Consider the following 230686-nt stretch of genomic DNA (forward strand, 5'->3'; position numbering starts at 1 on the left):
TTTTGTTCGATATGTCTTAATAAAGCCTTCTTCATTTTCTCGATAGCCTATGCGCAGAGCTTCAACGGCTTCTTTATATGAAATAGAGATGTCTCTAACGTTTTCAGCATAGTTACTAATTCCAAACGATAAAGAAATGTTTGATGTTTGCAGCATATCTTGTTGTGTTTGATTAATGATCTCAAAAACTTCTTTTTCAATCGTTTCATTATAAAATTCAAAGCCGACTAAAATGGAAAATATGTCTCCTTTCGTAAATAAAATGCTATTTCCAAGCTGCTTAATTAACACGGTGTCAAGTAGATCATAGATAAGGTCTCTTTGGCTATGAATCTTTTTCTCTGCTTTTAATGAGTGTTTTTCTAATTCAATTTGATTAAGTTGATCTAATTTACAGGTAATACAAATATATTGTAATGATTTATCGATGGTATATATTTTCCCTCTATTGATTATTTCTTCTTCCGTTGCAATAACCCCATCCACTAAGTCAGAGAAAAATTCATTCTTCAACCTTCTTGATTGCTGCTCAATGGCGTGTAACCTCATGAATTCAAATGAAATCACATTAGCTGCTTGTTCCACAGCAAGTAAAGAAGAATACTGCTGCTTTAGAGAAGTTCCTAGTATAACGACATACCCTTTTTGTTGGTTGGTTGTCTGAATTGGATATAGAGAAAATTGTTTATATTCACTAGTTGTATCGTCTAATGGAAGTGTCAGAACTTTAAATTGGTTGATTTGTTCTTGATTTGTAATATCATGAATGTATTTATATACGGAGAAAAAAGCCTCTCGATCAATGTCCTTTGAAGACGCCATAATCTCTAGTCGTGTATTTAATAAAATCACAGAGACATCAAGAATAGAAGATAGGCTATTAATCACATTCGTTAACCCGCCGCCGGAAATTACAATGTCTGTAAATTCTCGATGAATACTGAGTGCGTAATTTAATTCCTCGGTTCTTTCTTTTAGGATCCCGCTTAAAGCCTCAGTTAACATTTCTCCAAGTGAATAATGTAACGGTAGCTCAATGATTGGGAAGTTTCGTTCATTTGCTTCCGTAATCACTTCTTCTGGAATTTCTTCAATATATCTTTTCGTTTTTAATCCAAGAGCTGCACAACCTTGTTCAGACATTTGTTTCACTAATTCAATTAGTGCAACTGGGTTGTTTTTAATTGAATAGGCAGTAGTGAGTAGTAACTGCCCTTGATTTAAATAATGAATAATATCAGGTGCATCCATAAGATTTACAGATTGGACAACGTTAGCTAAATTATGATGTCCGGCAACGACTTTAGCCTCTTTAAATGTTGGGAGAGCCAAAACCTCTACTAATTTCATCCTCAATCTACTCCTTTCTTACTGATAATATTTCGTTCGATAATTTATTGTTGTTTATACTGTACAAAAAAACGTAATAATCAGAAAGTTTTGTGTGATAAAACCTTACATAATTTGTCATTTGTTTGGATGATTCATACAAAATGGGGATTAAGTAATTGATATGAGGAGGAATTAGGGAAATGCAATTAGTCATTAAGAATGGAAAAGTATTTATTGATCAAACTTTTAAAAACGTCGATGTTTTTGTGAAAGATGGATTAATAGAAAAAATATTACCGATCGAACAACAAGAATTAGAGAACGGTATAACGGTTGTTGATGCTAATGGCTGCTATGTGTTTCCGGGCTTTATAGATTCTCATGTTCATTTTAATGATCCTGGAAGAGAAGAGTGGGAGGGCTTTGAGACTGGAAGCGAAGCAGCAGCAGTTGGTGGAATGACAACTATTTTTGATATGCCGTTAAATAGTAGTCCATCCGTTGTTAACACGAAGATTTTAGATGAAAAGAAGAAGCATCTCCAGACAAGATCTACGATTGATTTTGGTTTATGGGCCGGTATTACTGCTGACAATGTTAGAAATAAAGAAGAATTAAAGTTGATGAGAGATAACGGCATTGTAGGTTTTAAAGCATTTCTATCAGAAAGTGGGATTAGTGATTTTGCTTGTTTATCGAAAGAGCAATTGAAAGAAGCTATGCTTATATCAAAGAAACTAGGAACGGTCTTAGCTCTTCATGCAGAGGAAAATGAACAAATTCAAATGTATACGACGGCGCTAATAGAAAACAACAGAGTAGATCGGCAAGCTTTTTTAGAAAGTAGACCACTTAAAGCTGAATTTGCGGCGATTAAACATGCACTTAGTTTAATCGAACAAACGAAAGCTTCTGTACATTTCGTTCACGTAAGTTCTTCAGAAGCGATCGAATTGATATTTCAATATAAAGAGCAAGGTTATGATGTCACAGTTGAAGTTTGTCCGCATTATTTACTTTTTAGTGATCAAGACTTTTTGCAGAAAGGTCCGATTTTAAAATGTGCTCCGCCATTACGAGATTTAGAAACGATAGAAAAGTTGTGGGGATGTATTGAAAAAGGGTGGGTAGATACGATTGGTTCTGATCACTCTCCATGTCTTTATTCTATGAAGGAAGTAGGGGAAGAAAACATTTGGAAGGCTTGGGGGGGAATTCAAGGGGTTCAATTCGCTTTTCCTTTTTTCATAGGAGAGGCAACCAGACGAGGAATTCCTCTTGAAACGATTTTACCAATGATGACTGAAAATGTAGGAAAGCGCTTCGGACTTCGTAATAAAGGAACGATAAAGGTTGGGTATGATGCTGACCTAACAATTTTTAAGCCAAATGAAAAATATATAGTTACCAAATCTGACATTTTATTTCGTAATAAATATTCACCTTATGAAAACGTAGAAACAATAGGAAAAGTCGTTATTACGATTGTCCGAGGAAATATTGTACATGACGAAAAGAGGGAACTAAAGCCTCCGAACATTGGTTTAGAAATCAGTTACATTTAGATGAAACATCCAAAAAGATAATATGGTTTTGTGGATGGTGACTAATGACGATTAATCCTAGTCGCTTTAATATATGACTATAAGTTGCACATGGTTAGCAATAAATAAACGTAAAAAAGTTTGGACCTAACTTGGTAGAGGGGAGTGTTGGTTGATTTTGTTTTCTTAAATTCATGAGAGTATTACTAGAGTAAAAAAAATAGTAAGCAAATCAATGAAGAAGGAATAGAAAAAGGGAGGAAGTAGTATGAAGAAACAATTTCGCAGTTTGTTATATAGTTTTCTATTTGTTTTCGGTGCAATTCTAACAGCTTGTGGAACTAGTGTCGGTACAGAAACAAATATTAGTTCCGAAGTACAAGAAAGTGATAATCCAAAATCAGAAGTCTATAAATGGAGTCTTGGAATTAATACAACAGAAGGGTCTGTTAGAGATATAACGGCAAAAAAGTTTAAAGAAGTTGTAGAAGAAAAAACGGATGGTCGTCTACAGATTGATATCCACCTTGGGGAGTCTCTTGGTACTGAACAAGAGATGGTAAATATGGTGCAAGTTGGTGCTCTTGAACTACAGTTAGCTGGTGGTTTGTTTGCGAATATAGTTCCAGAATATAATACATTATCATTACCGTTTATCGTAGATGATTATGATGAAGCATATGCAGTATTGGATGGTCCTGTAGGAGATAGATGGAAAGAATTAGCATCTGAGAGAGGGTTCAAAGTATTAGCGCACACTGAACTTGGCTTTGCGCAGATTACTACTAATAATAAGCCCATTTATCATCCAGATGATTTAAAAGGATTGAGAATGAGAAGTCCGAATGAGGCTATTTGGATTGAAAGTTTTAGAGAGTTAGGAAGTGCTGTTTCAACGATGCCATTCACTGAAGTATATATGGCGTTGTCTCAAGGTGTTGTTGATGGTCAGTTTAATCCACCATCAGCTATATATGAAACGAATTTCCATGAAGTTCAAGACTATTTGGCGTTAACCAATCATTTTTACTGGCACGTAAACTTTATTATGAATGACGATTTATGGAATAGCTTAGATGAAGAATTACAAGAGATTATCCAAGAAGCCGCGTATGAAGCGAGAGATTTATCTAGGGCTCATATTCAAAAGAAGGATGCAGAAATGTTAGAAATTTTAAAAGATGAATTTATCGAAATTACTGAACCAGATATTCAAGCATTTCGTGATGTACTAGAACCTAAAATTGATAGTATTTCAAAAACGATACCAGCTGAAGCGGTGGAAGAAACATATAAGTTTTTAGAAGAGTACCGTCAGGCGAAAAATTAATTTAGAAGGTAGAGTGTGATGTAAGTAATTTAACACTCTACCTTTTAAACATAAGGAGGAAATAATAATGGAATATCCACGGAAGAGTTTTATTAATGTTATTATAAATAACTTTATTCAAGTAGTTGATGTATTTACTATACTGCTCATGTCTCTCTTAACAATTATTGTTTTTTTAGAGGTCTTAAGTAGATATTTCTTTAACTTTCCCTTTGCTTTCTCAGGAGAGTTAACAGCAATACTTTTTCCGTGGGTAATATTTATGGGTGCAATTATTGTTACTAAAAATGAGGGTCATTTATCAATAACTCACTTCCGAGGTTTATTAAGGAGTGAATTTCAAAAAATATTAATCATTGTGGGTAAAATTGTCATGTTATTTTTCGCTTTTTATATGTTTTTATCTAGTATTGAGTTAGCGAACTCGGTATCCGCTCAGAAGTTCCCAGTTCTTCAAATCTCAATGAATTGGCTGTATCTTTCAGGAGTTTTTGCTTTTGTTGGAATGTCAGTAGTTTTAACTTATCAATTATTTGAATTAATAAAAAATAGTATAAAAGATACTAGAAAGGAGGTTTGAAATGGTTTGGATGATGATTGTTAGTTTCGTCTTGTTGGTACTATTTGGTGTTCCAATTGCCTTTGCGATGGGAGCATCATCATTGTTATATATTCTTATAGAGGGTATTCCTTTGTCAATGCTTGCACAGCGTTTTTTTTCAAATACTCAATCATTTGCTTTTTTGGCAATTCCATTTTTTATTTTAGCAGGCCATTTAATGGTACAAGGAACGATTGCTCATCGTATCATTAATTTAGCTGATGTAATGGTTAGGAGGCTGCCAGGTGGATTAGGATGTGTCTCGGTTGTTACAAGTATGGGGATGGCTGGGGTATCTGGTTCTTCAGTTGCTGATGCTGCTTCGACGGGAAGTGTGTTAATCCCTGAAATGAAGCGGAAAAAATATTCATCATCATTTGCAGCTGCAATTAATGCATCAAGTTCTGTTGTTGGTATTATTATTCCACCAAGTACAACGATGATTATAATTGCTTGGTTAACGAATTTATCAGTAGGCCAAATGTTCTTAGCTGGTGTACTTCCAGGGATTTTAATTGGAATTAGTTACTTGTTGTATACGATTATTATCTCGATAAAAAGAGGGTATCCTCGGGAGAGTAAATCTTCATTTAAAGAATTATTGGGAAGCTTAAAGCATGCATCTTGGGCGATTGTCTTACCTATCTTTTTAATAGGGGCAATTGTATTTGGAATTGCGACAGCTACGGAAGCGGCAGCTTTAGCAGTTTTTTATGCATTGATTGTCGGTAGTTTAATATATAAAAAGTTAAATATTCAAAATATAATTGGAGCAATTAGAGACACCGTGTATGGAACAACAATCGTTATGTTTATGATTTGTAGTTCAATGATTTTTACTTACGTATTAATAAGAGAGGGGATTCCTAAGCTAATTTCCGATCTGCTACTATCTTTAGGGTTAGCTGATTGGCTCTTGTTATTTATCATGATTGTCATTTTATTTGCAGCTGGAATGGTGATGGAATTAGTGCCAAATTTATTCCTATTTATACCAATCTTTTTTCCTATCGCAACAGGAATTGGAATTGATCCAATGCATTTTGCCATTGTTATGTTATGTGCGTTAGCTCTAGGTCTGTTTACACCACCGATCGGGTCAAATTTATTTATTTCATGTCACCTAGCTGATATCAGTATTGAAAAAGCAACGAAAGATGTTGTACCTTTCTTTCTAGTAGGTGCAGTGGTTGTTTTTCTTGTTGCATATATCCCATTTTTGTCTTTGTGGTTACCTAGTTTATTTGGGTAAAAAGATTATCAATAGTCTCATAGAAAGATATTTAGAGTTTGATAGTTAAGCTTTATTGTATTTAAGTGCCTGTGAATTCATCATAAGTACTTAGTGTAGAGAAAATTGGAAAAATAACTTTTTTTGGAGTGCCAAATCAGTATTGGTGCTCCATTTTTTATTGATAAATTAACACTTTTATCAATTTAGGATACTGCTTTAACCTATCAATAATTTAGGGGAACGCTTCGGACTTCGAAACAAAAGATCAATTGAAGGATGGAAATGATGCAGATCTGACAATTTTTAAGCTAGATGAAAAATATATAGTTATCAAATCTGACATTTTATTTCGACATGTATTCTCCTTATGAAAAAGTAGAAACAACAGAAAAAATAGTTGCCACAATTGGCCGAAGAAAGGTTGTTTTTGACCAAAAAAGGGACCATAACACTACAAATATTAGTTTAGAAACTAATTACGTTAGATGAAGTGATCAAATAGGAAACTTGTTTTTGTATATAGTGACCAATGACGATCTTCTCTAGTCGCTTTAAGATAGGACTATAAGTTGCACCGAAACAGATGGATTGAGGTCAGCAAAAAACTGAATACTTGAAATGAATTATTAAAGGGGGCAACTTGAATGAGTTTACAAGTAAGTGGTGTTCGTAAGTTTTTTTATTCAAAAGAGGTTTTAAAGCAAATTGACTTTAACATCAAAGAAGAGGAATTTGTATGCATCCTTGGTCATAGTGGTTGTGGGAAATCTACTTTACTTAATATGATTGCTGGATTTTTAACTCCAGACGAAGGTGAAATCTATGTAAACGAAAATCGTGTGAAAGGTCCAGCAAAAGAACGGGGAGTTGTATTCCAAGAACACGCCTTATTTCCTTGGTTTACAGTAAGAGAAAATATTGCTTTTGGGCCCACCATTCAAAAAGAAAACAAAACAAAAGTAAATGAAAAAGTAGACTACTACTTAAAGTTAGTTGGTTTAGCGGAGTTTGCTGATCACTATCCATCTCAATTGTCAGGTGGCATGAAACAGCGTGTAGGAATTGCTCGGGCTTTAGCAAATGAACCTGAGGTGTTATTAATGGATGAGCCATTTGGAGCATTAGATATTTTAACAAGAGAGACGATGAGACGAGAATTGACAAGAATTTGGTCAGAGTTAAAACCAATTGTTATTTTTGTTACCCATAGTATCTCAGAAGCGATACATCTTGGGGATCGAATACTTGTGATGAAAGAAGGTCAGGTTGCAGCTGATTATAAAGTGAATATGGATCGGCCACGTGATCAACGTGATCCTGAGTTTACGAGATTAACAGAAGAGTTAGAAACTATTTTAATGGAGGAGAAGCAAAATGAGTACAGTCAAATCAGTTAAAGTAACGTCTGCTTATACAAAAGCAACTCCTACTAAGGAAAAAAAGAATTTATTTTTAGTATTAAAAAATGACTCGTTCCAAAGGGGAGTAACAATCGTTAGTTTCTTTGTCATCTGGCAAATTTTTGGGATGATGAATGCTCATTTTATCTGGTTTAATCCTGTCTATCTTCCAACTCCAACTGATATCTTGCAATCTGGTTTACGGATGATCGAGCAAGGAGTGCTTTGGAAACATATTTGGTCTAGTACTTCTCGTTTAGCAGTTGGTTTTTCTCTTGGAGTTATCTTAGCTGTTACTGCTGGATTTTTAATAGTACGCTACAAATGGATTGAAAATACTCTCGATCCGTTAGTGAATATGATTGGACCTATTCCGCCATTTGCGTTTCTTCCTATTTTTATCATTTGGCTAGGAGTTGGAGAAGTATCAAAATTAACGTTAATTACTTATTCTACAGCTTTACCTATGCTTGCTTATACGGTTGATGGTATCCGGAATGTAAATCCTTTACTAATACGATCAGCATTATCACTAGGGGCATCACAAGCAATGGTATTTAAAAAAATAATATTACCTTCAACGTTACCGGCTATTTTTGTTGGCATGCGTGTAAGTTTAGCTGTTGCATTTTCGGCAATGGTTGTATCCGAAATGATTGGAGCAGATGCTGGGTTAGGTTATATGATTATTGACTCGCGTAACTTTTTCATGATGGCAAATATGTTTCTTGCATGTGCTTTAATTGGGTTACTTTATTCGATTTTTGCAGGAATTCTTACAATGACTGAACGACGTATCTTCCGCTGGAAACAAGGAACACAGTTTACAGATGCGGTTAATAAAAAATAACAAATTGGAGATGGTGAACATGAATTGGAGCAAATTGAATCGCAAGTGGTACACAGCATTACTAGTTGGTTTATTAAGTCTCTTTGTCCTAAGTGCATGTGGTCAAGAGGAAGTAGCAAAGAAAGAAGAAACGACGGATCTTGCAGTTGCTTCAGAAACTATTGACCCACAAGCAAACGGAGAAATTGAGCAAACAGATGTAACATTATGGGGAGTAATTGGTCCCCAAGTTTCTGGACAACAAATCATTGCTGATAAACTAGGGTACTTTGCCGAAGAAGGATTAAATGTTAATAGCAGGCTTGTTCAATCTGGACCAGATATTGGACCAATGATTGCTAGTGGTGATGCTCAGTTAAGCTTTGAAACTACGATTACGAACATTACAGTTTCTTCTAATAATATTCCAACAGTTATTGTTGCACCGATGGCTAACATTGCAGGAACCCAAGCAGTGGTTGCGCGTCCAGGACTTGAGATTACTAGTGCCAAAGATATTGAGGGGAAAAAAGTTGGAATGGTTAACGGTGCTGGAATCATGATTGCTTTTCAAAACATGGCAAAAGAAATGGGAGTAGACGTTTCAAAAGTACAGTTTGTTAATATTGCTCCTGCTGACCAAATTGCTGCACTTGAACGCGGTGACATTGACATTATGGCTGCTTGGGAACCATGGATTACAAAAGCTATTGAAATTGGCGGAACTTTACTTTTTAGTGGAACAGAGGCTCACTTACCAGAAAAAGACGGAAGCGTTGATTGGATGCGTTTTTACTCAACATTCCAAGTAAATCGTAATTACTTAGAGCAAAATCCAAATACAGTAAAAGCTCTTCTTCGTGCATTAAATCGTGCAACTGACTATATTAATGCCAACAGTGATGATGCTGCAGTGATATTACAAGAAGAAATGCCACATTTAACGCTTGAGGAAGTAAAGGAAATGATGGGACGAAATGTGTATTCAATGGAAGTTCCACAGGCGATGATTGATGGTTCAAACGAAATTGCTGAGTTTTTATTAGAAATGAACAACATTACGAACCTACCAGATTTCGATAGTTATACAGACTTTAGTTTGTTAAACGAAGTCCTAAATGAGAATTAAAATGCTTAAGTCCCCGAAAGATGGGGGACTTATTTTTTTTATAGTAATTAATTGGAAAAGCCTTAAATCAACTTTTGGATGAATTATTGTTATTTAAGTGAATTTATTTCGAATTATATGTAAGGTTACTTTACATATATGGTCCTTGTACAGCTAGTTACTATGAAGAATTTCAATTTCGCTCTACACTAATCTTTGTTTAGTTTGAATAAATTGCAGTATAGAATTTAGTTATCTTAAATAATGACTGTACGAAGGTCTGTTTATTATACTAGGAAAAAATAGAAAACTATTGGGAGGGATTGTCTTGATTGCCACTTATCAAATTAATCAACAGCGACTGTGGAGTTCACTACAGAAACTAGCTACATTCGGTGCGTCAGAAAACATTAGTGAAGAAGGAATAACTAGATTGTCTCTTCAAAAGGAAGATTTAGCTGCCAGAAAATATGTAATTGAACTCATGAAAGAAGCAGGGCTTAGCGTAAAGGTTGATGTAGTAGGAAACATCATTGGATCCTTAAAAGGTGTAGATCAAACGAAACCGATCGTTATGACTGGTTCTCATATTGATACGGTTTATCAAGGTGGAAGGTTTGATGGTGCTCTCGGTGTCTTAGGAGCCATTGAAGCAGTACGATCAATAAAAGAATCTGGAATAAAATTACAGAACACAATTGATGTAGTCTCGTTTACCGATGAGGAAGGAACGCGATTTGGTACAGGGTATATCGGAAGTAAGGCGATGGCCGGAGAGTTAGATGAAACGATTCTTCAATTAAGAGATGATGAAGGAGTTTCATATGAAGAGGCATTTTGCCAAGCTGGATTTCAACCTGAAAGATATAAAGAAGCAATCCGCAACAAAGAAGAAATCAAAGCTTTTATAGAAATGCATATCGAACAAGGGAAAGTGCTAGAAGGAAACAACCTCCCCATTGGAATTGTAACAAGTATCCAAGGACCTGTATGGATGGAAGTAACCTTTGAAGGTCATGCAGATCATGCTGGTGCAACTCCGATGAACATGAGATACGATTCAGGATTAGCGATGGCAGAAGTGATGTTAGATGTGGAAAAAATAGCGACTCAATATGGTGGAGTTGGAACGGTAGGTAAGTTAAGAATTGAGCCAGGTGGGGTGAATATTATTCCTGGGATTTCCAAATTTTCAATTGATCTTCGTCATATTGATAAAACAAAACGAATCGATATGGTTAACAAAGTAAGGGAAGCGATTCATCAAGTTTCGATTAAAAGAGGAGTTAGCGCTAAAGTCGATGTGAAAAAGTCTGTAGATCCGAAAGTGTGCTCACCCAAAGTGATGGAAGCTATTGAAGAGGCTTGTCATCAACTAGATCAACCAACAATGAAATTACAATGTGGGGCTGGACACGACTCGTTAATAATGGCTAATATAACGGAAATGGGAATGATCTTTGTTCGCTCAAAAGATGGGATTAGTCACCATCCGAAAGAATGGACGGACACAGAAGATTGTGCGATTGGAACACAAGTATTATTCAACACTTTAGTTAACTTAGCTCAATAAAAAGGAGGCAAGGCTTATGAACCATATAGGGCATTTACACATTCCAGCACGTACGATTATGACACCAGGACCAGTTGAAGTGGATCCGAGAGTTTTAAAAGCAATGTCTAGTTCGATTCTAGGACAATTTGATCCACAGTTTACAGCGATAATGAATGATACGATGGGATTATTACGTAAGGTTTTGCAAACAAACAATCATTGGGCGTTTCCGATAGATGGAACTTCACGAGCGGGAATTGAAGCAATGTTATGTAGTGTTATTGAAGAAGGAGATGGTGTGCTTATCCCTTCTTTTGGTAGATTTGGTGGCTTACTCACTGAAATATCTGAACGGTGTGGTGCAAGAGTTCATTCACTTGTTTGTGAGTGGGGGGAAGTATTCGATCCTGAGATAATTATAAAAGAAATAAAAAAAGTGAAGCCGAAAGTTGTAGCAATGGTTCATGGTGATACATCAACTGGACGAATGCAGCCCTTAAAAGAAATTGGTTATGCGTGTCGTGAACTTGACGTTTTACTCATTGTTGATGCGGTTGCGACTGTTGCAGGGACTGATGTGAAAACGGATGAGTGGATGATCGATGGTCTTATTACAGGAACACAAAAATGTCTTTCTGTACCTTCTGGAATGGCACCGATCACATATAATGACCGCATTGAAACAATTTTAATGCAAAGGAAGTCAATTGAAAAAGGACTCGCTACACAAACGCAGTTATCCATGAATAATTTTGATAGACGTATTCGTAGCAATTATTTTGATTTGAGCCAACTTCAAGATTATTGGAGCCCGGCACGACTCAATCATCATACAGAAGCTACTTCGATGTTATATGGATTATATGAAGGGTTGCGAATTATTTTAGAAGAAGGCCTACAACAAAGATTTGAAAGGCACCGCGTCAATGAACGAGCATTAGTTGTGGGAATAGAGGCTATGGGACTTAGTTTATTTGGTAATCCGAATTTTAAGCTACCTACCGTCACGTGTATTAACATTCCAGAAGGAGTAAACGGGGATGCTGTAAGAACGATGCTTCTTGAAGACTTTGGTATTGAGATAGCGAGCTCATTTGGACCGTTGCATGGGAAAATTTGGAGAGTAGGAACGATGGGGTATAGCTGCCAACAAAGAAATGTTTTATTAACATTAGGGGCACTTGAAGCGGTACTTCTTCATCACGGTGCAAACATTCATAAAGGTGAAGCTGTTCAAGCAGCATTAGACGTATATAAAAACGTTGGACGTGTTCATGTAAAGTAATATCCGGTAAAGTTTCGTTATTATTTTAATGATACATGGAGGTGTGTGATGAAGCATTATAATGCATTTATACGGGAAGACCTTATTGTTGGAGCTTATAAAGTAGGATTGTTAACTGGGCAAACTTTTGCTGTTAAAGACGTTTTTTGTGTGAAAGGGCATGTATGTAGCGCAGGGAATCCAGATTGGTTACGCACGCATGAAGCGGCAAGCCAAACGGCAACATCCATTCAAAGGTTATTAGAAAATGGCGCAAGTTTAACAGGAATGACGATTACGGATGAATTGATGTATAGCTTAAACGGCGAAAACTATCATTATGGAACACCGGTAAATCCTAAAGTTCCAGAATGTATACCAGGTGGCTCTTCAAGTGGATCAGCGGTTGCAGTAGCGGGTAATCTTGTTGACTTTGCATTAGGAACCGATACAGGTGGCTCAGTCCGAATTCCTGCAGCGTATTGTGGGATCTATGGAATTCGCCCTACACATGGAGTAGTTCCAATAGATGGCGTAATCCCGTTAGCTTCTAGCTTTGATACAGTCGGTTGGATGACGAAGGACTCTGATGTACTTCTAGAAGTTGGTAGAATTTTATTACCAGAAAAATTGTCTAACCAAAAATTTAATCGGTATATGTTTGTAAATGAAGCATGGGATTTAGCGGATGATGAAAGTAAAGATGCATTTTCCCCTCTTTTTGCACGATTTGAGAGTTTATTTGGGCAGAGTTCATGGATAGAAATTTCAGAAGGAGGTTTACAGGAATGGATGAATGTATTTCGTATTTTACAAGGAATAGAGATTTGGAACACACACGGTGAATGGATCCGAAAAGAAAATCCTATATTCGGTCCTGATATTGACAGTCGGTTTGAATGGGCAAGTACGCTAAGTGATATTAACCAAGAATTACTATTAAGAGAACGAATGAAAAACCATTTGATAGAGTTACTTGGGGAAGATGGTTTGTTCATTATACCGACGACTCCAGGGAAAGCACCATTATTAAATTTATCTGGTGAGCAAATAGAGTTACGTCGTCAACAAACATTGCAATTGTCTTGTATTGCGGGGTTAGCAGGGTTACCACAAGTGACAATTCCGATGCAAAATGTAGATGGAAGTCCAATTGGTTTGTCGATTATTGCAGGACCACATCAAGATTTACGATTACTTGAATGGATTGAGGAACATAAAGCGTTATTTCAACAGAAACAAATAAAAAATAGTTGAGGAGATACGTGATGAAACTAGCTACTATTAAACATAATGATCAAGAACTAGCCGCAGTTTTCTCGACAAAAGGAATAGTTTTACTAGAAACGATAAATCAATTTGAGGGTCTTTCTTTTGATTTAAACCTATTCAATATCATTGAAAAAGGTCAATTAAACGAATTAATTGAATGGTATCAAAATGGTGGCAAAGAAAGATTGGAAACATACCCTATGACTTTACAAACTGAAGTAGAGTACGCTCCTTTATATAGGAACCCAAGAAAAATCTGGGGAATTGGGATGAACTATGTAACAGATTTAATAGAAATAGAGAAAGTGAATGTAGATGATGATCCTGTTAGTTTTTTTAAACCAGATACAACACTAATTGGACCTAATGATCACATTATCCTACCAGAGCAGTCAGAACGTACAACAGCAGAGGGAGAGTTAGCTATCATTATCGGTAAGCGTTGCAAAAATATTTCAGAGGATGAAGTAGAAGATGTTATAGCTGGCTATACAACAGCATTGGATATGACAGCTAGTGATATTCACGCAATAAATCCACGCTTTTTAGCACGAGCCAAAAGTTTCGATACGTTTTTTAGCTTTGGCCCACAGTTTTTAACGAAGGATGAGGTACGAGATTTAGCTAACGTAAATGTAGCAACCGTATTAAATGGAGAAACAATTCACGAAAAAAGTGTGTCATATATGAAGTTTCCACCAGCATTTCTTATTTCGTTTCATTCAAAAGTAATGACCTTATTGCCAGGAGACATTATTATGACTGGAACTCCAGGTTCTACGGTGATTAGGGATGGTGACATAGTTGAGTGTCATATTGATGGGTTAGAGGCTTTGAAAAATCAGGTAGTAAGATATTCTTAATGGAAAATCACTAATTTGTCAGGCTACTCTTCGTAAATATAAAAAAAGAACGGGGGAGATCAAAATGAGAAACTATAAACATTTTTCCTATAGACCAACAACAATGGCTCCTAGTGGAATGGTCACAAGCCCCCATTATTTAGCGACTCAAGCAGGGATGAATATACTACAAAACGGTGGAAATGCAATAGAAGCGGCTATTGCAGCAGCTGCATCCATTTCTGTCGTTTATCCACATATGAATGGTATTGGTGGAGATAATTTCTGGCTCGTCTATAATGCTAAAAAGCAAGAGTTAAAAGGGTTAAATGGTAGTGGACGTGCTGGAGAGTTAGCTACAATTGATTTCTATCAAAAACAAAAGTACGAAACTATTCCAGCTAGAGGCTATCTTTCGGCAAACACCGTTCCAGGGTCTGTAGCAGGTTGGGATCAAGCGTATCAATATTCAAAAAGTTATTTGGATGGAGATATACCTTGGTTAGAGCTTCTGCAACCAGCAATTAGCTATGCAAAGAATGGATTTCCAGTAACGCCTAGCCAAGCTTATTGGACCAAGATAAATGCTGAAAAAAGTGATGAATTTAGAAATTTACAAAGATTTGATGAGTTTCAAAACATTTTCTTAAAAGAAAATGGCTTACTCTATCAAGCTGGAGAGTTAATGATGCAACACGACTTGGCGGTTACATTAGAGACAATTGCCAATGAAGGAAGTCGTGCATTTTACCAAGGTTCGATTGGAAAACAAATTGTAGATGATCTACGATTAAATGGAGGTTTACTGACTGAAGAAGACTTTAGAAAGCATAGTTCTGATTGGGTTGAACCAATATCTGTTAATTATCGTGGATATACAGCGTATAATCTTCCACCTAATACACAAGGGTTGGCATCATTATCGATTTTAAACATTTTAAACCAATTTGATCTAACTTGTATTGAGGAAGGTTCACCAGAATACATTCATCTAATCGTTGAAGCAACAAAGCTTGCTTTTTGTGATCGCGACCAATGGTTAACAGATCCTGACTTTTCTCACATACCTGTTGACGAACTAATATCTGAAAAAAGAGGCAAACAATTAGCGGCTAAAATTAACTTAGCTGAAACGCTAAGTATGGAAAAGCAGTTAGATCCAAAAGGAGATACAGTATGGCTCGGTGTAGTCGATCAATATGGAAATGCAGTCTCATTAATTCAAAGTATCTATCATGATTTCGGCTCTGGTATAATCCCAAAGGGAACTGGAGTATTGCTACAAAACCGAGGTAGTTTCTTCTCACTTAATCCAAATGATATTAATTGCTTGCAGCCAAATAAACGAACCTTCCATACTCTTAATCCAGCGATGTTATTTCGTGGGAAATCTCCTTATCTAGTATATGGAACGATGGGAGGGGAAGGGCAACCACAAACACAGGCAGCACTTGTTACGAGAATTATTGATTACAATTACAGTATTCAAGCAGCAATTGAAGCGCCAAGATGGTTATATGGACGAACTTGGGGGGCAAATTCTAATCGTTTAAAAATTGAATCTAGAATATCAAAGGAAGTTAGAAATGAACTACAAAAGAAAGGTCATTCCATAGAAGCTGTCGAAGAATTTACAGACATCATGGGTCACGCTGGTGTTATACTAATTGATGATGAAAACAATGTAAAATATGGTGGAGCGGATCCGCGTGGAGATGGGATTGCAATCGGTCACTAATATAGTAATCTTGTTTTTAAAATTATCGTTGTTAATATAAGCTTATGAAGAAATAATTGTAATAAGGTTAGGTCAAAATTACTCATGAAAGTGGGATTTTTTTCATGAAAACTCTCGTAAATATTTTTATCGCATTTTTTAGATCAGGGATGTTAGGTTATGGTGGTGGTCCTTCTTCGATCCCACTCGTCCATAAAGAAGTTGTAGAAACGTTTAAATGGATGAGTGATGACGAATTTAGTGATGTACTTGCTATCGGGAACACTCTTCCAGGTCCGATAAACACAAAAATGGCAGGCTATATAGGGTATCGTGTTGCTGGTTTAACAGGAATGTTAACCGCTATTATTGCATCTATTGTTCCAACAATTATATTAATGATCGTCTTATTAACGTCTTTATCGAAATTTAAAGATGAATCGTGGGTGGCGGGGATAACAAAAGGAGTCATTCCAGTTGTTGCCGTTATGCTAGCAGTTTTGGCGTGGCAATTTTTTCAAAAGTCAAAAGAAGGACTTGGATGGGGAATAAGTATTCTATTACTTGTTGCAAGTTTGTTGTTCATTGAATTTTTAAATATCCATCCTGGAATCGTTATCGCACTTTTATTATCCTATGCACTACTTAAGCCTAACGCACCTACAAAAGACCATGGGCAAAAGGAAAGGAGTAACGTGCAATGATATATCTTCATATATTTTTAGCTTTCTTTATTCCAGGTATTGTAGGGTATGGTGGCGGCCCCTCCTCGATTCCGCTTATCCAATATGAAGTAGTGAACCGCTATCAATGGATGACAGTTGAAGAATTTAGTGAGGTTCTAGCTTTAGGAAATGCATTGCCAGGTCCAATCGCTACGAAAATGTCAGGATATATCGGCTATGAAGTAGGTGGTGTGTTCGGGGCATTTGTTGGAGTGTTTGCAACAGTTGCACCATCGTTATTACTGATGATTGTCTTACTTGGAATATTATATAAGTTTAAAGAATCACCGAAAGTGAAACGAATGACAATGCTGATTCGGCCAACCATTGCGATTCTATTAGGAGTTCTTGCCTTTAGATTTATAGAAAGCTCAAACGTTGGTGTAGGTATTTGGCAAACAATCATTCTATTGCTTGTCAGCTTTCTATTACTAGAGAAATGGAAGGTTCATCCAGCTCTCGTTATTTTATTAGGAATAGGATATGGAGCAATTTTTTTAAGTTGAATGAATGACACACGAGGATTATAAATTCTTGTGTGTTTTTTCTTTTCTAAAATATTGTTGTAACGTTGCCTAAAAATAAGTTCAGTACCCCATACTAGTAATAGTTACAGTTTTTGGATTGTTAAAAATGACAACAACCCCCTTGCCAAAATGCACTTTTCTTTAAATGGAATAATGATTGTAAACGCTTTATTATAAAAAGTGTAAGAAACATATATTGAAAGGGGAACTAAATGATGAATAATACAAGTTCAAATAAAGGTTTCAGAGTTAAAGTTCAGCGTTTTGGAAGTTACTTAAGTGGTATGATCATGCCGAATATCGGGGCATTTATTGCATGGGGTCTTATAACGGCATTATTTATTCCTACTGGTTGGTTACCAAATGAAAGTTTAGCAGAACTAGTCGGACCAATGATCATTTATTTATTGCCATTATTGATAGGATACACTGGTGGTAAGATGATTTATGATGTTCGTGGTGGTGTAGTTGGTGCAACAGCAACAATGGGTGTTATTGTTGGTGCGGATATCCCGATGTTTTTAGGGGCAATGGTTATGGGTCCTCTTGGTGGATATTTAATTAAGAAGTTCGACCAAAAGATTGATGGGAAAGTTAGACAAGGCTTTGAAATGTTAGTGAATAATTTTTCTGCGGGAATTCTAGCAGGGATATTAACGTTAGTAGCATTTAAAGCAGTAGGTCCAGTAGTATTAGGATTAAATACGTTTCTAGCATCTGGGGTAGAAGCAATTATTGGAGCAGGTTTATTACCAATAGCAAGTATTTTTATTGAGCCAGCAAAGGTCTTATTCTTAAATAATGCAATTAATCATGGTATTTTAAGTCCGATTGGAATCGAACAAGCAGCACAAACGGGTAAATCTATTCTATTTTTACTTGAAACAAATCCAGGTCCTGGACTTGGAATCTTGTTAGCGTATATGGTATTTGGGAAAGGAATGGCAAAACAATCTTCATCTGGAGCAGCAATCATTCATTTCTTCGGTGGTATTCATGAAATTTACTTCCCATATATTTTAATGAAGCCTGCGTTAATTATTGCAGCAATTGCAGGTGGGGCAAGTGGTGTCTTTACATTTAACCTTTTTAGTGCTGGATTAGTAGCAGCTCCATCACCTGGTAGTATTTTCGCGTTAGTGGCAATGACACCTAGAGGAGATTACTTTGCTGTATTATCAGGTGTTGTTGTTGCAACAGCAGTTTCATTTGTAATATCTTCATTAATCTTAAAGGCAAGCAAACAAAATGAAGAGACAAACGATTTAGCTAATGCAGCTGAAAAGATGCAAGGAATGAAAGGGAAAAAAAGTGAAACAGCTGCTTCTTTAGTGAAAGAAGAGACAAAAGAAATTAATAAAGAGAATGTTCGTAAGGTTATCTTTGCATGTGATGCAGGAATGGGTTCAAGTGCAATGGGAGCTTCAGTTCTCAAAAATAAATTCAAAAAAGCCGGACTAGATATTACAGTTTCAAATACGTCAATTAATAATCTACCTGCAGATGCTGATCTTGTTGTTACTCATCAAGATTTAACAGATCGAGCTAAGGCGAAGTTACCAAACGCTCAACATATTTCTGTAGAAAATTTCTTAAATAGTCCAAAATATGATGAACTAGTTGAGAATCTTAAATAAATGAAAAAATAGGAAAGAGTTTCTACAGCTCTTTTCTATTTTTTTCGTCCTCTTTTGTATAGTGAAAAATAAAAACTAATTAAAAAATGTCAACAATGCTTTAGACGAAAACAGGTTTTCCTTTTGTTGTGGTAGTGGTTGTAAACGGTTTATTATTAACTTGTAAGAATAAAGTTTAATTTTGTCACAAAAAATAGTAGGGCATATGGTCGAAGAAAATGGAGTGATGGCAATGTATATTTCTGCTAGAGAAAGACAAATACTTGAAACTTTACTTACGAGAGCTGAAGGTATTACTGTTAAGGAAATTGCTGACCGAATTGATGTAAGTGTTCGTACAATTCATAGAGATTTAAAGGGAGTCGAAGATATTTTAAAAGAATATGACTTAACATTATTAAAAAAATCTGGGTTAGGGATACAAGTGAATGGTAGCACGGAAAGTATTGAGGAGCTACAATTGTTTCTCTTTAATTTATCCCATAATGAATATACTCCAGAAGAACGCCAGACGGTCATATTTTGTACCTTACTAGAAGCAACTGAACCAATCAAACTGATTTCCTTAGCAAATGATTTAAACGTAACCATTGCTACGGTAAGTAACGATTTGACAAAGTTAGAAGAGCGACTGAATAGATTTGACCTATCCTTGATCCGAAAAAGAGGCTATGGTGTTGAAATCTTTGGAAGTGAATCATCAAAGCGAAGAGCAATGAGTAGTATCATTTCGCAAAATGTTAATGAATTTGAATTATTATCACTTGTTAGAGAAAACATACAAAGAAAATCAACCCATCAAGTAACTTCTGCTTCAGAAAGGTTATTAGGATTAGTTGAAAAGAAAAAGTTATTAATTGTGGAAAAGGTGCTCGAAGAAATAAATAACGAATTACCCTATTCCATTGCTGATAGTGCCTATATTGGATTGGTTGTTCACCTTTCATTAGCCATCGAGCGAATTATGCAAGGAGAAAACATTCAAATTGATCAAGGTTATTTAGGAAGATTGAAAGACACAGTTGAGTATAGTATCGCCGAAAAGATCATAGAAAAATTGCAAAAAGTATATGAAATAGATATTCCTGAAGCAGAAACTGGATATATTACTATGCATTTAAGAGGAGCAAAACTTAGACACGATAAGGAATTCTTATTAGAAGATAGTAGTTTTAACATTGCAATAAAAGCAAAAAGCCTTATCGACTACGTTGAAAAATATCTAGATAAGGATTTATCAAATAATCATTCACTTTTTCAAGGTTTAATTGCTCACTTACGGCCTGCCCTTTATCGGATAAAACAACATATGGGGATTAGTAATCCGCTATTAGAAAAAATAAAATCCGACTATTCAGATTTGTTTACTATTGTAAAAGAGGGGACAGAAAAGGTTTTTCCACATTTAACTATTCCAGATGAAGAGGTTGGCTATTTAGTTCTTCACTTCGGATCAGTGTTAATAAGTAGAAAAACAAAAGAAAATGTAAAAGCACTAATCATTTGTTCTAGTGGAATTGGTACCTCTAAAATGTTAGCAAATAGAATTCAACAAGAAATACCAAATCTTAAGGATTTACAAAATATATCGTTGTTTGACATTAGAAACTATGATTTACGTGAATATGATTTGGTTATTTCTACGATTGATTCACCAGATTTACCAAAAGATTATATTCTCGTCAGCCCCATATTAACAGAGTCTGAAATAGAATTGATTAAATCACGGATAACTGAGCAAGGTAGTCAACTAGTAGCAAAGGATCATACTAATGTTTTTAAAGATGTCTCCCTCTATGACACAAAAAAGACGTTACAAAAACTACACAACATAAAAGTATACTCTGACGTAATTGTGACATTATTAGAGGGCTTTGAAATAGTAGAAATAAATCAAATTTTACCCATACAAGAAGTGTTAACTACTGTTTGTCAACACTTAAATAAACTAGATGTAATTAATGAAACTCCAATAGTTGTAAGCGCTTTACTCGAGAGAGAACGTGTAGGGGGGTTAGGGATACCTGATACGAACATGGCTTTATTTCATACGCGAAATGATCACGTCTTAATACCATCATTTAAAATCATTAATCTTAGTAGTCCTATGAGTTTAAAAGGGATGGATCAAAGTCAGATTGACGTAGACAATATATTGCTATTACTTTCACCGTTAAATTCCACGCAGCAAGTGCTAGAGGTGTTGAGTTATATAAGTGCATTAATTATTGAAGATGAAAAGAGTGTGGAAATTTTTCAATCAAAGAATAAGAACTTACTTTCTGCACATTTAACATCAAAATTCGAACAATTTATATATGAAAAAATTAACGAAAACAGGAGTGTTTAACTATGACATTATCAATTTTACCTAAAGAAAATATTTTATTAAACGCAGAAGTAGCTAATAAAAAAGAGGCAATTCAATTAGTTGGAAGCATTTTGGAGAAAAATGGTTATGTTAATTCAGATTATATCGATCAAATGTTTTTACGTGAGGAATTATCATCAACCTATATGGGGAATTACGTGGCTATTCCTCATGGTACAGATGAAGCTAAGAAGTCAGTAAAAGAAACTGGTATTGCGATTGTACAAGTACCAAATGGTGTAGATTTCGGAAATGGAAATATCGTAAAGCTATTTATTGGCTTAGCCGGAAAAGACAATGAACATCTCGAGATCCTTTCACAAATCGCAATTGTATGTTCTGAAGAAGAAAATGTGATCAAAATTATTAATTCAGACTCAAAAGAAGAGATCTTATCAATTTTTGAAGAGGTGAACTAAATGTTAGCATTACATTTTGGAGCGGGGAATATCGGTAGAGGGTTTATTGGGAGTTTATTATATCAATCTGGTTACAAAACATGCTTCGTTGATGTAAATAAAGAAATTGTTGATTTAATAAATGATAGAAAAGAATATCGAATTGTTTTAGCTGAAAAGTCTCGGGAGGAACTTATCGTTAAGGATGTTGAAGCCATCAATAGCCAGTTGGATCCAGAGAAGGTCATTGAGGCAATTGTACATGCTGATTTAGTGACGACTGCTGTTGGTCCAAGCATACTTCCATTGATTTCAGGTCTTATTGCCGAAGGTCTAAAAAAAAGGTTAACGAAAAACCGTAAATCATTGAATATTATTGCTTGCGAAAATATGGTTGGTGGTAGTACGTTTCTAGAAGAAAAAGTGTATGAAAAGATTAGTGACGATGAGAAAGAAGCATTTAAACAATATTTTGCATTTCCAAATGCTGCTGTCGACAGAATTGTACCGAACCAATCAAATGAGGATAAATTGATGGTGATGGTTGAACCTTTCTTTGAGTGGGTTGTAGATGAAACACAGATGATAGGTGAAAGACCAGAAATAACTGGTATTACGTATGTTAAGGGATTAAACCCTTATATTGAACGAAAATTATTTACGATGAATACTGGCCATACGACTGCTGCTTATTTAGGCTATTATTCTGGTATAGATACAATCAATGAAACTATGAAAATAGCAGCTATTAGAGACCTTGTTGAAAATACAATCAATGAAACTGGTGAATTATTAATAAAAAAATATCAATTTGATCGTGAGGTTCATTCAAACTATATAAAAAAAATTATGGAGCGTTTTTCAAACCCGTTTATTATTGACGAAGTAACAAGAGTTGGACGTTCACCACTTAGAAAACTAGGACCAAATGATAGATTTTTAAGCCCTGCTAAGCAATTTGTTGAAATGGTAGGAGAAGAACCTATCTTTCTAGCTAAAGGTATAGCTGCAACCCTATTATACGATCATACAAATGATGAGGAAGCAATGGAATTACAAGCAACAATAAAACAAGAAGGAATAGAAGCAGCGATTGAAAAATATACAAAGTTATCAAAAGACAGTACATTGGTAAACCTTATCGTCAAACAATATTATACGCTAAAAGATAATAAGTATTAATTTAAATCAAACCAGCCTTCAACAAAATGTTGAAGGCTGGTTTGATTTTACTTCCTTATTATGTTTATAAGTAAGGTGGCTAGTTATGAAAAGGGGGATTTTTTATTGTTCAAAGATAAGAAATTATAAATTTCTAACTTGAAAACTGTCTAGCGCAAACAGCCTATGAGCTTTGAAAATTCCCTTTATTGACAACGTTATCAGTTTATATTATTGTTAATTTAACCCATTTCGAAATTTTCAAAATCTATTAGTATACCAAAAAGTTGGAAACGCTTAAAATTATGTAAATGTATCTTTTTCTGGGTTGACGTCTAATCAAAGTATGAAATAAAAGAAGATATGGAGGATAATTTCATGAAATTTTTTATCGATACTGCAAACCTTGAAGACATAATCAAAGCTAACAAAATCGGTGTTTTATCTGGGGTCACAACAAACCCGTCTCTAGTTGCAAAAGAAGGGATTAAATTCGAAGACCGTATCGAGGAGATTTGTCAATCTGTTCCTGAAGTTGAATCTGTATCTGCAGAAGTATCTCCTGATGCTGTGACTGCTGAAGAAATGATTGCAGAAGCAGAAGAACTTTTAAAAATTAACGGTGGCGATGAAAAAATTACGATTAAACTTCCTATGACAATTGAGGGATTAGCTGCATGTCGATATCTCTCAAAAAAAGGTGTTAAAACAAATGTTACACTTATTTTTACTGTAAACCAAGCGCTTTTAGCTGCGCGTGCAGGTGCTACATATGTTTCTCCGTTTTTAGGAAGACTTGATGACATATCTGAAGATGGAGTACAATTAGTAACAAAAATTGCTGAGTTATTCCGTATTCAGCAACTTGATTCTCAAATTATTGCTGCTTCGGTACGACACCCAGACCATGTAACTCGTGTAGCTATGGCTGGTGCTCACATTGCAACTATTCCATACGCTGTTATTGAGCAATTATCGAAACATCCGTTAACAGATCAAGGAATTGAGAAATTTGCAGCTGACTGGGAAAAAGCGAAAATTTAATTTGTATGTATCATTTATGATGACACAGCTTTTAAATAGCTGTGTCTAATTTTTAAAAGGGACAAATATTTTTTTCACAACATTCAGTGCAAACGGTTGCTCTTTGTGGCATACTGTGGTATTTTAGTGTAAGAAAGATAGTAGATAGAGAGTTTAACAGTACTGGAGGAAAAAAGATGAAGAAAACCTGGTGGAAAGAAGCGATTGCATATCAAATTTACCCACGAAGTTTTATGGATTCTAACGGAGATGGAATTGGTGATATTCAAGGTGTAATTTCGAAACTTGATTATTTAAAAGAACTAGGAATTGATGTAATATGGATCTGTCCTATTTATAGTTCGCCTAACGATGATAACGGTTACGATATTAGTGACTATAAAGGAATTATGTCTGATTTCGGAACAATGTCTGATTTTGATGAGCTACTTGCTGAAGTCCATAATCGAGATATGAAGTTGATTATGGACCTTGTTATTAATCATACATCAGATGAACATCCTTGGTTTATTGAGTCGCGTTCTTCAAAGGAAAACCCATATAGAGATTACTATATTTGGCACCCTGGTGAAAAAGATAATGAACCAAATAACTGGGAATCAATATTTGGCGGCTCTGCTTGGGAATATGACGAGAATACTGAAGAATATTTCATGCATGTGTTTTCAAGAAAACAACCAGATCTAAATTGGGCAAATCCAACCGTTCGAAAAGACTTATATGAAATGATAAATTGGTGGTTAGATAAAGGGATTGATGGTTTCCGCGTCGATGCCATTTCTCACATTAAAAAAGTTGCTGGATTTCCAGATCTGCCAAACCCAAAGAAACTAAAGTATGTTCCATCATTAGACGGTCATATGAATCAAGAAGGGATCGAGGTTTTTCTAAAAGAGTTGAAAAAAGAAACATTTGATAAATATGACATTATGACTGTTGGTGAAGCTAATGGAGTCAAAGCAGAACATGCAGAGGAATGGGTAAGTGAAGAAAATGGTTATTTTAATATGGTATTCCAATTTGAACATCTAGACTTGTGGGGGAAAGGTACGGATACAGGTATAGATCTAGCTGGTCTAAAAGAAACTCTTACAAAATGGCAAAAAGAACTTGATGGTAAAGGGTGGAATGCTTTATTCTTGGAAAACCATGATCAGCCTCGTTCAGTTTCTACTTGGGGAAATAGTGATATGTATCGAGATAAATCAGCCAAAGCTCTGGCAACGATGTACTTTCTTATGCAAGGGACCCCGTTCATTTATCAAGGACAAGAAATTGGAATGACAAATGTAAAATTTTCTTCAATTGAAGATTACAATGATGTAGCTATTAAAAATCTCTATAAGAATGAAAGAGAAGCTGGTAAATCACACCAAGAAATCATGGAAGTTATTTGGAAAAATGGTCGTGATAATTCTCGAACACCAATGCAATGGAGCGATAAAGAAAATGCAGGTTTTACAGAAGGTAAGCCTTGGTTAAAAATAAATCCTAATTATACAGAAATTAATGTTGAACAAGCGATAAAAGATAGTTATTCAATTTATCATTTTTATAAAAACCTTATAAAACTAAGAAAACAGGAAAAAGCTTTGATTTATGGAAGTTATGATTTGATTTTAGAAGAACATGAACAAGTCTATGCTTATACTAGAACCCTAGAAAATGAACAATTTTTAATTATCACTAATTTATATGGTGAAGAAACAAGTATTACCTTACCTTCAGATTTAAATAAGAAATCAAAAGAATTATATATTAGCAATTATAAGGTACAAGTTGTATCCGATAAGATATTATTAAAACCATATGAAGCTAGAGTATACAAATTAATATAATTATATTTACTAATTTATCCCACTCTTAAGGGGCAAGTAAGACCCCCACCTCAAAACTTAAGAAAATCGAGAAGTTTAGGTGGGGGATAAACTGCCCCTAAAGGTCCGATATAGAATAACTTTCATCAGTGAAGCTGATGATTAGTTATTCTTATGCCCGTGGTATAAGTTGAACTAACAATCAGTGGGGGATGAAGGAAAACCCCCACTGATTGAAGTTCAGCTTTATTTCCTACTTGGAAGCTATCTAGCTCCTACGCCCACGAGTTCGGTCACTTCAACTTATCAGTCCTTTTTGGAAGCGATATAACAGCTGATATAAATAAATTCCAGTGACATTTGACATTCCGTGAACTATGGAGCTAAGGTTTTTCTTGCCACTAAGCGCAAACGTTTGCTCAAGCTAAACAAAAAATAAAGGGAGATGAAAAAAATGAAAATCACATCGTTTGATTTTTGGCAAAAATTTGGTAAAGCACTAATAGTGGTGGTGGCTGTTATGCCGGCCGCTGGGATTATGATTTCTCTTGGTAAAATGATTGCTATGTTTGAAGTTGATTTAGGTCTCGTTCAAACCAGTGCTGCGGTAATTGAAGGGATTGGTTGGGCCGTTATTAGTAACATGCATATTCTATTCGCTGTAGCGATTGGTGGATCTTGGGCAAAAGAGCGAGCTGGTGGAGCTTTTGCCGCACTAGTTGCTTTTATCGTCATCAACCGTGTTACTGGTACAATTTTTGGTGTTAATAATAGTATGTTAAGAGATTCTGAAGCCACTGCTACTTCGCTCTTTGGTAGTGAACTTATTGTACAAGATTTTTTCACGGATGTATTAGGGGCGCCAGCCTTAAATATGGGCGTATTTATTGGAATAATTTCCGGATTCTTGGGAGCGACTCTATTTAATAAATATTATAAATATGATAAACTACCACAAGCTCTAGCTTTCTTTAACGGTAAACGTTTTGTTCCATTCGTCGTAATCTTATGGTCAATTGTAACCGCTGTAGTATTGTCAATTATTTGGCCAGTCATTCAAGGGAACTTAAATGCATTTGGACGTTGGGTAGCAACGTCGAGAGAAACAGCTCCGTTTTTTGCACCATTCATTTTTGGTGCGGTAGAACGATTATTACTTCCGTTTGGTTTACATCATATGTTAACAATTCCGATGAACTTTACACCACTTGGAGGTACTTATACGATATTATCTGGAGCTAATGCTGGGCAGACAGTTGCAGGTCAAGACCCTTTATGGTTCGCCTGGATTTCTGATTTGAATAATCTACGTTCAGTAGGAGATTTGGCGGGGTATAATCAACTGTTAAATGAAGTAACTCCTGCGCGTTTTAAAGTAGGACAAATGATTCTATCTACTGCAGCTTTAATTGGTGTTGCATTTGCCATGTACCGCAATGTTGATCCTGACAAACGTACAAAATATAAATCAATGTTCTTTTCAGCAGGTTTAGCAGTATTTTTAACTGGTGTTACAGAACCAATTGAATTTATGTTTATGTTTGTTGCGCCTGTTCTTTATGTTGTGTATGCAATTATGACTGGATTTGCTTTCGCTATTGTTGATCTTATTGATATTCGTCTTCACTCTATGGGGATGATTGAATTACTAACAAGAACACCGATGATTATGAAAGCAGGATTATGGTTAGATTACGCCTACTTTTTTGCTGCTTGTATAGTCTTTTTTGTATTAAACTACGTTGTTGCTAATTTTATGATAAATAAATTTAAGTATGCGACCCCGGGACGACTGGGCAATTATATTGATGATGGAAACGAACAAGGTGTAAATACTGCTTCAAATGAAAATGATCATTCTTTAGCTAATTCAATAATTGCTTTATTAGGAGGACGAGATAATATTGTTGACGTTGATGCGTGTATGACTCGACTTCGTGTAACGGTAAAAGATACGGCCCTCGTCGGATCAGAGCAAGAGTGGAAAAAGAATGGAGCTTTAGGATTAATCGTTAAAGATAAGGGAGTTCAAGCTATTTATGGACCGAAAGCAGATGTTCTAAAATCAGATATTCAAGACCGAATAGGGGCTTAAATGAAATGAAATTATTAACATTAAATTGCCATGCATGGCAAGAGGAAGAACAGTTAGAAAAAATTAAGACTTTAGCGAAAACCATAAAAGAAAATTCCTATGATGTGATCGCATTACAAGAAGTCAGTCAGTCAGTCGACGAAGAGCAATTAGATCGCAATGTCAAAAAAGATAATTACATGATCGTATTATTAGATGAATTAAAAAAACTTGGTGTAGAGGAATATAATTATTTTTGGGACTTTTCTCATTTCGCATATGAAGTATATGAAGAAGGACTAGCAATTTTAACGAAACACAAAATTGAGAAGGAATATTCATTCTTTGTGTCCCAGTCGGAAAACACCAAATATCATAAAACAAGAAAAATTGTTGGGGCGAAAATTACCTACAATAATGAACCAATTTCTTTTTATTCATGTCATCTTGGATGGTGGGGCGATGAAGAAGAACCGCTAAAAAAACAGTTAGATTTATTATGTTCACATGTAATAAAATCAGAAAAAGTTTTCTTATTGGGTGATTTTAATAGTGATGCTTCTGTTGAAGATGAAGGTTATGACTATATGTTAGCTAATGGATATTACGACACTTTTGACTTAGCTAAAGAAAAAGATAGTGGGAAAACAGTGATCGGGAAAATTGCTGGTTGGGATAAGAATAAACGTGATTTAAGGATTGACTATATTTTTTCAAATTTTCAATGTAATGTTGAAAAATCAAATGTTATTTTTAACCATAAAAATAAGCCGATTATATCTGACCATTATGGAGTTGAGGTCGAGCTTTCTTTATAGGTACCTAAATGAAAAAAGTGTACGAAATCACTAATTATACAAAACCCCCCTTGCTAAGTTGCTAAGTAAGGGGGGTTTTGTATAGAGGACAAAGGTTGTTTACAACAGTGGTTTTTACTATCATAATATATATATGAATTCGTTCTCGTTTAAAATTATTATATATTATTTCAATAGGCTTTTTTTACTATGAAAGGTGGTGACGAAATTGGCTACGATAAAAGATATTGCAAAAGAAGCGAATGTCTCCATTTCAACTGTTTCTAGAGTTTTGAATAATGATGAAACTTTAACAGTAATGGAAGAAACAAGAGAAAGAATTTTAGCTATTGCCAAAAAGCTTAATTATACTCCTAAAAGAAGGAATCAAAATAACAATCAACCTGAAAGCGTTAGCATCGGGGTTGTTATGTGGGCGACTCAAGAAGATGAATTTAATGATCCTTATTTTTTATCTATTCGTGAAGGCATTGAAAAGCAGTGTTCAGTAAAGGGGATAGAGTTATCAAAAATAATACGTGTACGAAGTAGCTCCAAAGACTATTCGTTTGATCAATTAGATGGGATTATTACAGTTGGAAATGTAGATCTAGACGATCTAAAGAAAGTATACAATCAGAATACCAATATTGTTTTTGTTAATAATGACCCAGACCCGACAACATATGATGCAGTTATTTGTGATCTCAAAGAATGCTCTGAAGAGATCATGAACTACTTATTTCATTTAGGGCATAAAAAAATCGGGTTTATAGGTGGAGTTGAATACAAGCAAAAGTTTAACGATGAAAAAATGCTTGATAAGAGAGAAAGTAGTGAAGAAATTAGAAGGAAAACTTATGAAGCAATAATGAATAAGAATGGATTATTAGATGAAAAAAATATTTACATAGGTAGCTGGACAACCGCAAGTGGTTATCAAATGATGAAAAACGCAATCGAAAAAGGTAACATACCGACGGCTTTTTTTGTAGCTAGTGATCCGATGGCCATTGGTGCTCTAAGAGCTTTACATGAGTCAAGTATAAAAGTGCCAGAAGAAGTATCAGTTGTTAGTATCGATGATATTGATATGGCGGGTTTTGTAAGTCCACCACTTACGACAGTGAAAATTTATAGCGAACAAATGGGTAGGTCAGCAGTCAACTTACTTCAGGAGAGAATAGAAGGCAGAACTATTCCTCTTAAAGTTGTTGTTCCTACGAAGTTAATTGTAAGGGATTCATGCGGTGGTAACCAATAACTTTTGTATAAGTATTATCATGGGCAAAGAGAACTCGTTTTAGCTACGCTAGAACATCGAAAATTCAGATGGAGTCTCAACTCCACTTGAATGGAAGTCCCCACCTACGCTACGCTTAGAGGTGGCGATCTCTGACCCTTAAGAACAAATCAGTTTGATTAAAAATAAGCAAAATCTACAAAAAAACAGGCTATTATTATAGCTTGTTTTTTTTGTGTTTTTACTAACATTGGCTATATAAAACTTTTTACAAACAAAAATATCGGTAAAAATTTTACTTGTATTTTTGTTTGTGTATATTTGTACCCTTTCCTTTGAATGATTTGATACGTAGTGTTTTTCTAGTGTTGTTGGCGTTTTTGAAAACTTTATCTATTAGTAAAAAAAGTGTTGAAATAGAATTCTTATTCTGTTATCTTATAATTATCACGTAGAAACGAGTAAAATATAAGGTAAAACTTTACTTGTTTTGTTATTGAAAGATTGGGTGAAAAAATTGGCTACGATTAAGGATATAGCGAAGGAAGCGAATGTCTCCATTTCAACAGTTTCCAGAGTCTTGAACAACGATGAAACACTTACAGTTATGGAAGAAACAAGACAAAGAATTTTAAATGTTGCCAAAGAGCTTAAGTATTCTTCTAAAAAAAAGCTGCATGTTCAAAATAATAGCTTTAATGAAAGCGCGAACATAGGTGTTGTTATGTGGTGTAGTCAAGAAGAGGAGTACGAAGACTCTTACTTCCTATCTATCCGTCAAGGGATAGAAAAGCAATGTATTGACTTAGAATTGGAAATAGTAAAAACAATTCGTGTAAGAGGTAGTTCTAATGATTATTCATTAGAAGCGTTAGATGGATTAATCGTTGTAGGTGATGTAGATATAGATGAATTAGATAAAATATACAAACATAATCAAAATGTTGTTTTTGTTAATAGCAATTCTAATTCAGAAAACTATGAGTCTATTATATGTGATCTTGAAGAGTGTTCAAGGAAAGTGATGGAGTACTTATTCAAGTTAGGACATAAAAAAATAGGTTTTATAGGTGGAGTTGAATACAAGCAAAGGTTTAATGATGATTTCGGTCTAACAAAGGTTGAAAGTAGTGAAGAAATTAGAAGAAAGACCTATGAAACTATGATGAAAAAGAAAGGGGTTTTTAGTTCGAAAGATATATATGTAGGAGATTGGTCAACGTTAAGTGGCTATCAAGTAATGAAAAAAGCCATAGTAAAAGGAGATATGCCTACAGCATTTTTTGTTGCCAGTGACCCAATGGCCATCGGTGCAATTCGAGCATTACATGAAGCGAATATTCATGTTCCAAGAGATGTAGCGATTGTTAGTATTGATGATATTGAAATGGCTGCATTTGTAAGCCCACCTCTTACAACATTTAAGATTTATAGTGAACAAATGGGACGGACAGCAGTGAACTTGCTATTAGAGCGAATAAAAGGAAGAGAAGTTCCTCTAAAAGTCGTTGTACCAACAAAGTTGATCATAAGAGAGTCATGCGGTGGAAAGACTTAACCAGAAAATTAATACTGAAAGGTGGTGGTGTAAGTTAATGTAAACGGCGTGAAGTAATCATATTTTATTTTTTAAAAATGAAAGCGATTAATTTTAAGGGGGAAAAACCTATGAAAAAAATATTCACAACGATTATGTCATTTTCTATTGCAGCAGCTTTATTAGTTGGATGTGGTGCCGGTGATACACAACAAGAAGGTGCAAGTGGTGCAGATGGAACGGTTAATTTAGAATTCTTTCAGTTTAAACAAGAAGCGGTTGGTACATTTGATACTTTGATTAAAAAGTTTGAAGAGGAAAATCCGAATATTAAAATTACTCAAAATAATGTTCCTGAGTCAGATACGGTATTAATGTCTCGATTAACTCAAAACGATGTCCCGGAGATTATGAGTATTAATGGGAACGTGACTTATGGAGAGTTAGCTAGGGCAGGAGTACTGTATGATTTTACTGAAAATGAAAATGTAGATAGAATCATTCCATCTTATTTTGAAATGATCGGTAGAATTACTGGTTCTGATCGAATTCATGGATTACCACATTCTGCAAATGCAAACACAGTTTTATACAATAAAACAAAATTTGAGGAGCTTGGTTTAGAAATCCCGACTACATGGGATGAATTGATGGAAATAGCTGAAGAAATCGAAGCCGCTGGAGAAACACCATTCTTTTCAACATATGGTGAATCTTGGACGGTACTTCCACCATGGAATGCATTAGCATCAAATTTACATGGAGACGATTTCTTTGACAAACTTGCTGCTGGTGAAACTACTTTTTCAGAGCGTTACCGTGAAGTTGCTGAAAAAATGTTAACGCTATTAGACTACACAGATAACGATGTTTTTGGTTCGAATTATGGTTTAGGAAATGCCGCTTTTGCCAATGGTGAGTCTGTTATGTACATGCAAGGAATTTGGGCAATTGGTCAAATTAAAGATGCTAACCCAGATATTGAAGTTGGTGCATTTGCCCTTCCAGCAACAAATGATCCAGATGCAAATCGTCTAGTTTCAGGTGTAGATATCCTACTTACAATGTCAGCTGATGCAAAACACCCTGAAGAAGCAAAGAAGTTTATTGATTTCCTTTTAGAAGAAGAAAATATGCAATACTATATTGATCAACAAAAACTGTTTTCAGCTGTAGAAGGTGTTATTCAAGAAGATCCGACAGTAGTTGATTTACGTCCTAACTTTGAAGAAGGTAGAATTACTAGCTTCGCTGACCACTACTACTTTCCAGGTATGGGCTTTGATAACTTAATACAAGAGTTGTTAATTAATAAGGATGTCGATAGCTTCCTACAAACCTTAGATAACGAATACGACAAAGTAAAAGCACGTCAATAGTTTAAGCGTAGAGGGGGAAGAACCTTTCCCCTTCTTATAAAAATGTTTTACTTCTACTTTAAGAATTCCTAACTTGTACATGAAAGAATGAACATGAATGTTATGGCCTTAAGGTAGAAGTAAAACTAAAGTCAATAAAATGAAAGTTTATAAGAATTTTTATTACTAAAGGAGAGGCTACAGTATGAATAATAAAAAATCCTCAACTGTTTACTTACTCATGGTTCTTCCAGCATTAATTCTCTTTTTTGCCTTTCATACGTTCCCTGTTTTACAAGGTGTATTTTACAGTTTTACAAACTGGAGAGGGTATGGGGACTGGGAGTTTGTTGGATTTAGAAACTATTTTCACGTATTTAAAGATGGAAGGGCGTTGGATGCTTATTTCTTTACAATTAAGTTTGCGATCGTTTCAACCGTTTTAGTTAATATTATTAGTCTTTTGATTGCATTAGGATTAAATGCAAAAATTAAGTTTAAAAGTGCTTTACGTGCTGTATATTTCATGCCGAATATTTTAAGTATCTTAATTGTCGGATTTATCTTTAATTATATTTTATCTATTTTTGTACCAACAATTGCACAAAATTTAGGAATTACTTTTTTAGCATCTAGTATTCTAGGTAATCCAGATTTAGCTTGGGTTGGGGTAGTTATTGTAGCGGTATGGCAAGCGGCGGCATTTAATACCATTTTATATTTAGCTGGACTTAGTACAATTTCAGATGATTTATATGAGGCTTCTAATTTAGATGGGGCAAACAAATGGCAGGAATTTTGGAAAATTACATTCCCATTAATTGCGCCGTTCTTTACCATAAATATGGTTTTAGCGATGAAAAACTTCCTAATGGTATTTGATCACATTATGGGTCTTACTGGTGGTGGTCCTGGTAGAGCAACAGAATCGATTTCCATTTTAATTTATCGTAGTGGATTTACAGGTGGAGAATTTGCTTACCAGTCAGCAAATGCAGTCATCTACTTTATCGTCATCGTAGGATTTTCAGTCTTTCAAATTCGTCAATTACAGAAAAGGGAGGTTGAGATGTAATGAATCGTAATGGCATCAATTGGAAAGTTACAACTCTCTTAATCATAGGAACCATTCTCATTCTTTTTCCAATATATATTACAGTCGTTAATGCTTTTAAAACACCACAAGAAACAGCTCAATCGATCTTAGCACTACCGAGTCAGTTAAATTTTGCAAACTTTACAACTGCAATTGAAATGACTAATTTCTTTAATGCGTTTAAAAACAGTTTCTATATTACATTTTTTGCGGTCGTTTTTACGCTTCTAACCAATTCAATGGTTGCATATGCAATTGCGAGAAATCAACATAAAAAAACGTTTAAGTTTTTGTATTACTATTTTGTAAGTGCTTTGTTTGTACCGTTTCCAATCATCATGTTACCGATTGTAAAACAAATGAGTGCGATTAATTTAACAAATCCAACAGGTTTGATTTTTCTTTATATCGTATACGGGTTGGCATTTAACGTCTTCTTATATGTAGGATACATCAAAGCTATCCCGAAAGAACTTGAGGAAGCAGCGATTGTAGATGGATGTAGTAGATGGGGAGTATTTTGGAGAATTATTTTCCCGCTACTCGCACCAATGAATGCCACAGTTGGAATATTTACAGCATTATGGGCTTGGAATGATTTCCTATTGCCATTAGTTATCTTAAGTGATAGAAGTCACCACACATTGCCGCTAGTTCAATACGTATTCCAATCACAATTTGGCACAAATTTCAACCTAGCGTTTGCGTCTTATTTATTAGCGTTGTTACCGATGATTATCGTTTATCTATTTGCACAAAAATGGATCATTAGTGGAGTGACAAAAGGAGCAATTAAATAAAAAAAGAGGAGGATATTATGGGTATAACTTTCGATACACAAACCAAAACATTTCATTTAACAGCAAAAAATACGAGCTATATCATGAAAGTATTAGGCGAAGGATATTTAGTTCATCAATATTGGGGTAAAAAAATTAAACAATATAACCATGCAAATAAAGTAAGATTTCTAGATCGTGGTTTTTCAGCGAATCCGGCGCCCGCTACTGATAGAACCTTTTCCTTGGATACTCTTCCTCAAGAGTATCCAGGCTATGGAAATACCGATTTTCGTTCGCCTGCCTATCAAATTCAATTAGAAAATGGTAGTACAGTAACAGATCTTCGTTACGTATCACACAATATCATAAAAGGAAAACCGAAATTAGAGGGCCTACCAGCAACTTATGTTGTTAGTGATGATGAGGCTGACACGTTAGAATTAATTCTTGAAGATCAATTAATTGGTTTAAAAGTAATCTTATCTTATACAACGTTTCAAAATTATGATGTTATTACGCGCTCTGTACGTCTTGAAAATGGAGGAGATCAAGATCTAAAGCTATTAAAAGTAGCTAGTATGAATGTCGATTTTCAAGACTCCGAGTATGATTTAATCACTCTTTACGGAGCTCATGTAAGAGAAAGACATATTGAAAGAACAAGACTTCGAAATGGGGTTCAATCGATTGAAAGTCGTCGGGGCACGAGTAGTCACCAACAAAATCCGTTTATGGCATTAGTTCGAAAAGATACAAATGAAGATTATGGTGATGCATATGGCTTCAACTTCGTATATAGTGGAAATTTTCTAGCATCAGTAGAAGTAGATCAAATCTTTACTTCTCGTGTAACTGTAGGAATTAACCCATTTGATTTTTCTTGGCTCCTACAACCTGGTCAAACGTTCCAAGCGCCAGAAGTGGTCATGGTTTACTCATCAAATGGATTAGGGGACATGTCTAGAACCTTCCATAAGCTTTATCGTGAGCGTTTATGTCGTGGTGAATTTAAAGAAAAAGAACGTCCAATCTTAATTAATAACTGGGAAGCAACTTACTTTGATTTTAATGAAGAAAAAATCAAAGACCTCGCTAAAAAAGGGAAAGACCTTGGAATGGAACTATTTGTTTTAGATGATGGGTGGTTCGGTAAACGTGATGATGATCGTACGTCGCTAGGTGATTGGTTTGTCGATAAAAACAAACTTCCAAATGGACTAGATGCACTTGCATCTGACATTACGGAAACAAATATGGAGTTCGGTCTATGGTTTGAACCAGAAATGATTTCTGAAAAAAGTGAACTGTTTAAAAAACATCCTGATTGGTGCATCCATGTACCAAATCGAAAACTTTCAGAAGGAAGAAATCAGTTAATCTTAGATTTCTCAAGAAAAGGAGTTTGTGATGAAATTGTTGCGATGATGACAGAAATTCTATCAAATTCGCCAATCACATACGTGAAGTGGGATATGAATCGTCATATGACTGAGGCAGGGTCAGCAGCTTTACCACCAGAAAGACAAAGAGAAGTAGCTCACCGTTTTATGCTAGGTGTGTATCAAGTAATGGAAGAGCTAACAATGAAATTTCCACATATATTATTTGAAAGTTGTTCAGGTGGTGGTGGTCGTTTTGATCCAGGAATGTTGTATTACATGCCACAAACATGGACGAGCGATAATACCGATGCCATTTCTCGTTTGAAAATTCAATATGGAACTAGTTTAGTGTATCCGATCAGTTCAATGGGATCACATGTATCTGATGTTCCTAATCATCAAGTACAGCGGATTACATCGTTAGATATTCGAGGTCATGTAGCGATGTCAGGAAACTTAGGCTATGAACTTGATCTAACAAAACTTTCTGAAGAAGAACAAGAAATCGTGAAAGAACAAGTGAATTTCTATAAAGAAATTCGTCCGGTTATCCAATTTGGTGATTTTTATCGAATTTCTAGCCCGTTTGAAGGGAACGAAACAGCTTGGACATTTGTTTCCGAGGGTAAAAACAAAGCTGTATTTGCCCATTTCAAAGTATTAGACGAAGCAAACATGCCATTTATAACGGTGAAGCTTAAAGGGTTAGATCCAAACAAAAAATATACAGTTGTTGAACTTGGAGAGTCTTACTATGGTGAGGAATTAATGAATGTAGGTATAAACATTCCTTATAGACAAGGTGATTTCCAAAGTGTCATGTGGAGATTGTATGCTGAATAACATTTAATTATAGAGCCAACATTGTAGAGAAGCGATGTTGGCTTTATTTCGGTATATTTTTACCATACTACCTAACTGTCAGGTATAGTACATCCTCTTTACTTAATAAAATGTAAAATAAAGTAGAAGGGAGATGGCCTCATGAAAGTTGACGGTGTCTTTGAAGGTGGTGGGATTAAAGGCCTAGCTCATATAGGTGCAATTTCTGTATTTGAAGAAGAGGGTTACAAATGGGAACGGCTTGCAGGAACTTCAGCTGGCTCAATCGTAGCAGCTTTACTAGCAGTGGGGTATAGTTCTTCAGAAATAAAAGACTTAATGATCAAATTTCCGTTCGAAGAGATTGAACAAAAAACATGGCTTAGTAAAATCCCACTAGTTGGTCCAATGGTAAGTTTAACATTCAAAAATGGGATATATAAGTTAACGGTTTTGGAAAAATGGATGGAACAAGCGTTAAAAAAGAAAGGGAAAACGACATTTGGTGATTTGCCAGAAGGGAAGCTGAAAATTGTCATTGCGGATATTTCTAGAAACAGAATGACGATCTTACCTGACGATCTCCCGTTTTATGGAATAGATCCAGACACTTTTCCGATTTCCAAAGCTGTAAAGATGAGTAGTTCAATCCCGTTCTTTTTTGTACCAGAGGAAATAAAGGGTTATACAATTGTTGATGGTGGGATTCTTAGTAATTATCCAATTTGGATTTTTGATATTGAAGGAATACCACGTTGGCCAACGATTGGTTATCGATTGTCTGGGCCTAAATTATTGAATGAAAAGACCAAAATTAGAGGACCAGTGACAAAAGCTTTAGCAATCATCCGTACGATGCTTGAGGCTCATGATAAACAGTATATTGAAAAGGATGGCGCGGTTCGAACCGTTTTTATTTCAAAAATTGAAGTTGGTGCTACAGATTTTCGAATTTCAAAAAAACAAAAACTTCACTTAGTAGAATTGGGAAGGAAGTCGGCGCAGGAGTTTTTAAAAGAATGGGACTTTCAACAGTATATTAAGGATTATCGTACTAAGTAAAGACGCTGTTTTGGTTGTATTACGTAGAAAAAGAGAAACGCGCATAAGAGAGGTGTTATCGCGCATAAATAGAAAGAAAACCGAGCAAAAGCGAATGGCAATTTGTTTTTGATCGGTTCAGTTGACCAAGTACTCTATTAATTTACAGAATGATCTCATTTTAGAAATATCTGCTTGATGTCGATATCCGCTAAATCATCACAAAAACAATCTACTTCAGTATTTGCGAAGACTTGTCCGACAGAGCGATAATCATCACCATTGCTAAAAATAATGATGAAATTTATTCATGCATCATCATTCTCCCAATATTTATTTACATGTGCTACTACTATACTATATCTTATCAGCGTTTCCGGTGAATAAACTGAAAATTATATCTTTTATGACTAATGTAATGGGTGAAACCATAGATATGCAACTTATTCAAGAAACGAAGAGCTTTAGTGTAATAAGCGATGTTGTTTTATATTAACTCTATCGGACAAGAGAGCCGTTATTTGTGAACAAAGGGGTATTTTAGAATGGGTAACGGACACCAGGTTCGTTATCTACTAAATTTAGTACCAAACATAGCAGATTTTCGTGAAATAACGTACCTCATGTCCGATAGCTCCAAAAATTTGCTCAAATCGGTAAAATAAGGTCTTCTGTGTCCGTTAGCAGAGTAATAAATGAAGCATTAGTTAACAAAAGTATTTGCTGGTGAAGCCGACAATGCTTGCGGTGCAATTGGGACTTCTATTTTATCAGAAGGGAAAACCTTTTGTAGTATCGGAACTTAGGTGTAGTTCTTATGAAGAAACAAAAGATCGTGATTTTGCTGGCAAAGTCCATTATTTTAACCATGGGCAAGAAAATGCATTTTACATGATGGGAGTAAGGTTAGCAGCAGGTTATAGTTTAAGTTGGTTTCAAGATACATTTGCCTCCAATGAGGCGTTTGATTCTCTGTTAGAGGGACTTGGTGAAGTGCCAATCGGGGCAAATGGGCTTCTTTTCACACCATATTTAGTGGGAGAGAGAACACCATACGCTGATGCCACGATTCGCGCAAGCTTTATTGGGATGGACGCTTCTCATAAACGTATTGATTTTGCAAGAGCAGTAATAGAAGGAATTACGTTCTCACTAAATGAATCGATCGAAATTTTTAGAGAGAGTGGTAAGACTATCGATACAATCATTTCTATCGGTGGTGGTGCAAAGAATGAGACTTGGCTACAAATACAAGCAGATGTCTTTAATGCTAAAATTGTGAAGCTATCTAGCGAGCAAGGCCCAGCAGTAGGTGCTTCAATGTTAGCGGCTTACGGAGCTGGTTGGTTCGGTTCATTACAAGAATGTGCCAGTATCTTTACGGCAGAAGAAAATGTTTATGAGCCGATTTTAGAAAACGTTGAAAGGTATCAAGAACTTAATAAATGGTATAAAGAGGTTTATAAACAAACAAAAGAAATAAATGAGGGCTTAAAGAGCTTCCGTAAAAGATAATTTGCTTTTACAAATGAAAATATTGTTAGTAAGGATGAAACTAGTATGTGCGTGTTAATCAAAACTGATTTGTATTTCAGGGTCATAGTCCCCTACCTTTAAGCGTAGCGTAGGTGGGAACTTCCATTCAAGTGGAGTTGAGACTCCATCTGAATTTCCGATGTTCTAGCGAAGCTAGAACGAGTTCACTCAGTTATTCTTAATCAACGAAAAGCGCTCAATTGTGAGCTGAGCGCTTTTCGTGTAAAAGATTAATTTTTGTATATAAAAGCCTTGAGTATTCTGCATATAAAGATAAGGTAAGATTTTTGGTAGTTTATTAAACTAGCAATTTATTGCAGTGAGGACATAGTGATTTTGTGTAACCTTTTGGTATTACATGTTGACAGTTTTTACAAATTATTTCTGGACCTTCTTCAACATTAGAGCTAGACTTCTTAGTTCTTGTGTACAGTACAGAAAACACAAAAATTATGGCTATGAGTAGAATAATTCCTATCCATGTTGACACGAAATCGCCTCCTTAGAAGTAAGTGGTCTTACACTTTATCATACTCATTTGTAACCTGCTTTTAGAACTACAATATTTTAACAAAATAAGGATCTAAGATTTTTAATAAATTAATTAATGAATATAATTGAAATCCTAATCCCTTTAATCCATCGATCTTAACTAAATCTAGTTGAGATTGTACCGAGTTAGTTCGATATAAAATCTTAGTTACGTAAAATCTGCATTTTGAAAATCATTTATGGAAACAAGACTTTTTAACTATAAAAATTTTGGGGTAATTTTTATGAAATTTTTCATTGATACAGCTAACCTTGAAGACATAATTAAAGCTAATAAAATTGGTGTTTTATCAGGCGTTACAACTAATCCTTCCTTAGTAGCAAAAGAAGGAGTTAAATTCGAAGACCGTATTGAGGAAATTTGCCAATCAGTACCTGAAGTTGAATCTGTTTCTGCAGAAGTTACTCCAGATGCTGTAACGGCTAAAGAAATGATCGCACAAGCAGAAGAGCTTATAAAAATTAATGGTGGAGACGATAAAATAACGATAAAACTTCCTATGACAATTGATGGGTTGGAAGCTTGTCGTTACCTTTCAAAAAAGGGTGTAAAAACAAACGTTACATTAATCTTCACTGTAAACCAAGCATTATTAGCTGCCCGAGCAGGAGCTACATATGTATCTCCATTTTCAGGGAGATTAGATGACATTTCTGAAGACGGAGTTCAATTAGTCTCCAAAATTGCGGAATTATTCCGAGTTCATCAACTAGATGCACAAATTATTGCCGCTTCCGTTCGTCACCCAGATCATGTAACTCGTGTGGCATTGGTAGGTGCTCATATTGCAAATATTCCTTATTCTGTAATAGACCAGTTATCAAAACATCCACTGACGGATGAAGGACTTGAGAAATTTGCGACTGATTGGAAAAAGAGTATTTAAGAAATTGTTTTTATGATGTGTTAAATGTTTCTGATGCAATTATTTGGTGAGTAAGGTGTTTTAAAGCTTTGTAAAACACCTTACTTTTTTCTAATACACACAAAAAGTATGAAAAGCTATCTGACTAAATACTGGAAAGTATAATTAATATTATATAAGATTAAGTTAAGAAAAAACATTTTCACAAGGTATAAGGATTATAGGATAAGAGAATAATAATTAAAAACTTATTCATGAAGGAGGTATTTTATTATGAAACAATATATCTTTTTCTACAATATAGCCCATAATACCAACCAACATAAAGAATATAAAATTGAGGCAAACGGGATGATGGATGCCCTATTTAAGGCAAAAAAGATCAAAGATCAAATTGAGGCAGAAACTTTAACTAACGTTAAGTTACAGTTTAAGGGTATTGTTTATTAGATCCAGAACTAAATCATTATTCTCGGTTTCTTTCAATGAATAACCAGTGTGTTTCGTTTTTTAAAACTAACACACTGGCTATTTTTTATTACAAGATATCAAGGTTTGCATAAAGATAAAAATAATAGCCTCTCTGATTAAACGAAAAACTCATAGGGGAGTTTTATTGTGTCTTGAAAAAGAGGGCATAACCAATGATTGTAAGAGAGCTTTTCTTATCTGGACATTACTTTTTATTACAACAATGGAAACCTATGCATTGGAAATACTTAGTAAAGGTATTTTCTTGAACTTTACTAACTTTGAAAAAATGATTTAAGAATCTCAAAAAATAGTATAATATCTAATTGAGTATTTCCCATTTGGTAATTAATGAACGATTTTAACACCTGGGAAAGAAGCAATCGTGGCAACTGTTAAAAGTAAAATGAGAGAATTTCAATCAAGTAACAAAGCATAAGGATTATGGCGATGTCTTACTATAAGACATCCCTTTTCATTATCAAAATGATACTAGGTAAATGAGTTGAAATCCGTTTTTATATCATCATAAAGTATAATAATTTTAGGTAGAAACTAAAAAAACTCTAAAATTATTTCATTTTCATGGTAATATATAATTAAAGAAACGATTTTTTGAAAAAACTAATGAAATCGTTTTCTTTAAAATATATAAAATAATAATTATGAGCTAGGCTTATTTTCGATACAATAAAAGAAATAAATATATATTAAATAATCAGTTCATAATATTGCATCTTAGAACGAAAGTAGGTGAATAAATTTTATGAAAATGAGTGATGTGGCAAAATTAGCAAACGTATCTCCTTCTACTGTCTCACGAGTTCTTACACAGCCAGATATGGTTAGCAAAGAAACAAGAGAGCGAGTGTTAGAGGTTATCAAAAAAGTAAATTATCGACCTCATATTGTTGCAAGACAATTTAGAACAAAGGCAACTAAAATTTTACTTGTAGTAGTTCCAGATATTACAAGCCCGTTTTTTTCAGAAGTACTACGAGGGATAGAGCATGTTGCTATTAATAGTGGTTACCAAGTAATTCTAGGGGATACACAAAATAATATAAATAGGGAAGAAGAATATATTAATTTGCTTCATCAAAAACAAGTTGATGGTATGATTCTCTTGACCGCTCGTATTGATAAAGAAAAACTTGAAGCGATTTCTAATGAATTTCCAATGGTACTTGCCTGTGAATACATGGATGGGCTAAATGTTCCTACTGTATCTATTGATAACGTTAGTAGTGCTAGAAAAGCAACTGAACACTTATTAACGCTTGGTCACAAGAAGATTGGACATATCACAGGCCCAATTAATGTCGTGCTTAGCCGTGACCGACTAAGAGGTTATCAACAAGCGTTACTAAGTCATGATTTAGAGATTGATTCAGCTTATATTCAAGAAGGTGACTTCAGTATCGATTCCGGATATAATCAAATGCTAAAACTATTAGCATTGGAAAGTCCGCCTACTGCTGTTTTTACATTTAATGATGAAATGGCTATTGGGGCAATTAAAGCTGTAAAGGATAGTGGATTAGAGGTTCCGAAAGATATAGCCATCGTTGGCTTTGATAATATTAAAATGTCTTCTTTATATGAGCCGAATATTACTACAATAGACCAACCTAAATATGAAATTGGTATAAAAGCTATGGAATTATTATTAAAGATAATTAATGGTGAAAGTATTCAAAAGAAAAAATTTGTTTTAAAAGATAATTTAATGATTAGAGAATCATGTGGTACAAATGTAAACATTGAAATATCTTGAAAAGGAATAAGTTTTTAGAAAATAGTTTTAAAAAACTGGGAGCTCTTCTTGTAATTTGGGTAGCTTTTAATTGAGTAAATATAATCCCTTTCCATTTTCTCTAAAAATACGGGTAGAAATAGTTGTTTTTTATGGATCAACTAGCTCCTAGTGTTTTCTGAATCTTATTATTCAAACAATCGTTAGAAATGAGAGTGATAAATGAAAAAATAAAATGAAATCGATTCAAAATAACTTTTTAAAAAGCGTTTACAAAGAAACGCAAATGATGTAAAAATAAATCATGTTACAACGTTATATTTTTTCGATTCTTCTGCAATCGATTTCAGATTACTAGAACAGGACATTATACAAATGTTAAATGGGTGCTTGTCTCAACTTTTTTATCATTCTAATTTACTAGACTCAGATCCTGCCATTAGTACTAAAAGTAGTTTCTGGATTAACGCTTGGAAAATTAGGAATTAAAGCCTTACTATTCTCAAATGTCCGTGATGACTTTAAAATTATTCACCTTTCAAAGAATGGTGTTAAGTTTCACGATGCATCCCCTATTATTGGTAAACTTAAGTGAAGCTTCTGATTGGTTACAAGATACTTATAGGAAGCATGTATCCCAGGGATTTCGGTTTAATCGTAACTTATATTATTGCGAAAAAATTAACAAACAAGGGTACTGTTATTAGGAACAGGGACTTTGGCTGGAATTATTTCAAACTCAGGGTTACGAAATGTGTTGATCGATGGAATTGACTTACTTGGTTTACCATCTTACGCACTGGCACCAGTATCAGGTATTTTTATGTCAGCAGCAACTGTTTCAACAACAGCTGGTGCTGCAGTTGCAAGTAGCGTATTTAGTACAACCTTGCTTGAATTAGGAGTTGCTGGACTTGCTGGTGCGGCAATGATTCATGCAGGTGCTACTGTACTAGATCATTTACCACTCGGAAGCTTCTTCCATGCAACAGCGGGTAGCGTTTTGATGAGTTTTCAGGGACGTTTGAAGCTCATCCCTTATGAATCAGTGGTAGGGTTAACAATTGCTATTGTATCAACATTAATTTTCGGTGTCTTTAAGTTGTTTTTATAGAAGGGGGAGTTTTTAATGAAGGTTGTTATTGCACCAGATTCATTTAAAGAGAGTTTAACAGCGTTAGAGGTTGCAAATGCAATTGAAGAAGGTTTAAGTGAATTATTACCAAATGCCAATTATGTTAAGATTCCAATGGCTGATGGTGGTGAGGGAACGGTTCAATCTTTGGTAGATGCTACAGGTGGGTTTATTGAAAAAGTTTCTGTAATTGGTCCATTGGGAAATAAAGTTGAAGCTTTTTATGGTTTGTTAGGCGATGGAAAAACAGCAGCGATTGAAATGGCCTCTGCATCTGGAATTCACTTAGTTCCCTTTGAAAAAAGAAACCCAATGAATACAACTACTTGGGGAACAGGTGAATTAATTATTGAAGCTCTAGACAAAGGTGTGGAAAAAATAATTATTGGTATTGGTGGTAGTGCTACAAATGATGGTGGTGCTGGAATGGTTCAAGCCCTAGGTGGGAAATTATTAGACAATGAAGGAAAGCAAATACCTTTAGGAGGTGCTGGTCTAGAGAAGCTCGCTCGTATTGATGTGTCAACTCTAGATCCTCGTTTGAAAGAGGTAACCATTGAAGTAGCTTGTGATGTTGATAATCCATTAACTGGACCAAAGGGTGCTTCTGCTATTTACGGTCCACAAAAAGGGGCAACGCCAGAGCAAATCGAATTATTGGATGAAAATTTAGCTATTTATGCTAGAATTATTGAACGTGATTTAGGAAAAAGTATCGAACATGTCCCAGGTGCTGGTGCAGCTGGAGGACTGGGAGCAGGATTACTTGCTTTTCTCTCTTCAGAATTAAAAAGAGGTGGAGATTTAGTTATTGAAGCAACAAGGTTAGAAGAGGAAGTTCGTGATGCTGATTTAGTTATTACTGGTGAAGGTGGAATCAATCATCAAACTATTCACGGAAAAACTCCAACGTGTGTAGCTTTAACGGCAAAAAAACATGGTGTCCCGGTAATAGCAATCGCTGGAAGCTTAACGAACGATTACAAAAATGTGTATGATTACGGAATCGACGCTTTGTTTAGTGTCGTACCAGGGATAGTTTCTCTAGAAGAAGCTCTTGAAAAAGGTTATGAAAATGTGAAAAATACGGCACGAAATATTGTAGCGGTCATTAAATTTTTCATAAAAGAATAATAGATGTAACAAAAGCTAATCAAGAGTATATTACTCCTGATTAGCTTTTTTATCCCACTCTTAAGGGGCAAGTAAGACCCCCACCTCAAAACGTAAGAAAATCGAGAAGTTTAGGTGGGGGATAAACTGCCCCTAAAGGTCCGATATAGAATAACTTTCATCAGTGAAGCTGATGATTAGTTATTCTTATGCCCGTGGTATAAGTTGAACTAACAATCAGTGGGGGATGAAGGAAAAACCCCACTGATTGAAGTTCAGCTTTATAGAAATTATAAAATTATGAAGTTTGGAATGATGTCTAGGCACTTGCGCTTCCTCCGAAAATAAAAAAGGTTGAGCTAGAGTATTGTAGGAGGTATGCCGAGGGAGGTTGTGAAAAATTTGAGACCGTCCCCTAAGCATAAAGGTATATGTCAATAATGGCATATACCATCTTCAGCACGTCAACAGCCACCGTTGTGTTTCTTATTGTGATGTTGTTGAAACCTTTCCTTCAAAGGGGACTACTTCCTGTATTTCATCTTCATGAAGAATTAACTTCCGGTTTCGATAAAGTAGGAAACCTGATAAGAAAAATGCTAGAGCGTCAGATATTGGGAATGCCATCCAAACACCATTTACACCGATAAAATGAGGTAATATTAATACTAATGGTATTAAGAATAAAAATTGTCTAGACATTGATAAGATTAACGCTTCTTTTACTTTCCCGAGTGCTTGGAAGATACCCCCACAAACAATAGGAACACCAATGAAGAAGGAAGCCGCAAATAAGATGCGTATTGCATCAGTACCAGAATCAATAACCGTAGGGTCGGATGAGAATATGGTTATAAATAATTTTGGGAAACTCATCATAATGAGAAATATAGCTGTTGCTAAAAGAGTAGCAACCTTTAAACCGAGTAATACGGTTTGTTTTAAACGAGAAAAATTATTTGCACCGAGGTTATAGCCAATAATTGGTTGCATTCCTTGCATAATCCCCAAAAGAGGCATTAACATAAGCATTGAGATCCGTTGAATAATTCCATATAATCCTACGTGAAATTCAGTACCAAAACGAATTAACATTGCGTTAATAGAAATCATCATAATACTTCCAGCAGCTTGCTGCATAAAAGCAGGAAGACCAACAGAAAGTACTTCTTTCATTATTATGAACTTCGGTTTAAGAGTAGTGACCGTAATGGAAAGCGAGCTTTTTCCAGATAAAAAGTATTGAAGTGTAATAATGGCTATTACTGCTTGTGCAAGAAGTGTAGCGTATGCTGCACCACGAATCCCCATCCCAAAGCCTAAAATAAAAATAGCATCTAAAATAATATTTAGTACTGATGAAATAATCATTAAATTCATTGCAAATTTTGCATTTCCTTCAGAACGTACAATACTATTCGTTGAAAAACCAAATGAAAAGAAAAATGTTCCAAGCATTAGTGGAAACATATATTCATATGCATAGTTAAGAATATCTGATGTAGCACCAAACAAAACTAGCGTTGGCTTTAATAAGGTAAAGCCACCAATAAAGCCGATCAGACTAATAAAAAGGATCATTGTTATTATATTTCCAAAGACTTGATTAGCTTCTCCAATTTTTTTGGCGCCTAGCTTTCTAGATATAACGGATGCTCCCCCAACGCCAATTGCAGCTGAAATTGCCATAATAATCATTAGTACAGGAAATGATATAGTTAATCCGGCTACGGCAGAAATGCCTACTGCGTAAGAAATGAAGATGGTGTCTATGACATTATAAAGCGCCATAACAAACATGCCAATGACTGCAGGAACCGATAAATTCCTAAGCAGCTTTGGTATAGGTTCAGTTCCGAGGCGCTCACTTTGAAGTTTTTCTTGCATTATATTATTCTCCTTTTATGAATCTTGTTGGTTCATTACCTATTTTTTGAAATTTTCTGTAATTCTCTTTAACCAAGCCAACAATAATTGCTTTTCTTCATTTGAAAAGCCTTTCATTAGTTCGATTTCCATAGCCTTGGTACTCAACCATAACTTTTCTTCAAGAATTTTTCCTTTTTCTGTTAAGGTAATAATTTTCGAACGTCGATCAGTTTTACTATCATTCTTTTCTATTAACTGCTTTTTCAGCATTGAGTCAATGATTCCATTCATCGTCGACCCTTTAATAAAAAGGCGATTTTGTAATTCAGATTGTAGTTGTTCGCCATAGTTTACTAACATATAAAGTACTTTTGCTTGTGCAACCGTTAAATCATATTCTGATAGCTTGTGATTATAAGTATTTTGGATAAGGTGTGCAGCAACACCGATTTGGTAGCCAACCCTCTCGTCTAAATTTCGAATCATAAAATGTTAGCCTCCTAAGTATTCTATAGATAATAGTAGCAAATAAACAGGCAAGTAAGCAACAGAAGAGTTAGCCCCATAATTATTATTACACTGATAAAATATCCATTATCAGAGCATTAAGTTGCTTGTCTATAAAAGTAGTTTAAAAAATTCTGTAAATAATTCTAGACAGACAAACTATCTATCTATTATAATAAAAATAAGTTTTGCCCTAAGGAAACTTATTTATCTATATACAAAAAATAGATACATGCACAATTTTGTGATAAACACTATAAATTAAGATAAGTGAGTGAATTTCATAGTAGCGAAAATAAGCAATTATGAAATTCATTAAAGTAAAAAAACACTTAAATATTTTACAGTTTTTTGTATAAATACTTGAGTGTTATATATTTTGATAAAATGTTTCCTTGAGGAAAGAAATTTCGTTTGGGGAAAAAGGAGGATTGTTGAACAAATGAAAATTACAAAACGAATATCTTCAACACTAACTGTCTATTATGCTTTGATTGGATTATTGTTGTTAACTTCGTTTTTTGTTATATAAAGATTTGTGAGGAGTGAAAAAATGTTTAGGAAGAAATTTTTAATATTTGTAAGTTTTATTTTTGTGTGTGGTTTATTAATTGTTGGATGTAGTTCAGAAGAAACGGCTAAGTCAGAAGAAGATGGTTTGTTTATTACAACGAGCTTTTCTGTTTTAGGTGATATAATTTCGCAAGTTACTAAAGAGCGTGCTACAGTTAATTATATTGTTCCTGTTGGAGAAGAGCCACATGAATATGAGCCAACCCCAGGAGACTTTAGTAGAATAAGCGACTCGTCTGTTTTTTACGTAAATGGTCTTGATTTAGAAGAATGGTTAGAAAAAGTAATTTCAAATATTTCAGATACAGATATTGTTACTCTTTCTGATGGTGTAACAGAAATCCCGTTGGTTGGTAATAATGAAGCCGATCCACATGCTTGGTTAAGTCCAAAAAATGTAATTATTTATGTAGAAAATTTGGTTGAAGATTTAATTAAAAGAGATCCTGAAGGAGAACTTATTTACCGTGAAAATGCGGAAGCTTACATCGCTGAATTACTAGAACTTGATAATTGGATTGTAGAGCAGTTTGAGCAAATTCCAGTTGAGCATCGTGTTATTATTGTAAGTGAAAATGCTTTTAAATATTTTGGTAAAGATTATGGGTTCCATACGGAAGGAATTTGGGATATTAATTCATTAGAAGAAGGTACACCACAACAATATGCTCGTTTAAGTGATTTTGTTAGAGAAAATAATGTTCCCGCTTTATTTGTAGAGTCTACAATTGACAAACGTTATATGGAAATGATCTCTAATGAAACAGGTGTTGCAATTGCTGGTGAAGTATATACTGATGCAGTTGGAGAAGAAGGTAGCGGTGCCGAAAACTACATCGGTATGATGAAAGAAAATGTAAAAGTGTTTGTTGAAGGATTAAAAAATTAATATTAATTATAGAGGGCTGACACATTTTAGATTGTTGGTCCTTTATATATTTTTATCGAATAATATTTTTCCGAAAAATATTATTCGATAAAAATATATAAATAAAAACCAATCAGGCAAGCATCTGATTGGTTTTTATTAGAATAATCAGTATTTATAAATTTCTAACTTAGAAACTGTCTAGCTCCAGGCGCTTTTCTAGAGAACTTAATTAAAATACACCGATTGAAGCTAAAAATACTATGAAGATTGCGATAGGTGCAAAATACCTTAATATAAAGATCCAAGAATTACCTAGCAATGTATCACCAAAATCAGAAGCTTCAAGAGCATCTGATTTTTTCCAACCCCAACCAACGAATAAAGCGATTAATAACCCGCCAAGTGGGAGGAGAATATTTGATGCAATAAAGTCCATACTATCTAAAATACTAGCCCCAAAGAATGTAATATGTGACCAATTTCCTTGGCTTAGTGAAGAAGGTACTCCAATGATAAAGATAATTCCACCGATAATAATAGTAGTTTTTTGTCTTGTCCAGTTAAACTTACGAATGAAATATGCTACTGCAACTTCTAATAATGAGACGGACGACGAAAGAGCCGCTACTGCTAATAAGAAGAAGAAGACTCCGCCGAATAACGTACCATAAGCCATATTATCAAAAATACTAGGTAATGCGATAAAAACAAGACCTGGTCCTTCGTCAGGTTGAATCCCGAAAGCAAAGACTGCCGGGAAAATCATTAACCCTGCAATTAAAGCAAATACTGTATCTAAGGCTGCAACGCTAGCTGCGGCACCTGGTAACTTTTCTTTTTTAGATAAGTAACTCCCGTACGTAATTAAAGCTCCCATTCCTAAGCTTAAGGAGAAGAATGCTTGTCCAAGTGCTGCCAAGTAAACATTTGGGTCAGAAAGCTTGCTCCAGTCAGGTGTGAATAGAAATGAAAGAGCATCAGACGCACCACCTAATGTTAAACTATACCCAGCAAGTATAATAACAAGAATTGCTAATAGTGGCATTAAAATCTTATTAGTTTTCTCGATTCCTTTTTTTACTCCTACGTACACAATTCCGATAGTTAAAGCCATGAAAAGAAATTGCCATAATAGAGGTTGTAATGGATTTGTAATAAAATTAAGAAACACATCAACGTACTGAGCATCATTTTCAACTGTTATACCTCCAGTTAAATAATGAATGAAGTATCTAACTGTCCAACCTGCTATTACTCCATAGAAAGATAAAATGATAAATGCAGATGCAACACCCATAAAACCAGCAATTACCCAAGGTTTACCAGGCGCTATTTCTTCAAAAGAACCTACTACATCACTTTGAGCTCGTTTACCGATTGTAAACTCTGCCATAACAATTGGAATACCAATGAAAATAATGAAAAAGAAATATATAAGCAAAAATGCAGCTCCGCCATTTTCTCCTGTAACGTATGAAAACCTCCAAATATTTCCTAATCCAACTGCTGACCCCATTGCTGCCAAGATAAAACCTAACCTTGATCCCCACTGTTCACGGTTTGTGTCAATTTGACCCATGTTGTAAATTTCCTCCTTTAAACCGCTAAAATGTTTTTTTGCCATGTAATACTATATCATATTTATCTGATATTTCTATATTTTTTTATAATAAAATTATTTTTTTGAAATAACAAATTATGGACGTGTTCATACTATTGTTTAACAATGTAAAATATAGAAATAAACTCCAAATTGAAAATTTATAAAGTAGTACTGTTTTCGTTTACCTTTTTTAACGGTTGATCCGCTGGTCCTTCTATGACATTGCCATTGATAGAGAAACGCGAGCCGTGACAAGGACAATCCCAAGATTTTTCTCCTTCGTTCCATTCCACTTCACAACCTAAATGAGTACATGATGAATCTACAATGTGTAAATGTCCACTATCATCACGGTAAGCACCACACTTTTTACCATTTATAGTTACATGAGCTCCTTCCCCTTTTTTAACCTCTTTAGGATGCTTGTTTTTAATATCAATTTTGCCTTTGATAAATTGTAGAGTCACATCAGTATTATGTTGAACAAATGTCTTAATCGAAGGGTCACCCTTAAATCTTGATGGAGTAAAAAGAGCTTCGTACGGATGTCCTCCTTTGGTAATTAGATCACATAAAATCATTGCCGCGGCTGTTCCGTTTGTCATACCCCATTTGCGGTAGCCAGTAGCTATAAATATATTTTTATTATTTGATGTTATGGTTCCGATATAAGGAACTTTATCTAACGTATACAAATCTTGTGTAGACCAACGATATTCAATGTCGGTAACTCCAAGAATATTTTCGCCAAATGTAGCTAACGCTTCATAATGTCTCATAGTATTAACCCCATGACCCGTCTTATGACTTTCCCCACCAAGGAGAAGAAGGTTGTTCATACTTCGGACTGATCGTTTTGGAGTATCTAAACTTAAGTACATTCCACCTGGATAAGGTTGTTTATTTTTAAAAGCAACAACATAGGACCGTTCTGCGTACATTCTTGTAAAATAATACCCCCCAGCGTCATAAAAAGGATAGTGGGAACAAGAGATAATCTGTTTACTCGTAATTTTTCTACCATTACGAGTGATTACTTTTGGAGACACTCCTGTTTCTACATCGACAGCTGTTGTATGTTCAAAAATATTGCCACCTTTGTCGATAATCGATTGAACAAGAGGAAGTAAATATTTTAATGGGTGAAACTGCGCTTGTCCTTCCATTAAGATGGCTTTAATCATTGGTAAAGGAAGTGGTGTAGTTTCAACTAGCTTTCCTGTTATATTTAACTTTTCATATGCTTTTGCTTCTTTTTCTAACTTTTTAAGTTCACTTTTTGTATTCGTGTATATGTAGGCATTGTGTTCTTCGAGATTACAGTTTATATTTAGCGTTTGAATTGTATTTTTAATAAATGCCCGAGCTGCATCATTAGATTGGTAATACATTAACGCTTGTTCTACTCCGAAATGTTGGATTATTTCGTCATATATCAGTCCATGTTGTGCTGTTATTTTCGCAGTTGTATGTCCGGTTGTCCCAGATAAAATTCTGCCCGCATCAATTATTGTAACTTTTACCCCATTAAGACTAAGTAAATAGCCTGCTGTAATCCCTGTAATTCCTCCACCTACAATGGTAACATCTGTACTTATGTCCGTTTGTAAGCTTTGAAAATGTGGGATCTCTAAATCATTTTGCCAATATGGTTCTGGTACTTGAGGCCATTTGCAATTCGTCATGTTGTCACTCTCCAAAAATTAATCAATACGTCTATTTTTTCCAAAATAAATAAAATAATGTTATAAAATTCGAATCGATTTTATAGGGAATTTAAAATTAGGGGGGAATGACTTATAGTTTGTAAAAATTAATCTAGGCTTTCTTATTAGTTAATTGGAGGAAATCCAAAATTTACAAAACAGTATCAGTTGGAATGATGGATTTCAAATGATCTCCTGTTCTAAAGCATATTAAATCAATAAAAGTGGGAGAAAAACTAAAAATAATTTTAAGACAATAGTCCTTGCTAATTTAATAGATAAATAATGAATTAGTCATAGTTTTATGAAATAAGATAATCTCTAGTATTAGAGATTAAGGTGTATTTTATTGTTTTGTAAGTCCCATTTTGACAAAAACAAAAGAAATGGTAAGTGAAATATGAAATAATTGTTAAGATTTTGAAAAGTTTAAAAAGAGAAGGGAGAAGCCTAGGAGCCAATGCAAGATCAATTTAACCGAGGATATACTTCACGGAAAAAAAGAAAAAGACAAAAAAATAATTCATCCATTTTTCCTACTATTACTATAATTATTTCCGTTTACTTTTTAGGTGTGTATACAAGTGATTTAATCGCTTCAATAAAAGCAAACTATGAACCTTTAATTAAGCCAGTATTAATTCAAGAGAAAGATGAGAAAGGTGAAGACGTTTCTATAAGTCAAGATGACCATGTTCATACATATACTATTGAAGAAGCAACTCTTGATGAGTTAAATGAAATGAGTCTTGAAGCTTCCGTATTTCTAGAAAGTGTAAAAGATACACCACCTAAACAGAGTGTTGAAAATCAAAAAAATATTAATCACAGTGAAGAAAAAGAAACTGTCAATGCTACAGTTATTAAAACAGAAACAATACTAGAAACGAATAATAGGGAACCAAATTGTAATATCCAACCAGAAGAAGAAACACCTATAGTTAAACCAGTTGCTCAAAAGATAGTCAGTCACGTCGTCCAACCAAAAGAAACATTGTATAGTATTACGATGAAGTATTATTTAGATAGTAGTTATAAAACAAAGGTGGCAAGTTTTAATGGGATTACTAACCCTTCTACTGATATTCATGTTGGGATGAAGCTAGAGCTTCCTGACCCACTGATCTTCGCCTTTCATGAAGTGAAACAAGGAGAAACACTCTTTAGCATTACAATGCAGTATTACCAAGCATCTATATATCTTGATAGACTTGCTACGTATAATAGTATTATAGATCCAACAAAAGATGTAAAACATGGGTTAGTGTTATCAATTCCAAACTTTTCAGTTATAAAGGAGCCTTCCAAACCATCATACAGCATTTTAATTAATAAAGGTGAAAATACACTTATCGTTTACCAAGACAACAAACAAGTGAAGAGGTTTCAGGTTGCTACTGGAAAAAGTCCTTCTCTAACACCTGAAGGAACATTTAAAATTGTAAATAAAATTGAAAAACCTTGGTATATCACTAGTGACATTCCTGGTGGTGACCCAAATAACCCGTTAGGTAGCCACTGGCTTGGTTTAGATGTACCAGGTACGAATGGGTCTACATACGGTATTCATGGTACAAATAACCCAAATTCAGTAGGTAGTTATGTAAGTAAAGGCTGTATTCGTATGCATAATACCGATATTCAATGGCTTTATGATCATATACCAACTAATACAATCGTAATTATTGAAGGAAGTTAATTAGAAAAGCCCAAGCGCCTTGGTCACGAGCGATAGGCGCTGAAGCTAGACAGTTTCCAAGTTTAGAAATTTATCCCACTCTTAAGGGGCAAGTAAGACCCCCAGCACAAAACTTAAGAAAATCGAGAAGTTTAGGTGGGGGATAAACTGCCCTAAAGGTCCGATATAGAATAACTTTCATCAGTGAAGCTGATGATTAGTTATTCTTATGCCCGTGGTATAAGTTGAACTAACAATCAGTGGGGGATGAAGGAAAACCCCCACTGATTGAAGTTCAGCTTTATAAATTCTGGTTATATAAAAAAATCAATCTCTTAAACTTTAGAGATTGATTTTTTTAACATTTTAAATGCCAGTTTGTTAATCAAACTGATTTGAAACTTAAGGGGCATAGCCCCCCACCTCTAAGCGTAGCGTAGGTGGGAACTTCCATTCAGGTGGAGTTGAGATCCATCTGAATTTCCGATTTTCTAGTGAAGCTAGAACGAGTTCTCTCAAGTAGTATGTCCTTTAATAAGTTCGACATCAATAACAGTATTGTTGATCGTTTCTTCATCTTTGTTTTCGATCATATTCATAATAGTCGAACTTAATACTTTACCCAGTCGATTTGTTGGTTGGGAAATGGTTGTAAGCTTTGGTGTTTGCAACATTCTTGTGAAGCTATGATAGTCGTATCCAACTATTTTCAGTTGTTCAGGAACTTTTATGCCATTTTCAGTTGCGTAAAGATAAAGTGCATAAGCTACAATATCATTACTACAAAAAACACCATCGAATTTAGACAAGTCTTCAGAAATTTTATCAATAATTAAGTCAGTAAAATATTCAAAAGTCAAATTATCATTTGAGCCCTCAATAACCTCATAATGTACATTGTGCTTCATGCAACTAAGTTTAAAAGCGTCTGCACGGCGATTGGCTAGTAAATCTAGCTTTAATGGTCCAGAGATGTGTAACAGGTTTTTACAACCTAATTCAATTAAGTGTTCTGTAGCCAATTCTCCTCCTCGAAAGTTATCGCAAGCAACATAAGGAAATTGATTTGAAATTATGCGATCAAAAGTTACGATTGGAAAACTTACTTGCTTATAAGCATCCACATCTAACGTATGGCTGCACATAATAATTCCATCAACCCTGTTTTCACTTAGCATATTTAAGTAACGAGCTTCTTTTTTAGGTTGGTCTAGTGAATTACAAATGAGGATTTTATAATTTTTTTCATTTGCATACATCTCTACATATTTAATTAATTCTGAGAAAAACGGGTGATTCGAGTCAGGAACAATCATTCCTAATATATAGGACTGGCTTTTCTGAAGAGCTCTAGCAATTTGATTTGGAGAATAATTCATCTCCGCCATAGCTTCTTCAACTTTTTTTCTCGTTTCTTTACCGATATAACCACGATTATTTAATACACGTGAAACAGTAGTAACTGAAACGCCTGCTCGCTCTGCAACATCTTTTATATTAGCCACTAGTAAAATTCCTTTCTTTAAGTACATATTTCTCAATAAATTCGTATATTTTTTTATATAATCAGAATTTATAAATTTCTAACTTGGAAACTGTCTAGCTTCAGGCGCCATCGGCTCGACCACTTCAGCCCTTCTCTTTCGGTCAAAAACCGACCGAAACGAGTAGGTCTTCCAGTGTTTGTCGCCGATAGGCGGGCGCCTTGCGCTTTTCTTGTAAATAATGATGATAACTAATTAAAGTTATGTCAGTCTAACCGTTTACGGTTTTCGTGTAATTTAGAAATAAATGTAAGTATCTCTATTGTTACTATATTTAGTATAACAACCACATGAAAACCTTACTATAAATGATGTTAAAAAATCATGTTTTATTTTTCGAAAAAATAACTATTATTTTCCAAAAAAATACTTATTCTGAGAAAACTGATGAAAGATAATAACCAAAACTATGAAAACATGAAACTTTAACAAAAAAAATAAAAATATTTATGAAAACGTTTGACATATAAAACGCTTTCATAGTATTATAATAAATGAAACCGGTTCCAAAGTCCTAAAAAAAAATTCAAGGGGGATTACTTTAATGAAAAAACTTTTATCACTTTTAGTCGTAGTTGCACTTTTGGCATTAGCTGCTTGTGGTGGAAATGATGATGAACTATCAACACCAAACGATTCAGAAACTAAAGATAGTACAAGTAAAGCGGAAGAAATTTCAATCTTTTTGGGTAAACCAGAGATTGCACAAGAATTTGAAGCTGCTATTGCAGACTTTTCAAGTGAAACTGGTATAAAAGTAACCATTATTCCATTAGCTGGTGGAAACGCATACGAAAGAATGACATCGCTTTATTCTTCTGGTAATGCACCAACAATTATGATGTTAGCACAGGAATTTGATGTATTTAAAGATAGATTACTAGATTTATCTGATCAACCGTGGGTAGAAACAGTTCAAGAAGGTATGACGGACTTTGTAACTATTGATGGATCTGTATTCGGTCAACCGACTACAGTAGAAGCATTCGGTTTTATCTATAACAAAGCTATTCTTGATCAAGCTGTAAGTGGAGATTTTGATCCGACAACAGTTAGAACACATGATGACTTAAGAAGCTTATTAGAGCAATTAGATGCATTAGAAGGGGTTGATCCAATTCATGTATCACCAATGGATTGGTCATTAGGAGCTCATTTAACAAATCCTTTATTTGCATCACAATCAGCTGATCGTGATGAGCGCCATCAATTTATGCAAGATATGTTAGATGGTAACGTTTCTCTATCTGACAATGACGTATTTAATGGTTGGTTAACAACATTTGATTTAATAAAAGAATTTAATTCAAATAAAAATGCACCTTTAGCTGCTCAATATGATGATGGTGCATTAGCATTAGCAAACGGAAAAACAGGGTTATGGTTTATGGGTAACTGGGCTTATCCACAATTACATGAAATTGATCCTGAAGGGGAATTTGGGTTCCTACCTGTACCAGTAAGTAATGACTTATCTGAGTTTGGAAATAACGAAATTTCAGTTGGAGTACCTTCATATTGGGTAATCGATGCGTCACAATCTACAGAAGACCAACAAGAAGCTGCAAAGGAGTTTCTTAACTGGTTAGTAAGTACTGAAAGTGGGCAAGAGCATTATGTAAACGAATTTAAATTTATACCTGTTTTTGATAATTTCACAGTAAAACCAGAGGATTCACTATCACAATCAGTTTTAAGTTATATGGAAGGAAATGACACATTAGAATGGATGAACTCATATTATCCTGCTGATGGTTGGCCTTCAATGGGTGCTACATTGCAAAAGTACCTTTCGGATAATACTGATAAAGAAGGTTTAATTCAAGAATTTGAAGATTACTGGAAAAACGCTGGAGAATAAACGGTTTAATTGTGGGATGAGCAGAATACAGCTTATCCCACTACTATATTTTTTTGATCTGCTTGTCGTAAAGCATCTGGTAATCAGAGAACGGATGTTTTGCGATGAGCAAGTTGATCTCATCTTTTAGCTACAATTTAAATTTAGAAAACATATGAAGTAGATGGAGGTACCTAGAATGTATAATGAAAAAAAATTAGTAGATAAGTTAAAGGTAGTCGGTACGTTTGCTTTTATTCCCCTTTTTGCGTTCCTAGTTGTTATGATTTTTCCTTTACTACTAGGAGTTGCGATGACTTTTACTACTTGGACTGGCTTTTCGGGTTCATTATTAGAATTCAGAGGTTTTGAAAATTATGCGATAGCTTTTTCAGACTCAGGATTTTGGGACTCGATGAAAATTACGTTTAAATACGTAGTCTATACGTTAGTCTTAACTAATGTGATTGCTTTTGGGTTAGCGTTACTCGTAACAAGTGGAATGAAAGGGCAAAACTTTTTTAGAATGGGCTTTTTTACACCAAACTTAATTGGTGGTATTATTTTAGGTTTCATTTGGCAATTTATTTTTACAAGAGTTATCGTCCACTTCGGTGAAGCTACGGGGTTATCTATTTTTTCTTATTCATGGTTAGCTGTTCCAGAAAAAGCTTTTTGGACACTTGTAATTGTTGGAGTATGGCAAAGCTCAGGTTATATGATGTTGATTTACATTGCAGGATTAATGGGCATTAATAAATCGTTGCTTGAAGCTGCTGATTTAGATGGAGCTAATCCTTGGCAACAAATGTTGAAAATAAAAATTCCATTAATGATCCCAGCGTTCACGATAAGCTTATTCTTAACATTGCAACGTAGTTTCTTAGTTTATGATACGAATCTTTCGTTAACTAGTGGTGGTCCGTTTCGATCGACAGAATTAATTGCGATGCACGTATACAATGACGCATTTCTTTATCAAAATTTCGGTTCTGGTCAAGCGAAAGCATTTATTCTTTTCATTATCGTCGCAGCAATTGCCATTACTCAAGTTAGAATTATGAAGAAAATGGAGGTTGAAGCATAATGAAAAAGAGGAGAAAAATAAAATCAATCATTTTACTAACTCTTTCAGTTGTTCTATTTATCTTATATTTTTTCCCATTTGCCTTAGTTTTTATTAACTCATTTAAAGACCGTCTAGATATTGTTAGTAATCCGTTGGCACTACCGAAAGCACTATCATTTGAAAATTATATTTCTGCTTTTCAAACAATGAATTTTATGTCGGCATTATGGAATTCAATATTAATTACATTAATTTCGGTTTTATTAATCATTGTATTTGCTTCGATGCTTGCTTATTTTCTCGTGAGATGGAAATGGAAAATGAATGGTGTGATTTTGATGTTATTAGTAGCGTCGATGATAATTCCTTTCCAAGCTTTAATGATTCCTTTCGTATCGATTTATGGAAATTTAGGTTTGCTAAACAGTAAATGGATGTTAATGTTCTTTTATTTAGGCTTTGGATTAAGTTTAGCAACATTTATGTATCATGGATTCATGAAATCTATTCCAGTAGAGCTTGAAGAAGCTGCATTAATTGATGGTGCTTCAAGATTACAAGTTTTTTGGTTAGTTGTATTCCCAATGTTAAAGCCGATTACGGTAACAATTGTTATATTAGATGTCCTATGGATATGGAATGACTTCTTATTACCATCATTAGTGTTAGTTTCAGAAGGAAATCGAACAATTCCATTATCAACCTATTATTTCTTTGGACAATATACATCTAGTTTTGGGCCTGCCATGGCGGGACTTATCTTAGCAATGATACCGATCGTTATTTTCTTTATTATTCTGCAAAAACAAGTAATTAAAGGTGTTATCGATGGAGCAATAAAATAATAGGACAAAGTGGCACAATAAATAAAAAGAATTAATGAGAAGTTAAAGTTAGATTGTAATATTTTGTAGACCGAATTGAATAGAGGAAAAAAATGATGAGGGTACCTTTAGTTGTGTTTAAAGGTACCCTTAAAAATTTGTAATAATAAAGTTCTGTAGAAAAGTTCACGGGCTTTTCACGAAACGACTATTATATACTTGCAGGAATGGCTGTAGTATCTCTATAATAGTTTTAGAAAAAGTTATTTCAGTTTCATTATAATAAAAATATGATGTAATAAGGAGACAATTGAATGAAGAAAAAAATCTTAGCAGCTTTTTTTCTATTGCTTGTTGTAGTAATTGCTGGCTGTAATGGTGGCGAAGATACACAAGAAACAGAAACAGTAACGTTTAGTAAAGAAGCCTTCGATATTTCACTTTTAGATAATACGGAAAATTTTGTTAACATTAGCCCTGAAGGAAAAACAATTTATGCATACTTTACAGGAGTTGGCTGACAAATTTGCATCACTCAGCTAGTTGAGCTGAATAAATATAGTAATGATGAATTGCAAGGTGTAAAACTCTATGGGATCAGTTTATCGACGCCTGAAGAACATGCTTATTTACAGGAGGTATTTCCTCTTGACAATTTCGAGTTTTTGACGGATTACCAAGGTGAATTTGGTCAAAAATTTGGTTTTCTTGATTTAGATGGAAATCAGGTTGTTAGGTACGAAAGAGGTTATGTAGGTGTTAATCCTGAAACAGAAAACATGGTCGTGGAAATAGACTATTTAATTGGAGAGAAGATCAACGAAGTTTTGAAAAAAATGGAAGAATTATAAAAGTTAGAAGAAGCGGTAACGGTTAATGTTATCGCTTCTTATTATTATAGAAAGTATAAAATTTTTTTAGTGAAAAGCTAACTATCTGCCTGCAGCTCATTTTAGGGATCGAGAGTAAGGAGTTTGAGGCTTTTCTTATTAGAAGGAGGAAATATGAAACCAATTATGGCTCATAGAGGTTGGTCCAGCAGGGCACCTGAGAATACTTTAGCTGCAATTAAGTTGGCTATTGATGAAAAGTGGATCCAATCGATTGAATTAGATGTACAGCTAACCAAGGATGGCGTACCAGTCATGATTCATGATTTTCGCTTGGAAAGAACGACAAATGGAATTGGCTTTGTAAAAGATCTATCCTTAAAAGAACTTAAAAAGTTGGATGCTGGAACCTGGTATTCACCAAAGTATCAAGATGAAAAAATTCCTACTTTGGAAGAAGTACTTCAGCTTTGTAAAGGGAAGAAACGTTTAAATCTTGAATTAAAAACAGCAGGTAATATGTATAAAGGTTTGGCAAATAAAGTTGTTCAGTGCGTTCAAAATATGAACATGGATCTAGAAGTTGTGATAACGTCTTTTGATCATGAGGAAGTAAAAAGGGTAAGAGAGCTTACTTCATGTATTCAAACAGGTTTAATTATTGTAGGAAACCCTACCTTACTCAATGAACAGTTGGAGCATGTCGAAGCTAATACAATTTCTATCTCATTTCCCTTTTTAACGAAGCCTTTTGTAGATAGCCACCTAGCAAAAGGAAGGAAAATTGTTGCTTGGACGCCAAATTCAGCTCAAGAAATTGAATATGTTAAACGACTGTCAGGAAAAATAGAGGTTTGTACAGATTACCCGGAGAGAGCATTATGAAAAGACAGGGGATATATTTAGCTGGAAATTTGAAATGTTTGTGACTTTTACTCAATATCAATAGGAATCAAAGAAAATCCTTACACTTGCAAATGTTGTTTTAACAACATTTATGAGTGTAGGGATTTTTTTATTCACAATTACGTTTTTTCCCTACAAGGAGTATCTGTTTTTCTGATAGAGAAAAAAGTTCTAGATCATGCAAAATGAGATTATCAGAAAGGTGAGCACGACCTACCTAACCTTTTCCAAAGGATATAAAGTATAAGTTTATTTGTGCAATGTTTCACAGGTGGTTACGTAATATTGTACGTTATTCGCGTAGAGGGGAAAAGAAGGTAAATAATTAATATTAAGGAGGCGTTTCACATTTTAACGAACATCGGAATTCCAGGGTTGATATTGGTCTTAGTTATCGCACTAATCATTTTCGGTCCTAAAAAACTTCCAGAAATGGGTAGGGCAGTTGGTGACACTTTAAAAGAATTTAAGAAATCTACAAGAGAGTTAACTGCAGATGATATAGAGGAAAAGAAGTAAAGATAAAAATACAAAAAACTACTTTGGTATGTAACTACGATTGGTAAAAGACTAATAAATGACTACATTTATTAAAGAGTCTACAGTCAAATCTACTAAAGATTTATTACGCGCGCGTAAATCACTTATAAAAATAGATTTAAATAAAGCATAAGCTATGAAGTTAAAGACTTCTTTATGAATTAATGGAGGTGGTATTTGTGAAAGTTAATAGAAGGAATTTTATTAAATTATCAGCTGTAAGTGGTCTTTTTGTAGCAGGAGCAAGTCAAACAAAGCCTGCGTTGAATGCATTTACCAAAAATACTGAAGCTGCAGCTAAAAACGAACCACAAGGTGAATGGATTGCAAGTACTTGTCAAGGCTGTACAGCTTGGTGTGCGGTTCAAGTGTATCGTATTAATGGGCGAGCCACAAAAGTAAGAGGAAACCCAAATGCAAAAGCAAATCATGGACATTCCTGTGTTCGTTCACACCTTGCTCTTCAACAAGTGTATGATCCAGATCGTGTAAAACAACCGATGAAGAGAACGAATCCCAAAAAAGGTAGAGATGAAGATCCTGGTTTCATACCTATCTCTTGGGAAGAAGCAATGGATATAATCGCAGATAAAATCATGGATCTTCGTAAAAGAAATGAAACTCATAAGTTTTCAGTATGGCGCGGACGTTATACCGCACTTAACGGTATTCTTTACGGTAATATGCCAAAGATTATTGGTACACCAAATAATGTTTCTCACTCATCGATCTGTGCGGAAACAGAAAAACACGGCCGTTACTATACAGAAGCGTATTGGGGATATGCCGATTATGACCATGAAAATGCTTTTTACGAGTTAATGTGGGGAGCTGATCCAATTGCCTCAAACCGTCAAGTACCTCATACTGCAAGCTTATTTGGTAAATTAAAAGATCAAGCGAAAATAGCAGTAGTTGATCCAAGGTTATCAACTACTGCAGCCAAAGCAGATGAGTGGTTACCGGTTATCCCAGGTGAAGACGGAGCGTTAGCGATTGCGATTGCACACGTATTATTAACGGAAGAACTTTGGTATAAGCCATTTGTAGGAGATTTTAAAGATGGTGTAAATCGTTTCGAAGCGGGTCGAACTGTTGATAAAGAAGATTTTGAAGAAATCCAAACACACGGATTAGTCAAATGGTGGAACATCGCTCTGAAAGATGCAACTCCAGAATGGGCTGCTGAGCGCAGTGGAATTCCAGTAGAACAAATATATCGAGTGGCAAGAGACTTCGGTCGTGCCGCACCGAGAGCAATTTCTTTCATGTCACCCGGCTCGAATATGGTCGTTCGTGGTGGATATACTGCACAAGCAATGGCAGCTTTAAATGGATTAGTAGGATCAGCTGATAATGTTGGAGGAGTAATTTGTGGTGGCGAAAGCTGTCCAGTAAATAGTTTCCCAGACTTTGAGAAATATATAGATCCTATTGCTGCGAATGGTAATAGCATGCCACGTGCTGATTTTGGCGGAAGAAAATTAGAAATGCCAGCGATGAATGCAGGTAATTCTGGTGGGATCAAGCCAACAAATACAATAGCCGACTCAATATTAAACGAAGATCCATATAGTTTGGAAGTAGTGATGAGCTACTGGACGAATTTCAACTATAGTAATCAGGGGACAGAGCGTTGGGATGAGGCATTAGCTAAATTACCATTTATGGTACACATGACATTAAACCCAGCAGAGCAAACACACTTTGCCGATATTGTCTTGCCTGTACCACACCACATGTTTGAGCGTTTGAGTGCCGTTCGTGGAAGTAATGGTAATTTATACAGACATTGTCATATTCAAAATGAAATTATCGAGTCACCTTTTGACGTAAGAATTGATGAAACAGAGGTTCCGTGGATGCTAGGTGAAGCATTAGAAAGAAAAGGATTCTCTAACCTTATTGATTATTTCCGCAACGAGTTTGTGGATCCAGAAACGGGTAAAAAACCTACAAATGGAAAAGAATTTAATGAAATTGCAACAAAAATATATACTCAACCATTATGGGATCCAACAATTGAAAAACAAGGTGATGTCATTAACGGCTGGGAAGAGTATAAAAAGATTGGAACGTGGAACTCAATTCCTTATCGCTTCCGTCAAAAATGGAACGGTAACTGGGGAACTGAAACAGGACAGTTTGAATTCTATAGTGAGACATTAAAGAAAGCCTTAGAAGCCCATGCAGAAAGACATAATGTAAATGTAGATAAAGTGATGGAAGCAACAAATTATACCGCACGGGGAGAGTTAGCGTTTGTTCCTCACTACGAACCAGCCTACCGTGTTGGGGATGAAAATGAGTATCCACTTATTTTCTCTGATCACCGTTCAAAATTAAATCGTGAAGCTCGTTCAGCTAATACCTCATGGTATCAAGAATTTAAAGATGCTGATCCAGGGGATGAAGCATGGGACGATGTAGCGAAAATTAATCCAATTGATGCGAAAAAGTTTGGAATTGAAAATGGTGACATGATTAAGATTACTTCAGCAACAGGCTCAATCACTGTCAAAGCAAAGCTATGGGAAGGTACTCGTCCAGGTGTTGTAACGAAGTGTTACGGTCAAGGCCACTGGGCTTACGGTCATATCGCATCTCTAGATCGTAAAAAGCAAATTGCTCGTGGAGGAAACAATAACACAATTTTAGCACCTGTTCATGAAGCACTAAGCGGAAGTGGTGCAAGACATGGTGGCCAATCAAGAATTAAGATAGAAAAAGTTTAATAGATCGTTAAAAACGTACGGAGGTGACGGTTGTGGCTAAAAATTATGCAATGACAATTGACCTACAATCATGTATTGGTTGTGCAGCATGTTCAGTTGTATGTAAAAATGAAAACAATACAGAACCAGGCATGAATTGGTCTCATCACATTCATAATACTACGGGTAAATTTCCAAATGTAAAATATGAATATATTCCAACATTATGTAATCACTGTGAAAATGCGCCATGTGTGAAAGCTTGTCCGGTAAAAGCGATGTATAAAGACGAAAATGGCTTAACTTTACACAACGCGGATAAATGTATCGGTTGTAAAAGCTGTATGGCGTCCTGTCCTTATGGAGTTATCTGTTTTAATAAGAAAGATCCACACCAATATTGGAATGAAAAAGAAGCGTGGAGTGAATTATCAGCGACACCTGCTGAAATTAAAGAGAAAATTGGTACACCAATCCCTTATTATAATCCTGAGCGTGATTTTAATTATGAAGCCATTCGTTACCGTGGGATTGTTGAAAAATGTCAACTTTGTGATCATCGGCTAGATCGTGGTGAACAACCATATTGTGTTACTCGCTGTCCAGCAGAAGCGAGATATGTAGGAGATTTAAATGATCCAAACGATAAAATTCATGAACTATTAAGGCATGATCATAAAGGGTTACGAGAAGATCTTGGAACAAAACCAAAAGTATTTTACTTAAGAAGCTTCTAAAATAAACAAACTAACTAGAATAGTAGGGGAAGTGACTAAGTATGGGAGAGAAACTAGGAGTTTTTCAACATAAGGCAAACCTTTATAAAGTGTTGTCTGAATTATTTAACAAGCCGAATCAGGATTTGCAAGTGTTGTTCGAACCATTAAGAAATAGTCTACAAACTCTTTACCCTGACCTTGTCACAGACGGTAAAGAGCTAGAGAATGAGTTCAATAGAATATTTGAACAAGATGAAGAATTAACAACATTAGCAGTAGAACATGCAAAGTTGTTTATTGGACCTTTTGATGTACTTGCACCACCCTATAGCTCTATTTATCTAGAAAATGGACGTCAGCTTCAAGGGGAATCCACTACGTACGCTGAACAAATGTATCAAGAAGCTGGCATTGTCATGTCAAAGGACTTCAAGGATGTTCCTGATCACATTAAAGTGGAGCTTGAGTTTATTTATTACCTTTACTTTCAATATGTTCAAACGAATGAACTGTCATATTTAAACTTACTTACGAAGTTTATTCATACTCATTTAAGTAGGTGGATACTACCGTTTAAAGAACAAATAAACAAAAGAGGAAATCTAGATTTCTATAAAAAACTAGTAGATTTAACTGCTAAAGTAGTTATGTGTGAACGTGAAGAATTACATCCACAAACATCAATAAATAATTAATATTTTAGGAAAGGGGCGAACTACGAATGTGGAGTAAGTTTCTATTAAAGCGAATGGTTGATAAAAGTTTTGTTCGTCTAAGTGAAAGTCGCTGCCTGAGAAACCGCAATAAACATTCACAATGTTCTTTATGTGAAGAAGTTTGCCCCCAACCAGCTATAAATATTACAGATGGAAAGTTAACGCTTGATAGCTCTAAGTGTAGCAACTGTCGATTATGTATACATGTATGTCCGACAGAAGCGTTCAATTATGAATTTGAACAGCTCCATAAATATGAACAAAAAATTCAAAGCTGTGAAAGTGTTTGTTTCTCATGTGAAGAACAAGGTGACCCTAGTACAGATGTAATCCTACCGTGTGTCTCTTCGCTTAGACCTGAAATGTTAATGATAGGAACATTGTATGAAAAAGAGATACAAATTTTATGGAATGAGAAACGGTGTCTTTCCTGTAAGTCTAACTGGACCCACAAACGAGATTTAATTTGGATAAATGAATGGAATGGTAGTAATATTTCAGAATGTAATGTTGAGATCATCGATAATAAAGACGCAAGAATAGCTTCTAAACGGAAAGTATCAAGAAGAGAATTATTCTCTTTATCAAAAAATAAAACGAAAGATCAAGTAGCACATCTTGTTTTTGACTCTTTTGATCAGTCTAGTAATCTTAGAGATAAACTTTCGTTAACGGATCGAAGAAAATATTTATTATCTTGCCTAAAGGGAAAAAATAGTATAGGGAATATACCAGATAAGATTGCTAAAAAGCTGGGAATTGTAAAATTAGAAGTTACTAACAATTGCCAGTTGTGTCGGAAATGCTCTGCTACATGTCCAACTGGAGCGCTTAAATTAGAAGAAACAGAGGAAAAAACCTCGCTTATATTTCAAGCGCATTATTGCATCGATTGTGATATTTGTGAAAATGTCTGTTTAGAAATTCGTAAAAGCTCAATTAATTTTGAAGAAATCCGAAAAAGTACATTGCTTCACGAAACAAAATTAAATGAGTGTCCTGGATGTGGAGATAAAAAAATAGAAACAAAAACGTATTGTGAAGAGTGTAATGTAAAACAAGTGCGGAAAAGCATTCTTTATCAAAACGGGGAATTTGATTAATTGGCAATGTCCAATTAAATAATAAGGAGGGAACTAGCAATGACAGCCAAGCAATTGACAAAGGGGTTACCTGTCGTAATCCTTGCTAGTATTGTTCTAGCTATTGGGATATTTAGTATGGGAAACACAATCGTACAAGGTCAAGTAGTGTTTGGATCTACTGATCAAGTACCTTGGAACATTTTAATCGTAGCCTATGTATTTTTAGCTTTAGCTGCTAGCGGAATGTGTTTAGTATCAACATTCGGCCATGCATTAGGATTTAAAAGATTTGAGATTATTAGTAAAAGATCTCTGTATTTAGCTATTTCAGTTTTACTACCTGCTTTACTAGTCCTTGCCATGGATTTAGGAAGGTTGGACCGTGTGTTTTATTTTATTACTTCACCTAATCTACAAGCGCCAATGTGGTGGATGGGTGCAACTTATGGAATATATGTAGTTGTATTACTATTTGAATTTTTCTCGGTACAAACAGGGAACGAAAAAGCAGTTAAAGTAGCATCGTATATTACTCTTTGTGGAGCAGTTGCAGCGACAAGTATTTTAGGTGGGATCTTTGCTGTTGTTATTCAACGCCCACTTTGGTTTGGAGGAGCAACATCAGTTTATTTCGTACTCTCAGCGTTAATAACTGGAATTGCAACGTTATTAATTGCAACAGTATTAACATATAAAGTAGCTAAAGATGAGGTTAACTTTCAGTTACAAGAAGTATTAAGTTATTTAGGGAAAGCAATGGCTATTTTATTAGCTGTAGCTTTAGGTTTTCATGCATGGCGTTTAATCACATTGTTCTATGTAGGTTCAGAGAACTTTACTATGATCTTAAATGGAACCTATTCAGTTGCTTTTTGGGGTGTCGTCATTGCTTTAGGCTTAGTTATACCAATTTTTATGCTAATGAAGAATAGAACACCAGGAAAGTTAGTTTTAGCAGGACTTCTAGTTTTAGTAGGAATGTTTGTAGATAAATATATTATGGTTATCGGAGGGCAACTTGTGCAACCATACGGAGAAGTGGCTATCTACACTTCTACCTTTACAGAATGGGCAATCATTGCTGGTGGAATAGCAGCCGCAGTCCTCATTTACATGTTTGGAGTAAAGAAATTCTCCTTAGATGCTTACGGTCATGAAGATACGAAGGTTATCAGAAGTGCTAATCCATCTAAAATCGGATAACTTAGAAAGTAAAAATTTTCGAAAGGCTGTTGGTATTTGACCGACAGCTTTTTTTATAGTATCAGAATTTATAACTTTCTAACTTGGAAACTGTCTAGCTCCAGGCGCCATCGGCTCGATCACTTCAGACAAGCAACGGACTTCAATAACTACTTGAATAACGTCTCTGAATAGCTTCATGCAGCTTTGCTTCGAGGAAGCCTACTTCGAAGCAAAGCTGTCAGACGCAGAAGCACATAGATTTCGGTCAAAAACCGACCGCTACGAGCAGGTCTTCCAGTGTTTGTCGCCGATAGGCGGGCGCCTTGCGCTTTTCTTATGTTTTTACCATATGGATCTCAATGTATACAGTTTGAATAAAATGGTATTGCTTCCATTTGAAATCTAACCGTTTGGTGACAATTAAATAAAAAAAACTTTTTTAGTACATCAAAATGTATAATAGAATGATGAGATAAATATTAATCTTTAAATAAATTTAATTTTAAAAATAAGAATTCTAGGGGGGATTGTCATTAGACGGTTTTGGACGATGATCATTTTATCATTAATAATAGTAGTTGCTTGTAGTGAAAAACAAGAACTAACCTACGTTCCCCTTATCTCAACAGAAGAGGAGAATGACACTTCTCTTCTTGAAGAATCTGAGAATGTTATTCGTACAGCATTTGCTTCGGTTGTTTCCCCTGAAGAAACAAGATATAAGTATGATTTATTAATTAAATATTTGGAAGACCACCTCGAGCGACCAATACTGATTATTCAAAAACAAACGTACGATGAGGTTAATGAGCTATTAAAAAACGGAGAAGTTGATTTAGCGTTTATTTGTTCACTTTCCTACGTTATTGGCACTGAGGAAGGGTATATGGTTGATGTAGCAACTACTATTATTGACAATAGTGATACGTACAGATCCTATATTATTACTCATAAAAATAGTGGCTTAGAAACGTTGGCAGATTTAAAAGGAAAGCGTTTTGCTTTTGCTGATCCGTATTCTTATACAGGAAGGTTAGCAGCTTTAGAAATGATAGACCAAATGGGTTATACAGCTAACGATTTTTTTGAGGAGACATTTTATACGTACAGTCATGATTATTCAGTTAGTGCAGTAGCAAGGGGAGCTGTTGATGGTGCAGCGGTAGATAGTATTTTATTTGATATGTTACTAGATTTGGAGAATGAAGATGCAATGCAAATTCAAATTGTACAAAAAGGACCTTGGGCAGGGGCACCTCCAATTGTTGTGTCTCATAAAACGGATGAAAACTTAAAAACAGAAATTAAGGAACTAATTTTATCGCTTAATGAAAATCCACGTGGGCAACATATATTACAAGAATTGAAAATTCAGGAGTACGTTCCTATAAATCGAGAAAAGTATCAACCAATAAGAGATGCAATGAAGTTTATGGGTGAAGACTAATGTTGAGACATGTAAAGGTTCCGAGCTTTATGACAAGTTGCTCTATTCATGTGAAAATTTATGGAATGGTTTTTGCGATCATTTTTTTAATAACAATTATAAGTTTAATAGGAGTAAGGATCTCCATTACAGAAACGTTAACACAACAATTGGATGAAAGGGTTAAATCAATTGGAAGTGATGTAGCATCTAAAAGTAGTGACTTATTGCTTACCAATAATATATACGCCTTGCAAAAGTTAGTGAATGATACGATACAAAATAATAGGGATATTGAGTACGTATTTATTTTAAATGAAAACGGAAGGACGGTTGTTCATTCGTATGAGGATGTATATATAAGTACTGAATTACTTCATGTTAACGAAGTAGACAAAGATGATCTTCATAATTTGGTTATGTTCGACACTGAAAAAGGAATCATTCGAGATGTGGCTGTTCCGATTGTTAAAGGTTTTGGTGGTACAGCGAGGGTCGGTTTACGCAGTGATTCACTTGATCAAGCGCTTCAAGATGTCACACAGCAAATGTTTGTCACGATGTTAATTGTACTTATGCTCTCTTTATTAATTGTGTTAGGGCTCACAAGGGTTATAACTTATCCGATCACACAATTAGTAAATTTAACGAAACAAGTAGCGAAAGGTGATTTTTCATCACGCATTCATAACTTTTCAAATGATGAAATCGGTAAACTCACTCATTCATTTAATTCAATGTTAGAGAATTTAGAAAAGGCAAGAAACGAAAAAGAAAAATACTATAAAGAAGTGTTAACAAGAAACAGAGAATTAACATTATTAAATAACATCTCTGCAAATATAAAAACAGTTGAGGAATTAAGAAACGTTTTAGAAAAATTTGTAGAGAATTTAGTAAGTGAACTTTCCTTAAACAGTGCCTTAATTCAAATAAAAGTAGATAATGATTATGAAACGTTTTTTAATTCGAAAGAAAACTGTTTAGTAGAATTTGAATTACTTAATAAACAAGATAGCCATTGCCTTTGTACTAGTACCGAAAAAAAGGTTAATAATTCACTACCTCTTATTGTAAAGGAGCAAAATGTTGGGAAAATAGAAATATGTAGTTTAAAAGAGCTCGACCCTTACTCCGTAAAAATAATAAAATCTATTTGTAATCAATTATCTGTCACTATTGAAAATATACAACTATGGCAAGAACTTAGGAAGAAAGAAAAAGTTCGACAAATGCTCCTTGGAAAAGTAATGACGGTACAAGAAGAAGAACGGAAACGGATTGCACGAGAACTTCATGATGAGACGAGTCACTCTTTATCATCAATATTGTTAGGGTTAAAGGTATTGCAAGAGGTAGACGATGAAAATCAGAGACAGCGTGAAATTACGAAGCTAAGAAACTTGGCTCATCAAACAATTGAAGAAGTTCATGACTTAGCCTGGCAACTACGTCCGAGCATCTTGGATAAGTTTGGATTAAAAGTAGCTATTGAGCGCTACACTGATGAGTTTAAAAAGAAATATCCTGTAGAATTTGATTTGATTTTAAAGGGTATTGAGAAAGAAAGACTTAGACCGGAAGTGGAAACGGCTATATTTAGAGTTGTCCAAGAGTCGTTAACCAATATTTTGAAATATGCAAATGCAACATCTGTTAGTGTCATTATTATGAAGAATGGCCAGATGATTTCTGTGATCATTGAGGATGATGGTATAGGTTTTCAAGTAGAAGAAGTGTTAAATAAAGATCCTTCAAAATATAATTTAGGGATTAGAGGGATGCAAGAAAGAGTTTCGTTATTAGGTGGAACGTTTAATATTGAATCTGAAATTGATGAAGGGACTGCTGTCATGGTGAAAATCTCATTAAAAGATGGAGGAGGAGAACTTCTTGACAATCAAAATCATGCTAGCTGATGATCACCCAGTTTTTCGCTCAGGTTTAAAAAATATAATTTTAACAGAGAAAGATTTTGAAATTGTAGCGGAAGCCGAAAATGGAAATATTGCTATTGAGAAGGCAGAAAAATATACACCTGACATTATAATCATGGATATAAATATGCCCCAAAAAGATGGAATTGAAGCGACGAAAATAATAAAAGAAAAAGTTCCAGATACAAAGATACTAATCCTAACGATGTATTCTGACGAGGCCTATTTAAAAGAAGGATTAAATGCAGGAGCATCAGGGTATGTTTTGAAGAGAGCTGTTGATACGGAGTTAATTGCTGCTGTTCAGACGGTATTAAGTGGAGAGCACTATATATATCCTACATTAATCCCTAGTTTATATGCTAAACCTAATGAAAGTGAACAAGAAAGTGAAGTAGGATCAGAAGTTGACTTATTGAGTCCAAGAGAGAGAGAAGTATTAAAATATATCGCTCTTGGTTATACACAAAAAGAAATATCTACGGAATTATTTATTAGTATTAAAACCGTAGATACGTATAAGGCAAGAATAATGGAAAAAATAGGCGCAAAGAAAAAATCAAATTTAGTTAGATATGCACTAAAGCATGGGATTATATCTAGTAAAGATTAATAATGTTGGCAGTTTTTTAATGTAAAATACATTGGAAAACTGCTTTTTTTGAGGGAATGAATTTAATGTTGTGAGTGATTTTGCTACTTTTTGCAGTCAAAGTTGGATTTGTGCAAGTAGGAGGGTGAACTCTCGTAAGTGAAACTTTAAAATGAAAAGTGAAAGGATCAACCCAACAAGAAAACCGTCAGTAAATGCCTCCTTTTAGACCTACTATTTCCACATTATCTTCATCAACTATAAAAAAATTCCTTTTTCATCCTTTCATCCCCTTGACAAAAGTCAGAAATTTTCTTAAAATCTTATTAAGTAATTAAACATATGAAAATACTCGGAATTAAAAACTTGGAATTGAGCTGACTAGACAAACTAGAGGTGACATTAAGTTTCTAAAGGGAACTTTGTGTCGCCTTTTTAAAAAAGTAATAACAAACAATTAGGTTTACGTAGAAACAGTTATCAATCAACTATCATTAATGAATTAAAGCGCATGAAAAATTTATGAACTGTAAAAATTTGAACGTGAGGGGGAAGCTCAATGGCGAAACTGTCCTACAAAACAGTGACAGACGATGAGTTGAAGAATTTAAATGAACAGCTTGCCAAAAAGGATGCTATCGATATTTTAAAATGGGCATATAATCACTTTGGTGACGATATTGTTTATGCATGTAGCTTTGGTGCAGAGGGAATTGTACTTATTGATTTAATTAGTAAAGTAAATAAAAATGCTACCATCGTATTCTTAGATACTGAGTTACATTTTGAAGAAACATACGCACTTATTGAAAAAGTAAAAGCAAAATATCCAACATTAAACATTGAATTAAAGAAGCCTGAGCTTACAGTAGCAGAACAAAATGAACAATATGGAAATGAACTGTGGAAAACGAGTCCTGATCAATGCTGTAAAGTTAGAAAGTTAAAACCTTTAGAAGAGGAATTATCTAAATACCAAGCATGGATATCGGGATTAAGAAGAGAGCAGTCGGAAACTAGAGCACATGTCCAATTCGTAAACCACGATAATCGCTTTCAATCTATAAAAGTATGTCCTCTCATTCATTGGTCTTGGGATGAGATTTGGATGTATATTAAATTACATCAACTTCCATATAATGAGCTTCATGATCAAAATTATCCGAGTATTGGCTGTGCAAACTGTACGCTCCCAGTAGCCGATGGGGGAGATACACGTGAGGGTCGCTGGGCTAATTCTGGTAAGGTAGAATGTGGGCTTCATCAATAAAGTAAGTAATATTTTTTAGGAGGAGTTAATAATGAGTTTAAGTATTCCACACGGTGGTTCTTTAGTAAATCGTTTTAATAGTCAATATGATTTTTCACATATAAAAGCTGAGGTAGAGTTAGATGATTTTGCCTTATCAGATTTAAAGTTAATTGCTAATGGTGCATTTAGTCCTCTTACAGGATTTTTAGGAGAAGCAGATTATGAGAGAGTCGTTAATGAAATGCGTTTAGCGGATGGTACGGTTTGGAGCATTCCAATTACCCTCCCTGTAACAAAAGAAAAAGCAGATCAACTAACAATTGGCGAAGAAGTAAAACTTACAGTTAACGGAACAGTTTATGGTGTACTAGAGCTTAAAGAAGTTTATGTACCAAACAAAACAGAAGAAGCAGCGAACGTATACAAGACGACAGACCTTGCTCATCCTGGTGTAGCAAAACTTTTTGCTCGTCCGGATGTGTATATTGCTGGTCCTATTACTCTAGTGAAAAAGATTGAAGCAGATAGATTTCAAGAGTTTTATCTTGATCCAGTTGAGACGAGAGAAAAGTTTACTAGTTTAGGATGGAATACAGTTGTAGGTTTCCAAACTCGTAATCCAGTTCATCGCGCTCATGAATATATTCAAAAGTCAGCTTTAGAAATTGTCGATGGCTTATTTTTAAATCCATTAGTTGGAGAAACAAAGTCTGATGATATTCCTGCTGATGTGAGAATGGAAAGCTATCAAGTGTTACTTAAAAACTATTATCCAGAAAACCGAGTTTTCTTAGCAGTTTTCCCTGCAGCGATGCGCTATGCTGGACCAAGGGAAGCTATCTTCCATGCCATGGTTCGTAAAAACTATGGATGTACTCATTTTATTGTTGGGCGTGACCATGCTGGTGTTGGTGACTATTATGGAACGTATGATGCTCAATTAATTTTCCGTAATTTCACTGAAAAAGAGCTAGGTATTACACCACTTTTCTTTGAACATAGTTTTTATTGCAAAAAGTGTGGGAACATGGCAAGTACAAAGACGTGCCCACATGGTAAGGAAGATCGAGTTATCTTATCTGGTACAAAAGTACGTCAAATGCTTAGTAATGGGGAGGTTCCACCTCCAGAATTTAGTAGAAAAGAAGTTGTTGAAGTATTGATTAATGGTCTAGCCGGAAAAGTAGCACAGCTAACAAAATAGTTTATGGGCAATGTAGTAGAAGAAGTTTGATTGAGCGAATAAGACAGTCACCTAAGTATAAATGGTATTCACTTAGGTGACTGACAATTGTAGCCAGCTGACAAAGAAGTTTGCCGTTTATCAATTGCCAAAACACGTTACAATTTCCGATAGTAGGAAAGGAAGAGGAAGATGGTATTAATCATCGTAGCTTTTATTATTGCCTTCTTTTTTGCGATGAACATTGGTGCTAGTGGAACGGCTGCAGCAATGGGACCTGCATATGGAAGCGGTGCAGTTAAAACGAAAAGAACAGCGATGCTTATTGTAGCAGTTTTTGCTTTTTTAGGAGCATTAGCAGGTGGAGAGGTTGTTAAAACAATTGGAGGGGGGATTATTCCCTCTGACATTGTAAATGTTGAAATTACAATCATCATATTAGCTGCTGCGTGTTTGACATTATTTATCGCTAATTTACTAGGTATCCCACTCTCAACAAGTGAAGTTGTAGTAGGTTCACTCGTTGGAGCAGGTATGGCCTTTCAAGCAGTATATTTCGACCGTCTCATCGTAATTGTTTCTTTTTGGGTAATTGTACCAATTGTTGCGTTTGTTTTAGCTATTGCTGCTGGTCATCTTATTCGTTTTTTAGAAAGGAAGTTTCCGGCATTAAAGAACAAAGGGAAATGGCATAAATGGCTCGTATTTTTATTAGTTATTTCAGGTGGTTTTGAAGCCTATGCTGCCGGAATGAATAATGTAGCAAATGCGGTTGGTCCCTTAGTAGGTGCAGGATTGATTGAAGTAAGTACAGCTGTTATTGTTGGAGGCTTGTTCGTTTCATTAGGTGCAGTAATTCTTGGTGGGAAAGTACTTGAGACAAATGGTAAGAAGATTACTAGACTTTCATTATTACAAGGAAGTGCCGTTTCTATTACCGGTGGGTCATTAGTTATTATTGCTTCCATCTTTGGTTTACCTGTCCCATTAACACAAGTAACGACCTCAGCAATTATTGGAATTGGAACAGTAAATAATGGTTTTAAGGTAATGCAAAAAGATATTATAAAAAAAATCGCAATGGTCTGGGTAGTTTCGCCTGTTTTTTCTCTAGTAATTTGTTACGGTTTAATTACACTCTTTTTAAAAGCAGATTTTTACACAAGCTTTGTTATTATTAGTGTGTTTATTGCGACGATTGGATCGGTCCAACTGGCTCAAGCAGCGAGAAGAGAAAGAAGCGCTATTCACGATCAAGGTGGCGGAATTTAAATTTTAAAAAGTGGGGGTTACTATGTCAAGCAATATTGTCTGGCACGAAACGACAATTTCAAAGAGTGAACGTCAAGAAAAGAAAGGTCATAAGAGTTGTATCTTATGGTTCACAGGTTTATCTGGCTCTGGAAAGTCTACCTTAGCCAATGCTGTTGAAGCAGCATTAATTCAACGTAACGTACATTCATATGTACTAGATGGTGATAACGTTCGACATGGATTAAATAAAGGCCTTGGGTTTACCGAAGAAGACCGAAAAGAAAACATTCGCAGAATTGGAGAAGTTTCAAAATTGTTTGTAGATGCGGGTGTTATTACATTAACAGCGTTTATCTCGCCTTTCCGTGAAGACCGTGATCAAGTAAGAGCACTAGTAGAAAAAGGGGAATTTATCGAAATCTTTGTAAATGCATCACTTGAAACATGTGAGAGCCGCGATCCAAAAGGACTTTATGAAAAAGCTCGTGCAGGTATTATTCCTAATTTTACAGGAATAAGTTCTCCGTATGAACAACCAGAAAATCCAGAGTTAACAATAGAAACCGATAAACTTTCAATTGAAGAAAGCGTAGCAAAAGTTATTCAATACCTAGAAACGAAAGAAATAATCTAGTCGTATCTATCCTGATGTATAGGAAAGTTTCAAAACTGACTAGTCTTTATTAAAAGAGCGTTTGTTCATAACTGTGTGAACAAACGCTCTTTTATACTTTAAGAAAGTTTAACTTCTCTAAAGGAATAAAGTATAAGAAACACTAGGGCTTTCGCTTTAGGACTTGGTGATAAGCCAAGCTTTTCTAACATTCATTGTGTCCATTTTAGGTAGAATCTCAAACTTAGGTGTCATTTACAGTCTCTTTACCATAGATTAGTAATAAGACAACGCTCATCAGCCATATACATTATAAAATATTAAAACTTGAGGTGAGGCATTGATGAAGGGTATTGATTGGCAAATGGTAAGTTTTGTTGGCTTAACGCTTTTCCATGAATATATTACATGTCGTCGTCTACCGAAAGTGTATTATTGGAATCGACAGTTTATGAAATAATTAATCTTTAGTATAAATGGGTGTATACAAAGTGTATATTCTATTATTCTATCAAAAATAAGGGCAGTTGTTTAGAAGTGTAACTTCTAGCAACTGCCCTATTTTACATAATCAGAATTTATAAATTTCTAACTTGGAAACTGTCTAGCTCCAACGCCCTATCGACTAGAAAGCTTCCTTCGTCTCGTCTAAGATAAGTCGAGAACGAAAGTCTAACGACTTTCGACTCTCCTACATCTCACTCGACTCAGTCAAGCTTATTACGTCTAGAGCTGCGGCGCTTGCGCTTTTCTTGCTGTACTCTAAAAGGAAAGTTTTTATCCCACTCTTAAGGGGCAAGTAAGACCCCCACCTCAAAACTTAAGAAAATCGAGAAGTTTAGGTGGGGGATAAACTGCCCCTAAATGTCCGATATAGAATAACTTTCATCAGTGAAGCTGATGATTAGTTATTCTTATGCCCGTGGTATAAGTTGAACTAACAATCAGTGGGGGATGAAGGAAAACCCCCACTGATTGAAGTTCAGCTTTATTTAAATAGTCCGCCAAACATCTTCATAACTGGGCTTACTTGGTTTACGAAACCCATTGCTGTTTGAACCCCATTTCCAATTTTTTTAAAATCGAGTTTGCCTTCTTCATTATGGAATATACCCTTTTTTGGCTGTTGGAATGAAGACTGAGGTGCCATAAGCTGTTGTGAATAATATTGATGTGAATTTGGTTGTTGATAATAGTGAGGGGGTGGCAACTGCTGATGTTCAAAAGGAGTACCTAATTGTCTTCGTTTCCCAAACAGTCCTTTTGGTCGTGGACTTTCCTGATAGCCATATGGGTGTTGTTGATAGTAAGGATAATGATATCTATGAGGTGGCTGTTGGTACATTTGACTTCTTTGTGGAAACACTTAATCTAATCTCCTTTCTTTATATCTTGTAACAATACTATTTTAATTTATGAATTAAGAAGTAAAAAGGAACGGTTTATTAACTATGAAAATCAAATTTATATAAAAATAGTGAAACTATACTAGTTTGTAGCCTTTTTTATAAAAAAATAGTATATGTACAATCAAAAAATGAAGCTGCAAATAAGATAATTAAAGAATAGGAAAAGGAGGTTACTATGAGTTATTACCAGATTTGTTGTCAGCATAAAGGTAAAGTTGTGCACATTTATGAAAAAACAGGAAAAGTGCATTACGGAAGAATTGTAGAAGTAGACACAGAATATGTTTGGCTAGATCCAATGATTAGAGGACCAAGAGGTTTTGGATACGGCTACGGTGGTGGCTATGGCGGTTATAGATATGGTAAAAACCCTTATTTTGTCCCAGTTGCTCTAGCGGCAGTAGGTGGTTTTGCTTTAGGAGCCGCATTCTTCTGGTAAAAATCCCTTCAATAAAGAGGCTGTCTTTGACAGCCTCTTCTGTGTAAATATTATGCAGTTTATCCCACTCTTAAGGGGCAAGTAAGACCCCCACCTCAAAACTTAAGAAAATCGAGAAGTTTAGGTGGGGGATAAACTGCCCCTAAAGGTCCGATATAGAATAACTTTCATCAGTGATAGCTGATGATTAGTTATTCTTATGCCTGTGGTATAAGTTGAACTAACAATCAGTGGGGGATGAAGGAAAACCCCCACTGATTGAAGTTCAGCTTTATTGAGCTTCATTAATACAGTTATAACGCAACAGTTAATTGTATACTAAACAAAACGGGCGTCATTACGATTGACACTACTTATTTCTCTTAAAGCCAAGCAGTACCGATAATTACAAGTAAGATAAATAATACAAGAATTAGTGTGAAACCACCTATATAACCTGTTGTTGGTGTTGTACAACCTGTCATTTTAAAAAAACTCCTTTTTAAAGTTGGATACAATGTAATGTATGCATACAAACCTAAATTGATAGTAAGCTCTGCACATAACCATTAAATGGTAGATAAAGGTATTTTTTGGCCAAGCTTTGCATAATAATGTAGAAATAATTTTTGGAGGGGAAAAGATGGATAGTACGCTCATGATGTTTTTTATAGCACTTTTATTGTCAGTGATTGTTCATGAATTTGGCCATTATGCTTCATTTCGTCTTTTTGGTGGTAGGGTTGAGGAGATTTCTCTTGGTTTTGGTCCTACACTTCTTCGTAAAAAAATAAATGGTAGTGTACTTTCAATACGTATTTTACCATTAGGTGGTTTTGTGCAACCGAATGAGAAGGATTTTAGTAAATATAATTACATTCAAAAAATTATTTTCTTTTCTGCTGGTATTTTTATGAACTTTGTCTTATATTTTGTCAGCATTGGTTTAACAAGTATAGGTCAAGGGAGAAGTTTTATTAATGGGTTAGTAGTAGCTATGGATGGGTTAATTTACATAGTCACTCATTTAGGGGAACTGTTCAAGTCTCTACAAATTGACCTGTTATTTGGTAGCCAAGGTAGCGTTGAATCTCAAGTTCAAATGGTTCACGATTTCGGTCATAATATGGAATTTTGGATGATGTTAGCTGCAATTAATATTACACTTATTTTGTTAAATAGCTTACCAATCCCTATCCTTGATGGGGGAAGGATTGTCATGACAACAGTTGAACATCTTTTTTTGAAAATTGGTGTTGCCAAGGGGAAAATTGAGAAAGTAACTAATCCTATTTACTTTTTGTCATGGATGTTTGTTATGGGGCTAATTTGTCTACAAATTATTTCTGCCAATACATTTCAACTAATTGAAAATGCAAAGGACTTGAAAGATAATTACGGAATGACAACTATTGAACTGTTCCTTTGGCTAAGTTTAATAACTGTATTTTTTATAAACATTTTTGTATTTGTTTCTAACCGTTTCAAAAGTGTCAGACCCTAACGGACACAGGATACCTTATTTCACCGAATTGATCAAATAATTCGAGCTATCGGACATGAAGTACGCTATTTCATGAAAATCTGCAATATTTGGAGCTAAATTAAGTAAATAACGAACCTGATGTCCGTTAACCCTTTTAAAACACTCCTTTGTTCACAAATAACGGCTCTCTTGTCCGATAGAGTTAATATAATCAACACCGCTTATTGCACTAACATCCTTATTTGAACAACAAATGTCAGTTATTTGATACCATATATTTTGTATCTCATAAATTCAAGAATGGAAAAGTTAATACAAGTAAATATAGGAACGAAAAATGCGAATATAAGTATGCCTAAACTTGCAAATAATCCATCTACTTCTTTCACATTGAAAATTTTGTGAAAAATAATTGTTGCTCCTAATAATAGAAGTGTATTGATACATAAACCTATTAACATTCCTAACCACTTATTTGTTTTCTTTTTATATATCCAAATAGAGGTGATGGTAGATACAATTAAAGAAAATAATAAAGTCATATAAATAGCAATATTCAATTTAAACATCCCAATAATTTCTTGTTCTATTATAGCTTTCGTTAGCTTACTATGTTGCCAGAAAATAGCGTACCACATTGCAAATTGGTACGCTATTTCTATTGCTATATGTTATTTTCTCTCCAAAAGCTGAACTCGTTACTAAATGTGACAGTCCTTTTTAAGGATAAATTCGAACTCAGTGAATAGCTACCATTTCCCCCTGCGATTACTCGCCGTACAAAACATTGCTTCTGCATAAACAAAGGGTGGCCCTTAATCTATAAGACTGATATTACTGGATTTTCTTGTGAATTTTTTGAATGAACTGATGTTCTTAAATAGATAATACGTTGGTTACGACTTCCGCGATAGGTTAGGGAAAGGTCTTTTTCTTTTTCAATGAATCGACCATCTACTAGCACGTCAACATATTCAAGCAGTTCGAGTTCATGTTGTTTTCCTCGTTGTAATAGTTCCTCGATTGTATAGCCAGTGTATGCCCAAATATTTTTTCCAGCTTGCTTCAAAGCTTTTGCTAATGGAACAATGTTTTTAGCTTGGAAAAATGGATCTCCTCCAGAAAAGGTAATATCGTTCAGAGGATTTACACATACTCTTTGCAAAAGTTCTTCCAAAGTATAATCATTTCCGGCATGTAATTGCCAACTTTGTGGATTATGGCAACCCGGACATTGATGCGAGCAACCCGCAAAGTAAATGACTGTCCGTAATCCTTCTCCATCAACAATTGAATCTTCTTTGATTCCAAGGACTTTCAATATTTTCAATCCTTTCTGTTAAGAAGACCTATGCTTAACACGCCTACCTTCTTCTTGTAATTTTGCGTTATTCCAACGTTTCAAGTCACCTACTAAATAACCAGTTATGCGGCGTATTCTTTCAAAGTTTAGCTCTTCAGTTTCACCGCAATTAGGGCATGTATTACCAATAATTCCGCTGTAATCACATGTAATACAACGATCAACAGGATGGTTGATAGATCCGTACCCAATATGCTTTTCTTTCATAGCTCTCACGATTTTTTCTAGAGCCTTTATGTTTGCTCGTGCATTTCCGTCCAATTCAATGTACGTGATATGTCCTGCAAGACACAACTTATGAAAAGGAGCTTCTCTACGTATTTTTTCAAATATTGATATGTTGTACTCAACAGGAATATGAAATGAATTTGTATAATAATCCTTATCTGTAACCCCTTCAATATTTCCGAATTCATCGCGATCTTTTTTTGTGAATTTACCTGAGAGACCTTCGGCAGGCGTTGCAATCACACTAAAGTTAAGCTGATGATCTATTGTCGCTTGTTCTGCGCGTTCTTTTAAACATCTTATAATGTTGTAGCCTAAGTCCAAAGTTTCCTCACATTCTCCATGGTGCTTGCCAGTAAGTGCAACTAGAGTTTCAGCTAGTCCGATAAACCCGATACTTAACGTACCTTGTTTTAGTACTTCGCTGACACTATCATTTGGATTAAGCTTTTCTCCGTCTCGCCATACCCCTTGTGAATATAAGAAGGAAAATTCGCTGGCCGTTTTCGTGCATTGAAATTGAAACCGTTCAAGAAGTTGTTTAATAGTGATGTCTACAGCTTGATGTAATAATTCATAAAACTTGTTGATGTTCTTTTTGGCATTTAGTCCAAGTTTAACTAAGTTGATCGAACTAAATGAGAGGTTACCGCGACCTACTGATGTTTCTTTTCCGTGAATATTACCCATTACCCTTGTTCTACAACCCATGTAAGCAACTTCGCTTTCGGGTGTACCGTCATCATATTGTTGATTAAAAGGAGCATCAAGGAAAGAAAAATTAGGAAATAATCGTTCACTTGTAGTTTCTAAGGCGAGTTGGAACAAATCATAGTTTGGATCACCCTCATTAAAGTTAATTCCCTCTTTTACTTTGAAAATTTGAATTGGAAAAATAGGTGTTTCACCGTTACCTAGTCCTGATTTTGTAGCTTTTAATAATTCCTCAACTAGTAAGCGACCTTCAGGAGAAGTGTCTGTACCATAATTGATAGAGACGAAAGGGACTTGACCACCACCTCGCGAATGCATGCTGTTTGCGTTATGAATAAAGGCCTCACATGCTTGATATGTTTGACGTCTAGTATCTTCCCAAGCTATTCTATCAACCTCTTCATTTGTAAGCTTCCCATTAACTAGCTTCTGTATGGAAGCCTGATTGCTTTCGTAAGTTAACCGAATATACGGAGCCAAATCATAATCAAATTTTTGATATGATTGCCCACCGTGTTGAGTATTTTGATTAGACTGAAAAATAATTGATGCTAGGGCCATTGCGGTTTGAATCGATTTTGGTGGCCGTATTGAACCGTGACCAGTGTTAAACCCTCTTGCTAATAATTTATCTAATGGTATTTGGCAGCAAGTCGTCGTTCCTGTAGGATAGAAATCTTTATCGTGTATGTACAATATATTATCGTCGAAGAATTTTCTAATATCCTCAGATAAAAGGAAATGATCGGTAAACCACTTTCCACTTTCAGAAGCAAATTTATTCATTTTACCTAAAGGAGAACGTCCATCTACATTGGCATTTTCATTTAGGATATCTTTATTCTCATCTACTATTTCTTTGAAACTTTCTATCAATATTTCCAAATTATTGCACCCCTTGTCAAATATTATCAGGTCAAAATAAAAAGCCCTTTCAAACTTGAAAGAGCATGAAACGGCATAGTAAAAGTAGAGAAAAAAAGTTTTTTCCCTTTTTGGCCATTTCAAAATCTTACTCCCCGAAGAAATGAAATCTTTGGAATGAATGGCAGGTCTCCTGGCTAATGCTTCATCCTACTACCTGAGCCTTCCCGTAAAAAAAGTAGTTTTTATACAGTGGTTGTCTCAGTTCGTCAGCACTTACAGTTGCGGGGACAGCTCCGGCTTTAAACCGAATTCCCTATTAAGTCTGAAAAGACACCTTTCCATTCCGATATATAGTATTTTTGTGTGGAAAACACACTAGATATTGAATAAATAAATGATAATTGATTCATAGTTTTTTAGCAAGGTATTTCGTGAATTATACCTACTTTTTTTGACAAATAATTCACGAATATAATTTAACTTTGTTCATTTAGTAATCGTTTTTTGAAAGTATTAGCTAATAAAAATAAGCCAAACCAATATTTGATAATAGTAAGACAATTAGTTTTCCTATCGGTTTCTTTTTATAAATTGTGTAAATACTAGTGTGAATGGTGAGCAGAAAAAGAAAAGGATAATTATTGTATTTGTTTTTCATACGTAATCCTCTTCCCTTAATTAAGCTTTAACAATAGTATTGGTTTTTCGTTAATATCTAATGAGTGAACTTCAACAGTAAAATATGTTTGATACAATTCTAAATGGAGTTAGAGGCGGATTAATTTAGAGACTAGTAATAAAAATTTACATTTTTTGTAATAATATAAAAGTCGAAGTAGGGAGGAGAATAAGGTACAAAAAACTAAAAGTGTGTTAAATAATATAATACATTGGAGGGTGTGTATATGTAGGAATTCACGCTTTTTCAGAAGTGGAGAAATGTACCAAAACCTCTTTGTTAAAAGATGTTTAAGGAGCGGAAAATGAAACAAGGAAAACGAAATTACGAAGCTTTATTTTGGAGTATTGCACTTCCAGGTTTTGGTCAATTTATCAATAAAAAATATTATAAAGGTACCATTTTACTAATCCTTGAAGTCGTTATTAATGTAATGAGTAACTTTAATTTAATAATTGTATATTCATTTAACGGTAACATTGATCAGGCTATAGGAGCGACGAATTATCAATGGCTAATGTTTTATCCGTGTTTTTATTTGTTTTCGTTGTGGGATGCGTATCGAGATGCTAACGAAAAAACGAAACCTTATTTATATTTACCATTTGCTTTTGGAGCATTCTTTGTAACGGTAGGGCTTATATATTCTCCACGTTTACTAATTTTTGGTGTGCTATTAGGTCCTGTTTTTTTACCGATGTTATTTTTAATACCTGGTTTTTTCTTTGGTTTAGTACTTAGAGGACTTTTATTGAAAAGAAATTATCGTGAATTAAGAGTAGGATAAAAAAGGTATAAAATATAAAATTATTACATGCGTGAATTTCATCATTACCAAAACTGAGCTACATAAAAATTGTTAACTAGTCAAAAACTGTTCATTGATGGATGAGAATAATCAATAATAAATCATTTACACTGCATAGAAGCCGCTTGGAGCAAAGCGGCTTTATACATGTTATAGGGAAGTTTTAATTTCACCCCACTCTTAAGGAGCAGTAAGACCCCCACCTGAAATTTAAGAAAATCGAAAAGGTTAGGTGGGGGAGTAACTGCCTCTAAAGGTCCGATATAGAATAACTTTCATTAGCGAAAGCTGATGATTAGTTATTCTTATGCCCGTGGTATAAGTTAACCTAACAATCAGTGGGGGATCAAGGAAAACCCTAACTGATTGAAGTCCAGCTTTATTGGATTAATTTACTTAATAAGAAAGTGTGTTGTCTATCGCGATCTAAGATTTCTTCGATTAGTTCACGACTTTCATCGTCTAAGTCGCTTTTTACAATTTCTTCAGACATCTGAATCCCAAAATCTTCCCCTTTAAGAGCTCCTTTAATTAATCCTTCAGGTGTGTCAGGGAGATTTAGTTGATTAATAAATCCTTGGATAGAACCTACAAATCCTTCATCATCAACAGGTTTGCCTCCTAGATTTTGAATTCTCTTTGCTACTTTCATTGCATGAATTTTATGCTCTTGTTGAATTTGTTGGAATTCCTTCTTAATTTTAGAGTCTTCTAGCTTTTGGATATAATGCTCGTAAGAATGAATTCCCATGTATTGACCTTTCAAAAATTCATTTAGCTCTTTAATAACATGTTCCATTTTTTCACCACCTTATTAATAGTATTTGTGGAATTATTAATGTCATTCTTAATATCTATTTGCCAGTATTTCTTTTCAATTAGTTTGAAACTATTCACTCATAAGACCCTGATAAATTCCCCTTAATTAATCCAGCAGTTAATACAAAAATACAATTGAACCCCAAATTACAATAAACAAAGAAAAGGTAATCAACCAATCTTGTTCAGTCACTCCTAAAATACCAATTTGTTGCTGCTGCTCTGAATTCTAGATATAAGTTTCAAATAATTAATCAAGACTAGATGGGAGATGAAGGATTTCTCCTTCGAAAAAAGACTTGAAATTTTATCCAGAGACGTTATAATAAAACTGTACCACTTAATATAATACGGATAGTACACGTAGTACTATTTGAGAAATAGTTATTTCTAAAATTAATACTGTAATTGTCTCGTCGTCCACTTTTTTAACTGAGTTAGCAGCTTCGAGGTCTGTTTATCCCACTCTTAAGGGGCAAGTAAGGCCCCCACCTCAAAACTTAAGAAAATCGAGAAGTTTAGGTGGGGGATAAACTGCCCCTAAAGGTCCGATAAGTTGAACTAACAATCAGTGGGGGATGAAGGAAAACCCCCACTGATTGAAGTTCAGCTTTATGTAGTATTGAAGGTTTACTTACCTTTAACTTATTAAATCCCAAACAAATATTCTCTACCAAAATGTAGGAGGAAAAAATTGGTTCAAGAGAAACTCTTAAAATATCTACCAAGGTAGATACCGAGTGTCATCATACGAAAGGAGGAAAATAGTGTATGTTTCAATTAGACATGCGTAGTAGGGTTCCAATATATGAGCAGCTAGTAGAAAAAATGAAGGAATTGATTATTCATGAAGTCGTGAAAGCTGATGAACAACTTCCTTCAGTTAGGGCGTTAGCAGCCCAATTAACGATTAATCCAAATACGATTCAAAAAGCTTATCGAGAGTTAGAAAACCAAGGTTATATTTATTCGGTTCCTGGAAAGGGAAAATACGTTGCTCCACAAGCAGATACCACTAATAACGAAAAGGTGAAGAAGATGAAAAAGGAATTAGTGAAATTGATATCTGAAGCGTTATACCTAGGTATGAAAAAAGAAGAGATTTTATCTTTAATATCCATAGCGGAACAATCTGTAAAAGGGGGAGAGCAAGATGATTCAAATTGAAAATATTAAAAAAATATTTGAAGGAAATGAGGCAGTAAGTGACCTTAATCTCTTTATTAAAAAAGGCACTATTTATGGATTACTAGGTTCAAATGGTGCTGGTAAAACAACATTATTAAAAATGATTGCTGGTATCTACAAAGAAGATTCAGGCTCTATTTTTGTAGATGGTCAACCAATTTATGAAAATGTGAAACTAAAACAAAGAACAATATTATTAACAGATACTCTTTACTTTTTCCCTCAATCTACTGTAAAGCAAATGGCTAGCTTTATGAAAAATATGTATCCGAAATGGAATGAAGAACGTTTTCAAAAGTATAAGGAAGTCTTTCCTATTAACATAAATAAGAAAATTCACCTTATGTCTAAAGGAATGCAGCGTCAGGTTGCTTTTTGGCTAGCTTTAGCAGCAATGCCAGATGTATTAATACTAGATGAACCGCTTGATGGTCTTGATGCGGTAATGCGGCAAAAGGTGAAAAATTTGCTTGTACAAGAAGTAGCAGAAAGGGAAATGACGATTTTAATCTCATCTCATAATCTTCGAGAAGTTGAAGATTTATGTGATCATATCGGAATTTTACACAATGGAAAATTAATCATTGAAAAGGAGCTAGATGATTTAAAGTCTGATATTCACAAAATACAAGTGGCGTTTAAAGGTGAAGTCCCAGAGTTATTTCTAAAGCCATTTGATATTTTGTATAAAGAACAGCGTGGTAGTGTCTTGTTATATATTGTTCGAGGTAAAGAAGAAGAAGTATCAGCTCATATTGAGTTTTACCACCCAGTGTTATTCGATGTTTTACCGCTAACGTTGGAAGAAATCTTTATATATGAAATGAGGGATGTTGGATATGCCATTGAAAACGTTATTGTTTAATCGGGGTGTTTTTATTGAGAACACGAAAAATATAGGCTGGATAGGTATTGCCTATTTCCTGTCTTTATTCTTTGCCGTACCATTACAAATTTTAATGATTTATACAAGAGATAACTATTATCGTAGCTATACTTTAGTAGCTGATAACTTATTTCGATTATCTGACGGATTTCAATTAATTTTACTTTCTGTTATCCCAGTGTTACTGGCACTCGTTTTATTTCGTTATGTACATGTCAAACTATCAACTGATTACATTCATAGTCTACCAATAAAGAGGGAAGCTTTATACCATCAGCATGTGTTATTTGGATTAGGAGTACTTGTTATACCTGTTTTTTTTATAGGCCTTATTTTATTAATCATTAGCAGCTTTATAGAGTTGCCACATTTATTGAGCTTAGCTGATATCGCTACTTGGATGGGGACGACAATACTATTCACAGTCTTTATATTCATGGCAGCTGTATTTGCAGCAATGTTTACAGGAATGTCAGTTTTACAAGGAGTTTTGACGTATATTTTGCTGTTCTTTCCAGCTGGAGTGACCATGTTGTTATTTATGAACGTGAAATATTCCTTTTATGGAATTGCGGTAGATTATTATTTAAGCAAAAAAATAGAAAAACTTATTCCTTTTGTTAGAGCAAGTCAATTAGGCTTTGAGGCATTAACTGGAAAAGAAATTTCCGTGTATTTCCTCTTTATTGTGGTATTTTATGTAATTGCACTCTTAGCTTATTGTAAACGAAAGGTTGAAGTAGCTTCACAAGCAATTGCTTTTAAGTCACTAGAACCGGTATTTTTATATGGGGTTACCTTTTGTGCCATGCTTCTTGGTGGGTTGTATTTTGGAGAAACACAAAATTCAACCAGTTGGTTGCTATTTGGTTATGTTTTTGCATCTATCATAGGTTATTTTGTAGCCTTAATGATAGTCGAAAAAACGTGGCGTGTTTTGACAAAATGGAAAGGGTATGGAATTTATGCCCTAAGCATATGTGTGTTGGCAATTGTATTTCAATTTGATATAACTGGATTTGAAAAACGAATTCCAGCCGTAGGAGATATTGAACGTATATATTTTGCTCCTCATTTTTACTTAATGGACGGTCATGATTATTATATAGAAGAGGAATATTTGACTCAAAACTATTATTATCAGGACGAACAAAATAAAGAAAACATAGTTGCTCTTCATGAACAAATTATTAAGAAACAAAATTCTAACGAAAAAGGTGGTTGGGAACGAAGGCAATTCGCAATAGCATATGAATTGACAAGTGGAAAACAGCTGGTTCGCCACTACCAGGTTCCTGTCACATTTCTAGAAGAGCATAAGGGTTTGTATGGAGCAATCATTGAATCTGACGAGCACAAATATAACGTAAATTCAGTATTAAGAATTACTGATACTAACACAGTTGATAAAATTACCATTATTTCTAACCGAGGAACTCAACAAGTTTCTTTAAATAATCGTTCTGATATTTCAGAATTTCATCAAATTTTACAGACGGAAATAATGGATGAAACTTATGATGATTTGATGGATGATAGGTCTGAATGGTCAAATATTGAGTATTTATTAAGTGATGACAAAAGGGTATTTTCAAGTTGGAAAAAATCTCATGATCAGATTGAAGCTTGGCTTCAAGAGAGAGATTTAGTGAAACAAGCACGATTAACGGCTGATGATATTGATTTTGCAGTAATAGTTAAAAGAGATGAGCGGCATCTATATGAATACATGAGGTACGAAAATGATCTACTTAACTTTGAGAAAACACCTGGTAGTATTCGAATTGAAGAGTTTGATGAGTTAGAAGAATGTTTACTAGCATCATCATGGAATGATTCAGGTAAATATGTTATCGCTTATTATTATGAAAAAGATACTTTCTCACCTTTATTTGAAACGATAGATGATAAACACGTTCCTGAGTTTATTAGGAAAAAATTAAATTAACATCTAACTCTGCAGTTCGGATAACGTGAAAAAACATTAAAATATAGAAAACGCACAGATCATTCTGTGTGTTTTTTAGTTAGATTAATATTTATGGTTTGCATGTTTACCTGCTCCTTAGGACACAGGTTCCGTTATTTTAGAAAGAAAACGAATTTTTACACTTTCGCGGACATCATGAAGTTAGAATAATATGAAAAACACACTTTCAAGACTAAATAGCGGATTTTGTGTCCGTAAAATCCATAAATTAAGGCTTTTTTTCAAAATAAGGGATCTGGTGTCCAAAAAAATTTTAATCTCTCCCTTTTCTAACTTAGAAACTGTCTAGCACAAGCAGCCTACGAGCTCGGTCCCTTCAGTAAGTTTATAAATATATACTAATACGATTTGTTGCTCTCACCTTTTTGAATATTTCCCTTGGAAAATCGACAAGATTCATATAATCTTATATTAGTTTACCCCATACTTAAGTTGAGAGTGACCTACTTAAAACACAAGGGTCGGGGATTAATGGTTATGAAAGATAGGATAGGCTAAACTTATAATCAGTTGGAGGAGGATCGAACCCCACACTGATTGAGGTTCAGATCAGCTTTAAAAGTGAGGAGAATTGTATCTAGTGTGGTCTGAGAAATTTTTTACGAATTCATATGGAATTATTTTGTCTGCAATTGTTTGTACAGCTTTATGGGGCAGTGCTTTCCCAGTTATTAAATTAAGCTATGAGGCATTAAATATTCAGCAGGATGAAACGGCTCAACAAGTTTTATTTGCAGGATATCGTTTTTTCCTATCTGCGTTACTTATTTTTACCTTTATGATTTTGATTAGGAGAAAAGTTAGCTACAAAAAAGGTTCTTTTAAGCCTCTATTAAAGATTAGTTTTTTTCAAACATATTTTCAGTACGTTTTGTTTTATATTGGACTAAGCTATAGCACTGGAATCCAAGGAGCAATTATTGCTGGAACAACTTCTTTTTTTCAAATTATTTTTGCTCACTTTATGTATAAAAATGATAAAATTTCGATGCGTAAAACGGTAGGGTTATTCGTTGGTTTTACTGGTGTTATATTAGTTAATATTACACAAGGGACATTTGAGTTTCAATTCGGATTTGGAGAGTTATGTTTATCAGTAGCGATGATTTCTAGTGCGTATGGAAATATTCTTGCACGTAACGGTGCGCAGACGTTGAATGTTATGTATTTAACAGCATCACAAATGCTGATTGGCGGATTTGGTTTATTAATCACGGGCGTTGTTTTTGCTGGATTTATGCCATTTCAATTTACCCTCTATTCATTTGGATTACTCTTGTATTTATCTTTTTTATCTGCAGCTGGGTTTGTTATATGGAATAATGTTATGAAATATAATAATGTAGGGCAAGTATCAATGTATTTATTCTTGATACCTGTATTTGGAGTTTTGCTTTCTTCAATACTGTTAGATGAGGTCATTCATCTTTTTGTTCTACTCGGACTAAGCTTTGTTACATCAGGTATAATTATCGTTAACCGTAAAAAGTCTGATAAGCAAGTTAAGATAAGGTCTGCAAGTTAATAATATAGTTTTTTGGAAAAAAACAATGATTTTAGTATGAATTAAAAAGCTGAGGAAGGTGAAATAAATGAAAAAAATTGCTGTTTTTTGTGGATCAAGAACAGGTCATGATCCAAAATATATGGAAGCTGCAAAACAACTAGGAAAAAAACTCGCTGAAGCTAAGATAGATCTCGTATATGGTGGTTCTATGGTTGGATGTATGGGTGCTGTCGCTGATGCGGTAATGGAAGGTGGCGGTGAGGTTATTGGGGTCATTCCAAAAAAATTAGCCAAAATTGAAGTTGCGCATCAAAATTTAACGAAGCTTCATATTGTGGAAACGATGCATGAAAGAAAGGCGATGATGGCTGATCTTGCCGATGGTTTTATTGCATTGCCGGGTGGAAGTGGAACAATGGAGGAATGGTTTGAAGTGTTAACTTGGGCACAAATAGGTTATCACAAGAAGCCTTGTAGCTTGTTGAATATTAATGACTACTATACCCCTTTAATTTCTTTTTTTGATCATATGATTGAACAAGGCTTTGTAAATAAAGAGCATAAACAGTTGATCATAGTTGAAAATGAAATTGATAAATTAATTAATATTCTTAAACAATTTTAATATGAATCCTTTACTTCATGAAATAGAGGTTACCTTCTACACCCCTAAATTTTTCTAATTTAAGTTTTAAGCTGGATTTTGTGTATTAATTTAAATAAAAGCTCATCAATGAAGGTGAGCTTTTATTGTGAAATAACTCGAGTTGCTCCTATTACTACTTTTTTCCAGTAAAGATCTAAGTCAGAAATTACTACTTTTTTTCCTTTTCGGTGAGTGTGAAGTATTTGATTGTATCCTAGAAATATAGCGACATGACCTATTTTTTCAATTCCTTTTCTGTGGCTTCTATTTTTGGTTGTGAAAAATAATAAGTCTCCTTTTTTTATGTTAGAAACAGTTATTTTTACTCCAACTTTATATTGCTCGCGTGAATTTCGTGGAAGAGCAATTCCGTTTTCTCTAAAAATATATTGAATAAAAGAACTGCAATCAAAGGTCTTTGTTTGTAATGAGGGAGAGTTAAAAACGTAAGGCTTATTCAACTGTTTTAACCCTGTCAAAATAATTTTATCAGCTATTATCATACTAATCTCCTTTCTATTCGAAAAGTGACACTATATTTTATTAACTTATTTCGAAATTGATTGGACAAGAAGAGTAGATAAATAGCATATTTTTGAGTATGTTATTAAATGAAAGGAGTATAAAATTTAAAAAGTTGGTAAACTGTCATCTTCAACACAGACTAGCTCGGGACTTCTAACTTCTTCGAAAGATCTATTAATCTATCTCCAATCCCATGATTATTGCACTGTGAAACGTATGATTTTCGTAAAAATATCTAGAAATTTTTCCTTCGACAACAAAACCTAATTTTTCGTATAAATGAATGGCATTGATATTCTCCTCATGTACTTCCAAGTTAATCTTTCTAGTAACCTTATTTGTTTTTGCCCAATCTATCAAAAAGTACATCATTTTTTTAGCGATACCTAATCCCCAGTATGCTTTTTTCACACTTACACCAAATTTTCCGAAATGGATTGTTTTTGATCTAGTGCCTGAAGAAAAGTATAAATTACCAACAATTTTACCACGGATTTCAGCAACTAAAAATATACTTGTATGATCTTGAAGACTCATTTCAATTATGTCTTCTTCTTCCTCAACAGTTGTGTCAAACTCTCCCTCACCAAATGTAAGGAATTTTGATTCGTTAGCAATTGTCTTTACTAACTCAATTAGTTGGCTTGCATCTTCCTTTTTAGCCTCTCTTATAATGAATTGTTTATCTACCATTATTTAACAACCCTCCTTTGGTAAATTTTCAGTACATGAATGGATTTCATCATACATATTTTCAAGGTACTTTATTTAGTGGTGTGGTTACGCTTTCAAATAGCTACCGTTGTAATAGTTACTAATTGCTATAAGGGGGAGATTTTAAACTGAACTTGTTACATTAACGAGTGTATATTAATTAATGACTATCTTATCTTCTCCACTCTACTTTAACAAGAAATATGCACCCTTTCATTTAGATTGCTATAGTTTTTGACACTATAATAATTTATTTCATCCCACTCATAATGGGCAGTAAGCCCCAAACTCAATACTTAAGAAAATTGAGGTGGGCGATAAAGGTCCAAAATAGAATATTTTTCATGTGAAAGCTGGTGATTAGTTATTCTTATGCCTGTATTATAAGTTAAAAACAACAACAATCAGTTGGGGATGAAGGAAAACCCCTATTGATTGAAGTTCAGCTTTATAATAAGATTTTATGCGCATAAGTTTTTTTATAGTTTGGTGTCGTTGGATTTCTGGAATCATGAAATTCATTCATATAGAAAAAATTTCCTATTTGCGTAGAGTTGATCCCTTATTTAGAGTTATACTAGTTTTGTAAAGGTAAAATAACATTCTATATTAAGGTGGGATAAGTATGAAGGTAATGCCGTTACAAAAAAGAAAGATTTCAAACAGTCGTCTCCTGTTTGGGTGTATGGGTTTAGGTGGCGGTTGGAATCAAAATGGTATAACTGAGGAAGATATCATCCTTGCAGAAAAAGCAATTGATGCGGCTCTTTCAATTGGGATAACCATGTTTGATCATGCTGATATCTACACATTTGGTAAAGCGGAGCAGGTTTTTGGGGAGGTTTTAAAACGTAGCCCACAATTAAGAGAACAAATCGTTCTCCAATCGAAATGTGGGATTCGCTTTCCAGAAGGTAAAATTCCAAACCGCTACGATTTTTCAACTGAACATATCATAAACTCTGTTGATGGAATACTTGCGAGACTTGGTGTTGAATACATAGACATATTATTACTACATCGTCCAGATCCATTAATTGAACCTGATGAAGTAGCTGATACTTTCGAAATTTTAGAGAAGTCAGGCAAGGTTAGAAATTTTGGGGTTTCTAATATGAATGTTGCCCAAATGAAGTTATTACAATCTTATTGTTCTTCGCCGATTGTCGTAAATCAACTAGAAATGAATTTACATAAGCTAGACTGGTTAGAGCAAGGAGTTTTAGTAAATCAAAGTTTAGGAACTCAGTATAACTTTTCTGATGGAATTATCGAACATTGTCGATTAGAAGATATTCAAATCCAAGCTTGGGGACCGTTAGCAAAAGGTATCTACTCAGGAAAAGAGGTAGAGAATGTAACGGAATCTTATTTACAGACGAAACAATTAGTCAAAGAAATGGCTGAAAAAAAGGAAACGACAATGGAAGCTATAGTTCTCGGGTGGCTAATGAGACATCCAGCTCTTATTCAGCCAGTAATTGGTTCAGCTAATGAAACTAGGATAAAAAATTGCGAAGATGCTACAAGACAATCACAGCTTATGACAAGAGATGAATGGTATTCTTTATATGTAGCTTCACGTGGGAAGTTGATGCCTTAATTAGTGGTGATCGAAATTAATGAAAGAGGCTGTCTGTTTAAATTTAGACAGCCTCTTTCTCTTTATCCAACTCTTAAAAAGGGCAGTAAGACCCTCACTTTTACTTAATGTAATTGTTGTTGAGCCATTTGTACAAGGCGTTTCGTTATTTCTCCACCAACTGAGCCGTTGGCACGAGAAGTTGTATCAGGTCCAAGTTGAACTCCAAATTCTTGTGCAATTTCATACTTCATTTGATCGAGGGCTTGCTGAACTCCAGGTACTAATAGTTGATTTGAACTGTTGTTTCTCTGTGTCATTACAATTACCTCCTTAATAAAGTTGGTAATAGTATGTGTGTATAGAAATAGGATATTCATATTTCTTGCCACTTCCATAAAAAGGATGTATTAAGATGTTGAACGTTTATTTTGTTTATTTTCCATTAAGAATAAACCCCTTCTCATTATTTCTTTTCTTAAAATGGCAATGAATTCTGCATCTAGATTTAGTTCCTTAGCTTTTATATAACTATCCAACAAAAGGCTATCCTTTAATTGATGCAAAAAAATCACCTCCTAGATTAACTTACATACATAATTCCCTAAAATAAGAAAAGAAAACCTATAATTCGATTCTAATCAAACGTACGTACTAATTAAATAGAGAATTTAAGTTAATGAATTTCATAATTGTTTATTTTCGTTACTCTGATACTAAATGTTGTTAGATGAAGACCGTTTCCAACAACATTTAGACTTATGTAGCTCCATTTAGGTAATTATGAAATTGACTCAAGTAACATAAGTTTGTATGTTATTTTTTTACAATTTTTTTGATACGTTTTCGAAAAAAATATAGAATGTGAAAGTATTTTACATAGTTAAAAAGGTTTGGAAATTAGTGTAATCGTTAAATGGAAAAGTAGCATTTATTACTGGAGCTGGAAAAGGAATAAATAGGTAGAGCTACGGCCGACTGAAATCATCAAAAACCATGATGTAATCGGCGGTACTTTGGTCAACAAATCCATAAATCTGGTACTCATAAACGTAGTTAATTTATGGCGAGGAAAAAAGCACATTCAACTTCGAATGTGCTTTATTTTTTAAAATTCTTAAAGTGAGAGGCTTTTGATTAAGACCACTTTTAACAATTGTTGTTATTTTTACAATTTGTTAAATCCTGAGCATCGTTTTCATTAGAAAATTCAGTATTTACATCATCAATGTTAAGATCGAGATTGTTATCGTTATTATCGTTAACATTATTATTTTGTTTATTGCGATTAAGTTTCTTGTTCGCCATAATATATCACCTCCCTGAATTAATTTTTCCTTATTTTCGTTATTAATTCTGTAAAGTGCAGACATTTTTTTTGATGTGTCTAACATATGAATTTTTTACTTTCAAATATTAAATCTAAAACCAATGGGTAAAATATTAAATTTGCACAAAAATTATTGTTAATTTTATTGACAAACATAATTTATTTCGTTATCCTCAGTTTAGAATTAAATACCTCGTTAGGTGAGGCTCCTGTGTTGGAGAAATGCTGCTGCCCAAAAACGTCGAAAGACGCCAATGGGTCAACAGAAACCATCGACATAAGGTGGTTTTTAATGTAGCTGGATTTAAATCCTATGCCACACAGTGCTAAAGCTCTACGAATGGAGGAAATCAAGATTTTTTGTGTTGCCTTGGGCAATACATATTATTTTGTCATGCAAAAAACACCTTCATTCGTGATGGTGTTTTTTTATGTTTGACTAAAAAGGGGGTGGGGTAATGGATAGTGACTCGAGTAGTAGGATACACAATACCATCATCATATTTGATACAAAAGTAACACACACTACTAAAAAGATAATGAGGAATTCCATTACAACATCTCAGATGAAAAGTACGGTGAATTCCTACTAGGAGGGAAACCACCATGGTAAGATTAGACCAACAAAATCGTGAGAACTACACGAAACAAATTATTCAAACACTTGTGGATGCGAATCTGACTGATTTTAGAGAGTTATTTTTTGAATTACATCCAACTGATCAAATTGATTTATTAAATTCCGTTACAAAAAAGCAAAGAAGTGTTATTTATAAATTTGTTAAACCTGAGGAATTTGCAGAAATATTCCAAGGTTTAGAAGTTGATAAACAAAAACTTTATATTTCTGAATTACAACAAAATTATGCTATTGATGTTATCAATAATATGCCATATGATGATATCGCTGACTTCTTAGGGGAACTTTCAGAAGCTACAAAAGAACTTTATCTAAGTAAAATGAAAAAAGAAGAAGCTGAAGAGGTTATCCAACTATTAAAATATGACGACCAAACAGCCGGTGCAATTATGACAACGGAGTATATATCTGTTTCGTCAACAGATACGGTTGTTAATGTTATGGGACGCTTACGATTAGAGGCTCCAGAGGCGGAAACGATTTACTATCTTTATGTTGTCGATGAACAATTAAAATTGGTGGGCGTAGTTTCTTTAAGAGATCTAATTATAGCTCCTTTAGAACAGAAAATTGAAGAAATAATGCTCACTAGAGTTAGATCAGTGGAGACACATACTGACCAAGAAGAAGTGGCTAGAGTTATGAGAAAGTATGACTTTTTAGCCATCCCTGTTACTGCTCAAGGGAAACTTGTTGGGATCGTTACTATTGACGATATCATGGACGTTGTTGAAGAAGAAACAGAAGAAGATTTTGGAGAAATTTCAGCGACGCGTGGTTCAATCGATGCCAATATCTCTTCGTTTTCAGCAGCGAAAAAGCGTGCACCTTGGATTATTATGTTAATGTTTTTAGGTCTTATTACTGCCGGAGTTATAGGTGAATTCGAAGAAACTCTTGAAGCAGTAATCATTCTTGCTGTTTTTATTCCATTAATTATGGATTCAGCTGGAAATACTGGTACACAAGCTTTAGCTGTTGTGGTACGTGGTTTAGCTTTAGGTTCAGTGGATAATTCCTCTATAGGAAAAATGTTGAAACGTGAATTTGGAACTGGTTTATTACTTGGTTTATTTTGTGCGATTACATTATTAATCGTTATTCCTTTCGTTTACCCTGAAGGGGGACTAATTTTAGCAGGAATTGTAGGGGTGTCATTATTCTTTACGTTAAGCTTTTCAACGATGGTTGGGGCGACTGTTCCTTTAATTATTAGAAAGCTTAATATTGATCCAGCGGTTGCTTCTGGTCCTTTTATTACAACGATAAATGATATTATGGGCTTAATAATATACTTCTCAATTGCAACAGCCCTTTTAGATTATCTACCTCAATAATAAGCTCACTGTCCATAAAGTGAGTTGAAAAATAATTGCTTCGTTAGGTGAGGCTCCTGTGTTGGAGATACGCTACTGCCCAGAAATGTCGAGAGACGCCAATGGGTCAACAGAAACTATCGACTAAGGTAGTTTTTAATGTAGCTGGAATTTTCCTATGCCACACAGTGCTAAAACTCAACATGGAAGATATGTGTATGCTTAATTTTTTGGCGCCTTCTTTTGTTGAAGGTGCCTTTTTCCTTATTTAGGGTATGCTAACAAATGTTATTAAAGTTAAAAGAGGGTGAAAAACATGGTTTTTAAAGAAGAAATATTATTGAAGTTATGTATTGCACTTATTTTTGGATTGTTAATTGGTATCGATCGTCAGTTAAAACATAAACCACTTGGCTTAAAAACAAGTATGGTTATTTGTGTTGCAAGTTGCTTAGTCACGATTGTGTCAATTGAGTCTTTTTATAACTTCTCCTCTCCTACATTTAATGCTATGGACCCGATGCGTTTAGCAGCTCAAATCGTGAGTGGTGTAGGTTTTTTAGGAGCAGGTGTAATTTTACGTAGACAAAATGATGTGATTTCAGGTTTAACGAGCGCTGCGATGATATGGGCGGCTTCAGGCTTAGGAATTGCTATTGGTGCAGGATTTTATTTTCCGGCGATGATTGCCGTTTTTCTTTTAATCATAGCCGTAAACCTTTTACCGACTGTAGTTAAATCACTTGGACCAACTGCATTACGGCAAAGAGATGTTGCGGTACGTATTGTCATGGAGCCAAATTACAGAATGACAGAATTAATTACAGCGATTGAGAAAAAAAGTGAGGGGTTAAATGAAACTGAAAAGAGTGATCTGAAAATAAGACATCTTAAAATAAAAGATATTGAAAATGGTAATCAACAAATTGATTTAACCCTTTCTGCTCCAGAAAAACAATACACAACAGAGATTTATTACTTAATAAAAAAAATCGATTATGTTCTTACCGTTGAAGTTGAGCATTTATAAGTGGATGAGGGGAGGTTCTATTCATGAAAAAAATCACTGTGAAAAATAGAGAAGAATTTACGTATTATCTCTTTTTATATTTAAAAAACGAGGATGAAGAAAGATTTCGTGAGGAGTTTTTAGAATTACATCCAACAGATCAAAATGAAATTTTTAAATTAATGAGCAATGAGAAACGAAAGCGTGTCTATAACTATATAACAGCAAGGGAATTTGCAGATATTTTTAGTGGGTTACAACATTATGAACAAAAAATGGTATTTAGTGAACTTGAAGATTCATATGCACTTGAGATGTTAAATGAACTTCCAGCTGATGAGATTACTGATTTTTTTAGTGAGATACCTGAACATATTTCTCAGTACTTATTAGAGAAAATGGATAAAACAGAAGCAGATAACATTAAGCATTTATTGTCTTATAAGGAAAATACAGCAGGTTCCTTAATGACAACTGAGTTTGTTACCGTATTACCTTCACAAACGGTTTCGGAAATTATGGAACGTTTGCGAATGGAAGGAACAGATGCGGAAACCATTTATTACTTATATGTAACTAACGATACAGGAAAATTAATTGGGGTTGTTTCATTACGAGAGCTTATCACAGCTTCACTTAATGAAAAGGCTGAGAAAATTATGAAGGAACAATTAATCTCAGTTTCACCACTAGCAGATCAGCAGGAGGTATCAAAAGTTATTAAAGATTATGACTTTCTGGCTGTCCCTGTTGTGACTTCTAATGGAAAGATTGTTGGGATTGTTACTGTAGATGATATTTTAGATGTAATTGAGGAAGAAACATCCGAAGAAATTGGAGAAATTTCTGCAGTAAAAGGAGCGCTTGATCTTGAAGTAAGTTCTATGGAAGCTACCAAAAAACGATTACCTTGGCTAATACTTTTATTATTTATTGGCATGTTTACTGCAGGATTAATTAGTAGTTTTGAGTCTACAATTGCAGAAGTAGCTATGTTAGCGGTGTTTATTCCTCTTATTGCTGATATGGCGGGAAATACCGGTACACAGTCTTTGGCAGTCGTTGTTCGTGGATTAGCACTCGATAAATTTGATCGAACAAAGGTTTTTCGTCTATTAAAAAGAGAGAGTCTTACAGGATTGATGATGGGTATTATTTGTGGGATCTTAGTTTCGATTATCGCGTTACTAATACCACAAGGAAATGTCATATTAGGTTTTATCATTGGAACATCCCTATTTGTAACCATCCTATTTTCAACAATTTCAGGAACAGTTATTCCACTAATTGTTCATAAATTAAAAATTGATCCAGCCGTAGCATCGGGCCCGTTCATTACAACGATTAACGATTTTATTGGTTTATTGACTTATTTTTCAATTGCAACTACATTATTACATTATTTATAAATAAAGATGAGTTGGCCTAGTAGATTATATTTCACAGACAAACAAATCTAGTTTGGAATGTTATGACTAGATTTGTTTGTTCGCGGAGTTGAAGTAGTATTTGAAAATTATGGAATTTGAAAAAGATTATTTTAAGCTGTTATTGATATTTATCGTTTTCTAATTCATAATTGTATCATGCTATTATCAATGATTCTAAAGTATTGGATAAAGGTTGTTTTATAGTGCAACCATTTTAGGGAGACAGGATATGACTGAAGAAAATATTACTAGAATACACTTAGAAGGTAAGGAATTTATACTTATAGGAACTGCTCATGTATCAAAGCAAAGTGCCCAACAAGTGAAGCAAGTGATCGAAACTGAAAAACCAGATGTAGTTTGTGTCGAATTAGATGAACAAAGGTATCAATCCATCATAGAGGGTAGTAAGTGGAAGGATATGGATATCTTTAGGGTAATTAAAGAAAAAAAAGCAACATTGCTTTTAATGAATCTAGTTATCTCTTCATTTCAAAAACGAGTGGCAAAGCAATTCGGAATTAAGCCTGGACAAGAAATGATACAAGGAATTGAATCAGCTAAAGAAGTTGGGGCAAAGTTAGTATTAGCTGATCGAAATATACAGATAACCTTTTCGCGAATTTGGCATCAAATTGGACTATGGGGAAAAGCGAAGCTTCTCATGCAAATGATCTCAAGTATTTTCAGTAATGAGAGTATTTCGGAAGAAGAGCTCGAAAAATTAAAATCAGAAGATATGCTTAACTCTATGCTGGATGATTTCACAAAAACATTTCCTAAATTAAAAGTGCCATTAATTGATGAGCGCGATCAATTCTTGGCTAAAAAAATTAAAGATGCTCCAGGTAAAAAAGTTGTTGCTGTATTAGGAGCTGCGCATGTTCCTGGTATTAAAAAAGAAATGAATAAAAACCAGGATTTAGAGGCAATTTCTAAACTGCCACCTAAATCGAAAGTACCTAGGTTCATTGCCTGGGCAATTCCATTACTTATTATTGGAATAATCGCATATACGTTTTGGGCTAATCCAACAGCAGGTTTTCAACAAACAGTAAGTTGGATACTATGGAATGGGACGTTCTCAGCAATTGGAGCAGCGATTGCATTTGGACACCCGCTTGCTATTTTAACTGCATTTGTTATCGCACCATTGAGCTCGTTAAATCCATTAATGGCTGCTGGGTGGTTTTCAGGAATAGTACAAGCGTATTTTCGTAGGCCGAGTGTAGGTGATTTTGAAACTCTTTCAGAAGATGTATACACAGTGAAAGGCTTTTGGGGGAATAAAGTAACGCGTATTTTATTAATTGTTGTGCTAACAAATTTAGGGAGTACAATAGGAACTGTCATTGGCGGAGCTGACGTTGTCAGACTGTTCATAGAAAATTTATAAGTTTTTTAGCTTGTTACGTTACCCTATTGAAAATATTGCCAAGAAAATGGAGATGCTTAGTAAAGTTAACGGGTTCAGTTGAAAGATTTAAGACTTGTTTTGACACCCATAATGACAAGTTTTTTTAATCAATATTTATTAAGAAAAAGGATGGCATTTGCCATCCTTTTTGAAAAGGTAAGAATTTAAAAATTTCTAACTTGGAAACTGACTAGCGCAAGCAGCCTACGAGCTCGGTCACTTCAGTCAAGCAACTGCTCGTGCCCGAGGCGCTTGCGTTTATAGAACGTTTACTCGTTTTAACGGACACAGGAGACCCTATTTTACCGATATGATGCATTTTTTCAAGCTATCGGACATGAGGTACGTTATTTCATGAAAATTTACTAAATTAGGTGCTAATTTAAGTAAATAGCGTACCTCATGTCCGTTTACCCTTTTAAAATACCCCTTTGTTCACAAATAACGGCTCTCTTGTCCGTTAAAGTTTAAAAGTTTAATATTAACAACTTCGTTTATTACAGAAAAGCTGCACGTTTGTTTAAGCACAGTTATTTACATTCTTTATATTTTTCCTCTTCGTTTTTCATGCATGTATTTCATCCATTTTTTTAACTTAAAACTGTAAATAAAATATCCGATACAAGAGAAGACAGATACTCCGACTGAAAGCTGCAAAATAAGTTGATGGGAAGTATATATCCCTGTCCCCATTCCGATAAAACCAAGGAGTGTTAATTGAAATAATTGTTTTTTGTGATTTTCAAATATAGAAAATTGAAAATGTCTTCGCTGCTCGATTTCTTTTATATTCTCCAGTTTTTGAGGGAGTTTCAGAAATTCTGTAAAGGAATGGACCGTCTTAAATAAAGGTTGTGACTGCAACCAAAACCAAATAAACGACCACTTGTTATTTCCTTGTTTACTCAACCAACCCATAAAAACTTTTTTTAAAACAGTAATGAGATCATCCTCTGATGCCAAGTTCCGAAGCATTCCTTCCATCGTAATGAAAGAACGCCCTAAGAAGACAAATCTCGTTGGTACTTGAATTGGAAGTGCTTGAATTATATCGTTTATTTCCAATTTTAAAGCTATAAGGTCCATTTCTTTCAATTGCGCAGGTTGAAAAGACAATAATTCAGCCAATATCTTTTCCATCGTCCTTGGTTCTGCTTCAGGGAGCAAGAATCCTAAATGAGTCAAGCACTCCACAGCTTTAGGGTAATTTTTTGATAGTAAACCCTCTATCAATGTTTGAAAATATATAGAATCCTTCTTAGAAATTTCCCCTACCATCCCGAAATCTAGTAATATAATTTTTCCTTCCTTTGATACGAGTACGTTTCCTGAATGGGGATCAGCATGGAACATACCTGGTTCAAGCCATTGGGGAAGAAAAACTTCAATGAGACGCTCTGCCAATTCACGTTGGTTAAATTCTAATTGACTTACTCCTTCTTCATCTGTCAGCTTTATTCCCTCGACCCACTCCATTACCAAAACTTTTGACGTACTCAGCTCGGAATACACGTCTGGAATTTTTACTCCATCTACATCCTTAAATCGTTCTTGAAAAAAGAGTAGGCTATTTTTTTCCTGCGAAAAATCAAGCTCCCGCACAATAACTTCCTTGAGTTCTTTAAATAAAAGCTTTAAATTTATAAACCCTTTTGGCATGGGGACAAAATTATGGGCAAACCATATAATAATACTTAACGTACGGAAATCAGTTTTTATGATTGATTGAATATTGGGACGTTGTACTTTAATGGCAACTGGTTGGCCATCTTTTAAAATACCCTTATAAACTTCACCTATGGAGGCAGAAGCTACTGCCTTTTTATCGATGGAAAGTAAGGAATGATCCAGGGGACCTCCCCATTCTGCTTTGAGAATTCCCTCAATCTCCTCCCATTCTGAAGGAGGAACTTGATCTGTAAGGTCTTGAATTTGACGGATAAACTCATTAGGAAGCAAGTCCGCACGAATGCTTAGTAATTGTCCAATTTTAATAAGTAATCCTTCTAATTCAAATAATGTTTTTCGAAACCTCCCCCCTATTTTTTTCCACAATTTTTCCCAATCAGCTTCAGGTTTTTTTCTAACTTTATACCAATAAATTTGAATGAAGATGACAAATGCCATTGATAACACCTTTGACATCCGCTTTAATTTACTCCTTGATTTCATCAAATCACATCTTTTCATTATTAATTAACTATGTATTCTGCTTCGTTAGAGTTCAATACTTTATCTATTACTATTTCAACTTATAATTGTCAATTCCTGTTAAGGAAAATCCATTTACTCGATTTTGAATTATTTACCCTAAGTAATTGGATATCCTTTTGGCAAGGAAATTGACACAAGAAATGACTTCATTTTTCTCTTTCCATAATTTATTTCCACTTAAAAAATAACACCATTATCTAGCTAACACTAATGATATTCCCTCTAAACAAGTTGAAATTAACAACAAAAAAGGCGTTGGGAATTATTGTCAGTTTCAACGCCTTTTTATCTGTTATATTAAATTTTACATCCCTTAACTGAACCCGTTACTAGTTAAGTTGTCTCCTATTTCTGTCAATGAATTAATGAAGTTAAGCATGATCGTTAAATTTCTCATTTACCATTTTATTTAAGACATGATTAATACCTATTGTTTTTTCTACTTGAAGAACGAATGAAATTCCTTTGCCGGGTTGATTAATACCTGCCTCTATGTCAATTTGTTCTAAAACTTGTTCGGTTTTAGTGCGATCAATTAACGTTAGAACAATATCTTTTTCGGGCTCAATAAGTATATTAAATAGCTTTGCTTGTTCGTGAATTCCTGTTCCTCGTCCTGAAATGATCGTTCCACCTTCAGCCCCTGCATTTTTTGAAGCATCTACAACGAGATCAGCATCGCCTTTATTCACAATCGTAACAATAAGATCGTAAAGAATTGCTTGAGATTCCACTTGAGATTTCCCCTCCATATGTTCATTGGTATCATTTAAACCTATTAGATGATTAATTCCCATTATTTGTTTCGGACATAACATGATTGCAAGCCCTGTCCCTGGATGACAAAGTTTTGCTTCTTCATTAATGGCGCTTAGTACTTTATTGCATATCTGACTATTAACAAGAGTTAGGATAATTTCTTTTTCAGGTGCAATTGTAATTCCGAGGAAAGATTTGTTTTCGTGAACTCCTGTTCCAGATCCAATTAATACAGTACCACCTTCAGCACCGGCAAGTTTTGAGGCTTTTACGACTTTTTTTGCACATCCTTTTTTTACAATTGTTATGATAAGTTTATGCGCCTTGTTTATGGTGATCATTATTATGTTGTCGCCCCTTTCCTTCATATAATAGACCTAATGTGAGAACAGAGATAATGGGGGATAATGCAACTAATGCAATCATACCAAATCCATCAAGAAGAGGGTTGCGTCCATCAATCTCAGATGCGACACCAACACCAATTGCTAAAATAAAGGTGACAGTCATAGGTCCAGTTGCTACTCCTCCTGAATCAAAAGCGATAGCTGTAAAGCGTTTTGATGAAAAATACATTAGGATTAGCGCAATAAGGTAACCAGGGATAATAAAATACCACAATGGGATTCCAAGCAGAATACGCAACATCGATAAAGCAATTGAAAATGCTACGCCAATTGACAATGTGTATAACATTACTTTTTGAGAAATAGATCCACCTGAAACTTTTTCAACTTCGTGGTTTAAAATTCTGACGGCAGGTTCTGCGAAGGTTGCTACAAAACCAAATATGAACCCAATTGGTACTAGTATCCAATTAAAAGACAAACTTCCTAATTTTTCACCAATCATTTCCCCTACTGGAAAAAAACCTACATGGACCCCTTGTAAAAAGAAAGCTAAACCTAAAAAAGATAACAAAATTCCTTTACCAATGTTAAATAATTTTCTTCGATTTAATTTTAAAAAGAAAAGTTGAAAAAGAAGAAACAAGATTACTAACGGTAATAATGCATAGGTAACTTCTAGCAAAACATGACCAAATCCTTTAAATATTTGAATATTCATCCGAAAATCACTCCTAAGATTAAAACCGCCAAGATTGGTCCTATGGACGCTAATGCTACAAGACCAAAACTATCACTTGCAGATGCTTTGCCTTTCAATACAGAAGCTACTCCAACACCTAATGCTAAAATGAACGGAACCGTCATTGGCCCGGTCGTAACACCGCCGGCATCGAAAGAAATAGGAATAAAATTGTCAGGAGTAAAAGCAGCCAATAAAAAGGCTACTCCATAGCCTAATATTAAAATGTGGATAATTTTAATGTTGAAAATAATTCGAAGCATTGCTAATGCAACAAATATACCTACGCCTAATGCAACTGAATAAATAAGAATATTACTTGAAATTTCTCCATTAGAAACAAGATCAATTTGTGTTGCTAACACTCTTACATCGGGTTCAGCAACGGTAACAACAAAACCAAGAAGGAAACCGAAAAATAAAATCACCCACAATTTCTTTGTTTTTGGCAAGGCTGATCCAACCATTTTCCCTACGGGTAGAAGACCGATGTGAACACCTAGAAGAAAGAGGATTAGACCAATGCTGACAAAAACGACACCAACTAAAAATTGTAGAAACATTTCTATTGGTAACCAGATGATTGTAAATTGAAGTATGATAACTACTAGCGTAATAGGGAGTATTGCATATACAACTTCTTTAATCGTATCTTTAACATCTTGCATAATCGTCTCCTCTCACGTTTCATCATTATATTTTATTAAAAAGGGTGATTAGGTTTTGAGGAAGAAATATCTCTCTTTCCTTTTCCGTTACAACGAGGACAATTCACTTTTACTTTTAAAAGTTTCAAAAAAACTTTCGTAACTTTACCGGTACCATGACATTTTTTACAAATCACAATAATTGCCATAATCCCACCGCTTTCTTAAGTTTATCATACTTAATTCGAAAATTCAGAATTTTTGTTTTGTAGCAAGGAGTAATGGTCGTTTATTATCCTAATAATTCCTATTATAATGTATATTCAGAATTTACGTTACTTATAACTATGGTATAATTATATTATGTAACATTAGAGGAAAGGTGACTAACAAATATGGAATTTGTTGAGGCCATTAAAGACCGCAAAAAAATAAAAGAAATTAAAGAAGTTTTATTCAAAAGATCGAAAAGAGATTATCTTTTATTTACTTTAGGTATAAACACTGGACTAAAAGTAAGTGATTTGTTAAATCTTAAAAAGCATGAAATCGTCGAAAGAAATGATTGTGTTAAAGACTATATTAGTGTCTGTGACAAGGAGACAAACCTAGTTTATTTAAATGAACAAGTAAAAACTGCTGTGTATGATTATGTGAAAACGGTTCCTTTCTTGTCTGATGATGATTACGTGTTTAAATCCAAAAAAGGTACCGCTCCAATTACTCGGCAACAAGCATATCGAATTATTAATTCTGTAGCTAAAGAAGTGGGGATAAATTCCAAAATTGGTACACATACTTTACGGAAAACTTTTGGCTATCATGCGTATTGTGGTGGTGTAGCAGTTTCAATTTTACAAAAGTTATTTCACCATTCTTCAAAAGGGGAAACAATGAAATATATTGGCATTGAAAAAGGAGAAAATATACGCTCTCAAATTGATGTGAATTTATAGGAGAAAAGGTAGGTGTTTCGATGAAAAGATTTTTAGATTACTTGTTATTAACAGCTGGTTCAATCATTGTTGCTGTAGGTCTTGAGTTAATCTTAGCCCCGAATGGGATGGTAGATGGTGGTGTAACTGCTATTGCTATTATGAGCAATGCATTATGGAATATCCCAATATGGTCTGTTTTTATTTTATTAAATATTCCGTCTTTGATTATCGCTGGTAAGTATATGGGGAGAAAATTTGTTTTTCGTACACTTTATGCTAATGTCTTAACTTCAGGAGCATTAATATATTTTGCACCTTTTCCAGCGATTACCTCATCTGAAGTATTAATTGTATTATACGGTGGGTTATTACTAGGACTTGGTATTGGTTTGGTTGTGACGGCTGGTGGTGCGATAGATGGCTCTGAAATGATAGCTATTTGGATGAATAAAAAATATGGAGTTTCTGTAAGTAAGTTTTTATTAGCCATAAATGCTATTATCCTCTCGATGGCAGCCATTGTTTTTACTTTAGAAAAAGCGATGTTCTCAATAGCAGTATTTTTCATTGTTGCAAAGGTTATTGATTTTATTTTAGACGGAATCAATCAAGGTAAAGCAGTAATGATTATTTCGAGCAAGCCAGAAGAAGTAGGGAAAAAGTTAATTGATGAATTAGGTATTTCAATCACTTACCTTAAAGGAGTAGGTGGGTATACTGGTGATGAAATTCAGCTCATTTATTGTATTACTGATAGATTAATGTATCCGAAGTTAAAGGACGTGGTCTTATCTATAGATTCATCTGCCATACTTGAAGCGTCTCTAGTAACAGAAACAGCTGGTGTAAAGAAAAGATCATTGATTAAATAGGGTTGAAACTCACAATCCTAGAAATAAAATAAATATTGAACTTTGTTTTTCTGTAAAATATACTTTTATTAGTAATTAGGAAGATCATAGTAATAAAAAAATTTTAAATACAAAGTCAGAATTTTAAGATGAAACTACAATTGAGTGAGTTAATAATAATGAGTTATTCTCGGTTACACCTACCTGGTTGATTTTTGGGTAGATTAAATTTCTAAGGAGTGGAGAAAGTTGTTACATAGTCAATATGTAGTTTTTAAGCTAGAAGAAGGTGAATATGGAATTGATATTATGAACGTAAAAGAAATAACCGAATGTCAAACTATGACAATGGTTCCTAATTCACCAACTTATATTGAAGGTGTTATTAATTTAAGAGGAAATGTTATTCCGGTTATTAATCTAAAGAAAAAATTTCATTTGATAGATACAAAAATAAAGGAAACTAGTAAGGTTATTATTAGTAGTTTAGAGGATAATCAAGTTGGTTTTATTGTAGATGATGCTTCTCAAGTTTTAACGTTAATGCAATCGGACATTCAAAGTCGTCCAGAGTTACTTGGTGTAATTAATGAAAAATATGTAAATGGTATTGCAAAAGTTGAAGAAAAATTAATTATTCTAATAGACCTATTGGAAACATTAACAGCTGATGAAATAGAAGCTATAAAAGATACGAAAGTAGGTTAATCTTTAGATTATTCGTAGTGAATTTAGGGATTTATCCCACTCTTAATGGGGAGTAAAACACTAAATGATTGAAGGTTAACTTTATCAATATTAATTTTTTATTAGGGTAAAATATGGTATTCATAGAGGAAAAGACTTTGTTCAAAAAAGTCTTTTCCTCTATTTTCAATCATCCATTAATCAGCATGAGACTGTGTTCACTACATAATTTTACTGCTCCTCTTAACAAATGTTGTATTTCCTGTATAATAAAATCTGAAATAAGTTTATCTTTACTATCAAAATACACGCTTCATAATGGTCTTTAAATTTTTTCTATAATGAAAAGGAATTTAGCAATTATTAGAGTAAAAAAGTTGAAAGAGAGTGAGAACAATATGGGCCGTAAGTGGAACAATATTAAAGAAAAAAAAGCATCTAAAGATGCTAATAATAGTCGTGTCTATTCAAAATTCGGATTGGAAATTTATGTGACGGCTAAGCGGGGTGAACCAGATCCAGAATCAAACCAAGCACTAAAATTCGTTATTGAACGGGCAAAAACGTATAATGTACCGAAAGCCATTATTGACCGTGCTATTGAAAAAGCGAAAGGTGGTACTGAAGAATCTTATGACGAACTTCGTTATGAAGGTTTCGGTCCAAACGGATCAATGGTTATTGTTGATGCCCTAACGAATAACGTAAATCGTACTGCAGCTGAAGTGCGTGCTGCATTTAATAAAAATGGTGGAAATTTAGGGGTAAATGGATCTGTTGCTTACATGTTTGACGCAACAGCAGTAATTGGGGTCGAAGGTAAAACTGAAGAAGAAGTTCTTGAATTACTGTTGGAAGCGGACGTAGAAGTGCGTGATATCTTACAAGAAGATGAAGCAGTAATTATTTATGCAGAACCAGATCAGTTTCATGCCGTACAAGAAGCATTCAAGAGTGTTGGTATTACTGAGTTCACAGTTGCTGAACAAACAATGCTTCCGCAAAATGAACTATCCCTTACTGAGGATGCGAAAATAAAATTCGAAAAAATTATTGATACGTTAGAAGATTTAGATGATGTTCAACGAGTGTACCATAATGTTGATTTAGGTGAATAATTATAAAAAGCAAACCTTTTAGTATTGAAGGTTTGCTTTTTTCAAAGGGGGAATTAATAATTGTAGTAGGAAACCTATCTAATTTAACACCTACCTGAACGAGGTTACTTCACCTGATTTTATGAAGGTAAAAAGTGGGCTTTATGTAATGGGAGAAATTTACTATTGTACGTGAAGAAGGCGTTTTGTATATCTTATAATGAAACTATAGTAATAGCTAAAATATGAGCTCGTATTTTTAAAGTAAAATGATATAATCAAAAAGTAATGCTTGTTTTCTTATATTTTCCTTATTTACTAAGTTTATAAAGGTGGTGATTGGTTGGTTAATTTACTATTAAATGTTCTTACCATTTTAATAGGAGTATTCATATATTATATCTTTGTTTTTAATAAACAGGTTCATGATAAATATCAAAAACCTCTCATCGGCTTCGTGGCAATTGTTAGTATTGTGCTCTGTATGATATTTCCTGCTGAAAATATCAATGACTATCTTTATGATTTAAGAGTAATCCCTTTTATTATCGGGGCTATTTATGGTGGCAGAAATGTGGGAGGGGTCCTTTTAGTTGCTTTTATCCTGTCACAATACATACTTATTGGTAGCGGTACCGGGTTTTATTTAACAATTTTTCAGGGTCTTTTATTACTGATTTTCACACATATTGTAAGCCCTAATTTTAAAAGTTATAGCATACGAAAAAAACATCTAATAGGATTAGCATTCTTGTTAGTAAGTTGGATAGTAAATGTCTTAAATCATTTCTTTTTCATGCCGCATACGTTAGATTATTATTTCTTATCAATATTAATCTTCCATTCTGTTACTCTGCTTTTAACTTATTCATTGGTCATTCATATTATTGAATACATTAGACAAAATCAAAAAATGCAAGAAGAAATAAATGAAATAGAAAAACTAAGAGTTATAAGTGAACTTGCTGCTAGTGTTTCACATGAAGTACGCAATCCACTTACTGTAACGAAAGGCTTTCTACAATTGTTAAAGGATAATGAAATTACCTACGACAAGAGAAAAGAGTATTTAGATTATTCTTTATGTGAACTAGATCGAGCTAAGGCCATTATTACAGGTTATTTAACATATGCCAAACCTTCTAATGGGAACGCACTAACAAGTATAGAGGTTTCTCGGGAAATAGACAAAGTCTTTCAGGTGCTGATGCCGTATGCGCTTATGCGAGGAGTAGAACTTTCTGTAGAAAATATAATGGAAGTTTATGTCATTGGTGATCCCAAAAAGTTTCAACAATGTATTGTAAACATTGTAAAAAATGCAATTGAGGCAATGAACGAGGGTGGAAAAGTGATTGTCAATACAAAACTAAAGCACCAAACGTTAATTCTTTCAATTCAAGACTTTGGTGAAGGGATGTCGAAGCAAGAAATTTCATTACTCGGTTTACCATTTTATTCAACAAAGGAAACTGGAACTGGTCTTGGTATAATGGTTGCCTATAGTATTATTAAATCAATGGGATGGAAAGTAGAAATAAAAAGTAGAGAAAGTGTTGGAACTACTTTTTTCTTGGAAATCCCATTATCTAATTCGAATAGTAAAAGTTATATTAGCTGAGTTAATTTCATAATTACCTAAATGGAGCTACATAAGTCTAAATGTTGTTGAATGAAGACCGTTTCCAACAACATTTAGTATCAGAGTAGCGAACAATTATGAAATTCATTAAGCTAAGTAAATATACAATAAAAGTTCCGTCATTCTTGCTACTAGGCGATTATATATAATTGTGTAGGTTTGATCATAACTAGATAAAGAGTTATCTAGCTTGCTTTTGGTAATTATGAAATTTACTTAATTAAAAGTTAAGCGAATTTTCTTACTGAATTAAGATATCCATTAAATAAAACATCGGATGGATCTGACTGTGAGGGTTAATGATAATGAATTTTCTGCTTTTAAATGTATTGATTATATTACTATGTGTGTTTATTTATACTATCTTTTTCTTAAACTCAAAAATGGAGATCACAAACCGGAAAGTTATCTTAGTCGTAATATCAGGTGTTGGAACTGTACTTTGTATGTCATTTCCGTTTAGTGATATTTATGGTCATTACTATGATTTACGCTTAATTCCATTTATGTTAGGAGCGTTATATGGTGGAAGAGCTGTTGGCTTATCAGTGTTTCTTATCATGATTTTTTATCGCTATTTCATAGATGTAGGTAGCGGATTTTACTTAGCTGTTGCCCAAGGATTTATTTTATTAGTACTCACCTATTTCTTTAGTCCTCAATTTAAACAATATGTTTTTAAGAAAAAATTAGCTTTTACCTCAAGTATCACTCTTTTATTAATAGTTATGACTTTTTCTATTAACATTTTTCTTATACCTAGTAAATTAGATCAACACCACTTTAGTGTTCTATTAAACTATTCAATTGTATTATTCCTAACATTTTTCTTAGTTATCTATATGATTGAATATATACTTCGTAATCGGAAAATAGCGCTAGAATTTTCTGAATCAGAAAGACTCCGTGTAGTTAGTGAGCTAGCAGCAAGTGTTTCTCATGAAGTAAAAAATCCGTTAACAGTAACCAGAGGTTTTATTCAATTGTTGTATGAAAGAGATTTGGATCAAAACAAAAAAGAAGAGTATATTGATTTTTCACTTCAAGAGCTAGATCGAGCGCAAGAAATTATTTCTGATTATTTAACATTTGCTAATCCAACTGAGAAGAATATGTTTATTTCAATAAATGTGAATAAAGAAATAGAATATTTAATTCAAGTTATGACTCCGTTTGCATTAACAAATAAGATTAAATTAATATTTGAAGAAAGTTCTGATTGTTACTTAATAGGAGATAAGCAAAAGTTTCGTCAATGCTTAATGAACATAGTTAAAAATGGTATCGAAGCAATTCCAAATGGAGAAGGTGGCGAGATTACCATAAGTGTTAAAATGTTGGAGCGTGAAATCATTATTAGTATTAAGGATAATGGTATCGGTATGTCTCACCAACAGCTCAAAAAACTGGGATTGCCATATCATTCTACAAAAGAAAAAGGAACAGGACTAGGTACAGTCGTAGTATACAATGTGGTTAAGGCTATGGGTGGCCTAGTTCAAGTTGAAAGTGAAAAAGGAAAAGGAACGACATTTACGTTAATATTTTCGAACATCAATGAAAAAGCACCACACACAAATAAGTGAATGGAGCTTTAGTTTTTACATTACGCAAAAGCAGCTGCTCGTGACCAAGGCGCTTGCGCTTTTCTTGTTAAAAGTTATGCCAATTTGACATAAACCAAAACGTACCTATTGTGATAATGATGTAACCGAACCCAATCGTTGAGATCTTTCTTAAATGTTTTTGTTGTGCTTCTATATCTTTTTCTAATTGATATAGTTTTAGTCGTTTAGAGAATATTCCTAGAAAAGCTCCAATTACTAGCACTAATATAACTGAAATCCATACACGTAAAGAAGTGTAATCTGGAAAAATAATAAATCCTGTAATTAGAGATACAAATAAAGCTAAGTTAGCGAGCATAACAAGAATTTTCCATAGCTTTGGTGTTGGTAGCTGTTGTTTCGTTCTGCTTTTTACAAAAGCGATAATTGGCAGTGGGAAAAGTATTAAAAATAATATTGAAATAAGTTGATGAGCTATTAATAATAACATAAGTGCGTACCTCCTATAATTCTCACATGAACATACAATATCAATATAGTCAAAGAGAATCAAATTTAATGCATAAAAGAAAAACAAACGCGAGGGTTAATTATTTTTGTAAATTTCTCACCAATCGTTTAATGTTATAATAAAATATATATATTAATACGAATTCACCTATAAAATTTGGTAAACATAAAAGTTAGAATATTGTTTGAAAGGAGTTAAACATGGCAACTACACATAGATATTCAAAAGGTGAGGAAATTGCAAACGCCATAAGTCATGGGGTTGGGATCGTATTTAGTATTTCTGCATTAACATTGTTGATTGTGTTTGCTTCTATCGAGGGGGCAGTTTCAAGTATAATTAGCTTTACTGTTTACGGAGTGACGATGGTACTATTATATGTATCATCCACATTACTTCACGCATTCCCAGAAGGTAAGGTGAAAAATCTTTTTGAAATTTTTGACCATTCCTCTATTTATTTGTTTATTGCAGGCTCTTATACCCCGATCTTAGTAAATGTTATTGGTGGCAAATTGGGTTATTCATTACTCGCTTTACTCTGGTCTATTGCTGGAATAGGTATTGTTTTTAAAGTATTTTTTGTTCGCCGTTTTTTATATACATCTACTCTTTTGTATATTTTGATGGGTTGGTTGATTGTCTTTGCATGGCAACCGCTTGTGAAGAATTTTCATGATATTGGTGTTATTTTGTTAATTATTGGTGGACTATTATATACAGTCGGTGCTTTATTTTATATGTTTCGTTGGTTCCCTTTTCATCATATGGTATGGCACATTTTTGTTTTAGCAGGTACAGTTGTACACTTTTTGGCGATATTATTATTTGCATAGGGTACATCGGTTAGTAAGTAAATATAATAAAAAATAAGAGCGTTCAAAGTGAAATTTGAACGCTCTTATTCGACATTCCTAGTTAGTATTTAACAAATGCAGCGCCAATGATAACTAGTAAGATGAACAGAACTAGAATTAACGTAAAATCAGTGATTGGCTTAGGGGCTGGTGGGTAATAACTCATGTAATTCACCACCTTTCATTATGGTTAGTACATACTATGCAAGGCATTTTAGAAAGATATGGATAAAAGTACTGTAAGTAGAGAAATGTATTTTTGTGTAATAGATGATTGTATTTTATCCCACTCTTAAGGGGCAGTGAGACCTCCACTGACGTAAATTGGAAAAAGTTGGCTAACTAAGGCATAGCTAGCTTCTTTAGACTAGGTTTGCTAAGTTTTTTTATCCCACTCTTAAGGGGCAAGTAAGACCCCCACCTCAAAACTTAAGAAAATCGAGAAGTTTAGGTGGGGGATAAACTGCCCCTAAAGGTCCGATATAGAATAACTTTCATCAGTGAAAGCTGATGATTAGTTATTCTTATGCCTGTGGTATAAGTTGAACTAACAATCAGTGGGGGATGAAGGAAAACCCCCACTGATTGAAGTTCAGCTTTATTTCATTTTGCCACGCGCATCGACTAACCATTCATCGACGATTAATCCGTTATGATGCACAATGTAATGATCAAAAAGGTTAGCTACGGCACAAGAATGGTTTGGAATAATTTGAACTTTATCAGTAAGTTTTAATGAAGTTTTGCTAGAAAGAGTACCGACACCGTGTTCCTCTGATAGTCGCGCAAGAGTAACTTCAGGGTAATTAATGATCGAACCATATCCAACAACACTCTTGTTTCCATGAGCCCCTTGATCCAGTGATAAAGCTTTACTACCTGTATCAAAAATAATCCGTTCCTTCTTACAACTAACGACTGATGCAAGGATGGTTAATGCACATCGAGATGGAGTGGTTACACCTAAGCCGACCTGACACATATCAAAAAAGGCGGCGTTTCCAGGACGGATTTCTGTTATCCCTTTTATTTTTGCACCAAATTTAAATGTCGGTGTAGAACCTATGCTACGATGTTTGATAGGTATATTTACTTCTTCACATGCCTTTGCACTTTGTAACACAACTTTAGCTTCAGCCGTAGCAATGGCTTTAACTTCCTCTAGTGAACTTGCAGCATAAGAATGCCCTGCATGTGTAAAAATACCTGTTAATGTTAGGTTAGGTAATTTTGTAATAGCTGTAGCTAACTCGACGACTTCCTCAACCTCAATACCACAACGGTTTAGTCCGGAATTTATTTTGATCCAAACCTCTAGTCGCTTTCTTCCTACAAATGCTTTATTTACAAGAATAGCTTGCTCAATTGAATCTATAGCAATGGTCGTTTCTGTTTTTTCTGCCAAAGATTGCAGACGTTGTAGTTTACGAGAGTTAGAAAGAGGGTAGGCAATTAAGATATTAGTAATTCCTGCTTCAGCCATTATTTCGGCCTCTTCAAGCTTTGCTACTGTTATTCCACAAGCTCCTTTAGCCATCTGCATTTTAGCAATTTGGATACTTTTATGAGTTTTTATGTGCGGTCGCCACTTGATGTTGTTTGTTTTAGCGATGGTGCTAATTTCATTTACGTTTTGTTCAAGTTTAGTTAGGTCAAGTAACATGGCTGGAGTATCTAACGAAAAAATTGATTTATTTTTCAAGATTTATCACCTCATAAGTTCATTAGATTATATTTTTTTATGAAAGTATAGATTCTTAAAGTAGCTTCATTTTCTACAGAATGCACCACTTTCCCTTGGCGAAAAGTAACTAGTGATGCATTCTATTGCTTATCCTAGTGATCAAGACTGCATACGTATTTAGAAAAAGACAATTTTATTTACTATGTGCCTATCCACCATTTACAATGGATATTAATGGAACTTCTAATTTATTATTGGAATGACAAATTTAAAGAGTCCCAATTATAAGAAAAACGAAGCGAATCATAATCGGTTTGTGATTAGTTAAGTTTTTCTAATAGGGAGTAGATGGCCAAATGGAGATAGATGTTTTAAAGAATTTATTAAATGAACTCGGTTATTTTGGTGTTTTTTTATGGTTATGGTTAGGAATGCTTGGTATACCAGTTCCGAATGAAGTGGTCGTAGCATCAATAGGTTATTTGTCAACTACACCTTTATTAAAAATAGAGAAAGTTATTATTATTGGTTATTTAGGGTTAATATCTAGTTTAACTACTAGCTATCTACTAGGTAGAATCGTAGGAAAACGGTTTGTGAGATACTTTTCTATAAAGCCTGGATCAAAATCCTCACTCCGTAAAGCTTCCAAATTTAATAAAAAAATATCATGTGTATTCTTTAATCATTAGCTATTTTATACCTGGTGTACGTAATTTTGTCCCATTTTTATATGGTATGATGCGGCATTCTTATTTAAGGTTTGCTCTACTTTCCTATTTTACAGCTTTTGTTTGGTTTAGTCTCTTTTTTTATTTAGGAATGATCACTGGTCAAAATAGTGATAGTTCAACCTTTGTCACTATATCAGCATTAATAATTCTTATATTAGGATTTTTATCCCACTCTTAAGGGGCAAGTAAGACCCCCACCTCAAAACTTAAGAAAATCGAGAAGTTTAGGTGGGGGATAAACTGCCCCTAAAGGTCCGATATAGAATAACTAACAATCAGTGGGGGATGAAGGAAAACCCCCACTGATTGAAGTTCAGCTTTATTTGTTAACTGGATTAAACGAAAAAAAGAGTCGAAGAACAGTTACATGGGTGAAGTTGTAAATTGAAAAATCTTGTAGGGAGGGGTGAAATGGTGAGAGAAGCAGTCATCGTTCAAGCGGTACGAACACCAATTGGTCGGAGAAATGGGATATTAAGTAGTATACGCCCAGATGAAATGTTATCTCTTGTTCTTAGTGAGGTTGTAAAAAGGGCAGGAATTAGTAAGAAAGAAATAGATGATGTCATTTGTGGCTGTGTTACTCAGTGTAGTGAGCAAGCAGCTAATATTGCTAGGATAGCTGCGCTTATCGCTGGTTTTCCTAAAGAAGTTCCTGGAGTAACGATCGATAGACAGTGTGGTTCTAGCGAACAAGCTATTCATTTTGCAGCGCAAGCAATTCTTAGTGGCGACATGGATGTCGTTATTGCTTCAGGTGTAGAGAGTATGTCAAGGGTGCCGATGTTTTCACAGTTTCAAGGTCGTAAAGAAAGTAAAAGGCTTTCTGACCAATATGAAATGGTACATCAAGGTTTGTCAGCTGAACGAATTGCCGACAATTGGAACTTGAGCCGTCAACAATTAGATGAATTTGCATTGAGTAGTCACCAAAAAGCAATAAGGGCGAGAGAAAAGTTTAAACAAGAAATGATGCCATTGGACATTGAAGTTAATGGTGAAAAACATCGTGTAACTGAGGATGAAGGTCCAAGGGATAACACTTCTTTAGCCAAACTATCTAATTTAAAAACCCCATTTTTAGAGAATGGGAGAATAACAGCTGGTAATGCTAGTCAAATCAGTGATGGTGCAGCAGCAATTTTAATTATGTCAAAAGAAAAAGCCTTACAGTTAGGAGTGAAAGGAAAATTTCGAATTGTAGCTCGAACCGTAGTCGGTTCAGATCCTACTTTAATGCTAACAGGTCCAATTTTTGCGACAAAAAAGGTATTACAAAAAGCAGGGTTAACCTTGAAAGATATTGACTTATTTGAAATAAACGAAGCTTTTGCGTCTGTGCCTTTAGTGTGTGAAAAAGAATTAGGGATTAATAGGGATAAGATAAATGTAAACGGTGGTGCAATAGCATTAGGACATCCTCTTGGTGCTACAGGAGCAAGAATGATGACAACGTTATGCCATGAATTAGAAAGAAGTGGCTTGCGGTATGGACTTACAGCTATTTGTGAAGGATATGGAATGGCCAATGCGACTATTATTGAACGTATTAAGTGAACTACTAAATAAGACACCCATAAGTTGAATGGGTGTCTTATTATAATCGAAGATTATGTTTCTTTCTATTCACTAAGCTTAAATCCTTCATCAAGGGTAACGAAAGTAAATCCTTGCTCTTTTAATAAAGGAATGGCTAATTTCACACCCTCTGTTGTTCCCTTTAAAGGCTGATTCATATGTAACAAAGCTATTGATCCGGGTTTTGATGACAGTAAGGCTTCTTTGACTTGGTTTGCTGAATAGGTAGCTCCAGCATCACCAAGAATGTCATAGTTTACAACTTTCATCCCCAAATCTTCAACAATTTGAACAGCTATTTCATCATAAAAAGCTGTACCAGAACGGAAATAACGAACTTTTAGACCTGTAAGTTCGTATATTTTTTTATAATTATTGATCACTTCGTCAATCACCTCATGGACACTCGATGTTGCATTAATTCCCCAAGCAGTTCCACCTTTAATTGATAAAGGTCGATGATTAGTCCCGTGGTTTTCAATTTGAAATTGTTTAAGGTTTGCCAAATAAAGAAATTCCTCCAAGTTATTGTTAATCCACCGACTATTAATAAATAATGTAGCAGGAATTCCTTCGTCCACTAAAAAGTTGATTAGTTCCTTATCGTAGTCACTTCCCCATTCCCCACCACATGCATCAAACGTTAATGCTATGACTTTTTCCTGCGTTGGTAGTCTATGTATAACGCCAGAAACATTTTCGCCCCATTGCTTTGGCTCCGGATACTGTTGGGCATTAATTTGCATAATTTTTTCTTCTAGCAAATAAAAACTATTATTTTCTAGAAAAGAGATACTCAAAGGTACATTAATTAATAATTTACTTCTCATTATATGGTGATGATCGTCAGCCAAGGTTATTCTTTCTTTTTGAAAAAGAAAAAAAGCGAAACTCCCAGCGACAATAATATTGACCATTAGTATCAAAGTAATTTTCCTTACCACTATTTTTTACCACCTTTATGAGTATGTTTGACCTATTAATACTATAAATTAAAGTTGTGTAAAAATATACAAAGTTTTATTTGTGATAAAGTCAATTTATATCATGTGAAATAATTTGTGAAGGTTATAACGCTGTTGTTATATAGATATAGTTATTTAGGTGCGTAGGTAAGACCGACTGATTGTAAAGTTTTAAAATTTCTCTTTTGTAAGGTTATATTTCTTTTCTAGAAAAATTATCTTGAGAAAGTACCTGTTGTAACAAAGTGTTCACAGGAAGTGATGAAAATCACAGAATCTAAGCTGACGTTAATGGTACTCTTTTAACTGTTAGATGAGATAGCTCGTTACTTGTGATTTTTTGAACTATCAGAAAGTATAAAATTTTATGGATGATAGTATAAGAAAAGCTAAGGCTTTCGCCATTAAGACCCCGCGATAAGCCAAGCTTTTCTAACATAATCAGAATTTATCCCACTCTTAAGGGGCAGTAAGTTAAACTAACAATCAGTGGGGGACGAAGGAAAACCCCCACTGATTGAAGTTCAGCTTTATAAATTTCCAACTTGGAAACTGTCTTGCGCAAGCAGCCTACGAGCTCGGTCACTTTAGTCAAGCAACTGACTTCAGTTACCTCTTGAAATCCTTCGTTGATTAACTTCATGCAGCTTTGCTCCTGCGATTACTCGTCGCACGGAAAACAACTGCTCCTGCGATTACTCGTCGCACGGAAAACAACTGCTCCTGCGATTACTCGTCGCACAAAACACTGCTTCGAGGAAGCTTACTACGAAGCAGTACTTGAAGACGCAGAAGCACGTAAGAAGCCAAAGAACGGCTTCTGTCAAAGGCCGCCCCAGTGAAGCTACTACTTGAATTACTTCGAAGCGGCTTTGCGAAGAGCAAACGGAGTGGCACACGAGCAGCTGCTCGTGACCAAGGCGCTTGCGCTTTTCTTGTCCAAGAGTCTGGGGAGACTTATAAAATAAACGATACTCATAACGTGAAAATTAAAAATAATAGGTTTTTGGAAGAAACTTGGCTCCTTACATTGTGACACTAGAAAAATAGGAAAGTTTCAAGTTCAAATTCTTCTTAATTAAAATTTTCATGAAGGGGCTTTGTTCTTTATTGGTGAATACGGAACAAAAGAGAACGGTTACATTTAGTTTGGTTTCAATGAACGTTTAGGGGAGTATTGATGATCCGAAAATATTGTCCGGATGAGTTTCCAATAACGCTATATTTAGATTTAATCAAACTGATTTGAACTTAAGGGTCATAGACCCCCACCTCTAAGCGTAGCGTAGGTGGGAACTTCCATTCAGGTGGAGTTGAGACTCCATCTGAATTTCCGATGTTCTAGCGAAGCTAGAACGAGTTCTCTTGGCGACATATCAACTAGCAGAACAGGACTTGTAGATTAGACAGTCGGTTTCTTACGTACGCCAGTAAGTGATAAATCTGATATTAGCATTTTGGTAGCTGTAGTTGTGGGTCGTATCTTTTTATGTATTATCCATTGAAACTCTAAAGTATCTTAAGGAATGATAAAAAGTGATGTACCGGTTAAATACGCCAAAGAGCATTATGGAAATTCGTATGATGAATTAGTAACAAAAAGTTGAAATTAAAGAAGTAAAATCTCAGAATAGCAATAAGGGAGGCGTAATGCTTTCCCTCATCTTATCGAATAAAGGAAACAAAAACAGAAAGCTGTCCCCACTAGTGGACAGCTATTTTTTTCTAATTTTAAATTTCATTTTGAACAGGATCAACTATAACGATGCGTTGTATATATGAACTCAACAACAAACTCCCAAATTATATAAACCTTCAAACATTCATTTCTGCGAAACAAACAGGATGGATGAAGCAATTAGATAAGTCAGAAGTTGTAGAAATAAAGTCAAATATTGAAAAAAGTCTCCAATCATTGCTCGAGTAAAAATGAACGTTTATGATGGGAATATAAAGGATAGATCATAGAATTAACAGATTTTTTAGGAGAACAAGATGAGAACATCGAAAATGGTGTGAATAAATTAAAGAAAATGGCTTTGTTTTATCGAAGGAAAATGAAGGATTCAAGAATTAAGATAGAAAGTGTACTCATTGTATCGTCACAGTAAAACATTTTTATTTAAGAAAGAGGTGTGCTTCTTTGAAGGCAGGGGCAGTAATATTAGCAGGTGGAAAGTCGAGTCGCATGGGGAAAAATAAAGCCCTTTTACAAATTAATGGAATTACGACTATTGAAAGAACAAAAAATAGTTTGAGAGAAGTATTTGATGACATTCTTTTAGTTGCTAACGATGCTGAAAAATATCGATTTTTGAATGTCCCAATTACAAAAGATAAAGTAATAGATAAAGGGCCACTTGCAGGAATACATGCTGGATTACTTACAGCTAACCATGATACGAACGTTTTTGTAGCTTGCGATATGCCTTTCATTTCTTCAAAGTTAGCAAAATTGTTAGTAGAGTTAAGTGATGGATATGATGCAGTTGTTCCGGTAATAAACGGTGAACAACATCCTTTGTTCGCTGTCTATAAAAGATCTATTATAAGAGTGATAGAAAATTGTTTTGAAACTAAACAATTAAGAATTAAGTCACTGCTCAATCAAGTTAATGTAAAATACGTGACAGAAGATCAATTGAAAAATAAAGAAATTGATAAACTTGAACAAGTTTTCTATAATATGAATCATCCTTTTGAATATGAAAAAGCAAAGATAATCGCAAAACAATAGCAACTCTCATAGGAAAAAGGAAGGATGGTTAATAATGCAATATTTCACTGTGAAAACAGTAGAGGAAACGTATAAACAAATTAAAGAATTAGTAAAATCAGTTCAGGAAACTGAGGAAATGCCGTTAGAAAGTTCTCTTCACCGTATAGTAGCTGAAGATGTAGTTTCTACAGGTGGTCAAGGAAATAGAAACAGTCCCAACGAGTGATGCGTTAGGAAGGGTAACGGCATTACCGGTTTTTGTTAATCTTTCAATGCCTCATTACCATGCATCCGCTATGGACGGTATTGCTGTCCGTGCAGAAGATACATATGTAGCCCATGAACAAAGGCCTCTTCTTTTTGTAAAAGCTCTTCTTTTGCAAGGTGTCTCGGTTTATCTTCACTTTACGCTTTATTTCACTTCCACTCAGAAGTAGAAATAGAACTTTACAAATCATCTGAGGATATTAAAAAGGCTATTCTTTTTACAGGGAGTCATGATTTATCGATTGACATTATTTCTACTTTATTGAAAAAGACTGAAGGAAGCAGGCAAATTAACTCTTCGCATGGTGGGAGTTTAGCACGGGTAATGGCAATAAAAAAAAGGAGAAGCTCATGTAACCGGAATTCATCTTCTAGATCCTGAAACAGGGACATATAATCTACCGTGCGTGGAAAAATATTTAGCGAAAGAAGAGGTAGTAGTTATTCCATTTTTAAAACGACAGCAAGGTTGAATTGTTGCAAAAGGAAACCCACTTCAAATTAAAACTGTAGGAGACATAGTAGAAACATAAAGTAGTACGGTATATGGAGCCTAATTTTTTATAAATTAAAATTAGTGAGGAGGATTAACATGTTAAGCAATATAGGAATTCCGGGGTTAATATTAATCTTAGTGATTGCACTAGTTATTTTTGGACCGAAGAAGCTTCCTGAAATTGGTAGGGCTATGGGTCAAACACTAAAAGAATTTAAGAAATCAACTAGAGAATTAACGAGTGAATTTGAAGATGACGATAAAAAAAGTAAAACCTCTGAAAAATTAGAGAATGCAGAGAAGTAAGAATCAATAGTTGAAATCGTTTATTTTAATATGTTTTAACTGACAGGATAACTACAAAGATAGTAGAGAAAAAGAGGTTGACTGAAAATCAAATATGGGCTCTTTTGAGATCAACCTCTCCTTTTTCATATATAAAAAAATATTATAATAAAGAAAATTAAATCTATAAAAATAATAAGAAGGAGAGTGTCCTTAGGCTTGCTTTTGGAAACCCTCCTTCGTTTTACTTGAAACGCGATTAGTGAATTAAGCTAGTATAATTAAACTTTTAGGTACAGGTATTGTGACTGTACTTTGTTAAGTTTGTTCTTTATAGTTTCTCAACATTTACTGCTTGTGGTCCACGATTGCCTGTTTCAACCTCAAAGCTTACAGATTGTCCTTCTTCTAACGTTTTAAAGCCGTCTCCTTGAATTGCAGAAAAATGAACAAATACATCATCTTGTCCTTCCACTTCAATAAATCCAAAGCCTTTTTCTGCATTAAACCATTTAACTTTACCTTGCATAAAAAATTTCCTCCTAAATAGTTACCTAAAATTTATTTCCATTTACTTATTCTTTATTTAGTAAAGAACTTTAACTTGATTTAAATCCAAATAATGAATATTATCATTCATTATTTTGCCACTAAGATACTTTATCTACTTACGTTGTACCGCTCGTAACTTGATATAGTTTTATGTGGCATAGTTTTGATAATTGTGACATGTACTCAAGTAAATGGACATTGATAATTTTCCCATATATAAGAAATATATTCATTTTATTTTATGACATTTATAATTAAACCAACCTTCGCTACGTATCATTCTATGGCGCAACTGGATGTCGTATGACAGATTTAGATTATCCTAAATATATTTTTGATAATGGCCTTTATTTGTTTAAGAATAGATTTTTTTATTTCTAAAATAATAAGACAAGGATTATTACTTCATTGAACCCAGTACCATACTTTTAATGTGAAGCGGGGCGAGGTTATTATGGCAGAGAAAAAAACATGGGATCTTGTGTCCTTGGCTTCAATTCCCTTAGTAATGACGTTAGGGAATTCAATGTTGATTCCTGTCCTTCCAACTATAGAGAAAGAATTACAAATTACTTCTCTACAAGTTAGTTTGATTATTACTGTATATTCAGTCGTTGCTATTGTCTTAATTCCAATTGCAGGTTATTTATCTGATCAATATGGAAGAAAACGAATCATTATACCGAGTTTAATTATCGCTGCTTTAGGTGGTTTGATTTCTGGGTGGTCTGCATGGCAATTGAAAGATGCTTATGGGGCAATCATAGTTGGTAGGCTACTTCAAGGGGTAGGGGCAGCTGGAGCCGCACCTATAGTCATGCCGTTAGTGGGCGATCTTTATCAAAATGAAAGTGATGTAAGTAACGGTCTAGGTGTTATTGAAACAGCAAATACATTTGGGAAAGTCTTGAGCCCAATACTAGGGGCAATTCTAGCTGCTTCAGTGTGGTTTATGCCATTTTTTGCTTTCCCTGTGTTTTGTTTGATTTCAATTTTTATGATGATCTTTCTAGTGAAAACACCTCCGTTATCAATTATCCCTCCAAAAATAGACGTATTTTTCAGATCATTAAAGTACATTTTTAAAAATGAGGGTCGTTGGTTATATGCAGTCTTTGCGATAGGCTGTATCTGTATGTTTGTTCTTTTTGGTGTTTTATTTTACCTATCAACAATGTTAGAAGAACAGCACAACATTGAAGGAATTAAAAAAGGGATCATCCTTGCGATCCCGCTAGCTGCTCTCTGTTTTTCTTCTTATATTACAGGGAAAGGTATCGGTAAGGAAAAACAACGTATGAAGGTAGTTACTACTGTTGGTTTACTAATTCTAACAATTGCAAATTTTTCCGTTGCTTTTACAAAAGATATTTATGTATTACTAACGGCGATGTTTGCTTCTGGCTTAGGAATTGGATTTGCCTTGCCAAGTTTAGATGCTCTGGTTACAGAAGGAATAGAAAAGGGAGAAAGAGGTACAATTACGTCTGTTTATAGTAGTATGCGATTTGTTGGTGTAGCATTAGGCCCACCTATTGTAGCTATTATTATGAAGGTTTCTCATTTTATTTTATTTGTTATTATTACATTCATTAGCTTAATAGCCGTTTTAATATCAATAATTTTTATTAAACCATCAGAGGATGATTAAAATGAGATACATAACTTCTAAAATAGGGAAGCCGATTAGATATGCATTTTTCTTTTAACTGTGTATAATAAAGGAAAATTAGGGAGATTGGAGTGTCATTAGAAACGTTGCTTAATCAAACATTTTCATTTGTCGACTATTACAAAAATACAGTAGAACTTTCATTTGTACCTAATGCATTCTCTAAAAATCCAAAGCACGTTTGGATTATTTGTCAATTTAACAATAAATGGCTTCTAACTTGTCATGAAGAACGAGGATTTGAATTTCCAGGTGGGAAAGTAGAGGAAGGGGAAACTGCAGATCAAGCTGCTGTTCGTGAAGTTTACGAAGAAACAGGTGGAATTATAAAAAAAATACTCAAATTAGGTCAATATAAAGTTACAGCTAAACATGAAATAGTCATTAAAGATGTTTACTATGCACAAATTGACCGTTTAGAAAAAAGAGAGCATTACTTTGAAACTAAGGGTCCTACTTTATTTAACGACCTTCCTGAGAATATTCGAGAAAATAAACAATTTAGCTTTTTAATGAAAGACGGTGTTCTCACCCATTGTTTAGATATAATAAAAAAGAAAGAACTTAGTTTTTAACTGAGTGAATTTCATCTTAACTTAAATGGAGCTACTTAATTCTAAATGTTATTGGAAACGGTCTTTATCCAATAACATTTAGTATCAGAGTAGCAAAAATAAACAATTATGAAATTCATTAAACTATGTAGCTTCTTACCGTGGAGAATTATATTGGGAAAAAATTATAATGACACCAAATCTGTTATTTTGATAAATGTCTAAATAATTGATGTTTTCCGACAGAGCATCCGCTATTTAGTCTTGAGATAGCTATTTTTTATGGGTTTGATTAAATAGTGATCTTGTGTCTGCGAAAGTATAAAAACGCACAAATGTGCGTTTTTATGCTAATATGGTCTCGTGACCTAAGGGTTTGCATCTTCTATTTATCGCTGAAGTTGTTTCATTAATTTTCGTTCTAATAACTCAACACCTTGATACATAACTGTTGCGAGTATTGCTATAACTAACAAGCTTAGTATGACTAAATTGAAGTTGAATACTTGGAAACCGTAAATTATCATATAACCTAATCCTTTTTTAGAGACAAGAAATTCTCCTACAATGACACCGACCCAAGAAAGTCCCACATTTACTTTTAATGTTGAGACTATTGTTGGTAACGTAGCTGGTAAAATGACAGATTGAAACGATTGAGATTTAGTTGCTCCAAAGGTCTGCACAACTTTTAAATAGTTCTCATCTACATTTTTAAATCCATTATAAACGACTAGGGTCGTAATAATAACCGAAATTAAAGCACCCATAGCAATAATCGAAGAATACCCTGGCCCAAGACCAACAATTAAAATAGGGCCAAGAGCAATTTTAGGCATAGAGTTTAATACTACAAGGTAGGGGTCAAGAACGCGCGAAACAAACGGAGACCACCATAATATCGCGGCTAACATAGTTCCTATAAATGTTCCAAGAATAAAACCTGCAATCGTTTCGAGTAAAGTCACAGATAAATGAGTAAATAAAGAACCATCTATTATTTTCTCAATGAAAAGTTTCCAAACCCGTGAAGGCATACTAAATAATAAAGGATCTATCCACCGTAGCCTGGAAGCAGTTTCCCAAATAGCAAAAAATGAGACTAAAATGCTTAATTGAACAACCTTTATTTTAATTTTTTCAATACGTTTATTTTGCTTATATTCTTCATGGAGTTTAGATACTGAATTACTCAAGGCTCTCCAACTCCTTCCATATTAGTTGAAAGAGCTCATTAAATCTTGGATGATTTCTTGCTTGGAATGGCATTAAAACTCTTAGCTCTTGAGGGATTTCAAATATTTGATAAATAGTCCCAGGGCGTGCTGATAATAGTACAATCCGATCTGACATGGCAATTGCTTCCCCAATGTCATGGGTAACTAATATTGCTGTTTTTTTCTGCTCTTTAATAGTATGAGAAACGAGATCTTCAAGCTTTAGTTTTGTCTGATAATCTAGTGCTGAAAAAGGTTCATCTAATAAAAGAAGAGTTGGTTGTGTTGCAAGCATACGAACTAAAGCAACACGTTGTCTCATCCCCCCAGATAATTGACTAGGGAAATCATTTTTTTTATCTATTAACCTCATTTTATCTAGTAACGACAATGCGTGTTCCTTTGTATCTTGCGTAAGTTTTTTCATAGTTTTTAAACCGATTGTAATATTTTGCTCGATTGTTAACCAAGGAAATAAATAGTCTTGCTGAAGCATATAACCAGTTTTTGGTGATGGACGCAAGATTTGCTGCCCCTCAATAATAATCTCTCCATTTGTCGGTTGAATGAGGCCTGCAATTAAAGATAATAATGTTGTCTTGCCACAGCCACTTGGACCGATGATAGAAATAAATTCCCCATTATCAATAGAGAGTGTAATATCTTTGAGGGCGGTTGTTGCGGTTTCTTGTGAAAAAAAAGTTTTATCTACATTGTTAATATTTACAATAGACACAGCAAAACCTCCCTTTTTGTGTACATTTACTATGAATTGAATCGCAAAGGGTCATTAAGTCGACTCTTGCAATACTCTTACCTCTACAAAGCTATTCCATTACCTTATCAGCAAATTTTGTATTTACTAATTTTTCATATTCAACTTTCATTGGTAGCTCCCCAGCTTGATCCATGATTTGTTGTAGATTCTCCCAAGCTTCTTCTTTAATTCTAGGTGTTGTTGCGTAAGAGCCTTGAGATTTATAGTTATGAACCACGTTTTCAATTATTTCTATATCAGTATCGCTGAAAAATGGTTGAATTGACCTCGCTATTTCTTCATTTGAGCTTGACTCTACCCATTGTTGTGCTTTATATAATGCTCTTGTAAATCGTTCAATAACATCACGATTGTTTTTAATAAAACTTTCCTTTGCCATAAAACCAGTGTAAGGTACTGTACCAGATTCTATTCCAAATGAGGCCACTATGTGACCAATCCCATCTAGTTCAAATTGTGTAGCTGTTGGTTCAAATAATTGAACATAGTCTCCAGTTCCGGAAGCAAAGGCGCTAGGGATATTACCGAAGTCGATGTTTTGGATTAAATTTAAGTCTCTATGAGGGTCGATTCCGTGTTTTCTTAAAACGTGTTCCCCAACCATTTGAGGCATTCCACCAATGCGTTGACCGAGAAATGTACTGCCTTTTAACATTTCCCAGTCAAAGTTACTAATTTTTTCTCTAGAGACAAGGAATGTTCCATCTTGCTGAGTAAGTGCAGCAAAGTTAATTGCAGGATCATTCGCTTCTTGAGCATAGACATAAATAGAAGTCTCTGCTCCGACTAGTGCGATGTCCGCACCTCCCGCAAGAAGTGTTGTCATTGTATTATCGCCACCCCAAGTAGTTGTTAAGTCTACTTTAATCCCTTCTTCCTCAAAAAAACCTTCAGAAATAGCTACATATTGTGGAGCGTAAAAAATTGAACGTGTCACCTCTGCTAAGCGAACGGTATCTGTATCATCATCGGATGAACACCCTACAAAAAATAACATTGAAACAGCGGTCAAAAGTATTAAGAAAATTTTACTACTACCTTTCATTATTAATTCCTCCTGAAAAACGTATTTATTTTATGTGATACTATATGTTAATCCGCCCAGAAGTGTGTGTAGAGCAATAGAAAAAGTGACTATTTCGTTAGTACTAGAGTAAATTTCAAAATGACCAAAATCAATCCGCATAATCTAGTTATAAACGGTTTAACGTAACTTAAAAATAGAAAATTAGTGGTGAGAATAATTATGAAACTTTCTAAAATAAAAAAACACGCTAGAAAAATTATAGCGTGTTAGGAAAATATTAAACTTTAGGTCCAGCGTTTATAATACGTTCTGAAACCTTGTCAAACTTTTTAAAGTTTTCTTGGAACTTACGTGCAAGTTCTTTTGCTTTTGTGTCGTAAGCATTTTTATCTAACCATGTTTCTCTAGGTTGGAGTATTTCATCTGGAACGCCTGGACAATGGATAGGAATACATAATCCAAAAATAGGGTCAATAATCGTTTCAACATTGTTCAACTCTCCGTGGAGTGCAGCACGTACCATTGCTCGTGTGTAAGGTAACCTCATACGCTTACCGATACCGTATTCTCCGCCAAACCAACCTGTATTTACTAAGAACACTTTAATATCATGTTGGTTAATTTTTTCTTCCAACATTTTTGCATAGTAGTAGGCAGAGAGCGGAAGAAAGGGTGATGCGAAGCAAGGAGAGAAAGTAGCTTCTGGTTTTGTAACACCTCGTTCAGTTCCTGCTACTTTACTTGTATACCCAGATAAGAAGTGGTACATGGCTTGATCCTTTGTTAATTTACTAATAGGTGGTAATACGCCAAATGCATCGGCAGTTAAGAAAATAATTGTATTAGGTTGCCCCGCGACACTTGGAATAATAGAGTTAGGGATAAGCTCAAGTGGATAAGCTACACGGGTGTTTTCAGTTAGTTGTGTATCATCGTAGATGGGCTTTCTATTTTCATCTAGGACAACATTTTCTAATACTGATCCAAACCTGATAGCATTGTAGATTTGTGGTTCTTTTGTTTCGGAAAGGTTTATACACTTGGCATAACAACCGCCCTCAATATTAAAGATGCCAGTATGTGACCAACCGTGTTCATCATCACCAATTAAATGACGCTCTAAATCAGCAGATAAAGTCGTTTTTCCAGTACCTGATAAGCCGAAGAATAAGGTAATATCACCTTCACTCCCTACATTTGCTGAACAATGCATAGAGAGAATATTTTTTTTAGGTAACAAATAATTCATGACCGTAAAAATCGATTTTTTTATCTCTCCAGCATATTCAGTCCCACCAATTAAAATAATACGTTTTTCAAATGAAATAATAATAAACGTTTCTGAAACAGTTCCATCAATTTTAGGGTTAGCTTTAAACCCTGGTGCCGATATGATTGTAAACTCGCTTTTGTGGCTTACTAATTCTTCTTTTCTAGGGCGAATAAATAATTGACGAGCAAAAAGATTGTGCCAAGCCAATTCGTTAATAACTAAGATTGGTAAACGGTACCCTTTATCTGCGCTAGCAAAGTTTTTCGATATATATATTTCATCTTTATTTTCTAAATAGGAGAGGACTTTTTTTAAAAGATTTTCAAAAACTTCTCTACTTATAGGTTGGTTTATAGAACTCCAATTAAGATCTTTAATAGAAGCTTCTTTTACAAAATATTTGTCTTTTGGAGATCTTCCAGTATAGTTTCCAGTTGTTGTTTGTAGAGCGCCACTAGATGTTAAAACACCTTCTTTTCTTTCGAGAGCTTTCTCTACTAATTGTGAAACAGGTAAATTGTTACATACATTTTTTCCTTTTATTATTTTGTCTAATTCTAGTTCAAAATTAAATGTACTCATACTTACCAAGACCCTTCCTCAAATTAAAGTTATCCAATAGTTATATTTACTATTATATAATAGCTCTTAGAAAATTCTACTAATAAACATCATGAAATAAAAAGTTGTGGTAATTAATATCCTTCGACAAAATCGGCGCTGTCAACTAAAAATGATTGACATTGTTAGACACGTATTATATGATATGTCCCGAACGGATACTCTTATTCCGAGTCGGTGGAGGGACAGGCCCAATGAAACCCGGCAACCAACACTTCGTGTAAGTTTATATCTTCACGTTACATATAGTGAAAAGGTGCTAACCTGCAAGACTTATGTCTTGATCGATAAGAGGCGAAAGGCGGATAATCAAAACCTTTTCCTCTATAAGGAAAAGGTTTTTCATATGGGGCTGAATTCAAGAGGCCACACATCTAATTTGTTTTGGGTAAATTAAGTGTGTGAAGTCGTACATGAATTAACCTATTACTTAGTGTAATCATTACGAAGATGGAAAAGCTAAGTTAAAGAAGGAAAAGATTTGTTCTTTCAATACAATATTCTGTTTGACTTTTTTAGTCATAGGGAAAATGAGTACCGTATCAAAGAAGTGCATATCCTAAAGGGGATAAAGGAGGTACAAACATGTCAGAAAAGAAAAAACGTCATTTATTTACATCAGAATCAGTTACAGAAGGTCATCCGGACAAAATTTGTGACCAAATTTCTGATTCCATTCTTGATGCTATTTTAGCTAATGATCCTAATGCACGAGTTGCTTGTGAAACATCAGTAACAACAGGATTAGTACTTGTAGCAGGGGAGATTACAACGTCTACATATGTTGACATTCCAAAGATCGTACGTGAAACGGTTCGGGAAATTGGTTATACTCGTGCTAAATACGGATTTGACTCAGAAACTTGTGCTGTTTTAACATCGATTGACGAACAGTCTCCAGATATTGCTCAAGGTGTTAACCAGGCTTTAGAAGCACGTGAAGGTCAAATGACTGATGCTGAAATCGAAGCAATCGGTGCGGGAGATCAGGGGTTAATGTTTGGTTATGCTGATAATGAAACACCTGAATTAATGCCACTACCAATTTCCCTTGCTCATAAACTTGCCCGTCGCTTAACAGAAGTAAGAAAAGAGGAAATTCTTCCTTATTTACGTCCCGATGGGAAAACACAGGTAACAGTAGAGTATGATGAAAATGGTAAACCAGTACGCATTGATACGATTGTTATTTCAACTCAACATCACCCGGAAGTTACTCTAGAACAAATCCAACGAAATTTAAAAGAGTATGTTATTAAACCAGTGGTTCCAGCCAATTTAATTGATGATGAGACAAAGTACTTCATTAACCCAACAGGTCGATTTGTTATCGGTGGGCCTCAAGGGGATGCAGGTTTAACTGGGCGTAAAATAATTGTTGATACGTATGGTGGTTACGCTCGTCATGGTGGGGGAGCTTTTTCTGGTAAAGATCCTACAAAAGTGGATCGTTCTGCAGCTTATGCAGCTCGTTATGTTGCAAAGAACATTGTAGCGGCAGGACTTGCTGATCGCTGTGAAGTTCAACTTGCTTATGCTATTGGTGTAGCTCAACCAGTTTCCATTTCTATCGATACATTTGGAACTGGTAAAGTGACTGAAGAAGTACTAGTAGAGGTTGTTCGTAACAACTTTGATCTTCGTCCAGCTGGTATTATTAAAATGTTAGATTTACGTCGTCCAATCTACAAACAAACTGCTGCATACGGACATTTTGGACGAACAGATATTGAATTACCATGGGAATTCACAGATAAAGCTGAGGCATTAAAAGCTCAAGCATTAAAATAAATTTAAAAAACAGGTAGTTGTTATTAATAACAACTACCTGTTTTTTTTAGAGAATGCTCTGTTATAAAACTATGTACGAAGGTGATTTGTATGGCTTTGAGAGAAATTATTAAAGAGATTGAGCAACTATACCATATTTAAAATGTGATTAACTATCACAGCCGTCTCAAAGGATGGATTGACCGTTTTAATGGTGTAGCTACTAAATACCTCGACTATTATTTGAGTTGGTTTCAATTCTTGGATAATATTAAGCATCGAAATGACGATACTACTATTAGTAAGATGATTAATGAGAGTTGTTGATTTTCCACGAATGTAACTAACGAGAGTATTAGAAAAATAGAAATATTAAACGAAACTTTATCAATGTAATACCGTATATGTATTTAGAACTAATTGTATTATTTATTTTGGCTATAAGGAGTTGAAGTTTATGTTGGGTATAAATGTAAAAAAATCTAATGGCATAGTTATTATTAAGTGGCAGTTATCGAAGGTGGAAATTCCTACATCTGAAATTATCGATGTATCTTTAGACGATACGTATGGTGGTGAGGAAAAAGAAGCTATTAGGATTGGCACACCATATGGAACCACCGATAGATTAGTAATTAAGACGAAGACAAAGACTTATATTCTTTACACCACAAATCCTACTTCCATCAAAAACAAAATACTGTCATAAAAGGAACCTATAGTGGTTCCTTTTCATTTTTCATAATTATCAACAATAAAATTTAACAGAGCCTAGAGAATTAATGTTATAAACAGGAAAAATATACCTATTTGTAACGTTTTTCTCCCGTTTTCTGGAAAAAACAACGTGACTTCCGTTAAGGGTCTTTCGTTCGGGAAAAAAACATATGTATTTTTCTTGTTATTATTTCGCACTTCTTGGCACCTTTTCACTGTGAAAAAGATCGAAATATGAATTTTTATGTCAAAAAAACGAATACAATTCAGAAAAATATCGATTTTGTGCGATAAAACAAATAATTTGTTGTAAGAAATTAGTAACACTTTGCTAGTAGATTTATTTACAATAAATTTAGTGAAACTAGTTATTTTAAAAAGGATTTTGTCTCAAAGGTGTCGAAAAAATACATAAATACCTAATTTTGTATAAGTGGATTTCAATGTTCGTAAGAGTCCATTAATAAAATGTTTTTTTCTGCTCGGATAAAGTCATATTAAATCTAGTATCAAAAGTAAAAAGTGTAGGGGAGAAGATAATGACAGATATAAAACTTAGTGATCACGACCTTTATTTATTTCATCAAGGTAATTTGTTTCATAGTTACAATTTTATGGGTGCGCACATTTCTAAAGAGAAAGGGGAAAAGGGTGTCCGCTTTACGGTGTGGGCTCCTAATGCTGTCGAAGTAAGAGTAGTGGGCAGTTTTAATCATTGGAATGGTTATGAACATAAAATGGAAAAAATAACCGACAATGGAATTTGGACGATGTTTATACCAGGTCTTAAAGAGGGAGATTTGTATAAGTACGAAATTCTAGCAAAATCAGGTGAGGTATTTCAAAAGTCAGATCCATACGCTTTTTACTCCGAATTACGACCAAATACTGCCTCGAAAGTAACTTCTCTAAGAGGATATAAGTGGAATGATGATGAATGGCAACAAAAGAAGATGGAAAGAAACGTTTATGAGGAAGCTCTCCTAATTTATGAAGTTCATTTAGGTTCATGGAAGTTAAACGAAGAAGGTGAGTTTTTAACATATCGAGAGCTTGCACATGAACTTGTCGATTATGTGAGTGAGATGGGCTACACTCATATTGAAATTTTACCTATCAATGAGCATCCGTATGACCGTTCATGGGGTTACCAATTAACTGGATATTATTCAGTGACTAGTCGTTTTGGTACACTGGATGATTTTAAATATTTCGTTGATATGTGTCATCAAAAAGGTATTGGTGTCATTCTTGATTGGGTACCAGGGCATTTTTGTAAAGATGCTCACGGCCTTCGACTTTTTGATGGTGGTCCTGTTTTTGAATATGAAGATATACATAAAGCTGAGAAAAAAGAATGGGGTACACTTACGTTTGATTTTGGAAGACCAGAAGTTCAGTCATTTTTAATTTCTAACGCTCTGTTTTGGATGGATTTATTTCATATTGATGGACTTCGAGTAGATGCTGTTTCTAGTATGCTTTATTATAATCACGGAAAAAGTGATGATGATGTAGATGTTAGAAATATATATGGTGGTTATGAAAACTTAGAAGCCATTTCATTTATTAGAAAATTAAACGAAACGGTTTTCCATTATTATCCTAATGCTTTAATGATGGCCGAAGAATCAACAGCATGGCCGAATGTTAGCGGACCAACGTATTTAGGAGGGCTAGGTTTTAACTTTAAGTGGAACATGGGTTGGATGAATGACATGCTTAAATACATGGAAATGGATCCGATTTATCGAAAGTTTCACCATAATCTCATTACTTTCTCGTTCTTTTATGCCTATTCAGAGAATTTCCTTTTACCAATGTCTCACGATGAAGTAGTTCATGGAAAAAAATCTTTATTAAACAAAATGCCAGGAGATTATTGGCAAAAGTTTGCTAATTTAAGAGCATTTTATGGATATATGGCTGCGCATCCAGGTAAGAAGCTATTGTTTATGGGTAGTGAATTCGGTCAATTTTCTGAATGGAAGGACCTTGAAGACTTAGATTGGGAAATACTTGGATATGAAATGCATGGAAAGATGCAAAAATTTGTAAATCAATTGAATAAGTTTTACTTGAATGAACCAGCTTTTTGGGAGCAGGATCATGAACATCAAGGTTTTCAATGGATTGATCCAAATAATTACGAACAAAGTATTGTTTCTTTTATTAGGAAAGGACATAAGGAAAATGAACAATTAATCATTTTATGCAATTTTACACCTGTCGTTTACCATGATTATAAAATTGGTGTTCCATTCTATGCTGATTACGTTGAAGAGTTTAATAGCGATAGTATGGAGTTTGGCGGATCGGGTCAAAAGAATGAAGGTATTAGAAAAGCAATTGATGAAAATTGGCATAATCAACCTTACTCGATACAAGTAACAATTCCGCCGTTATCATTCGTTGTTTTTCGTCCAACAAACATACAAGTAAAACCAAAAACTAAGGGGGGCAAACAAGATGGAAATGAAAATGAAAAAAGAGTGCGTCGCAATGTTACTAGCAGGGGGAGAAGGGAAAAGACTAGGACGGTTAACGAAAAACTTAGCTAAACCAGCTGTTTACTTTGGTGGTAAATATAGAATTATTGATTTTCCATTAAGTAATTGTACGAATTCTGGGATTGATACAGTAGGCGTTCTCACCCAATACTCACCACTTATTTTAAACTCTTATATTGGTATAGGCTCTGATTGGAGTTTAGACCGTAAACATGGTGGTGTGTCGGTACTTCCTCCTTTCCAAGCCCAAGGTGGCGGTGGTTGGTATAGTGGTACGGCAGATGCAATCTACCAAAATATTAATTTTATTGAACAATATAATCCGAAATATGTCCTTGTTTTGTCAGGAGACCATATTTATAAGATGAATTATGCAAAAATGCTAAAATACCATAAAGAACAAGAGGCTGATGTTACAATTTCTGTTATCCAAGTACCTTGGGAAGAAGCAAGTCGTTTTGGTATATTAAATACCAATGACGATTTACGGATTCATACCTTTGACGAAAAGCCAGCTGAACCGAAAAGTAACTTAGCTTCCATGGGTATTTACATTTTTAACTGGGAATTGTTAAAAAGTTACCTATTGGAAGATGCAAAAAAACTAGAATCAAGTCATGATTTTGGTAAGGATTTATTACCTACTATGTTAAATGATGGAAAGCGTTTATATGCTTATGAGTTTGAAGGTTATTGGAAAGATGTAGGTACGGTTGATAGCTTATGGGAAGCGAACATGGATTTGTTAGCTGATGAGCCACAATTCAATTTAAATGATACTAATTGGCGCATGTATTCTGTAAACCCTAACCAACCACCACAATATATTTCACGAAGTTCAACTGTCAATCAGAGTCTTATTAATGAGGGCTGCTTAGTATATGGGAATATTGATCACTCTATATTGTTTTATGGAGTCGAGGTAGGAGAAGGAAGTAGTATTAAGGATTCTGTCATTATGCCTAATGTAAAAATTGGTAAAAATGTCGTAATTGAAAAAGCGATTATCGCTGAAAACACGATCATTGAAGATGATGTAATCATTCGCCCTGAACCGGGGAGAGAATCAGAGATTACGCTGATAGGTGAAAATAGTGTCATTACGGCAGAAGCTGCTGTCCATACTAACGTATAAATTGGGGGTCTAAAAGATGGAGATTATGGGAGTCATTAATCTAGATAACGAGCAAGAGTTTTTAAACGAATTAACGTATTTTCGCTGCGGGGCAGCAGTGCCATTTGGTGGAAGGTACCGTCTAATTGATTTTGTCATTTCAAATATGACAAACTCTGGAATGATAGATATTGCTGTTTTTACAAGACACAAATATCGTTCGCTCATGGATCATCTTGGTAAGGGTAAAGCATGGGATTTAGATATGAAATACGGTGGATTGTTTATCCTACCGCCAGACTGGAATGATCCAACTGATATTTCAAAAGGTGATTTACAGCATTTTCATAATAATCTAGATTATTTCTATCGAGGTAAAGCAGAATACGTATTAATTTCTGGAAGTCAACATATAGGGAATATAGATTACAAAGAAGTCTATGAACAACACGTAAAAACTGGTGCTGATGTGACTCTCATTCATAAAAAAGTAGATATGTTAGAACCGGAACATAAGCAATGCCAGAAGCTTGAAGTTACTCCTGAAGGCCGAGTAATAAAAGTAACAAACGAAGAGTACAACAATAACGTGTACATGAACATGTACCTAATTAATAAGAAGGTACTTTTGCAGATGCTTGAATACGGTATTGCTCACGGCGCGACTCACTTTTTTAACGATTGTATCGTAAAAGAACTTCAAAATTTAAATGTCCAGTCCTTTGAATATAAGGGTACTCACTCAGTGATTAACTCAGTTCAAAGTTACTACAAAAATAGCTTACGTTTACTAGACCCTATACATTATAGAAAGTTATTTTTTGGAGAACAAACAATTTATACAAAGGTAAAAAATGAACCGCCAGCGAAATATTTACAAGGAGCTAATGTATCAAATTCATTAGTGGGTAACGGCTGCCTTATTGAAGGTACTGTAGAAAATAGTATTTTGTTCCGTGGAGTTGTTGTTCAAAAAGGTGCAGTTGTGAAAAATTCTATTATTATGCAACGTTGTGAAATTAAGGAAGGTTCAATTGTGGAAAATGTAATTCTTGATAAAGATGTTTCATTATCAGAAGGTAAGCGATTAATTGGGAACGAACATTTACCGTTTGTTATTCCGAAAAGAAAAGTAATATAAAGTTAGGAGATGTTTAATGATGAAAGTCCTATTCGTTGCTACAGAGTGTACCCCGTTTATAAAGACAGGTGGATTGGCTGATGTAGTTGGTGCTTTGCCAAAAGAACTACAAAAAGAAGGAGTAGATGTACGCGTCGTACTTCCAAAATATGAAAAAATCTCACAGGACTTTAAAAACGAGATGGAACACATATACAGTGGAGGTGCACCAGTAGGATGGCGAAATCAATTCTTAGGTGTAGAGGTGCTCGTAAAAGATGACATCACGTATTACTTCATTGACAATGAATATTATTTTAAACGAGTAGGACTTTACGGGTATTATGACGATGGTGAGCGCTTTGCTTATTTTAACCGAGCGGTATTAGAGATGCTTCCTCAAGTTGATTTTCAACCTGATGTTATTCATTGCCATGATTGGCAGGCGTCTCTAATTCCGTTATTCTTAAAAACACATTACAGAAATAATTCCTTCTATCAAGAGATTAAAACTATGTTTACCGTTCATAACTTGAAATATCAGGGGATTTTCCCGAAAGAAGTCCTACCTGAGTTACTTGGTTTAGGGGACGAGCATATGGGTGGTGTAGAGTTTGATGGTTGTGTAAACTACCTTAAAGGTGCACTATTCCATGCAGATGTATTAACGACAGTAAGTGAAACATATGCAAATGAAATACAAGATCCTTATTATGGAGAAAAGCTAGACGGGTTACTACGTGATCGCTCAAATGATTTATGTGGAATTATTAACGGACTTGATTACACAGAATATGATCCAATGAAGGATGAAAATTTGTCGTTCCCTTATCGGAGTTCGAAAGTTAAAAAACAAAAAAATAAGCTGCAATTACAAGAGCAACTTGGGCTTCCGCAGTCTGCAGATACTCCAATGCTAGCTATTGTTACAAGACTAGTAGAACAAAAGGGTCTTGACCTTGTCACTAGTATTTTTGACGATCTAATGAAAAATGATGTGCAATTTGTAATTTTAGGTACTGGCGATTATGAGTATGAGCAATTTTTCCGTGACGCAGCTTATCGCTACCCGGAGAAAGTGTCAACTCACATTACGTTTAACGAGGGATTTGCTCGTAGAATTTATGCAGCTAGTGATATGTTTCTTATGCCTTCGAGATTTGAGCCTTGTGGTATCGGTCAGTTAATAGCTCTACGTTATGGAAGTGCACCAATTGTCCGAGAAACAGGTGGACTTGTTGATACTGTTACCCCTTTTGATGAAGAGAGTTTACAAGGGAATGGATTTAGTTTTTCGAATTACAATGCGCATGACATGCTTTTCACTATTAATAGGGCAATTTCAATCTACAATGATTCTTCACTATGGACAGCCTTATTAAAAAACATGACAAAGTCTGATAATAGTTGGAACAGGTCTGCAAAAGCATACAATCAACTTTATCACAATCTAATAGGAGTAAACTAATGAGTATTAATAATAGCGTGAACCGTAGAGGTGTAAGTTTGGAGAGATCTAATATGTTTAGTGACAAAGAAGTCTTTAAAAAAGAGTTTATCGAAACACTAGAATATACAAGTAGCAAAACTCTTGATGAGGCCTCACCGATAAATTTATACAATACACTAGGAACTATGATCCGAAGTTACGTAAGTAAAAATTGGATTAATACAATAAAAACTTATCAGCAATCTGGGGAAAAACAAGTTTATTATTTTTCAATGGAGTTTTTACTTGGAAGACTACTACAATCTAATATGCTTAACTTAAACATATTAAATATTGTAAAAGAAGGTCTTGATGATCTTGGAGTTAATATTGATGCTATCGTTGAACAAGAACATGATGCGGGACTTGGAAACGGTGGTCTTGGACGTTTGGCAGCGTGTTTCTTAGATTCAATTGCATCTCTACAATTACCAGGTCATGGTTGTGGAATCCGGTATAAATACGGACTCTTTGAACAAAAGCTGGTTGACGGTTATCAATTGGAGTTACCGGACTACTGGTTAAAAGAAGATTATGTCTGGGAAGTACGTCGTACTGACCGTTCTGTTCATGTTCGTTTTGGTGGTCATGTAGAAATGAACCAAGATAATGGTGAACTAACATTTGAACATAAGAACTATGAAACTGTTTTAGCGGTACCGTACGATGTCCCTATTGTAGGTTTTGATAATAATACGGTCAATACGTTACGTTTGTGGAGTGCCGAACCAGTCATTACTGGATACGATATGTATACATCTGATCGTGAAAATTATTATAAATTTCTAAATTATAAACGCTCTATAGAAACTATTTCAGAATTTTTATATCCTGATGATTCTCATTTTGAAGGAAAGAAACTTCGCTTAAAGCAACAATATTTCTTAGTTTCTGCTGGCTTACAAAGTATTCTTCAATCTTATAAACGTAAAATAAAAGCTAGTTTACGAGATTTACCTGAAAAAATCGTTTTACACATTAATGATACTCATCCTGCCCTTATTGTTCCCGAACTGATGAGAATATTAATTGATGAGGAAGGCTTTAGTTGGGAAGATGCTTGGCGGATCACTACACAAACGTGTGCTTATACTAATCACACAACATTAGTCGAGGCTTTAGAAAAGTGGCCTATAAGTCTATTTAAAGAACTACTTCCACGTATCTACATGATAGTTGAAGAGATTAATGAAAGATTTTGTCGTGATCTTTGGCTCAAATATCCAGGTGAATATAATAGAATCTCAGAACTGGCAATTATTGCGGATGAACAAGTCAGAATGGCCCATTTAGCGATCGTTGGTTCATTTAGCGTAAATGGAGTAGCAAAGCTACACACAGACATATTAAAAGAACGAGAGATGAATAATTTTTATCAAGTATATCCTGAGAAATTTAATAATAAAACGAATGGAATTACTCATCGTCGTTGGTTAATGAGCGCTAACCCGAAGCTTGCAAGTCATATTACAGACGCAATTGGAACACGGTGGATTAAGCAACCAAGGGATTTAATTGGATTGTTAAAATATGCCAATGATTCCAGTTTTCAAGAAAAGGTATCGCAAGTTAAACTTGATAATAAAATTGCTCTAGCAAAATATATAAAAGCTCAGACTGGCATAGTGGTGGACGAGCATTCCATTTTCGACGTTCAGGTAAAAAGACTTCATGCATATAAACGGCAGTTGCTTAATGTATTTCATATTATGGAGCTTTATAATTTATTAAGGGAAAATCCCAACTTAGACATAGTTCCGAGAACATTTATTTTTGGGGCTAAAGCAGCACCAAGTTATTTCTTTGCAAAAGAAATTATTAAGCTTATAAATACTGTTGCTAATGTTGTGAATAACGATCCACATATTCAAGGCAAACTTAAGGTAGTATTTCTTGAAAATTATGGTGTTTCAATTGCGGAGAAAATTATTCCAGCAGCAGATGTAAGTGAGCAAATTTCCACAGCCAGTAAAGAAGCATCAGGTACAGGTAATATGAAATTCATGATGAATGGAGCATTAACGATAGGAACCCTTGACGGTGCTAACGTAGAAATATGTGATATGGTAGGAAGAGACAATATCTTTATTTTTGGGTTAACATCTGAAGAAGTATTAAATTATTATAGTCATGGTGGTTATGTAGCAAGGTCGATTTATAATAATGATCCAAGAGTACGTACAGTCCTTGACCAACTAATGGATGGATTTTGTGGGAATGATAAAGTTGAGTTTAAAGATATTTATTACCACATTCTATCAAACAATGACGAATATTTCGTACTGAAAGACTTTGATAATTATGTAGAAACTCATCAGAAGGTCGATCTAACTTACCGAGATCAAAAGGATTGGGTAAAAAAATCAATTGTTAATATTGCCCATTCCGGAAAGTTTTCAAGTGACCGGACAATAGGAGAATATGCTACAGACATTTGGGGAATTAGACCTGTTATAATAAAATAAGAATAAAAATAGCTTAGGGTTTATATTCCCTAGGCTATTTTTATTCTTAAAATCGTCATTTCTTTTACTATATCTTCACTTAGTTTTCTCTTTCGTTTATGTTATTTTTTAGTTAGTATAATATTTATAAATAGGTTTTAAACCTATTTTAGGAGGGTACTATCCCTACCTAAAAACATAAGAGAAGCAAAAAAACGTAGATAAGTAGAAATAACACTCGTTAAACTACCAGCTTATTGAATTGTTTCACCAAAAAAGAATTCAACGTACGTTTATTAAGCGGATTCTAATTTAAACTAAATAAATAATTTCATTGTTTTAATTGCGAAATAAATTTAAAGGGGGAAGGGAATAGATGTGGGAGTGGGAGGCAAAAGAAGCAAAGGGAGTATTTGTTATTGTCCATGGCGCTAATGAATATCATGTACGCTATAAATGGTTAATTGAAAAGCTGAATAATAGTGGATTTCACGTAGTTATGGGGGATTTACCAGGACACGGAGTAAATCCCATAAGTCAAGGCCATATACATTCATTTTCTGAGTATATTGATACCGTTGAAAAATGGTATGAACGTGCTGTGCAATTTCATCTACCCATTTTCATACTTGGCCATAGTATGGGAGGGTTAGTGCTAATACAAACGATGATAAAAAAGAAATTTAATGTTTGTGCGGTTATTTTATCCTCACCATGCTTAGGTCTGACTAATCCACCTTCAAGACTAAAACATTGTAGTGCTTATCTCATACATAAAATTTACCCGAAATTTCGACTTCCAACAAATTTAGCAGAAGGTACTCGGTGTAAAGAAATGATACAACGAGATGATAATGATCCTCATCTTGTTAAAAAGGTATCTGTTCGTTGGTATTTCGAATTAACAAATGCAATGGAAAGTAGTCTTCATGAAGTTAGTAATTTTCCTAATGTCCCCGTACTTGTCTTACAAGGTGGTAATGATTTGATCGTAGATAAAAGCGTGGTAATTCAGTGGTTCAATCAACTAAAAAATACAGAAAAATATTATAAAGAATGGCCAGGACTTTACCACGAAGTGTTTAATGAACCAGAAAAGGAAAAAGTGTTTCGTGTAACAAAGACATTTACCGAGATGCATTTAAAATAAATTCGGTAGCTTTTTAAGGAGGAAATCAAAGTAAAATGAGTATCCCGAAAAAACCATTATCAATGATGATAAAAATTTATAAAGAAGTCTTGCCAAGAGTTCATTATTATTTAAATGAGTGGAAAGAAAAAGCAAACAATATTCCAAATCCTGAACTTCGCAAACAAGCATTAGCAAGTATTGAGACTAAGACATTTCATTGTGAGGGGGGAAGCATTTACGGTCTTTTAGCAGAGGAAGAAATAGATAAAGTCATTCGTTTTATCGTAGCCTATCAAACTATAAGTGATTATTTAGATAATCTATGTGATCGTAGTACCTCATTAGATCCAAATGATTTTGAAGCATTGCATAATTCAATGCTCCATGCATTAACGCCAGGAGCTGTTTTAGAAGATTATTATCGGCACCGAGAAGAAAAAGATGATGGTGGCTATTTACATGAATTAGTTATGGCCTGTCAAGATGTTATTTCTACGTTACCGGCTTATGAGAATATTTATCCATGTAATATAGAACTCGCTAAATATTATTGTGATTTACAAATCCATAAGCATGTGAAAAAAGAAGATAGAGTTCCACGGTTAGAAAAATGGTTTAATAGTCATAAAGATAAATTACCCGCTATGGCTTGGTATGAATTTTCCGCTTGTGCAGGTTCGACGTTAGGAATTTTTTGTCTAACTTCTTATGCAACAAAACCTAATTTCTCAAAAAAAGATGCAATTTCTGTTAAAGAAAGTTATTTTCCTTGGGTGCAAGGATTGCATATTATGTTAGATTATTTTATCGACCAGGAAGAAGATCGGATAGGTGGCGATTTAAACTTTTGTTTTTACTATGAGGATGAGAAAGAATTACTTAATCGTCTTGAACATTTTGCAGTTGAGGCAGACAAAAGTATTAATAATTTACCACATCAACAATTTCATTACTTCATCAATAAAGGTTTGATGGCTATATATTTAGCAGATGAAAAGGTAAGAAGTCAAAAGCAGGTGAAGGAAATATCGAAGCGATTAATTCGTGTAGGTGGTAGCTCTACATTGTTCTTCTTTATTAATGGATGGATTTATCGAAGATTAAAAAAATAGTAAATTATCCCTCTTCAGTTAGGAAATGAAGATATTCTATGTTCATTATGAATTGACCCGTTTTTTATTTAAAAGAATGGGTAAGATAATAAAAAAGATGACATGATTCTTAGCTGGGGATTTGAGAATATCAATATTACTGATAAGGGGAAATTTACTGTGAAACTTACTCCAGAACAGCGAATAACTTTACACGGATTTAATAATTTAACAAAGTCTCTAAGTTTTAATATGTATGACATTTGTTTTACAAAGACAAAGGAAGAGCGGGAAGCTTATATCGCGTACATAGATGAACAATATAGTGCTGATAGCTTAACTAAAACTCTTAGTCATGTTTCAGAAATCATTGGCGCCCATGTATTAAATATTGCGAAACAAGACTACGTTCCTCAAGGGGCTAGTGTTACAATGCTTGTGTCTGAGGGGCCTGTTGTAGAAGTGCCTACGGAATCCTATGAAGAATCGCCAGGACCTTTACCTACTGCCGTTACGATGCAGTTAGATAAAAGTCATATCACTGTTCATACATATCCTGAATATCATCCAAGTGAAGGAATAAGTACATTTAGAGCAGATATTGATGTTGCTACATGTGGAGAAATCTCTCCGTTAAAAGCTTTAAATTATTTAATTCATTCTTTTGAAACGGATGTTATGACAATGGATTACCGCGTTCGTGGATTTACAAGAGATATTAGTGGTCAGAAATTGTTTATTGATCATGAGATTAATTCAATCCAAAATTACATACCAGATGAAATTAAAAAGCTATATGATATGATCGATGTTAACGTTTATCCAGAAAATATTTTCCATACGAAGTGTAAGTTGAAAAAATTTGACTTAAATAATTATTTATTCGGGTATAAAAAAGAGAAACTAGAGCCAAAAGAAGTAAGGGAAATTGAAGAACGACTGAAAGCTGAAATGGATGAAATATTTTATGGGAAGAATATGGTTTAAACACAGATAAATAAGGGTACGGAAAAAAGAGCGTCCACTTGGACGCTCTTTTCATTCGATATGGTAATGAGCTATTGTTATCTTTTTTCGATAGCAATAATAAAAGGAGGATCATTTTTTTGGTTTAAAAATTGATAAGTTAACACGTGAGCTTTTGTTTGATCCATATTTGATACAAAGTGAAGGAGTTCATCCTTTTCTTTTTTCCCTTCATTGTGTCCATGGTAAACCACAAGGACAATAATCCCTTCTTTTTTTAACATAGAGAATATGTCACTGATAGCCTTTATTGTCGTTTCAGGGATTGTTACAATTTCTTTATTTCCACCAGGTAAGTAACCAAGGTTAAAAATAGCACAAGCAATTTCCCCATGATGTTTTTCGGGTATAACTGTTTTAACCATTTCATGGCCCTTCTGAAAAAGCGTTACTCCGGAAAGGCAATTATGTTCTGTTAATCGTTGTTTTGTTTTATTTATCGCAGCCTCTTGAATATCAAATCCGTAAACATGACCTAGCTCACCAACAAGGTTTGCTAAATATAACGTGTCATGTCCATTGCCAGTAGTTCCATCGATAACAATATTCCCTTGTTGAACAGCATTGCTAATGAGTTTTCTTGCAAATGGTAGAACACCTAGAACTTTCATTTATTCTTAACCCCTTTGAAAATATTTACCTTGCCAACTATTGCGTTTTTTTAATTCGGCATCAATAGCATTGAGTACTTCCCATTTGTTTAAACTCCACATCGGACCTATCATTAAATCGCTTGGACCATCACCTGTCAACCGGTGAATGACCATTTCGGGTGGGAGTACTTCTAGCTGATCACATACAAGGTTAATGTACGTAGGTAAATCCATAAATTCAAGTAAGCCTTTTTCGTATTGCTTAACCATCGCAGTTTTTCGTAAAAGATGAAGTAGGTGAATTTTGATTCCTTGAACGTCAAGTTTTGCAACTTCTTTAGCTGTTTCCATCATCATCTCATAATTTTCAAGAGGAAGCCCGTTAATAATATGGGAACAAATACGAATGTTGTGCTTTCTTAATTTTTCTACACCATCAACATACGTTTGATAATCATGGGCTCGGTTGATTAAGTCTGCTGTTCGTTGGTGAACGGTTTGTAAACCTAACTCTACCCATAAGTATGTTCGTTTATTTAACTCTCCCAAATATTCAACAACATCGTCTGGAAGGCAATCGGGTCTTGTAGCGATTGAAAGACCTACAACATCATCTTGTTGTAAAATGACTTCATACATTTCTCTTAGTTCTTCCACTGGAGCATAAGTGTTCGTATAAGCTTGAAAGTACCCAAGGTATTTACCAGTTGGCCATTTTTTATGCATTTTTTCTTTAATTGTATTGAATTGTGTAACGAGATCATCTTTTCGGTCACCAGCAAAATCTCCGGAGCCTCGCTCACTACAAAATGTACAACCACCACTAGCGACACGTCCGTCACGGTTAGGGCAATCAAATCCTGCATCTAACGGTATTTTAAATATTTTTTCGCCAAATTGTTGGCGAAGATGGAAGTTCCATGAATGGTAGCGTTTGTCTCCAAACATAATAGGCACTTGTTGATCGATAGATTTCATAGTTGTTCCTTTCTTTCGTTAAAATAGATAGTGAATTTTATAACTACTAAAACCATATTTGTTACGACTGTTCAACGTAACTAGATATAGTGTCTTAGTAGCGAGAATAATAAATTTAAGTTGTGATAGAAATCTCTATATTATTTTAAATTCAAAACTTTATTTACCGTTTCTTTAATATTTTCTTTACTTACATCATAATGAGTTGTAAATCGAATGGTTTTTGGTCCAAAAGGTACTGCAAGAATCCCTACTTGTTTTAGTGCTTCAATAAATTTGTCTGATCGCTTTCCTGTTTTTGTAATATCAATTAAGACAATATTTGTTTCAACCTTATTAATGACAGAAATAAAAGGGTGTTTGTCCAAACCGTCTGCAAGTATTTTAGCATTCTCATGGTCAATTGCCAAACGATCAACCATTTTTGTTAGTGCTACAAATCCAGCTGCACCTAGAATACCAACTTGTCTTAACCCGCCCCCTAAACGCTTTCTCCACTTTTTAGCTTTATTATACTAGAATTATAGTTTTAGGATTGAGGAGAAAACAGAAGATGCCCATTAAAATATAACTCAAAAGGAGCAAAAATTAAGTTTATCGAAAGGAAATTTCGAAAATTAAGATTGGTTTTGGACAGATAAAATATATGAAGTTTTCCTGAAAATATCGTTGCCAAATATAATAAAATGACATACAATTCCTTTAGAGAATCGAAATAAGAGAGAGGTAGAGATAAGTATGCCAAAGGCGTTATGGTTACTAATTATCGGAATGGTAATAAATGTAACTGGCGCTTCTTTTTTATGGCCACTAAATACGATTTATATTCATCAAGAATTAGGTAAGTCGCTCAGTATTGCAGGATTAGTCTTAATGGCTAATGCAGGAGCAGGTGTTATCGGTAATTTAATTGGTGGAAGATTGTTCGATCGAATAGGTGGCTATAAAACCATTTTATTTGGAATTTCCATTACAGTGGTTAGCGCATTTACATTGGTATTTTTTCATAGTTGGAGTTATTATGTTGTTTTATTAATTGGCTTAGGTTTAGGTTCAGGGATTACATACCCATCTATGTACGCAATGGCGGGTTCTGTATGGCCTGAAGGGGGGAGAAAGGCATTTAACTCACTTTATGTAGCGCAAAATGTTGGTGTAGCTACTGGTGCGGCTTTAGGTGGTTTAGTTGCATCCTTTAGATTTGATTATGTTTTTTTAGCAAACGGTATTATGTATATAATTTTCTTTTTTATTGCTTCTATTGGATTTAAGAATATGAAAGCTGATGTAAGTTCGAGAGGACAAACGAGTATATTAGATCAAAGAATGATAGTTGAGAATAAAGCTAAATTTAAGGCTTTATTAATTCTTTGTGTTGGGTTTATTATTTGTTGGATTGCTTATGTACAGTGGGCCTCAACGATATCTGTTCATACACAAGCGCTAGGTATTAGTATTGAACAATATAGTTTAATTTGGACTGTTAACGGAGCTTTAATCGTGTTGGGACAACCTGTTATTAGTACTTTGATTAAAAGATGGTTCCATACTTTAAAGGGACAAATTTATTTTGGTTTAGCTGTATTTATGCTTTCATTTTTTGTATTGGCACAGGCGGAAGTTTTTATCATATTTGTTGTAGCAATGGTTATTTTAACGATAGGAGAAATGTTTGTTTGGCCAGCTGTACCTACGATCGCTCATCAACTAGCACCTAAAGGGAAAGAAGGTTTTTATCAAGGCGTCGTAAATAGTATTGGTACTGGTGGTAGAATGATTGGACCATTTTTGGGTGGGGTAATTGCAGATCTATTTGGGATGCAAGTGTTATTATACAGCTTAATGCTCCTTTTTTCTGTTGGATTTATAAGCACATATTTGTATGATCGCCAACTTAAACCAACTGTTGAGCAGGAGGTTATGATTGCACACAAATCATAGGGACCGTGCTGAAACAAGTGGATTCCAGAGAATGTAAGTAAGATCGTACACAACTGAAGAGAAACGTCCAAAAAACGTAGCGGATCGATCAGAAATTAAGTGTAATGGCGCACAACCGAGTGCAATGATCAAAAATTTAGTGTGCGGCACACTACCTTTAACTACTAAATGATGTAAAAACCTTTCCGTTGTATAAAGTGAAAAAAAATTGTCAACAATTTTAATATTGTATTGACAACCAATCGACAAATTAATACAATACAAACTATGATGTTAAATTAAATAACAAACCAGTGAAATACAATGATGAGGAGTAGTAGTGGAACCTCTTGTATTAGAGAATTGACGGTTGGTGCAAGTCAATCATAGAGAACCATGAACTCGCCTATTAGTTGCAAGAGTGAACCTTAGTAGTTCTTGTCGTTAATCCGCGTTAAGGTGTAAAAGAAGTGAGTGTATCCAACACTAATTTGGGTGGTACCGCGGGAATAATTATGCTTATTAACCTCTCGTCCCTAACGATTACGTTAGTGGTGGGAGGTTTTTTAATACTTTTAGGAAATTAAGAAGCAAGCTAATAATTGATATATAACCATTGGCTTAATGTTTATATTCTTTAATTTTAAGTTATCATTTTATTTACATAGTTAGAATTAAAATTTTTAACAAAAATTCAGAAAAAATAAGGAGGTAGTATAATGTCATTTTCACATCAAGAGATAGAAAAGAAGTGGCAAAATCTCTGGGAAGAAAACAAAACGTACAAAACAGAAGAAGATGAAACAAAAGAAAAATTTTATGCGCTAGATATGTTTCCATATCCATCAGGAGCAGGACTTCACGTAGGGCATCCTGAAGGGTATACAGCAACTGATATCTTATCTAGAATGAAACGAATGCAAGGCTATAACGTTCTTCATCCAATGGGGTGGGATGCTTTCGGTTTACCAGCAGAGCAATTTGCATTAGATACAGGGAAACACCCAAATGAGTTTACACAAACAAATATTGATAATTTCCGACGTCAAATTAAATCATTAGGCTTTTCTTATGATTGGGATCGTGAAGTGAATACAACTGACCCTAATTATTATAAATGGACGCAATGGATTTTTCTTCAGTTATTTAATAAAGGACTAGCTTATGTAGATGAAGTACCTGTAAACTGGTGCCCTGCATTAGGGACAGTTCTTGCAAACGAAGAAGTTATTGATGGAAAAAGTGAGCGTGGTGGGCATCCGGTTGAACGACGCCCAATGAAGCAGTGGATGTTAAAGATCACGGCATATGCGGATCGTTTGTTAGAAGATTTAGAGGAACTTGATTGGCCTGAAAGCATTAAAGATATGCAGCGCAATTGGATTGGTCGATCTGAAGGTGCGGAAATAAATTTTGCAATAGAGGATCACGATCAGGAATTTACCGTTTTTACAACGAGACCTGATACGTTGTTTGGAGCAACATATGCAGTTTTTGCGCCAGAACATAAATTAGTAGACAAAATAACAACTGCAGAACAAAAAGATGAAGTTGAAGCATATAAAAAGAAAGTTTCAACAAAAAGCGACTTAGAGCGAACTGAACTTTCAAAAGAAAAAACAGGTGTTTTTACAGGGGCATATGCGATTAATCCTGTAAATGGTGCTAAGTTACCGATATGGATTGCCGACTACGTATTATCTACATATGGTTCAGGAGCGATCATGGCTGTTCCAGCACATGATGAGCGTGATTATGAATTTGCACGTACGTTTGAGTTACCAATTATCGAGGTTGTTTCTGGTGGAAATGTAGAAGAAGAAGCCTTTACAGGAGATGGAACTCTTGTAAATTCCGATTTCTTAAATGGATTAAATAAAAAACAAGCGATTGGAAAAATGATCGAATGGCTTGAAGCGGAAGGTAAAGGAACGAAGAAAGTAACGTATCGCTTGCGGGACTGGTTATTTAGCCGCCAACGTTATTGGGGTGAGCCTATTCCAGTTATTCATCTAGAAGATGGTACGATGAAGGCCGTTCCAGAAAGTGAACTTCCATTAGCCCTACCAGAAATGGATGAAATTAAACCATCAGGAACTGGAGAGTCTCCACTAGCAAATGCTAAAGAGTGGTTACATGTAATAGATCCAGAAACAGGGTTGAAAGGTCGTCGTGAAACGAATACAATGCCGCAATGGGCAGGGAGCTGCTGGTATTATCTTCGTTTTATTGACCCACATAATACAGAAGCGCTTGCTGATCCAGAAAAATTAAAAAAATGGCTCCCAATCGACATTTATATTGGTGGCGCTGAGCATGCAGTTCTTCATCTTCTTTATGCACGTTTTTGGCACAAAGTTCTTTACGATATTGGGGTTGTCCCTACAAAAGAACCATTCCAAAAGCTGTATAACCAAGGTATGATTTTAGGTGAAAATAATGAAAAAATGAGTAAGTCAAAAGGAAATGTTGTCAATCCAGATGATATTGTTTCAAGTCATGGTGCTGACACACTTCGTTTATATGAAATGTTCATGGGACCACTAGATGCTTCAATTGCTTGGAGTGAAAATGGCTTGGATGGTGCAAGGCGTTTCTTAGATAGAATTTGGCGCCTATTTATTACTGATGAAGGAAAATTGAACCCGGCAATTAGTGATGTCGAAGGATCTGAAAGTTTCCAACGTATGTATCACCAAACTGTGAAAAAAGTTTCTGATGACTTTGCTGGTTTACGATTTAACGTAGGAATTTCACAACTTATGGTATTTATTAACGATGCATATAAGCAAAAGGAATTACCAAAAACGTTAATGGAAGGTTTTGTGAAGCTGCTTTCTCCAGTGGCGCCACATCTTGGTGAAGAACTATGGGAGAAATTGGGTTATACTTCCACAATTAGTTATGAGTCTTGGCCAACATATGATGAGAATATGCTTGTAGAAGCGGAAATTGAAATTGTTGTTCAAGTAAATGGAAAATTAAAAGCCAAGATCTCTATTCCAAAAGATGCTAGCCGAGAAGATATGGAGCAATTGGCTAAGAATGATGAAAAAATTCAAGAAGAACTTGAGGGAAAAACAATTCGTAAAGTCATTGCAGTACCTAATAAGCTTGTCAATTTTGTGGCTAACTAATAGAAAACCGACTACCACTTTTGGTAGTCGGTTTTCATGTTTTTCAAGTATGTCAATTTTCATTGTATATGCTTATTCTAAACTACTTTCCGCAGCTCCTTTGCCAGCTGTATAACCTGTGGAAAAGGCAACGGTTATATTATATCCACCAGTATACCCGTGGATATCTAACACCTCTCCACAAAAAAATAGTCCATTCATAAGTTTTGATTCCATTGTTTTCGGATTTACTTCTTTAACTGAAACCCCCCCACCAGTTACAAAAGCTTTTTCTAATGGTAATGTTCCATTTACAGTAAAGGTGAAGCCTTTTATTAATTTGGACAATTGACGAAGCGCATCGTTCGAAACATTAGCAAATGTTGAGTTACCATCAATCCCAGTTTTTTCTAAGTAAAAGTGAAGTAAGCGTTCTGGAATATATCCTTTTAAACTGTTTTTAATCGATTTTTTTTCTGATTGTTTAGCAATTGCATTAATTTCTTGAAAGATATCTTCCGCTGATTTTTGAGGAAAAAGGTCAAGACTCATGTTAATGTAATCAGCAGAAAATTTCTTCAACGCTTTCACCACATATTGGCTACAGCGTAGTGAAATTGGTCCAGATATACCGAAGTGAGTAAAGATCATGTCACCGTCGTGATGGATGATTGTTTTGCCTTTAGGGTTAATCACAGACAAACGAACGTCACGTAAAGACAAACCTTGTAACAGTTTATTTTTAATAAAAATTTCGTTTGAAGTTATTGGAACTTCGGTGGGAAAGAGGTCCGTTATCGTGTGTCCGGCTTTCCGAGCCCACGGATAGCCGTCACCAGTGCTTCCTGTATGAGGTACACTTTTCCCACCAACGGCGATAATTACAGACTTTGTTGAAAGTATCTTACCATTGTTCAACTTTATAGCATTCACTCTTCCATCTTCATAAAGAACATCTTTTACTGGTGTGTTTGTAAATATTTGGACCTTTAAATTTCGTAATTTTTCTAATAAACTCTCCACCACCGTACTCGCTTTGTCACTTACTGGAAACATTCGACCTCGGTCTTCTTCTTTTAATTTAATCCCTAGTTTTTCGAAAAAATTTATAATATCTTCATTGTTAAAGACAGAAAAAGGACTATACATAAATCGTCCATTCCCTGGTATATGTGCTATTAGTTCTTTTTCATCCATTCGATTCGTGACATTACAACGCCCCCCACCAGAAATAGCGAGCTTACGACCAAGTTTATCTCCTTTATCTATAAGGATTACTTTTGCTCCGTGTTCACTAGCAGAAATTGCAGCCATAAGACCAGATGGTCCACCACCAATTACTACCACATCATACATACGTATACACCTACTTATTCATTCAAATTAACTTACGTATTATAACATAGTATTGGCCATGTTATAGAAGTTCAAAAGTGAATTTTTCACAAATTGTTCATTGACACCAATATTTACTATTTCATATAATCTCTTTAGACTTATATGAAAATGATTATCATTATTGTTTACTAACGTAGGAATGGTGTTAACTACATATTTTTTGATCAAATAGCTTAATTAAACCTTAGTCTACCTTTTTTGGAAGTGTCATTTTCTTATTATTTCTATTAAATTTACGAAATATGAAAACTTAATTTAAGAGGGGAACTGAACAATATGAAAAAAAGATTATCGACCATTGTTATTTTATTAGCTTTATTATGTTTAAGTTTATTTGTTGTAGGATGCCAATCTTCTAGTAATGAAGCTAGTAAAGAGCAGGAAGAAAATAAAAATAATATTTCAACAGAAGAAGTAAAAAATGAGTTGATTTTTGCTAACTTTAGAGATATTCGTGATTTAAATCCGCATTTGTACGGTGGGGAGCTTTACGCGCAAAATATGCTGTATGAATCTTTAGTTAAAGTTACGGAAAATGGAATAGAACCATGGTTGGCTGAGCGTTGGAAAATTAGCGAAGATGGTAAAGAGTATACGTTTTTTCTAAGAAAGGATGTAACGTTCCATGACGGAGAAAAATTCAATGCAGATGCTGCAAAAGCAAATATTGATGCGATATTAGATAACATCGAAAGACACGGTTGGTTAGAGTTAGTAAGGCTTATGGAAAAAGTAGAAATCGTTGATGAATATACATTACAAATTGTAATGAGTGAACCTTATTACCCTATGTTGACAGAGTTAGCGGTAACAAGACCTTTCAGATTTATTTCTCCAAATGCAATGATTGATGGAACGACAAAAGATGGTGTTAGTGAGTATTTTGGTACAGGTCCATATGTTCTTACAGAAAATAAACAAGATGAATATGCTGTATTTTCTGTTAATGAAGATTATTGGGGAGAAAAACCTACTATTGAAAAGATTACTGTAAAAGTAATTCCTGATAATCAAACGAGGGTAATGGCATTGCAAAACGGTGAAATTGACATGATTTATGGAAAAAATATGATTGATGCAGAGTCATTTACGATGTTAGAAGGAAATTCAAATTTTGAAACGATTATGTCAGAACCGATTTCGTCCAGAATAATCCTACTTAACACAACAAATTCAATTTTAAATGATGTAAACGTTAGAAAGGCTTTACAACATGCAGTAAGTAAAGAAGCGATTTCTGAAGGAATATTCAACGGAAGTGAAGCACCTGCCGATACATTACTTGCTAAAACCGTACCTTACGCAAATATTGATCTAAAGCCATATGCGTTCGATAAAGAGATAGCAGAGCAGTTATTAGAAGAAGCAGGTTGGGAAAAAGTAGAGGGGCAATCGTTGAGACAAAAAGATGGAGAAGTTTTACAACTTCAATTGCACTATAACAATGATGCAGTGGCTGAAAAATCGATTGGAGAATTTATGCAAAGTGAATTAGCTTCTATCGGTATTGGGCTAGAGATAATTGGAGAAGAAGAACAATCTTATAGAGACAGACAAAAAGCAGGTAATTTTGATATTATTTTTGATATTTCATGGGGCACACCTTATGATCCACAGTCCTTTTTAGCTGGTATGAAGCTTCCTGTATACGGAGATTATTATGCACAGCAAGGGCTTGAACAAAAGCCACAAATTGATGAGAGTATAACGAATGCTCTAATAGCAACGGATGAAGAAGAAAGGCAGGAACTGTATACTTATATACTAACGACACTGCATGAAGAGGCTGTTTACATTCCGCTTACTTATGAAAGAAATAGAGCAGTTTTTAGGCAAGATTTAAAAAATGTAACATTCAATCCTTCTCAATTTGAAATCCCATTTGAAAAAATGTATTTTGGGGAGTAGAACTCTTGGTGCATTTAATGTTTATTTCTGAATGTGAGTTATATAAAGATTATATCTAACATTCATGTAGAGTTATAAGGTTACCTAAATTTCGATTTCCATAATTTGAGTTGGAGTTAGGGTGAAATTAGAAAAAACACAAAAAGTCAAACTTTTGCTTTGCGAAAGTTTGACTTTACGTGTATTTAAAACACTCAGATAAAAAAGTAGGAGACAATATGAAAAAATGAAAAACTATATAATTAAGAGAATAGTTTCGATCATCCCTATTATTTTTGCTATAACTTTTTTAGCATTTATCTTAATAAACATCGTTCCCTCTGACCCTGCTGAAGTTGCGATAAGGGTAAATGATGCAGTCGCTACTCCAGAAGCTATTGAGATTACAAGGGCAGAGCTTGGACTTGATGATCCTTTTTTTGTAAGGTATTATAATTGGTTAAGAAAAAGCGTGCAACTTGATTTTGGGAATTCTTATATTAGTAAGAAGCCTGTTTTAGATGAACTCCTTAGAGTCCTACCGGCAACAATACAGCTCGCACTTGCTTCTTTAGTAATTATTATCATTATCAGTATTCCAATAGGTGTTCTTAGCGCAGTTTATAAAGATAGTTTGTTTGACAAAGGTGTTAGAAGCATTGTTTTTATTGGGACGGCAATGCCTAATTATTGGATTGGTTTACTGTTAATTTGGTTATTTTCAGTAAAGTTAAATCTTCTACCGACAAGTGGTAAAGGAGATATTAAACATTTGATTCTTCCATCTATCACTTTGTCATTAACATATATTTCTATATATATTCGTTTGATTAGAAATAATATGCTTGAAAATATGAGGGAGAACTATGTATTATATGCAAATGTTCGCGGATTAAGGCAGAGGAGTATTGTTTTAAAACATATCCTAAAAAATTCAATCCATTCCTGTATTACAGCATTTGGTATGAGTATTGCACAACTCATTGCTGGTACGTTTGTTATCGAAAGTATTTTTGCGTGGCCTGGTATTGGTATGCTCTGTATTTCAGCAATTTTTAATAGGGATTATCCGGTCATTCAAGCCTATATACTTATGATGGCTTTTATCTTTATTATCTGTAATCTCGTTGTGGATATTATTAATTATTATATTGATCCGAGAATGAGGAAAGGAATCGATGCAAAATGATTCATCTTCTGAAAAAGCTAGTAAAAGATAAAATAGCTTTGATCTGTCTGACTTTATTGATCATCACCATATTTGTTGGTGTTTTTGCACCACTTATAGTCGTTAACGATCCAAATCTAGTAAATATAATTAATAAATTTGCAAAGCCGTCCTTAAACTATCCGTTAGGTACAGATCACTTAGGGAGATGTATTTTATCTAGATTAATTTTTGGTGTAAGAACAACTATTTTCCTAGCATTACTAACCATGTTAGCAACTATTTTTATTGGTGTGGTTTTAGGTATTATTTCTGGTTACTTTAAAGGGAAAATTGATGAAATATTGATGCGGATTTGTGATGTGATGCTTTCGTTTCCTAGTCAAGTGATGATATTGGCGATTGTTGGTATGTTAGGACCTGGGATTTTTAATGTTATAGTAGCTAATATTATCGTTAAATGGGCTTGGTATACGAGAATGATCCGTGGCATCGTTTTAAAAGCAAGTGAAAGTAATTATATCCTTTACTCAAAAGCAGTAGGAACGAGTACACCATTTATTCTTGCGAAACACATACTACCTAGTAGTCTTTCGCAAATTATCATACTTGCAACCTTGGATACAGGTTGGGTAATTCTTAACATTTCTGCGCTCTCTTTTTTAGGTTTAGGAGTTCAACCACCTACAGCAGAATGGGGAAGTATGTTAAGTGAAGCTAGAAATGTCTTAATGAGTCACCCCACGCAAATGTTAGCTCCTGGTATAGCGATTTTAGTAGTTGTTGCAGCATTTAATTATTTAGGTGATAGTTTAAGGGATGTGCTAGATCCAAAAGATGCGTAGGAAGGGGTTTCTTAATCATGAATAATCTACTAAAGATTGAAAATTTAACCGTAGAATTAAAAAGAGATAAACAAATAAATCGTATTATTAATAATATATCATTTGATTTAAAAGAAAACTCTTGCCTAGGGATTGTCGGAGAGAGTGGAAGTGGAAAAAGTATGACTTGTAAAGCAATTATGGGGTTATTGGATCAGAGCTTTCATGTTCAAGGCGAAGCTCATTTTAATGGTCGTAGCTTGTTGAGTATGAATAAAGAAGATTTGAGACGTGTAAGGGGAAAGGAAATAGGTATGATACTACAAAATCCAATGACAGCATTTAATCCTTTATACACGATTGGAAATCAAATTATTGAAACATTAAGAGAACATGTTTCCATCTCAAAAAAAGAAGCATTGACAATAGCTATTAATACATTAGAGAAAATGAAATTAAAAAACCCTCAAAACCTTTTAGAAAAATATCCACATCAATTAAGCGGTGGAATGTTACAAAGAGTGATGATCGGGATTGCAATTGCCTTGAAACCAAAGTTAATTATTGCAGATGAACCTACTACTGCATTAGACTCTATTACACAATTCGAGGTTATTAATGAACTTATAAATGTTCGAAAGCATTTTAATACTTCGATAATTATCATTTCTCATGATCTAGGAGTAATTTCAAAGTTAGCAGATCATGTACTTGTATTAAACGGTGGTCAGATGGTTGAATATGGAGAGTTAAAAAACATTTTTACAAACCCACAACATGAGCATACAAAATACTTAATTCATACGAAAATAGCCATGATGAAAAGGTATCATCAAGTATTGAATAGAGGATATATAGAGGAGTCTAAAATTAATGCTACTGGAAGTTAAAGATATTTATAAAAGCTATCCAAAAGAATCTAATATACTATTTAAAAAAACGAAAATTGACGTTTTATCAGAAGTTTCATTTGAATTAAATGAAGGTGAATGTTTGGGAATTATTGGAGAGAGTGGTAGTGGGAAAAGTACACTTGGAAAAATCATCATCGGTCTTGAAAAGCCAAGTACCGGTAATGTCTATCTTGAAGGGAAAGATATATTTAAGTTTAAATCATATAAAGAACAAGTGAAGATGAGAAGGGATCTAAGTGTTGTTTTTCAAGACTACACTTCTTCGGTAAATCCTAGATTTACAGTTTTTGATATAATTGCTGAACCATTATGTATCATCAGTAAGCCTGATAAGCAACAATTAATTAAAAAAATTACAACATTACTAGATAAAGTCGGGCTGAGTATAACTTATTTACATAGGTATCCCCATGAGTTAAGTGGAGGTCAGCTACAACGCGTATGTATTGCTCGAGCGATAGCTACAAATCCAAAATTTATAGTATTGGATGAAGCGATAAGTTCTTTAGATGTTTCAATTCAGAAACAAATTCTAGATCTACTTATCGAATTAAAGCAAGAATATAAATTATCATATGTATTTATAACGCATGATTTAACTGCCATTACTTATATATGTGATCGAGTGATGTTTTTGAAGGATGGAAGGGTTGTTGAACGAGTTGAAGAAATTCATGAATTATCTAATATTAAACATGAATATTCAAAGAGATTGTTAAACGCTGTATTAGATATTGAATGTCATAATAAAGTGATTTCGATATAGAATTTTAAAAAATAGTTAGGAGATATTTTATGCAAAAAGAAGCTTTGAATTCAAATGCTTGTATTACATGGAAACAGTACTTGGCATTAGTAGTTCCGATTACATTGGCGGCTGTAACTACGCCTCTTTTGGGTGCGGTTGATACAGCGGTGGTAGGGCGGATGCCTGATCCCTCTTACATTGGAGGGGTTGCGATAGGTACACTAATTTTCAATACCATTTATTGGCTTCTCGGATTTTTAAAAGTAGGTACATCAGGATTTACGGCTCAAGCTAGCGGTAATCAAAATCAGCAAGAATTAATTTCAGCTTTTATTCGACCAGCTTTTTTAGCGATATGTTTTGGTGTACTATTTATCATTTTACAAATTCCGATAGAAAAGACAGCTTTTCTCTTAATCGAATCAACTCCGTTAGTAGAGAAAATGGCATCTGATTACTTTTCAATACGAATTTGGGGAGCACCATTTGCTTTATTAAATTACTGTATTTTAGGGTGGTTAATAGGTTCTTCAAGAGTAAAGATTTCATTAGCATTACAGTTATATATGAATATAAGCAATATTATTTTAAGTATTTTACTTGTTCTTGTATTTCATTTCGGCGTGAAAGGAGTAGCATTTGCGACACTATTTTCTGAAGTTAGTACAGTTATCATCGGTTTAGTCATATTAAAAAAGCTAAATGTTTTTTCTTTATCTTATTTCAAATCAGGTGCACTTTTTGATAAAACAAAATTTATGGCCATGTTAAAAATGAACCGTGATTTATTTATTCGTACCGTTTGTTTGCTAACTGTATTTGGCTTTTTTACTGCCAGAGGTTCAGCAATGGGAGTGGAAATTTTAGCTGCTAATGCTATTTTATTTCAAATCCATTATTTAATAGCCTATATGTATGACGGACTTGCAGGTGCAAATAGTATTTTAACAGGCAAAGCAATCGGCCAACAAAATTACCTCCTATTTAAACAAACGAAGAAAATGTCGTTTGTTTGCGGTTTTGCCTTGTCGACATGTATCTTTTTCCTCCTCTTACTATTTAGAGATCCTTTCGTATATCTTTTTACCACATTAGATAGTTTGAAAGAACTCGCGGTAGATTATTATTTCTGGATTTTACTTTATCCATTTGTTACCTTTTGGGGATTGTTGTTATATGGAATGTTCACAGGAGCTACTGAAGGGGTACCGATCCGAAATTCGACTGTATTTGCACTATTATTATTTTTCCTTGTCTATACAATAAGCTTTCCTTCCATGCAAAACCATGGTTTGTGGCTAGCGTTTTTGGCATTTAGCTTCGGACGTACATTGTTCTTAGGTGCATATACTTCCCGATTATATGATAAGTTAAAGAAGGTATGTGCAGCTGCATAGCTATATTTAGAGATAGAAATTATTTAACCCCATTGCTTATTTTAGTAATGGGGTTATTTGCATTAGCTGTTCTTTAGCTTAAAAGGGAATTATCTCCTATAAAGAAACTCAACGATTAGCAACAATTTTAAATTTATATTCGTCACTTTTAAAGAACAATTCGCTATATTCAAATACTTCACCAGTTTGTAATGTTGACCATAATTTTACTTTTAGAATGGGAATAGCTTCTTTCAAATTAAGGAGATTTGTTACAGCTTCATCTGGAATGATAGGGATAATCTCTTGAAAGCTTTGTTTTATTTTCCAATTTTTGTTCTCTTCAATAAACTTATATTTTGATCCTTGCATGATCTCGTAAGAAAGGTCAGGAAAAAGCTTCACTGGTAAATATGTATTTTCTAACACTAGTGGAACTCCATCAACATAACGTAATCTACTGACAAAAAAAGTAGGTTCTTCTTCATCTATTTGTAAGATTTTCTGAATTGAGTCACTAGGAATTTTCATTTCATATTTTATTATCTTGTTTTCAGTTATTTTTTTTAGGGTTGCCATTTCTTCAGTAAAACCTTGCAGACGGAATATGTCATGTTCAATTTTTCTTTCTTTTACATATGTTCCGCTTCCCTGTACTTTTTCTAATAATTCTTGACTAACTAATAGATCAATGGCTTGTCTAATGGTGACACGACTAACATTGTAAGTTTCAGCTAGTTTATTCTCAGATGGAATTGCATCGCCAGAAGCTAAATTCCCTTCTAAGATTTCTTTCTTTAACCTTTTCGCAATTTGTTTATATAACGGCGAAGAATTCACTCATTAGCTCACTCCTTTATCAAAACATCCTACTACTATCATAACCTATTTATACGTAACTTCAACTTTTTTATAAAATAAGCGTTGACCTTGTATTTAATTTGTATTAAAGTTATGTCATACGAGATAAAACAAATACAATACAACTTTGTAAACGTATTAAAAATTAGGAGGATGAACATGAAAAAACAAAATTTAGTAGTTGTTGGTGCAGGTAGTACGTATACTCCGGGTATGATTATGAGTTTAATTGAGGAAAAGAAAAACTTCCCATTAAAAAGCATCACATTCTATGATACAAATGCAGAAAGACAAGAGAAAGTTGCTAAAGCTTGTGAAATTATCCTTAAAGAAAAATATCCAGAGCTTGAGTCGTTCCATTATACAATTAGTAAAGAAGAAGCTTTCACAGATGTTGATTTTGCTTTCGTACAAATTCGTACAGGTGGACTAGCGATGCGTGAGAAAGATGAGCAAATCCCATTAAGCCATGGTTGTGTTGGTCAAGAAACATGTGGACCAGGTGGAATGGGGTACGGTCTACGCTCAATTGGTGATATGATCCAGCTAATTAAGGAGATCCGTCAATACTCTCCAGAAGCATGGATTTTAAATTATACAAATCCAGCGGCCATTGTTGCTGAAGCACTGCGTAGAGCTTTCCCAGAAGATAAGAAGATCCTTAACATTTGTGATATGCCAGCGGCGATTATGGTTAGTTATGCTAGTATCTTAAAGAAAGAAATTTGGGACCTTGTTCCAGAATACTTCGGTTTAAACCACTTTGGTTGGTTTACGAAAATGTATGATAAAGAAGGAAATGACTTAACAGATGAAATTAAAAACCACATCTTAAATAAAGGGTTTTTACCTGAAGATTCTGAGATTGTTAATGATCCATCTTGGATTAAAACCTTTAAACAAGTGAAAACAATGCTAACAGATTTCCCAGAGTATTTACCAAATACGTATTTACAATACTACTTGTATCCAAGTGATATGGTAAGTAAAGAAGATGTATCTAATACAAGAGCTAGACAAGTTATTAATGGTCGTGAGCAACGTGTTCATCAATTATGTGATGGCATTATTGCGAATGGTACAACTGAAGGTGCTCATTTAGAAGTTGACATTCACGGTTGCTACATGATCCGTGTAGCTGCATCTTTAGCTTACAATAACGGTGATATTTTTATTGTTATCGTTGAGAACAATGGTATTATTTCAAATCTTCAAGATGATGCGATGGTTGAAGTTCCAGCAATGCTGACAAACCGTGGTCCAAAGCCATTTGCAGTTGGAAAAATCCCAACATTCTATAAAGGAATGATTGAAGGCCAACTTGCGTACGAAAAACTTGTTGTCGATGCGTACTTTGAAAATGACTATAACAAAGCGTTACAAGCATTAACGTTAAACCGTACGGTTGTAGATGCGCCTGTAGCAAGAAACATTCTTGACGATCTAATTGCTGCCAATGAGAACTACTGGCCAGAGTTAAAAAAAGAACGTGAATTAGCTACTGATAAGGACCTTACATTAGTTTAATAATGAAAACTCTCTTCTTATGTTCTACAAGAAGAGAGTAACCCATTTTTGTTCGAAAGATTAATGAAAGCGTTTAAGGAGGAGAAGTAATTTGAAAATTGATTTTAGTAGTCTTCAAAAGTTTGGTAAAGCCTTAATGGTTCCAGTTGCTTTACTACCGGCTGCCGGAATTTTGTTAGGGATTGGTGCTGCTTTAACTGGTCCATTGGCTCAAAATGTACAATTTTTACAAAATCCAGTAATTGCTCAAATAAGTGCTGGTATGTTACAGGTTGGTATTAGCTTGTTCGTTAACCTACCGATTATTTTTGCACTAGGTATTGCCATTGGTTTAACAGGTGGCTCGGGTATTGCTGCACTTGCTGCTTTACTTGGTTACCTTATTATGAACACAACTATTTCATTTGTCTTAGGGATTACACCAGAAATGGCTGCAACAAGTGGCGAATATGGAATGGCATTAGGGATTCCGACACTTGAAACCGGAGTTCTTGGTGGTATCGTTGTTGGATTTTTAGCTGTTTATATTTATAGGAAGTTTCATAAGTTCCAACCACCTGAGATGCTTGGTTTCTTTGCAGGTGACCGTTCTGTCGGTATTTTCATGGTATTTGCTTCAATTATTCTAGCGTTTGCGATGATGATCGTTTGGCCACCAATTCAAAGTGGAATTAATGCTGTTGCAAACATTATCGCTACTGATGCAACAAATCCAGCTTATGTTGGTTTGTATGGTGCGCTTGAACGTTTACTGATCCCAACTGGTCTTCACCATATCTGGTATGCACCATTTTTATGGACGGGCTTAGGTGGTACGACTGAAGTTGCAGGTCAACTAGTTTCAGGTGACCAATATATTTTCTTAGCACAAATTGCTGCTGGTGTTGAAGTAACAGCAGGGCGCTTTATGGCAGGGAAATTCCCTATCATTATGTTTGGTTTATTAGGAGCAGCACTTGCGATGTACAAGCGTGCAGACGCTGATAAAAAGCCGGTTGTTAAAGGGATGTTAATTGCAGCAGCAGGTACGGCATTTTTAACTGGTATTACTGAACCAATTGAATTTACGTTCTTATTTGTTGCTCCGTTCTTATACGTATTTCATTCTTTATTAACAGGTATTTCATATGCTCTTACGTATATGCTTGACGTTCACCTTGGATGGGCAGGTGGTTCAGGATTTATCGATTATATTCTTGTTAACGTTCTGCCAGGTACACCAAATTGGTGGATGAACATTGTTTTAGGTGCTATGTTCTTTGCGATTTACTACTTCTCGTTTAGTTTTGTTATTAAAAAGTGGGATATTGCAACACCTGGACGTGGCGGACAGGAAGCAAAGCTATTCACTAGAAAAGACTATAATGCAAAAAAAGATGGGTCTAAATCTAGTAAAGAAGAGAGAAATAAAGAAATTGCTTTGCATACAATTGTAGCCTTAGGTGGTCCTGAAAACCTTGTTCATGTTGATGCTTGTTTTACTCGCCTACGAGTAGAAGTTCGTAAAATTGAACTTGTTGATGAGAATTTATTAAAACAATTAGGTGCAGCCGGTGTTGTGAAAATAAAAAATAACATTCAAGTAATCTTTGGAGGAAATTCTGATCTTTATAAAAATGAAATTAATGAATTACTTCAATCCCAAAATTTACAAGAAGAGCTTAATCAATTTACAGAAGATGTGGCTTCAACAACAGAAAACCAGGAAGAAGTAAAACAAAATACATCTTTTCAAGCAGATGAGATAGCTATACCAATAAAAGGGAAATTATTACCTATTACTGAAGTTCCAGATGCAGTTTTTTCCGAAAAAATGATGGGTGATGGATTTGCGATCGTACCAAAGGATGGAACAGTAATTTCTCCTGTAAAGGGAAAAATTTTAAACATCTTCCCTACAAAACATGCAATTGGTATACAAGCTGATAACGGCTTAGAAGTTTTGATTCATGTAGGTCTTGATACAGTTAAATTAAATGGAGAAGGTTTCGAGTTGTTTGTTGAAAAAGGACAAGAGGTTAACCAAGGTCAAAAACTATTAAATGTTGATCTCGACTACATCAATAAACATGCAACCTCAATCATAACACCAATTTTATTTATGAATTTAAAGGAAAACGAGATGGTCTTCGTTGAAAAGAGTGGCGATGTTGAAGCTCACGAATTAAATAGAATTAAGATTAAGTCAGTCGAACAAAAAGGAGCATAACCAAATATGGTGTGACACCATATTTGGACAAAATGCTAATATGTCTGACATTACCAAAAAAAGCTACCGCATTTCGGTGGCTTTTTTTGGTAATGTGGTATGGTACTTATAAGAAATCACCCTTGGTGATTGTAGCTTACCTTCCAACCTGTTAAAATGAATGACAGTAATATAAAAGGTAAATCCGATATAATAGGGGTTGAGTTCGAATGGTAAAAAAGATGATGATACATACCAATAATAGAGATGGAATGGTTGAAATAACAGATCAAGTTCGTGAATATGTTAAATCTCAAAACCTAGAAGATGGAGTTGTAGTTGTTTATTGTCCTCATACAACAGCAGCTATTACAATAAATGAAAATGCAGATCCAGATGTGGTACATGATATGCTCTATAGATTAGATGAGATGGTTCCATGGGAGCATCACCGCGACCTTCATGGTGAAGGTAATTCAGCAGCTCATGTTAAAGCAAGTATGTTCGGCTCATCAGAAACTATTATCGTTCATAAAGGAGATTTATTACTTGGTACATGGCAAGGAATATATTTTTGCGAATTTGATGGACCAAGAAAGAGGAATTATTTTATTAAGATCGTATAAATAGTAGTTATGAATATAAATGAAAAATTAATATAGAATATAGAAAATGTTTTCAAATTGAATTTGTAAATTTAAAATTAAGAGGTGTTTTATGACCGATGCAAAGTTAGTTAGAGGTACTATGATTTTAACCGCCTCGATTTTTATTTCAAAGATCTTAGGTTTAATTTATATTTTTCCTTTTAAGGCTATAGTAGGCTTAGAGGGATTAGCGCTGTATACGTATGGTTATGTTCCCTATACAGTGCTTTTAAGTGTGGCAACTCTAGGTATACCACTAGCTGTTTCGAAATTTGTATCTAAATACAATTCATTAGGAGATTATGAAACAGGTAGAAGACTTTTTAAATCTGGTCTTATCGTTATGTCTATCACAGGCTTAGTTTCATTTTTAATTTTGTTTTTATTAGCAGAACCAATTGCAAACCTAGTAGTAGATGGGAAGGATTTGAAAGGAAATTCAATTGAAGATGTTATTTTAACGATCAGAATGGTTAGTGTTGCCCTTCTTATTGTGCCAATTATGTCTTTAATACGTGGTTACTTTCAAGGATATCAATCAATGGGACCTACAGCAGTTTCTCAAGTTATTGAACAAATTGTGAGAATTATCTTTATCCTTTGCTTGACGTTTATAATTGTTCACATGATGAACGGTTCAGTTGGGTTAGCGGTATCCTTTGCGACTTTTGGTGCGTTTGTAGGTGCGCTAGGTGGATTAACAGTTCTACTTATTTATTGGTTTAAAAGGAGAGGCAATATAAATAAACAAATCCAGGAAAGTAAAGTAAATCATCAGCTTCCACTTAGAAAGATATATAAAGAACTTGTATCCTATGCCCTACCTTTATCTTTTGTGGGGTTGGCCATTCCACTTTACCAGTTGATTGATTTACTGACGTTTAATAATGCGCTTATGGGGGTTGGGTATGATCAAGCAACGGCTGAAGAGGCATTTGGAGCTTTTGCTCAAGCAGCCCATAAATTAATTTTAATACCAGTTTCAATTGCAACAGCTATGTCTTTAACGTTGTTACCAACCATTACAAAATCATTTATTGATAATGACCAAAGTCTTTTACAAAAACAAGTAACTCAAACATATCAAATTATTTTATTTTTAACCTTACCAGCTGCAGTAGGTTTGTCCATCTTAGCTTATCCTGCTTATGGAACGTTATTTGGTTTAGAAGATGTTCATATTGGGGCAGCTGTTTTGAGATACTATGCTCCAGTATCGGTATTATTCTCATTATTTGCTGTAACATCAGCAATTTTACAAGGAATTAATCAACAGCGTTTTGCAGTAATCGGGCTACTAGCTGGATTATTAGTGAAGCTGAGTCTTAACATTTATCTAATTGCTAATTTTGAAGCGATAGGAGCAATTTATGCAACAGGATTGGGGTATGTTACTTCATTAGGTGTAAATATTTGGGCAATTGGAAAACATGCTAACTATCGTTATTACTTTATTTTAAAGCGTTCACTACTTATTGTGTTTTTTACAGCTATAATGGCTTTTGTCATCATCGCTGTAAAGGAATTTCTAACGATTTGGTTACCTTTAGATAATCGCGTATATTCTTTTATCGTTTTGTTGGTCACTGTTCTATCTGGAGGAGTAGTATATTTATATGTTAGTGTTAGAACAAATTTAGCAGGGCAAATACTAGGATCACGGTTTAAATTTCTAAAGAAAAAAGCGCGGGGGTAAAAAATCTTTCCGTTCTTTTGCAATCTGTCCACATCTAGAAATTGAGGGAATTTAGTGTACTTTATCTTACTAAAAAAAGAAACTATAGCTTTTAAACATTGGGGGAAAGCCCCCCAATGTTTGAAGTAAAGTTTAGAGAATTGGTAGATTTCGATGTTAATCATCTAGAAAAAAACTAAATCTTCAACGTATACCGTATTTCTTAGTATTGTGGTCCAGGCCCACCAAATCCATGGCCTAATTGACGTTCTAGTCTACGCACACGACGAGTTAGTTCATTAATTTGTTCGCCTTGGCGTTGAGTAATTCTTTCTAACTGGGAAACGCGACGTTCAAGGTCACGTGGACGTGGAGTTGGCCCCGGAGTTGGTGGGAATGGGAACCCAGGGAAAAATTGAGTTTCAGGGAATTGTCGATAATAATCCATATGATCTCTCCTTTAATATTAGGTATCTGTTCATTCAGTAAATAGTCTATGCCCACACGTGAAGGTTGCGTTAATTGAAACGCCTATTTTAATAAAGTTGGGCCAGGTTTGATAATTTTGGAAAACTCTTTTTATCAAAAAAGTAGTTTGATATAATAAAATCTATATTGTACATTATTATTGTATACCAAGGGGGTTAGTATGGAAAATTCAGTAAAAAAAGAAAGTGATTGGATTTTGCTCACTGCAATAATATTACTAGCTTCATTTGGTTTAATAATGATTTATAGCTCTAGCTATGTAGTTGGATTCGACAAGTATGGTGATCCTTTTTATTATTTCAAAAAGCAGTTACAATGGATTGCTGTCTCTACCGTACTTTTTATAATATTTATGAGATTTCCTTATCGTTTTTATCAAAAACTTGTATTTCCAATTGTCTTTTTATCATTTCTTTCATTGTCATTAGTAGTTTTTTCCCCTTTAGGGGTAGAGTCAAATGGAGCGACTCGGTGGCTAAATGTAGGGATGATTTTGCAGCCATCTGAGTTTGTAAAGCTAGGCATTATCATTTATTTAGCTCATGTCTATTCAAGGAAACAAAAATATATAAATCAGTTTACTAGAGGTGTGATGCCACCTTTATTAATTGTTGGTGGGATTTTCCTGTTAATTATGAAGCAGCCAGATTTAGGGACAGCAGGATTAATATTAGCCGTTGCTGGTTTAATTGTTTTTTGTTCGGGAGCGAAGTTGATCCATTTATTCGGATTAGGTGGATTTGCAGCTTTCATTGTTTGGTCGTATGCTAATTCTGAATCATACCGGATGGATCGTCTTATTGGTTTTATGGATCCGTTTGCCGATTCAACTGGGACGGGCTATCAACTGATTCAGTCTTACATTGCGATGGCTCATGGTGGCATTACTGGGGCAGGATTTGGACAAAGTGTACAAAAGCTTTTCTATTTACCAGAAGCTCATACGGATTTTATATTGGCAATTGTAGCAGAAGAGCTTGGTTTGCTTGGTATTTTATTCGTTTTTATATGTTTAGGTGTCATATTATTTAGAGGGATTTTGATAGGCGTTCGAAGTAATACGCCATTTGGTAGTCTCTTAGCTTTTGGTATTACTTTTCAACTTACGCTTCAAGTATGTCTAAATGTCGGTGCAGTCTCAGGTCTGCTACCAATTACGGGAATTCCACTTCCTTTCATGAGCTATGGTGGATCTTCATTATTAATTACTGCCGTTAGTGTTGGAATACTTGCTAATATCGCTAGAAATAATACTATAAAAAGTACACATAATATTGAACACGATAAAGTGGGATAAAACTTTTAAGTGCTTATAGACTAAGCACTTTTTTGTTAGGATAAAAATAAAAAAGGTGATGATATATTTCAGCATTTTTGTTTGTTATATATCCTAGTTAAAAATACCTTTGTTAAAAAAAATAAGCTATGATAACATTAGAAAAGGCTTTTCAAAATTATAAAATAAAGCTTTAGTTATAAATTAGGCAATCATTAAACGGAGGATACAAGCCATGCAAGAACGTAAAACCTATTTACAACAGTTAGATTATACGTTGCTATTTTTGCTGTTTTTATTAATGTGCATTTCCTTGCTTGCCATTTATAGTGCTGCTATGGCTGGACAATACTCTGTAGAGCCTTCACATTTTGTTAAGAGGCAAGTTATTTGGTTCGTGATAGGAACTGCACTAATGCTTGGAGCAATGGTCATTGATTATGATTTATTTAAAAATTTTACAATTCCACTTTATGTAATAGGGATTATATCGTTATTAGCTGTTCATTTTTTTGGAATTGAGCGAAACGGTTCGCAACGTTGGATTGGAGTAGGGAACAATTTATTTCAGCCGTCAGAGTTCGTGAAAATATTTCTTGTATTAGCTCTAGCTCATTTACTATTTCTAATAACAAAAGAGTATAGAGAAAGGTCATTAAAAGAGGATTGTATAGTTGTACTAAAAGTGTTGGCGGTAGGTTTACCACCGTTTTTTCTTATTTTAATACAACCGGATTTAGGAACAGCATTAGTTATTGCTAGTATAATGGGTACGATGTTACTAATGGCAGGGATTTCTTGGAAGATCTTTGCTGTTCTTGGGACGATCATTACATCAATTTTAGCTATATTAGTTTGGCTTCACAATAATTACTTTGCGCTTTTTAGTAAGTTTATCAAATCTCATCAGTTAGATAGAATTTATGGATGGTTAAACCCATATAATGACCCAGGTGGACTTGGATATCAGCTTCTCGGGGCGATCCAGGGGATTGGCTCTGGTCAGCTTTATGGAAAAGGTTTCACTGAAGGTGTATTATCTAAAAGTGGGCGTGTCCCAGAAATTCATACAGATTTTATTTTTACTGTAATTGGTGAGGAATTCGGTTTTCTTGGTGCTACGATATTAATAGTTGTTTATTTCCTACTGTTCTATAGAATGATTATTATTGCTTTTAGTTGTAATAATATGTATGGTAGTTATTTAGTAGCTGGTGTAATAGGGCTTTTAGTCTTTCAGATATTCCAAAATATCGGGATGACTATTGGTCTTATGCCGATTACAGGTTTGGCTTTACCGTTTATAAGTTATGGTGGTAGTGCTTTACTAACGAATATGATTGCTATCGGTATTGTTCTTAATGTTAATGTTCGTACCAGACAATATATGTTTGGCTCAGAGGAAATGTCGTAAATTCGATTAAGAAACTGTAATCAAAAAAATTGATTGCAGTTTTTTCTTACATTTTCGATTATATGTAGTGATATTAATTTGGTGGTAATTTATCAATTCATCTGTGGCTTTTGTTGGTGAAAATGTAACTGGGGATGGTGACTATGAATTTAATTGTAGGATTAGGAAAATTAGCACAAAGTGTATTAAAATTATGTTCATACAAAGAGGAGATTTTTGTTTACACTAGAAAGAAACAAAAAGTTGAAGATTTTCAAAAACTGGATAATCGTATCGTCTATTTAGAACCAAGAAATTTTAATAAAGTACGTCATGTTTTATTAATGCTACCTGCAAATAATGTTATTCCATTTCTTAATACATACGAAAAGTATTTTCGGGATGATGTTAAAATTTATCTTTTTGCTACTGCTTTACATAGTAATGAGGTGAATAAGCTTTTTTCTAAGAAGATTATACCTTGTAAATTAGCAGGGCATGCCAAACAAATGGTAGAAGATCAAAATGGACTTTTTGTTGTACCCATTCAAGAAGAAATTGAACCATTAAGAAACTTTTTAGGTGAAAATTTTACGATTGTGAATGGAACCGAAAAAGAAGTATTGTTGGCAAATACAATAGGAACAAAGGCATCGATTGAAATGGTACTAAAATTAGAGGAAGAACTAATAAAGTCTGGAGTTCAGCCTATAGTAATTAGACAAACGTTATCACAGATTACGCGCGGAAACGTAAAAGCATATTTAAATAATGATTTAGGAGATTTTGCAAAGAATATTGTGCAACAAATAACATTAAGGGGGAAAGAGGAATGAGGTTAGATAAGTTTTTGGCCAATATGGGCTATGGAAGTCGAAAAGAAGTAAAGAAGCTATTAAAAACAGGGGCAGTACGTGTAAATGAAGAAGTCATTAAGGATGCCAAAAAGCATATTGCAATAGAGCAGGATCAAGTTGTAGTTAATGGTGAAGAAGTAGAGTATAAGGAATTTGTCTATTTAATGATGAATAAACCTCAAGGTGTTATTTCAGCTACAGAGGATGCTCATGAGCAAACAGTTGTTGATTTATTAGAATTAGAAGATGCTCGCTATGAACCATTTCCAGTCGGGAGGTTAGATAAAGATACAGAAGGATTTGTGTTATTAACAAATAACGGTAAACTTTCTCATGAGCTTCTTTCTCCTAAAAAGCACGTTCCAAAAACGTATTACGCACGAATTCAAGGCAAAGTAACTGATGATGATATTGAAAAGTTTAAAAATGGTGTTACCCTTGATGATGGTTACAAAACAAAACCAGGAGAGTTAGTGATTTTAAAATCAGACGAAGTTTCTGAAATTGAACTTACAATTACGGAAGGGAAGTTTCACCAAGTCAAACGAATGTTTCAAGCCGTTGGTAAAAAAGTGACTTACTTAAAACGTCTATCTATTGGGCCGTTATTACTTGATTCAACGCTAGATTTAGGCGAGTACCGAGAATTGACCGAGGATGAAGTTGAGAAGTTAGTTAATCGTTAATTAATCTTGTTTTGTTTAGAGTTGTACCTAACGATCTTTTAGGTTGGTTAAGGATACATTTGAATGATAATTGAGTAAGGAATAAAAATTCCCCAACGTTCATCGTTGGGGGAGTATTTAACTTGCTTTCTATTTAGTTTTTTACTTTAGGAAACCTTTGTTTTCTTTTTAGTTATAGTCCATTTGCCACGGCTAGGACTCTTCACGAGCTTATTATATTCTAGTATGTTTAAATCCCGTTGAATTGTCCTTGAGGTAATTCCAAATTCTTCAACTAATTCATTTGTCGTAACAATGCCTCTTTTTTTAATATAGAGGTAGACAGACTTAATTCGGTTTATCATCCGATCAGTTGAAGTTTCCAAAAAACCACTCCTTATTCTTTTTTCATTTCTTAAAACAAAAAAGTACATAGGCATTTCTTAACCAGCTGATTAGCAGCTTTAAAAATGAATTTCTTACTATCAGAAAATATATGGAATTCCTTTTAATAATGTAATTGTATAATAATTTGAAATATTTAGCAAAGGAAAGTGGGAGAATTCTTGTAAGGTTTTGGTAAAATTATTAAATTTCCTGTATCAAAATCTAACAATAGAAGTAAACTAATTGATTGAGTATGTCAAAATACCAAAAATGAACCGTATAAATTTATATCCAGTTACAAACAGTTTAGTATAAATGAATAGATGAAGTACCTCCGTTGTGAGATCATGAATTGTGAAATTCATGATTACTAAAAAAAATCAGGTTGAGAGAATCTCAACCTGATTTTTTAGTACGGCAAGTAAAAAATGAACTTGGAACGCTTTTGCTCAGCTCTACCTGTTAGAAGTTACTTTGCTATTGACCAAGATACTTACTCTTTTTAATTTTCAAAGTCAAACAAATCGGTTGATAAATAACGCTCACCAGTGTCACAGGCAATTGCTATTACGACATCTTTTGGTGAAAGACGCTTTGCTACTTCTAAAGCTGCAAAGCAAGCAGCTCCTGATGATGGACCAACAAGAATACCTTCCTCACGTGCAAGACGTCTTGTTACATTGTATGCATCATCATCTTCAACTTTAAAAATTTCTCCATAAACATTTTCATTTAAAATTGGTGGGATAAATCCTGGGCTTGTACCTACAAGTTTATGAGGTCCAGGTTTTCCTCCAGATAGAACAGGTGATCCTGCAGGTTCTACTACATGGACACTAACATTTGGGTACAGTTCCTTTAGTTTTTCACCAGTCCCCGTAATTGTGCCACCGGTCCCTGAAGCAGCTACAAAAGCAGTTAGGTTCTTCCCGATACTATCTAACGCTTCCTTAATTTCTAATGCTGTTGTTAGACGATGTGCTTCAGGATTAGCATCATTTTCAAATTGCATTGGCATATAGCTATTAGGGATTTCTTTCAAAAGTTCATGTGCTTTATTAATCGCTCCAGGCATTTTTTCATCTCCAGGAGTAAGTACTACCTCAGCGCCATATGCCTTTAATATATTAATACGTTCCTTTGACATTGTATCGGGCATTGTTAAAATAGCTTTATAACCACGAGCAGCAGCGTTCATGGCAAGTCCTATGCCGGTGTTACCACTTGTAGGTTCAATAATTGTAGATCCCTTTTTTAAATACCCGTCTTTTTCTGCTTGTAAAATCATTTGATAAGCTGCACGATCTTTTACACTACCACTAGGATTCATAAATTCTAACTTTAAATAGACATCTGCTCCCGATTTACTTGGAAGATGGTTTAATTTTACTAATGGCGTATCGCCAATTAAATCTGCGATGTTATTTACAATACGCATATATTACACTTCCTTTACTTTTTATAAGATAATAGATAAATTTTTTATTATATATTATATACATATTATTTTATCACAATTATGTTGAGAAATCCTATCATCTTGATAGGAATAAAGATAAGATTTAAACGGTAGAATTTGACTTTAATTTGACAATAATAAAGAATATACAAATAAAAGTTTTTATTGAAAGGAGAGCCTTTAGTGACAATGCAACCCCATTATTTCATTGCAATACCCATTGAAAAAAGAGTAAGGAAAAAATTGGCAGCATGGAATCGGGATGAAACACCACCGTTTGAACGCTTTGTTCATGAAGAGGATTATCACATTACATTAGCTTTTTTAGGTGGAATTGAGTTCTCTTTAATAAAAAACCTACAAGAAAAACTTCATGTTATTGCCGACAAACATCAAACATTTCCATTAATAATTGATCATATTGGGCATTTTGGACCAAATCATGCCCCGCGGATTTTATGGGCTGGTATAAAAAAAGAAGACAAGTTATTTAAGCTTCAAATGGATGTTTTCCAGGCATGTTTACAACTCGGTATGGAGTTAGACAAACGTGCTTATAATCCTCATATTACAATAGCACGTAAATTTAAAGGTGCTTCACCTTTCGATAAGTTACAGTTAAATAGGTCATTTCAATCAGTTGTAATAGAAGAAAAGTGGAAGGTATCAAATTTTGTGATATATCAAACACATCTACAAAGAACGCCTAAATATGAAGTTATCTCTTCATTTACTTTAGCAAATGAAGAATGAGTACGGATTATTATACCTACTAACCTAATTAACATAAACTCTTCCATTCCAAAATAGGTAGATGTTATGATAAAATTTTATTGTACTTTATTAAATATTTAGACATCGTCGTTTTTGGAGGAGTGCTTGTGGCTCACTTAGTAAAATTAGAGGATTATGTTTCACGTTATCAATATGACATGTACCGATACCCAAGCCAATTTTCTCGTTTAAAGCGAGAGCGTTGGGCAAGGTTAAAACGAGAATGGGAAGCATCCTATTTAGTAGAAAATCCTTCGGTGGAATATTTTGTTGAACAACAAAAAAAGAGTATTAGAAATGCATTCAGTAAACTTAAACATTTTTATAAACGTAAAAATCAAACAGAAGATTTTTATAATGATTTTAAAGAACACCAATATCAATTTAAGTATAAATCTTTGCCAGAGTTAAAAATGAACTTTCTACGAGAATTATTTGAGTTTCAACTTAATTGGGCAAGTTCCACGTTAGTGGAAAAGTCATTATTAAAGAAATCATATTTACGTGATGAAACATTGAAGTGGTTTCTTCAATCACTTCCAGATAATTATTTTGTATTTTATTATCCAGTAGTCACTTACCCAAAGGCTGCGGTACAGTTTGATATCCTAATCGTTGGTCCGACTGAAATTTGGTGCATTGTAAATCTGGAAGGTAGGGAAAATTCAATTTTTCAAACATATTCAGAAAGATATTGGTTGGAATTAAATGGCGATGATGAACGGAAAATCATTAATCCTTTACTATCTTTAAATCGAATGAGTACTATTTTGAATAAAATATTAGAAGTCACAGAAATAAGGTTTAAGGTGAAGAAAGCAGTCTTAACACGAGAAGGTTATATTGATGCTACTACTTCATCATGGGGTAGAACTACCTTTCTTGATCAACGGAATATAAATGAATGGCAACAAAAGTTAAAGAATAATTCAACTCCGATTAAATCAACACAGCTTAGGTTTAGTCAAAAGTTGTTAGACTTATGTCAAACAACCTCTGAACCTCGTTCAGAACTTGAACAAGATTTCGCTGAGGAGAACTACGAAAATTTATAATTAAAAGTCAACGATTATGGTATCAGATGAATTCAAAAACGATTTATTGGCATAGAATAATGAATAATCTGAAACGATCACTAAAAGTGGAAGAATGATCTTTAATGTGATCTTTTTTAACGGTATTACCTTTATTAGTGTAATGGATTTCCAAGCTACTAAGAAATCTAGTTGGTGTACTCTAAACTTGAATGATTAGTGGTGCAATAGGATTTTATATTCACTCGAGTAAATAAGAAAAGAATTTGTGAATATTTAAAAAATATTCTAATTAAATTCTGTATAATACATAAATCAAGCATATCAATTCCATTTTTGTTTTATAGTAATAGTGTAGATGCCATTAAGAGTTTAGTTTCTAAAGGGTTTTTAAAAATGGAAATATCCTCCTTGATATAGGTGACACTTAAATAATTAAATAGAATAAGGAATAGAAATGTCTTAATTGCAACTATGACTGAAAAAATTCTAAGTTTTTCTACTAAGTAGGCTTTTTTTCTCATAAAGATTGTTATAGGAATTAATACTTAGTTGAACGAAGTTACTATAAATTTCATATAATAAACTAGGTAGTAAACTAATGTAACAAATATTTTTGAAAATATTATAATGTTTTTCTAAAAAAATACGTAAAGAGAGGAGAGATATTTGTGGTAGCCAAAAATGCATATATAGATGAACTAATGTTAATCACAATACCCTTTTCAGAAGTGGATGAAGAACTCTCCCATTTTACAATTATAAATACACAAACCAATGAACCATTGACCATAAAAACTTGGAGAAAAAGCAATGAAAGATGGCGTTATGAGCTTTACTTGGAGAAAGCAGTAAATCTAGGTACGGAATATAGAGTTTTTACAAATAAGCAAATATCTTTTGATGTTAAAACAGGTCAAGTAGTTCGTACTGAAACTTTCGATGACCTTTACTTTTATGATCTTGATGATTTAGGTATTACGTATACAAAAGATGAAACAACTTTTAAACTTTGGGCACCAACTGCGACTGAAGTCCAATTAATTTTATTTAACGGTAATCAACAACAAAGGTATCCTCTTACAAAGGCAGATAAGGGTGTATGGCATTATACTGTTTCTGGAGATTTAGAGGGCACTGCTTATAAATATCGTTTATTGATTGATCGAATGTGGAGAGAAGCCGTTGACCCTTATACTAAAGCAGTAACTGTGAATGGGGAACGAGGGGTAGTTGTAGATCTTTCTCAAACTAATCCAAATCAATGGAATGAAATCAAGAAACCCTCCTACGAATCAAGAAATGATGCAATTATTTATGAAGTCCATGTTAGGGATTTTTCGATTGACGAGAATAGTGGGATGAAACATAAAGGTAAGTACAAAGCTTTGACTGAAACGGGAACGCGCGGTCCTTGGGGTACTCTTACCGGATTAGACTACCTTGTAGATTTAGGTGTTACGCATGTACAATTATTACCTGTTCAAGATTTTGGTAGCGTAGATGAAACAAAATCGTTGGATAAATATAATTGGGGATATGATACGATTCACTACAATGCCATAGAAGGAAGTTACTCCTTAAATCCCGAGGATCCGAAACAAAGAATACTTGAATTAAAAGAAGTTGTTAAATCCTTTCATAAGCAAGGAATAAGAGTGATTTTAGATGTTGTTTATAATCATGTTTATATACACCATAGATCAAATTTTGAGAGAATTGTACCAGGTTACTATTTTCGATATAAACTAGATGGAAGTTTAGCAAATGGAACAGGAGTCGGAAATGATATCGCTTCAGAGAGAAAGATGGTAAGGGAATTCATTGTAGATTCAATTAAATTTTTAGCTGAAGAATATCAAGTGGATGGCTTTCGTTTTGATTTAATGGGCATCCTTGACCTTGAGACAATGAATAAAGTTCGAGATAAATTAAATGAAATTGATCCATCAATTATAGTCATTGGAGAAGGTTGGGATTTAGCTACCCCAATTCAAAGAGAAAAGAAGGCGATTATTGCTAATTCTGATTTATTACCTAGTATCAGTCATTTTAATGATCAATTTCGCGATAAGCTTAAAGGAAGTATCTTTGATCATACGAAAAAAGGATTTTGTAATGGAAATGGTGAGTTAAAAGAAACTTTTAAAATGTTAGTAAGTGGGAGCATAAAAGGATTTTATCATATAGAAGGTATTTTTCGTGAGCCATATCAGTCAGTAAACTATGTGGAATGTCACGATAATCATACGTTATGGGATAAATTGGAGCTTTCAAACGGTGATCAAAAAGAAGAAGTAAGAGCTTCAATGCATCGTCTTGCAACAGCATTAACATTATTGAGTCAAGGAATTCCATTTTTACATGCAGGTCAAGAGTTCTATCGAACGAAAAAAGGTGTTGAAAATAGCTATTGTTCTTCAGACGAAATAAATAAATTGGATTGGAAAAGAAAAGCTCTTCATATGGATTACGTTGATTATGTTAAAGGTTTAATAGCGTTAAGAAAAACACATGATGTATTTCGATTTTCGACCGCTGATCAAGTGAAGAAAAATATGCATATTCTTGATACCCCTTCATATTGCTTGGCCTATATGTTAAAGGATAACTCAGGGATGTTTGTAATAGCTCACAATAGCTTTGAAGGTGAAAAGGAACTAATATTACCATCCAGTGGATACTGGGATGTTTTAGTCGAAGGTAATAAATCGGCTGTTTCACCACTTAGAACATTTGAAGGGGCAAAAATTAATGTGCAAGGGATAAGTACAACAGTTCTTTTTCATCCGAAATCTTATTAAAAATATTGTGTAGAATGAAAAATTCATAAAAGGAGCAGTAATGAGCTCCTTGAGTTTTCTCATTCTACACTTTTTACAATAATTTTAATTTTTTCTTTACAAAAAATAAGGTATACTAGTATTATTATAATTTGTGGAAGTAAAATTTCGTGAAATACAGAACAATTATTTCAAAAAAACTTTTAGGGAATTGTTGGGAAATATATGTTTTTATTGGTGAAATGATTACTATGATTCCAGCGACAACAAAGTATGCTTAATTGAAACTGGTTCACATGAAATCTTTATTTTACAATCAGAATTTATAATTTCTAACTTAGAAGCTGTCTAGCTTCAGCGCCTACGAGCTCGGTCACTTCAGTCAAGTTTCTGACTTCACTGACTTCCTGGATTGCTTCTTTGATGATGCTTCATGCTACTTTGCTTCGAGGAAGCCTACTTCGAAGCATTGCTGTAAGACGCAGAAGCACGCGGAAGCCAAAGAGCGGCTTCTGTCAAAGGCCTTCCAGTGCCTTTCGCTCGTGACCAAGGCGCTTACGCTTTTCTTGTGAAAATTATTATTAAAGTTTAAAAATATATCCCGTTAGAATTAGGAAGTTGAGGGTGAATTTGTTGGAACATTTATTAGGAAAAGGGTGGGAGGTGACTCCTGCTGGTGGAGCAACAGGAGAAGCATATTATGCCCGGTTTGGGGAAGAGAAGCTTTTTTTAAAGCGGAATTCGTCACCTTTTCTAGCTGTTTTATCAGCTGAAGGAATTGTTCCAAAATTACTTTGGACAAGGCGTTTAGAAAATGGCGATGTCATCACTGCTCAACGATGGGTAAATGGGAGAGAATTAAAATCTTATGAAATGAAAGAGGAGATAGTAGCTCAACTTCTTAGTAAGATCCATCGTTCTAAAGAACTCCTAGAAATGTTTAAACGAATTGGTAATAAGCCACTTACACCTCAGTCAATTGTCGAAGAAATAGATGGGAAAATTAAGAATAGTGGCTTGAATTTACAGAGTATTAATGACGCTCTAAATTATTTGAATAAACGTGTGCAAAGTGTAGAACATAGTGAGTACGTTGTTTGTCATTGTGATATTAATCATAATAACTGGGTTTTAAGTGAAGAAGGAGATTTGTTTCTGATTGATTGGGATGGAGCTATTGTTGCAGACCCAGCACTGGATTTAGGATTACTCCTTTATTTATATATACCTACAAAGGATTGGGAGAGTTGGCTAGAAAATTATGGAGTAGAGTTAGATGAGGGATTATATAATCGCATGCACTGGTATGTTGTTTCTCAGACTATATACGCTATTATCTGGCATAACCAACGTAAGGAATATACCGATATGAATTACTGGGTAAATTATCTTACAAAGCTTTTAGCTGCTGATATTTAATCTAGTTAACATAGATTGTAAAGATAATAAAAGGACATGAGTGTTTAAGTGACTTATGTTCTTTTTTTATAAGCAAAACATCAAAAGCCCCGCTTTTGATGTTTTGCTTTATTATTTATTTTGTTGCATTAGAACCTAGAATAAATAGTACATAAACTTTCTTATTCGTGAGGGTAAGGTATTGTGCTCTCGTTTATGGATTGAATCCACTGATCGATTTGTTGTGAATTATTACAGTCTCGAGTCGAGCAATAGTTTGTAATATTTGTTAAAGTTTGTTGCATCGTTTCGTTTAATTGTTCTTGGCCTTGAAGTGATTGTGCTAATCGCTGAATTTGATTGAATTCGTCTTCTGTTCCATATTGCTGAGCTTGTTGATTTTTCAAAATGTCAGTTAATAGAGTTAATTGGTCTTGATAGTTCATATAATAACACATCCTTTATGTATGCTTTTCAAAATTAGGATGTGCTATATATGTAACATTTATCCCTATTAATTGTTATACCCTTAGCTGTACATGAAATTCTTCAACATCGTTAAGCGTTATTTTTTTTACATATTTTTTATAGTTTAAATATTGAAATACCTTATCTATAGCACGTTCGCGCCCCCTTGCTGTTGATAAATTCACTTTCTTTATCACACTTAATAGCTTTTCAGCTTCAATAAAAAGTCTTTGGTAGTTTGGTTGTAAACGTACTTTGTATTGTTGATAAAGTGATCGGTCTGAGTAATGTAAGTAAATTAGCTTTGTTAATAAAAACACACCATGTTCATTTTCAAAAGGTGATATATTTCTAAGTTCTGTAAAATGTATTGCATTTGCCAAAATATCTTCAGCAAGTGATGCCTCCCTTTCGTGAATGCGATACCCTTCCTTTTTTAATCTTTTTGTGATATGTATTTCCTCAACAGTTTGTTGGAAATCATCAATGAAAATTTTAATAGGATCAGGAGTCGACTCATCATATAAAAAACGAAAAAATTCGTTTCTATCCATAAGAACTATTTTTTCTAATTCTTGTGCAATAGCAATATCGATTAGTTCACTTGTGTATTCATCAAGGTCTTTTGTTCCAATTACAATAATCGATTTTTTATTATCGAATAAAGTAGTGGTAACTTCTCCGTATGTAAAAGAGATAGGATGTTGTGTACCGTGGATAACGATAACATTCGTTTTATTAACAGCAAGTAAGTATTTTCCATATGTTTTTTCTGAAACAAAAAGTTCGTCTGTTTCTCCATTACTTGAAGTATAGTAAGGAATGGTAAAACTAAAAACTGGTTCCGGTTGATTAATCATCTAATCACTCCTTTATTTTCATATTTCTTAACATCTTACCCTATTTTATACTATTCAACTTTAGAAAAAGGAGAAATTAATATATTTATGCAAGTTTTTTGATCAATGATGTGTTAAAGATATAGAACTTTTATGGTAAACTACCAAAGGAACTAGCTAAAAGGAGAGAGTACGAGTGATTTTTTCTGAAGAATTATTGGATTTTATTTATATAGAAACGACATCAATCTTAAAAGGAATTAAATCAAACAAGGGTGATCTCATAGAAGAGGTAAAAATGTTTGAATTATCAATGAGTCAGATAAAAAATCACCCTTGGCATAATTTAACGGTAAAAAAGGCTGAGCATGATACAAGTAGCCCTTTATATCATAACATCCAATCAACTTATGTTGGGAATGATCCTGAGGAAGACTATAAAGAAGTACTTATATGGAAAGTAGCAGATATGCTGTATGTTACAGCGGCAGTAGATCATCATCCTGAATACTTACTAAAATGGGATGTTGTTGTATTTAATGGATAGGAAAGTGGACTTGCACAATAGAATTTTTGTGTGGTTCTTATAGTAGAGAATAATTATTTTGAGTGAGGATGAAGAAAATGAGATTAAGAAATAAACCTGGTGCATCTGAGGCTTTATTGAAACAACCGACAATTGTTATACAAAATCCGTTAAATAATAAAGGGAAATGGCGTGAAATATTTGGTAATGATAATCCGATTCACGTCGAAGTAGGTACAGGTAAGGGACAATTTCTGACAGGCATGTCACAGCTACACCCTGACATAAACTACATTGGGGTAGAGAAATATGATAGTGTCATTATTACAGCATTAGAACGTATCCAACAAGCTGATTTAACGAATTTTAAATTGTTAAATGAAGATGTAGTAAATTTAATAAATTATTTTGCGGAAGGCGAGATTGACAGAGTGTATATCAATTTTACTGATCCTTGGCCAAAAAATCGTCATGAAAAACGCAGATTGACGTATGAAAGCTTCTTAAAAATGTATGAACAAGTGCTGAAAAAGAATGGTGAAATTCACTTTAAAACTGATAATCAAGGATTATTTGAATACTCGCTTCACAGTTTTTCGAAGTATGGGCTGATCTTAAATAATGTTAGCTTAGATCTTCATAATAGTAACATTGAAGGAAATGTAATGACAGAGTATGAAGAAAAGTTTTCTCAAAAAGGTATGAGAATATATCGCTGCGAAGCCCAGTTCCGGTAAAGCTGAACTTCAATCAGCGAGGGGTTCCTTCATCCCCCACTGATTGTTAGTTCAACTTATACCTCAGGCATAAGAATAATAATTATCAGCTTTCGTCGACGAAAGTTATTCTATATCGGACCTTAAGAGTGGGATAAAAGAATATTTGCAAGGGAGAACGAAAGTAGTGGAACAAATAACTGTAGGTGATTTAACCTTAACATGGCTTAATGGCGGAGTAATTCATATGGATGGTGGAGCAGTCTTTGGTGTAGTCCCGAAGCCGTTATGGTCAAAAAAGTATCTATGTAATGAAAAGAACCAAATAGAATTATGTACAGATCCTATCTTAATACAAGTCGAAGGAAAAAACATTCTCCTTGAAACAGGTATAGGAAATAATAAATTTTCAGATAAGCAAATAAGGAATTATGGGATAACATCAGAGTCAAAACTTTCTTCAGATTTAAATCGACTAGGACTTTCAACGAGTGACATTGACTATGTATTAATGACTCATATGCATTTTGATCATGCTTGTGGCATCGCAAAATGGGAAGGGGATAACCTCGTACCTACTTTTGAACATGCAACGATAATAGTAAATGAAATAGAATGGGAAGAACTAAAAAAACCTAATTTTCGCTCCCGTAATACTTATTGGGAAGAAAACTGGAGTCCAATCTTGGATAAGGTCCAAACATTTAATGGGATGCTTGAAGTATTTCCAGGTATTGAAATTCATCACACAGGTGGTCATAGTGATGGACATAGTATTGTTTTAATAAAACGGAATGGTGAATGTTTTATTCATATGGCTGACTTAATGCCTACTCACGCACATTCAAATCCTCTATGGGTTTCTGCTTATGACGATTACCCAATGATTTCAATTGCCGAAAAGCAAAAGTGGCTAGAAAAGGGATTAGATGAAGGTTCTTGGTTTATTTTTTATCACGATAATAAATATCGTGCGTTAAAGTGGAACAAAGAAGGGGAAATTATTTCAGAAGTTTTGAGAAATCAAAGTATTAAAATAAAAGAAACCTAATAAATACCCGTCCTTTTCGGTATGGTATCAGTTACTCCATGACAATATTTTAACAAACTCAAAAATCTAAACTTTATCCCACTCTTAAGGGGCAAGTAAGACCCCCACCTCAAAGCTTAAGAAAATCGAGAAGTTTAGGTGGGGGATAAACTGCCCCTAAAGGTCCGATAAGTTGAACTAACAATCAGTGGGGGATGAAGGAAAACCCCCACTGATTGAAGTTCAGCTTTATTCTTTAGCAATCAGTGGGGTACGAAGAACCTCACTGATTGCAGTTGAGCTTTATGTATCCTGATCTTGTGATGATAATTCTAAAACTGTTCCAGTCTTGGCATCGACGATGAACTCAAATTGATGAAAGTCTCCTTCAATTGAACATGAAACTCCTCCTCGATAAACAGTGTAATTTAATAATTTTTTTTCGAAATCTTCAGGAATCATATGGATCCATGACCCTTCTACTACCCCTTGTTCACCGACTTTCCCTTTCACAATTCGTAATGCCTTTTCAGGTGAGATATACTCCTGGATCAGTTGATCTTTTAAAACCGATCCTACAACGAATCCGATTCCAAGGCCAATTAAAAATCGTTTTATGCTCACTTTTAGCACCTCTTTCTTTAAATTGCATCATATTTTTAATTTTTTTTTTTGAAAACACTCAAATAATAAAAAATAGATAGATATTGATCTTGGGTAAAATCATCTTTCAGTGCTGTACACTCAAATGTGGTCAATATAATACGTCAATATCTATTATAGTATACCTAAAATATCCATTTTATAAAAATGGATATTAATAATATGCTTTTAACAAAATGAAGGTATCGGTGGAAAGTCAAATTTATTTTCGTTAAAATAGACAATGTAGATAATATTACGGTATCCGAAAGGAGTATACGATGAATCAGGAGACATTACAATTATTTAAGACATTAACAGAGCTTCAAGGTGCACCAGGGTTTGAGCATCAAGTACGGAAATTTGTTCGTGTTGAACTGGAGAAATATACAAATGAAATTATTCAAGATCGTCTAGGTAGTATTTTTGGTGTGAAACGTGGTGATGAAAAGGGTCCGAAAGTAATGGTTGCAGGCCATATGGATGAGGTTGGTTTTATGGTCACTTCTATATCAGAGAAAGGACTTATTCGTTTCCAAACATTAGGCGGATGGTGGAGTCAAGTGTTACTTGCACAACGTGTTCAGATTATTACTGATAATGGACCTGTAATAGGTGTTATCGGATCCATTCCACCACATTTATTAGATGAAGCAAAACGCAACAAGCCTATGGAAATTAAAAATATGTATATAGACATCGGTGCAGATGATAAGGTAGACGCACAGAATATTGGAGTGAAACCTGGCCAACAAATTGTACCAATATGTCCATTCACACCGATGGCTAATAATAAGAAAATTTTAGCTAAGGCTTGGGATAATCGTTATGGTTGTGGACTTGCAATTGAGTTACTTAAAGAGTTAAAAGATGAAACAACTCCAAATGTTTTATATTCAGGTGCTACTGTACAAGAGGAGGTTGGTTTAAGAGGAGCTCAAACTGCAGCAAACTTGATTAAACCTGATATTTTTTATGCATTAGATGCAAGCCCTGCTAATGATGCTTCAGGAGAAAAGGATACATTTGGACATTTAGGTAAGGGTGCACTATTACGGATTTTTGATCGTTCAATGATTACACACCGTGGAATGCGTGAATTTCTATTAGATATTGCTGAAACAAATAATATCCCTTATCAATATTTTATTTCCCCTGGTGGAACAGACGCAGGAAAGGTTCACCTATCAGGAAGTGGTGTTCCATCAGCAGTAATCGGTATTTGTTCACGATACATTCATACATCAAGTTCAATTATTCATGTGGATGATTATGCAGCGGCAAAAGAGTTTATTATTAAACTTGTTAAGAATACTGACAAAACAGCTGTTGAAACAATTCGAAATAACAGTTAATATAGTTATATAGGTGATTGATCATCTAGCACAATTAATCTAATTGTAAATTGCGGTAAAACAGACTCGGACGCCAGCCGAGTCTGTTTTGTATGAAACTCTAAACAATAAAGAAAGTGAAATTATATTGAAATGAAACGGTAAGTATGCTAACTTTATATGAAAAGGGTTACTTGTATCAGTAGTTGAAAGTATATTTTTACGTGTTACTGATTTGATCAGGCATGAGTAAACAAATTTAAGAGTTATTAAAACCTTAACTTTATTTATTCATGCCTTTTGCTGTTTTCTTGTCTTACCAAATAAACACTCAAGAAAGTAGTTAACACTAAGATTGTCTAAAAAGTCAGTCACACATAGGTATGGATGGATTTAATCTAAAAGTCTAATAGAAGTTTTATAGGCAGTTTATTACATTACTAAAGAATTGAGGAGAGCATATGAAAAAAATTAAAAAAAGTATGAGTAAATTTTTTATTAGTGTAGAAAAAATTATTACATCAGTTGTTCTAGGCGTTCTTATTTCCCTTATTTTTCTCTTGATCAGTAATAATGAAATTATGTCATTAAATTCATTACTATTAATGGTAATGATAAGTGGAGCGTTTTATGGATTTAGATTTATTATTGGTGTTAAACAAATAAGAAGCATTAGGGATATGGAACACCAATTAAATGAAATCTTAGAAGATCCAAACACGGCACCTACGAATTTTCAAAATCTAGCATACTTAATGAAGGATGTAGTTGATGCTAATAACTCTCGTATTGAAGAATTAGAAGAAAAAGAGGCACGCTTAATAACTTTATTTAATAAAATTGAAAGTAAACTAGTAAACCAAGAAGAACAATATAACGAATTTAACTCAATATTATTTGAGCTATCAGGGGGCTTAGATACACAAGTGAAGTCTGCGAGAGATACCTCTCTAGCGATGGAAGAAATCGCTACAGGGGTAAATCAAATAGCTGAAACAAGTGGGATTGCAAATTCATCTAGCATCGTTGCTTCTCAAACTGCACAGGATGGAAAAAGACAAGTAACATCGGTAATAAATCAAATGAATAAAATTGATAGTTCTTTTTCAACATTGGCAGATACAGTTAAAGAATTTGAAGTAAGTACAAAAGAAATTGGAGCAATTATTGAAGAAATAAGTAATATAGCTAATCAGACTAACCTTTTGTCATTGAATGCAAGTATTGAAGCAGCAAGAGCAGGAAATGAAGGAAAAGGATTTGCGGTTGTAGCAAATGAAGTAGGTAAACTTTCTAAGCAATCTAACCAATTCGCAGAAAGAATCTCAGAATTGATAAAAAGTATTCAAGTTCAAGCAGATCGTGCTAGTGAAGCAATGGACATTTCGAAAGGTGACGTAGTATCTGGGTTACACATTGTAGAGAATTTATCCTCATCATTCGAATCAATTAATAAAGCTACCGAAACAATTAATGAACAAATTCATGAAATATCTGCTATTAGCCAACAGATGGCTGCAGGAACTGAAGAAGTGGCTGCTAGTTCTGAAGAGATTACTAAAATATCTAGAAAATCAAGTGAGAACTTTAATGTAATTATTCCAATTTTTATTGAACAGTTCGATGTAACGAATACAATTTCAGACATCATTACACAAACTAATAATAAATAGCCTGTCAATTTTTAGATGGAACCTCATAGTTGAAATCGTGGAGGTATACCATTCGTTAGTTATATAAAAGCAAGCATGGGTAACTAAATGCCATGCTTGCTTTTCCTTTTATATTATAAAATAATTTCTATTCTAAAGATAAACTTCATTATAGGTTTCATCAGTGAAATACTCTGGAGTATCATCAAATATGACTTTCCCTTCTCTTAAAGCAATAATTCTTGTTGCAAATTTTTTTGCTAAAATTACATCGTGAACATTTATTATCGTTAATAGATTATATTCATTATGCATTGTTTGTAATAACGAAAAAATTCGGTTAGCAGTTCCAGGATCTAAGCTAGCTACTGGTTCATCTCCTAGAAATACTTTTGGATTTTGTAGCAATGCCCTAGCGATGGCCACACGTTGTTTTTGACCACCGCTTAATTCTTCAATACGCTTATCTTTATGAGGAGTTAAATCGACACTCTCAATCATCTTATTAGCTAATTGTTTTTCTTCTTTTGAGAATAATCCTAGTAAGTTTTTCAAAGGTGTTCGACTACCGAACATTCCTGTTAAGACATTTTGATATACTGTTAATCTTGGAATGAGATTAAAATGCTGAAATATCATTCCCATTTCAACACGTACCCTACGTAATTCAGTTTCTTTTAAAGAAAAGATATTCTGATGATTTAAAATGACAGATCCTGATGTTGGGCGTTGTAGGCCGTTTAAACATCGAATAAAGGTTGATTTACCCGCACCACTTTTTCCTAGGATACATATAAATTCTCCTCTATTAAATGAGAGACTAATGTTAGATAAGGCTTTTTCTTTTACCTTCGGATATTTTACATGTAAATTATTTAATTGAAGCATACACATCACCTTATATAACCCTTTCTCTAATTTTTCCGCCTATAAAATCAACTACAATAACTAATATCATAATGACCAATATGTCAGTTGCTACAGATTTATATTGGAACGTTTGGAAATGATTAAACAATTGTTGTCCAATCCCGCCAGCGCCGATAAACCCTAAGATTAGTGAAGTACGTATGGCCACTTCAAATCGGTAAAAAAAATGGCTGAGTACATTTGGCCATATTTGCGGTAATATTGAGAATAAAACTGCAACCCACCTTGTAGCCCCTACAGATTTCATTGCCTCTTGAGGGCCTGTTTCTGCAGATTCAATTAATTCAGAAATTAACTTTCCTAATACGCCGATGTTGTGGAGCATAATTGCTAAAACAGCTGGAAATGGTCCTAGTCCAAGAGAGACGACAAATATAAGGCCAAAAACAATTTCAGGTATTGAACGTAAACCACTAAGCATTGAACGATTAAAGGTATACAGAGCTGCATGTCGACTAGTATTTCTAGCTGACATAAAACTAAGAGGAATCGCTATTAATAGAGCAATGAAAGTACCTAAGAACGCCATTGCTAACGTAACGATTGAAGCGTCAATTAATCGTGGCATAATGGACCAATTTAGAGGGAAAAACTGATCTTTAATGAAGTGAAACATAGTAGGTATATTTTTAAATTTTTCAAACTGAAACTCGGTCAGATCAATACTAATCCAGACAAAGAACAATAACAATAAACCTATAATAATAAATTTTGGGTTAAACCAAACCATTTTAATCTCCTTTTTGATAGCAGTATATGATGAAAGAGGGATGCAATAATGCACCCCAAAAATCTGTATTTATCCCACTCTTAAGGGGCAAGTAAGACCCCCACTGATTGAAGTTCAGCTTTATTATACTCCTAAGTGGCATGTAAGCACCAAAAAAGAGAAAACCTTCTTAATCAAGCGGAGCGTCCATACGTCCATCAATGATTGCAGCTTCTCGAAGTGAGGCATAATCCTCATTAGTTGCTGTAGTAAATGCAGATGCACCAAATGGGTTTAATATTTCCTCATCAGTAATCCCGATAAAAGCTTGTTGAAGCTGTTGTTTCAAGGAGTCATCCATATTTGGGTGAACAGCCCACGGATACTGGAAAAGAGGCTCTGATTGCCAAATAATTTTATAATCATCAGCATCTAGATTACCGGAACGAATCATAGATTGAAAAAGCGCGCTATCGATAGCCCCAGCGTGAACATCCCCATTTAATATTACCTGAGCGGTAATGTCGTGTGAACCAGTATACCTTACAGTTTTGAAGTCATGGTCATCTTCAGTTCTAAAAACTCCACGTTCTTTTAAAGCTACACCAGGAATTAAAGAACCAGACGTCGATGACATACTTGCAAAAGCAAAATCAATATTTTCTTTATCTAAAAGAAGTTCATCTAAAGTATCCCATGATGAATCACTGCGAGTAATTATATATGAAAAATAGTAAGGTTCTCCATCAACTAATTGTGTAATAATCGCCTCTGCACCGCTTCTTTCATGTGCAATTACATAAGTAAGTGGGCCGAAATAGGCCATATCAATATGTTCATGAATTAATGCTTCTACTACCCCATTATAAGCAGGATAATGGTCAATCTTTACAGGCCGCTCGAGTTCTTGTTCTAATATCGCTTGTAATTTGACCATTGCTGTTTCCATTTCACCTTCAGATTGAGATGGTATTAAACCAATAACAAATTCTTCTTTTGTTTCATTTTCTTTGCTTGAATCAGTTCCTTCTCTGTTAACATTCTCATCATTTTGCCCACATCCTGTAATTACTAGAATAAAAGCAAAAAATAAAGTGAAAATAACTTGTTTCATCCTCTCAACACCCCTGTATAAAAATTAGTAATCAAACAGATAACAAATTATTATTAAGATACCATAATTAATAGTTTTCAGCAAATGAATACGTTCTTCAAAATAATAAAGAGAGCTTATAATATTATTAGTTGCTTGGAGAAAGAGACTTTTGTAGAATTTTGTCAAGGGTTGTCAACGCAGTGTTAAGTAAGTTATTATAATAATGACGGTTTCAAACATAAAATGATAGAAATCTAGTAGTTATTTTAGGTGATATTTCCGAGGGCTATAAAACAGCGGAGGAGGTGCTATTGTGAGGATTATATTAGCAAAAATCAGCATAGTGTTAATTTTTTTGTTTCTTACAGGATGTACAGTAACAAAAGAGCAAGCAGTAGAAACAGCTAAAAATTCTTTTGAATCAGGTGTTATTTCCGAACCTAGAGAACCCAATAATGAAACTGAGTTATTTAATTATTATCTACCACCAGGGTTAAACATTGAAGAAGAAGCGGGAAACAACCTTATTTTAAATAGAGGAGAACAGATATTTATCATTTTTTCAAATCCTGCCGAAGATTTTACTAGTCAAGTAAACTTTGAGCAAGATAAGATTGTTGAAGATAAAGCAATTTTAATAGAAACAATAGAAGTTGAAGGAACTTTTAATTATATTATTGTCGCACCATTTGACAATGATAAGTATAAAGTAATACTTGGAAGCGGTGGAGAAAAAGGCACTACTATTACTGAATTATCAAATATTAAGGATAGTGTTGAAACTTTAGTAGAGATCATTAGATCTGTTAGCTATTAAATATATGTACAATGACTTGAGGCAAGTGGATCACTTGTCTCTTTTTCGTGTTAGGAATGTATAAAAATTTAGCAAGCTGATCCTCTAAGTACTAAAAGAGCTATGTATAAGTCTAACACTATATATTAACTTTACATATATCTTGTCAACTGAATGGTAATTAAATATGATAGAAAAGGAAAGAATAAAAACAAATAAATATTATTAGGAAGGTGTTTTGGTTTGAGGAGTTTTTTACATAAAAAAGGTGTTGAATTATCGTTAAAGACATATTTTGTAACATCTCTTAGCTATATGGCTCTTGGTCTTTTTTCTTCACTTATTATTGGATTAATCATTCGTACTACAGGTCAGCAAATTCCTAAACTTGAGTTTTTGGTTCCGATGGGACAATTGGCCATGGATTTAATGGGTCCAGCTATCGGTGTTGCTGTTGCATATGGACTAAAAGCACCAAGACTGGTACTTTTTTCGGCCGTTATTACTGGAGCGGCAGGGTCTCTACTTGGTGGTGGTCCGGCAGGAAGTTTTATTGCAGCGCTGATTGCTACTGAGATAGGTAAATTAGTCTCTCAGGAAACACGTTTGGATATTATTGTTACTCCGTTTGTAACAATTGCTACTGGTTATACTGTTGCAACCACAATTGGACCGGTAATAGCTGGAGGGCTTGATTACTTTGGACAACTAATTATGTGGTCTGTAGACCGCCAGCCATTTGTAATGGGAATTTTAGTAGCACTTTTGATGGGACTTGCGTTAACAGCACCAATTTCTAGTGCAGCAATTGCTTTTATGCTAGGCCTTGAAGGTCTTGCTGCTGGTGCAGCAACCGTTGGGTGTGCAGCTCAGATGATTGGATTTGCGACAAGTAGTTATCGTGAGAATGGGTTTTCCGGATTTGTTGCTTTAGGAATTGGTACTTCTATGCTTCAAATTGGAAACATCGTGAAAAACCCATTAATACTAATACCGCCAACTGTTGCGGGTATTGTGTTAGCCCCTTTTGCTACTATTGTTTTTCAAATGGTTAATAATCCAGCTGGTGCTGGTATGGGAACGAGTGGATTAGTTGGACAAATAATGACTTTTACAGTAATGGGCTTTACATGGGAGGTTGCTATTGGAGTGCTGTTACTTCATTTTATAGGTCCTGCTGTGATAAGCTTAGTATTATCAGAATGGCTTCGGAAGCTCGGCTTGATAAAATTAGGAGATATGAAAATTGAACAATAAACCATACACTTTATTCAGTGTTTTAAATAAATGGTTATTTTAAATTGATGTTAGGAGAGGATAGATATGAAATCGTTGCTATCAAAAGAAATGTTTATTGATGAAATTAAGAACGGCCTTTCAGTTGTTGTGTTTTCGGCTGACTGGTGTCCAGATTGTAGAGTGATTGAACCTTTATTGCCTGAGGTAGAAAAAATATTCTCACAATTTACATTTTACTATGCTGATCGCGATAAATTAATAGATCTGTGTGGTGAAATGGATATTTTTGGTATACCGAGTTTTGTTGCTTTTCAGAATGGAAATGAGCTTGCTCGTTTTGTAAGTAAAGACCGAAAAACAAAAGAAGAAATCGAACAATTTTTACAAAAAGCTTTAGAAAAAGTTGATAAATAATGAATTGGGGTAGCTTTAAGTAGCTACCTCTTTTGCATGACTGTCCTATTTGCTAATATAGTTGAAATCAAAATCTTTGGTCGTGCGGTGTGATCATGGTAAAATTATTGAGATTAGATAAAAGGAGGCTTATTTGTTATGAAGCCATTAGAAATGAAACGAGAACTAGAAAAACGTTTACTCTCACAAAATAGACGAATATCATACGATAGAGATGAACAAAAGCTAAGGATAGAGGATAAAACAATTAATAAAGGAGTTACATTATCTATCTCAAAACTTATTGCTAAGTGGAAAGTGAAAAAGGAACAGGCAATTGAGGAAACTGTCCATTACGTTGAAGCAGCCTTACAAGCAATGACGACACCCATTGTAGTAAAAGGTAATGAAAAAAATATATTTCCTGTAATACGCTCAACCTCATTTCCGACACAATCTGGAGATGGAAAAGAGTTTTTATGGGAAGAACATACAGCCGAAACTAGAGTGTTTTATGCCATTGATCAGGGTTCAACATTTGCTTTATTAACTAATGAAATTTTGGAAAAAGAAAATGTAGACAAAGTAAGAATAAAGGAAATGGCATTATTTAATCTTCGTTCTCTACAGAATGAACCGACAATAGACGAAGTTGCGGGTAATACATTTTATTTTTTAAACAAAAATGACGGGTATGATGCAAGTAAGGTGTTAAATGACCAGCTATTAAAAAAATATTCAGAAATAGCTCGTGGTCAGTTAACTGTTTCTGTACCACATCAAGATGTTTTAATCATTGCTGATATTAGAAACGAAACAGGGTACGACATTTTGGCACAAATGGTTTTTCAATTTTTCACAAATGGAAGAACTCCAATTACAGCATTACCGTTTATTTATAAAGAAGGAGAGTTAGAACCTGTATTTATACTCGCTCACCGAAAACCAAAACAATAAAGAGGCTGTCTTTAGAATTGTCAGTTCATCTCAATGATATTAATAAATTGAGGTGGCTGATACTTCTACGATAGCCTCTTCTATTTTTATTTCAGTTATGATAAAATCACTCATTGCATGAACATTAAAATTAAATGTAAAATAGCTAGTTGTTTTTTGTCTATTTAGTTATGATTATACTAGAAAATATACGAATGATGTATGATTAGTAGATAGAAAACTTGTACTGATAATTATTGTAAGAATGGAAAATTGAGATTATAGAAAAGGTGATTTTATGTTTAAACGTGTAAAAATAGCTTATAAAAAAGTTCATTCCTTTTTATTTGGACAAGAGGAGGAGCATATACATACTCGAGAAGAAAGAAAAAAATATTACGGTCGAATAACAACAGATATCGATACAGATGCCCGTATGATACATCAATATCCGAAACAAGGGAAATTTCGCTTTCCAATAATTGAAGATGAGAAGAAATCAGCTAGAACTAAACCAAGTTTAGAAGGTGAAAAAGTACGACCTGTTCGGAAGATAACAGAAAAAAAAGTGGAACAAAGAGAAAATGTACTTACTCATAAAAAACAAAGTGAACAAAAGGATTTACCTGGTAAGGATGAAGAAAGAAAGAAATTTCAAGGAGTTAATTTTAAAGCACAAAATATCCCTTCTCCCGTTTATGCGTTTAATAAGCCACAGCCAAAAATAGAAAATAACTTTGAGGAAGAGGTAGCACCTACGCTAGAGTTAATTGAAAATCAAGCATTCTTACCGAATGAAAATGTTGGGGTCCCTATACTAATAAATAAAGATATCCCATCGGAGATAGAAACTACAAATATTAATAGAGAAATTGTTAGTAACGAATTACTTAATGTAAAGGAAGATGAACTGTTTCAAGAAGGTATTTATGCTGAATTTGAGATAGAAGAAAATGGCGAAAATAGAGCAGGCGATGAAGTGTGTCAAACTGAACCTCTCGAAAAGCAGCTAGCTTTTGATCAGGATGAGAAGATAGATGAGGGAAATGTTGAGTTAATTGGAAATGATCAGGATGCTATAACTTACAAAGGCGCTCATAAAGAAAAGATTGTTGAAGAGGAGATTATCCCTACTCTCAATATAGAAAATATTGAAACAGTAGCCCCTGTAGAGACATTTGATAAGAGTAAACGAAAAGATAGTGAACAAATACAAAAGAAAAATTGTGGCCTAACTGAACATTCTACCTCTATGATGAATACAAATATAAATAAGTCTAACAAAACAACGCAAGATGCGTCTTCAAAAAACATTGTTCCTTTCAATGTCTTGATGCTTAAGAAAGATAAGGTAGTTCAAAAAAAACTTGACCAGAATAACTATCAATTTCCTACACTACAACTTTTAAATATACCTGAAAAAAAATCAGGCGATAGTTACCAATGGTTAGAAGAAAAAAAACAATTACTAGCAGCCACACTTATAAATTTTAATGTTCAGGCGAAAGTTGTTGGTGTAACAAGAGGCCCTTCCGTTACGCGTTTTGAAATTCAGCCAGAAGCAGGTGTGAAAGTAAGTAAAGTGACAGGTTTAACAGATGACATTAAACTAAGTCTTGCTGCTAGAGATATTCGTATGGAAGCACCAATCCCTGGAAAAAACGCGATTGGAATTGAAGTTCCAAACGACGTTAGTTCCCCTGTTTTCATTCGGGAGATTTTGCGTAGTGGCGAATTTTTAAATAACCCTTCCCCCCTTACTGTTGCAATGGGTCTTGATATTGAAGGGAAACCAGTCGTCACAGACATTCAAAAAATGCCACATGGATTAATTGCTGGTTCGACGGGGTCGGGGAAAAGTGTATGCATAAATTCTATTTTAATTAGTATTATGTTTAAAGCGACACCTGATCAAGTAAAACTAATGCTTGTAGATCCGAAAATGGTTGAACTAGCACCATATAATAATATTCCTCACCTTGTAACGCCGGTTATTACCGATGCAAAACAAGCAACAACTGCTTTAAAATGGGCAGTTGAAGAAATGGAACGCCGTTATGAGTTGTTTGTTCAAAATGGTGTCCGTGACATTAAGAGATACAACGATGTAATGAAGAAGGATAATGATACTATACTAGCGATGCCTTACATTGTTATCGTAATTGATGAGTTGGCGGACTTAATGATGGTTTCTCCTCAAGATGTAGAAGAAGCGATTTGTCGAATAGCTCAAAAAGCAAGAGCTTGTGGTATTCATTTGCTATTGGCAACTCAACGTCCTTCAGTCGATGTTATTACCGGGTTAATTAAAGCCAATATACCTTCTCGTATTGCTTTTTCTGTATCATCACAAGCTGATTCAAGAACAATAATTGATTCGGGTGGGGCAGAAAGGTTATTAGGAAAAGGTGATATGCTTTTATTTGAAAATGGTGCATCAAAACCTATACGAGTACAAGGTAATTTTGTCTCAGATGAAGAAATAGATAGAGTAATATCTCTTGTGAAACAGCAAAGAAAGCCAAACTATTTATTCGATAAAGAACAACTTGTTAAAACGTACGAAGCGAATGACCAAGAAGACGAATTGTTTGTAGAAGCTTGTTATTATGTCATTGAACAAGGTGTGGCATCATCATCAAGCTTACAGCGACGTTTCAGAATTGGCTTCAATCGTGCAGCGCGCCTTATTGATATGATGGAATCTAGAGGGATCATCTCTGAAGCAATGGGTTCGAAACCTCGAAACGTCCTTATTTCCGAAGAGGAATTACATGATAGGATTTAAGAAGATAATGTGCAGAGTTTAACAATATTGTAAAATAAGATAAATAAAATTACGTAAATATAAGGTATTATATAAGTGAATTTCATAATTTCATTAATTGAGCGATAGAAAACTATATCTAGTTGGAAACGTACCGATCGAACTCTATATAGTTTCTCGATCTCCTGATATCAGTATTATGAAATTCATTAATATATAAAATAAGTGAAAAAACTAGAATCAAATTTAAGTTTTGTATAAAATTAGGGTTAATAAGAGAACATCTTCTGTTTAAATTTTTCTTGTTTTCTCTTAAAAGGTTTTATATGATTAATATGTTCTTGTTTTTGGAAAAAATTGAATAAGGGATGAAAGAAAGTGAGAAAAACATGGTTTTTACTTTAAGTTTTTCTGTAATATGACTCTAGCTATACCATACTTTCTATAAGGAGTGGTCACGATGCAAGAGATTCAATTATCAAGCTTAGTAAAATCAATTTCTCCTCAATGGCTTTCCTTATTGACGGAAGATGAATTAAGCATGCTTATCGTTCTAAAGCACGGATTTGCCAATTTGAATGAAGGCGATGTTAAAGAAATTATTGAAGCAGCAATACTTGAGCAACATAAAGGAATTGCATATCTTCACTAATCGTTAACCTTGCCCGTGACAGGATAAATTTGTCCATCACGGGCAATCTAATAATAAATGACACCGTATAAACCAAGGGGTAAATTATGAAAGAGATAAGACTAAAATTAGAAGGTAAAATTAAAAGATTAACGAACCAAACATTTAAATTTGATGAACGTGTGAAAGAAGGTTGGTTTTCTGCAGTTTATTTTTTGAAAACTCGTGAAATTGTTGAGCGCTACAAAAAAGATAACCATGTAACAATGCAATTTTTCCAAAAAACTGATGCTGTCCTTTGTGGAACTGATGAGGTTATTGCACTTGTTAAAACATTTGCTAGAAATGTAGACGAGCTCGAAATACATTCATTAAAGGATGGTGACAAGATAAAACCATTCGAAACAGTATTAACAATTTCAGGTCCTTACCAAAATTTCGGTTATTTAGAAGGAGTCATTGACGGAATTTTAGCGAGACGTACATCTGTTGCTACGAATGTATATAATGTGGTGAAATCAGCGAGTCTCTCTGGTAAGAAAAAGCCTGTTATTTTTATGGGAGATCGTGACGACCACTTTACACAACAATCAGGAGATGGATATGCTGCTTACATAGGAGGTTCAATTGCCCAGGCTACACATGCTATGAATGAGTGGTGGGGAAAACAAGGAATGGGTACAATGCCACATGCACTTATTCAATTATTTGAAGGTGATGTAGTTGAAGCAACTCGCGCTTACCACGAAACTTTCCCTGATGACGACTTAATGGCACTTGTTGATTATAATAACGATGTAATCACTGATTCCTTAAAGGTTGCTAGAGAGTTTGGCGAATTGTTAAAAGGGGTTCGTATAGATACATCTAAAACTATGGTTGATCAGTACTTTTTTAGAAATCCTGATGTATTAGGCTCTTTTGATCCACGTGGGGCCAATCCAGAATTAATTTTTGCTTTACGCAAAGCTTTAGACGACGAAGGTTTCAATCACGTAAAGATTGTTGGTTCGGGAGGCTTTGATGCAAAACGTATTGAAGAATACGAAAAAAGAGGAGTTCCTGTTGATATTTATGGTGTTGGAAGTAGTTTGCTTAAAATACATATTGGATTTACTGGAGACAATGTATTATTGAATGGAAAACATCAAGCAAAAACAGGTCGTATATTCCGACCAAACCCTCGTCTTGAAAGAGTTGATTAAAATTAACACACAAGCTTCTGAATAAGGGCTTGTGTGTTTTCTATTTTGATTATTGATTGTAAAATATAAATTAATGAATAATTCACGAGGTAATCTAATATGGAAATAATAGATTTATTAATTTCACTACCTATTTGGGTTGATGTCGGTATCTCCTTTTTAATTTTTATGTTTTTTTTATTGCTTAGGAAACTCTTTACGAAATATGTTTATAAGTTGATTATAAAAGTAGCTAAAAAATCACCTAGTGATTTCTTTATAAATTTATTTATGGCATTTGAAAAACCGCTAGGATGGTTTTTTGTATTAATTGGTCTTTATATTGCTATTATTAATTTACCTTATATTCATGGCTTTGAAGAGCAAATTATAAAAATATATCGTACATTGTTGATCGTTTTAATTACATCAGGTTTATATAATTTAGCAGCTACTTCGTCACCGATATTTGAAAAAGTTAGCGAAAAATTACACATTGAGGTAGATCGTATATTAATTCCTATACTTTCAAAGATTTTGCGCTTTTTTATTGTAGCACTAAGTTTAAGCGTAATAGCTCAAGAGTGGGGGTTCGATATTAATGGTTTTGTGGCGGGTTTAGGTCTTGGCGGTCTAGCAATTGCTTTTGCTGCCCAAGAAACAGTAGAGAATTTCTTTGGTGGTATAGTCATTATGACAGAAAAACCTTTTACGAAAGGGGATTGGATTAAAACCTCTATTGTAGAAGGAACAGTTGAGGAAATTAACTTTCGAAGTACTAAAATTAGGGTGTTTCGACAAGCGTTAGTAACTGTGCCGAACTCATCACTTGCAAATGAAGCAATTCTAAATTGGTCGCGAATGGGTAAAAGACAAATATCGTTTCATTTAGGGTTGAAGCTTAACACCCCAAAGTGGAAATTGGAAAAATGCATGAATGAAATCGAAAAGATTTTAAGAAATCATGATGATGTTCATCAAGAAACAATTTTCGTTCATTTTGAAGGTTTCAGTGAAAGTAGTTTAGACATATTTTTGTACTTTTTTACTAAATCAACTGTTTGGGGAGAATATTTAGAGGTAAAACAATCCATTAATTTTAAGATCTTAGAAATACTTCAAAGAGAAGGGGTAACAGTTGCGTTTCCATCTAGAAGTTTTTACATTGAATCAAATTTTCTTGATAATCAACAATAGAATATTCTTTAACTATTAGGTACACATGTAGGCCTGAAAGTATAAATGAATTTATAAAGCAGTGGTTAAAATAATAATATAAGCATTTTATTTTAATTTATATAATAAACTTATTAACATGTATTTGTTTAAAGAAAATATGTTCATGGTTATAATACATAATTTCTGTTATAATAATTCAGAATGTATTCAAAAAAACATTTATACATATTAGACATATACTTAAATTGAGGTTTATTAATTATTACAAATATATTTGCTTTTTAATAAAGTTTGGATGCATATCAAAATGAATAGGTTATTACGGAAGTGTGGAGGTCCAAAGTATGACAGTCTACCATTTTATTGGAATTAAAGGCTCTGGAATGAGTGCTCTTGCTCAAGTATTACATGACATGAAGTATGAAGTACAAGGTTCAGATGTTGATAAAAAATTTTTTACTCAAATACCATTAGAGAAAAAGGGAATTAAAATATTACCTTTTGATAAAGGGAATATTCAAATGGGGCAAACGATCATTGCTTCACCCGCTTATAATGAGGAAAATGAAGAAATTTCAGAGGCAATACAAAAATCAATCGATGTTCATAAATATCCACTGTTTTTAGGACAATTTATTCAAAAGTTTACGAGTGTTGCTGTTACAGGCTCTCATGGTAAAACATCTACAACAGGATTATTATCACATGTATTAGGAGCTGCAAAGCCGACCTCATACTTAATTGGAGATGGTACTGGTAAAGGTGAAGAAAATAGCGAGTATTTTGTATTCGAAGCATGTGAGTACCGTAGGCATTTTCTCAACTATAAGCCTGATTATGCAATCATGACAAATATTGATTTTGATCATCCTGATTACTTTTCTGATGTGAAAGATGTTTTTAATGCTTTTCAAGAAATGGCGATGCAAGTAAAAAAAGGAATTATTGCTTGTGGTGATGATGAGCATTTACAGAGTATTCATGCGAATGTTCCGATAGTATTTTATGGCCTTGAAGACCATAACGATTTTCAAGGTACGAATATAAAAGCTACTCCTGAAGGGACAAAATTTGACGTGTTTGTTCGTGATACATTTTACGGTACTTTCATAATACCGGGCTATGGTGCGCATAATGTTAAAAATGCTTTAGCTGTCATTGCCATATGTGATTATGAAGGTGTATCTATTGAAATAATTTCAGAACAACTCCGAACATTCCCAGGGGTGAAACGTCGTTTTAGTGAAAAAAGAATAGGGGAGCAAGTTTTAATTGACGATTATGCTCATCACCCAACTGAAATTTCTGCAACAATAGAAGCTACAAAGCAAAAATATTCTGACAGAGAAGTAGTAGCCATTTTTCAACCACATACCTTTACTAGAACCAAAACTTTTCTAGATGATTTTGCTAAAAGTTTAAGTAAAGCTGACCAAGTTTATTTATGTGATATTTTTGCTTCAGCAAGGGAAAATGTTGGAACCTTAACAATTCAAGATCTCCAAAAGCTGATTCCTAATTCTAAACTAATTAAAGAAGATGAGATGGACCAACTTAAACAGCATTGTACAGGTGTTTTGTTGTTTATGGGAGCTGGAGATATTCAAAAATTCCAACAAGCATATGAGAATATAATTTAAACAACTCAATGAACAAAACGCAAAGAATAGTAGTTCTTTGCGTTTTGTTCATTTTCATGTAGATTAAATAAATGATGATAGTCACTCTGAATACCTATTTTATCTTACTCTTAATGGGTAGTAAGACCCCCACCTCAAAACTAAAGAAAATCGAGAAGTTTAGGTGGGGGATAAACTGCCCCTAAAGGTCCGATATAGAATAACTTTCATCAGAGAAAGCTGATGATTAGTTATTCTTATGCCCGTGGTATAAGTTGAACTAACAATCAGTGGGGGATGAAGGAAAACCCCCACTGATTGAAGTTCAGCTTTATTAGAAATGGATAATTATTTTAATTAATTATTTTTTTACTATGAGTGAAGTTCTTAATTACCAAAAATGAGTCACATAACCCTATAACTAGTTACGAATGTTTCAACGAAACTAGTTATAGCATCTTAGTGGCGAAAATAATGAATGATGAAATTCTTTAACCTACAAGTTCTAGTTAGATGAATCTCACTCCTATTATTTTAGGTTTTCTGGGTTTAATGGATATAATTCTTCAATGACGAAACGTCCGTCCTTACGGATTAACACACCATCAAAGTACATCTCACCACCACCATATTCTGGGCGTTGAATATGAACGATGTCCCAATGAATAGATGAATGATTTCCATTAAAAGCATCGTCATAACATTGCCCTGGTGTAAAGTGGAAGCTGCCGTCAATTTTTTCATCAAATAAAATGTCTTTCATTGGATGCTGTATGTAAGGGTTGACTCCAATCGCAAATTCACCAATGTAACGAGCGCCTTCATCTGTATTAAAAATATTGTTGATGCGATCTGAAGCGTTTGCTGTTGCCTCGATAATCTTTCCGTCTTTAAATGTCAATTTAATATTTTCAAATGTAAAGCCTTGATAAGGAGAAGGGGTATTATATGATATAGTTCCGTTAACGGAATCTTTAACAGGTGCAGTATATACTTCACCATCAGGAATATTCATTTCTCCTGCACATTTGACAGTTGGGATATCTTTGATAGAAAAAGTTAGATCAGTTCCATCTCCAGTAATTCGTACTTTATCTGTCTTATTCATCAAATCTACTAAAGAATCCATCGCTTGACTCATTTTGCCATAATCTAAATTACAAACGTCGAAATAAAAATTTTCAAAGGCTTCTGTACTTAGTCCAGCTAATTGCGCCATAGAGGCACTTGGATAGCGAAGCACAACCCATTTCGTTTTCGGAACACGTATTTCTCTATGTACTTTTTTCCCTACCGTTTTCCCATGCAATGCCATTTTCTCTGAAGGAATGTCAGATAACTCACTTATGTTATCTCCAGCACGTAAACCTATGTAGGCATTCATATTTTTCATAACGTTTGCTTCAAAATCAGCCATCATGTTCATTTGTTTTTCATTTGCATGAAGTAATAAACTACGGTCTATCTGGTGATCTTTAAGAGAAACAAAGGGATTTCCACCCGCTTTGTATGCTTCTTCAACTAATGCTTTTACAAGTTCTTTTTGTATGCCGAAATTTTCAATTAAGACACTTTCTCCTTTTTGTAGCCTTACCGAATAATTTATTAAATTTCTCGCTAAAGTTTGAATACGTGGATCTCTCATTTACGTAAATACCTCCTTTTGTATCTAAAAATAGTTTACCCTTATAACATCTTTTCGTCTATTTTCAATTACCTTTTTTCACGTTAGAAAGTTTAAAGTTGCGGATTATGATAGTAACGTAGAACTTTTTAATTTCAGGGTAAGAAAGCATTTCTAACTTGGAAACTGTCTAGCGCAAGCAGCCTTGTAGCTCGGTCACTTCAGGCAAGTAACTTACTTCAATTACTTCTTGAAATCCCCCGTTCATTAGCTTCATGCAGCTTTGCTCCTGCGATTACTCGTCGCACGGAAAACAATTGCTGCTGCGATTACTCGTCGCAGAAAACACTGCTTCGAGGAAGCTTACTACGAAGCATAAAAAATAGTAACACTGTAGTAAATATTTTTGTGAAAATTGAGTCGAGTTTAGGATGCAAATTATTGATTTTCCTAAAACACTTAGTTTTTTTGAGAGGAAAAGTAGATGTTTTGTAGAATAAGTAAAGAAATGCTAGTATATAGAAAGTCAAATAAAACTAATACTAGGCAAGTGTATACCATTACTACGTTTAGGATATTTTGTAAAGGGTATAGGTTTTATAAGATAATAGATAAGAAGAGAGAATGGGGGTGTGTACAATGGAATGGATATTGTATTTAAGTATTGCCCTTGTAGCTATAGCTTTTACAGTATTAGTCGTTTTTGTTTCGAAAACATTAAGTACTGTTCAAAAAACTTTAATGGGCGTTGCTATTACATTGGAACGATTAAATAACCAAATGGAAGGTCTCACGAAGGAAACTACAGAACTAATACATAGAACAAATCAGTTAGCTGATGATTTTCAAGAGAAGTCTAAGTCTTTAAATACAGTGTTTGACTCTGTGAAAGATCTCGGCGGATCCATAAGTAGCTTAAATCGTTCCATCCAAAAAGTGTCTAATTCTGTTTCTAAATCAGTAGATAAGCAATCTGATAATATTGCACAGACAGTTCAATGGGGAAATATGTTGATCGATTTATATGCAAAGTGGAAGGCGAAAAAGGAAGCAGGACAAAATAAGTCTGAAACTTAATAGAGCGATTTTCCTATATTTTTTTATAGGTGAAAATAAAACACTAATAAGGAGGACGAATGCATGAGTAACGATAATAACATGAACACGAAAGATTTTTTTATTGGGGCATTAGTTGGAGGATTGGTCGGTGCTGCATCTGCTCTTTTACTGGCTCCTAAATCTGGAAAAGAGTTAAGAGAAGATATTAATATCCAAGCACAATCAGCTCGTGATAAAACTAATGAAATCACTCATACGGCATTTGAAAAAGGTACAGAATATGCTTCGTTTGCAAAAGAAAAATCTTCAACTCTTGTCAAGGCGGTTTCAGAGCAATCCACACAATTATTAAATCGTGTAAAAGAATTATCAGAAAGCGTAAAGCGCGATGTTGAGGAAATAAGTCAATCTGCTGACGAATTAACCGAGGATTTAAGAAGTAGTAGTTCAGTAATTGCAGAAACTGTCCGTAATGAAGTTGCGGAACTTCATGAAGTGGTTGTCCAAGAAGATACAATTAATGATGAGGCCAAAGAAGAGGTCGCACCTACAAAAGCCTAAATATAATCAAATAGTTATTTTGTTTTTTAATAAATGAAGGCTGTCAATGAAACGACAGGCCTTCATTTTCTAAATATAAAGTAAATGTGTAAGATAATGATACTAAAACTAATGATTTCGCTACTGATAAGTTATTTGTGAAAATTAGAGTTTTCTAAAAAAGGAGAGTAAGAAATGGCGCTAATTAAGCTTACATCGTTCCAAGAGTTAGATCAATTACTACAGGAAAAAAATTCATTAATTTTGTTGAAAAATAGTATCACGTGTCCAATAAGTCATGAAGCACTTCAAGAGTATAATAAATTTGCAACTGAACAAGAAGAATCGGTTTACTACTTAAATGTTCAAGAAGAAAGAGCTTTTTCAAACGAAGTAGCTGAGAAATTTGCAATTAAACATGAAAGTCCTCAGGTTTTGCTGTTTAAAAACAAAAATGTTATCTGGCATACTTCCCATTGGAATATTACGTATAAAAACTTGAAAGAGAACACCAATACATAAATAAAAAAGCTAGGAATTGTCCTAGCTTTTATTACTTTTTTTTTCCGCCCATTTTATTTCGAGGTGATCACCATTATGAATTGGAGTTGAAAAAGTAGCATCCTTTTCATTTCTCAAAATAATAAGTGTTTTATTTTCTTGTGCTGTTAAGTTGAAGTCAACAAATCGAAAGATATCCTGAAAAATAAATGTCTCCTTTTTGTTCAAGGTGATTGTTAGACTATCCCCAGCGTATATACGACTTTTTTCAGTAAGTAATTCATCCCCTCGTTTTGGAATGACTAATGGTTTAGATATTTCAATGGATTCTCCATTGAAATATACAGTAATATTATAACTAGCTTCAATTTTTTCCTGAATAAGCAATTCTTCAAGAGTGATGAATGGTTGGCTTTTCATTTTTATCAACAAAAAGTCTCCATCTTGGACTAGAGCATTCTTGGTAGTTTTTTTGCCGTTTTTTACTAATGTGTCTTCAACGTTAAAAATAACTTGGCTTCCATTAATATGTACGTTAAAAGGTTTTATTTGCTCGATCATATCATACAACTTTAATGAAGCCAGTACTTCTTCGATTGAATTAGCTGATTGGACTATTATTTCATCTCTGTCCTCAATTTTCTCCGTTAGTAGTGCCTGTTGTCCATTTTTTATGATAGTTGCCTGTAGATTATACATTTTCCCATTTATAGATATTGCTTTCGTTGGTAGTGTTTCAATTACGTCACTAATGGTAGCCTTGGCATCTTTTCCATTGGCACCACTTTGAGCAATGATTGTGTCTCCGTCTTTCAATGGTGTATCTAGGCTACAGGATTGGTGATTTTTCTCTAATCTTGGTGGTTGTCCGTGTTCTCCTGGAATAGAAATTAATCGTTCATTTACTTTTACCATAATAGCCATGCCAGGTTTACCGTAAAGTTTTGAAAGCTCTATACCTGCAGCTAATAACCCATCACCCACCGTTAACTTTTTAATATCAAAGAGTCGAATTATTTGGTCGTTTACCTTAATACTTACATACTCAACTGGACTTTCTTTCGCTGCAATTGCTATTCCAATAGGTGTGACGAGCTCTGGACCAGCTTTTATATCTTCAGGAATAATCAGAGACTTAATTGCATCAATTCCCCTTACGGCAACTCTATTTTCAGGTAATTGTAACGAATTGGCAATGTATCGAGCTAAGTTAGGAGTAAGGCTACCACCGCCAACTAGCATTACAGCTTTGGGTGATTTTTTATTTAGGTTAAGAATTTCTGTTGTTATTTCGGTAGCGAGAGTTTCAATAGCTTTTGATATAGGTTCAATAATATCTTCTTTTGAAAAGGAAGTTTCAAAACCAAGAATATCAGTAAGCACTACTTCATCTTGCGATGTTAATTGTCGTTTTACAATTTCAGCTTCCGGAAAATCTAATAGAAAGTGATCACTAATTGCTTCAGTAATTTCATCCCCGGCAATAGGGACCATGCCATAAGCTGTAACAGTCCCTGAATCGGTGATGGCAATATCGGAAGTACCAGCACCGATATCTACAAGTGCAACATTTAACCGTCTCATTGTAGGTGGAATTAGGACATTAATTGCAGCAATTGGTTCTAGTGTTAATGCTTCAAGCTCTAATCCAGAACGACTTAGAGCAGCAAGTAGTGACTCTACAACTACCTTAGGTAAGAAGGTGGCAATTACTTCAACTGAAGCAATATACCCGCTTTGATCAACAAGACTTCCAATTTCTTCTCCGTCTAATTGATAGGATAAAACTGAATACCCAACGCAGAAATAATTAACACTTTTGCCTTCATACTCTTTTGCTATTTCATATTGTGCTTTTTGGACAGCACTAAGTTCTAAATGTAATATATCTTGGTGTTCAAATATTGGTTTTTTTGATATGTCAAGTGCAACAATTGCTCTTTTAGTTTTTAGGGAGCGACCTGCAGCTGCTACACATACTTTACGTAAAGGTCCATGTTTGTGCTCTAACTTTTCTTTAATAGAAGTAATGACTTTTGTGACGGAAAGAACATTATGAATTTGTCCATCTAGCATTGAACGATCTTCATGTTCTTGAATTTCAACATCTAGAATTTCATAGCCTGGTTTATTATTCTTTAATAATAAACCAACAACAGATCGAGTACCGATATCTAAACCGAAAATTGGTAAATCAGAATGTGATGTCATTTATTACACCTACTTAGATAAATTGTTTAAAGTTTTTTAAATTAGTTACTATTAATATAATAGTTTCATAAAGGTATTGTAATATACAATCACAGTACTTTAGTGCTTAAAAGCGTTTAATCAATAAAGATAAAAGTCGTGACAAGTAAATTATAATCGTTTATAATAATCCCTAACTTATAAGAAATGTAACATATTTTTCAAAACTTTTAAATACTAATTGAGGAGTGTGGTAACAATGGGGAATGAACAATTAGAACAGTTGAGAGTTAAGTTAGATGATGTTAACCTTAAATTATTGGATATCATTAATGAAAGGGCTAAATTAGTTCAAGAAATTGGTCAAGTAAAAAAAACACAGGGTGTAAATCGTTTTGATCCAGTCCGTGAAAGAAAAATGTTAGATATGATTGCAGAAAAGAATGAAGGCCCATTTGATACCGCAACGTTACAACATATATTTAAACAAATCTTTAAATTAAGTCTAGAACTCCAAGAAGATGATAGTCGAAACACTTTGTTAGTTTCTAGAAAGAATCAACCTGAAGATACAATTGTTGATGTTAAAGGTGAAACAATTGGTGATGGTAAGCAACGTTTAATTGCTGGACCTTGTTCAGTAGAGAGCTATGAACAAGTTGCTAGTGTTGCTAAAGTGTTAAAAGAGCAAGGGGTAAAGTTGCTTCGAGGTGGAGCATTTAAACCAAGAACTTCTCCTTATGATTTCCAGGGACTTGGACTAGAAGGGTTAAAAATATTAAAGCGAGTAGCTGATGAATTTAATATGGCAGTTATTAGTGAAATTGTTGATCCTAAAGATATAGAAGTAGCTGTTGAATATATTGATGTAATTCAAATAGGTGCAAGGAACATGCAAAATTTTGAATTACTAAAAGCGGCGGGGTCAGTTAAAAAACCAGTATTATTAAAGCGTGGTTTATCGGCAACAATTGAGGAATTTATTAATGCAGCTGAGTACATTATTTCAAAAGGGAACGGAAATATCATGTTATGCGAACGAGGAATTCGGACGTATGAAAAAGCAACTCGTAACACATTAGATATTTCGGCTGTACCAATTTTAAAGCAGGAAACACACTTACCGGTATTAGTTGATGTTACACATTCGACAGGAAGAAGAGACCTACTACTTCCAACTGCTAAAGCAGCACTTGCAATTGGGGCTGATGCAGTGATGGCTGAAGTGCATCCAGATCCAGCAGTAGCCCTCTCCGATTCAGCACAACAAATGGATTTCGATCAATTTGCTAAATTTATGGATGACCTCCGAGGTTCAGGGTTATACAAACTATAAAAATAATAGATACTAACGGCCTTCTGCAGATTATGTGGAAGGTTTTTTATATATTCTTATGGGTACAAAATTTAGAGACATAACACCGTGTAACAAACGTTATTGTGAAATATCTCATTAGCAATTAAATGTATGTTTCTATTAGTGGAACAGTAAGAGAACTCGTTCTAGCTTCGCTAGAACATCGGAATTTCAGATGGAGTCTCAACTCCACCTGAATGGAAGTTCCCACCTACGCTACGCTTAGAGGTGGGGGATTAACTGCCCCTAAAGGTCCGATATAGAATAACTTTCATCAGTGGGGGATGAAGGAAAACCCCCACTGATTGAAGTTCAGCTTTATGAGTAAAAGTATACGAATTCAAAATTGGAGATATCCTAACAGAAAATGGTTGTATAAATAATCGAAATTTGTAAAAATAAAATGAAAAATAAATCAATTATACACTCTTTTGTCGATTGTGGTGTACAATAACATTAGGGCTAGAAATCACGAATGGTATAAATTGTTAAGATTTAAAATGTTCATTTCAATTAAAAAATGAATGTTTTTTGTCGATATAAGTACAGTAAGTGATTGCAGACCTCCTAAATGTGTCGTATTATAGCATTAAAATCATGAAAACATGAAAACCAATTACTGGTAAAATAGAGGAGGCTTACGTATCAGTGAATACAACAATTTACGATGTTGCAAGAGAAGCAGGAGTATCGATGGCAACCGTTTCTCGTGTAGTTAATGGAAATCCAAATGTAAAACCAACAACAAGAAAGAAAGTATTAGAAGCAATTGAAAGACTAGGTTATCGCCCTAATGCAGTTGCACGTGGTTTAGCAAGTAAACGAACAACTACTGTTGGAGTAATTATCCCGGATATCTCTAGTATCTTTTTCTCTGAATTAGCGAGAGGAATTGAAGATATAGCAACAATGTATAAATACAATATCATCCTATGTAACTCTGATCATAACAAGGAGAAAGAAATTCATCTTTTAAATACGCTACTTGAAAAACAAGTGGATGGAATAGTATTTATGGGCAGTCAAATAACGGAAGAACATGTAGAACAATTTAAACGTTCACCTGTTCCAATCGTATTATCAGCAACTGTGGATCCAGGAAAAGAGTTTCCTTCTGTTAATATTAATTATGAACAAGCTGCTTACGATGCAGTAAAGTTCTTAATAGAAAATGGTCATACGAAAGTTGCTATGCTATCAGGTTCACTAGAAGATCCAGTAAACGGATACCAAAAGTATGCTGGTTACCGTAGAGCAATTGAGGAAGCGAATATCACTTTTAATGATGATTATGTTGTGATTGGTGATTACACATATGATTCAGGAATTGAAGCAATGGAAATGTTTTTAGGATTAAATGAACGTCCAACAGCAATATTTGCAGGTACTGATGAAATGGCATTAGGAATTATTCATGGTGCTCAAGATAAAGGTTACAATGTACCGAATGATATTGAGGTAATTGGATTTGATAACACAAGGTTAGCAGCAATGGTTCGTCCAACTTTAACATCTGTTGTTCAGCCAATGTATGATATTGGTGCAGTTTCAATGCGTTTGTTGACAAAGTATATGAATAAGGAAGAGGTCTCAGACGAAGTTGTCTTATTACCTCATCGTATTGAATTTAGACAATCAACCAAATAAAGGTGAGAAACTTTAGTTTTTGTTTAGATGGCATGCAGAAGCTAGAGTTCTCTCATTAAGATTTAAAGATATCTTATGTATTGTAGTTAGGGAGAGGTTTATGAAAAAATTTGACATAATGACACCAATAGGAATTGTAGCTGGTATTATAGCAATAATGTTTGCGATATTAAATAATGCGGGGCCATCAGGTGTAGCATATTTTATCCATATATCTTCTGTTTTGATTGTAATTGGTGGTTTGGTTGGGGCTATAATGATTAATTTCTCGTTAGCTGAAGTTAAACTTGTTCCGAAAGTGCTTCGTGAAGCCTTTCGAGAAGCGCAACAAGATTTACCTACGTTAATTGACACTTTTGTTGATTTGTCAACAAAAGCTAGACGTGAAGGACTTTTGGCTTTAGAGGTTTCACTTGAGGAAGTAGACGATCCTTTTATTAGAAAAGGGGTTTTATTAGCTGTTGATGGAATTGAACCTGATATTATTAAAGACATTATGATGGCTGAGGTTGTTGCTACTGAAGAAAGACATAGGAAAGGACGCCTAATCATTGAAAAGTGCGGAGAGTACGCACCAGCTTGGGGAATGATTGGAACTCTCATTGGTTTAGTATTAATGCTACAAAACTTAAATGATCCTGCAACTTTAGGACCCAATATGGCTATTGCACTAATTACGACACTTTATGGTACATTACTTGCTAACTTAGTTTTTATTCCGATGGCTAGTAAACTAGCAAATAAGACTGAAGAAGAAGTATTTGTAAAACAAATTATCGTTGAAGGAGTTATTGGTGTTCAATCAGGACAAAATCCAAAAATATTAGAAGAAAAGCTAAGTGCATTTTTACCTGAGACAAGTAAACAAAGAGACATTGAAGAGAGTGAAGGAGTGGCAGTTGATGGAGCGTAGGCGCCAGCAAAAGCAAGATAAAGGTGCGCCAAAGTGGATGGTAACCTTTTCTGACTTAATGACTCTAATTTTAGTCTTTTTTATCCTTTTATTTTCTATGTCTGTTGTTGATGCGTCAAAATTCCGTGCAGTTGCTGAGTCTTTTCAACAACGAGCTATGTTTGAGTTTTATCCATCATTAATTCCTTTCGATCATCCAGCTGAAGATATCGAAATTAAAAGAGATCCTTTTGATGATGTTATCGATCCGTTTAAGGACGTGTTAAAAGAGGAGCTAACTAATCAGGAATTAAACAACTTGTATGAAGAAGTGAAACAATTCTTAATAGATAATCAGTTGAATGAAGTAATTTCAGCCTCTAGAGATGATCGTGGAGTAGTTCTTGTCCTTCAAGAGCGGACATTATTTGAAACAGGAGAAGCACAAATACTTGATGGTGCAAAGCCTTTTTTAACAAAGGTAGCTACTTTACTAGAGTCGATACCGAATTTAGTAAAGGTAGAAGGCCATACTGATAGTAGACCAATTAATACCTTTCGTTACCCTTCTAATTGGGAGCTTTCTGGGGCAAGAGCAAGTAGTGTCATTCGTTTTTTAATAGAAAATAACGATATTGATCCTTATCGGTTTTTAGCAGTAGGATATGGAGATACTAGGCCTGTTGTTCCAAATACAACAAAAGAAAACCTACAAAAAAATCGCCGTGTTGTTATTGTTATCTCTGATCCTAACTATAATGAAAATGAATTATATTAAAACCTAGGTATTACCTAGGTTTCTTTATATTTTTTTGGAGAGAGGGTAGAATGTTAATGTTGTTATTATAAACTACATAAATATTCGGTTCTTAAGGAGCGGTAAAACACCACAGCAAAACTTTTAGAAATTGAAAAGTTTTGCTGTGGGTTAACTGCCTCTAAAGGTCGGATCAAAATATTTTGAGAGGGTGCATAAAGTGGTAATTGGAATAATAGGAGCAATGGATGAGGAGATAAGATTATTTAAGGAAAGCATTGAATTTAAAGAAGAAGTTGTAAAAGCAACAATAACTTTTTATGTTGGCATTTTTAAAGGAAAAGACGTAGTGATTTGTAAATCTGGGGTTGGAAAAGTCAATGCTGCCATTACTACTCAACTTCTTATCGATCACTTTTCTGTTTCCAAAATTATTTTTACAGGAGTAGCAGGTGCTGTTGACCATGATTTAAATATTGGTGATATTGTTATTTCTACTAGTGCAGTCCAGCACGATCTTGATGCATCTGCATTAGGGTTTAAAAAAGGTGAAGTACCGATGTTTGATTTTTCTTCTGATTTTCCAGCTGATAGTGAGCTTATAGAGTTAGCTCAACAAGCTTCAAGTTGCTTGGAAGGAGTAAATGTAGTAACTGGAAGGGTATTAAGTGGAGATCAATTTATTGCTGATCATAAAAAGGTAGAAGAGCTTGACAAAGTATTTTCAGGGAAATGTGTGGAGATGGAAGGGGCTTCTGTTGCACATGTGGCAATGTTAAATAGTATACCTTTTGTTGTGATTAGATCAATGTCAGACAAAGCCAATGGTGAAGCAAATGTTAATTTTACCGAATTTACTAAGCTCGCATCAGAACGTTCTTATACTATTGTTCAAAATATGCTAGAGAAAATACTGTAAAAAGTCAGTGGAAGCAAAAACTGTGAATGCTTCCACTTTTTTCACTTTCAAAGTGTGGAATAAATTAATTAGATTCGAATCAAATTTACAAACTTAAAACTACTTTCTTTTAAGTCACGTATATGAGCGAGTACAGTTTCAACTGTGATTTTGTTTCTTTCGCTTCTTTAAATAAGGAAAACGAATTTGGCATGGCATTATAGGATAAGCGAGCATTCAAAGTTTAACATTCTATTAGTTTTGTTTAAAAAAACCCGGCTAAAGATAAGCCGGGTGAAATTGGTAAAATATATTAATCTGTAGAGTTTGGAGGATTTTCACTCTCTCCATTGTTGCCATTTCCATCGTTTTCATCATTATTACTAGGTTGCTTTTTATTATCTTCGTTGTTTTCATCATTATTACTAGGTTGCTTTTTATTATCTTCGTTGTTTTCATCATTATTACTAGGTTGCTTTTTATTATCTTTGTTGTTTTCCTCTTTTTTACTCTCATTTTTCTTTTCATCATCACTATCTGCATTATCATCCGGTATTTTTTCTTGCCAATTACCAGTAATGATTTGAGATGATGCTTCTGATTCCCTTCCGACAACATCAACTGCAGTTACTTTGTAGGCAAAGGCTCCGCTACTTAATGTGATGGAAAGCTCTTGATCTGATCTAATGCTTTGATAACGTGTGAAATTACCACTCCCATTTGGAGCACGGTAGATTCGATAGCCTATGATATCGTTATCCGGGTGCTTTTGCCACTTAAGATTTCCGTTTTCATTGATGACCGTAGTCAATCGACTAGGTGTTTTTCCATTGTCTTTAGCCGTTTGATCGGGAATAATTTTACCCCAATTATTAGGGAGATAATCTAAGATATTGTTAATATCTTTAAACAAGTCACCTTTAATTGAAATTCCTCTTTGTGTAAATTCTTGTGGTGAATTCGCTAATGCTAGGTATGGTTTACCATTAAGCATTACAAAATTTACTCTTTCTAAGCTATTATCAACCTTATTAGGGGTATATTTAGCATTAAATAAATCTGTTTTTACAAGACCTGCTTCCCGACATAAGTCAGATGGTAATAGTCCAGTTACTCCGCAAAATGATTGACGTACGATACCACTCGGCATTTTAAACCTTTCGTTTGTACCAATAAAACCAGGATCAATCTTATGTGCAGCATTAGCAAGACTAGCCCAAATTTGCTGTGTTCTTGGTCCGGTTTGTCCCTGTAGTGGACTGTTAGTATCATAACCAATCCATACCCCCATAGTAAAGTTTGGATTAAACCCTACGTACCATGAGTCATAGGTGTCACTCGTTGTACCGGTTTTACCAGCAAGGTCAGTTCGGAAATTTAGCATTCCTGGTAATCTTGAAGCTGTACCAGGAGAGACTTGGACATCCCTTAGCACATCAAGTGTTAAATACGCAGTTTGTGGAGAGAAAACTTCAATTTCTTCATGTTCATGGTTATAAATAATTTCGCCATCTTTAGCTACAATTTTTTCAATCATGTATGATGGAATAAACTTCCCTTCATTAGCAAAAACAGAGTAGGCATTAGTATTTTGTTCAACCGTAACACCATACATAAGACCACCTAAAGAAGTAGATTCAAATGGCTCATTTGGATGTAAGTTTGTAATCCTCATTTTAAGTAATAATTCACGACCATAATTTTGCGGTATCATATTAAAGGCTTTTACAGCCGGAACATTTCTGGATCGTTGCAGTGCTTCTCTTACAGTCATTAATCCCAAATGGTTATTGCCAAAGTTTGTTACCGCCTTATTAGGATTGCTTTTGTAATAATACGGTGTATCAGCCATAATATAACCTGGTTGAATTGCACCTAGTTCCATTGCTGGAGCATAAGCTAATAATGGTTTCATCGTTGAGCCATTTTGCCGATACGCTTGAGTAGCATGGTTTAAGCTTTGCCGTTGAAAGTCTCGCCCACTGACAAATGAAATAATTGCTCCAGTTTTATTATCAAGTAAAATCGCTCCTACTTCTTCAGGTTCACCTAGTTTATTAGCAGGTCCGAATAAGTTATTGTTTTTTATTACTTCTTGATGAGCATCATAAATTTCCTTATTAATGGTCATGTGTATTTGATAACCATCTCTGCGTAAGTCACGACGAGCTTTTTCACGGTATTGGCTTTGTAATATTATTCTTTCATCACGATCTTCTATTTCATTAAGGTTTACCTCGTCATCTTCCATTAACTTATTTGAGAATATTTCAATGGCTCTTCTTTCTGCTTCTTGCATAAGTGCTCCATATTTTTGATGACTTGATGGAAGTGGGTCCGTTAAGTTAGCTCTAATATCATAATTTAATGCTTCTTCAAATTCTTTTTCGTTTATATAGCCTTTTTCTCGCATTCTCGTTAACACAGTTCTCATCCGGTTTAACGATGGGTCTAAATTTTCTTTCACACCTCGACCTTGTGATAAAAATGGAGTGTAGCCAAAAGGACTTTGAGGTAAGCCAGCAATGTAAGCAGCTTGTGGAAGCGAAAGATCTTTAGCGTCAACTCCAAATATCCCTTGAGCAGCAGCTTGAACTCCAGCGATATTTCTTCCATTAGCATTTCTTCCAAAAGGGACAACATTTAAATATGCTGCTAAAATTTCCTCTTTTTCAAAAAAGTTTTCTAAGCGCATTGCTAATAGAATTTCTTTGGCTTTGCGATCAAATGAAACTTCGTTTGTTAAAATTTGGTTTTTAATTAACTGTTGCGTTAAAGTGCTTCCACCGGTTTGAAGTGAGGAATTGGAAAATTCCTGATAAGTTGCTCTTAAAATAGCTTTAGGTACAATTCCCTCATGTTCGAAAAAATACTCATCTTCTGTTGCGATAATAGCATTAATCAAATGATCAGAGACATCTTCTAGTTGAACTTCTCTTCGTTCTAATTCAGAAGGTAATGCACCGAGGAGTACGTTGTCTGCAAAGAAAACTTCTGAAATTTCTTCATAATTGTAAATATCCATTTTCATTTCTTCTTTGCTACGTATTTCTTCGTCCATTACAAGAGATGCAAAATAACCTGCGCCTGCCCCACCTACAAAAAGAGCAAGTGAAACAAAGCAAATAAGGAATATTAACAGTAAATTCCAAACTACTTGATATGTTATACGAAAGCTTTTAAATATCTTTTTTTCACTTAAAAATTTGGCAATCATATTGATTGAGAAGCGTCGTTCAGACCGTTTATTATCCATAAATAATACCTCCTACATAATCAACAAACATTATAGCATACATTGTCGATTTATTGTTTGAATGTTAACGAAAAAAGAAATATTGACACGTTGGTATTTTTTTGATAAAAATTAACCAATAATATATTTAAATAAGGCTAAGCTATGAATGGAGACAGTAGTAAGTATTTCCCTGTTTTAGAGAGCTGGTGGAAGCTGAAAACCAGTACAAAAATACTTATGAATTACTTCCAAGAGCATCCTCTGTGAACAAATATTATTTGTATATTTAACTAGCAGTGGACGGTTAATCCGTTATATTTCCGAGGTGGGAAGTATTCATTACTTTCAACAAGGGTGGTACCGCGATCGTAAGTTCGTCCCTTCTTTGGGGCGGACTTTTTTTGTACTTTATTGAAATTTTTTTACTAATTCAACCACGTAAAACTATACCTAGTTGAAATGCACAATTAATAGATACAGTTTCCAAGTTGAGAAAAATCTGTATTATGAAATTCATTAATGTATATAAAATTTCAATTAAAGTAAAAAGGAACGGTTTAAAAAACGGCATGGTTTAAAGTCAAATTTGTCATCAAAATAAGGAGAGAAAAAAATGGATTTATTAAAGGATTTAGAATATCGAGGTTTGATCAATCAAGTAACAGATTTAGAAGGATTAAAAAAGCAATTAGAAGAAGGACAAGTAACATTATACTGTGGATTCGATCCGACTGCAGATAGCTTGCATATTGGTCATTTATTAACAGTATTAACGTTACGTCGTTTTCAATTATCTGGAAATAAACCTCTTGCTCTTGTTGGGGGGGCTACGGGATTAATTGGAGATCCGAGTGGAAAAAAAGCTGAACGTACTTTAAATGAAAAAGAAATTGTTATCCAATTTAGTAATCGCATTAGAGAACAATTATCTCGTTTTTTGGATTTTAGTGGAGACAATGCTGCAAAAACGGTTAATAATTACGACTGGATTGGGAGTTTAGATGTTATTTCGTTTTTAAGAGATGTAGGTAAGAATTTTGGACTGAATTATATGTTAGCGAAAGACTCAGTTGAGTCAAGAATTCAAACAGGGATTTCGTTTACTGAATTTAGTTACATGATTTTACAATCTTTTGACTTTTTGAAGTTGTATGAAAATGAAAATTGTCGTTTGCAAATTGGTGGAAGTGATCAGTGGGGGAATATTACAGCAGGACTTGAGTTGATTAGAAAGTCAACAGAAGGTGAAGCGAAAGCTTTTGGTTTTACAATTCCATTGGTAACGAAAAGTGATGGAACTAAATTTGGTAAAACTGAAGGTGGAGCAATATGGTTAGATGAAGAAAAAACCTCTCCGTATGAACTTTATCAGTTTTTTATAAATACTGATGATCGTGACGTTGTTAAGTTCTTAAAATACTTCACTTTCCTAAGTCATGAAGAAATTAATGTCTTAGAGGAGGAAGTACGTACAGCACCTGAAAAGAGAAGTGCTCAAAGAAAATTAGCAGAAGAAGTAACACAGCTTGTTCATGGAAAAGAAGCATTATCTCAAGCAATTCGAATTTCAGAAGCATTGTTTAGTGGAAATATTGCAGACTTGAATGCTAATGAAATAAAGCAAGGCTTTAAAGATGTTCCGTCTTTTGAAAGTAGTGAGAAAGAAATTAGCTTATTAGATTTGTTAGTTACTGCTAAAATTTCACCATCAAAGCGCCAAGGGAGAGAAGATATTCAGAATGGTGCTATTTATGTTAATGGTGTCCGCACAACTGAACTAGACAAAGTGATTACTACTCAAGATCGGATTGAAAATCAGTTTACAATTGTCCGACGTGGTAAAAAGAAGTATTTCGTGATTAAATATAACAATTGATCGAAATTCATAATTACCAAAAATCAGCCGCAAAAATCTATATCTAGTTACTGGTTCGACTAACTAGATATAGTATCTTATTGACAAAAAATGAATTGTGAAATTCATTAAATCAAGAAAAGCGCAAGCGCCTTGGTCACGAGCGATAGGCTGCTTGCGCTAGACAGTTTCCAAATTAGAAATTTATAAAGCTGAACTTCAATCAGTGGGGGTTTTCCTTCATCCCCCACTGATTGTTAGTTCAACTTATACCACAGGCATAAGAATAACTAATCATCAGCTATCACTGATGAAAGTTATTCTATATCGGACCTTTAGGGGCAGTTTATCCCCCACCTAAAATTCTCGATTTTCTTAAGCTTTGAGGTGGGGGTCTTACTGCCCCTTAAGAGTGGGATAAATTCTGATTATGTAAAAAAAAACCACGCAACGCGTGGTTTTTTTTATTAACGTGAGTAGTATTCAACGATAAGTTGCTCAGTAACTTCAGCAGGTAACTCAGAACGCTCTGGGTAACGAGTGTAAGTACCTTGTAATTTTTCAGCATCAAACTCGATGTAAGAAGGTACGAAGTTATTAACTTCAATAGCTTCTTTAATTACAGCAAGGTTAGCTGATTTTTCGCGAACACTAATCGTTTGACCAGGTTTAACACGGTATGATGGAATATCAACACGTCCACCATCTACAACGATGTGACCATGGTTTACTAATTGACGAGCTCCACGACGTGTGCGAGCTAAGCCCATACGGTAAACGATGTTATCTAAACGTGACTCAAGTAAAATCATGAAATTCTCACCGTGAATTCCAGGCATTTTACCAGCATCATCGAAAATGCGACGGAATTGACGCTCATTTACACCGTACATATGACGAAGTTTTTGCTTTTCTTGAAGCTGAACACCGTATTCTGATAATTTCTTTCTTTGGTTAGGACCGTGTTGTCCTGGTGCGTAAGGACGTTTTTGTAATTCTTTTCCTGTTCCGCTTAATGAAATCCCTAAGCGACGAGATAATTTCCAAGATGGACCTGTATAACGAGCCATGAATGACTCCTCCTTTGTTATTTTAGTATTGATAAAATAACAACAGTTTTAGTAATCCCTTCAAAAGCTCATTTTATATTCATGCACTTTCGCTTCGACAGCTGGAAGTTACACAATGCACCTCTTTACTAATTGCAGCCGCAATAAAGGAGGTATAAAATGAGAAGAGTGTCAGATGAAGTTTACCTTGGCTGTCTTATTTTACACAAATAAGAGTATATGTTTTCTAGTAAAGAAAGTCAAGTTTTACTTAATAAAAAGTTAACCTTAGTCTGGTCAATAAAGGATTGACTAATTATTCTACCTTAAGATGTAAGATAAAATAGGTTATATACTTTCAAAAAATATTTAGTGAGAATTTCATAAGTCCAATCCGCCGACATCAAACTATTTTTAGTTGAAAATGTACCTTACCTGTCAAAGACAAAGGTAAGTAGTATTGTGCGAAGATAAATAGAATGTTAATTTTTAGGTTTTTATAGTAAAAAATAACTATTTCTAATATAATTATAGAATAGCTACAGAAATTTAACGTAACTTGTGCAATAAGTGAGGTGAGCTTAATGATTAAAGGGGATAAGAATATAGATGTTATAGATTTTTCTGAAATCTTTTATAGTGCATTTCACCTAGAAGAGCAGTTCTGTGAAACCATTTCTCCTTGCGTTTTTTTTATAGCTAATAAAGAGGGGCAAATGGTAATAATGAAAGAAATTGGGGTTGTTGATCCCAATGACTTAGAAATAATAAATTGTTTTCCTAATAAAATCGAATTAGATCATGTACCATATAAAAAGCAGGATTACCTAATCGACGCTATTCCCCTTACACTACGAGTGCCAAATAATTATCATTCTTGGGACGGTTATTTAGGTATCATTATTGCAGTTATAGATACTGATCCTAAAATGGTTCGCCCTTTATTGTTTGGGTTAAAGCAATCGCTTGTCATGACATCTAAATACATTGCATACAAAAATGACACGAATTATCAAGTTGAAACCTTTGACAGAATGATTATTCAAATATTAAAGGAAACAGATTATACTGATGAGTTTCCAGTATTTGCAGAAGCGTTTTTAAATGAATTTAAAAAAATGTTTAGTGAACATGATTTTTTATTAACTCTTCTAAATCGGAATGAAGATTTATTAAGACCTTGTTATGCAACAAGCTCATTTGTACTTTCTGAACGTTACCTATTACGAACTGAAGATATTAATAAATTATTAATGACAGTAGAAGATCGTGACTGTGTAAATGTAATAACGAAACGTGTAGCTAACGAAAATGGAATTCTAGTTTATGATGAATGTTTTGAGGATTTTGTATTAATCCCAATTGAGTATAATCAATTACTATGGACGGTTTTGGTTTGCGGAAAAAAACATGGTAAGATCAAATCTGATCATATTAATATTGTTGTAGAGATAATTGAGAAAGTTAAAAAGTTAATTTATAAACTTTTAACATATGAAAAAAAACAGAAAGATCAGAAGCGAAAAGAACTTTTACTACAATTGACGAAGAAGTTCCATTCTACAATGGATGTGAGTGCAATCTTAGCTGAGATTATCAATGCTTCAAAGCAAGTATTCTCAACCTTTGAAATACAACTTCTATTGTCACATGAGTGGGAAGTAGGCGAAGATTTACCAGTTCAACAACTAAGTTATAGTAAAGATACAACAAATGAGATGGCGACTAATGCCTACTTAACTGGGAAAATACACATTGAAAGGTTAAGGAAGGGAAAAAACTCTATTGTTTATGCTCCTCTAAGAGGGAAACAGGGAGTATATGGTGTGTTGAAAATTATTGGGAGACACTCTTCGGTTTTTAAAAATCATGAAATAGAGTTTATAGAAGTATTAGCAGACACAGGGGGAAATGCCATTGAAAACGCCGAACTTTATCAGCAGTCAAGGCAACTTGTCGAAGATTTACAGTTAATAAATAAAACAGCTCACCAACTTAACTTAAATTTAAGGTTATCAGAAACTATTAATTATATGACAAAGCAGATTAAGCTTTCATTTAATGCTCAAGAAATAGGTTTCTTTATGTTTCGAAAGAATGGTCAAATTAAAGTGATTGAAGGTAGTACGAAATACTTTTTAAAAGAATCAAGTACAGAAGAAATAGCACCTTTTTTTGAACGAATTAAAATGGATATGGATGCATTGTTTATTGGAGATCTAGCGTCTCAAGAACCCCATTTATTAAGACCGTTTCGTTCCTTTATTGCTGTTCCAATGGTGCAAAAAGGTGAACTAAAAGGAGCGGTTATCATTGTACACGAGCATGCATATCATTTTTCTTTTAATAAGTTTAAATTACTTCAGTCATTAATTCATCACTCTACATTAGCTTTTACAAATTCTATGCTACATGAGGAACTAGAAAAATTAGTTATCACTGACCATTTAACGAGACTTTATGCAAGAAATTTTTTAGATGAAAGAATAAATGAATCGATGGAAAAGGATGCTTATGGTTGTTTTTTATTAATAGATATTGATAATTTTAAGGAAATAAATGATATCCATGGTCATCAAATTGGTGATGATATTATAATTCAAGTCGCTAATGTTTTAAAGGAAAATATAAAAAATACTGATATCGCTGCTAGATGGGGCGGAGAAGAATTAGCTGTTTACCTTCCAAAGGCAGACAAACAGGTTGGGGAATTAGTTGCCCAACGGATCAGAAAAAAAGTTAAAGAAATTACAAATCCCACAGTAACGATCTCTTGTGGGGTTTCGGATTGGAAGCAGATTGATCGAGATAAATCATTAAAAACATTATTTAGATACGCTGATCAAGCTTTATATAAAGCAAAAAGAAGTGGGAAAAATGCTGTAGTTATCTACGGAGACGATATTGTTAATACGTAAAAAATATGGAGTTGATAGTTATTAAAGGTTTCCTTATATGACTATCAACTCTCTTTTTTTTTCTATGCATTTCGAGATTAAACTCTATTTTTCGGAATTTCTTACTTTTTTTCTTCGTTTATTTCAATTTTTTATCTCGTTTTTTATCAGATATTGATGAAAGATTTTAGGTTACTATCGATAATATTAGGCAGGAGATCCTATGGAATAGTAAGAAGTAACATATTAAGCGGAGTAGCATGGATAAAAAAGTAATGAAGGGGTCTTTTTTCACCTAGCAGATAAATCATGAATGATTGAAGAAAAAATGAAAAAGGGTAGAGGTGAAGGTTATGGATAAAGGTGAAAAAACAAAACGAAAAGTAATAGATGCCGCAGTATCGCTATTTAATGTAAAAGGTTATAGTGGTACGTCAATTCGGTCAATTGCTGATCGAGCTGGAGTGAATGTTGCGTTAATTTCATATTACTTTGGTAATAAACAAGGGTTACTAGAGGAGTTAATGGTTGAATTTTTTGAAGGTTATAACAAAATTTTAGAAGAAGCATATCAAGATTTAAAATCGGCATCTCCAAAAACCTGTTTGTTTTCAATAGTGGAAAAAATACTGAAATATCAACAGCATAACCATCATTTAGCAAGGTTTGTTCATAGGGAAGTAACATTAGATTCAACATTAGTTAGAGAATTAATGATGACTTATTTTATGAAGGAAAAACATTTCATGAAGGCGATTATCGAAGCAGGAATTGATAAAGAAGAGTTCCGAAATTTATCTTGTGATTTTATTTCAATACAAATACGAGCACTATTAACAATGCCTTATTCACAACCTCAATATATCCGTGAAGTTTATCATCTATATCCTCATGAGAGTTACTTTGTTCAACAATATATGAAGCATATTAAAAAATGGTTGCAAGAATTTTTGTATACTGAAAATGATGAAAAAATTAAAAAACAATTGAATATAGCTTTATATTAAGTGACGATCAAAGGGTAATGATGGTTCTCCAATATAGGAGAAAATGAAACCTTTTGATTTTTTTTTGCCTTGTAAAAAAAAATAAGTCAAAATTTGTTTATTCATGGTATCATGTTAATATTGAAAATATGAATTTTAGTACACTCTTAAACTGAAACATAAATCCAACTTAAAACTTATGAGAAACAAAAGGGTTAGATGGGATGAACTGTCTTTAAGATTGCATTATTTTAATTGACATTTAGTTGTGGATGAAAAAAAGCCACTGTTTAAAGAATTTATCTAATATACGGAAAATTTATGGTGTTAAATATTCATAACAAATCAAAATTTACTTAGGGGAAATTTCAAGTAAGAACGAACATACATAAAATGATTATTAGGTGGGAGGACTCGTACAGATGCAGGTTGTTTACGGATTATTAATCATTACTTTAGCGTTTATTATTTATGGCGTAATATCAAGGAAAAAAATATACAATGAAGTCGATCGGCTAGAAGCTTGGAAGATTCAGATTATGAATAAACCGGTCGCGGATGAAATTTCAAAAATTAAAGGCTTAAATATGTCTGGGGAGACGGAAACTAAATTTGAAAGTTGGCGCAATGAATGGGATGATATCATTACTTTAAAGCTTCCAAATTTAGAAGAAAAGTTATTTGATATTGAAGAAGCAGCAAATAAGTATAGATTTGTAAAAGCAAAAAATATATCGATAATAATTGCAGAAGAATTAACGAATATCGAAAATAGTATTCAACTAATGATGGCAGATATAAAATCATTGATACAAAGCGAAGAAGAGAATCGTCAACAAATTGATGAAATTCGTAGTTTTTTCAATGAATTGAAGGCTCATTTTTCAGTAAATAAAGGTGCTTTAGGTACAACGGTCAATTCTTTTGAAAGCAGAATAAAAGAGATTGATAAATCATTTTTGTTTTTTGAGCACGCTACAAAAGAAGGTAATTATTTTGAAGCTAGTGAAATATTAACGATGATGAAAGAAGAGATCGCTAAGGAAAAGTGGAAAATTGATGAAACACCTAAAATTCTCGTGCAAATTCAAAAGGAAATTCCATCCCAAATCGAAGAACTTTTACTAGGAATAAGGGAGATGGAAGAGGACGGCTATATACTTGAACATTTCTCATTCAAAAATGATATTCAAGAAATAAAAAAGGAATTAAAACAACTTTTTAATCTTGTTGAAGAAGGGGACGTTGAAGCTGTCACTAGTCCAGTTACGGGAATTTACCATATTATTGATGAAATATATGATACGCTAGAACAAGAGGTGTTAGCTAAGCAATATGTACATTATGAACTTTATAACATTAATGAAGAAACCAAAAGTTTACATGAACAATTTTTGGGACTGAAAAATGAAGTGGAGAATGTGAAACTTAGTTATCGTATACCTGAAGATGATTTAAAATTAACTTTGAAAATTGAAAAGCAAATGAAAGATCAATTAAATAGATTGAGGGTAATTGAGGAATTAGTTTTCGGATATAAACAATCGTATATTGATATTAAAAAGAGTATTGAGGAATATAAAGAAGAACTAGTCGATCGGAAAAGTACACTAGAAAATTGTCAACAGACACTTAATGCATTACGTAAAGATGAATTAAAGGCTAAAGAAACCTTAAAGGAACTTAGAGGGAAAATTCATCAAGGTCAACGAATAATTAAAAAAAGCAACATACCGGGTTTGCCAGAGGAAATTCTCTATAAATTGGATGAGGCCCAAGCAAGTCTGAGTGAAGCTAATGATAGAATGGAAAAAATTCCCCTTGTTATTCAAGAGGTGAATAATGCAATGGAGTTAGCATTAGAAAATGTAAATGAAGTGTATAACTTGATTACAGCTACGGTCGAACAGGCATTAACTACTGAGAGAGTCATCCAATACGGGAATCGTTTTAGAAGCAACAATGCTTATATCCATGAGGAATTAAATAAAGCGGAAGAAAGTTTTCGAAACTATCAGTATGGAGACTCGCTAGAGATTGCGTTAACAGCGATTGAGACAGTTGATCCTAATGTGTTAGAAAAAATTAGTTCTTATGTTATGGAAAAGGTCTAGCTTATGCTAGATCTTTTTTCAAAGGATAAGAAAGCGTAAATCCTCAAGTTGGAAAATTGACTAGTGCCAGCACCTTTTGATTTGAGAGTTTTCTTTCTCCTTATAATGAATAGTGTATGTTAAATATGAGGATGAAATTATTGGCAGTTGTGTACAAAAACAGCTATTTTAGGGTAATATTAAAAGTGAAAAGGTGGTGATGTTGGTGGTAAGATGGCTATTGCTCTCGGTTGTTGGAGTAGCATGTATAACGGTTTGGTTCATGGTTATGCATACATTTCTTGTCAATGAAAAAACTCTTTATAGTGAACCAACCCAAATTAGTAGTCTACAAAATGCAGAAGAGGAACCAACAACAGATCCAAGGGAAGAAGATGTATTAAAAGAACAAAAAGAAATAGCAACAACTAACGATGGAATTGATATAATAACTCGTGGAATTCGAAAAGGAGATTTTGCGAAATATGCCCCAGATGGAGTAATTTCGATTGACGTTTTATTATCAATTATAAACAAAGACCAACATTGATTGTTGGTCTTTAATTCGTTTAAGTGAGATACTATGGTCGTAATGTAAAAGTTTTAAAATACAGCTGTATTCGGGTACTATTTTAATCCTTATTCAGTTGTGATATTATATTTAAATGCAAAGATTTTGTGAAAAATCCGTTAGTATTATTTCTTTGCTCAATAATTTTATTTTTAGAAATTTTTAAAGGAGAGTAGCAATGATTTACTTTGACAATAGTGCTACAACTAAACCTTATAAAGAAGTAATTGAAACCTATGGTAAGGTTTCAGAAGTGTTTTTTGGAAATCCTTCGTCTTTACATACATTAGGAAAAGAGGCAGAAATACTATTGGATCAAGGAAGAGATCAAATAGCAAAGCTTCTTAAAGTTAATAAAAAAGAAATTATTTTTACTTCTGGTGGGACAGAAGGAAATAATTTAGCAATAAAAGGGACTGCCTTACAACATCAAGGTCGAGGGAAACACGTTATTACTACGCAAGTAGAACATGCGTCAAATTTTGAGGCTTATGAGCAATTAGAAAAACGTGGCTTTCATGTAACGTATTTGAACGTAAATGAAGCCGGGGTTATTTCTATAGAAGAATTGAAAAGGGAACTACGTGATGACACAATTCTTGTATCGATGATTCATGTGAACAATGAATTAGGGTCAATACAGCCTATTAGAGAAGTTGGAGAGCTACTCGCAAAATACCCTAAAGTATATTTCCATGTTGATCACGTACAAGGAATGAGTAAAGTGCCAATATCAATAAAAGATTATCATATTGATCTGCTTACGATTTCTGGTCATAAATTTCATGGGCCTAAAGGGACTGGGGTTTTATATGTCCGCAATGGTGTAAGGTTATATCCATTGCTTACAGGTGGAGTTCAAGAACATAATTTACGCGCTGGAACAGAAAACATTCCAGGGATTATTGCGATGGCCAAAGCGCTAAGAATATCTATGGAAAAATATGTGGAAAATAAGGAACACTTAAGAGAGCTAAGAGATCATTTAGTTAATAATCTTCATGAAATAGAGGGTGTAATAATTAATAGCCCTATGGAAAATAGTGCCCCACATATTATTAATTTTTCAATACCGAAAATGAAGCCTGAAGTGGTTATTCAAGCGCTAGGTGAAAGAAAAATGTACGTTTCTACTAAGTCTGCTTGTTCCTCGAAATTAGCAGAGCCTAGTCGTGTATTAATGTCTACAGGTATTGGTTTAGAAAGGGCGGAAAGTGCTATTAGGGTTAGTTTTTCGTTTGGAAATACAGTAGATGAGGTTAATGAGTTCATTTTAGCTTTAAAAGAAATAATAAAACAATTAAAAGAAGTGATGAGGTAATAAGTATGAATTATGATCACATAGTTATTCGATACGCCGAACTAGCATTAAAAGGAAAAAATCGATCTACGTTTGAAAGAAGATTGCAAGAAAATATTAAGGTAGCATTAAAGCCTTATCCAGCTGCCAAAATTGAGAGAACGTTTGGAAGAATGTTTATTAAATTAAATGGAGAAAATCATGAAGAGATCGCTGAAAAACTGTCAAAAATATTTGGCATACATTCCTTTAGTTTAGCGGTTAAGGTTGATAATGAGCTTGAAAAAATTCAAGATGGAGCATTAAGAGCTATTTCGGAAGTACTGTCTGGAACAATGACATTTAAAGTATCCGCCAAAAGAGCGAATAAAGGTTTTCCGATTAATTCGCAAACGTTAAATTACGAAGTTGGTAGCTATATTTTGAGGAATACTAAAGATTTAACAGTAAATGTACATAAACCCGATATTGAAGTAAAAGTAGAAGTAAGAGAAACTTCTACTTATATAAGTTGCGCGGTTTACAAAGGTTCTGGTGGGCTTCCTGTAGGGACTGGTGGTAAAGTAGTACTAATGCTCTCAGGAGGGATTGATAGTCCTGTTGCTGGTTATTTGGCTATGAAACGTGGTGTGAAGATTGAAGCAATTCACTTTCACAGCCCGCCTTATACAAACGAACGAGCAAAACAAAAGGTTATAGACTTAACCAAAGTCTTAACAGAGTACGGTGGAAAAATTAGACTTCATGTTGTTCCTTTTACAAAAACTCAAATGACAATACACAAAAATATACCAAGTAACTATACAATGACTATTATGCGTCGAATGATGCTTCGAATAAGTGAGAGAATAGCTCAAGAACAAAAGGCTTTTGCTATTACTACTGGTGAAAGCCTTGGGCAAGTTGCAAGTCAAACCTTACACAGTATGCATACGATCAATGAGGTAACGAATATGCCGATGATACGTCCATTAGTAACTATGGATAAATTAGAGGTAATTGAACTCGCGCAAAAAATTGGAACATATGATTTATCAATTCTTCCTTATGAAGATTGTTGTACAATCTTTTTACCACCGGAAACAAAAACTAAGCCAACTAGAGATAAAGCAAATTTATTTGAAGAAAAGTTAGATATTGAAGCATTGGTGCAAGAAGCTGTTTCAAATGTAGAAATAATTGATATTTTCCCAACTAAAGAAACCGATAATGCGTTTGGAGAATTATTATAATAATTAGCGATAAAGCTGAACTTCAATCAGTGGGGGTTTTCCTTCATCCCCCACTGATTGTTAGTTCAACTTATACCACAGGCATAATAATAACTAATCATCAGCTATCACTGATGAAAGTTATTCTATATCGGACCTTTAGGGGCAGTTTATCCCCCACCTAAACTTCTCGATTTTTTTAAGTTTTGAGGTGGGGGTCTTACTTGCCCCTTAAGAGTGGGATAAATATTTTTCAAGTTCTAGCTTTTGGAGTATTTCAACTCACATAAAGTAGGTAAAGAGCAACCCTTTGTGTGAGTCTCCACTTTTCTTTGTCTAGTTCCGGTGCCAAGGACCTAATCGAGGCACCTCGACTTTTCTTGCAACAATTACCAGGTGGTTTTTTGTATTGATTCCCTCAAGGATACACATCATATGTGTACAAGGGGGTGAGATACAATGGCAACTAATAACAACAGTTCAAATCAACTATTAGTCCCTGGTGTTCAACAAGCTCTTGATCAAATGAAATATGAGATCGCTTCTGAGTTTGGTGTTCAATTAGGACCAGATGCAACTTCTCGCGCTAACGGTTCTGTTGGTGGTGAAATTACTAAGCGTCTAGTTCAAATGGCTGAACAACAATTAGGTGGCGGTTATCAACAACAATAATTAAATAAAAATGGCTGTGAGGGGTGACTTTTTGTCTCCCCTCTATTTTTTATAAGGTAAAGTATAATAAAATTTGAAGTTGGAAAGGTGCCGAGCTTCAACGACCTCGCTCGTGACCAAGGCGCTTGCGCTTTTCTTGTGTTGCAAAACTTCCTGAAATTTGTAACTATAAGTAAAGGTATTTAACGAGAAAGGAAGAAAAACATGGGAACATTATGGCATGGTGGTACCATTTACACATTACAAAATCCTACACATACTGTGGAAGCTTTGTTTGTAGAGAATGGGATTATTTCTGATTTAGGGAATGTTAGTGAATTAAGAGAGCAGTATCAAAAAAATATTACGTCGGAAATAAATTTAGAAGGTAGTTTTTTGTATCCTGGATTTGTAGATAGTCACTTACATATGATTGGACACGGTGAAAAATTAATTCGTTTAGACCTTTCAAATATGACCTCGATTGAAGAAATATTATCACATATAGAGAGAAGAGTAAAAACAATTGAAAAGGGTGAATGGATTATTGCGGAAGGATGGAATGAAAATAATTTTGAAAAACAAGAAATCATTCATCGTGGGCAACTAGACAATATTTCAACAGAACATCCGATAATGTTAACTCGTGTATGTCGTCACGCAATTGTTGTGAATAGTTGTGCTTTAAAATTAGCAGGAATTGATGAAAGTACAGAAAATCCTGAAGGTGGGGTAATTGTAAAAGATGATAAAGGTATACCGACTGGTTATTTATTAGACCAAGCTCAAGAACTTGTTAAATCGATCATGCCACTAGTATCAGATTCTTACCTCACAAAAGCCTTATCTCATTCAATAGATGATCTTCTCAAAAAGGGATATGTTGGAGGGCATACAGAAGATTTAAATTATTACAATGGTTTTGAACATACGTTTCAAACTTTTTTAAATATTATCGATGGAGTAAAAATGAAGTTTCGTACAAATATGCTCGTACATCATGAAGTTGTCGACGATATGCATATGTTAGGATATCACTTTGGAGATGTTTCGCCTTTTATTCAATTAGGTGCGATGAAAATTTTTGCAGATGGATCTATCGGTGGTAGAACGGCACTATTAAAAGAACCATATTCAGATGAGCCGCTTGAAAAAGGAGTTGCTATTCAATCGTTAGAGGATCTGAAGGAATTAGTTCAAAAAGCAAGGATTTATGAGATGCCTGTTGCTATTCATGCAATTGGAGATTTAGCCTTAGAATATGCTCTTGATGCTATTACTACTTATTCATGTAAAGAGGGTTTACGTGATAGGATTATTCATGCTCAAGTTGTAAATGAGCAATTAATTCAAAAGTTAAAAAAACTGCCGGTAGTGTTAGATATTCAACCTCGGTTTGTTGCTTCAGATTTTCCGTGGGTAATCGAGCGCTTAGGAGAGAAAAGGATAAAATATGCATATGCTTGGAAGACGTTTTTAAAAGAAAAAATTATGTGTGCAGGTGGCTCTGATGCCCCGATTGAACCAATTGATCCTCTTTTAGGAATTCATGCAGCAGTGACGAGAAGAAGTCCAAATGAATATCATCATATTTGTTACCATCCGGAAGAAAAGTTAACCCCCTTTGAAGCTATACAACTTTTTACTGTTGGTAGCGCTTATGCGATTGGCGAAGAAGGTTTTCGAGGCAAGATAAAAAAAGGTTATTTAGCTGATTTTACAGTTTTCGATAAGGATCTATTAAACATTAGTGGCCCAGATGAGATAATAGATGCAAAAGTTTTGATGACGGTTATTGATAATACAGTGATGTATAAAAGAAATGAATTTTAAGAATAACTTCTATCAGATGTGGTTTTACTACATAAAACAGAAGAGGCCAATTCGTTGGCCTCTTACGTTAATTTTTGTTTAAAAAGGTCTTCTGTACTCTTTGAAAAAAAGAATTGTCTTTTAGTTTCAACATTTTTATTTTTATATCAGCAAGTTTTATTTTAACATCGTGGCAATGGCGAATGCTTAATGCTTCGTTATCTGCACCAATAATTGGATAGTCGTTTCCGTCTTGAACGACGCTCAGTTTCATGGAGCTATTACCACTTAATATTAAAGGGGATCCTAAAGTACGAAATTCATTATTATTCAAAGATGAAATTTCTGTTAATTGAATTGCTTTTAAACGAGGGTCCACTACAGCACCCCCCACTGATTTATTATAAGCAGTACTCCCTGTAGGAGTGGAAACGATTAATCCGTCACCACGGAAACGTTCAAAAAATATGTCATCAATGAAAACATCAACGACAAATGTCCGGATAACATTTGAACGGATTGAACATTCATTAAAACAGTAAAATGGTTTTTCGTCATTAATTGTTACTTCAATAGCTGGGTATTGGCGGATTTCGACATTTTCATTTTTTAGAGCTTCATCGATGGAAGTGAGGTCATTCAGTGAAAAGTCAGTATAAAAGCCTAAATGATCACCATTGTTCACACCTAAATACAAGGCTTCTTGTTGAAATTCTGTTTTTCGTAGTGCTTGAAGAAAAGCGCCGTCACCGCCAATACTAACGATGATATGGGCTTCCTTGTAATTAGAAACGAGCCGATAGTTGTATTGTACTAATAGTTCTTTAAATGGCTTAATTTTTTCTTCAATTTCATTAGTGGGCTTATAAAATAGAAAAACGTTTCTTTTAGTAAGCATTTTCGTTCCTCCTTTAGCTAGGTATTTTAGACGAAATGTTATACTATCCTATTATTTCTAATGTTTAATAGGAAAATCCTCCATAAAATACTATAATTTCATAAAAGGAGATGGTTTTTTTGAGTAGTAAACGTTGGTTTGCTTTAGGGTTAGCTTTTTTACTTTTCTTACTTTCCATTGCTATTAGTTCGGTCACAACTAGGACGACGGGGCAATGGGCTGGGTGGTTAGCTAGTGGTGATGATGAAGTTTGGCATGAAAAGGTAATCGAAAAAGGTAATGGGCAAGGGAAAATTGTTGTTTTGTACGTGAATGGTGTTATTCAAGAAGGTTATGATGCGCCATCTATTTTTGAAACTGTGACATATAACCACCGAAACTTTCTTTCGATGTTGAGACATGCTAGTCAAGACCACCTTGTAGATGGGATTATTATTCGAATTAATTCCCCAGGGGGTGGAGTAGTAGAAAGTGCAGAAATTCATGATTTAATATTAGAAATTCAAGAAGAATATCGTAAACCTGTCTACATTTCTATGGCGAGCTTAGCGGCATCAGGTGGGTATTATATTGCAGCCCCTGCTGATAAAATATTTGCAAATGAAGCAACTATTACAGGTTCATTAGGAGTTATTATGCAGGCGATTAATGTAAGTGAGCTTGCCGAT

The 230686-nt window shown here is 34.3% G+C and carries 196 protein-coding genes, 4 pseudogenes, 4 riboswitches and 2 other annotated features (2 of these 206 only partly in view); of the genes and pseudogenes, 150 read left to right on the forward strand and 50 right to left on the reverse strand.

The genetic code is table 11. The features are described from left to right. Window positions 1-1350, reverse strand: partial view of a PucR family transcriptional regulator gene (locus BKP45_RS16460; protein WP_071389691.1) — the 5' portion only. Its footprint begins 300 nt before the window's first position; only the first 1350 of its 1650 coding nucleotides appear in the window; its start codon is at window positions 1348-1350; the stop codon falls past the left edge of the window. A gap of 182 nt (window positions 1351-1532) precedes the next feature. Between BKP45_RS16460 and allB the strand changes: the two genes are divergently transcribed. From allB to BKP45_RS16610, 30 genes and pseudogenes are all read left to right on the forward strand, one after another. After that, complete coding sequence (gene allB, locus BKP45_RS16465; protein ID WP_071389692.1) at window positions 1533-2897, forward strand: allantoinase AllB; 1365 nt, start codon at window positions 1533-1535, stop codon at window positions 2895-2897. Window positions 2898-3144: 247 nt separating this feature from the next. Further along, complete coding sequence (locus BKP45_RS16470) at window positions 3145-4206, forward strand: TRAP transporter substrate-binding protein (protein ID WP_071389693.1); 1062 nt, start codon at window positions 3145-3147, stop codon at window positions 4204-4206. A 67-nt stretch (window positions 4207-4273) separates the two neighbouring features. After that, entirely contained in the window at window positions 4274-4786 is a 513-nt protein-coding gene (locus tag BKP45_RS16475) for a TRAP transporter small permease (protein WP_245747435.1), read from the forward strand. Window position 4787: 1 nt separating this feature from the next. Beyond that, on the forward strand, window positions 4788-6059 hold the full coding sequence (locus BKP45_RS16480; protein WP_071389694.1) for a TRAP transporter large permease: 1272 nt from the start codon (window positions 4788-4790) through the stop codon (window positions 6057-6059). 626 nt (window positions 6060-6685) lie between these two features. Continuing rightward, complete coding sequence (locus tag BKP45_RS16485; protein ID WP_071389695.1) at window positions 6686-7438, forward strand: ABC transporter ATP-binding protein; 753 nt, start codon at window positions 6686-6688, stop codon at window positions 7436-7438. Next, window positions 7416-8291: an ABC transporter permease gene (locus BKP45_RS16490; protein WP_071389696.1), complete on the forward strand. Its 876-nt coding sequence runs from the start codon at window positions 7416-7418 to the stop codon at window positions 8289-8291. The genes BKP45_RS16485 and BKP45_RS16490 overlap by 23 nt, the downstream gene beginning before the upstream one ends. Window positions 8292-8310: 19 nt before the next feature. Further along, window positions 8311-9399: an ABC transporter substrate-binding protein gene (locus tag BKP45_RS16495; RefSeq protein ID WP_139193810.1), complete on the forward strand. Its 1089-nt coding sequence runs from the start codon at window positions 8311-8313 to the stop codon at window positions 9397-9399. Window positions 9400-9706: 307 nt separating this feature from the next. Beyond that, entirely contained in the window at window positions 9707-10951 is a 1245-nt protein-coding gene (locus tag BKP45_RS16500; protein WP_084787838.1) for a Zn-dependent hydrolase, read from the forward strand. Between the two features lie 16 nt (window positions 10952-10967). After that, the gene (locus BKP45_RS16505; protein WP_071389697.1) at window positions 10968-12218 is read left to right on the forward strand and encodes a pyridoxal-phosphate-dependent aminotransferase family protein; all 1251 of its coding nucleotides are present in this window, start codon (window positions 10968-10970) and stop codon (window positions 12216-12218) included. A gap of 48 nt (window positions 12219-12266) precedes the next feature. Beyond that, the gene (locus tag BKP45_RS16510; protein ID WP_071389698.1) at window positions 12267-13454 is read left to right on the forward strand and encodes an amidase; all 1188 of its coding nucleotides are present in this window, start codon (window positions 12267-12269) and stop codon (window positions 13452-13454) included. Window positions 13455-13465: 11 nt separating this feature from the next. Then, window positions 13466-14332, forward strand: coding sequence for a fumarylacetoacetate hydrolase family protein (locus BKP45_RS16515; RefSeq protein ID WP_071389699.1), 867 nt, complete (start codon window positions 13466-13468; stop codon window positions 14330-14332). Between the two features lie 64 nt (window positions 14333-14396). Further along, complete coding sequence (gene ggt, locus BKP45_RS16520) at window positions 14397-16049, forward strand: gamma-glutamyltransferase (RefSeq protein WP_071389700.1); 1653 nt, start codon at window positions 14397-14399, stop codon at window positions 16047-16049. 104 nt (window positions 16050-16153) lie between these two features. Beyond that, window positions 16154-16732 (forward strand): chromate transporter, encoded by a 579-nt coding sequence (locus BKP45_RS16525; RefSeq protein ID WP_071389701.1) that lies wholly within the window; start codon window positions 16154-16156, stop codon window positions 16730-16732. Beyond that, entirely contained in the window at window positions 16729-17259 is a 531-nt protein-coding gene (locus tag BKP45_RS16530; RefSeq protein ID WP_071389702.1) for a chromate transporter, read from the forward strand. The genes BKP45_RS16525 and BKP45_RS16530 overlap by 4 nt, the downstream gene beginning before the upstream one ends. 233 nt (window positions 17260-17492) lie before the next feature. Next, the gene (locus tag BKP45_RS16535) at window positions 17493-18917 is read left to right on the forward strand and encodes a PTS mannitol transporter subunit IICB (RefSeq protein ID WP_071389703.1); all 1425 of its coding nucleotides are present in this window, start codon (window positions 17493-17495) and stop codon (window positions 18915-18917) included. A gap of 181 nt (window positions 18918-19098) precedes the next feature. Then, window positions 19099-21267: a BglG family transcription antiterminator gene (locus BKP45_RS16540; RefSeq protein WP_245747437.1), complete on the forward strand. Its 2169-nt coding sequence runs from the start codon at window positions 19099-19101 to the stop codon at window positions 21265-21267. Between the two features lie 2 nt (window positions 21268-21269). Continuing rightward, window positions 21270-21707 carry a PTS sugar transporter subunit IIA gene (locus BKP45_RS16545; protein ID WP_071389704.1) on the forward strand — a complete coding sequence of 146 codons (438 nt, stop codon included), beginning with the start codon at window positions 21270-21272 and terminating at the stop codon, window positions 21705-21707. Further along, window positions 21708-22868: a mannitol-1-phosphate 5-dehydrogenase gene (locus BKP45_RS16550; RefSeq protein ID WP_071389705.1), complete on the forward strand. Its 1161-nt coding sequence runs from the start codon at window positions 21708-21710 to the stop codon at window positions 22866-22868. Between the two features lie 357 nt (window positions 22869-23225). Then, the gene (gene fsa, locus BKP45_RS16555; RefSeq protein WP_071389706.1) at window positions 23226-23891 is read left to right on the forward strand and encodes a fructose-6-phosphate aldolase; all 666 of its coding nucleotides are present in this window, start codon (window positions 23226-23228) and stop codon (window positions 23889-23891) included. A 176-nt stretch (window positions 23892-24067) separates the two neighbouring features. Then, window positions 24068-25729, forward strand: a complete 1662-nt coding sequence (locus BKP45_RS16560) for a glycoside hydrolase family 13 protein (protein ID WP_071389707.1) — start codon at window positions 24068-24070, stop codon at window positions 25727-25729. Window positions 25730-26162: 433 nt separating this feature from the next. Then, window positions 26163-27803 carry a PTS transporter subunit IIBC gene (locus BKP45_RS16565; RefSeq protein ID WP_071389708.1) on the forward strand — a complete coding sequence of 547 codons (1641 nt, stop codon included), beginning with the start codon at window positions 26163-26165 and terminating at the stop codon, window positions 27801-27803. A 5-nt stretch (window positions 27804-27808) separates the two neighbouring features. After that, window positions 27809-28600, forward strand: coding sequence for an endonuclease/exonuclease/phosphatase family protein (locus BKP45_RS16570; protein ID WP_071389709.1), 792 nt, complete (start codon window positions 27809-27811; stop codon window positions 28598-28600). Between the two features lie 208 nt (window positions 28601-28808). Then, window positions 28809-29843 carry a LacI family DNA-binding transcriptional regulator gene (locus tag BKP45_RS16575; protein ID WP_071389710.1) on the forward strand — a complete coding sequence of 345 codons (1035 nt, stop codon included), beginning with the start codon at window positions 28809-28811 and terminating at the stop codon, window positions 29841-29843. A 496-nt stretch (window positions 29844-30339) separates the two neighbouring features. Next, entirely contained in the window at window positions 30340-31380 is a 1041-nt protein-coding gene (locus BKP45_RS16580; RefSeq protein ID WP_071389711.1) for a LacI family DNA-binding transcriptional regulator, read from the forward strand. Window positions 31381-31490: 110 nt separating this feature from the next. Continuing rightward, window positions 31491-32738, forward strand: coding sequence for an ABC transporter substrate-binding protein (locus tag BKP45_RS16585; protein WP_071389712.1), 1248 nt, complete (start codon window positions 31491-31493; stop codon window positions 32736-32738). Between the two features lie 184 nt (window positions 32739-32922). After that, window positions 32923-33792 carry a carbohydrate ABC transporter permease gene (locus BKP45_RS16590; RefSeq protein WP_071389713.1) on the forward strand — a complete coding sequence of 290 codons (870 nt, stop codon included), beginning with the start codon at window positions 32923-32925 and terminating at the stop codon, window positions 33790-33792. After that, window positions 33792-34613 (forward strand): carbohydrate ABC transporter permease, encoded by an 822-nt coding sequence (locus BKP45_RS16595; protein WP_071389714.1) that lies wholly within the window; start codon window positions 33792-33794, stop codon window positions 34611-34613. Before BKP45_RS16590 ends, BKP45_RS16595 begins: the two co-directional genes overlap by 1 nt. Before the next feature lie 17 nt (window positions 34614-34630). After that, window positions 34631-36820 (forward strand): alpha-galactosidase, encoded by a 2190-nt coding sequence (locus BKP45_RS16600; protein ID WP_071389715.1) that lies wholly within the window; start codon window positions 34631-34633, stop codon window positions 36818-36820. A gap of 141 nt (window positions 36821-36961) precedes the next feature. Further along, entirely contained in the window at window positions 36962-37861 is a 900-nt protein-coding gene (locus tag BKP45_RS16605; protein WP_071389716.1) for a patatin-like phospholipase family protein, read from the forward strand. Between the two features lie 689 nt (window positions 37862-38550). After that, window positions 38551-39355: pseudogene (locus BKP45_RS16610) on the forward strand (FGGY-family carbohydrate kinase); the annotation flags it as partial. Between the two features lie 319 nt (window positions 39356-39674). On the opposite strand, the gene BKP45_RS16615 reads toward BKP45_RS16610, so the two are convergent. Next, window positions 39675-39866 carry a hypothetical protein gene (locus BKP45_RS16615; protein WP_071389717.1) on the reverse strand — a complete coding sequence of 64 codons (192 nt, stop codon included), beginning with the start codon at window positions 39864-39866 and terminating at the stop codon, window positions 39675-39677. Window positions 39867-40152: 286 nt separating this feature from the next. On the opposite strand from BKP45_RS16615, the gene fsa (BKP45_RS16620) reads away from it, so the two are divergent. From fsa (BKP45_RS16620) to BKP45_RS16635, 5 genes and pseudogenes are all read left to right on the forward strand, one after another. Continuing rightward, window positions 40153-40815: a fructose-6-phosphate aldolase gene (gene fsa / locus BKP45_RS16620; protein ID WP_071389718.1), complete on the forward strand. Its 663-nt coding sequence runs from the start codon at window positions 40153-40155 to the stop codon at window positions 40813-40815. A 252-nt stretch (window positions 40816-41067) separates the two neighbouring features. Next, a complete protein-coding gene (locus BKP45_RS22685; RefSeq protein WP_169823150.1) occupies window positions 41068-41244 on the forward strand; it encodes a hypothetical protein in 177 nt (58 codons plus the stop codon). 787 nt (window positions 41245-42031) lie between these two features. After that, a complete protein-coding gene (locus BKP45_RS16625) occupies window positions 42032-43042 on the forward strand; it encodes a LacI family DNA-binding transcriptional regulator (protein ID WP_071389719.1) in 1011 nt (336 codons plus the stop codon). A 673-nt stretch (window positions 43043-43715) separates the two neighbouring features. Further along, window positions 43716-44135, forward strand: a pseudogene (locus BKP45_RS16630) (GntP family permease); the annotation flags it as partial. A gap of 15 nt (window positions 44136-44150) precedes the next feature. After that, entirely contained in the window at window positions 44151-45290 is a 1140-nt protein-coding gene (locus tag BKP45_RS16635) for a glycerate kinase (protein WP_071389721.1), read from the forward strand. 465 nt (window positions 45291-45755) lie between these two features. On the opposite strand, the gene BKP45_RS16640 is transcribed toward BKP45_RS16635, so the two are convergent. Then, window positions 45756-47156: an MATE family efflux transporter gene (locus BKP45_RS16640; protein ID WP_071389722.1), complete on the reverse strand. Its 1401-nt coding sequence runs from the start codon at window positions 47154-47156 to the stop codon at window positions 45756-45758. Window positions 47157-47195: 39 nt separating this feature from the next. Further along, window positions 47196-47624: a MarR family winged helix-turn-helix transcriptional regulator gene (locus BKP45_RS16645; RefSeq protein WP_071389723.1), complete on the reverse strand. Its 429-nt coding sequence runs from the start codon at window positions 47622-47624 to the stop codon at window positions 47196-47198. 574 nt (window positions 47625-48198) lie between these two features. On the opposite strand from BKP45_RS16645, the gene BKP45_RS16650 reads away from it, so the two are divergent. Continuing rightward, window positions 48199-49107, forward strand: coding sequence for a metal ABC transporter substrate-binding protein (locus BKP45_RS16650; protein WP_071389724.1), 909 nt, complete (start codon window positions 48199-48201; stop codon window positions 49105-49107). A gap of 211 nt (window positions 49108-49318) precedes the next feature. Here BKP45_RS16650 and BKP45_RS16655 read toward each other — a convergent pair whose 3' ends face one another. Further along, complete coding sequence (locus BKP45_RS16655; protein ID WP_071389725.1) at window positions 49319-50668, reverse strand: sodium-dependent transporter; 1350 nt, start codon at window positions 50666-50668, stop codon at window positions 49319-49321. A gap of 182 nt (window positions 50669-50850) precedes the next feature. Then, window positions 50851-52377 (reverse strand): FAD-dependent oxidoreductase, encoded by a 1527-nt coding sequence (locus BKP45_RS16660; RefSeq protein ID WP_071389726.1) that lies wholly within the window; start codon window positions 52375-52377, stop codon window positions 50851-50853. 481 nt (window positions 52378-52858) lie between these two features. Between BKP45_RS16660 and BKP45_RS16665 the strand changes: the two genes are divergently transcribed. Continuing rightward, window positions 52859-54097 (forward strand): L,D-transpeptidase family protein, encoded by a 1239-nt coding sequence (locus BKP45_RS16665; RefSeq protein ID WP_071389727.1) that lies wholly within the window; start codon window positions 52859-52861, stop codon window positions 54095-54097. 494 nt (window positions 54098-54591) lie between these two features. Here BKP45_RS16665 and BKP45_RS16670 read toward each other — a convergent pair whose 3' ends face one another. After that, window positions 54592-55581, reverse strand: coding sequence for a LacI family DNA-binding transcriptional regulator (locus BKP45_RS16670; protein WP_071389728.1), 990 nt, complete (start codon window positions 55579-55581; stop codon window positions 54592-54594). A 583-nt stretch (window positions 55582-56164) separates the two neighbouring features. On the opposite strand from BKP45_RS16670, the gene BKP45_RS16675 reads away from it, so the two are divergent. The 19 genes from BKP45_RS16675 to cysC all read left to right on the forward strand — a co-directional run bounded on the left by BKP45_RS16675 (window position 56165) and on the right by cysC (window position 76326). Beyond that, the gene (locus BKP45_RS16675) at window positions 56165-57481 is read left to right on the forward strand and encodes an ABC transporter substrate-binding protein (protein ID WP_071389729.1); all 1317 of its coding nucleotides are present in this window, start codon (window positions 56165-56167) and stop codon (window positions 57479-57481) included. A 178-nt stretch (window positions 57482-57659) separates the two neighbouring features. Then, a complete protein-coding gene (locus BKP45_RS16680) occupies window positions 57660-58547 on the forward strand; it encodes a carbohydrate ABC transporter permease (protein ID WP_071389730.1) in 888 nt (295 codons plus the stop codon). Beyond that, the gene (locus BKP45_RS16685; protein WP_071389731.1) at window positions 58547-59374 is read left to right on the forward strand and encodes a carbohydrate ABC transporter permease; all 828 of its coding nucleotides are present in this window, start codon (window positions 58547-58549) and stop codon (window positions 59372-59374) included. The genes BKP45_RS16680 and BKP45_RS16685 overlap by 1 nt, the downstream gene beginning before the upstream one ends. A 293-nt stretch (window positions 59375-59667) precedes the next feature. Then, window positions 59668-59874 (forward strand): hypothetical protein, encoded by a 207-nt coding sequence (locus BKP45_RS16690; protein WP_071390741.1) that lies wholly within the window; start codon window positions 59668-59670, stop codon window positions 59872-59874. Between the two features lie 51 nt (window positions 59875-59925). Next, window positions 59926-60204 carry a hypothetical protein gene (locus BKP45_RS16695; protein ID WP_139193811.1) on the forward strand — a complete coding sequence of 93 codons (279 nt, stop codon included), beginning with the start codon at window positions 59926-59928 and terminating at the stop codon, window positions 60202-60204. Between the two features lie 153 nt (window positions 60205-60357). Beyond that, a complete protein-coding gene (locus tag BKP45_RS16700) occupies window positions 60358-61068 on the forward strand; it encodes a glycerophosphodiester phosphodiesterase (RefSeq protein WP_071389734.1) in 711 nt (236 codons plus the stop codon). Window positions 61069-61437: 369 nt separating this feature from the next. Continuing rightward, entirely contained in the window at window positions 61438-61608 is a 171-nt protein-coding gene (locus BKP45_RS16705; RefSeq protein ID WP_071389735.1) for a twin-arginine translocase TatA/TatE family subunit, read from the forward strand. Window positions 61609-61808: 200 nt separating this feature from the next. After that, entirely contained in the window at window positions 61809-64364 is a 2556-nt protein-coding gene (locus tag BKP45_RS16710; protein ID WP_071389736.1) for a molybdopterin-dependent oxidoreductase, read from the forward strand. A 32-nt stretch (window positions 64365-64396) separates the two neighbouring features. Further along, the gene (locus BKP45_RS16715; RefSeq protein ID WP_245747439.1) at window positions 64397-65080 is read left to right on the forward strand and encodes a 4Fe-4S dicluster domain-containing protein; all 684 of its coding nucleotides are present in this window, start codon (window positions 64397-64399) and stop codon (window positions 65078-65080) included. Window positions 65081-65121: 41 nt separating this feature from the next. After that, the gene (locus BKP45_RS16720) at window positions 65122-65757 is read left to right on the forward strand and encodes a TorD/DmsD family molecular chaperone (RefSeq protein ID WP_071389737.1); all 636 of its coding nucleotides are present in this window, start codon (window positions 65122-65124) and stop codon (window positions 65755-65757) included. 26 nt (window positions 65758-65783) lie between these two features. After that, window positions 65784-66881: a 4Fe-4S dicluster domain-containing protein gene (locus BKP45_RS16725; RefSeq protein ID WP_071389738.1), complete on the forward strand. Its 1098-nt coding sequence runs from the start codon at window positions 65784-65786 to the stop codon at window positions 66879-66881. 39 nt (window positions 66882-66920) lie between these two features. Next, complete coding sequence (gene nrfD / locus BKP45_RS16730; RefSeq protein WP_071389739.1) at window positions 66921-68066, forward strand: NrfD/PsrC family molybdoenzyme membrane anchor subunit; 1146 nt, start codon at window positions 66921-66923, stop codon at window positions 68064-68066. 532 nt (window positions 68067-68598) lie between these two features. Then, window positions 68599-69495, forward strand: a complete 897-nt coding sequence (locus tag BKP45_RS16735) for a substrate-binding domain-containing protein (protein WP_071389740.1) — start codon at window positions 68599-68601, stop codon at window positions 69493-69495. Continuing rightward, window positions 69495-71393: a sensor histidine kinase gene (locus BKP45_RS16740; protein WP_071389741.1), complete on the forward strand. Its 1899-nt coding sequence runs from the start codon at window positions 69495-69497 to the stop codon at window positions 71391-71393. The genes BKP45_RS16735 and BKP45_RS16740 overlap by 1 nt, the downstream gene beginning before the upstream one ends. Then, window positions 71368-72024, forward strand: a complete 657-nt coding sequence (locus BKP45_RS16745; protein ID WP_084787843.1) for a response regulator transcription factor — start codon at window positions 71368-71370, stop codon at window positions 72022-72024. Before BKP45_RS16740 ends, BKP45_RS16745 begins: the two co-directional genes overlap by 26 nt. Before the next feature lie 538 nt (window positions 72025-72562). Next, window positions 72563-73273: a phosphoadenylyl-sulfate reductase gene (locus BKP45_RS16750; RefSeq protein ID WP_071389743.1), complete on the forward strand. Its 711-nt coding sequence runs from the start codon at window positions 72563-72565 to the stop codon at window positions 73271-73273. Between the two features lie 31 nt (window positions 73274-73304). Beyond that, window positions 73305-74459 carry a sulfate adenylyltransferase gene (gene sat / locus BKP45_RS16755; protein ID WP_071389744.1) on the forward strand — a complete coding sequence of 385 codons (1155 nt, stop codon included), beginning with the start codon at window positions 73305-73307 and terminating at the stop codon, window positions 74457-74459. 171 nt (window positions 74460-74630) lie between these two features. Next, entirely contained in the window at window positions 74631-75710 is a 1080-nt protein-coding gene (locus BKP45_RS16760) for an inorganic phosphate transporter (protein WP_071310214.1), read from the forward strand. Window positions 75711-75732: 22 nt separating this feature from the next. Beyond that, window positions 75733-76326: an adenylyl-sulfate kinase gene (gene cysC / locus BKP45_RS16765; protein WP_071389745.1), complete on the forward strand. Its 594-nt coding sequence runs from the start codon at window positions 75733-75735 to the stop codon at window positions 76324-76326. A gap of 967 nt (window positions 76327-77293) precedes the next feature. Here the strand turns inward: cysC and BKP45_RS16770 are convergent. After that, the gene (locus BKP45_RS16770; protein WP_071389746.1) at window positions 77294-77671 is read right to left on the reverse strand and encodes a YppG family protein; all 378 of its coding nucleotides are present in this window, start codon (window positions 77669-77671) and stop codon (window positions 77294-77296) included. Between the two features lie 218 nt (window positions 77672-77889). Here BKP45_RS16770 and BKP45_RS16775 point away from each other — a divergent pair, with 218 nt between their 5' ends. After that, on the forward strand, window positions 77890-78153 hold the full coding sequence (locus tag BKP45_RS16775; protein WP_071389747.1) for a hypothetical protein: 264 nt from the start codon (window positions 77890-77892) through the stop codon (window positions 78151-78153). Between the two features lie 362 nt (window positions 78154-78515). Here BKP45_RS16775 and BKP45_RS21795 read toward each other — a convergent pair whose 3' ends face one another. Further along, window positions 78516-78617, reverse strand: a complete 102-nt coding sequence (locus BKP45_RS21795; protein ID WP_084034718.1) for a YjcZ family sporulation protein — start codon at window positions 78615-78617, stop codon at window positions 78516-78518. Between the two features lie 158 nt (window positions 78618-78775). Here BKP45_RS21795 and BKP45_RS16780 point away from each other — a divergent pair, with 158 nt between their 5' ends. Further along, window positions 78776-79636 (forward strand): site-2 protease family protein, encoded by an 861-nt coding sequence (locus BKP45_RS16780; RefSeq protein WP_071389748.1) that lies wholly within the window; start codon window positions 78776-78778, stop codon window positions 79634-79636. Between the two features lie 242 nt (window positions 79637-79878). Here the strand turns inward: BKP45_RS16780 and BKP45_RS16785 are convergent, their stop codons facing one another. The 3 genes from BKP45_RS16785 to BKP45_RS16795 all read right to left on the reverse strand — a co-directional run bounded on the left by BKP45_RS16785 (window position 79879) and on the right by BKP45_RS16795 (window position 82832). Beyond that, a complete protein-coding gene (locus BKP45_RS16785) occupies window positions 79879-80187 on the reverse strand; it encodes a hypothetical protein (protein ID WP_169824099.1) in 309 nt (102 codons plus the stop codon). Window positions 80188-80438: 251 nt separating this feature from the next. After that, window positions 80439-80939 carry an anaerobic ribonucleoside-triphosphate reductase activating protein gene (gene nrdG / locus BKP45_RS16790; protein WP_071389750.1) on the reverse strand — a complete coding sequence of 167 codons (501 nt, stop codon included), beginning with the start codon at window positions 80937-80939 and terminating at the stop codon, window positions 80439-80441. 18 nt (window positions 80940-80957) lie between these two features. Beyond that, window positions 80958-82832: an anaerobic ribonucleoside triphosphate reductase gene (locus BKP45_RS16795; protein WP_071390138.1), complete on the reverse strand. Its 1875-nt coding sequence runs from the start codon at window positions 82830-82832 to the stop codon at window positions 80958-80960. A gap of 121 nt (window positions 82833-82953) precedes the next feature. Further along, window positions 82954-83143, reverse strand: a riboswitch (cobalamin riboswitch). Between the two features lie 630 nt (window positions 83144-83773). Here BKP45_RS16795 and BKP45_RS16800 point away from each other — a divergent pair. Further along, window positions 83774-84256, forward strand: coding sequence for a hypothetical protein (locus BKP45_RS16800; RefSeq protein WP_071389751.1), 483 nt, complete (start codon window positions 83774-83776; stop codon window positions 84254-84256). A gap of 400 nt (window positions 84257-84656) precedes the next feature. Here BKP45_RS16800 and BKP45_RS16805 read toward each other — a convergent pair whose 3' ends face one another. Beyond that, the gene (locus tag BKP45_RS16805; protein WP_071389752.1) at window positions 84657-85076 is read right to left on the reverse strand and encodes a ferritin-like domain-containing protein; all 420 of its coding nucleotides are present in this window, start codon (window positions 85074-85076) and stop codon (window positions 84657-84659) included. A gap of 791 nt (window positions 85077-85867) precedes the next feature. Between BKP45_RS16805 and BKP45_RS16810 the strand changes: the two genes are divergently transcribed. From BKP45_RS16810 to BKP45_RS16830, 5 genes are all read left to right on the forward strand, one after another. Beyond that, entirely contained in the window at window positions 85868-86263 is a 396-nt protein-coding gene (locus BKP45_RS16810; RefSeq protein ID WP_071389753.1) for a GntR family transcriptional regulator, read from the forward strand. Beyond that, a complete protein-coding gene (locus BKP45_RS16815; protein ID WP_071389754.1) occupies window positions 86250-87149 on the forward strand; it encodes an ABC transporter ATP-binding protein in 900 nt (299 codons plus the stop codon). The genes BKP45_RS16810 and BKP45_RS16815 overlap by 14 nt, the downstream gene beginning before the upstream one ends. Continuing rightward, complete coding sequence (locus BKP45_RS16820; protein WP_071389755.1) at window positions 87124-89118, forward strand: LTA synthase family protein; 1995 nt, start codon at window positions 87124-87126, stop codon at window positions 89116-89118. Before BKP45_RS16815 ends, BKP45_RS16820 begins: the two co-directional genes overlap by 26 nt. Window positions 89119-89740: 622 nt before the next feature. Next, window positions 89741-90685 (forward strand): DMT family transporter, encoded by a 945-nt coding sequence (locus BKP45_RS16825; protein ID WP_071389756.1) that lies wholly within the window; start codon window positions 89741-89743, stop codon window positions 90683-90685. Between the two features lie 67 nt (window positions 90686-90752). Further along, window positions 90753-91292 carry an LOG family protein gene (locus BKP45_RS16830; RefSeq protein WP_071389757.1) on the forward strand — a complete coding sequence of 180 codons (540 nt, stop codon included), beginning with the start codon at window positions 90753-90755 and terminating at the stop codon, window positions 91290-91292. Window positions 91293-91414: 122 nt separating this feature from the next. Here BKP45_RS16830 and BKP45_RS16835 read toward each other — a convergent pair whose 3' ends face one another. Together BKP45_RS16835 and BKP45_RS16840 are read right to left on the reverse strand one after the other, a co-directional pair. Further along, window positions 91415-91816, reverse strand: a complete 402-nt coding sequence (locus BKP45_RS16835; RefSeq protein WP_071389758.1) for a C40 family peptidase — start codon at window positions 91814-91816, stop codon at window positions 91415-91417. A gap of 196 nt (window positions 91817-92012) precedes the next feature. Next, window positions 92013-92531: a GNAT family N-acetyltransferase gene (locus BKP45_RS16840; protein ID WP_071389759.1), complete on the reverse strand. Its 519-nt coding sequence runs from the start codon at window positions 92529-92531 to the stop codon at window positions 92013-92015. A 646-nt stretch (window positions 92532-93177) separates the two neighbouring features. Here BKP45_RS16840 and BKP45_RS16845 point away from each other — a divergent pair. Then, window positions 93178-94155, forward strand: a complete 978-nt coding sequence (locus BKP45_RS16845; RefSeq protein ID WP_071389760.1) for an aldo/keto reductase — start codon at window positions 93178-93180, stop codon at window positions 94153-94155. Window positions 94156-94259: 104 nt separating this feature from the next. Here the strand turns inward: BKP45_RS16845 and BKP45_RS16850 are convergent, their stop codons facing one another. From BKP45_RS16850 to BKP45_RS22690, 3 genes are all read right to left on the reverse strand, one after another. Beyond that, the gene (locus tag BKP45_RS16850; RefSeq protein WP_071389761.1) at window positions 94260-94454 is read right to left on the reverse strand and encodes an alpha/beta-type small acid-soluble spore protein; all 195 of its coding nucleotides are present in this window, start codon (window positions 94452-94454) and stop codon (window positions 94260-94262) included. 90 nt (window positions 94455-94544) lie between these two features. Beyond that, entirely contained in the window at window positions 94545-94700 is a 156-nt protein-coding gene (gene sda, locus BKP45_RS21800; RefSeq protein WP_139193812.1) for a sporulation histidine kinase inhibitor Sda, read from the reverse strand. Window positions 94701-95283: 583 nt separating this feature from the next. Beyond that, window positions 95284-95442, reverse strand: a complete 159-nt coding sequence (locus tag BKP45_RS22690) for a hypothetical protein (RefSeq protein ID WP_169823148.1) — start codon at window positions 95440-95442, stop codon at window positions 95284-95286. A gap of 207 nt (window positions 95443-95649) precedes the next feature. Further along, window positions 95650-95817, forward strand: a riboswitch (M-box (ykoK) riboswitch). 253 nt (window positions 95818-96070) lie between these two features. Between BKP45_RS22690 and mgtE (BKP45_RS16855) the strand changes: the two genes are divergently transcribed. The 4 genes from mgtE (BKP45_RS16855) (at window position 96071) to BKP45_RS16870 (ending at window position 101255) form a co-directional block, all read left to right on the forward strand. Continuing rightward, window positions 96071-97441 carry a magnesium transporter gene (gene mgtE / locus BKP45_RS16855; RefSeq protein WP_071389762.1) on the forward strand — a complete coding sequence of 457 codons (1371 nt, stop codon included), beginning with the start codon at window positions 96071-96073 and terminating at the stop codon, window positions 97439-97441. A 32-nt stretch (window positions 97442-97473) separates the two neighbouring features. After that, a riboswitch (M-box (ykoK) riboswitch) is annotated at window positions 97474-97636 on the forward strand. Window positions 97637-97736: 100 nt separating this feature from the next. After that, on the forward strand, window positions 97737-98450 hold the full coding sequence (locus BKP45_RS16860) for an MgtC/SapB family protein (RefSeq protein ID WP_071389763.1): 714 nt from the start codon (window positions 97737-97739) through the stop codon (window positions 98448-98450). 23 nt (window positions 98451-98473) lie between these two features. Next, a complete protein-coding gene (gene mgtE, locus BKP45_RS16865) occupies window positions 98474-99838 on the forward strand; it encodes a magnesium transporter (RefSeq protein WP_071389764.1) in 1365 nt (454 codons plus the stop codon). Window positions 99839-100088: 250 nt separating this feature from the next. Further along, a complete protein-coding gene (locus tag BKP45_RS16870) occupies window positions 100089-101255 on the forward strand; it encodes a TraB/GumN family protein (protein ID WP_071389765.1) in 1167 nt (388 codons plus the stop codon). Between the two features lie 564 nt (window positions 101256-101819). Here the strand turns inward: BKP45_RS16870 and BKP45_RS16875 are convergent. The 4 genes from BKP45_RS16875 to BKP45_RS16890 form a co-directional block, all read right to left on the reverse strand. Next, window positions 101820-103421, reverse strand: coding sequence for an ABC1 kinase family protein (locus BKP45_RS16875; protein ID WP_245747441.1), 1602 nt, complete (start codon window positions 103419-103421; stop codon window positions 101820-101822). A 440-nt stretch (window positions 103422-103861) separates the two neighbouring features. After that, window positions 103862-104590: a P-II family nitrogen regulator gene (locus BKP45_RS16880; RefSeq protein ID WP_071389767.1), complete on the reverse strand. Its 729-nt coding sequence runs from the start codon at window positions 104588-104590 to the stop codon at window positions 103862-103864. Beyond that, a complete protein-coding gene (locus BKP45_RS16885; RefSeq protein WP_071389768.1) occupies window positions 104565-105317 on the reverse strand; it encodes a DUF1538 domain-containing protein in 753 nt (250 codons plus the stop codon). The genes BKP45_RS16880 and BKP45_RS16885 overlap by 26 nt, the downstream gene beginning before the upstream one ends. Further along, window positions 105314-106006: a DUF1538 domain-containing protein gene (locus BKP45_RS16890; RefSeq protein ID WP_071389769.1), complete on the reverse strand. Its 693-nt coding sequence runs from the start codon at window positions 106004-106006 to the stop codon at window positions 105314-105316. Before BKP45_RS16890 ends, BKP45_RS16885 begins: the two co-directional genes overlap by 4 nt. Before the next feature lie 374 nt (window positions 106007-106380). On the opposite strand from BKP45_RS16890, the gene BKP45_RS16895 reads away from it, so the two are divergent. The 6 genes from BKP45_RS16895 (at window position 106381) to BKP45_RS16920 (ending at window position 112786) form a co-directional block, all read left to right on the forward strand. Next, complete coding sequence (locus BKP45_RS16895) at window positions 106381-106941, forward strand: tyrosine-type recombinase/integrase (RefSeq protein ID WP_071389770.1); 561 nt, start codon at window positions 106381-106383, stop codon at window positions 106939-106941. Between the two features lie 20 nt (window positions 106942-106961). Then, window positions 106962-107795: a YitT family protein gene (locus tag BKP45_RS16900; protein ID WP_071389771.1), complete on the forward strand. Its 834-nt coding sequence runs from the start codon at window positions 106962-106964 to the stop codon at window positions 107793-107795. A 228-nt stretch (window positions 107796-108023) separates the two neighbouring features. After that, window positions 108024-108482: a chemotaxis protein CheW gene (locus tag BKP45_RS16905; RefSeq protein WP_084787850.1), complete on the forward strand. Its 459-nt coding sequence runs from the start codon at window positions 108024-108026 to the stop codon at window positions 108480-108482. 377 nt (window positions 108483-108859) lie between these two features. After that, window positions 108860-109579, forward strand: a complete 720-nt coding sequence (locus tag BKP45_RS16910; protein ID WP_071389772.1) for a YebC/PmpR family DNA-binding transcriptional regulator — start codon at window positions 108860-108862, stop codon at window positions 109577-109579. Between the two features lie 322 nt (window positions 109580-109901). Then, the gene (locus BKP45_RS16915; protein WP_071389773.1) at window positions 109902-111179 is read left to right on the forward strand and encodes a sensor histidine kinase; all 1278 of its coding nucleotides are present in this window, start codon (window positions 109902-109904) and stop codon (window positions 111177-111179) included. A 326-nt stretch (window positions 111180-111505) separates the two neighbouring features. After that, window positions 111506-112786 carry an ATP-binding protein gene (locus tag BKP45_RS16920; RefSeq protein ID WP_071389774.1) on the forward strand — a complete coding sequence of 427 codons (1281 nt, stop codon included), beginning with the start codon at window positions 111506-111508 and terminating at the stop codon, window positions 112784-112786. Window positions 112787-112853: 67 nt separating this feature from the next. On the opposite strand, the gene BKP45_RS16925 is transcribed toward BKP45_RS16920, so the two are convergent. Beyond that, complete coding sequence (locus BKP45_RS16925) at window positions 112854-113258, reverse strand: hypothetical protein (RefSeq protein ID WP_071389775.1); 405 nt, start codon at window positions 113256-113258, stop codon at window positions 112854-112856. A 221-nt stretch (window positions 113259-113479) separates the two neighbouring features. On the opposite strand from BKP45_RS16925, the gene trhA reads away from it, so the two are divergent. Continuing rightward, window positions 113480-114115, forward strand: coding sequence for a PAQR family membrane homeostasis protein TrhA (trhA, locus tag BKP45_RS16930; protein WP_071389776.1), 636 nt, complete (start codon window positions 113480-113482; stop codon window positions 114113-114115). Between the two features lie 82 nt (window positions 114116-114197). Here the strand turns inward: trhA and BKP45_RS21805 are convergent, their stop codons facing one another. Together BKP45_RS21805 and BKP45_RS16935 are read right to left on the reverse strand one after the other, a co-directional pair. Next, window positions 114198-114302: a YjcZ family sporulation protein gene (locus BKP45_RS21805; RefSeq protein ID WP_084787854.1), complete on the reverse strand. Its 105-nt coding sequence runs from the start codon at window positions 114300-114302 to the stop codon at window positions 114198-114200. A gap of 432 nt (window positions 114303-114734) precedes the next feature. Beyond that, window positions 114735-115838, reverse strand: a complete 1104-nt coding sequence (locus BKP45_RS16935) for an alanine racemase (protein WP_245747443.1) — start codon at window positions 115836-115838, stop codon at window positions 114735-114737. A gap of 338 nt (window positions 115839-116176) precedes the next feature. Between BKP45_RS16935 and BKP45_RS16940 the strand changes: the two genes are divergently transcribed. The 3 genes from BKP45_RS16940 (at window position 116177) to BKP45_RS16945 (ending at window position 118111) form a co-directional block, all read left to right on the forward strand. Beyond that, on the forward strand, window positions 116177-116512 hold the full coding sequence (locus BKP45_RS16940) for a DedA family protein (protein ID WP_071389777.1): 336 nt from the start codon (window positions 116177-116179) through the stop codon (window positions 116510-116512). Continuing rightward, the gene (locus BKP45_RS23600) at window positions 116493-116732 is read left to right on the forward strand and encodes a DedA family protein (RefSeq protein WP_407639595.1); all 240 of its coding nucleotides are present in this window, start codon (window positions 116493-116495) and stop codon (window positions 116730-116732) included. The genes BKP45_RS16940 and BKP45_RS23600 overlap by 20 nt, the downstream gene beginning before the upstream one ends. A gap of 236 nt (window positions 116733-116968) precedes the next feature. Further along, the gene (locus BKP45_RS16945) at window positions 116969-118111 is read left to right on the forward strand and encodes a thiolase family protein (RefSeq protein WP_071390141.1); all 1143 of its coding nucleotides are present in this window, start codon (window positions 116969-116971) and stop codon (window positions 118109-118111) included. A 65-nt stretch (window positions 118112-118176) separates the two neighbouring features. Here the strand turns inward: BKP45_RS16945 and BKP45_RS16950 are convergent, their stop codons facing one another. After that, a complete protein-coding gene (locus BKP45_RS16950) occupies window positions 118177-119076 on the reverse strand; it encodes a polysaccharide deacetylase family protein (protein ID WP_245747445.1) in 900 nt (299 codons plus the stop codon). A gap of 859 nt (window positions 119077-119935) precedes the next feature. On the opposite strand from BKP45_RS16950, the gene BKP45_RS22235 reads away from it, so the two are divergent. The 6 genes from BKP45_RS22235 to BKP45_RS16965 all read left to right on the forward strand — a co-directional run bounded on the left by BKP45_RS22235 (window position 119936) and on the right by BKP45_RS16965 (window position 122885). Further along, the gene (locus BKP45_RS22235; protein WP_139193813.1) at window positions 119936-120133 is read left to right on the forward strand and encodes a hypothetical protein; all 198 of its coding nucleotides are present in this window, start codon (window positions 119936-119938) and stop codon (window positions 120131-120133) included. A gap of 1107 nt (window positions 120134-121240) precedes the next feature. Continuing rightward, window positions 121241-121834: a molybdenum cofactor guanylyltransferase gene (gene mobA, locus BKP45_RS16960; RefSeq protein WP_071389779.1), complete on the forward strand. Its 594-nt coding sequence runs from the start codon at window positions 121241-121243 to the stop codon at window positions 121832-121834. Between the two features lie 34 nt (window positions 121835-121868). Then, complete coding sequence (locus BKP45_RS22695; RefSeq protein ID WP_169824100.1) at window positions 121869-122042, forward strand: hypothetical protein; 174 nt, start codon at window positions 121869-121871, stop codon at window positions 122040-122042. Next, window positions 122008-122253, forward strand: a complete 246-nt coding sequence (locus tag BKP45_RS21810) for a hypothetical protein (RefSeq protein WP_084787856.1) — start codon at window positions 122008-122010, stop codon at window positions 122251-122253. The genes BKP45_RS22695 and BKP45_RS21810 overlap by 35 nt, the downstream gene beginning before the upstream one ends. Window positions 122254-122445: 192 nt before the next feature. Then, window positions 122446-122556 (forward strand): substrate-binding domain-containing protein, encoded by a 111-nt coding sequence (locus tag BKP45_RS23110; RefSeq protein ID WP_084787916.1) that lies wholly within the window; start codon window positions 122446-122448, stop codon window positions 122554-122556. A 119-nt stretch (window positions 122557-122675) separates the two neighbouring features. Next, entirely contained in the window at window positions 122676-122885 is a 210-nt protein-coding gene (locus BKP45_RS16965; protein WP_071389780.1) for a twin-arginine translocase TatA/TatE family subunit, read from the forward strand. A gap of 310 nt (window positions 122886-123195) precedes the next feature. Here the strand turns inward: BKP45_RS16965 and cspD are convergent, their stop codons facing one another. Continuing rightward, on the reverse strand, window positions 123196-123393 hold the full coding sequence (gene cspD, locus BKP45_RS16970) for a cold-shock protein CspD (RefSeq protein WP_071389781.1): 198 nt from the start codon (window positions 123391-123393) through the stop codon (window positions 123196-123198). Window positions 123394-123870: 477 nt separating this feature from the next. Between cspD and BKP45_RS16975 the strand changes: the two genes are divergently transcribed. Continuing rightward, window positions 123871-125067, forward strand: a complete 1197-nt coding sequence (locus tag BKP45_RS16975; protein WP_071389782.1) for an MFS transporter — start codon at window positions 123871-123873, stop codon at window positions 125065-125067. 92 nt (window positions 125068-125159) lie between these two features. Beyond that, entirely contained in the window at window positions 125160-125663 is a 504-nt protein-coding gene (gene ytkD, locus BKP45_RS16980) for an RNA deprotection pyrophosphohydrolase (RefSeq protein ID WP_245747447.1), read from the forward strand. A gap of 368 nt (window positions 125664-126031) precedes the next feature. Here the strand turns inward: ytkD and BKP45_RS16985 are convergent, their stop codons facing one another. From BKP45_RS16985 to pckA, 4 genes are all read right to left on the reverse strand, one after another. Further along, window positions 126032-126787, reverse strand: a complete 756-nt coding sequence (locus BKP45_RS16985; RefSeq protein WP_407639597.1) for an ABC transporter permease — start codon at window positions 126785-126787, stop codon at window positions 126032-126034. Between the two features lie 43 nt (window positions 126788-126830). Then, window positions 126831-127595 carry an ABC transporter ATP-binding protein gene (locus tag BKP45_RS16990; RefSeq protein ID WP_071389784.1) on the reverse strand — a complete coding sequence of 255 codons (765 nt, stop codon included), beginning with the start codon at window positions 127593-127595 and terminating at the stop codon, window positions 126831-126833. A 91-nt stretch (window positions 127596-127686) separates the two neighbouring features. Continuing rightward, window positions 127687-128634 (reverse strand): ABC transporter substrate-binding protein, encoded by a 948-nt coding sequence (locus BKP45_RS16995; protein ID WP_245747464.1) that lies wholly within the window; start codon window positions 128632-128634, stop codon window positions 127687-127689. Between the two features lie 307 nt (window positions 128635-128941). Continuing rightward, complete coding sequence (pckA, locus tag BKP45_RS17000; RefSeq protein ID WP_071389786.1) at window positions 128942-130519, reverse strand: phosphoenolpyruvate carboxykinase (ATP); 1578 nt, start codon at window positions 130517-130519, stop codon at window positions 128942-128944. 200 nt (window positions 130520-130719) lie between these two features. Then, window positions 130720-130852: riboswitch (SAM riboswitch) on the forward strand. Between the two features lie 291 nt (window positions 130853-131143). Between pckA and metK the strand changes: the two genes are divergently transcribed. The 11 genes and pseudogenes from metK to speD all read left to right on the forward strand — a co-directional run bounded on the left by metK (window position 131144) and on the right by speD (window position 144932). After that, window positions 131144-132349, forward strand: coding sequence for a methionine adenosyltransferase (gene metK, locus BKP45_RS17005; RefSeq protein ID WP_071389787.1), 1206 nt, complete (start codon window positions 131144-131146; stop codon window positions 132347-132349). Between the two features lie 123 nt (window positions 132350-132472). Then, window positions 132473-132655: pseudogene (locus tag BKP45_RS21820) on the forward strand (IS1595 family transposase); the annotation flags it as partial. A gap of 130 nt (window positions 132656-132785) precedes the next feature. Then, complete coding sequence (locus BKP45_RS17010) at window positions 132786-133037, forward strand: SunI/YnzG family protein (RefSeq protein ID WP_071389788.1); 252 nt, start codon at window positions 132786-132788, stop codon at window positions 133035-133037. 547 nt (window positions 133038-133584) lie between these two features. Then, window positions 133585-135606, forward strand: a complete 2022-nt coding sequence (gene glgB / locus BKP45_RS17015; RefSeq protein WP_071389789.1) for a 1,4-alpha-glucan branching protein GlgB — start codon at window positions 133585-133587, stop codon at window positions 135604-135606. Then, entirely contained in the window at window positions 135521-136690 is a 1170-nt protein-coding gene (locus tag BKP45_RS17020; protein WP_071390144.1) for a glucose-1-phosphate adenylyltransferase, read from the forward strand. Before glgB ends, BKP45_RS17020 begins: the two co-directional genes overlap by 86 nt. 16 nt (window positions 136691-136706) lie before the next feature. After that, on the forward strand, window positions 136707-137810 hold the full coding sequence (glgD, locus tag BKP45_RS17025) for a glucose-1-phosphate adenylyltransferase subunit GlgD (protein WP_071389790.1): 1104 nt from the start codon (window positions 136707-136709) through the stop codon (window positions 137808-137810). Window positions 137811-137829: 19 nt separating this feature from the next. Then, window positions 137830-139257: a glycogen synthase GlgA gene (glgA, locus tag BKP45_RS17030; RefSeq protein WP_084787917.1), complete on the forward strand. Its 1428-nt coding sequence runs from the start codon at window positions 137830-137832 to the stop codon at window positions 139255-139257. Between the two features lie 53 nt (window positions 139258-139310). After that, window positions 139311-141743 (forward strand): glycogen/starch/alpha-glucan phosphorylase, encoded by a 2433-nt coding sequence (locus BKP45_RS17035; protein WP_071390145.1) that lies wholly within the window; start codon window positions 139311-139313, stop codon window positions 141741-141743. A gap of 355 nt (window positions 141744-142098) precedes the next feature. Continuing rightward, the gene (locus BKP45_RS17040; RefSeq protein ID WP_071389792.1) at window positions 142099-142872 is read left to right on the forward strand and encodes an alpha/beta fold hydrolase; all 774 of its coding nucleotides are present in this window, start codon (window positions 142099-142101) and stop codon (window positions 142870-142872) included. Between the two features lie 35 nt (window positions 142873-142907). Beyond that, window positions 142908-143966, forward strand: a complete 1059-nt coding sequence (locus BKP45_RS17045) for a tetraprenyl-beta-curcumene synthase family protein (RefSeq protein WP_071389793.1) — start codon at window positions 142908-142910, stop codon at window positions 143964-143966. A 159-nt stretch (window positions 143967-144125) separates the two neighbouring features. Further along, window positions 144126-144932 carry an adenosylmethionine decarboxylase gene (speD, locus tag BKP45_RS17050; RefSeq protein WP_071389794.1) on the forward strand — a complete coding sequence of 269 codons (807 nt, stop codon included), beginning with the start codon at window positions 144126-144128 and terminating at the stop codon, window positions 144930-144932. Window positions 144933-145009: 77 nt separating this feature from the next. Here speD and BKP45_RS17055 read toward each other — a convergent pair whose 3' ends face one another. The 3 genes and pseudogenes from BKP45_RS17055 to BKP45_RS17065 all read right to left on the reverse strand — a co-directional run. Further along, complete coding sequence (locus BKP45_RS17055) at window positions 145010-145582, reverse strand: class I SAM-dependent methyltransferase (protein WP_071389795.1); 573 nt, start codon at window positions 145580-145582, stop codon at window positions 145010-145012. 6 nt (window positions 145583-145588) lie between these two features. Continuing rightward, a complete protein-coding gene (locus BKP45_RS17060; RefSeq protein WP_139193814.1) occupies window positions 145589-146542 on the reverse strand; it encodes a TIGR01212 family radical SAM protein in 954 nt (317 codons plus the stop codon). 140 nt (window positions 146543-146682) lie between these two features. Further along, window positions 146683-147039: pseudogene (locus BKP45_RS17065) on the reverse strand (beta-eliminating lyase-related protein); the annotation flags it as partial. 241 nt (window positions 147040-147280) lie between these two features. On the opposite strand from BKP45_RS17065, the gene BKP45_RS17070 reads away from it, so the two are divergent. Both BKP45_RS17070 and leuS read left to right on the forward strand, forming a co-directional pair. Further along, window positions 147281-148483, forward strand: coding sequence for an MDR family MFS transporter (locus BKP45_RS17070; RefSeq protein WP_071389797.1), 1203 nt, complete (start codon window positions 147281-147283; stop codon window positions 148481-148483). A gap of 294 nt (window positions 148484-148777) precedes the next feature. Beyond that, window positions 148778-149003 (forward strand) — a binding site (T-box leader). 178 nt (window positions 149004-149181) lie between these two features. Continuing rightward, window positions 149182-151599, forward strand: a complete 2418-nt coding sequence (gene leuS, locus BKP45_RS17075; protein ID WP_071389798.1) for a leucine--tRNA ligase — start codon at window positions 149182-149184, stop codon at window positions 151597-151599. 72 nt (window positions 151600-151671) lie between these two features. Here the strand turns inward: leuS and BKP45_RS17080 are convergent, their stop codons facing one another. Beyond that, window positions 151672-152934, reverse strand: coding sequence for a BaiN/RdsA family NAD(P)/FAD-dependent oxidoreductase (locus BKP45_RS17080; RefSeq protein WP_071389799.1), 1263 nt, complete (start codon window positions 152932-152934; stop codon window positions 151672-151674). 318 nt (window positions 152935-153252) lie between these two features. On the opposite strand from BKP45_RS17080, the gene nikA reads away from it, so the two are divergent. The 6 genes from nikA (at window position 153253) to BKP45_RS17110 (ending at window position 159914) form a co-directional block, all read left to right on the forward strand. Then, complete coding sequence (gene nikA, locus BKP45_RS17085; RefSeq protein WP_071389800.1) at window positions 153253-154884, forward strand: nickel ABC transporter substrate-binding protein; 1632 nt, start codon at window positions 153253-153255, stop codon at window positions 154882-154884. 226 nt (window positions 154885-155110) lie between these two features. Then, a complete protein-coding gene (gene opp1B / locus BKP45_RS17090; RefSeq protein WP_071389801.1) occupies window positions 155111-156052 on the forward strand; it encodes a nickel/cobalt ABC transporter permease in 942 nt (313 codons plus the stop codon). Beyond that, window positions 156049-156876: a nickel/cobalt ABC transporter permease gene (gene opp1C, locus BKP45_RS17095; RefSeq protein ID WP_071389802.1), complete on the forward strand. Its 828-nt coding sequence runs from the start codon at window positions 156049-156051 to the stop codon at window positions 156874-156876. The genes opp1B and opp1C overlap by 4 nt, the downstream gene beginning before the upstream one ends. Before the next feature lie 17 nt (window positions 156877-156893). Continuing rightward, window positions 156894-157745, forward strand: coding sequence for an ABC transporter ATP-binding protein (locus BKP45_RS17100; protein WP_071389803.1), 852 nt, complete (start codon window positions 156894-156896; stop codon window positions 157743-157745). Continuing rightward, window positions 157729-158535: an ABC transporter ATP-binding protein gene (locus BKP45_RS17105; protein ID WP_071389804.1), complete on the forward strand. Its 807-nt coding sequence runs from the start codon at window positions 157729-157731 to the stop codon at window positions 158533-158535. Before BKP45_RS17100 ends, BKP45_RS17105 begins: the two co-directional genes overlap by 17 nt. Before the next feature lie 29 nt (window positions 158536-158564). Beyond that, window positions 158565-159914 carry an MATE family efflux transporter gene (locus tag BKP45_RS17110; RefSeq protein WP_245747454.1) on the forward strand — a complete coding sequence of 450 codons (1350 nt, stop codon included), beginning with the start codon at window positions 158565-158567 and terminating at the stop codon, window positions 159912-159914. Window positions 159915-160022: 108 nt separating this feature from the next. Here the strand turns inward: BKP45_RS17110 and BKP45_RS23385 are convergent, their stop codons facing one another. Further along, complete coding sequence (locus BKP45_RS23385; protein WP_071389805.1) at window positions 160023-160733, reverse strand: GntR family transcriptional regulator; 711 nt, start codon at window positions 160731-160733, stop codon at window positions 160023-160025. Window positions 160734-160913: 180 nt separating this feature from the next. Between BKP45_RS23385 and BKP45_RS17120 the strand changes: the two genes are divergently transcribed. The 4 genes from BKP45_RS17120 to BKP45_RS17135 all read left to right on the forward strand — a co-directional run bounded on the left by BKP45_RS17120 (window position 160914) and on the right by BKP45_RS17135 (window position 166812). Continuing rightward, complete coding sequence (locus BKP45_RS17120; protein ID WP_071389806.1) at window positions 160914-162281, forward strand: 6-phospho-alpha-glucosidase; 1368 nt, start codon at window positions 160914-160916, stop codon at window positions 162279-162281. 91 nt (window positions 162282-162372) lie between these two features. Then, window positions 162373-164490: a glucose PTS transporter subunit IIA gene (locus BKP45_RS17125; RefSeq protein ID WP_071389807.1), complete on the forward strand. Its 2118-nt coding sequence runs from the start codon at window positions 162373-162375 to the stop codon at window positions 164488-164490. Window positions 164491-164699: 209 nt separating this feature from the next. Beyond that, window positions 164700-165095 (forward strand): secondary thiamine-phosphate synthase enzyme YjbQ, encoded by a 396-nt coding sequence (locus BKP45_RS17130; protein WP_071389808.1) that lies wholly within the window; start codon window positions 164700-164702, stop codon window positions 165093-165095. Between the two features lie 91 nt (window positions 165096-165186). Next, complete coding sequence (locus BKP45_RS17135; RefSeq protein ID WP_071389809.1) at window positions 165187-166812, forward strand: putative polysaccharide biosynthesis protein; 1626 nt, start codon at window positions 165187-165189, stop codon at window positions 166810-166812. A 202-nt stretch (window positions 166813-167014) separates the two neighbouring features. Here the strand turns inward: BKP45_RS17135 and BKP45_RS17140 are convergent, their stop codons facing one another. Further along, window positions 167015-167239 carry a hypothetical protein gene (locus BKP45_RS17140; protein ID WP_071389810.1) on the reverse strand — a complete coding sequence of 75 codons (225 nt, stop codon included), beginning with the start codon at window positions 167237-167239 and terminating at the stop codon, window positions 167015-167017. A 201-nt stretch (window positions 167240-167440) separates the two neighbouring features. Here BKP45_RS17140 and ftsW point away from each other — a divergent pair, with 201 nt between their 5' ends. The 4 genes from ftsW (at window position 167441) to BKP45_RS17160 (ending at window position 171492) form a co-directional block, all read left to right on the forward strand. Next, window positions 167441-168577: a putative lipid II flippase FtsW gene (gene ftsW / locus BKP45_RS17145; protein WP_071389811.1), complete on the forward strand. Its 1137-nt coding sequence runs from the start codon at window positions 167441-167443 to the stop codon at window positions 168575-168577. A gap of 214 nt (window positions 168578-168791) precedes the next feature. After that, entirely contained in the window at window positions 168792-169970 is a 1179-nt protein-coding gene (gene rodA / locus BKP45_RS17150; protein WP_071389812.1) for a rod shape-determining protein RodA, read from the forward strand. A 143-nt stretch (window positions 169971-170113) separates the two neighbouring features. After that, window positions 170114-170785: a hypothetical protein gene (locus BKP45_RS17155; RefSeq protein ID WP_071389813.1), complete on the forward strand. Its 672-nt coding sequence runs from the start codon at window positions 170114-170116 to the stop codon at window positions 170783-170785. Further along, on the forward strand, window positions 170782-171492 hold the full coding sequence (locus BKP45_RS17160; RefSeq protein ID WP_071389814.1) for a pseudouridine synthase: 711 nt from the start codon (window positions 170782-170784) through the stop codon (window positions 171490-171492). The genes BKP45_RS17155 and BKP45_RS17160 overlap by 4 nt, the downstream gene beginning before the upstream one ends. A 146-nt stretch (window positions 171493-171638) precedes the next feature. On the opposite strand, the gene BKP45_RS17165 is transcribed toward BKP45_RS17160, so the two are convergent. Together BKP45_RS17165 and cysK are read right to left on the reverse strand one after the other, a co-directional pair. After that, complete coding sequence (locus tag BKP45_RS17165) at window positions 171639-171857, reverse strand: DeoR family transcriptional regulator (protein WP_071310148.1); 219 nt, start codon at window positions 171855-171857, stop codon at window positions 171639-171641. A gap of 503 nt (window positions 171858-172360) precedes the next feature. Continuing rightward, window positions 172361-173296, reverse strand: a complete 936-nt coding sequence (gene cysK, locus BKP45_RS17170) for a cysteine synthase A (RefSeq protein WP_071389815.1) — start codon at window positions 173294-173296, stop codon at window positions 172361-172363. Between the two features lie 210 nt (window positions 173297-173506). On the opposite strand from cysK, the gene thpR reads away from it, so the two are divergent. The 4 genes from thpR to BKP45_RS17190 all read left to right on the forward strand — a co-directional run bounded on the left by thpR (window position 173507) and on the right by BKP45_RS17190 (window position 179327). After that, a complete protein-coding gene (gene thpR / locus BKP45_RS17175; protein WP_071390148.1) occupies window positions 173507-174070 on the forward strand; it encodes an RNA 2',3'-cyclic phosphodiesterase in 564 nt (187 codons plus the stop codon). Between the two features lie 128 nt (window positions 174071-174198). Continuing rightward, on the forward strand, window positions 174199-175146 hold the full coding sequence (locus tag BKP45_RS17180) for a nuclease-related domain-containing protein (RefSeq protein ID WP_071389816.1): 948 nt from the start codon (window positions 174199-174201) through the stop codon (window positions 175144-175146). A 650-nt stretch (window positions 175147-175796) separates the two neighbouring features. After that, a complete protein-coding gene (gene pulA / locus BKP45_RS17185; RefSeq protein ID WP_139193815.1) occupies window positions 175797-177929 on the forward strand; it encodes a type I pullulanase in 2133 nt (710 codons plus the stop codon). Window positions 177930-178541: 612 nt separating this feature from the next. Further along, entirely contained in the window at window positions 178542-179327 is a 786-nt protein-coding gene (locus BKP45_RS17190; RefSeq protein WP_071390150.1) for a phosphotransferase family protein, read from the forward strand. Window positions 179328-179488: 161 nt separating this feature from the next. Here BKP45_RS17190 and BKP45_RS17195 read toward each other — a convergent pair whose 3' ends face one another. Both BKP45_RS17195 and BKP45_RS17200 read right to left on the reverse strand, forming a co-directional pair. Then, entirely contained in the window at window positions 179489-179752 is a 264-nt protein-coding gene (locus BKP45_RS17195) for a YtzH-like family protein (RefSeq protein ID WP_071389817.1), read from the reverse strand. Window positions 179753-179827: 75 nt separating this feature from the next. After that, window positions 179828-180634 (reverse strand): hypothetical protein, encoded by an 807-nt coding sequence (locus BKP45_RS17200; protein WP_071389818.1) that lies wholly within the window; start codon window positions 180632-180634, stop codon window positions 179828-179830. A gap of 175 nt (window positions 180635-180809) precedes the next feature. Here BKP45_RS17200 and BKP45_RS17205 point away from each other — a divergent pair, with 175 nt between their 5' ends. The 3 genes from BKP45_RS17205 to BKP45_RS17215 all read left to right on the forward strand — a co-directional run bounded on the left by BKP45_RS17205 (window position 180810) and on the right by BKP45_RS17215 (window position 182906). Continuing rightward, a complete protein-coding gene (locus tag BKP45_RS17205; RefSeq protein WP_071389819.1) occupies window positions 180810-181160 on the forward strand; it encodes a hypothetical protein in 351 nt (116 codons plus the stop codon). Between the two features lie 77 nt (window positions 181161-181237). Next, on the forward strand, window positions 181238-181876 hold the full coding sequence (gene trmB / locus BKP45_RS17210) for a tRNA (guanosine(46)-N7)-methyltransferase TrmB (protein WP_071389820.1): 639 nt from the start codon (window positions 181238-181240) through the stop codon (window positions 181874-181876). Between the two features lie 166 nt (window positions 181877-182042). After that, on the forward strand, window positions 182043-182906 hold the full coding sequence (locus tag BKP45_RS17215; RefSeq protein WP_071389821.1) for a YtnP family quorum-quenching lactonase: 864 nt from the start codon (window positions 182043-182045) through the stop codon (window positions 182904-182906). Window positions 182907-183188: 282 nt separating this feature from the next. Here BKP45_RS17215 and BKP45_RS17220 read toward each other — a convergent pair whose 3' ends face one another. Further along, a complete protein-coding gene (locus BKP45_RS17220; protein WP_071389822.1) occupies window positions 183189-183509 on the reverse strand; it encodes a PepSY domain-containing protein in 321 nt (106 codons plus the stop codon). 299 nt (window positions 183510-183808) lie between these two features. On the opposite strand from BKP45_RS17220, the gene BKP45_RS17225 reads away from it, so the two are divergent. After that, complete coding sequence (locus BKP45_RS17225) at window positions 183809-184882, forward strand: M42 family metallopeptidase (protein WP_071389823.1); 1074 nt, start codon at window positions 183809-183811, stop codon at window positions 184880-184882. Window positions 184883-185322: 440 nt separating this feature from the next. Continuing rightward, a complete protein-coding gene (locus BKP45_RS17230; RefSeq protein ID WP_071389824.1) occupies window positions 185323-186534 on the forward strand; it encodes a methyl-accepting chemotaxis protein in 1212 nt (403 codons plus the stop codon). 132 nt (window positions 186535-186666) lie between these two features. On the opposite strand, the gene phnC is transcribed toward BKP45_RS17230, so the two are convergent. The 3 genes from phnC to phnD all read right to left on the reverse strand — a co-directional run bounded on the left by phnC (window position 186667) and on the right by phnD (window position 189266). After that, complete coding sequence (phnC, locus tag BKP45_RS17235; protein ID WP_071389825.1) at window positions 186667-187401, reverse strand: phosphonate ABC transporter ATP-binding protein; 735 nt, start codon at window positions 187399-187401, stop codon at window positions 186667-186669. Window positions 187402-187411: 10 nt separating this feature from the next. Continuing rightward, window positions 187412-188173, reverse strand: coding sequence for a phosphonate ABC transporter, permease protein PhnE (phnE, locus tag BKP45_RS17240; RefSeq protein WP_071389826.1), 762 nt, complete (start codon window positions 188171-188173; stop codon window positions 187412-187414). A gap of 169 nt (window positions 188174-188342) precedes the next feature. After that, window positions 188343-189266 carry a phosphate/phosphite/phosphonate ABC transporter substrate-binding protein gene (gene phnD, locus BKP45_RS17245; protein WP_071389827.1) on the reverse strand — a complete coding sequence of 308 codons (924 nt, stop codon included), beginning with the start codon at window positions 189264-189266 and terminating at the stop codon, window positions 188343-188345. Between the two features lie 295 nt (window positions 189267-189561). On the opposite strand from phnD, the gene BKP45_RS17250 reads away from it, so the two are divergent. From BKP45_RS17250 to murC, 9 genes are all read left to right on the forward strand, one after another. After that, entirely contained in the window at window positions 189562-190065 is a 504-nt protein-coding gene (locus tag BKP45_RS17250) for a hypothetical protein (protein ID WP_071389828.1), read from the forward strand. Between the two features lie 222 nt (window positions 190066-190287). After that, the gene (locus tag BKP45_RS17255) at window positions 190288-191301 is read left to right on the forward strand and encodes a PTS transporter subunit IIC (RefSeq protein ID WP_071389829.1); all 1014 of its coding nucleotides are present in this window, start codon (window positions 190288-190290) and stop codon (window positions 191299-191301) included. Window positions 191302-191367: 66 nt separating this feature from the next. Further along, window positions 191368-191697, forward strand: coding sequence for a thioredoxin family protein (locus BKP45_RS17260; RefSeq protein WP_071389830.1), 330 nt, complete (start codon window positions 191368-191370; stop codon window positions 191695-191697). A 138-nt stretch (window positions 191698-191835) separates the two neighbouring features. After that, entirely contained in the window at window positions 191836-192633 is a 798-nt protein-coding gene (locus BKP45_RS17265) for a DUF1444 family protein (protein WP_071389831.1), read from the forward strand. 277 nt (window positions 192634-192910) lie between these two features. Next, window positions 192911-195400 carry a DNA translocase FtsK gene (locus BKP45_RS23390; RefSeq protein WP_071389832.1) on the forward strand — a complete coding sequence of 830 codons (2490 nt, stop codon included), beginning with the start codon at window positions 192911-192913 and terminating at the stop codon, window positions 195398-195400. A gap of 439 nt (window positions 195401-195839) precedes the next feature. Continuing rightward, window positions 195840-196031, forward strand: coding sequence for a hypothetical protein (locus BKP45_RS17275; protein WP_071310129.1), 192 nt, complete (start codon window positions 195840-195842; stop codon window positions 196029-196031). A gap of 86 nt (window positions 196032-196117) precedes the next feature. Further along, window positions 196118-197215, forward strand: a complete 1098-nt coding sequence (locus BKP45_RS17280) for a nicotinate phosphoribosyltransferase (RefSeq protein WP_071389833.1) — start codon at window positions 196118-196120, stop codon at window positions 197213-197215. A 99-nt stretch (window positions 197216-197314) separates the two neighbouring features. Beyond that, window positions 197315-198391: a mechanosensitive ion channel family protein gene (locus BKP45_RS17285; RefSeq protein ID WP_071389834.1), complete on the forward strand. Its 1077-nt coding sequence runs from the start codon at window positions 197315-197317 to the stop codon at window positions 198389-198391. Window positions 198392-198717: 326 nt separating this feature from the next. Continuing rightward, window positions 198718-200013 carry a UDP-N-acetylmuramate--L-alanine ligase gene (gene murC / locus BKP45_RS17290; RefSeq protein WP_071389835.1) on the forward strand — a complete coding sequence of 432 codons (1296 nt, stop codon included), beginning with the start codon at window positions 198718-198720 and terminating at the stop codon, window positions 200011-200013. Window positions 200014-200521: 508 nt separating this feature from the next. Here the strand turns inward: murC and BKP45_RS17295 are convergent. Continuing rightward, entirely contained in the window at window positions 200522-201637 is a 1116-nt protein-coding gene (locus BKP45_RS17295; RefSeq protein ID WP_071389836.1) for an aminopeptidase, read from the reverse strand. A gap of 618 nt (window positions 201638-202255) precedes the next feature. Between BKP45_RS17295 and BKP45_RS17300 the strand changes: the two genes are divergently transcribed. The 3 genes from BKP45_RS17300 to ytxJ all read left to right on the forward strand — a co-directional run bounded on the left by BKP45_RS17300 (window position 202256) and on the right by ytxJ (window position 203737). Continuing rightward, entirely contained in the window at window positions 202256-202693 is a 438-nt protein-coding gene (locus BKP45_RS17300; RefSeq protein ID WP_071389837.1) for a DUF948 domain-containing protein, read from the forward strand. Between the two features lie 63 nt (window positions 202694-202756). Beyond that, window positions 202757-203236 (forward strand): YtxH domain-containing protein, encoded by a 480-nt coding sequence (locus BKP45_RS17305; RefSeq protein ID WP_071389838.1) that lies wholly within the window; start codon window positions 202757-202759, stop codon window positions 203234-203236. A 174-nt stretch (window positions 203237-203410) separates the two neighbouring features. Continuing rightward, the gene (gene ytxJ, locus BKP45_RS17310; protein WP_071389839.1) at window positions 203411-203737 is read left to right on the forward strand and encodes a bacillithiol system redox-active protein YtxJ; all 327 of its coding nucleotides are present in this window, start codon (window positions 203411-203413) and stop codon (window positions 203735-203737) included. Between the two features lie 21 nt (window positions 203738-203758). Here ytxJ and BKP45_RS17315 read toward each other — a convergent pair whose 3' ends face one another. Next, complete coding sequence (locus tag BKP45_RS17315; protein WP_071389840.1) at window positions 203759-205927, reverse strand: cell division protein FtsA; 2169 nt, start codon at window positions 205925-205927, stop codon at window positions 203759-203761. Between the two features lie 238 nt (window positions 205928-206165). Between BKP45_RS17315 and BKP45_RS17320 the strand changes: the two genes are divergently transcribed. The 5 genes from BKP45_RS17320 (at window position 206166) to BKP45_RS17340 (ending at window position 211478) form a co-directional block, all read left to right on the forward strand. After that, window positions 206166-207242 carry a bifunctional 3-deoxy-7-phosphoheptulonate synthase/chorismate mutase gene (locus BKP45_RS17320; RefSeq protein ID WP_071389841.1) on the forward strand — a complete coding sequence of 359 codons (1077 nt, stop codon included), beginning with the start codon at window positions 206166-206168 and terminating at the stop codon, window positions 207240-207242. Between the two features lie 669 nt (window positions 207243-207911). Continuing rightward, a complete protein-coding gene (gene ccpA, locus BKP45_RS17325; protein ID WP_071389842.1) occupies window positions 207912-208910 on the forward strand; it encodes a catabolite control protein A in 999 nt (332 codons plus the stop codon). Window positions 208911-209010: 100 nt separating this feature from the next. After that, on the forward strand, window positions 209011-209823 hold the full coding sequence (motP, locus tag BKP45_RS17330) for a flagellar motor protein MotP (RefSeq protein ID WP_071389843.1): 813 nt from the start codon (window positions 209011-209013) through the stop codon (window positions 209821-209823). Next, a complete protein-coding gene (gene motS, locus BKP45_RS17335) occupies window positions 209813-210580 on the forward strand; it encodes a flagellar motor protein MotS (protein WP_071389844.1) in 768 nt (255 codons plus the stop codon). The genes motP and motS overlap by 11 nt, the downstream gene beginning before the upstream one ends. Before the next feature lie 199 nt (window positions 210581-210779). After that, on the forward strand, window positions 210780-211478 hold the full coding sequence (locus BKP45_RS17340) for a 5'-methylthioadenosine/adenosylhomocysteine nucleosidase (protein WP_071389845.1): 699 nt from the start codon (window positions 210780-210782) through the stop codon (window positions 211476-211478). A gap of 292 nt (window positions 211479-211770) precedes the next feature. Here BKP45_RS17340 and BKP45_RS17345 read toward each other — a convergent pair whose 3' ends face one another. Then, window positions 211771-214713 (reverse strand): transglycosylase domain-containing protein, encoded by a 2943-nt coding sequence (locus BKP45_RS17345; RefSeq protein WP_071389846.1) that lies wholly within the window; start codon window positions 214711-214713, stop codon window positions 211771-211773. Between the two features lie 135 nt (window positions 214714-214848). Beyond that, window positions 214849-215080, forward strand: a binding site (T-box leader). A gap of 228 nt (window positions 215081-215308) precedes the next feature. Here BKP45_RS17345 and tyrS point away from each other — a divergent pair. Further along, window positions 215309-216571: a tyrosine--tRNA ligase gene (gene tyrS, locus BKP45_RS17350; RefSeq protein ID WP_071389847.1), complete on the forward strand. Its 1263-nt coding sequence runs from the start codon at window positions 215309-215311 to the stop codon at window positions 216569-216571. A gap of 446 nt (window positions 216572-217017) precedes the next feature. Here the strand turns inward: tyrS and rpsD are convergent, their stop codons facing one another. Further along, on the reverse strand, window positions 217018-217620 hold the full coding sequence (gene rpsD, locus BKP45_RS17355) for a 30S ribosomal protein S4 (RefSeq protein ID WP_071389848.1): 603 nt from the start codon (window positions 217618-217620) through the stop codon (window positions 217018-217020). A 563-nt stretch (window positions 217621-218183) separates the two neighbouring features. Between rpsD and BKP45_RS23130 the strand changes: the two genes are divergently transcribed. From BKP45_RS23130 to BKP45_RS17395, 8 genes are all read left to right on the forward strand, one after another. Continuing rightward, entirely contained in the window at window positions 218184-220517 is a 2334-nt protein-coding gene (locus BKP45_RS23130; protein WP_245747455.1) for a sensor domain-containing diguanylate cyclase, read from the forward strand. A gap of 332 nt (window positions 220518-220849) precedes the next feature. Next, window positions 220850-221503 carry a forespore capture DNA-binding protein RefZ gene (refZ, locus tag BKP45_RS17365; protein WP_071389849.1) on the forward strand — a complete coding sequence of 218 codons (654 nt, stop codon included), beginning with the start codon at window positions 220850-220852 and terminating at the stop codon, window positions 221501-221503. Between the two features lie 401 nt (window positions 221504-221904). Further along, window positions 221905-223596 carry a septation ring formation regulator EzrA gene (ezrA, locus tag BKP45_RS17370; protein WP_071389850.1) on the forward strand — a complete coding sequence of 564 codons (1692 nt, stop codon included), beginning with the start codon at window positions 221905-221907 and terminating at the stop codon, window positions 223594-223596. Window positions 223597-223801: 205 nt separating this feature from the next. Then, complete coding sequence (locus tag BKP45_RS17375) at window positions 223802-224125, forward strand: hypothetical protein (RefSeq protein ID WP_071389851.1); 324 nt, start codon at window positions 223802-223804, stop codon at window positions 224123-224125. Between the two features lie 199 nt (window positions 224126-224324). Then, window positions 224325-225467, forward strand: a complete 1143-nt coding sequence (locus BKP45_RS17380) for a cysteine desulfurase family protein (protein WP_071389852.1) — start codon at window positions 224325-224327, stop codon at window positions 225465-225467. Window positions 225468-225472: 5 nt separating this feature from the next. Continuing rightward, complete coding sequence (gene thiI, locus BKP45_RS17385) at window positions 225473-226678, forward strand: tRNA uracil 4-sulfurtransferase ThiI (protein ID WP_071389853.1); 1206 nt, start codon at window positions 225473-225475, stop codon at window positions 226676-226678. Window positions 226679-227116: 438 nt separating this feature from the next. Beyond that, complete coding sequence (locus tag BKP45_RS17390; protein ID WP_071310108.1) at window positions 227117-227329, forward strand: alpha/beta-type small acid-soluble spore protein; 213 nt, start codon at window positions 227117-227119, stop codon at window positions 227327-227329. Window positions 227330-227533: 204 nt separating this feature from the next. Next, on the forward strand, window positions 227534-229141 hold the full coding sequence (locus BKP45_RS17395) for an amidohydrolase (RefSeq protein ID WP_071389854.1): 1608 nt from the start codon (window positions 227534-227536) through the stop codon (window positions 229139-229141). Between the two features lie 67 nt (window positions 229142-229208). Here the strand turns inward: BKP45_RS17395 and BKP45_RS17400 are convergent, their stop codons facing one another. After that, on the reverse strand, window positions 229209-230018 hold the full coding sequence (locus tag BKP45_RS17400; protein ID WP_071389855.1) for an NAD kinase: 810 nt from the start codon (window positions 230016-230018) through the stop codon (window positions 229209-229211). Between the two features lie 119 nt (window positions 230019-230137). Between BKP45_RS17400 and sppA the strand changes: the two genes are divergently transcribed. After that, on the forward strand, window positions 230138-230686 hold the 5' portion of the coding sequence (gene sppA / locus BKP45_RS17405) for a signal peptide peptidase SppA (RefSeq protein ID WP_071389856.1). The gene runs 468 nt beyond the window's last position; only the first 549 of its 1017 coding nucleotides appear in the window; it begins with the start codon at window positions 230138-230140; its stop codon lies off the right edge, out of view.

The sequence above is a fragment of the Anaerobacillus alkalidiazotrophicus genome, from assembly GCF_001866055.1.

What these genes read in the sequence shown, in the direction of transcription:
- BKP45_RS16820 (WP_071389755.1), top strand. Translation starts at nt 87,124, where the DNA reads ATGCCATTGAAAACGTTATTGTTTAATCGGGGTGTTTTTATTGAGAAC.
- trmB (WP_071389820.1), top strand. Translation starts at nt 181,238, where the DNA reads ATGAGATTAAGAAATAAACCTGGTGCATCTGAGGCTTTATTGAAACAA.
- ggt (WP_071389700.1), top strand. Translation starts at nt 14,397, where the DNA reads ATGAGAAACTATAAACATTTTTCCTATAGACCAACAACAATGGCTCCT.
- pckA (WP_071389786.1), bottom strand. Translation starts at nt 130,519, where the DNA reads ATGAGTACATTTAATTTTGAACTAGAATTAGACAAAATAATAAAAGGA.
- BKP45_RS22685 (WP_169823150.1), top strand. Translation starts at nt 41,068, where the DNA reads ATGAAACAATATATCTTTTTCTACAATATAGCCCATAATACCAACCAA.
- BKP45_RS16675 (WP_071389729.1), top strand. Translation starts at nt 56,165, where the DNA reads ATGAAAAAACTTTTATCACTTTTAGTCGTAGTTGCACTTTTGGCATTA.
- BKP45_RS17080 (WP_071389799.1), bottom strand. Translation starts at nt 152,934, where the DNA reads ATGTATGATGTGGTAGTAATTGGTGGTGGACCATCTGGTCTTATGGCT.
- cysK (WP_071389815.1), bottom strand. Translation starts at nt 173,296, where the DNA reads ATGCGTATTGTAAATAACATCGCAGATTTAATTGGCGATACGCCATTA.
- fsa (WP_071389706.1), top strand. Translation starts at nt 23,226, where the DNA reads ATGAAATTTTTTATCGATACTGCAAACCTTGAAGACATAATCAAAGCT.
- BKP45_RS17285 (WP_071389834.1), top strand. Translation starts at nt 197,315, where the DNA reads ATGGAAATAATAGATTTATTAATTTCACTACCTATTTGGGTTGATGTC.
- BKP45_RS17195 (WP_071389817.1), bottom strand. Translation starts at nt 179,752, where the DNA reads ATGAACTATCAAGACCAATTAACTCTATTAACTGACATTTTGAAAAAT.
- BKP45_RS16890 (WP_071389769.1), bottom strand. Translation starts at nt 106,006, where the DNA reads ATGCAAGATGTTAAAGATACGATTAAAGAAGTTGTATATGCAATACTC.
- BKP45_RS16560 (WP_071389707.1), top strand. Translation starts at nt 24,068, where the DNA reads ATGAAGAAAACCTGGTGGAAAGAAGCGATTGCATATCAAATTTACCCA.
- BKP45_RS16780 (WP_071389748.1), top strand. Translation starts at nt 78,776, where the DNA reads ATGGATAGTACGCTCATGATGTTTTTTATAGCACTTTTATTGTCAGTG.
- opp1B (WP_071389801.1), top strand. Translation starts at nt 155,111, where the DNA reads ATGAAAAACTATATAATTAAGAGAATAGTTTCGATCATCCCTATTATT.
- glgB (WP_071389789.1), top strand. Translation starts at nt 133,585, where the DNA reads ATGACAGATATAAAACTTAGTGATCACGACCTTTATTTATTTCATCAA.
- BKP45_RS17300 (WP_071389837.1), top strand. Translation starts at nt 202,256, where the DNA reads ATGGAATGGATATTGTATTTAAGTATTGCCCTTGTAGCTATAGCTTTT.
- BKP45_RS17345 (WP_071389846.1), bottom strand. Translation starts at nt 214,713, where the DNA reads ATGGATAATAAACGGTCTGAACGACGCTTCTCAATCAATATGATTGCC.
- BKP45_RS16725 (WP_071389738.1), top strand. Translation starts at nt 65,784, where the DNA reads ATGTGGAGTAAGTTTCTATTAAAGCGAATGGTTGATAAAAGTTTTGTT.
- BKP45_RS16480 (WP_071389694.1), top strand. Translation starts at nt 4,788, where the DNA reads ATGGTTTGGATGATGATTGTTAGTTTCGTCTTGTTGGTACTATTTGGT.
- murC (WP_071389835.1), top strand. Translation starts at nt 198,718, where the DNA reads ATGACAGTCTACCATTTTATTGGAATTAAAGGCTCTGGAATGAGTGCT.
- sat (WP_071389744.1), top strand. Translation starts at nt 73,305, where the DNA reads ATGAGTTTAAGTATTCCACACGGTGGTTCTTTAGTAAATCGTTTTAAT.
- BKP45_RS22690 (WP_169823148.1), bottom strand. Translation starts at nt 95,442, where the DNA reads ATGGCGAACAAGAAACTTAATCGCAATAAACAAAATAATAATGTTAAC.
- BKP45_RS17140 (WP_071389810.1), bottom strand. Translation starts at nt 167,239, where the DNA reads ATGGATTATTATCGACAATTCCCTGAAACTCAATTTTTCCCTGGGTTC.
- BKP45_RS16470 (WP_071389693.1), top strand. Translation starts at nt 3,145, where the DNA reads ATGAAGAAACAATTTCGCAGTTTGTTATATAGTTTTCTATTTGTTTTC.
- BKP45_RS17390 (WP_071310108.1), top strand. Translation starts at nt 227,117, where the DNA reads ATGGCAACTAATAACAACAGTTCAAATCAACTATTAGTCCCTGGTGTT.
- BKP45_RS16515 (WP_071389699.1), top strand. Translation starts at nt 13,466, where the DNA reads ATGAAACTAGCTACTATTAAACATAATGATCAAGAACTAGCCGCAGTT.
- BKP45_RS21805 (WP_084787854.1), bottom strand. Translation starts at nt 114,302, where the DNA reads ATGAGTTATTACCCACCAGCCCCTAAGCCAATCACTGATTTTACGTTA.
- BKP45_RS16625 (WP_071389719.1), top strand. Translation starts at nt 42,032, where the DNA reads ATGAAAATGAGTGATGTGGCAAAATTAGCAAACGTATCTCCTTCTACT.
- BKP45_RS16860 (WP_071389763.1), top strand. Translation starts at nt 97,737, where the DNA reads ATGGTTTTTAAAGAAGAAATATTATTGAAGTTATGTATTGCACTTATT.
- cysC (WP_071389745.1), top strand. Translation starts at nt 75,733, where the DNA reads ATGTCAAGCAATATTGTCTGGCACGAAACGACAATTTCAAAGAGTGAA.
- BKP45_RS17110 (WP_245747454.1), top strand. Translation starts at nt 158,565, where the DNA reads ATGCAAAAAGAAGCTTTGAATTCAAATGCTTGTATTACATGGAAACAG.
- BKP45_RS16965 (WP_071389780.1), top strand. Translation starts at nt 122,676, where the DNA reads ATGTTAAGCAATATAGGAATTCCGGGGTTAATATTAATCTTAGTGATT.
- BKP45_RS17035 (WP_071390145.1), top strand. Translation starts at nt 139,311, where the DNA reads ATGTTTAGTGACAAAGAAGTCTTTAAAAAAGAGTTTATCGAAACACTA.
- BKP45_RS16635 (WP_071389721.1), top strand. Translation starts at nt 44,151, where the DNA reads ATGAAGGTTGTTATTGCACCAGATTCATTTAAAGAGAGTTTAACAGCG.
- tyrS (WP_071389847.1), top strand. Translation starts at nt 215,309, where the DNA reads ATGGATTTATTAAAGGATTTAGAATATCGAGGTTTGATCAATCAAGTA.
- BKP45_RS16885 (WP_071389768.1), bottom strand. Translation starts at nt 105,317, where the DNA reads ATGAATATTCAAATATTTAAAGGATTTGGTCATGTTTTGCTAGAAGTT.
- BKP45_RS16650 (WP_071389724.1), top strand. Translation starts at nt 48,199, where the DNA reads ATGTTTAGGAAGAAATTTTTAATATTTGTAAGTTTTATTTTTGTGTGT.
- phnD (WP_071389827.1), bottom strand. Translation starts at nt 189,266, where the DNA reads ATGAAACAAGTTATTTTCACTTTATTTTTTGCTTTTATTCTAGTAATT.
- BKP45_RS17225 (WP_071389823.1), top strand. Translation starts at nt 183,809, where the DNA reads ATGAATCAGGAGACATTACAATTATTTAAGACATTAACAGAGCTTCAA.
- thiI (WP_071389853.1), top strand. Translation starts at nt 225,473, where the DNA reads ATGAATTATGATCACATAGTTATTCGATACGCCGAACTAGCATTAAAA.
- BKP45_RS16835 (WP_071389758.1), bottom strand. Translation starts at nt 91,816, where the DNA reads ATGATAATAGCTGATAAAATTATTTTGACAGGGTTAAAACAGTTGAAT.
- BKP45_RS16750 (WP_071389743.1), top strand. Translation starts at nt 72,563, where the DNA reads ATGGCGAAACTGTCCTACAAAACAGTGACAGACGATGAGTTGAAGAAT.
- motS (WP_071389844.1), top strand. Translation starts at nt 209,813, where the DNA reads ATGGAGCGTAGGCGCCAGCAAAAGCAAGATAAAGGTGCGCCAAAGTGG.
- BKP45_RS17400 (WP_071389855.1), bottom strand. Translation starts at nt 230,018, where the DNA reads ATGCTTACTAAAAGAAACGTTTTTCTATTTTATAAGCCCACTAATGAA.
- BKP45_RS17305 (WP_071389838.1), top strand. Translation starts at nt 202,757, where the DNA reads ATGAGTAACGATAATAACATGAACACGAAAGATTTTTTTATTGGGGCA.
- BKP45_RS16490 (WP_071389696.1), top strand. Translation starts at nt 7,416, where the DNA reads ATGAGTACAGTCAAATCAGTTAAAGTAACGTCTGCTTATACAAAAGCA.
- BKP45_RS17130 (WP_071389808.1), top strand. Translation starts at nt 164,700, where the DNA reads ATGGTAAAAAAGATGATGATACATACCAATAATAGAGATGGAATGGTT.
- BKP45_RS16505 (WP_071389697.1), top strand. Translation starts at nt 10,968, where the DNA reads ATGAACCATATAGGGCATTTACACATTCCAGCACGTACGATTATGACA.
- BKP45_RS17280 (WP_071389833.1), top strand. Translation starts at nt 196,118, where the DNA reads ATGAAAGAGATAAGACTAAAATTAGAAGGTAAAATTAAAAGATTAACG.
- BKP45_RS16875 (WP_245747441.1), bottom strand. Translation starts at nt 103,421, where the DNA reads ATGTCAAAGGTGTTATCAATGGCATTTGTCATCTTCATTCAAATTTAT.
- BKP45_RS17070 (WP_071389797.1), top strand. Translation starts at nt 147,281, where the DNA reads ATGCCAAAGGCGTTATGGTTACTAATTATCGGAATGGTAATAAATGTA.
- BKP45_RS16735 (WP_071389740.1), top strand. Translation starts at nt 68,599, where the DNA reads ATGATCATTTTATCATTAATAATAGTAGTTGCTTGTAGTGAAAAACAA.
- BKP45_RS16495 (WP_139193810.1), top strand. Translation starts at nt 8,311, where the DNA reads ATGAATTGGAGCAAATTGAATCGCAAGTGGTACACAGCATTACTAGTT.
- BKP45_RS22695 (WP_169824100.1), top strand. Translation starts at nt 121,869, where the DNA reads ATGCAATATTTCACTGTGAAAACAGTAGAGGAAACGTATAAACAAATT.
- leuS (WP_071389798.1), top strand. Translation starts at nt 149,182, where the DNA reads ATGTCATTTTCACATCAAGAGATAGAAAAGAAGTGGCAAAATCTCTGG.
- BKP45_RS17055 (WP_071389795.1), bottom strand. Translation starts at nt 145,582, where the DNA reads ATGAAAGTTCTAGGTGTTCTACCATTTGCAAGAAAACTCATTAGCAAT.
- BKP45_RS17105 (WP_071389804.1), top strand. Translation starts at nt 157,729, where the DNA reads ATGCTACTGGAAGTTAAAGATATTTATAAAAGCTATCCAAAAGAATCT.
- BKP45_RS17395 (WP_071389854.1), top strand. Translation starts at nt 227,534, where the DNA reads ATGGGAACATTATGGCATGGTGGTACCATTTACACATTACAAAATCCT.
- BKP45_RS17100 (WP_071389803.1), top strand. Translation starts at nt 156,894, where the DNA reads ATGAATAATCTACTAAAGATTGAAAATTTAACCGTAGAATTAAAAAGA.
- BKP45_RS17265 (WP_071389831.1), top strand. Translation starts at nt 191,836, where the DNA reads ATGAAGCCATTAGAAATGAAACGAGAACTAGAAAAACGTTTACTCTCA.
- BKP45_RS16510 (WP_071389698.1), top strand. Translation starts at nt 12,267, where the DNA reads ATGAAGCATTATAATGCATTTATACGGGAAGACCTTATTGTTGGAGCT.
- phnC (WP_071389825.1), bottom strand. Translation starts at nt 187,401, where the DNA reads ATGCTTCAATTAAATAATTTACATGTAAAATATCCGAAGGTAAAAGAA.
- BKP45_RS16845 (WP_071389760.1), top strand. Translation starts at nt 93,178, where the DNA reads ATGAAGGTAATGCCGTTACAAAAAAGAAAGATTTCAAACAGTCGTCTC.
- BKP45_RS16785 (WP_169824099.1), bottom strand. Translation starts at nt 80,187, where the DNA reads ATGTTTAAATTGAATATTGCTATTTATATGACTTTATTATTTTCTTTA.
- BKP45_RS16840 (WP_071389759.1), bottom strand. Translation starts at nt 92,531, where the DNA reads ATGGTAGATAAACAATTCATTATAAGAGAGGCTAAAAAGGAAGATGCA.
- BKP45_RS16595 (WP_071389714.1), top strand. Translation starts at nt 33,792, where the DNA reads ATGAATCGTAATGGCATCAATTGGAAAGTTACAACTCTCTTAATCATA.
- BKP45_RS16920 (WP_071389774.1), top strand. Translation starts at nt 111,506, where the DNA reads ATGAATTTTCTGCTTTTAAATGTATTGATTATATTACTATGTGTGTTT.
- BKP45_RS16525 (WP_071389701.1), top strand. Translation starts at nt 16,154, where the DNA reads ATGAAAACTCTCGTAAATATTTTTATCGCATTTTTTAGATCAGGGATG.
- glgA (WP_084787917.1), top strand. Translation starts at nt 137,830, where the DNA reads ATGAAAGTCCTATTCGTTGCTACAGAGTGTACCCCGTTTATAAAGACA.
- BKP45_RS16940 (WP_071389777.1), top strand. Translation starts at nt 116,177, where the DNA reads ATGGAGATAGATGTTTTAAAGAATTTATTAAATGAACTCGGTTATTTT.
- BKP45_RS16775 (WP_071389747.1), top strand. Translation starts at nt 77,890, where the DNA reads ATGAGTTATTACCAGATTTGTTGTCAGCATAAAGGTAAAGTTGTGCAC.
- allB (WP_071389692.1), top strand. Translation starts at nt 1,533, where the DNA reads ATGCAATTAGTCATTAAGAATGGAAAAGTATTTATTGATCAAACTTTT.
- BKP45_RS16660 (WP_071389726.1), bottom strand. Translation starts at nt 52,377, where the DNA reads ATGACGAATTGCAAATGGCCTCAAGTACCAGAACCATATTGGCAAAAT.
- nikA (WP_071389800.1), top strand. Translation starts at nt 153,253, where the DNA reads ATGAAAAAAAGATTATCGACCATTGTTATTTTATTAGCTTTATTATGT.
- BKP45_RS17380 (WP_071389852.1), top strand. Translation starts at nt 224,325, where the DNA reads ATGATTTACTTTGACAATAGTGCTACAACTAAACCTTATAAAGAAGTA.
- BKP45_RS16665 (WP_071389727.1), top strand. Translation starts at nt 52,859, where the DNA reads ATGCAAGATCAATTTAACCGAGGATATACTTCACGGAAAAAAAGAAAA.
- BKP45_RS16900 (WP_071389771.1), top strand. Translation starts at nt 106,962, where the DNA reads ATGAAAAGATTTTTAGATTACTTGTTATTAACAGCTGGTTCAATCATT.
- glgD (WP_071389790.1), top strand. Translation starts at nt 136,707, where the DNA reads ATGGAGATTATGGGAGTCATTAATCTAGATAACGAGCAAGAGTTTTTA.
- BKP45_RS17135 (WP_071389809.1), top strand. Translation starts at nt 165,187, where the DNA reads ATGACCGATGCAAAGTTAGTTAGAGGTACTATGATTTTAACCGCCTCG.
- BKP45_RS16605 (WP_071389716.1), top strand. Translation starts at nt 36,962, where the DNA reads ATGAAAGTTGACGGTGTCTTTGAAGGTGGTGGGATTAAAGGCCTAGCT.
- BKP45_RS16685 (WP_071389731.1), top strand. Translation starts at nt 58,547, where the DNA reads ATGAAAAAGAGGAGAAAAATAAAATCAATCATTTTACTAACTCTTTCA.
- BKP45_RS16645 (WP_071389723.1), bottom strand. Translation starts at nt 47,624, where the DNA reads ATGATTCGAAATTTAGACGAGAGGGTTGGCTACCAAATCGGTGTTGCT.
- BKP45_RS17045 (WP_071389793.1), top strand. Translation starts at nt 142,908, where the DNA reads ATGAGTATCCCGAAAAAACCATTATCAATGATGATAAAAATTTATAAA.
- phnE (WP_071389826.1), bottom strand. Translation starts at nt 188,173, where the DNA reads ATGGTTTGGTTTAACCCAAAATTTATTATTATAGGTTTATTGTTATTG.
- BKP45_RS16760 (WP_071310214.1), top strand. Translation starts at nt 74,631, where the DNA reads ATGGTATTAATCATCGTAGCTTTTATTATTGCCTTCTTTTTTGCGATG.
- BKP45_RS17010 (WP_071389788.1), top strand. Translation starts at nt 132,786, where the DNA reads ATGTTGGGTATAAATGTAAAAAAATCTAATGGCATAGTTATTATTAAG.
- BKP45_RS16995 (WP_245747464.1), bottom strand. Translation starts at nt 128,634, where the DNA reads ATGTTATTTTTTGTAGGGTGTTCATCCGATGATGATACAGATACCGTT.
- BKP45_RS16680 (WP_071389730.1), top strand. Translation starts at nt 57,660, where the DNA reads ATGTATAATGAAAAAAAATTAGTAGATAAGTTAAAGGTAGTCGGTACG.
- BKP45_RS16700 (WP_071389734.1), top strand. Translation starts at nt 60,358, where the DNA reads ATGAAACCAATTATGGCTCATAGAGGTTGGTCCAGCAGGGCACCTGAG.
- BKP45_RS17200 (WP_071389818.1), bottom strand. Translation starts at nt 180,634, where the DNA reads ATGATTAATCAACCGGAACCAGTTTTTAGTTTTACCATTCCTTACTAT.
- BKP45_RS16925 (WP_071389775.1), bottom strand. Translation starts at nt 113,258, where the DNA reads ATGTTATTATTAATAGCTCATCAACTTATTTCAATATTATTTTTAATA.
- BKP45_RS17260 (WP_071389830.1), top strand. Translation starts at nt 191,368, where the DNA reads ATGAAATCGTTGCTATCAAAAGAAATGTTTATTGATGAAATTAAGAAC.
- BKP45_RS16530 (WP_071389702.1), top strand. Translation starts at nt 16,729, where the DNA reads ATGATATATCTTCATATATTTTTAGCTTTCTTTATTCCAGGTATTGTA.
- BKP45_RS16810 (WP_071389753.1), top strand. Translation starts at nt 85,868, where the DNA reads ATGTTTCAATTAGACATGCGTAGTAGGGTTCCAATATATGAGCAGCTA.
- rodA (WP_071389812.1), top strand. Translation starts at nt 168,792, where the DNA reads ATGCAAGAACGTAAAACCTATTTACAACAGTTAGATTATACGTTGCTA.
- mgtE (WP_071389764.1), top strand. Translation starts at nt 98,474, where the DNA reads ATGAAAAAAATCACTGTGAAAAATAGAGAAGAATTTACGTATTATCTC.
- BKP45_RS16815 (WP_071389754.1), top strand. Translation starts at nt 86,250, where the DNA reads ATGATTCAAATTGAAAATATTAAAAAAATATTTGAAGGAAATGAGGCA.
- BKP45_RS17060 (WP_139193814.1), bottom strand. Translation starts at nt 146,542, where the DNA reads ATGAAATCTATCGATCAACAAGTGCCTATTATGTTTGGAGACAAACGC.
- BKP45_RS16690 (WP_071390741.1), top strand. Translation starts at nt 59,668, where the DNA reads ATGAAGAAAAAAATCTTAGCAGCTTTTTTTCTATTGCTTGTTGTAGTA.
- BKP45_RS16850 (WP_071389761.1), bottom strand. Translation starts at nt 94,454, where the DNA reads ATGACACAGAGAAACAACAGTTCAAATCAACTATTAGTACCTGGAGTT.
- mgtE (WP_071389762.1), top strand. Translation starts at nt 96,071, where the DNA reads ATGGTAAGATTAGACCAACAAAATCGTGAGAACTACACGAAACAAATT.
- BKP45_RS16565 (WP_071389708.1), top strand. Translation starts at nt 26,163, where the DNA reads ATGAAAATCACATCGTTTGATTTTTGGCAAAAATTTGGTAAAGCACTA.
- BKP45_RS16740 (WP_071389741.1), top strand. Translation starts at nt 69,495, where the DNA reads ATGTTGAGACATGTAAAGGTTCCGAGCTTTATGACAAGTTGCTCTATT.
- nrfD (WP_071389739.1), top strand. Translation starts at nt 66,921, where the DNA reads ATGACAGCCAAGCAATTGACAAAGGGGTTACCTGTCGTAATCCTTGCT.
- rpsD (WP_071389848.1), bottom strand. Translation starts at nt 217,620, where the DNA reads ATGGCTCGTTATACAGGTCCATCTTGGAAATTATCTCGTCGCTTAGGG.
- BKP45_RS16545 (WP_071389704.1), top strand. Translation starts at nt 21,270, where the DNA reads ATGACATTATCAATTTTACCTAAAGAAAATATTTTATTAAACGCAGAA.
- BKP45_RS16475 (WP_245747435.1), top strand. Translation starts at nt 4,274, where the DNA reads ATGGAATATCCACGGAAGAGTTTTATTAATGTTATTATAAATAACTTT.
- BKP45_RS16895 (WP_071389770.1), top strand. Translation starts at nt 106,381, where the DNA reads ATGGAATTTGTTGAGGCCATTAAAGACCGCAAAAAAATAAAAGAAATT.
- BKP45_RS17275 (WP_071310129.1), top strand. Translation starts at nt 195,840, where the DNA reads ATGCAAGAGATTCAATTATCAAGCTTAGTAAAATCAATTTCTCCTCAA.
- BKP45_RS16805 (WP_071389752.1), bottom strand. Translation starts at nt 85,076, where the DNA reads ATGGAACATGTTATTAAAGAGCTAAATGAATTTTTGAAAGGTCAATAC.
- BKP45_RS16720 (WP_071389737.1), top strand. Translation starts at nt 65,122, where the DNA reads ATGGGAGAGAAACTAGGAGTTTTTCAACATAAGGCAAACCTTTATAAA.
- trhA (WP_071389776.1), top strand. Translation starts at nt 113,480, where the DNA reads ATGGCAACTACACATAGATATTCAAAAGGTGAGGAAATTGCAAACGCC.
- BKP45_RS16655 (WP_071389725.1), bottom strand. Translation starts at nt 50,668, where the DNA reads ATGGGTCAAATTGACACAAACCGTGAACAGTGGGGATCAAGGTTAGGT.
- BKP45_RS16910 (WP_071389772.1), top strand. Translation starts at nt 108,860, where the DNA reads ATGGGCCGTAAGTGGAACAATATTAAAGAAAAAAAAGCATCTAAAGAT.
- BKP45_RS17160 (WP_071389814.1), top strand. Translation starts at nt 170,782, where the DNA reads ATGAGGTTAGATAAGTTTTTGGCCAATATGGGCTATGGAAGTCGAAAA.
- BKP45_RS16975 (WP_071389782.1), top strand. Translation starts at nt 123,871, where the DNA reads ATGGCAGAGAAAAAAACATGGGATCTTGTGTCCTTGGCTTCAATTCCC.
- cspD (WP_071389781.1), bottom strand. Translation starts at nt 123,393, where the DNA reads ATGCAAGGTAAAGTTAAATGGTTTAATGCAGAAAAAGGCTTTGGATTT.
- BKP45_RS17020 (WP_071390144.1), top strand. Translation starts at nt 135,521, where the DNA reads ATGAAAATGAAAAAAGAGTGCGTCGCAATGTTACTAGCAGGGGGAGAA.
- BKP45_RS17315 (WP_071389840.1), bottom strand. Translation starts at nt 205,927, where the DNA reads ATGACATCACATTCTGATTTACCAATTTTCGGTTTAGATATCGGTACT.
- BKP45_RS16870 (WP_071389765.1), top strand. Translation starts at nt 100,089, where the DNA reads ATGACTGAAGAAAATATTACTAGAATACACTTAGAAGGTAAGGAATTT.
- BKP45_RS17320 (WP_071389841.1), top strand. Translation starts at nt 206,166, where the DNA reads ATGGGGAATGAACAATTAGAACAGTTGAGAGTTAAGTTAGATGATGTT.
- motP (WP_071389843.1), top strand. Translation starts at nt 209,011, where the DNA reads ATGAAAAAATTTGACATAATGACACCAATAGGAATTGTAGCTGGTATT.
- BKP45_RS16535 (WP_071389703.1), top strand. Translation starts at nt 17,493, where the DNA reads ATGATGAATAATACAAGTTCAAATAAAGGTTTCAGAGTTAAAGTTCAG.
- BKP45_RS17230 (WP_071389824.1), top strand. Translation starts at nt 185,323, where the DNA reads ATGAAAAAAATTAAAAAAAGTATGAGTAAATTTTTTATTAGTGTAGAA.
- fsa (WP_071389718.1), top strand. Translation starts at nt 40,153, where the DNA reads ATGAAATTTTTCATTGATACAGCTAACCTTGAAGACATAATTAAAGCT.
- opp1C (WP_071389802.1), top strand. Translation starts at nt 156,049, where the DNA reads ATGATTCATCTTCTGAAAAAGCTAGTAAAAGATAAAATAGCTTTGATC.
- BKP45_RS17155 (WP_071389813.1), top strand. Translation starts at nt 170,114, where the DNA reads ATGAATTTAATTGTAGGATTAGGAAAATTAGCACAAAGTGTATTAAAA.
- BKP45_RS16600 (WP_071389715.1), top strand. Translation starts at nt 34,631, where the DNA reads ATGGGTATAACTTTCGATACACAAACCAAAACATTTCATTTAACAGCA.
- BKP45_RS17040 (WP_071389792.1), top strand. Translation starts at nt 142,099, where the DNA reads ATGTGGGAGTGGGAGGCAAAAGAAGCAAAGGGAGTATTTGTTATTGTC.
- BKP45_RS16800 (WP_071389751.1), top strand. Translation starts at nt 83,774, where the DNA reads ATGAAACAAGGAAAACGAAATTACGAAGCTTTATTTTGGAGTATTGCA.
- BKP45_RS17295 (WP_071389836.1), bottom strand. Translation starts at nt 201,637, where the DNA reads ATGAGAGATCCACGTATTCAAACTTTAGCGAGAAATTTAATAAATTAT.
- BKP45_RS16640 (WP_071389722.1), bottom strand. Translation starts at nt 47,156, where the DNA reads ATGCAAGAAAAACTTCAAAGTGAGCGCCTCGGAACTGAACCTATACCA.
- BKP45_RS23130 (WP_245747455.1), top strand. Translation starts at nt 218,184, where the DNA reads ATGATTAAAGGGGATAAGAATATAGATGTTATAGATTTTTCTGAAATC.
- ezrA (WP_071389850.1), top strand. Translation starts at nt 221,905, where the DNA reads ATGCAGGTTGTTTACGGATTATTAATCATTACTTTAGCGTTTATTATT.
- metK (WP_071389787.1), top strand. Translation starts at nt 131,144, where the DNA reads ATGTCAGAAAAGAAAAAACGTCATTTATTTACATCAGAATCAGTTACA.
- thpR (WP_071390148.1), top strand. Translation starts at nt 173,507, where the DNA reads ATGCAACCCCATTATTTCATTGCAATACCCATTGAAAAAAGAGTAAGG.
- BKP45_RS16485 (WP_071389695.1), top strand. Translation starts at nt 6,686, where the DNA reads ATGAGTTTACAAGTAAGTGGTGTTCGTAAGTTTTTTTATTCAAAAGAG.
- BKP45_RS16880 (WP_071389767.1), bottom strand. Translation starts at nt 104,590, where the DNA reads ATGATCACCATAAACAAGGCGCATAAACTTATCATAACAATTGTAAAA.
- BKP45_RS16570 (WP_071389709.1), top strand. Translation starts at nt 27,809, where the DNA reads ATGAAATTATTAACATTAAATTGCCATGCATGGCAAGAGGAAGAACAG.
- BKP45_RS16585 (WP_071389712.1), top strand. Translation starts at nt 31,491, where the DNA reads ATGAAAAAAATATTCACAACGATTATGTCATTTTCTATTGCAGCAGCT.
- BKP45_RS17120 (WP_071389806.1), top strand. Translation starts at nt 160,914, where the DNA reads ATGAAAAAACAAAATTTAGTAGTTGTTGGTGCAGGTAGTACGTATACT.
- BKP45_RS16550 (WP_071389705.1), top strand. Translation starts at nt 21,708, where the DNA reads ATGTTAGCATTACATTTTGGAGCGGGGAATATCGGTAGAGGGTTTATT.
- ytxJ (WP_071389839.1), top strand. Translation starts at nt 203,411, where the DNA reads ATGGCGCTAATTAAGCTTACATCGTTCCAAGAGTTAGATCAATTACTA.
- ftsW (WP_071389811.1), top strand. Translation starts at nt 167,441, where the DNA reads ATGGAAAATTCAGTAAAAAAAGAAAGTGATTGGATTTTGCTCACTGCA.
- BKP45_RS21795 (WP_084034718.1), bottom strand. Translation starts at nt 78,617, where the DNA reads ATGACAGGTTGTACAACACCAACAACAGGTTATATAGGTGGTTTCACA.
- BKP45_RS16830 (WP_071389757.1), top strand. Translation starts at nt 90,753, where the DNA reads ATGAAAAAAATTGCTGTTTTTTGTGGATCAAGAACAGGTCATGATCCA.
- BKP45_RS16590 (WP_071389713.1), top strand. Translation starts at nt 32,923, where the DNA reads ATGAATAATAAAAAATCCTCAACTGTTTACTTACTCATGGTTCTTCCA.
- BKP45_RS23390 (WP_071389832.1), top strand. Translation starts at nt 192,911, where the DNA reads ATGTTTAAACGTGTAAAAATAGCTTATAAAAAAGTTCATTCCTTTTTA.
- refZ (WP_071389849.1), top strand. Translation starts at nt 220,850, where the DNA reads ATGGATAAAGGTGAAAAAACAAAACGAAAAGTAATAGATGCCGCAGTA.